The sequence below is a fragment of the Paraburkholderia unamae genome (assembly GCF_003096875.1).
Lineage (GTDB): Bacteria > Pseudomonadota > Gammaproteobacteria > Burkholderiales > Burkholderiaceae > Paraburkholderia > Paraburkholderia unamae.
Map to the genome: position 1 here is coordinate 1 of NZ_QEOB01000016.1, position 230686 is coordinate 230686.

Here is a 230686-nt window from a genome sequence, read left to right on the forward strand (position 1 = left end):
ATCGAACGGCTTCACGGAACCGGCCGCCGCGTCGACGCTCAGCGCGCCGGACACGAGCGCCGTGCGGTACAGGTCTTCGATCGCGAAGAGGTTGTTGAGCGCAAGCGCGGCGGAAGCCTGCGTGCCGTTGAGCAGCGCGAGCCCTTCCTTCGCTTGCAGCGCGAGCGGCTTGAGGCCGACGAGCCGCAGCCCTTCTTGCGCGCTCATGCGCTCGCCCTTCGCGAACACGTCGCCCACGCCGAGCAACACACACGACATATGCGCGAGCGGCGCGAGGTCGCCCGAAGCGCCCACCGAGCCCTTCACCGGAATCACCGGCAACACGTCGGCGTTAAAGAGCGTGATGAGCGTGTCCATCACCTCACGGCGAATGCCCGAGTGGCCGCGACCGAGGCTGGAGAGCTTCAACGCCATCAGGAGGCGCACGACCGGACGTTCCATCGGTTCGCCCACGCCCACGGCGTGCGAGAGCACGAGATTGCGCTGGAGCAGTTCGAGCTGGTCACGCGGAATATGCGTGCTGGCCAGACGCCCGAAGCCCGTATTGATGCCGTAGGCGGGTTCGCCCTTCGCCGTGATCTCGGCAACGGCGCGCGCGCCTGCGTCGATAGCGGCAAAGCTGGCCGGATCGAGTTCGAGCTTCACGCCGCCGTTTTCGGTGGAACGCGCGATCTGGCGCAGTTGGGGCAGGGTCAGATGGCCGGGGGTCAGTTTGATGATCATCGCAGTGTCAAAGTTGTCTGGACAAGGTGGAGTCAGATTACCGAAGCGAGCTTGTCTATACAAGTTCAATCTGCTCCACGTATACCCTCACCATCGCTTCCTGACGCCTGAATTACGCCGTCTTTCGTTTACGGCACAGTGAAATCCCCAGGTGATAACACCGATTGCCCGACTTTTCGACACATCGATAATTGTATAGACAACTTGCCGGACCGGACTCCGCTGCACGACCGGCCACAGGCGTCCTCTATTCCTATCGGAGACTTCATGAAGAAACTTGCCTTGTGTGTCGCCCTCGCCCTTGCCGCCGGTGGCGCGTATGCGAAAGACTGGACCACCATCCGTTTCGGCACCGACGCGAGCTATGCGCCGTTCGAGTCGAAGGCGCCCGACGGCAAGCTGGTCGGCTTCGACATCGACCTGGGCAACGAGATCTGCAAGCGGCTGAACGCGAAGTGCGTATGGGTCGAGCAGGACTTCGACGGCATGATTCCGGGCCTCAAGGCCAAGAAGTTCGACGGCGCGCTCTCCGCGCTCACGATCACCCCGCAGCGCGAGCAGCAGATCGCCTTCTCCGCGAAACTCTTCAACACGCCCACGCGTCTCGTCGCGAAGAAGGGCTCGCCGTTGCAGCCGACCATCGCGTCGCTGCAAGGCAAGACGGTTGGCGTCGAGCAGGGCTCGATTCAGGAGACCTACGCAAAAGAGAACTGGGCGCCCAAGGGCATCAACGTGATTCCCTACCAGAACCAGGACCAGGTGTATCTGGACCTCCAGTCGGGCCGCCTCGACGCCGCGCTGCAAGACGAAGTGCAGGCCAATCTGGGCTTCCTGAAAACGCCGCGCGGCGCGGGCTTCGCGTTCGCCGGCCAGGAGATTCCCACGGGCGCGGCCGCCATCGGCCTGCGCAAGGAAGACGCGGACCTCAAGGCGAAGATCGACAAGACGATCGCCGACATGATCCAGGACGGCACGTACAAGAAGATCGAGTCGAAGTATTTCGACTTCGACGTGTACGGCGGTTGAGCCGCGGTCTTTCCCTGCATCGATAGAGGACTTCCTGCCATGTTATTTCAAGGCTTCGGCCCGCTGCTGCTCGCGGGCACGTGGGAAACCATCAAGCTCGCGCTGCTCTCGCTCGCCGCGGCGTTTGTGCTGGGGCTCGCGGGCGCGGCCGCGAAGCTCTCGCCCAACCGCGTGCTCGCGCGCGTGGGCACCGCTTACACCACGCTCATTCGCGCGGTGCCCGACCTCGTGCTCATGCTGCTGCTGTTCTACAGCATCCAGATCTGGCTCAACGACGCAACCGACATGCTGGGCATGGACCAGATCGACATCGACCCGTTCGTGGCCGGCGTCATCACGCTCGGCTTCATTTACGGCGCGTACTTCACCGAAACGTTTCGCGGCGCATTTCTCGCGGTGCCGCGCGGGCAGATCGAAGCCGGTTTCGCGTATGGCATGAGCTCCATGCGTGTGTTCACGCGCATCCTGTTCCCGCAGATGATGCGCTTCGCCCTGCCAGGCATCGGCAATAACTGGCAGGTGCTCGTGAAAGCCACGGCGCTCGTGTCGATCATCGGTCTCGCCGACGTGGTGAAGGCCGCGCAGGACGCGGGCAAGGCCACCCAGGGGTTCTTCTTTTTCACGCTCGTGACCGGCGCGATCTATCTCGCCATCACCACGGTTTCCAATCTGGCATTGCACCGACTCGAAAAGCGCTATTCGACCGGTGTGCGGAGGGCAGCGCTGTGATCGAACTGATTCGTCAATACTGGCCGAACTATCTGTACAGCGACGGCTTCAATTCGAGCGGCCTCGTCATCACGCTCTGGCTGCTGGTCGTTTCGATCGTCGCGGGCTTCCTGCTTGCCGTGCCGCTCGCCATTGCGCGCGCGTCGCGCAATCCGTGGATCTCGCGACCGGTCTGGGTCTATACGTATGTGTTTCGCGGCACGCCGCTCTATGTGCAACTGCTGCTCTGCTATACCGGCATCTACAGCCTGCACTTCGTGCATTCGAACGCGGTGCTGGGCGACTTCTTTCGCAGCGCCATGAATTGCACGCTGCTGGCGTTCGCGCTGAACGAGTGCGCCTACGCCACCGAGATTCTCGCGGGCGCGATTCGCGAGACTTCGTACGGCGAGATCGAGGCGGCCCAGGCCTATGGCATGTCGAAGACCAAGGTCTACACGCGCATCATCCTGCCCTCCGCATTGCGGCGCGCCCTGCCCTCGTACAGCAACGAAGTGATCCTCATGCTGCACGCCACGACGCTCGCGTTCACGGCCACCGTGCCCGACATCCTGAAGGTCGCGCGCGACGCGAACTCCGCCACTTACATGACGTTCCAGGCGTATGGCATTGCGGCGGCGCTCTACGCGTCGATCGTATTCGGCCTGATCTGGGCGTTCCGCCGCATGGAAACCCGCATGCTGGCTTACCTCAAGCCGCAAGGCCACTGAATTGCACGCAGTCCTGATGGAGTGTATCGAGAATGTACAAGCTGATTGTCGACGACCTGCACAAGAAGTTCGGCGAGAACGAAGTTTTGAAGGGCGTATCGCTCAAGGCAAAGGCTGGCGACGTGATCAGCCTGATTGGCTCGAGCGGCTCGGGAAAGAGCACGTTCCTGCGCTGCATTAACTTCCTCGAATCGCCCTGCTCGGGGCGCATCACGCTCAACGGCGAGGAAATCCGCACGAGCGCCGATCGCGGCGGCGCGCTGCGCGTGAGCGACCCGAAGCAGTTGCAGTCCATGCGCACGCGCCTTTCGATGGTCTTTCAGCATTTCAATCTCTGGGCGCACATGACCGTGCTCGAGAACATCGTCGAAGCGCCCGTGAGCGTGCTCGGCTTGAGCCGCAGCGAGGCCGAAGCGCGCGCGCGCAAGTACCTCGACAAGGTGGGGCTCGCGACCGGTGTCGAACACAAGTATCCGTCGCACCTCTCCGGCGGCCAGCAGCAGCGCGTGGCGATTGCCCGCGCGCTCGCCATGGAGCCCGAAGTGATGCTGTTCGACGAGCCCACGTCCGCGCTCGACCCCGAACTCGTGGGCGAAGTGCTCAAGGTCATGCAGAAGCTCGCGGAAGAAGGCCGCACGATGATCGTCGTCACGCATGAAATGGGCTTCGCGCGCAACGTGTCGAATCACGTGGTATTTCTGCACAAGGGGAAGATCGAGGAGCAAGGCGATCCGAGGGAAGTGCTCAACGCGCCGCGCAGCGAGCGGCTTCAGCAATTCCTGGCAGGACGATTGAAGTAGGACGCCCGGCAAGATTACCCCGCATGTGCCGGCGAAACATCGCTAAACGTTTGCGATTGCGGCGTATGGTCGCAATTGCATGCGCGCCGGTGAGATCGGTATTGTCGCAGCGGATTTCTGAAATATCCTCGCGCTACGGTCACTATTGAGCCGGGCTTTCAGTGCGCTGTTTCGCCACTGAGCCCGGACCCGAAAGGTACAACGTGCGCGAGAATCTACCCGTTACCCAACAAGAATACGAAATAGCGGCGGACGCCACGCTCCTGTCCATGACGGACACGGCGGGCAAGATCATCTACGCCAACGCCGCATTCAACAAGGCGTGCGGATTCTCCATCGACGAACTGCTCGGGCAGCCGCACAACCTGGTGCGTCACCCCGATATGCCGCCGCAAGCGTTTGCGGATTTGTGGGCCACGCTCAAGGCCGGTTTATCGTGGACCGCACTGGTCAAGAACCGCCGCAAGAATGGCGATCACTACTGGGTCCGCGCCAACGCGACGCCCGTGTTTCGCGACGGACGGCTGGCGGGCTACCTCTCGGTGCGCACCCAACCCGGCCGCGAGGAAGTCGCCGCCACGGAAAAACTCTACCGCGACTTTCGCGAGAACCAGGCGGGCAGCCGCGCGTTCCACCAGGGACTCGTGGTGCGCAACGGCGCCTTCGCGTGGATGTCGCTCTTGCAGTTCATGCCGCTCAGGTGGCGCATTCGTTCCGCCATGCTGGCCTCGTTCGCGCTCATCGCCGCAAGCGGCCTGCTGTTCGGCTTGCGCGGCGCGATGATCGAAGGCTTCGCCGGCACGGTCGCGGCCGTCTCCCTGGTCGCGGCGATCTGGCTCGAAGCGCAGATCGCCCGGCCGCTCTCGCGCGTGCTCGCGCAGTCGCTGGCCGTCGCGTCGGGCCAGTCGGCCGGCAACGCCCACGTGAATCGCGCGGACGAGATCGGCATGCTCCAGCGCGCCGTGTGTCAGGCGGGCCTGAACCTGCGCTCGCTCGCCGACGACGTGAGCGAGCAGCTTGGCGGCCTGCGCGACGCCAGCGCCGACATCGCCACGCGCAACAAGGAAGTGTCGCGGCGCAGCGAAGAAGCCGCCGCGAGCCTGGAGCAAACCGCGGCGTCGATGGAGCAGATGACGGCGACGGTCAAGAACAACGCCGGGACGGCCGCGCTCGCCAGTGAGCTTGCGGGCTCGACCCGCCACGCGGCGGCGGCGGGCAGCGAAGTCGTCGGCCAGGTCGTCGCGACGATGGGCGAAATCGCGGGGGCGAGCAAGCGCATCAGCGAGATCATCGGCATCATCGACGGCATCGCGTTCCAGACCAACATTCTCGCGCTCAATGCGGCCGTGGAGGCCGCGCGCGCCGGCCACCAGGGGCGGGGCTTCGCCGTGGTGGCCGCTGAAGTGCGCACGCTCGCGCAGCGCAGCGCCAACGCCGCCAAGGAAATCGCCACGCTCATCAACGACAGCGTGCGCAAGACGACGGCGGGCAGCGACCTCGCCAGCAAGGCCGGCGACGCGATGAAGGACATCATGGGCCAGGTCACGCGCGCGGCCGACCTGATCCACGAAATCAGCCTCGCGACGAAGGAGCAGTCGGAGGGCATCGGCCAGGTGAATCTCGCCATCGCGCACCTCGACCAGGTGACGCAGCAGAACGCCCGCATGGTGCACGAGTCCGCCGCCGCAGCCGGGGCGCTCGGCGCGCGCACGCAGCGGCTGGAGGACGCGGTGGCCGTATTCGAGGGCAGCGGCACGTTGCCTCGACCAGTGGCGCGGCCCGTTTGAGCGACACGGCCGACGCTGCGGGCGCGCGCTGCGCGGCAGGGCGTAAACTACCGGCATACCGCTCACTTCAGCCGAACGTATGCCCGCTCGCGCCGCCCGACATGCACAACACGCCCCGCCGGCCGCCCGGCCGCCGGGGAAAGCCGATACCGAACCCTTGCAGGACCCGGCCCTGCTGCGCCGCCTGCTGCGCGCGAAAGACCGCATGGACGCCGCCTCGCACGAAGCCTGGCCCGTCAAGCGTCTCGCCGAGGTGAGCGGCGTTTCCGAGGCGCATTTCGCGCGCTCCTTCAAGCGCGCCTTCGGCCTGCCGCCGCATCGCTACCTGCTCACGCGGCGAATCGAGCAGGCCACCACGCTGCTGCGCGACACCGACCTGAGCATCACCGAAATCGCCTTCGCCACGGGCTGGGAGAGTCTCGGCACGTTCGGCCGCACGTTTCGCGACGTGACCGGCCTGAGCCCGAGCGCCGCGCGCAGCGCCGCCCAGGCGTCCCTGCCCGAGCTGGACCGCGTGCCCGCCTGCGTGCTGAAGGCCGCGCAACGCCCCGACCTCACCACAGCAGTTTTGGAGAAGCGCCGCCGCGCGGGCAACGCTACAGTGCGTCCATCTATCAAGGAGGTGACATGAACCAGGGAATCAATGTGGTGGGCCTGTATGTGGACGACCAGGACGAAGCGCTCAAGTTTTACGTCGACAAACTCGGATTCCGCGTGCATACCGACGTGCGCAACGGCGCGTACCGCTGGCTCACGGTGCAGCACCCGGAGCAGCCTTCGTTTCAGCTCGGGCTCTTTCTGCCGGGGCCGCCCGTTCACGACGAGGCCACCGCGCAAACCCTGCGCGCCATGGTGGCCAAAGGCGCCATGCCGCCCCTCGTTCTTGCCGTGGCCGACTGCCGCGCGAGCTACGAGCGCTACAAGGCGCTTGGCGTGGAGTTCACGCAGGAGCCCGTGGACCGCTACGGCAGCGTGGACGCCGGTTTTCGCGATCCGGCCGGCAACGGCTGGAAGATGATTCAGGCGCCGAAAAGCGCGTAACGCACCAGCCCTGGCCGTGAGCGCCCACCGGCGCTCATTGTGGTACTCACGGGCCCTCACCAATGCCGCCCCGCGCCGACCGAGAACCCGTAATAGCCGCGCGTGTTGGTCGAAGCCGATCCCTTGATCACCCACTTGCCCGTGCCCGACATGCGCGAGACACCCAGCGCGAGCGCGGCCTGGCCGTCGTAGGTCGAGCCCGCGAGCGCGGTCATGCCCCGGCCTTGCTGCGTGGCCTGCGGCAGTCCGGCCATCGCCATGGCGGCCGCCGTGCCCGCGCTCGCATCGCGCCGCACGCTGGCGATGCGGCGGTCCGTATAGCCATATGAATTCTGCAATGCCGAATTCACCTGCTGGTCCGTGTAGGCATTCGCTTGCGAGAGCGTGTCGCCAATGCTCTGCTGATGCAGCGAGACCGTGTCGTTCACCGTGCCGATCTGCTGCGCGAGCGCGTAGAGTTGAGCGCCGTTGATCGCATCCACGCTACCCGACGCAATTTCGCCGTCAGCGACACCCGTGACCGTGCGTGCGCCTTGCGTGCCGCTCACGTCCACCGTGCTGCCCGCCGTGTTCGCGCCAACCGTGATCGCCCCCGTGGAGGCATCCTGTTGCACGAGGCCCGGCTCGCCCTTGCCGATCTGCGTGCTGATGTTGTTGACGGTGCTCTCGATGGTCGTGACGCGCCCGTCGATATTCTCGATCGCGCCGCCCACCGATTGATACGTATTGCCGCCCACCCGGTATGTGGGCGCAAAGAGCGTGCCGTCGTTCTTCACGTACGAGCCGCCGCCCAGCGCGTTGGCGACGGATTCGCTCACGCCGTGCAACTGGCTGCCGTTGATCGCCTGGAGGCTGGCCGCCGAAACAAGGCCGTCCGCCACGCCCGAGAGTTGCCGCGCGTCGCCGCCGCTCGCCGAAAAGTCCACCCGCGTCCCGCCGGTGTCCTTGCCCACCGTGATCGGTGCGCCGGCATCCGACTGTTGCACGAGCCCGAGCGTGCCATACGTGATGTTCTTCGTGAGGTTGGCGATCTCCGTCGTGTTCGTGGTTGTCCGCGCATCGACGTTTTCTATCGCATCCGTCACGTTGTGATAGGTTGCGTTGTTGACGCGAATGGTCGGCGCGGTAACCGCGCCATTGCTGTCCACGCCGGAGCCGCCGCCAATGGCGTTCGCCACCGATTCGCTCGCGCCATACAACTGGCTGCCGTTGATCGCGTCGGTGCTGTCACGGGTCACGCGGCCGTCGCGCACGTTCGCCAAACGGACCGGCCCGGTTCGCCCCGCGCCGAGCGTCACCGAGTCGTGCTCCGGCGTGTCGTACAACACGGCGTCCTGCCCGGTCTTCTTCAGGTGGTCGATGTCCAGGCGGTTTTCGTCCACCTGCTCGCGCGTGCGGTTCAACTGCGCGACGTTCACGGCGTCGGTTGCCGCCGTGCCCGCCGCAACGCCCGTAATCTGACGGCTGCCCGCCTGGCCTGCGGCGTCGACACTGCCAATGTTCAGTTCTCCGATGGAGTTCTGACCATGCAACTGCCCGGTTCCGTCGACATAGCCGGTCATCGCGCCACGCGTGGCGCTCGCATGGTCGCCGAGCGCCACGCTGTTCTGCGCGGCCTGCGCATACGAGCCCAGCGCGACGCCGTTTTGTGCCGCGGATGCCGCGCGGCCTATCGCTACGGCGTCGTCTTTCGTGGCGTCCGCATCGGCGCCGAGCGCGACCGAGCGCTGCCCCGTTGCGCGCGCATGCGTGCCGATGGCGGTGCCCCAATCGCCCGAGGCGGCGCTTTCACCGAGCGCGATGCTGCCCGTACCCGAGGCCGATGCGCCCGAGCCCACCGCCGTCGCCCAGTAGCCGCTGGCAACGGCGCCGCGGCCAAGCGCGACCGCGTCGGCCGAACCGGCGAGCGCCTGCGAGCCGAGCGCAACGGAGCCCGCGCCCTGCGCCAGCGAGCGTTCGCCCGCGGCGACGCTGTTCTCTCCCGCTGCCGTGGCGTCGTCCTGCTGACCGTTGCCGCGCGCCTTGAAGTAGCGCGTGCCGCTCGTGTCGATCTGGTTCACGGTGTCGCCGAGCGTCGTCACCTGATTGGCAGTGGCCTGCAACTGCGCCACGTTCACCGCGTCGGTGGCCTTTGAGCCTGCGGCTACGCCGGTGATCTGCCGGTAAAGGCCACTCGACTCGTCGCCCACGCTCAGCGCGCCGGAGGTCGATCGCGTGGCCGCCACGGCGGTCTGGTCCGCGCCGCCCGCGCCCGGCTGCACGTAGCCCGCGACGCCCGCGCCGCGCGAAGCCTGGGAGCCCGCCCCGAGCGCCACGCCGCCTTTCACGGCGCTCGTTGCGCGCGAACCCACTGCGGTCGCCTCGGCGACATTGACGGCGACCTGCGCGCCCGAGCCGATGGCGACGCCATATGACGCGCCCGTGCCCACCTGCGCGGCGGCGCGCTCGCTGTCGGCAATGCCGGTTGCGGGCGTCATGCCGCCGCCCACGGCCACCGAATACGCGGCCCCTTCAGCAACACCGGCGTTCGCGCCGAGCGCGGTGCCGTATTTCGACCGGGCTTCCACTTTCGCGCCGTAGCCGAGCGCGCTCGATTTCACCGAAGCCGACGACGAGGCCGCGCCGAGCGCGAGCGCGCCGCTTTGCGCGGCGCTCGCCTGGTAGCCCGCGGCGACCGAGACATCGGCATCGGCAGTCGCGTTCGCGCCACGGCCAAGCGCAATGCTGTTCGCGGCGGCCGCATTCGAACCATTGCCGATCGCCATGGCGTTGTCGGCGGTCGCCGTGCTCTTGCCGCCAAACGCGATGGAGGCCGTATTCATCGCGCGCGCCTCGCTGCCGATCGCCAGCGCATAGTCCTTGTTCGCCACGCTCGTGGGACCGAGCGCGACCGCGTAGTTGTCGTAAGTCTTCGCGTCATAGCCGAGCGAGAGCGACTTGATCCCGTAAGCCAGCGCCGATTCGCCAAGCGCAACCGACTGGTCTCCGGCGGCCTGCGTGAAAGCGCCGAGCGCGAGCGCACCCACGGCGTTGGCCTTCGCGGACTGCCCGATCGCGATCGAGCGATCCCTGAGCGCCTGGCTAAACGCGCCGAGCGCAATCGCACTGTCACCCGTCGCCGTAGTCTTGCAGCCGATCGCGATCGGCGAATTGGTGCCGCTCGCATAGGTCGAACCCGTGCCCGACACGCACGTCGTCGTGCTGGAGTCCGAACCGTCTATGGCAATGCCCGTTTGCGTCGCGACGGTGCCGCCGCCCGCGGCAAAGCCGTTGGCCGCGTGCGCGGCGTCCAACGCGCCTACGCTCGACAGCACGAGCGCCGCGAGCACGACCGCGCCTTGCTTCGTTGCGCCTTTCCCCCTGCCCCTCGCGGTTTCCGCAGCGGCAACCCAGGTGCCGGTGATCGCGTTCCAGACGTTGCGGTAGATCTTGTTCATGGCCTCGACTCCCAATCGTGTCCTGATTGAGGTCCATTATCGAAACCGCAGGGGCAGCCTTAAATCACCGGGGCGGGCAAACCGCTGTAGTGCGCGCACTACACAGGCAAGAGCCAGGCAACCAGGCGAGAGCCGGCCAGGCGTCGCGATTCGCGTGGCGACGCTATGATCGGACCGCGTGCGGAGCGCGTCAGTCATGGGCTCCGGTATCGCACCGTAGGGGTCCCACGACAAGCGGGCGTCCGGCCGACGCGGGCAAGCGCGCGGCGGCGCCCGGGGAGCGAGCCGATGCGCCGTATCATCATTGCCGACGAACAAGCCGTCACCCGGCATGCCGTTCGCTTACTGCTGGAAAAGGAAGGATTCGAAGTCCTGCTCGAAAGCGGTGACGGTCTCGACACGCTGCGCGCCGCGCACGAACTGCACCCCGACCTGATCGTGGCCGGGCTCGGGCTTGCGCGGCTGGGCGGTCTGGAAGTCGTGCGGCGGCTGCACCAGCGCGAACCCGACCTCAAGACGCTCGTGCTGGCGTCGCAAGATAGCGAACATTTCGTTGGACTATGCATCGAGGCGGGCGCCTCGGGATTCGTGAGCAAGCGCGGCGACCTGGGCGAGTTGACGCTTGCCGTGCGCAGCCTGCTCCAGAACCGCGCCTTCTTTCCGGCGCGCGCACCGGCTGCGGGCCCGGCCAACGCCGGTGATCTTGCGGAAGCCGACCGCTTGCGCAGCCTCTCCGCGCGCGAAATGAGCGTGCTCTACTACCTCGCGAGCGGCTACACCAACCGCGCGATCGCCGACGAACTGCTGCTAAGCGACCGCACGGTCAGCACCTACAAGCTGCGGCTCTTTCGCAAGCTCAAGCTCGACAACATGATGGAACTGGCCGAGCTGGCATGGCGCAACAACATCCTGGGGCCCGGGCACGTCGCGGGCGGCGAGCCGCCCAAGCCGTGGAAAACCGATGCCCAGGGGCGCGAGCTGCTGCGCACGATACTCGACGCCATACCCACCGGCATTTCCATCAACGATGTCGAAAGCCGCCTGCTCTTTGCCAACCAGTTCCTGCTCGGCCGTTTCGAACGCCGGCTCGACGACGTGATCGGCAAGCGCCTGAGCGAGCTGAACGTGTTGAGCGCCGACGAGGCGGTGACGCTCGAAGACGTGTTCATCGACGCCGTGAGACAGGCAACTTCGTTTTCGCGCGAAGTGGTGCTGACCTACAAGGGCGAGTCGCTGGCCGGGCTGGTTTGGGGCGCGCCGATACGCAACCGGCAAGGTCTGACCGTGGCGATGATCTGCGGCGTGCAGAACATGGCCGAGCAGGAGCAGGCCTTTCTTTCGTTGCGCGAAGCGAAGGAACGCGCGCAGAGCGCAAGCCGGGCGCGCAGCCGCCTGCTGGTCGAGGCCGTGGAGGCGTTGCGCCGGGAACTGGCCGGTCTCGAAGTCGCCTCGACGGTGACGGCAACGGTCACGACAACGCTCGCGAACGGAAACGGCGCCGACACCGCCGCGCAAGCGATCGCCGCCATCGAAGCGCGGCTCGACAATATCCAGGCGCTGATCGAGGCCGACGCGGCCAATGCCGGCATCGCGCCGGTACGTTGCGACATTGCGCAGATCACCGGGGAGGCGCTGCGCGCGGCGGCCCGCACCCACCCGCAAGCGCTGTTCACATTCGACGCGCCTGCGGGCGGCCCGCTCGACGTGTGGATCGACAAGCAGCGGTATCAGTTGCTCGTGCGCGGCCTCCTCGCGCGCGCAAGCGATGCCGTCCACCACGCGCCGCTCGATATTGCCCTGCGCACGCGCGCCCAGAGCCGGGCGTTGGTCGAGATCGAGCTGGAGATGCGCGACACGCCGCGCGCCGGGTCAGGCGGCGCGGCGACGCGACGCCCGCCGCCACAAGCGCCCGCGCTGCTAGTGGACGCGGCGCTCGCCGCGAGTCTCGGCGCGGAACTCATCGCGAGCGGTGCCGACGACACGCTCAGCGTGCTGCTTCGCCTGACGGTCGCGAAGGCCGCGCCCTCGGGCGCGCCTTCGTGAACGGCCATACCGGCGGCCGTCGAGCAAACGTCATTTTGTATGACATATCAACCAATGGACGGCTGGTCGAGCGACGCGAACGGCGCGTGGCCGTCCATCCAGTCGTACTGGCTTGTCGGCGTCGCCCATGCCCAGTTGGATGACGAACGCGTTGCAGTGCCAAGGCTTGCGCGGTCCGCGCCGCTGCCCGGTTCGGTGCCCGTCTCGTGGCTTTCCGTGGTGATGTCGTTCATTTCGTCTCGCTCCAGATAGAAATTGACTCCGCACGCGGTTGCCGGCGATTTACGCGGCGCGTGCGGCAGGCTATTCAATGTGAGCGAACGATACGGGAATTGCGCGCCGCGCATTTTGCTTCAAATGCCATTCTTTTATGCGTTGGCGCCACAGCGCGTGAGCCAGCCCGCCGTGGCGAAACGGCGCGGCGTTCCACACGGCATTTCGATGACAATTCAATGACTGAGCGCGCACCTGGAAGCCATGTGCGGAAAGTCACGCGGGGCACGCCGGTTCACGCGGCATGCCGCAACGAGGCAATCAGGGCGTGGCGTCCCAGCCGTGGGATGCGAGCACCTTGTCGAGCAGGAAGCGCAGCGCCAGGCGTTCCGCGTCATTGAGGCTCTGATAAAGGTCGCTATCGCGCTTGTCGAGCGTCGGGCCGATCTTCTTGAAGATCTTCCGCCCTTCGGCGCTGAGCGAAATGATCACGCTGCGCCCGTCCTTGTCGTTGCCTGCGCGCGTGAGAATCGCCTTCGCGAGCATGGCCTCGACCGTGCGGCTCGCCTGGCTTTTGTCGAGATTCGCGCGGCGCGAAATGTCCATGACCGTTTGCGGCCCGAACGTGCCGATCGCCGCGATAATGCTCGCCTCGGGATACGGCACGCCGAGCTTTTCGCGCGAGAGCTCGCTGCTCATGCGATCGGCAATCTTGGTCAATGCCTTCAGCCGGTAAGTCAACGAGGCGTCTGCGCCTGGCTCATTCGTACTCGCCATAGTCCCCACTCAAAGAAAATGTAACCGGAACGTCGCCAAATAAACCCAACTATGGTGCACTGAGCCGGGTCGCGAGGTCAACTGCCGGGTGTCGGGCGCGCCGCGCGCAGTGCGCGCAAATTTCCTGTTCGCTTTCACATTGGCCGCTTATACTGCACGCGTTCAACGCGTGAACATGGCCATGAGCAAACGAATGACTGTCCGGCGTTCGCCGGTGCACGGAAGAGGCGTCTATGCATTGCGCCCGCTGCGGGCCGGTGAACGCATCTTCGAATACAAAGGCAAGATCATGAGCTGGCGCAACGCCGCGCGGCGTTACCGCACGCGCGAAGACGACGCGCATACGTTCCTCTTCGGCCTTTCGGACGGGCGCGTGATCGACGGCGGCCAGGGCGGCAACTGGGCGCGCTGGCTCAATCACGCGTGCCAGGCGAACTGCGAGACGGTCGAGATCGACGGTCACGTGTTCATCGACGCGTGCCGCGACATTCTGCCGGGCGAGGAGCTGTTCATCGACTACGCGCTCGAATTGCCCGACGACGCGGACGAGGAAACCCAGCGCGACTATGTTTGCCGCTGCGGCTCGCCGGCATGCCGCGGCACGATGCTCGCGGGCGTCGTGGCCGCCGCGCTGAACGATGTAGGCGAAATTGCGGTTGAATGTGCAATCGAAAGCGCGCTTGACGACGCGATTGACGACACCATAAGCACCACGAATCCCGCGCCCCTCCCCGCCATCGGCCCCGGCGCGGCCGCCCCCCTCATCGCTATCTAGACGGTGCTTCCGCGGCCTTCGAAATCGCCGCGGCGGCATGCGTCTGCGCGTCGAGCAGCGCGCGCAGCGTGACCTGATCCGCGCCACCCGCTGCCGCCGTGGAGGCAAAGCGCCGCGCGCGCGGCTCGTGATCGTGAATCGTGGCGCGCACGAGCGGGTAGATCTGCGTGTCCCAGCGCCGCCCGTTGAATACGCCGTAATGCCCCACGCCCGTCTGCACGTGGTGGGTCTTCATGTAAGGACGCAGCCCCGAGCATAGCGCCTGTGCGGCCACCGTCTGCCCTACCGCGCAAATATCGTCCTTTTCGCCTTCGATCGTGAGCAGCGCCGTGCGGCGGATCGCGTGCGGCTCGACGAGCCGTTCGCCCACCTTGAGCTTGCCGAGCGGCAGCGCGTACTCCTGAAACACCGAGCGCACCGTTTCCAGATAGAACTCCGCCGTGAGATCGGTGGTGGCGAAATACTCGCGGTAGAACGCGCGGATCGAATCGGCTTTGGCGGGGTCGCCCTTCGCGCGCTCGCGGCGCATATCGGAAAACGACGCAAGATGGCGCTGGAGATTCATCTGCATGAACGCGCCCAGTTGCACGAACCCCGGATACACGCGCCGGTGCGCGCCCGCGAAGCCGCCCGGCACGGCGCTGATGAGATTGCGCTCGAACCACTCGATCGGCTTGCTGTTGGCCAGCGCGTTCACGGCCGTGGGATTCACGCGGCAATCGATCGGGCCGGCCATGAGCGTCATGCTCGCCGGCTGGGCCGGATCGTTGTCGGCGGCCATGAGCGAAACGGCCGCGAGCGAGGCGACCGTGGGCTGGCAGATCGCCATGAGGTGCGAGTCGGGGCCCACCGCGCGGATAAACGCCATGACGTGCTCGACATATTCGTCGAAGCCGAAGCGCCCCGCCATCAGCGGCACGTCGCGCGGATTGTGCCAGTCGGTGATGTAGACGTCGTGATCGGCGAGCATCGTGCGCACGGTGCCGCGCAGGAGCGTCGCGAAGTGCCCCGACATGGGCGCGACGAGCAGCACGCGCGGCTGCGGCGCCGCCGTGTCCTTGCGAAAGCGCAGGAGCGTGGCGAACGGCGTGCGCTTCACCACTTCCTCCGTCACGCGTACGCTCGCGCCGTTCACCTGCACGGCGTCGATGCCGAATGGCGGGCGCGCGTGCGTGAGGCCCGCCATCTCGATCAGTTCCCAGCCCGCGTCGATGGTGCGCGCGTCGAGACCGGCCGCGAGCGCGGGCCACGCGGCGAGGGTGTTGCGTGCGAGCGTGGCCGTGGCGCGCCAGGGTAGCGTCAGGTCAGCCATCGCCTGGTAGGCCGAATAGGCAAGCAGGTTCATGGGCGCGGGCTCTCGAATGGTGTGAACGCTCAAGAGGCAATACATATGCCAGCACATCGGCAAACGGCGGCTTGCGGCTCATTTCACTGGCACGGTGTTTGCACCCTTCGATTGCACGTCTTGCCGGTGGCCCGCGCGCGCGATGCCGTGTGCGCAGGCGCGCGGCGCGCCGGGCACGGGCGCGCTCGCCTCGCGGGCCCGTGCTTCCCCGTGCTTCGTTACGCCCGCGCATGCCGCAAAACAGTGCGCCGCCACGGCGTTCGTGGTGCAGCGCGCCCGTGCGGCGTGCGCGCCGCCGTCACGCGCGAAGACGCGAAGACACCATGGCGCGATGCCGCGACGACGAACGCACGCGCCGCCCTGAATCTCACGCACCGGAGATGCCGCATGAGTCAGACGAATACGAGCATGCCCACGACCTTGGCGATCAGCAGCCGCAACTATTCGTCGTGGTCCATGCGCGGCTGGTTGCTCGCGAAACTCGCGGGACTCGAATTCGAAACGCTCGCCGTCCCCATCGACGACGCCGCGGCGCGCGCCGAACTGCTGCTGCTCTCGCCCTCGATCCTCGTGCCCTGCCTGCGGCACGACGGCATCGAGATCTGGGACACGCTCGCGATCTGCGAATACCTCAACGAGATCCGCCCGCAGGCGCGGCTGCTCCCCGCGCAGCGCAACGCGCGCGCGCACTGCCGCTCCGTCTGCGGGGAAATGCACTCGGGCTTCAGCGCCCTGCGCTCCGCGCTGCCGATGAACCTGCGCGGCCACTTTCCGAGCTTTCGCATCTGGTCGCGCGCGCAGGACGACATCGAGCGCATTCTCACGATCTGGCGCGATTGCCTCGCGCGCTACGGCGGCCCCTGGCTGTTCGGCGAGATCGGCGCGGCCGACGCGATGTATGCACCCGTCGTCACGCGCTTTCTGACCTACGAGGTGCCGCTCGACGCCGATATCGGCGAGTACTGCATGCGCGTGCTCAAGCAACCCTATGTGGCCGAATGGATCGCGGCCGCGCAATCGGAAACCGAGGATATCGACGAGCTCGACATGGAATTTTGAGCGAGCCCGCCGGCGCCACGGTTCGTTAGAACCGGTGCCGCATGCCGATCGCGACCACCGTCTGCTGATCGGTGGAGGAAGGCGACTGGCCGCTGATGTCGGCGCCGAGGCCCGAGCCGTCCGCGCCGATGTGCTGGTAGCTCGCTTGCGCGTACACGTCGGTGCGCTTCGACAGGAAGTAGTCGGCCTGCACAGAAACCTCGTGCCAGCGCGGATGATGCTCGCCGCCCTCCGTCGAAAGCGCGCCCTGCGTGAAGGTGTATTCGCCGGTCACGGTGAATTGCGGCGTGAAGTCATAGCTCGCGTTCACTTCGTAGTTGCTGAAGCTCGCGCCCTGGCCGTTTTGCGTGAGCCCAAGGCTGTTCGCGCCGTTGATGGTGTCGAGGCCGCCGAGTTGCGTGCGGGTCCAGACGAAGCCCACGCGCGCGTGGCGCATGAGGTAGTTCACGCCCGCGCCATAGGTGCGCTGCTGGCTGGCGACGAAGGTACGGTCGGTGAGCGTGAGCGCGCCGTTCGTGTTGGCGCTGCCGCCGTTGTTCGCTTGCAGATAGCCCGCGCCGAACAGGAGCGAGCCGAAGTCGTACGAAGCGCCGAAGCTGTAAAGGCGGTTGTCGTCGAAGCCGCCCGCTTCGTTGGAGAAGCCATACAGCGCGCCGAATTTCACGCCGCCGTAGTTCGCGCTCGCGTACTTCACCGCGTTGTTCACGCGAAACGAATTGTTGAGGTTGTCGTTGTCGTACGGGTGCGCCGCGAGATTGTTGCCGCCCGGATGACGGCCCGTGAAGCTGAGCGGCGCGAGATAGTCCACCACGGAGTCGTACTGGCGGCCCAACGTGAGCGCGCCGTAGCGTGCGTTGTCGAGGCCCGCGTAGGCCTGGTAGCCGAACAGGCGGCCGCCCTGGCGCATCGAGCCGTTGGTCACGCTAAAGCCGCTCTCCAGCCGGAACACGGCGTGCGTGCCGCCGCCCAGGTCCTCGCTGCCGGTCACGCCCCAGTGGCTACCCGTCACGTTGCCGCTGCCCGCGGCCCACAAGCTATGGCCGCCCGCATTGCTGTTGTACGAGAGGCCGGCGTCGATCACGCCGTAGAGCGTCACGCTGTTTTGCGCGTGGGCGCCGCAAGCATAGATCGCGGTAAAGGCGGCGGCGATGAGGGTCTTTTTCATTGTTGTCCTTCGAGTTTTCATTGGGCGAGCGCCGCGCAGCGCACGACCCGGCCCCGCATGCGCGCATGCGGGGCCGGTGTGCTGAAGCGGCGGATTGAACGGGCTGGCTGGGCCGTGCTAGAGACGGCTGGCGATGCCCTGCTGACCGGCGAGACCGTCGATCAGAACCTGAAGCTGTCCGCGCGAGCATGGCTCGATGCGCGCGCGGACGCTGAACACTTCGGCGAGGCTATCGGCCGTGACCACGTCGGCCGGCGCGCCGAAGCGTGCGATGCGTCCCTGATGCAGCAGCATCGCGCGGTCGCAGCCGCGCACGGCGGCGTTGATGTCGTGCAGCACGACGACGGTGACGATCGCGCGCTCGCGCGTCACCTCGCGCACCACCTGCATCACCTGAAACTGGTGATTGAGGTCGAGCGCCGAGCACGGCTCGTCGAGCAGCAGCACCTGCGGATCGCGCACCAGCGCCTGGGCGATGCCCACGAGCTGACGCTGGCCGCCCGAAAGCGCGTCGAGCGAGCGGGCAGCGAGCGCGCCAATGCCGAGGCGCTCCAGCACCGCGTGGGCCTGTGCGATCTGCGTGGACGACGCGCCACGTTGCAGCACGGGCTCGCGCCCCGCGCGCGCCGCCACCACCACCGACTCCAGCACGCCGAGCCGCACGCCCGCGGGCAACGCCTGCGGCAGATACACCACGCTGTGCGAGCGCGCACCCGCGACCGACAGCTTGAGCGGCGCGCCATCGAGCGTGAGTGAACCGCCGCTCGGCGCGCTCAAGCCCGCCAGCGTGCGCAGCAAGGTGGATTTGCCGCTGCCGTTCGGCCCGAGCAGCGCCGTGATCTCGCCGCGCGCGAGCGGCCCGGCGCTCAACTCGCGCAACACCTCGCGCTTGCCGTAGCGCACCGAAAGCGCATGAATCGCGAGCCCCTTCATTGCGCGGCCCCCTGCGAGCGCACGACGATGCCGAGAAACAGCGGAATGCCCACGAGCGCCGTGACGATGCCGACGGGAATCAGCACGCCCGGCACGAGCAGCTTCGAGGCGATCGAAGCGAGCGAGAGCATCAGCGCGCCGAGCAGGAGACTGCCCGGCAGATAGAAGCGATGATCCTCGCCGAACAGCGTGCGCGCGATATGCGGCGCGATCAGGCCGACAAAGCCGATGGTCCCCACGAACGACACCGCCAGCGCCGAGAGCGCGGACACGCGCAACAGCGTGCCCAGGCGCAGCCGGCGCACGTCGATGCCGAAGCTCGCCGCGCGCTCCTCGCCCAGGCGCAGCGCGGTGAGCGTCCACGCGTTGCGCATCGAGAACGGCATGGCGAGCGCCAGCGCCGCGCCAAGCACGCCGATCTTCGGCCAGTCGGCGCGGGCGAGCGAGCCGAGCGTCCAGAACACGAGCCCTTGCAGCGCGTCGGCGGAGGCGATGAACTGCATCAGTTCGACAAGCGCATGAAACGAGAACACGAGCGCGATGCCCATCAGCACCACGCCGGAGGTGCTCATGCCGCGCCAGCGCGCGACGAAATCGAGCAGCAACGCCGAGGCAAAGGCGAACACGAACGCGTTGGCGGACACGATCCACGTTTGCGCGACGCCGGGAATCGCCACGTCGAGCACGATGGCAAGCGATGCGCCAAAGGCAGCAGCCGCCGACACGCCCAGCGTATAGGGGCTCGCGAGCGGATTGTTGAGGATGGTCTGCATCTCCGCGCCCGAAAGGCCGAGCGAGGCGCCCACCGCGAGCGCCATCACGGCATAAGGCAGGCGGATCTGCCAGACGATCACGCTGTTGGCCGGATCGGCGCCGGCGGGCAGGAAGATCGTGCGCAGCAACGTGGCGACGGGCAGGCCAGAGGGGCCGGAACTCAGATCGAACAGCAGCGACGCGACGATCAGCACCGCCACGCCCGCGAGACACAGCGCGCGGCGGCGCGTGAGGCGCGCGTAGGCGCGCATCTGCGCATGGGCGTCGCTTGCGGCGTCCACGGGCTGTGCGGCGTCGGCGGCCTCGGCGGTGAAACGCACGCTGCTCATCGCGCGGCCTGTTGCGCCTGCGGCAACGGTGCGTCGACCCATTCCGTGCCCGTATCGGGAATCGCGAGGAAACGCTGGTACAACGCGTGTTCCGTTGCGTGCACATCGAGCGTGCGGAACTGCTGCGGATAGAACCACTTCGCGAACGCCTCGATCGCGACGATGTTGTACGGCGAGTCGTAATAGTTGTGCGAAATGCCGTGCACGCGGCCGTCGTGAATCGCCTTGATCGCGTCAAAGCCGGGGCGCGCGGCCAGTTGCGCGAGGCTCGCTTCGGCGTCGTGCGCGCTCGTGAGCGCGCCCACGCGCAGCGAGGCGAGACCCGGCTTCGTGCGGCTGCCCGTGGCGATATAGACGTCGGGGCGCGCCGCGATCACCTGCTCCATGCTGATGTCGCCGAGCACGCCGGGCAACAGGCCCGCCGCGATATTGCGCCCGCCCGCGGCGTCCACGAACTCGCCGAAGTTGCCCTTGCCCGCCGTGTGGCAGCAGCCCGCGTCCCAGACGCCCGCCAGCATGTCGACGAAGACCTTCGGCCGCTGCGACTCAGGAATCGCGTTCACCACGCGCTGCACGGCGGCGAGATGCTGCTGATAGAACGCGATATACGCATCGGCTTCCTTCTCGCGATGCAGGACCTCGCCAAGCAGCTTGATGCTCGGCAGCGTGTTCTGCATGGGGTGCACGCGGAAATCGACGAACACCACCGTCGTGCCGGTGGCCTCCAGTTGCTTGACGAGCGCGTTGTAACGGCTCGGCCCGTGCCCCGCAATGCTGAAGATCGCGACATCGGGCTTGAGCGCGAGCGCCTTCTCGTCGCTGATGCTGTCCTCCGTCGCCCGGCCGATGAGCGGAATCTGGCGGATCTCGGGGAAGCGCTGCGCGTAGGCGTCGTAGGTTTGCGGGTCCATCGCAGGCAGATCGCCCTGCCAGCCCACCACGCGCGCCAGCGGCTTCTGCCCTTCGAGCAACGCGAGCGCCGAGAGCAGGCGGCTTTCGCCAAGCAGAATGCGATGCGGCTCGGCGGGCACCTTGATCGTGCGGCCCGCGAGATCGGTCACCACGAGCGGCGCGCTTGTGGCGTTCGCGGCGCTGGTGGCATTCGCGGCGCTCACGGCCTGCGCCGCCGCGGGCGTGGCGGCCTGTGCGGCATGGGTGGTCACGCCAATCATGAGCGCGGCGGTCGCCATTGCGGTTGCCGCCGCGCTCGCCACTGCCGCGGCCCGCTGCGCCCGTTGGATCAAACGAAAGGTCGTCATGATATATTCAGTAAATGCGAACGATTGCTATTTGCGAACGAAACTTTAACGGCCGTTTGTAATGGCGATGTGTTGAAACCGGCCGTTTTGTAATGGAATGTGTTGGCGCGGCTTGCGAGGCGCGCCGGCAAGAGAAAAAGATGGATCACATCCTGGTCGTCGACGACGACGCCAATATCCGCCACCTGTTGCGCGACTACCTGCGCGAAATGGGCTACCAGGCGAGCGCCGCCACCTGCGGCGCGCAGATGAAGCAGATACTCGGCACCGCCCAGGTCGACCTGATCGTGCTCGACCTCATGCTCGACGGCGAGGACGGCCTCGACCTCACGCGCGAGCTGCGCCGGGCCCACGACATCCCCGTCATCATCCTGTCGGCGCGCGGCGGCTTGCTCGACCGCATCCTCGGCCTCGAAATGGGCGCGGACGACTATCTGCCCAAGCCGTTCGATCCGCGCGAGCTGGTCGCCAAGATCAAGGTGGTCCTGCGCCGCACGCGCGCCGTGCCGGGCGCGCGCGCGGCCGACGCGAACGCGTTCATCACCTTCGCGGGCTGGCGTCTCGACACGCGCATGAAGCAGATGCGCTCGCCCGAGGGCGTGGTCGTCTCGCTCGGCGGCTCGGACTACCGCACGCTGCGCACCCTGCTCGATCATCCGAACCGGCCGCTCTCGCGCGAGTTTCTGCTCGACCAGGTGTTCAGCAAGAGCCTGACGCCGCTCGACCGCGCCATCGACGTGTGCGTGAGCCGCCTGCGCCAGCACCTGGGGGACTCGGCGCGCGAGGCCATGCTCATCCGCACCGTGCGCAACGAGGGCTACATGCTCGTGGCGGACGTCGGGTACGAAACGTGAGGCGGCTCGCGCAATACGCTTCGAGGCTGCGGCTGTGGCCCGACACCCTCTACGGCCGCCTCGTGCTGATTCTCGCGGCGGGCATGTTCGCGGGTCAGTTGCTGACCAGCACGATCTGGTTCGAGACGCACGACAACCGCACGCTGGAAATTCCCGCGCGCCTGTTCGGCAGCCGGCTTGCCGATACGGTGCGCCTCGTCGAGCACGCGCCCGACGCCGCCACGCGCGAAGCGATCGTCGCCACGCTCGGCGACGACCGCTATCGCCTGCAATGGATCGAGGGCGCGCCGCAACCGGTTCCGGTCACGCTGTCGCTCGCGCAGCGCGCCACCGCCGAACTGATCGCGGGCGTGATCCGCAAGCGCCTTGGCGAGCCCATCGGCGTGCATCTCATCAGCGCCCAGGTGCGCGACGACGAGCAGCGCCGCACCGGCGTGCTGAGCCTGTTCGATTCGCGCATGCCCACCGGCGTCTTCCACGTGCAGGTGGAAGTGCCCGGCCAGGGATGGCTCGACATCCGCGCGAACGAAGGTCAGGCGGGCATGCACACCGAGCGCGGCGCGCTCGTGCTCGACTACCTGCTGCGCATCTATCTGATTCGCTTCGCGGCCATCTGCCTGATCGCCTTCGTCGCGGTGCGTTTCGCGCTGGCGCCGCTGCGCCGTTTCGCGGCGGCCGCCGAATCGCTCGGGCGCAACATCTACCGCGCGCCCTTGCCGCAGGCGGGGCCGCGCGAAGTGCGCAACGCGGCGCAGTCGTTCAACGCCATGCAGCAGCAGTTGATCGAGAGCTTCGCCGCGCGCACGCGCTTTCTGAGCGCGGTTTCGCACGACTTGCGCTCGCCGCTCACGCGCCTGCGTTTGCGCACGGAAATGCTGCCGGACCCCGCATGGCGCGAGCGCCTGCGCGGCGACCTGGAAGAGATGGAGGGCATGGTGCGCGCCACGCTCGACGCCGTGCAGGGCGTCGAGATCACCGAGCCGCGCCAGCGCATCGACCTCGCCTCCATGCTCGAAGGACTCGCCGCGGACGCCTGCGAACAGGGCCATCGCGCGAGCGTCACCGGCAGCGTGCGCGCGCCCGTGCCGGGCTTCGCGCGCAACCTCAAGCGCTGCCTGCAAAACCTGTTCGACAACGCGATACGCTACGGCGGCGAAGCGGCGGTGAGCGTGAGCGACGAGGGGCGCGGCGTGCGCGTGGTGATCGGCGACCGCGGCCCCGGCATTGCCGATGACGCGATGCGGGAGCGCGTATTCGAGCCGTATTTCCGCATTGCGCCACGCGCAGCCGACGCGCCCGGCGGCACCGGCCTCGGCCTCACGATCGCGCGCAGCGTGGCGGCCGCGCACGGCGGCACGCTCGTGCTGCGCAATCGCGTGGTGGACGGGCGTATCGCCGGGCTCGACGCCGAGTTGTATCTGCCGAGGGACGACTAGCGCCTGTTCACGCGCCTATGCCCGCAGAACGTCGGGATCGATATAGCCCGGCACCGTCGCCGAAAGCGACGCCTTCAATTCGCGGCTGCCCGCATCGGCAAGCACTTCGCTCTCGCCCGCTTCGAGCGCGTCATACGCCTGACGAACGACATCCACGGGGTCGGCTTTCGGCACGTCGAAGTCTTTGGTCAGGTCGGTATCCACGAAGCCCACGTGCACGCCAACCACGCCGATCTGTCTCGCCTTCAAATGAAGCCGAAGATTGTTGGTGTAGCTCCACGCCGCCGCCTTCGAAGCCGAGTACGGCGCGAGGAACGGCACGGAGCGCCACGTCACGTCGGAAAGCACGTTGATGACGCCACCGTTGCCGTCGCCGGGAAGCTGCGCGGCGAAAGCGGCGCTCGTGCGCATCACGCCGTAGAAGTTCGTCTCGAAGATGCGCCGCGCCTGTTCCTCCACGTTTTGCGCGACGGGCGACTCGCTGACTTCCGCAATGCCGGCGTTGTTCACGAGCAGCGTGACATCGGAGGCGATTTGCGCGGCGGCGGCGACGGAGGCCGGGTCCGTCACGTCGAGCTTCACCGCAACGATGCCGGGCTCATGAAAACCATCCGGGTTGCGCACGCCCGCATACACTTTCGCCGCGCCGCGCGCGAGCGCTTCACGCGCGAAAGCAAGGCCAAGGCCGCGGCTCGCGCCGGTCACGAACACAACGGAATTCCTGATCTTCATTTTGAATCTCCTGAACGAGTGGAGTGAAAGGATGGACGGCTTCAAGCCTGAAAGAGATCGCGATTGGCGCGCACGAACGCTTCGACCGTTTGCGGCGCTTTTCCGGTAACGGATTCGATGATGGAGTCGGTGCCCTTGAATACGCCGTTCTGGTAATCGACGGCGACTTCGATGAAATGCTGGATCGCGAACTCCGGGAGATCGTATTGCTGCAAGTGTTCGCGATACGCTTCGAGCGTGGACGGGCGATACACGATCTTGCGGCCGATCACCTTGCCGATTTCGTCGGCAATGCCCTGGTGGTCGAGTTCGACCGGCCCGCAAAGCGTGTAGGTCTTGCCGATATGCGCGGACGGTTGCATGAGAACCGCCGCGATGAAGCGCGCCTGGTCCTCGGCGGCAATCGGCGCGTGGCGGCCCGCGCCGTAAGGCAGCGTGATGGCGCCTTCCTTCACGATGGTGTCGAGCACCCACGGGAAAACGAGCCATTCGGAAAAGAACGTCGGGCGGATATGAACGGTCGGCACGCCCGACCAGTCGAGCACGCGTTCCGCGATCCAGTGATCGCGCGCCGCGTGGCTCTTCGCGTCTTCGCGGGCGGAAATCTGCGACATTTCCACGACGACTTCGAGACCGGCGCGGCGCGCGGCGTCGGCGAAATACGCCGTGCCCTGAATGAAGCCGGGACGCACCGGATAGCAGAGATACGCGCCGTCCATGCCCGACGTGGCGCGGATCAGGTCGTCGTGATCGAGCAGGTCGCCCACCACCACCTCGGCGCCGGCCGCGCGCAGCGCCGCGCTGCGCTCGTCTTCCTTGTGGACCATCGCGCGCACCGCATGGCCGGCTTCGAGAAGGATGTTGACCGTATGCACGCCGGTCTTGCCGGTGGCGCCGGTGATCAGAAACTTACGCTGTTGCATGATGAATCCCTCCAGTCGGGTTAGATGAACATTGACAAGTGCATATGCACATTTCAAGGTAAAGCGAATCGCCAGGTGTTGGCGACTTTCGTCAATCAAATCGTTTCGATGTGCTGCTTCACGTCCGCAAGCAACGACGCAGACGCTTCGGGGTCCGCAATGATGCGCGACATCGTGAGCGCGCCGACCATGGCCGCCACGGCGAACGCCGCGCGTGAGCGGTCCAGCGGCGCTTCCGATGCATCCGGTGCATCCGGTGCGGCCGTGCGCTTCGCCAGCATCTCGACCAGTTCGTCGAACCCGCGCGACGCCACCGCCCGCGTGGCGTCGTCCGAGCGCGCCAGTTCGCTGCCCATGCTCGCAAACGGGCAACCGTTCGCCGGTGCATCGCGATGGGCCGTGGACAGATAGGCGTCGACCAGGGCGTTGAAGCCCTCCTCGCCCTCGCGGCCATGCGCGGCCGCTTCGAGCGACTCGACAATACCCGCCAGCCCCGCTTCGCAAGCTTCGGCCACCAGTTGCTCCTTCGACTCGAAGTGCCGGTAGAAACCGCCATGCGAAAGACCGGCGGCGGCCATCACGTCGGCGAGCCCCGTGGCGTGGATGCCGTTGGCCCGGAATGCATCGGCTGCGACTTCCACGATGCGGCGGCGCGTTTCGGCGGTTTCGGCCCTCGATTTCCTCATGATGTGCAGCGCTCCGTGTAGTGCGTGTTGCCCGTGTTGCGATTGATTTAGATGCTAGTCATCATCTAAATAGAAGTCAAGGCGAATTTTCAGGAGCGGCCAGCGGCGCATGTCGTTAGCAAACCAGCGCGCGTCGAGGCGCAACGTTTGGCGACCGCACCCGCGCACGGCCGGTCTTCTGCACGTATTTAAAGGCGGCGCTACACTCAGCCGGTTATTGCAGGACGGCGCGCACACGGCGATTTCCATTAGCTTTCATGGCGGAACAGCCGGCGCGCACGGCCTGCGATTAGCCACTCAAAACGACAAATCCCCACTTTCGGAGAGCCGTTCCATGACAACGCTAACCATCAACGGCGAAACGCATACAGTCGATGCGCCGCCCGACATGCCGCTGCTTTGGGTCCTGCGCGACATCGTCGGTCTGACCGGCACGAAGTTCGGCTGCGGCATCGCGCAGTGCGGCGCGTGCACGGTGCACCTGGACGGCGAGGCGGCGCGCTCGTGCGTGTTGCCCGTCGCGGCCGTGGCGGGCCGCAAGATCACGACCATCGAGGCCGTGGGCGCGACCCCGGCCGGGCAGAAGGTGCAGAAGGCCTGGCGCGAGGTCGACGTGGTGCAGTGCGGCTACTGCCAGTCGGGGCAGGTGATGTCGGCGGCGGCGCTCATTGCCGCGAACCCGAACCCGAGCGATGCCGACATCGACGCGGCCATGGCCGGCAACATCTGCCGCTGTGGCACCTACACCCGCATTCGCGCGGCCATCAAGCAAGCCGCGAAGGAGGCGTGAGATGTCACAAGGCCTCCTCGATGCACAGAATGGCGCGCCCCGGCGCAACGCACCCGGCGCGAGCGCAGCGCTCTCGCGCCGCGCCTTCATCAAGCTCGGCGCGGCGGCGGGCGGCGGCCTGCTGCTCGGCATCAGCTTTTCGGCCGGCGCGCAGGGCGATGCTCAGACGCGTCGATCCGTAGTCGGCGGCGACGGCAACGAAGCGCCCCAGGACGGCGTGTTCGAGCCGAACGCATTCATCCAGATCGACCGTGCGGGCAAGGTCACGCTGATCGTCTCGAAGGTGGAGATGGGGCAAGGCGTGTACACGTCGATCCCCATGCTGATCGCGGAAGAACTGGAAGTGCCGCTCGACAGCGTGACGATCGATCACGCGCCGCCCAACGCGAAGCTCTTCACCGACCCGCTGCTCGGCGGTCAGCTCACGGGCGGCTCGACCTCGATCCGCTACGCCTGGCAGCCCATGCGCGAAGCGGGCGCGGCGGCGCGCACCGTGCTGATCCAGGCGGCCGCGCAGCAATGGCAGGTCGATCCGGCCACCTGCCACGCCAGGGCGGGCGAGGTGCTGCACGATGCGAGCGGCCGCCGCGCGGCCTATGGTCAGCTCGTGGATGCGGCCGTGCATCTGCCCGTGCCGCAGAAGGTCGCGCTCAAGGACCCGAAAAACTTCACGCTGGTCGGCAAGCCGACCGGGCGGCTCGACTCGCCCGAGAAGGTGGACGGCACGGCGCTGTTCGGTCTCGACGTGCGCCTGCCAGGCATGGTCTACGCGGCCATCGTGAACTGCCCCGTGTTCGGCGGCACGCTCGCGAAGGTCGACGACACGCATGCGAAGCAGATTCCCGGCGTCACGCGCATCGTGAAGATCGACAACGCCGTGGCCGTGATCGGCGCGCATACGTGGGCCGCCAAACGCGGCGCGGCGGCGCTCGTCGTGGAGTGGAACGAAGGCGCGGGCGCGAACGTGTCGATGCAGCAGATCGTGGGCGATCTCGCGAGCGCCTCGCAGCGCCAAGGCGCGGTTGCGCGCAAGGAAGGCGACGTGCAACAGGCTTTGGGCACGGCGAAGACGCACATCGAAGCCGTCTACCAGCAGCCGTTCCTTGCGCACGCAACGATGGAGCCGATCAACTGCACGGTTCATGTGCGCCCCGACGCCTGCGAAATCTGGGTGGGCACCCAGGTGCCCACGCGCGCCGTGGATGCAGCCGTGGCTGTCACAGGCCTCAAGCCCGAGCAGGTCACGCTGCACAACCATCTGCTCGGCGGCGGTTTCGGGCGGCGGCTCGAAGTCGATGCGATCGCCCAGGCGCTGAAGATTGCCAAACAGCTCGACGTGCCGGTCAAGGTGTTCTACACGCGCGAAGAGGACATTCAGCACGACATGTACCGGCCGTACTACTACGACCGCATTTCGGCCGGGCTCGACGCGAACGGCAAGCCCGTGGCCTGGCAGCACCGCATCGCGGGCTCGTCGATCATGGCGCGCTTCGCGCCGCCCGCGTTCCAGCACGGCGTGGACCCCGACGCCGTGGAGGTCGCGGCGGACCTGCCCTACGACCTGCCGAACCAGTTGATCGAATACGTGCGCCAGGAGCCGCGCGCCGTGCCCACGGCGTTCTGGCGCGGCGTGGGACCGACGCGCGGCACCTTCGTCGTGGAAAGCTTCATCGACGAACTGGCCGTGGCCGCGAAAACCGATCCCGTCACCTACCGGCGCAACCTGCTCGGCAAGTCGCCGCGCGCGCTCAACGTGCTCGACGTGGCCACGCGCGAGGCGAACTGGGGACCGCCGTCACCGAAGGGCCAGGGGCGCGGCGTGGCGGTCATGCATGCGTTCGGCAGCTTCCTCGCGATGGTCGTGGACGTGAGCGTGGACGACGGCGAGGTGCGCGTGAACCGCGTGGTGTGCGCCGTGGATTGCGGCATGACCGTCAACCCCAAAACCATCGAGGCGCAGATCGAAGGCGGCGTCATCTTCGGCATCACGGCAACGCTGTGGGGGGAGATCACGATCGAGCGCGGACGCGTCGCGCAGACCAACTTCACCGACTACCGGATCATGCGTATCGACCAGGCTCCGCAAATCGACGTGCATATCGTGAAGAGCGCCGAAGCCCCCGGAGGCATCGGCGAGCCCGGCACCTCGGCGGTCATCCCGGCCGTGGCGAACGCGATTTACGCGGCCACGGGCAAGCGTCTGCGGCATTTGCCCGTGGGCCGGCAACTCATCAACGCGGGCGCGACCGCGAAGTCGGCTTGAGGGAGCGAACCACGATGAAAACGATCAACGCCTCCCAAAGCCGCCCCCAACGCAGCCGCGGCCTGCGCCGCTTGTTCTCGCGCGGCGCAGGCGGTGCGCTCGCCCTCGCGGCGCTCGCCTGCGTGAGCGCACGCCCCGCGCTCGCTGCCGCCCCCGCGGCCGACGCCGCCACGATCCAGCGCGGCGCCTATCTCGCCGCCGTGGGCGACTGCGCGGCCTGCCACACCGCGCCGCACGGCAAGCCGTTCGCGGGCGGCCTGCCGATGACCACGCCGCTTGGCCGCATCTACACGACCAACATCACGCCGGACCCGGACACGGGCATCGGCGGCTACACGCAAGCGGACTTCGCGCGCGCCATGCGCGAAGGCGTGGCGAAGGACGGCCACAATCTCTACCCGGCCATGCCCTATCCCTCGTATGCGAAGGTGCGCGACGAAGACGTGGCCGCACTCTACGCGTACTTCATGCAGGGCGTGCAGCCGGTCAAGCAGACCAACCGCGACGCCGACATCAAGTGGCCGATGAACATGCGCTGGCCGCTCAAGATCTGGAATGCGTTCTTCCTCGACAAGGCGGTGTATCGCGACAAGCCGGGCAAGGATGTGGCGTGGAATCGCGGCGCGTATCTCGTGCAGGGTCTCGGCCACTGCGGCTCGTGCCATACGCCGCGCGGCGTGGGGTTCAACGAGAAGGCGCTCGACGAAAGCGGCGGCGCGTGGCTCACGGGCGCGCTGCTCGACGGCTGGTACGCCTCGAACCTCACCGGCGAGCACAACACGGGCCTCGGGCGCTGGAGCGAGGCGGATCTCGCGCAGTTCCTCAAGACCGGCGCGAACCAGCACGCCTCGGCATTCGGCGCGATGACCGACGTCATCAACAAGAGCACCCAGGCCATGAACGATACGGACGTCAACGCCATCGCGCTGTACCTGAAGTCGCTGCCGGCGGCGGGCGGCGACGGCGGCCCGGCCTATGCCTACGATGCGCAGACCACCAAGGTCTCGCTCTCGCGCCCGGCCAACGATGCGGGCGCGCGCGTGTACACGGCGTACTGCATGCATTGCCACGGCGCCGACGGGCGCGGCTTCGCGCCGATGTTCGCGCCGCTCGCGGGCAATCCGAACGTGCTGGAGAAAGACGCGTCGTCGCTCATCAACGTCACGCTCAACGGCACCCGCGACCTCGTGATCCAGGGCGTGCCCGCCCCCTACCCCATGCCCGCCTATGCCGATGTCCTGAGCGACAAGCAGATCGCCGACGTGCTCACGTTCGTGCGCGCGGGCTGGAACAACAAGGCGGGCGCGGTGGGCGTGGCCGAAGTCGCGAAACTGCGCACGCGCACGCAGGCGGCGCGGTAGTCGGGTAGTGAGGTGAGTCGGGGCAAGGCTGTCGCCGCGCGGGCATCACGTCATCACTGGGCACCGCGCAGCGACAGCCGGCACCACTGATACACGAGCACGCCCTTGCCGATGCCCGCGCGGTACGGCGCACAGCCTGGTGCGTCGAGCGTGAAGCCGTGGCGCTCGAACATCGCCGCCGCCGCTTCGCGATCGGCGCGATTTTCGGCGTCGGTGTCGCGCACGTCATCGGCGCGCAGGCCCAGCGCGCACTGCTCGCCCGGCTGCGTTCCCGGCACGACCGAGGCGTGCAGCCGCAAGCGCGTCACGGCCCAGCGCATTGCCGCGCACCCGCGCTCGCTGCGCGTGAGCCCGAGATTGCCGGCCGTGGCGTTCAGCCCCGCCAGCGTATCGACGCGCCAGTTGTGCTCGCCGTCGATGAGCGCATAGATCGGGCCGCCGCGCGTGCGCGCCAGTTCGCGCATGCGCGCGTCGAAGGCGGGCGTCGCCGGAAAGCTGCTGTCGATCTGCGTGAACGCCACGTCGGTCGGGAACAGCGCGGCGATCCAGCCCCAGGCGCGCGCACGCGTCGTGGCGATCACCACCGTCGTTTGCGCCGGTTGCGCGATGGCGGGTCGCTCGGCGTGCCATAGCGGGTCCGCCCAGCCTTCGTGGCCCCACGTTCCCGCGCCGCCCGCCACCACCACGACCGTTGCGAGCGCAATCAACCCGCCCGCCACACGCGAAGCCGCGCGAGCGCTCAGCAACTGATGCAGCAGGATCCACACCACCAGCGGCGTGAGCACCTCGATCGCGACGATATAGCGGTAGATGCTGAACAACTGCATCCACACGAGATAGCCGATCGCGACGAACACGACCACGAAGCGCGCGCGCGTGCGCAGCGGGTTGCCTTCGCGGCGCGGCGCGACCCATCGCACGACGCTCACGATCAGCCACAGCCAGAACAGCACGTACACGATCGGCCAGATGATTTGCCGGATCGACGCTTCGCCCACCCGCTTCGAGTCGTGCGCAAAAACGAACGGCCAGAGCGCGGTTTCGATCCAGTCGTGCGGCCGCCAGCGCGTGTCCGCGATTGCGTCGGCGCGCACGAGCGGGTCCGGAAACAGCGCGCCGAACTGCGGATACAGCGGATTGCCGAAGGTCTCCCACATATGGGACATCCAGTAACCGCCCGTCACGGCAAAACCCACCAGCACGCCGACGCCAAACAGGAAAGCGAGCCGGATGCGCAGGAACACGCCGCCCGGATAGAACAGCAGCCCCGCGCACATCGCCACCGCGAACACGGCATTCGTCAGCTTGAGCCCGACGCCAAAACCCGCCAGCAAACCGCTGCATGACACGAGCGCCACGGCGTACACGCTGCGCTGGTGCAGGCTGCCCCAGTTCGCCACGAGCATCGAGAGCGCCGCGAGGACGAACAGCGCGGTCGTGTCGTCGCCCATCGAATTACCGAGCACCGAGAGAAAATTCGCCGTGAGGCAACCGGCCAGCGCGAGCAGCAGCGGCACGCGGTAACGCTGGTTTTGCGGCAGGTCCGGCAACGCGGCTCGCGCGATGCTCAAGAGGAATACGAAGCTCAGGCCATGCAGTGCGCCCATCGCAAAGCCGACGACACGCGACGGCAGATACAGGTTAGCGAGGTAGTACGTGACGTCGAGCAGCGGATTGAAGTACGACTGCATGCCCGCGGGCGCGAGATCGGTTTGCAGCTTGCCGTTGAGCCAGGCGAACGGGTTATACAGGTGATAGTTGTAGAGGTCCCAGTTCGCATCAGCGCCAAGCCACAGCGAATAGAGCCCGAAGAGGCAGGGCACGAGCACGCGGGCGAGCGCCAGCGCTTGCGGCGTATTGAGGTCGAATGCGCGCGAACGCGGCAAACTGGCGGTGGCGGGCGGGTCGAATCGCGGCATGGAAATGGCGTTGGCAGTCGATGAAGGAGAACCCGCCGGCGAACGCTGCTTTCAGCGCGGCGGCAAGCTCCGGTCTTGCGGTGGCTGAAGTGTAAACCACGGGAATAGCGGCGGGCGCATGCGCATGTCGACCGGCTGCGCGCGAACCACGGAGGGCGTTCGGAAGGGATTGTGCCTAGGCGCGCCGGCCGTCGATGCGGCCGGCGCGCGTGGCGAGAATGCGGACGAAGACGTTAATGCGCGAGCGGTTGCGTCACGTCCTGGCCGAACCACTGCATGGAGATCTTCTTGAGCGTGCCGTCCTGCTTGAGCGAGGTGAGCGCGTCGTTGATCGCCTTCTCGAACTTCGGATTGCCCTTGCGGAACGGAATGGCCATTTCCTGATCGGCGCCCGGCAACACGGCGCCCGGACGCAGCGGCAGGTTCGAGGTCTTGATGATGTACGGCAGCATCAGGCGGTCGTCCATCGTCGCGTCGATGCGCTTCGCGGCCAGGTCGCGCAGTTTCTCGGGCGCGCCGGGATAGGTCTGCACGTTGATGCCGGGCACGGCGCGCGCCATCTGGTCGTAGTTGGTGCCGAGCGTCACGCCGAGCTTCTTGTCGCCCTTGAATGCGTCGAGCGTCTTGAATTCGCGCTTGTCGTCGGCGCGCTGGATAAGCTGGGCCGCCGAGTACGTATACGGCTGGCTGAAGTCGAGCGCCTGCTGGCGCTGCGGCGTGACGGTCACCTGGTTGACGATCACGTCGAACTTGCCCGCCTGCAACGCCGCGATAATGCCGCTCCACTCGGTGGGAATGAACTCGGGCTTCACACCGAGCTTGGCCGCCACGGCCTTCGCGACATCGACGTCGAAGCCGACGAGTTCGCCCTTGCTGTCACGCGAATCGAATGGAGGATAGGTGCCTTCCAGACCGATCTTGAGCACCCCGGCCTGTTTGACGGAATCCAGCAGATCTTCGGCATGCGCGGCGACCGCGGTGAATCCAAGCGCCGATGCGGCAAGCGCGCTGGTAAGCAGGAGCTTCGACAACTTCATTCAACCTCTCCTCTTTATCGGGGTACTGGATCGCGTGACCCTCCCTGTAGCCCGTCGTACGTGCCGCGGGTCCGCGTCGCTAGAGAATACTACGATCGGCAGGGCGATCGTAGTCCGCGAACCTGAGTACTTTCCCGCGCTTGCGGCACACCTGTTCGGACTCCGCATGATTGCGCGCAGCGGCCATGAGGGTGACAAATCCGGCCATCCCGAAGCAAGGCATGCGCAGGCGCAACCACGGCAATTCAGCCGCCGCTTAACCGTAGCGTAATAAATCAGTAATTAGGGAGTAATCAAACGTAATCATAATCCGCCGCCATCGAAATCGATTCACCACGACGACGGAGCCCCAGCATGTCCGCATCACGCCCCCGTATTCCGCTGCCGCTGCGCCTCGCAGTGCTCTCCAGCATTGCCGCGCTGGCCGCCTGCGGAGGCGGCAACGGCGACCCCGCCGCCAGCGCCGCCATTCCGGCGCCGCCCGCCGACCCCGGCTTCGCCGACAATGCGCCGATTCCCGACGTGCCCGCTTTCGTCGATACCATCGCGACCAACCAGCGCGGCGACGCCCGTTACGCCACGCTCGCGACCAACGGCGGCGTGCGCGTGGTGGCGCGCTTTCTCGACCTCTGGCAGCCGCTCACGCTGCTCGTGGACGCCGGCGTGTCCGCGCCCGCGAACGGTGCGTTCCCCGCGGTCGTGCAATCGACGTGGACCGGCGTGCCAACCGACGGCACGCCCAACGGCACGATCCTCAACAGCACGGTGCTCAACGCGAACGTCCAGTACGTTGTGAGCGCAACGACCCAGCGCACCCAGGCGCAAGCCGACGCGGCCTACTACGACGACCGCCGCGGCAAGGGCTACAGCGTGACCGACGGCATGGGCCCGCTCACCGCCGCCTGGCGCGCCGCCGCGCAGCAAACCACGAGCATCACCTCGATTCCCGCGAACGCGACTTCGGTGCTCTACAACGACTCGGGCAACAACATCGGCGTGGGCAGCACGAGCAACGCGACCTTCGGCAAGGTGGTCGACCTGCTCAACACGATGGGCAACAACGCCTCCACCGAGCCCGCCAAGCGCTTCTACAAGTACGCGCGGCCGTTCCGCTGGAGCACGAGCGTCGTGGTCGATCCCACGCTCGTACCGGCCATTAGCACGACGCCTTCGACGGACGGCGGCTTTATCAGCGGCCACGAGGCCGAAGCCATGCGCGACGCGATGACGATGGCGTATCTCGTGCCCGAGCGTTATCAGGAAATGGCGAGCCGCGGTCTCGAACTCGGCGAGAACCGCATTCTCGCGGGCATGCATTCGCCGCTCGACGTGATCGGCGGGCGCATGTTCGCGCTCGCCGCCACCGCCGCGAATCTCTACGACCCCGCGAACGCCACGCTCAAGAGCGCGGCCTACGCGCAGGCGCACAGCGCGCTCATGCAGGCCACCAGCACGGACGCGACGAGCTTCGCGAGCTACGCGCATTCGGGCACGGCGACGACGGACCGCTTTGCCGACTACGCGACCAACAAGTCGGCGTTTGCGCGCCGCATGACCTTCGGCTTCGGCCAGATCGAATCGACCGAAGCGCCGCCCGTGGTGCCCAAGGGCGCGGAAGTGCTGCTCGAAACGCGCTTTCCGTACCTGAGCGCCGACCAGCGCCGCGTCGTGCTCAAGACCACGGAAATCGCCTCGGGCTACCCGGTGATGGACGACGCCGAAGGCTGGGGCCGCCTGAACATGTTCGGCGCCGCCGACGGCTATGGCGCATTCAACGGCAACGTGGCCGTTTCGATGGATGCCTCGCAGGGCGGTTTCAACGCCGCGGACACCTGGCGCAACGACATCGGCGGCTCGGGCAAGCTCACGCTCGCAGGCAGCGGCACGCTCACGCTCGCGGGCAACAACAGCTATACGGGCGGCTCGCAGGTGGGCGGCGGCGTGCTCGCGGCCGCATCGGCCACGGCCTTCGGCAAGGGTGACGTGTACGTGGGCAGCGGCGGCAGCGTGAGCGTGGCGACGAGCGCGCCGTTGACGGTCACGGGCAAATACACGCAGCTCGACAACACGACGCTCGAACTCGACCTCGACGGCAACGGCGGCGGACGCCTGCGCGTGGGCGGCCAGCTCACGGTGGCGGGCGGCACGCTGCACGTGAAGTTCGTGAACGGCTACACGCCGAAGGCCGGCGACACGATCGACGTGATCGACGGCAGCGGCGCGTCGGTGAAGTTCGCAACGGTCACGGTGGACGGCTTCAAGGCGACGCCCGTGTATTCCTCGACCGGCGTTGCCATCAAGCTCTCTGCATCGTAATGCCTTGAGCGACGAGTGACCGGATGGCGCGCCGCCTCAATGCCGCACGGGCGGCGCGCCGAACACCGCGCTCACGATCACCGAGCACAGCACCGCGTCGGCCTCGTTCGCGCGCGCCTCGTTCGTCTCGTAGTCGCGCGAAGCGGGCGGCGTGTCGGCAAGCCGCCCCTGCTCGGCGGCGCTCGCCATCCATGCCTGCGCGATGTCCTGAAGCGCGCGCCAGTCGCTCTCGACGAGCCGCGCCACCACGATGCGCCCCACTTCCTCATACACATCCCAGCAGTCGTCGCTGCCGGCTTCGAGTTCGCCCAGCAGCCGCGTCACGGCTTCGTTGTCCACGGTTCTCATGTCATGCACCCATGCGGTTCGCGCGGCGGACCGGCGCGGCAGGTTGGCTGATCGCGCCGCATCAGAAGTGGTGCCGCACACCGGCCGCCACGAGCAGCTGGTTGCGCCCGCCCGACGCGTCGCAGGTGTTGATCATCGCGAGCGCCCCTGACGACGCGCGCTGATACACCGCCTCGCTATACACGTCGGTGCGCTTCGAAAGCTGATAGACGGCCTGCACCGCGCCTTGATGCCAGTGCGCCGCATTGGCCGAGGAAGCCCCGGTGTACGCGTACATGCCCGCCAGCGAAAGAGCGGGCGTGGCCTGCCACACGGCGTTGACTTCGTAGTTGCTGAACGCGCCGGATGGCAGCGGCCCACCGCCTTCGGCCTCGCTCATGCCCGAGCGGATCGAGCGCGACCACGCCGCGCCCAGCGTGACATCGCCGAGCACATAGCTCATGCCCGCGCCGATCATGTCTTCGCGCTGCACCGCGACTTCGGTCGGCACGAGCCCCGCGCCCGGCAGCACCGACGTGTCGTACGCGCCCAGCGGCGACTCGCCGCGCCCGTCGAGATGCATCCACGCCACACCCGCATTGAACGGCCCGCCGTCGAAATGGGCGCCGAAGCCGTAGGCGCGGTTTTGCGCAAAGCGCCCCGCCGTGTTCGAGAACGCATACATCGCCCCGGCGCTGAAGCCGCCATAGGTTGCGCTCGCAACCTTCACGGCGTTCGAGGCGAGCCACGAGTTGTTGGCGTTGTCGTTGTCGAACGGATGCGCGAAGGTGGTGCCGCCCGTGCCGCCGGTGAGCACGTAGGGCGCGAAATAGTCGTGCATCGTGTCGTACTGGCGGCCGAGCGTGAGCGCGCCGAAGCGCTCCGACGCGAGGCCCACGTAGAACGGGTGGTCGTCGACGGACTCGCCGCTCGTGACCGAGAAGCCGCGTTCGAGGCGAAAGACCGCGGCATTGCCGCCGCCCAGGTCTTCCTTGCCTTGCAGGCCCCAGAAACTGCCGTCGATCAGGCCCGAGCCCGCGCGATATTGCGCGCGGCCGCCCACGTCGCTCACGTAGGCGACGCTCGCGTCGATCTCGCCATACAGCGTCATTTCCTGCGCCGACGCGCCGGTGCTTGCGAATGCCAGTACCGTCCCGCCGAGGACGGTGAAGGGAGTTTTATTCATGGCGGAGTCCGCTCTTTTTCGTTGTGGGGAGGGGTACGGACGAGCGTTGTCAGCCCTCGCTCTGCGCGGCGAGGTGTCTGAAACGTCGTAATCCGGCTCGCTATGACAGGGCGGACCCGCGCCCCGCAGCGTGCGGTTTTTGGCCGCGTGCGGCGCCAGGCGGTCGCGGCCGGGCTGCCCGGTCGCTCGGTGAGATGGGGGTGTGCATGAACGGCTCCTCGGGTTACGCGCCCTGGTTTGCGTCGTGGAAAGAACGTAGCGAGGTCTGACTTCTGGCGCGTTGCCGCGTGCCAGTCACAGTGGCGCGACCGTGCCGGATTCCCACCGGCTTCCCTGCTGCGTTCCGCTCGTGTTGCACTTTCCGCGACCGGGACGAGGCCCGCCGCGCGAAAAGCAATTGAAAGCATAGCGGAAGTCGTGGCGCAGGCCAAACCGGGCATTTTCGCCACACCCCGCGCACGAATGGTTGACGCGCCGAATACGCGGCCATTACCCTTGCGCGCTGATGGTTCCCGGCGACGGGATCAAAAGGGAACGCAGTGTGAGACTGCGGCTGCCCCCGCAACTGTGAACGGCGAGTCCATGCCAGAGCAGGCCACTGGGAAACCGGGAAGGCCGGCAGCGGACGTCGACCCGCAAGCCAGGAGACCTGCCATCAGCCGAGTCCAGCAGCCGCAGCGGGCGGGGTGCCCCAATGCGCAAGCGCCGCCCATCCAGGTGGGCGGTCGCCCGTTGCACGGACAGCCCGTATTCAGGAGCTGTTTCCAGCCACCGCCTCATGAAGTTCCGCCATCTCGTTCTCACGTCCGCCGTGCTGGCCTGCGCATGGCAAGCCGCGCATGCGGCCGGCGCATCGTCCGCGCCAACCCGGCAGCCCGACGACGACGCCACGCTGCCCAACATTCTCGTGACGGGCGACACGCAGCATTTGCCGCAGTCGTTCGACCAGCGTTACGCGAGCACCCAGGTCCTCACGCGCGAAGACCTGGAGCGCGTCTCCCCCATCGACCCGAGCATCGCGCAGGCGCTCACCGCGCTGCCGGGCGTGAGCGTCTCGCAAAGCGGCGGCCCGGGCGCTTACTCGGCCGTGAGCATTCGCGGCTCGTCGGCAAGCCAGGTGGCGGTGTTCATCGACGGCATCCGCGTGGGCTCCTCCACCACGGGCACGGCCGAGTGGGCCGACCTGCCGACCAGCGCGTTCGACCGCGTGGAAGTGATCTCCGGCCCCGCCGCCGCCTCGTTCGGCGCGGACGCCGTGGGCGGCGTTGTGCAGCTTTTCACGCGCCACGCGTCGAATCAGCCGAACCAGACCACGGTGTCGTTCGGCGGCGGCTCGAACAAGACCTTCGACACGCAGTTGCGCACCTCCGGCACGATCCCCTCCACCGGCCCGCTTGCGGCGCTCAGCGGCCTTACCTACTCGCTAGGCCTCCACGACTACAACACGGCCGGGATCGACGCGACACAGCCGTGGGCCTACGGCCACGAAAACGGCCGCAACCCGTATCACGCGCAGAACCTGGACGCGCGCCTCGGCTACGCGCACGACAACTGGTCGATTTCGACCTTCGCGCTGTACCACCGCTCCGATCTCTCCTACGACAACCTCGGCGGCAACGACCGGCAGCGCGACAACCAGCTCACGACGGGCCTGGCGTTCCATCTCGACATCACGCCGACCACGCAGTTCGACCAGTCCGTGGGCTACGCGACCGATCGTCAGTTCCTCTATTCGAACGACCCGACGATTCCCACCGACGAGATCGACTCGACGCGCTTTTCCACCTCCACGTCGATCACGCACCAGGAAACCGGGCACACGCTGTTCGGCCAGCCGCTCAGCGGCGAGACCAAGCTCGCCTACGACTACACGCGCGAACTGGCGTTCCTGCCCGTGGACATTCCGAACGGCGTGCCCGCGCGCAACGACTCCGCCGTCTCGCTGCATCAGTCGACCACGCTCGGGCCGCTCACGCTGTTTCTCGCGGGCCGCCACGAGGTCGTGCAGGGGCAGTCGGTCAACACGGGCAACGTCGCGCTCGCATGGGCGATCACGCCGGTCTACACGGCGCGCGTGTCGTACGGCAACGCGTTCCGCCTGCCGACGTTCAACGACCTGTATTACCCCGGCTACTCGAATCCGAACCTGCAACCCGAGCGCAGCGACTCGGTGGAAGCCGCGCTCGACGCCGCCACGTCGTACGGCACGTTCACGGCGGCCGTGTACGACACGCGCGTGCACGACCTCATCACCTACGACTCGCAGACCTTCCTGCCCGTGAACGTGGGCCGCGCGCATATTCAGGGCATCGACCTCTCGTACAAAGGCACGCTCGGCCAGTACACGCCGGTGAGCCTCTCGGTCGGCATCCTGAATCCGCAGGACGTGAGCGATCAGACCTGGCTCAATCGCCGCCCGCGCCAAACGGCGAGCCTGAGCGTGGACCACACGTGGGACGAGTTCCACCTGCACGCGCTGAGCACCGGCTTTTCGCTGCTGTACAACGGCTCGACCTTCGACGACCAGCAGAACACGATCTATCTGCCGTCGTGGACGACGCTCAGCCTGCGCGCGTCGTACCAGGTCAACGCGCATCTCTCGCTCTCGGCCACGCTCGCCAACGTGTTCAACCGGCAGTATGTGACCGCGTACGGCTATAGCACGCTCGGGCGCACCGCGTTCGGCAAGCTCAGCTATACGTTCTGACGCCTGGCCTGCGAGCGGGTGAACGGGCCACGACGGCCCGCCCGCTCGGCTCTAGCCTTCGCGCTTGGGCCGCCGCACCGCGCGAATCTTGCCGGTATTGCCGCCGCCGCAGAAAAACTGCTCGCCGCCATCGGACTCCAGCCCCGAAACGGCCGTGCCGGGCGGCATGTCGAGTTGCTCCAGCACTTCGCCCGTGTCCGGGTCGATGTGCCGCAAGTCGCTTTCGTCGCCTTCCCACGTGCCGTGCCACAACTCGCCGTCCACCCACGTCACGCCCGTGACGAAGCGGCTCGATTCGAGCGTGCGCAGAATCGCGCCCGTCTGCGGATCGACCTGATGGATCTTGCGCTCGCGGTACACGCCGACCCAGAGCGTGCCGTCCGCCCACGCGAGCCCCGAGTCGCCACCGCCGCCGGGCGCGGGAATCGTGGCGAGCACGCGGCCGGTTTCGGGTTCGATCTTGTGGATGCGGTCTTCGGAAATCTGGAACAGATGCCGGCCGTCGAAGGCCGTGCCCGCGTGCGCCGCGATCTCGATCGAGCCCAGTTGCCGCCCGCTCACGGGATCGAGCGAGGCGATCCGCTCGCCCACGGCGAACCACACCTGCTTGCCGTCGTAGGTGACGCCGCCCACCTGCTCGACACCCGGATAAGGGCCGTACTCGCGAACAATCTCGGCCGTCGTTCGTTTCATGACTTCCTCCTTGCCGTCGGCACAGAATAGTGAACAGAACAGGCGTTCATGCTAATCGCCCGGCAGCGGCGCGGGGAGTAACAAGGTCGTCGCGAATCCGGGGACAGGCGGCGTGGTCCAGCGGCGCGCCCGGCCATAGCCGAACGACTGCACCTTCTGCGCCCCCGCGAGGGAGTCGAGTGCGCGCTGCACCGTGCGCTGGCTCGCGCCGAGCGCGAGCGCAAGCGCCGAGCTCGACCACGATTCGCCGTCGGCGAGAAACGCCAGCACGGCGGCGTGCTTCTCCTCGACCGGGCGCGCCAGCACGACCACCTCGCGCGCGTGGCGCGGCGCCAGCGCGAAGCCGTGTTGCGTCGCGCCGATTTCCGCCACCTCGCGCAGCAGCGTGCGCAAGCGCCCGATTTCGACGCGCAGCCGGGCGCGATGGGTCTCGTCGGCGTGCTTCGTGCGGAAGGCCCGCGCGATGAGCGCGTCGCGCGGCGCGTCGGCGGGCCATGCCTCGGCCAGCGCGCGGGCGAGCACGAACAGCACGGGGCGCCGCGCCAGTTCGATCAACGCGGCGCGCTCGCGTACGACGTAGCGGCACGCATCCACGACAAGCGCTGGCGAGGCGAGCAGCGCCTCGACCTCCTCCAGTAGCAGAACACGCGCCTCGCCTTGCGCGACGAGGCGCGCGGCAGGTGCGCGCAACAGCGTCTCCGCGCTCTCCACCTCCGCGCTCAGCGCCGCGATGCCGGCCTCGCGCGCGGCACGCCCGGCCTCGGCCAGCGCCCGGCGGGCCGGCTGCGTTTGAATGCGCCGCATCGCAATGCCGGCTGCGATCAGTTCATGGGCCGCGCGCAAGGACGGCGGCAAGGGTGCGGGATCGGCTTCGGCGAGCATGCGCGCGGCTTCGTCGAGACGGCCGATCAGGAGCAGGCGGCGAATTTCCAGGTAGCGCGCATGGGCGGCATTGAGGCGGTCGCCATGCGTTTCGAGCGTTTGCCGCGCCGCGGCGAGCGCGAGCGGCGGCCAGCCGAGATCGCGCGAAGCGAGCGCGATCTCGGCCTCGGCGACGATGCAGCGCGCGCGGGCCACGGCCTCGCGCGCACCGAAGGCGCGCGCCGCGCTGCGCAACAGCACCTTGGCGCGCGCGAGGTCGCCGAGCTGCGCCATGGCGATGCCGCGCAGCGCGAGCGCGGGCGCGTCGTCGCGCAACGCGACGCGATTGAGCGCCCCGAGCGGGTCACCGGCCGCGAGCGCGCGCGCCGCCGCCGTGATCAGCGAATCCATGCTCATGCGAATCCCGCCACACTTGTCACTCCCCTCGCGTTCCGGCCCGGACCTAATCTAACACGGCGATCAATCGAACCCTGATCGAACGGCGCGGCGGCGCGGACAACGCGCGGCCGCCACAGTCAATCCATAGGAGGACCAGGCGATGGCAACCCATGCAACAGGAACACGTGAAGAGTGGCTCGCAGCCCGCATCGATCTGCTGGCGACGGAGAAGGAACACACCCGGCGCTCGGACGCGCTCGCGCGGCAACGCCAGGCGCTGCCGTGGGTGCGGGTGGACAAGGCATACGGCTTCGAAACCGAAGACGGCGGCGCCTCGCTCGCCGATCTCTTCAAAGGGCGCTCGCAGTTGCTCGTGTATCACTTCATGTTCGGGCCGGACTACGCGGCGGGCTGCCCGTCGTGCTCCTCGATCGCGGACGGCTTCGACGGCATCGCCGTGCATCTGGCGAATCACGACGTGAGGCTCATGGCGGTGTCGCGCGCGCCGCTCGCAAAACTGCTGGCCTACCGCAAGCGCATGGGCTGGCATTTTCCGTGGGTGTCGTCGAGCGGCAATGACTTCAACTTCGATTTCAACGTGTCGTTTACCGAAGCGCAGCAGCGCGTGGGCGATGTCGAGTACAACTACGCGCGCAGCGGCCATGCGATGGACATGACGCCGCCGCCCGAGCCCGTCGTGCAGTTCGCGGCGAGCTGCGGCACGGATGCGGCCACCTACACGCGCGACCGGCCCGGCCTGAGCGCCTTCGTGCTGGAGGACGGCGTGGTCTATCACACGTATTCGACCTACGCGCGCGGCCTGGACGGCATGTGGGGCATGTATCAGTGGCTCGACCGTGCACCGAAGGGACGCAACGAGGCCGGCATCTGGTGGCGCCGGCATGATGAGTACCCCGAAGGTTGAGGTTCGCCATGGAAAACGTCGGCAAAACGGTACGCAGCGTGGGCACGGCGCGCGCGATCTTCCTCGGCGTCTCGTCGCTGATTTTCGCGGCGAGTGCGGCGGCGACGCTCATCTGGTGCGCGTCGATGGACGCGATGGGCGGCACGCCCATGCCCGGCGGCTGGACGCTCTCGACGCTCTGGGCGCCGATGTGCGGACAGACGTGGCTCGACGCCGCCGTATCGTTTGCCGGCATGTGGAACGTGATGATGGTGGCGATGATGCTGCCATCGCTCGCCCCGGTATTGTGGCGCTATCTCGACGGCGCGGCGGGCGGCAGCGGCGCGCGGGCCGGTGCACTGACGGCGCTGGCGGGCGCGGGCTACTTCTTCGTGTGGCTCGTTGCGGGGCTGCTGGTGTTCGCGGCAGGCGCGCAACTCGCGGCGCTCGCCGTCGCCGCGCCCGCACTGGCGCATACGGCGCCTGCCGCGGCCGGAATCGTTGTTGCGATCGCGGGAGTGTTGCAGTTCACGGCGTGGAAGGGCCGGTGGATTGCGTGCTGTGCGGCAATGCCTTCGTGCACGCATGCGCGGTTCGATGCGCGGGCGGCGTGGCGTCATGGCGCGCGACTCGGACGGCATTGCGTGTGCTGCTGCGGGAATTTGATGGCGGCGCTGCTCGTTGCGGGGGTGATGGACCGACCGGCGATGGCTTTGGTTGCCGCGGCGATCACGGCGGAGAGGTTGATACCGGCGAGAGGAAAGGTTGCGCGCGGGGTTGGGCTGGTGGCTGTCTTGGTGGGGGTGGTGATGGTGGTGCGGGCGGTGGCCGCATAAAAAAATCGCCGCCCCGCACCCGCGAGACGGCGACAAAACGCTCCGACGCAAACGTCGAACTCACACGTCCAGACTCGCGCCTGCACGCGAGCCCAGTCGGCATTCCGGACTACGTTAAGCAGTCCGGATAAACAACGGGGAGCAACCCGAAAATCGCTCCATCGCTGCCCTATGAAGCACGGCAGGACTCAAACAAACGCCCTGCCGCGCCGCATTCTCACCTCGGCACGTCACATGCCGCCAAACGACTTCATCACCGTCAGCTTGTTGGTCACCGACGTCACGCCAGGCACGCCGCGAGCGATCTCCTCGACTTTGCCGATCTGCGCCGCATCGGCAACCGAGCCGTTCAACGTCACGGCGCCGCCTTTGGCGATCACGCTGATATTGCCTGCGTTGATCGACTTGTCCTTGCCGATGGCCGCATACACCTTGCGGCGCAGCGCGCGATTGGCCTGCCTGCTGGTGGGCGCCGCGGCGCCCGGCGCAGCCATGGCCGATGCCGCTTGCGCGCCGGCGGAATCGCTCGCAGCGGCTTGGGGCTGCGCCCAGGCGCTCATGGAAGCCATCGCGACCAGCGTCGCGAACACCAACCCAGCTACCCTGGAATTCATCATGGAATACTCCGTTTCTTGTTGAGGTTGTCGGGATCAGAACGCGTGACGAATGCCGACCATGGCCGCCGTCGTGGACTGGCCCGGCGCGACCGGCGAGCCGTAAATGATCGTCTGGTTCATGGTCCCCTTGTTGTCGACATAACCGACTTGCGCGTAGGCCTTGGTCGCCTTCGAGATGTTGTATTCGGCGCCCACCGCAACCTCGCTCGAATGATTCGCTGAATTATTGCGATCCTTCAAGTAGTAGTAGCCCGACGTGATCTTGAACGCCGGATTGAACTGGTAGCCAAGGCCACCCGAAATCATTTCGAAGTTGTACGAAGTATGGCTGAACGAGTTGTACGAGTTCGACGAGCTGAACGAGGCGGACACCGAGAATCCGCTAATCGTATACATCGCGCCGACATAGTAGAAGTTGTTATTGTTCAGGCCCGTCGCCGGCACGGCCGGCGTGGTCGGATACGTACCCGGATACGGGTTCGTGTCGTGGCCGCTGTAGTACACGCCGGAAAGGTTCAGGCCGTAGTTCGAGTACTTGAGCACGGCCGACTCGCGCGTGCCACCCTGGAACTGCCCCGGCACGCCGCCCGGCGCGAATTCGAGCGCGAGCGATGCCCCATAGAATTTCGGCGAGTTATAGACGATCGCGTTGCTGTCATAGAGCGCGCCGATCGGCGCGTTCGTGCTCGTGCCGGGCCAGCCCGCCGCCTGGTTCAATCCCAGCCACGCCGTGAGAATACTGCCGAAGTACTGCGCGCCGCGCACGTCGGTGTCGGCCATCGCGTAGATCATCGGGATGATCTGGCGGCCGGCGTCGATCGTACCGAACGGGCCCGACGCGCCGATGGTCGTGATCTGGTTGAAAACCGCGGTCACGCCCGGCGTGTCGGACAGCCCCGTCTTGCCGTTATTGGAGGTGAACGACCCTTGCAGCTTGAAGTTGATCTTGTAGCCGCCGCCGATGTCCTCGCTGCCCTTCAAGCCCCAGATGCTCGAATAGATGCCGCCGTCCTTCAACTGCCAGGTGTGTCCCAGATTCTTGGCGGTCCCGGAAAAGTTTGCCGCCGACGTGCTTTGATAAAGCAAGCCGCTATCGAGCACGCCATACAGCGTAACCGACGATTGCGCATGCGCCGCGCTGGCGAACAAGGCCAACGCTGCCAGGCTGCCGAACTTCAATTTCATTGTCTCTCTCCGTGTGGTGCCTTCCGGTTGGCCCGGCGGCTTTTGGGTATTGCCTTGGGTTTTGCTTGGGTTTTGCGTAACTGAAATCGTGTGATTGCAATCTTGCCTTATCGCGCCTGCAAATAGTGATCGCCGTATTGCTCACGCAACTGGTTCTTGAGCACCTTGCCCGTCGCGCCAATCGGCACGGCATCGACGAACAGCACGGCGTCGGGTTTCCACCATTTCGCCACACGGCCGTCGAAGAAATTCAGCAGATCCTCCATACCGAGCGTGCTGCCCGCCCGCTTCACGACCAGCAGCAGCGGGCGCTCGTCCCACTTCGGGTGGCGCGCGGCGATGCAAACCGCCGTCGCGACATCGGGATGCAGGCACGCGACATTCTCAATGTCGGCCGAGCTGATCCATTCGCCGCCGGACTTGATCACGTCCTTGCTCCGGTCGACGATCTGCATGAAACCGTCGGGGTCGATCTTCGACACATCGCCGGTCGGGAACCAGCCGTCGTGCAGCGGCGTGTCATGCTCGCCGCCAAAGTATTCGCTCGTGACCCAATGGCCACGTACGTGCAGGTCGCCGCTCGCGTAGCCGTCCCACGGCAGTTCCTTGCCCGCCGCGTCGACGATCTTCATGTCGATGCCGAACACCGAGCGCCCTTGCCTGGCCTGCAACGCATAGCGCTGCGCCTCGGGCAGCGCGACCTGGTGCGCCTTGAAGCTGCACACCGTGCCAACGGGGCTCAACTCCGTCATGCCCCATGCGTGCAGCACATCCACCTGATGACCTTTCTGGAATGCCGCCGTCATCGCCGTGGGGCACGGCGCGCCGCCGATGATCGTGCGACGCATCGAGGAGAACGAACTGTTCTGCGACCCGGCGTGCGCAAGCAGGCCCTGCCAGACCGTCGGCACGCCGGCCGAGAGCGTGACCTGTTCCTGCTCGATCAACTCGTAAAGCGACTTGCCGTCGAGCGCCGGTCCCGGAAACACGAGCTTCGCGCCCACCATGCAGGCGATGTACGGCAGCCCCCAGGCGTTCACATGGAACATGGGCACGACGGGCAGAATCGTGTCGCGCGCCGAGCAGTTCAGCGAATCGGGCAGCGCGGCCGCATAGGTGTGCAGGAGCGTCGAGCGATGGCTGTAGAGCACGCCCTTCGGGTTGCCGGTCGTGCCGGACGTATAGCACAGCGACGAGGCGCTGTTTTCGTCCAGCAGCGGCCATTCGAAATCGGCGCGATGCCCTTCGATCAAATCTTCATAGCGAAGCAGCCGCGAGCCGAGGCCATGATTGCGCGGCATGTGCGCGCGGTCCGTCATCGCGACATAGAACTTCGGGCTCGTCACGCGCGACGCAACGCTTTCGATCAGCGGCAGGAACGTGAGGTCGAAGAAAATGACGCGGTCCTGTGCGTGCTCGATGAGGTACACGAGCTGGTCGGCATGCAGCCGCGGGTTGAGCGTATGCAGCACGGCGCCCGAGCCCGACACGGCGAAATACAGCTCCATGTGCCGGTAGCCGTTCCACGCCAGCGTGCCCACGCGCTCGCCCGGCGCGACGGCCAGGCTCGCGAGCGCATTGGCCATGCGGCGCGCGCGCTGCGCAAGATCCACATAGCGATAGCGATGGATGTCGCCTTCCACGCGGCGCGAAACGATTTCCTGCGTACTGTGGTGGCGCTCCGCATGCTTGAGCAGCGAAGCGACCAGCAGCGGCTGCTGCATCATGAGACCTTGCATGGTTTGCTATCCTAATTACCAGATGTTCGATTACGCCGCGATTCCGGATGCCGCGCTATCCGTGGTTCGAAGCGGAAGCTTCGAGGGTCACGACCAGTTTTCCGTCGACGGCGCGCACCGGGAAACACGTGAGGTTCAGCCCGCCCACACCCGGCATCGCGCCCGTGCGGACGTCGAAGCGCAGGCCGTGCGCCGGGCAACGCAGCACGCAACCCTCCAGCTGACCGCTGGCAAGCGATGCGCCGTTGTGCGGGCACGAATTGTCGATCGCGTGTATCGCGCCGTCGATATTGAACAGCACGATGCTGCGGCCATCGACGAAAGCCAGCTTGCGCTGACCCGGCGCGAGTTCGTCGACCTTGGCGACCGGTACTTCACGTGACATTGCGCTTTCCTCGCCTGTCTTCAATGGGGAACGGCCAACGCCATGGCGCTCGCCATCGCCACGGGCGAATACACGCCCGAGAGCGAATACCCCGTGTTGAACACGAAATACGGCACGCCGCTCACCTGTGGGTCGGCGTAAGCCACCCGGCGGCCGGCCGGGTCCGCGAGACGTTGCGACGCGGCCAGGTGCGCCGCGAGGCTCTCGGGCTCCAGGCCGCATTCGAGGCCGATGCGCCGGAGCACGTCGCGCTCGCCGATGTTCTCCCCTTCCAGGAAGTACGCCGTGAGCACGCGGTCGATCAGCGCCGTGGTCTGCGCGCCGTTGCCGCGGCTCGCGGCAAACGTCACGAGGTCGTGCGCGGCGGCGGTGTTCGGCAGCACCTCGATACGCTCGAAGGCGAATTCGATGCCCGCTGCGCGCCCGGCCTCGCGCACCTGCTCGCGCCGTGCGGCCACGGCTTGCGCGCTGCCCAGGCGGTCGCGGTAGAACGCCTGATACGGCATGCCTGCAAGCGGCGTCCACGGCAGCAGTTGATGCGAGCGCCACTGCACTTTCACCTGCACGTCGGGCCGATCGCTCGCGAAGCGGGCAACGGCCACATCCAGGTTGCGCTTGCCGATCAGGCACCACGGGCAGATGAAATCGAAGAACGCCTCGATCTTCACAACCGGACGCTCACCCGCCTCGCGCGTGGCCTGCGCGGCCCACTTTTGATCAGACAAGTTCATGAATCAACATCTCTGCCATGGGCCACTCGCCAAAACCCGCCGCCGGGTTCAGGTGGCCGACTTCGCCCAGATCGACGAGGGTGCTGCCCCAGTCCTTCGCCATGGCCGCCACGCGCTCGAAGCTCGCGAGCGGATCGTTGCGGCTCGCGCCCACGATGCTCGGGAATGGCAGCGGCTCGCGCGGAATCGCGTGCCAGCCGTTCTGCGCCAGCGAATCGATGTCGGGGTATCCCGCCGGCAGCGGCGTTTCGAGGTCGGCGGGCGCCGCAAGCAGCGCCCCGTGAATCTTGCGGCTGTGCTGCCGCGCCCAGTGCACGGTGATCATCACGCCCGCGCTGTGCGCCACGAGTATCACCGGGCCGTCGATCTTCGCGAGCGCGGCGTCGAGCGCGGCGACACGGGCCGCGCAACTGAGCTTGTCGTGTTCCAGCGGCGGCACCGAAGCCGCGTTGGACAGCTTGCTTTCCAGCAGCGTTTGCCAGTGCTCCGCCACGTGGTCGCGCAACCCCGGGACCATCAGAATGGTCGGTGTGGTTATTGACGTCATTGACTCTGGTCTCCTGCGCGTATCAGTAGGGCTTGTCGCCGATAATGCCGGCGCGTTCCATCTTGCGGTGACACGGCGGGTAGTCCATCACGGCATAGTGCTGCGTGCTGCGGTTGTCCCAGATCGCGACGCTGTTGGGTTTCCAGCGCCAGCGTACCTGGTACTCCGGAATATAGGCCTGGCTCACGAGGTAGCGCAGCAGGTCGCCCGCACCGGGGTTGGCGTCCTGGCCGAAGCGCACGCGCTCCGGCGTGTGATAGTTCGTGAAGTGCGTGGTGAACGCGCTCACGAACAGGATCTTCTCGCCGGTCTCCGGGTGCGTGCGCACCACCGGGTGCTCCGCGTCCGGGAACTGCGCCTTGAGCGCGAGACGCTTCTCGATCGGCATCGCCGCGCCAAAGCTCGCCTCGATGCTGTGGCGCGCGCGCAGGTCGGCGATCTGCGCCTTCACGTGCGCGGGCAGGTTCTCGTAGGCAAGCGCCATGTTCGCCCACATGGTGTCGCCGCCCACGGGCGGGCACTCCACGCAGCGCAGCACCGCGCCGAATTGCGGCGCCTCGCGCCAGGTGGCGTCGGCATGCCACGCGTTCTCGTAGCGGTCGTTGGGCTGGTCCGGGTTCTTGTAGATGCGCACGAGCCCCGGATGCTCCGGGTCGCTGCCCGCAACCGGGTGATCCTCCAGTTCGCCGAAGCGGCGCGCGAACGCCACGTGCTCCGAGCGCGTGATGTTCTGGTCGCGCAGGAACAGCACGCGGTGCTTGAGCAGCGCCGCGCGAATGTCGGCGAAGAGGCCGTCGTCATGAACGGCGTCGGCGAGATTCACGCCGGTCAGTTCGGCGCCGATGGTGTAGGTCAGTGGTTCGATTCGCATGCCGCACTCCTCAGATGACGAAGACCGACGAGCCCGTCGTCTTGCGCGATTCGAGGTCGCGATGGGCCTGCACGGCGTCTTCGAGCGCATAGCGCTGATTCAGTTCGATCTTGATGCGGCCCGCGGCGACATGCCCGAACAGCTCGCCCGCCAGCGCGTCTTTTTCCGCGGGGTCGGCGATATAGTCCGCCAGCGCCGGGCGCGTGAGATACAGCGAGCCCTTCATCGCAAGGATCTGCGGATTGAACGGCGGGATCGGACCGGAAGCCGTGCCCACGCACACCATCAGGCCGCGGCGCTTGAGCGAATCGAGCGAGGCTTCGAACGTGTCCTTGCCCACGCTGTCGAACACCACGTTCACGCCCACGCCGTTCGTGAGTTCGCGCACGCGCTTCGCGACGTCTTCGCGGTTGTAATAAACGATGTGGTCGCAACCATGGGCGCGGGCGATCTCGCCCTTCGCTTCGTTCGACACCGTGCCGATCACCGTGAGGCCCAGCAGCTTCGCCCACTGCGAAACAATCAGGCCCACGCCGCCGGCCGCCGCATGCAGAAGAATCGTGTCGCCGGCCTTGAAGTCGTGGATGCGGCGCATCAGGTACGACGAGGTCAGGCCGCGCATGGTCATGCCGGCGGCCGTTTCGCACGAAATCGCCTCGGGCAGCTTGATGAGCGGCGCAGCCGGAATCAGGCGCTCGGTGCTGTACGCGCCGAGCGTGTTGATGAAGCCGGTGTAGGTCACGCGGTCGCCCACGGCGACGTTGGTCACGCCGGCGCCCAGGGCCTCGACCACGCCCGCCGCCTCGACACCCATGCCCGCGGGCAGCGGCACCGGATACAGGCCGCTGCGGAAGTAGGTGTCGGCGAAATTCAGGCCCACGGCCTCATGGCGCAGGCGCACCTGACCGGGGCCGGGGTCGCCCACTTCCACGCTCTCGTAGCGCAAGACTTCGGGGCCGCCGGTTTCATGAAAGCGCACTGCTTTCGCCATGTTCATTCTCCTGTCCTTGAATCAAACTGCAAATTCGTTGCTTGCGCCTTGCGGCGCAAATGCACGTTCCGTTTCGCTGCGTGGTGCACCACACGGTGCGTCATTCAGTGCGAGGCTTCTTCTCGCAGCGCGTTCACGCGGTCCAGATCGCCCGAGTAATGGCGCTTGCCGATCACGAACACGAGGGCGGCCACGAGCGGTGCGAACGGCACGAGCTGGAGCGCCCCGAGCAACCCGATGTGGTCCGCCACGACGCCCGTGAGCACGGCGGCGGGCGCAAGACCCAGCAGGTTGTTCGACAGCGTGAGCGTGGCGAACGCCGAAGCGTGGATCGAGGGCGGCGTGAGGTTCGCCACCATCGCGCCCGAAGGGCCCGCCGCGCCTGCGCAGAAGAACATGCCCGCGCCGATCAATACGAGTTGTGCCGTGCCCGGCGGCAGGCGCAGGCCGATCGTGAGCAGCACGAAGCAGATCACGCAGTACGCAATGGCGATGGTCCACTTTCTTTCGCCCGCTTCCTTGCTGAAGCGGTCCGCGAGGTTCCCGCACACCACCATGCCCACGCCCGTCACGAGCACGAACGCCGCCGCCGTCACGGCCGCCTTGCCCGTCTCCATGCCGTAGTAGCGGTTCAGGAAGCTCGGCAGCCAGCTCCACACCGCGGCCGGCACCAGCAGATGCACGCCGCTGCCCACATACGCGCACACCACGGAGCGCGTGGAAAAGAGGCCCTTGAGCAGCGCGCGCAGGCTCATGCGCATGCCGCCCGGCGCTTCGCGGTTGCCGATGGCGGGCTGCAACGAGGCGATACGCTTTTCCGTCACGACGATGCGATAGATCACGACCAGCACCATCCCCATGATCGCCATGGCGCCGAACGCCGCGCGCCAGCCCAGATGGGCCGCGACCGCCCCGCCGAGCGCCATGCCCAGCACCGAGCCGAACGCCCCGCCCGCCATGAACGCGCCCGTGATGGTGGCGCGCAGCCGCGGCGGGAAAATACTCAGCACGACGGCAATGCCCACGCTGCCATAGGCCGCTTCGCCGATGCCGACGAAGGCGCGCGCCAGCAGCATCTCGCCGTAATTCGTCGACAGCGCGCAGCCGAGCGTGGCGAGGCTCCACATCGCCGCCATCAGCACGATGCTCTTGACGCGGCCCCAGCGGTCGGCGAGCACCGAAAGCGGGAACGTGAGCACGCCCACCATCAGCGCGACCACGCTGCTGAGCGAGCCGAGCCGCGTATCCGAAAGGCCCCAGGTGGTCTTGAGCAGCGGGAACACCGCGTTCAACACCTGGCGCGACATGTAGTCCGAAAGCAGCAGCCCGACAGTCAAGGCAAACACGACCCACGCGTACACGCGCACGTTACTCTGGGTCGTCGTCATTTCGCCCGCTGTGGGCTCGGCATGCGTGGTGAGCATGGGTTATCTCCTAGGCGTCCCGCTCGTCGTCGGGTTCTCGTTTCTCTCAGGTCCGACGGCAACATCCAGACGGCCGCTTCCCGGCCCGGCGGGCGCACACGCGCGCGCCGGGCTCCTGTTTCCTGCTTACGCCGCGCGCAGCGGCAGGTTCTTCACCCCTGCCGGGCGGTTCGGCGCCATGCCGTTCGCGGCAAGCGTCTCGTCGATCGTCTCGTACTGCACGCCGATGCGGTAGATCTCGCGCGCTTCCTTGCCGGTGGCGATCTCGCGGCCCAGTTCGTGGGCGACGCGCACGCACTGCTGGATCTGCTGCACCGAGGTCATGCGCTTGCCGTGCTGGTCGATGATCGTGTCCTCGATGCCGCAGCGCGGATGCAGACCCATCGCCATCGCCATCATGTTGAACGGCAGCACGTTCTTGAGCAGCGACTCGGCGGTGAGCGTGCAGCCATCGGGCGCGCGGTGCACGAAGTTGAAGAAGTTGAACGGGTTCGGGCCGTCGAAGCCGCCGCCAATGCCAATCCACGTGAGGTTCAGCGGGCCCTTGTACGCGCCCTTGCGCACGAGGCGTTCGAGCGTTTCGAGCGCATGCATGCCCGTGAGCTGGAAGTGGGGCTGAATGCCCGACGCTTGCAGGCGGCGCAGATGCTCCTCGACCCAGGCCGGACCCGCCGGCACCGTCATTTCACTATAGGCGGCCATGAACGCGGGGTTGGAAAGCGAGGTGCCCTCCAGATACTCCGGGTAGAGCAGCTCCATGATGTTCATCTGCGTGGTGTTGATCGCCACGGTCACCTGGTCCGGCTTCGGTTCGAGTTCGGCGAGCATGTGGCGCGTGTCGTCGGAGAGCCACTTCGCGGCTTCGCCGTCGCTTTCCGGCGCGAACGAGATCGAGCCGCCCACCTGGATGATCATGTCGGGCACGGCGGCGCGCACGCCCGCGATCAGCTCGTTGAACTTCGACAGGCGCTTGGAGCCCTTGCCGTCGAGTTCGCGCACATGCAGGTGCAGCACGGTCGCGCCTGCGTCGTAGCAGTCCACGGCCTTCTGGATCTGTTCTTCCATCGTCACCGGAATGTCTTCCGGGAAATCCTCAGGCATCCACTCCGGACCGTACGGCGCGGTGGTGATCACCACCTTGTCCTGGTTCTCGGGGTGCAGCGAGTCGTCGAGGAATTGCATCGTGTTCTCCCATGGAGTTGTCGGCGTTCCGGCGTTCGCGACGCGAGTCGTCGCTTCGAATGGCGCCGGGAACATGGCTGATCCGTTGAGATGCACGATACGGCAATCCTGCGATACACTTTTTCGATCAGGCGCCATCGTTTTAGCATTTCGCGCCACCAGGCGTTAACACCGATTGGGGAGACACCACTATGGAAACGATGCTGCGCGCGGTGTCCATGGGCGGCTATTTCGACGTGGCTCGCCGCGTCGGGCTGAACCCGGTCGAGCTCGCCCAGCAGGCGGGGGTCGACGCCGCCGCGCTCGCCAATCCCGACGCGCGCATTCCAGCCGCCGCCGCCTGCCTGCTGCTGGAGCGCTCGGCCGAAAAAGCCGCGTGCCCGACCTTCGCGCTGCAAATGGCCGAAATGCGGCGCAAGTTCGGCACGGGCGTAGTCAACGTGCTGCTCGCGCACAAGCGTACGCTGCGCGAGGTGCTGCTCGCCACGGCCGAATACCGCCACCTGCTTAATGAAGCGCTCGCTGTGTACGTGGAGGACGCGGGCGAAACGGTCACCATCCGCGAGGAACTGGTGGTCGATCCCGGCATTCCCACGCATCAGGCGATCGAGCTCGCGGTGGGCGTGCTCGCGCGCCACTCCAGCGCCCTGCTCGGCGATCACTGGAAGCCGCGCGCCGTGCATTTCGTCCACCAGGGGCCACCCAGCCTCGCGTTTCACCGGCGCTTTTTCGGCTGTCCGCTGGAGTTCGGCAGCGACTTCAACGGCTTCGTGTGCGCGGCCGCCGACCTCGACTACCCGAACCCCGCGGCGGACCCGGAACTGGTGCGCTACGCGGAAAGCCTGGCCGATTCGCTCAACGCCGCGGGCGTGGATTCCACCGCGCTCGAAGTGCGCAAGGCGATCTATCTGCTGCTGCCGCTCGAGCAGGCCACCGTCGATCTGGTGGCCGCGCATCTGCACGTGAGCGTGCGCACCATGCAGCGTCAGCTCGGGCTGGCCGAGACGAGCTTCACGCGCCTCGTGGAAGAAGTGCGCGGCGAACTCGCCGTGCGCTACATGAGCAACCCGCGCTACCCCATCGGGCGCGTATCCGCGCTGCTCGGCTACGCGCAGCAGGGCTCGTTCACGAACTGGTTCAGCGCGCGCTTCGGCATGACGCCGCGCGACTGGCGCAACAGTCGTCCGAAATGACACCATGACGCCGTGACCCCATGACGCAATCTCGCCCCCGCGCGGACTAGAACCCGCGCCTGAGGTTGCGGTCGCGCACCGGATCGGGCGCTTTCTGCGTGCGGCGCAGGACGCCCTGCGTGTCGAAATAGAAGTGGAACATCATGTAGTCGATGTTGTTCTCGATGTACCGGTACGACCACACTTCCTGCTGCATGCGCGGAAAGAACGAGGTTTCCGCCGGGCGGCCGAAGTTGATGAGCACGTCGTTGCGCGTCCACTCGCCGACCTTCGCGCGATAGAACTCGGTGTCCTGCAACACCTGGCGCACGCTCACCACCTTGCCGCTGGAATCGATGTCGGCAACGACCGTCGTGTAGCCCATGGGCTGGGTCGGCCACATGAGCCGTCTGCCGCCGCCCGGCAGGTCGTAGGTCTCGCGCGGCGGCCCGAGACGGGCGATCACCGTGGACGGGTCGGAGCCAGGCTCGACGCCCTGCCACGGCTGGGCGCAAGCGGCCAGCACCAGCACGGCGGCCAGCCATGCTCGTTTTGCGTTGAGCATTGCTTTGAGCCTTGTCCAGGGCCTGATTAACCCCATTGGCGCTTCCCCGTGCCAGGCGTAGGTGGATATCGTCAACCGGTGTGCGCAACCGGCCGATGCTCGGCGTGCGTACGCGAGGGCTGCACGGCGAGCGCCTCGTCCGTGTCCAGCGCCGAAGCGCTCACGAGACGCACGAGATCGGCGAGCGAGTTCGCTTTCATCTTTTCCATCACGCGCGCCCGATGAATCTTGATGGTCTTTTCCGCCGCACCCAGCGCGTCGGCCACGAGCTTGTTCGGCCGGCCCGTGACGACCAATGCCATGACCTCGCGCTCGCGCGGGGTCAGCTTGTCGACGCGGCGCTGGATCTCGGCGCGCTGCTCGCGCTCCCCGAACAGCCGCCGCGCCAGTGCGAGCGCGCGCTCGGTGGCCTCGAACAGCACGAGCGCGTCGATCGGCTTGGTCAGGAAATCCGTCGCGCCCGCCTTCATCGCCTGCACCGCCGTGTTCAATTCGCCGTGCGCAGAAATGAACACGATGGGCACGACGCCGCCCAGGCGCCGTTGCAACTCGATCCCGCTCAGGTCGGGCAACTGGAGATCGAGCAGCAGGCAGGCCGGCGCGTTCTGGAGATCCGCGCTTTGAATGAACGCGCTCGCGCTGGCGTAAGCCTGCGTGGTGTAGCCGTTCGATCGCAGCAGGCGGCACAGGGCGTTGCGGACGTGCTCGTCGTCGTCCACGACGAAGACGATGGGAGTGGGCTCGCTCATTTTGACAAGCGCGTACGGGTTTGCACGGCCGCGCTCTCCGCTGGAAGTTCGATGTGGAAGGTCAGCCCGCGATCGGCGTTGCGCTCGGCCCACAACTGGCCGCCGTGCGCCATGACGATGGTGCGGCTGATCGAGAGGCCGAGGCCGAGGCCCTGCGGCTTGGAGGTCACGAACGGCTTGAAGAGCGTCACGAACCGCTCGGCTTCCACGCCCGGCCCGTGGTCGCGAACGGCGATGCACACCTTGTCGCGGTCCACGCCCGCGTTCACGACGATGCAAACCCGGCGGTCCTGCACGCGGCATTCGTGCACGGCGTCGAGCGCATTGCGCAGCAGATTCACGAGCACCTGCTGAAGCTGCACGACATCGCCGCGCGGCTGCGGCAGACCGTCGTCGATACGCGCCGCCACCGCCGCGCCGCACGCCTGGGTTTCGCGGCGCAGGAGGCGAATCACGTCGCGCACGAGGCTGCCTACGTCAACCGGGCTCGTTTCGGCCGGTTCGCATTTCGCGGACTGGCGCATGCGCCGGATGATCGCGTGGGCGCGCGCGCTATCGTCCACCACTTCGCCGAGCAGTTCACGCAAGTCGCCGATGGCGGGCGGGTTCTGCGCGAGAAAGCGTTGCGCGGCCTGGGCATTGCTGAGAATGGCCGTGAGCGGCTGGTCGACTTCATGCGCGAGCGCCGCCGCCATGTCGCCGATTTCCGAGGCTCGTTCCCGGTGCAGCCGGCGCGACTCGTTGCCGGGCTCGGCCGCGAGCGCGTTCGCATCGGCTTCGGTGTCGGGTTCAATCACGACCACGATGCGCGCGGCGGGCCCGATCGCGAGCGAAGCCGAAGCGCTCACGTGCGCCTCGACGCACGCGCCGTTCTTCGCCCGCGCGACGGCCACGCGCGTGACGCTATGCGGCAGGCCCTCGGCGGTGTTGAGCGCCGCGAAGGAAAGCGGGCGCTCGTCCCAGCGCGAAGGCGCGAGCACGGCCTCGACCGGCATGCCGATCAACTCGCCCAGCGCGTAGCCGAGCAGGCGCGTCGCTCGCCCGTTCGCCCAGGCGATATGGCCCGTGCGGTCGAGCACCAGCGCCACTGCGGGCATCACTTCGAGAATGCTATGCAGACTTTGCAGGGCGCCTTGCGCCGCATGGCCCCACGCCCGGCCGGGCTGCGGCGAGGTCAAGGTCTGCGCGTGCCGGGAATCGTGTGCGGTGAGGCTGTCGATCCACGCCGGCGGGTTCATCGCAGCTTGCGCCGCCGGCGTTCTCTCGCGCTCGATATTGTCGTTCCCCATGTCTGCCCTGATCACGGTGTCCTCCGAATACGCTGCCACGCTCCGGCCTGAAGTCGTTTCGAACGCTCAAGCGCCGAACGGGGCGGATTAGACGAGCACGAGAATTTCGGCCACGTGTGGGACCAGGTTGCGCCCCGATACTGACTATCATTTGCAATCGGACGTTTGGCGGAGCCAACAAAAAGCAGATGTCGGCAATCCATGCCGGCGCGCAGGCACTTGTATTCCGTTCTTCCTGTGCGCTCACTCCGCGTTGAAATTATATGAAAGAATTTCCCGTTGAATGAATCAACGGGAATTAAATTCGATAATTTTTTCCGCCTCGCCGGCGCAACAATCGCGCGTGCTGTTTACAGGGTTGTGCACACGCCCCGTCAATAGCAACGGCTTGAGCAGGATATTTGCGAACGTGAATATGTACGCCCGAACTAATATGACGATTATGTTTTTATGAAATTAGCCGATCCGCATGAACCCGGAATTAAAACCATTTAAATAGTTATGCAATATCGGCCGCGTTTCGCGCGCAACCGATATTCGGGAAAATACGAACCCGCGACGCCGCGCGCGTTTCAAGGCGCCGATGCGGGCGCGGCCTGGGCCGCCGGCGCGGTCGCAGCCGCCTCGCTCGCCTTGTGATGTTGCGAGGCCGTGTTGTTGTTCGATTGCTTGGTACGCGCCTTCTGCTCCGCCTTGCGCTGCACGTCGCGCATCTGCTTCATGCCTGGCGTGCCCGCTTGCGCAAATGCCGCGGGTGCGCACAACGGCATGCAAAGCACGAGCGCAATCATGCATGGCGTAGTCACACGAATCTTCATAGTGGTCTCCCGGGTTCGACTTGGCCTGCCTGACGCACGATTGGACGACACAAATGACAAGGTATCCTACTCATCACGCCAGCGCGAGCAGGTTCGCGCGGGCTTCGTTCACGCGTCTTCCAGTTGTCTCTCCGGTGTCGCACGAGTGTCAATAGGACTCTGGTCCGATTGCCAGCCAGGCGGCGCTAACCAGACCATATGCTTGGGCTTTCCCGCCTCGCGCAGGCGCGCCAGCAACGCGTCCGGCCGGGCGGCAAGCTCGCAACGCAGTGCGCGCGCACGCGCTCGCCCCTTCACGTTGTCGCTATGCGTCTCGCAACCAGGCTGAGCGAACGAATGGAAGGAACGACCATGAATCCATGGATCAAACAACGCATGTACCGGGTGTGCCTGCTCGTGCTCGCGTTGCTGTTTACAGGCGCTCAAGTGGTGCGCTCGCAAGATGCGGCGCAACCCGCTCCGTACAAACCCGAGGAGCTGGAGGCGCTCGTCGCGCCCATTGCGCTCTATCCCGACTCGGTGCTGGCACAGGTGCTCATGGCCTCGACCTACCCGCTGGAAATCGTGCACGCGGCGCGCTGGGTCAAGGAACACCCCAAGGTCAAGGGCGACGACGCCGTGAAGGCGGTGCAGGACCAGACCTGGGACGCGAGCGTGAAGTCGCTCGTCGCGTTTCCGCAGGTGCTGGAGCCGATGAACGACAAGCTCGACTGGACGCAGAAACTGGGCGACGCGTTCCTCGCCCAGGAAAAAGACGTGCTCGCGGCCGTGCAGCGCTTGCGCACCCGCGCGCAGGATTCGGGCAACCTCAAGTCGAACGAGCAGCAAAAGGTCGTGGTCGAGCAACCGCCCGCGCAAGGCGGCCAGACCATCGTGAAGATCGAGCCCGCGAATCCCGAGGTCATTTACGTGCCCGCGTACAACCCCACGGTCGTCTATGGCGCGTGGAGCTACCCGGCCTACCCGCCGTACTACTGGCCGCCTTCGCCCGCGTACTATCCGGGCGGCGCGCTGATGACGGGCTTCGCCTGGGGCGTCGGTCTCGCGGCGGCGGGCGCCATCTTCGGCAACTGCAACTGGGGTGGCGGCGACGTCAACATCGACGTCAACAAGGTGAGGAACGTCGATCGCAACTTCGACCGCTCCAAGGTCGAAGGCGGCAAGTGGAAACACGACTCGAGCCACCGCCAGGGCGTGGCGTACCGCGACAACGCCACGCGCGAAAAATTCGGCAACAACACGCCGGGCGCAGACTCGCGCCGCGACTATCGCGGCCGCAACAACGGCCAGGGCGGCGCCAATGTCGCCGACCGCGGGGGCAACCGGGGCAACGGTGTGGGCGGCGGCCAGGGCCTCGGCGGCGGAGACCGCGGCAACCAGGGCGGCCTCGGCAACAATCGGGGCGGCGTGGGCAATAACGCGAGCGTCGGCAATCGCGCGGACATCGGCAACAACGGCGGCGTGGGCGGCAATCGCGGGAACGCGGGCAACGGTGTGGGTAACAACGCGGGCGCGGGCAACCGCGCGAACGCAGGCAACAATGCGGGTGCAGGCAACCGCGCGAACGTGGGCAACAATGCGGGTGCAGGCAATCGCGCGAACGTGGGCAACAACGCGGGTGCAAGCAATCGCGCGAACGTAGGGAACAACGGCGCGGCAGGCAATCGCGTGAGCACCGGCGCGGGCGGCGGATATGGCGGCGGCGGCGGTGGCGGGTACGGCGGCGGCGGCGGGCGCGACAGCGCCTTCCAGGGCGTCGGCAGCGGTGCGGCCACTCAGCGCGACGCGAGCCGCGGGCGCTCCAGCGTGCAGTCGTCCGGGTTCAATCGTCCGAGCGGCGGTGGCGGCGGCATGCGCGGCGGCGGCGGCGGCGGACGCGGCGGCGGCAGACGCTAGGGAGAACAGCCATGAGACGACGTTTGCATTTTCATCCGGTTGCATCGGCGGCGCTCACGGCGGCAATCGCGCTCGTGCTCGCCATGATGGCGCCCCGGCCGTGCGCGGCCGCCGCGCAGAGCAGTTTCCCGTCTCCGGACGCGGCGATGAACGCGTTCGGCAACGCCGTCGCGGGCAACGACGAGCCCGAGTTGCGCAGTCTGCTGGGCGCGGACTTCCGCCAGCTCGTGCCGCCCGTGGACGCCGATATCCGGCAGCAGTTCCTGAGCGAATGGCATGTGTCCCACGCCGTCCAGCCAAGCGGCGAAAACCACGCGGTGATCGCCGTGGGCGACGACGGCTGGACCTTCCCGATCCCGCTCGTCAAGACCGCGCAGGGCTGGCATTTCGACACGCCTGCGGGCGTCGAGGAAATGCGCGTGCGCCGCATCGGGCGCAACGAGCTCGCCGTGATGCAGACCATGCTCGCGATCTACGACGCGCAACGCGACTATGCGCAGGAGCATCACGACGGCAACCCCATGCTCGTCTACGCAAGCAAGCTCGCCAGCTCGCCGGGCAAGCAGGACGGCCTGTACTGGCCGACCGGCCCCGACGACGCGCCCAGCCCGCTCGGCGTCGCGTTCGCCACGGCCGGCGCGCGCAACACGGAAAACGCGGGCTACCACGGCTACCACTACAAGCTGCTGACGAAGCAAGGCCCGCATGCGCCGGGCGGCGCGTTCGACTATATGGTGCGCGGCAAGCTGTTCGGCGGCTTCGGCGTGCTCGCCTGGCCGGTGCGCTATGGCGACACGGGCATCAAGAGCTTCATGGTGAGCCATGACGGCCAGGTCTACGAGCGCGACCTGGGCCCGGAAGGCGCGGCGAAGGCCGAAGCCATGTCGTCCTTCGATCCGGGGCCCGGATGGTCGAAGTCCTCCCCTTGACGGTGAGCACGGCCGCGCGCGCGGCCGGCGTCAACGCGTGCGGGCTGGCCGCGCCGGCACGGCGTCGTCCACGTCCAGCATGTAGAGCAGCAAGGCGTCGCGGTCCGGGCCGCTCATCGCGGCCACCACATGCATGAGGAGCGCGCTCGCCCAGCAGAAGTCGGCCATCGTCGCGCCTGGCGCGCCACGCGTGATGCCCTCCATGCGCGCCACCGCTTGAGCGTCGCCCGCAAGCTCGGCATCGACCGCCTCGTCCAGATGACGCAACGCGCTCTCGAATGTCGCGGACGCGGGCAGCGTGAGCGGCGCGGCGAGCACGGAACGGATCACGATGCGGTAAAGCACCGCAAAGTATTCGGCGGCGTCGGCATCGCTCATGCTGTCGACCGAAATGCGATCGACGATGTCCTGCATGCTCGTCGCGCCGTGGCAACCGCCGGCCGCCGCCTGGCCGATGTATTTGGTGAGCAGCATGAAGTACACCAGCCGGTCTTGCGGCGCGAGGCGAGCAACGCCGCGCCGGAACAGACGCTCGCGCGTGGCGTCGTCGCGCAGCTTCGCTTCGAGGCCCGCCGCGCCGCCGGGCACCGCGATCGCCACAGCCGGGTCGGTGCGCAGACGCGCGAACCACGCATCGACGATGCGCGCCTTGATCGAATCCGCCGCGACTCCCCCTTGCGAGACATCACCGGTGTCGCCCGCCGCGGGCGCGATCACGAACGTAAGGATGCCGAACAACCTGTGCGGCGTCTCTTCGTTGACCGGCACGTTGCCCCACGCATCGCGGCCGCTCGCGACCAGCACGACGATCAGCGCGAGCCACGCCCACAGCGGCGCACGGGTTTTCATGGCATCGGCAAGCAAGGTGAAGGGAACGCCGCCTTCGCCGGGCGGCAACCGGAACCGGACGCGAACACGGGCAAGGCGCGCCGGCGCTCGCTGCGCGCCCTCTGCGCGCAGTGGCTCTGCGCCTTCGCCGTGCTGCTCCTGCACGCGGGCGCGCCGCATGCGCAGGAACTCGAGCCGCGCACCTACTCGCCCTCCCCCATCGGCACGAACTTTCTCCTTGCGGGTTATGCGCACCTGAGCGGCGACGTGCTCACCGACCCTTCGCTGCCAGTCAGCGGCGTCAACGCGCGCATCAACAACTTCGTGCTCGGCTACGTGCACACGTTCGCGCTGGCCGGGCGTACGGCATCGCTGGGCCTTGCCGTGCCGTTCATGAGCGGCGACCTGAGCGGACTCGTCATCGGCGCGCCGACCGAGGTGCATCGCGCGGGACTCGGCGACATGCAGTTACGCTTCGCGCTGAATCTGATCGGCAATCCCGCGCTGTCCCCCGAGGCGTTCGCGCAGGCGCCGGCTGTCACGTCGCTCGGCGCGAGCCTCACGGTCCAGGCCCCCACCGGCCAGTACATCCCGACGCGGCTTGTGAACGTGGGCAACAACCGCTGGGCGTTCAAGCCCGAAATCGGCGTGTCGCAACCGTGGGGCAACTGGTTCTTCGAGGCCTCGCTCGGCGTCTGGTTATTCACCAGCAACACGGACTTTTTCAACGGTCAAAACAGGAGCCAGGCGCCGCTCGCGATTACGCAACTGCATGGCGGCTACAGCTTCCGGCCGGGACTCTGGCTCGCTTTCGATATCGGCTACGCGTCAGGCGGCGCGACTTCGGTGAACGACGGCGCGCGCGGCCCGAGCCAGGGCAACGCGCGCGGCGGGCTCACGCTCGCGATGCCGCTCGGGCATGGCTGGTCCGCGAAGCTCGCGTATTCGCGCGGATTCATCACGCGCGCGGCCGGCGATTATCAGATCGTCACGGTCGCGCTCCAGTATCGCTGGTTCGATCGTTGAGGCGCGACGCCTCAGTTCGTCGCGCCGGTCACCGCCGCCCGATCCGCCTGAATGGCGGCGGCAATATCGGCGCTGATGGCGGCGAGCGCGCGGTCGTGCGCGTCGACGAGCGCGCCGTAATCGTGGCTCGCCACGCTCTCGTGCGCCACGGTGCGCCCGAGCGCCGACGCGCGATGACCCGGCGGGCGCACGGCCCACTGCGCTTCGATGGTCACCGAGTCGCCCGGCAAACTGTCAAAGCGCACGATATCCACGCGCACGCGCCACACGGGCGGCGTGGCCACGCCGAGATCGACCGTCGAAACGCGCGCCGTGCCAAGACGCTGCGCGAGGTCCGCGGCAATGACGCGGCCGATGTCCGACTTCAGCGGCGCGGCCCAGCGCGCGAACTCGTTCATCTGGATCGTGTTGTCGGCATTGCGCGTGACGATCTGCGGCCGGTCGACCATCTCGGGCACGGTCACGGGGCCGACCACGACGTCCATCGTGACGCCGGTCGCCGCCGGCTGCACCGCAGCCGCCGCGTCGTCCGCGCGCAGCGCATAGAACGTGGGCGACGGCGACGAACACCCGGCGAGTCCCGCGACGGCGCACGCGAGCGCCATCGCCACGAAGCAACCTCTGCGCGTTATCACGATCCGGCTCACTGCTTGCCTCCCGGTTTGCCCTGAACCACGGCTTCTGGATGGCGCTCCAGATAATCGGCGAGTATGCGCACGGACGCCGCCGTGCGCGCCAGTTCCTTCATCGCATCGCTCGTGTTCTGCTGAAGCTCCGAGTCTGGCTTGAGCGCGTCGTTGGCGGAGTCGAGCGCCGACTGCGCGGCCGACAGCGTGTCGTGCGCCTGCGGCACGACGTCGTTGCCAAGCCGCGACATCACGTCGTTTGCGCCCTCCAGCGTACGTTGCGCGCTCTTGCCGATCGCATCGAACGGAATGCCGTTGAGCTTGGCGAGCAGCCGCGTGAGCGACTCCTGCAACGACTGCAACGTGCGCGGCACCGTGGGCAATTCGGGCGGCGTTCTCGCCCAGTCGACCTTGGCCTTGGGCGCGTCCGGGAAAATATCGAACGCGACATAGAGCTGGCCCGTCAGCGGATTGCCCGAGCGCAACTGGAACCGGAAGCCGTTGGCCACGAGGAAATCGGCAAGCTCGTGCGGCGTGGCGCTGATGCGGCCCGGCGGCTTGCCGTTGGGCTCCCGTTGATACCGCGACGTGAAGCGCTCGGGATACAAATTGATTTCCACAGGAATGCTGAACTGTTTCTTCACCGGATCGAAGCGCGTGTAGATCTTCGTCACTTCGCCCACCACGACGCCGCGGAAATCGACCGGCGCGCCCACGGTCAGGCCGCGCACCGAATCGAAGAAAGTCACGACGTAGGTATCGACAATGCGGTCGTGCTCCTTCAGGGAGTCGGCACGCGTGGCGTAAAGCTCGAACTTCGTGTTGGCGTCGGCCTCGGCCACCTCGGTGTCGCTGTCGGGCGTTTCGAATGCCACGCCGCCAATCAGCAACGAGACCACCGACTGCGTATTGATCTGCACGCCGTCGGGGCTGAGCGAGACGTCGAGGCCGCTCGCGTGCCAGAAGCGCGTGTCGCTGCGCACGAACTGATCGTAGGGCGCGTTCACGAACACGTGGAGCGTCACGCCCTTGCCGTCCGGGTCCAGATCGTACGACGCGATCTGGCCCACTCGCAGGCGGCGGAAGAACACCGGCGAGCCGACGTCGAGCGAGCCCATGTTCATGCTCTTGAGCACGAACTCGCGGCCCGGAATGTCGCTCGGGAACACGGGCGGCACTTCGAGGCCCACGAAGTCGCGCCGCCCCTTGTTCGAGTTGCCTTCGTCCATGCCGACATAGGACCCGGAAAGCAGCGTGCCGAGGCCCGAAACGGTGCCGCCGGAAATGCGCGGACGCACCACCCAGAAGCGCGTATTGTCGACCAGCATGCTCGTCGCGTCCTTCACGAGCTCGCCCGTCGCGATCACGCGCTTGTGGTCGGGCGAGAGCGTCACCGACTTCACCACGCCGATATCGACGTCCTTGTACTTGATCTTCGTCTTGCCGGCTTCGAGGCCGTCGCCGGTCTTGAAGCTGATGGTCACGGTCGGCCCTTCCTCCAGTACCGCCTTCGCCGCGAGCCAGCCGCCGATCAGCACCGCGACGATCGGCACGAGCCACACGATCTGCATGCGCCAGCGCGAACCCGGCACGGGCTTCGCCTCCGGCAGTTGCGGCAAGCCGCTGTCGTTACCCGGATCAGCCATCTTCGTGCTCCAGGGCGTCCCAGATGAGACGCGGATCGAACATGTTCGCGGCGAACATCGTGAGGATCACCACGGCGCCGAACGCAATCGCGGCGGGGCCCGCCTTGATGGTCGCGAGCGCATTGAACTGCACGAGCGCGACGAGCATCGTGATCACATAAATGTCGAGCATCGACCAGCGCCCGACCAGCTCGATGAGCCGGTAGATGCGGGTGCGTTGCTCGGGCAGCCATTTCCAGCGGCGCTGCGTCGTCCAGGCCAGGTACGACAGCCCGAGGATCTTGACCATGGGCACCGCCACGCTCGCGATGAACACGAGCAGCGCGAGCGGCCACGACCCGGACACCCACAGGTACACAACGCCGCTCATGATCGTGTCCTTCTGCGAGCCGAACAGCGAACTCGTGTCCATGACCGGCAGCACGTTGGCGGGCACGTACAGCACAACCGCGGCTGCAAGGAACGCCCAGGTGCGCGAGAGGCTTGCGACCTTGCGCAGATGCATCGCGCTGCCGCAGCGCGGACACGTGACCGCATGCGCGGCCGCAGGCATGCGCGCGAGCAGCCCGCACGCGTGACAGCGCGCGATACCGCATGCGGCGCCGGTGAGCGCGCCCGTGCGGCCGCTTCGGCGTGCGCGAAGTGATCCGGACTCCTCAGGTAGCTCGGGCGCACCCGCGAGCAGCGGCTCACCGGCTACGCGCGACCAGAACTGCCGCGCGTCGAACGCCGCACTCGCACCGGCGAGCACCAGCATGAGCGCGCCGAACGACCACAGCGCCACGCCCGGCACGACCGTCGCAATATGCGACAGCTTCACCAGCGCGACCAGCAGCCCGAGTATCAGCACCTCGGTCATGCCCCAGGGGCGCGCGGCGTACATGGTGCGAAACAGCAGCGGTGCGGGCCACGGCTTGCGGTTCGTCGCGAGCGGCACGAGGAGCGCGAGCAGGCACACGATCTGCATGGCCGGCATGAAGATCGTGGTGGCGAACACGAGCGCCGCGATGGGCCACATGCCGTCGAGATAGAGGATCTCGACCGAATGCCAGAGCGTCGTGCGCACGACATTGCCGTTGACCGCCAGGCCGACGATCGGATAGAGATTGGAGATCATGAACAGCACGAGCGCGCCGAGCGCGAAGGCGAGCGCACGCGCAAGGCTTTCCGGGAGATCGCGTTCCAGTTCGGCGCCGCAGCGCAGGCAACGCAGCACGCCGCCGGGCGGGCACGATGCGCCGCGCTGCATGAGGTCGCAGTCGTGGCACACGAGCAGTTCCGGGCGCTTCATTGCGGCACCTCCACGGCGGCGCATGAGAGGGCGCCGTCACACCGCGGCGGCGAAGCCGCGGCGTGTACATCGAAGCCTGGGCGAATGGCATCCATGGGCGGGACTCACATCGCTTGAACCTGCACTGAAACCCAGTATGACCACGCGTGTTGCGGCGAACAATCGGACTTTGGTCCGATCCATTCGCTTGCACACGCCTTCGCGCCGGCGCATAGGCGTGCATTCGCGTTTGTCTTCGCGTTCGCATTCAGATTCGGGCAACAGCGGAGGCTCACGGTACGGGCGGCACGCCAAGAACCCCATGCACAGCGCCGATAAGCGCGGAGTCGTCGAACGGCTTGCGCAGATACGCCACCGCGCCCGCCGCCTGCGCCTGCGAGCGCACGCGCGCGTCGTCGTGGGCCGTGATCACGATGCACGGCAAGCCGCTGCCGCCCAGGCGGTGCTGCACCTCGAGACCGTTCAGACCGGGCATCTGGATGTCGAGCACGACGCAGGCGGGCGCGTAAGGCGGCGTGGCCGCCAGGGCATCGAGAAACGCCTCGCCGCTCGTGAACACCTCCGAATCGATGCCGACCGATCGCAGGAGGCGCTGGATCGCTCGACCGACCGATACTTCGTCGTCGACGACCGCCACGGATCGCGTCACGTTGTTCATTGGCTGTGCGTCCCGTTACCGATGAAAACAGGCAGACCGGCTTCGCGGTACGCGAAGACCGGCGTGCCCGATGCGCGTCGCAAACGCCCCCCATGCGCGGCTACTTGTGCTGTGCGGGTTTGACGGATACGGCGAATGCTTCCGTATACACGGCCTCGACCTGATCGCCAACCTGTACGTTTGCAAGCTGCTCGGGATCCTCGACCTTCAGGTCCATTTTCCCGCCCTCGGGGCCTTGCAAGGTGACGGTTTTCGTTTTCTGATTGACGGCAACGACGTTCGCCGTGACCTTCACCTCGCGCCCCACCGTACCGCCGGGTTTCGCGCCGCTTGCCGCGCGCTCCATCGACGGGGTCTCCTGCATCGATGTCTCGCCCCCGCCGCCCTTCTTCAGGCTCAGCGTGAGCGCCTCCTTGTAGGTCATGTTCACAACGTCGCCAACTTTCAGTTGATCGAAGTTCCGGACCTCGGGTCCGAGCTGCACTTCGACCAGCTTGCCGTCATGCCGCTTGAGCGTGACGGTGCGTGTGTCGGCATCGATCTTGTCGATGGTGGCCGTGACCTTGTGCATGCCGGACACGGTGGCCTTGCCCGGCTCATGCGTCACATTCGCGGTGGTCTGCCCCTGGGCCACGGCGAGTTGCGCCGCGGCGAGAATCGCTGCTGAAACTACCCACTTGACGTACGACATCACGCTCTCCATTCAGACATCGACGCCTCGCAGGTGCGCGGCGGCCGCGCGATGCGCGCCCGGGCGTCGCATGGCGCGGCATCGGGCGATGCCGCGGTTGCGCTTCACAGGCCGCGCTTCACAGGTTGAGCTTCGTGACCTTCGTGCCGGCGAGCGAGGCGTCCGCCATCAGGCCGGTATTGGTCATCACGATCACTTCGACTGGCGCGGTCGCCGTTCTCGTGTCGATCGAGCCGTTCGCCCCGACCTTCACGATCGAGACGGCGACGTCGCCGCCAACCGACCAGCCCGCGGAACTGCGGAAATTGTTCAGCGAGTCCTGAGTCATGAAGAGGAAGATCACTGCGGTGGACTGCGCGCCGGCCTGAAAACCGAACGACGCCGCCGCCGTGCTGTAGTAGCCGACGGTCGCGCCGCCCACGCGCAGCGCGCCTTCCCCATATGCCGCGCCGGCAATGAAGGCCGCTTTCACCACGGACGGAAACACAAGCACGCCTTGCGCCTTGGAAACCAGTTCCTGCGAACCGCCGACCATGCCGAACAGCCGCTTCAACGTGCCGTCCACCGCCGCGTCGATCTCCTGGCGTTTGGACGCGTCGGTCTCGCTGCTCTTGCCGCTGCCAGTAGTCATGCTGCAACCCGCGGCGGTCAGCCCCGCCGCCGCGGCCGTCGTAAGCACAAAAATCCGTCGCTTCATTATCGTCCTCCGTTGATTTTCCAGGCCCGGACCCGGCACGCTTGCAAGCGGGTCAAACGTCACGCACTACGAAACGTTTCACACTCATCCAACGACGTCGGCGTGAGCCGCGCTGCTTACCTTACGGCATCATGGTGTCAGACGGGCCGCACGGGACAAATCGGACCTTGGTCTTACGCCTGGCGCTATTTGATGGTGTAGCCGCGACCTTCCATGCATGCGGAGAACGCGCGGTTGAACGTGTCCATCGCCCCCTGCGTCTGAGCCTGGCTGTTGGCCTGGTTCGCGCGCCGGTTCTGCCGCGCCCGCGAGCCGCCCACCATCGTTCCGGCCGCCGCGCCGACTGCCGCGCCCTTGCCCGCATCGCCCGTAATCGCGCCGATCACGGCGCCGCCCGCCGCGCCGCGCGCCGCACCCTGCACGCGCTCGCCACCGCCCACGGCCGGCCCCGAAGGCGGCGGCGGCGTCGATGCGACCTTCGCCGGGTCGATGCCGGTGTTGTTCTTCGCCCACGAGTAACACGCCGATTCGTCCGAATGCTGTTGCTGCGCGCTTTGTCCCTTTGCGGGATACGCTATCGGCGTTGCCTGCACGACGGTGGCGAACAGCAAGGCGGCGGCGCACAATGCGCCGCTGCGTCTATTTATATAGGCATCCATATCAACTCCTTGTCCGCATGCTCGTGCACGCCGATCCTGCCTGCGGCTGTCGACGGGAAGTTGGGAAACGACACGCGCCGCCGGGCAACCGCATGAGGCCGGGCAAGCGCCCAACCGGCGGCTGTCCGCGAGGGTGTCTGCGACGTTGTCCATTCAATCATGGGCGGTGCTCGCAACGATGGCTATCGGACTATGGTCCTACCGCTCGCCGCGCTCATACGTTTGCAAATGCCCGCGCGCGCCGCGCCTCACCTGGCGTTTTCCCCGTTCGTCGCGGGCAGCGCTTTCAGGAGGCCTATACTGCGAGTCGGACACCCGACTCACCTTGCGCGAGCGCGGTGCCATGTGGTGCCTCCGTCGACGTCACACGCCTTCGGGTTCGCGAGATGATTACCAGACTCACCCTCGTTTCGGCCTCGATCGCGTTGGGCTGTCTCGCGACGATCGCGCCCGTGCTGACCAGCATCTATGTCGCCGACGAAGACGCCGAGCGTCGCGACGAGGCCGAGCTGCGCGAGTTCGCGGGGAAGGCGGTCATGCGCGCGGACCTCGTCACGTACCAGGCGTTTGGCGCGTTGGCCGATCTGGAACGCGCGCCGGGCGCGGCCTGCTCGCCAGGTAACCTGGCGGAGGCGGCGCGGGTCATTTTCAACTACCGCTACGTACAGGACGCCGGCAATTACGGCAACGGCCAATACCTCTGCTCACCGCTGCTTGGCGACGTGCGCTCGCAAGACCTCACGCTGCCGCCGCCGGACTTCCGCAGCAACGACGGCTACTTCGTGTGGTTCCATCAAAGGAATCCGCTGAGCGATATTCGCGAGGATGTGCAGATCGGCCGCAACGGACACTACGTGTCGATCGATCCCGGCTCCTACGTCGACCTGATCGACCCGGCAAGGCGCCCCATTGGCGTGCTGAATATCGACACGAACACCGTGATCGCCGTGTCGCCGGGCTCCGACCCCGACGACATGCTCAATGCCTGGAAACGAGGCGGCAAGGTTCAGAGCGATCAATGGCGCTATGCCGTGAGCCGCTCCGCCACGCGCCCCCTCGGTGTCGTGGTCAAGTCTGCGCGCAGCAGTCTCGTGAACAACTGGCCCAAGCTGCTCTTTATGTGGCTGTCTATCGGTGTGGTCAGCGGCGCGGCCGTGGGCTGGCTGATGTTCAAACGCATTTCGCGGCAACTCTCTTTTCCCGCCACGCTCGAATGGGCCATTGCACGAAAAAAGATCGACGTGGCCTTTCAGCCCATCGTCCGGCTTGCCGACAACGAATGCACCGGCGTCGAGGCGCTGGTGCGCTGGACCCTGAACGGGCGCGTCATATCACCGGAAGTCTTCGTGACCGTCGCCGAAGAGAATCGCCTGATCCAGCCGCTCACCGATCTCGTCCTCGAAAAGACCCTGGCGCAACTCGGTGGGTGGCTGCATTCGAACCCGGCGTTTTATGTCTCGATCAACTTGAGCAGCGAGGACTTGCGCAGCGACCGCTTTCTCAACAAGCTCACCACCGCCCTCAAAGGCACGGGCATCGCGCCCTCGCAAGTGCGCATCGAAGCCACCGAGCGCAGCTTCATGCATGCGGACGCAACGCGCGGCATTATCGCGTCGTTCCGGGCAGCGGGGCACCCGGTGTATATCGACGACTTCGGCACCGGCTATTCGAGCCTTTCGTATCTGCAAAGCTTCCGCATCGACGTGCTGAAGATCGACAAGTCATTCGTCGACACGATCGCGCAGGACACGGCGTCCAGCGTCGTCGCGCCGCATATCATCGCGATGGCGCACGAGCTGGGTCTGGAGGTCGTTGCTGAAGGCGTGGAGTCTGCCTCACAGGTCGCGTGGCTCATCGACAAAGACGTGCAATACGGGCAGGGCTGGTTCTTCGCGAAGGCCATGCCCGCCCACGAGCTTTTCACGTGGCTGCGCACGCGGCACGCGCCGAAGGCGGCGGCCGGTGTGCCCTTGCTTTAGCGGCAGCGCCGCCTGCCGTACTTCACCCCGCGGGGAAGCGCCGCGCGCACATGATCAGGAGTCCATAGACGATGCCGGCGGCCAGGCTCGTGCAGCCGCTGTACCAGACCAGACCGAGCGCCCACCCCTTTGCGCTCACCGCCAGCCACAAGGCGACCAGCAAGCCGCACCAGCCGAAGCCGCGTAGCGCGCGTGTCGCCGCCGCGGAAAGCGGGGCGTCGAACAGCGTTTGCTGATGACGCTCCATGGCGAGCGCGAGGCACGCGAACGCGGGCACGCATAGCAACAGGGCAGCGAGCGCCATCACGCGTCCTCCCGTTGCGCCAGTGCAACCGCGCGGCGACTGCCGGGCGCCTTCACGCGCGGCCGGTGCCGCGCCGTGCGCACCGCGAGTATGGCGTGCAGCGCCGCCAGCGCCCACATCATCAGATCGAAGCCCGCATAAACCCAGTCGCCATTGGCAACGCTGAACCAGAGCGGCCGCTGCGTGGTCAATGCGTTCAGCACCGGCAGCAACGCCAGCAACGCGGCGGCAAGCCAGAGCAATTCGATCCACGCGCGCTTCGCGGGACGCACGAGCGCGTAAAGCAAGGTGGCCGCCCAGATCGCGAAAAACGCGTTGATTTCCGCGTCGGCGCGATGCGCGAGCGTGACCGGCAGCAGACGGTTGGCCCACAAATAACCCGTCATCGCAATGGAAAGCCCCGCAATGCTCGCGATATTGAGCCGCTCGACAAGGCGAAAGCCGAAATACGGGCGCTCGGGGTCGGGCAGTTTCTGGCGCCGCTTCACGGTCCACATCACGAGGCCGGTGCCGACCATCGCCGTGCCCGCGAGACTGACGATGAAATACAGCCAGCGCAGTTGCAGGTCGCTGAAGCGGCCCATGTGCAACGCGTACAGCACGCCGCGCGTTTCGGCCGCGCCGCCCACGCGGTCTTTCACGTCGAGCAGCTTGCCGCTCACGCCGTCGAACAGCAGGTATTGCGGGCTCGTCGACACACGCGCCACCTCGCCGCGCGAGACCGCCACGCGCGCGCTCGCGTCGCCGGGGTTCGTGACCGTCACGCGCAGCACGTTGTCGCGGCCCCAGCGCGATTGCGCCTCGCGCACCATCGCATCGATGGGCGCGAGCGGCGCTTGCACGCCCGCAGCCTTGCCGGGCTGAAGGTACGCGCTCAACTGCGTGACGAGCGCCTCGCGCTGCGCGGGCGTTTTCAGCGCGGTTTGCGCGCCCCATGGCATGTACATCGTCATCAACGTGACGAGGCCTGTATACGTGATCATGAGGTGAAACGGCAGGCCGAACACCGAAAGCGCGTTATGCGCGTCGAGCCAGGAGCGCTGGCCCTTGCCACAGCGGAACGTGAAGAAGTCGACGAAGATCTTCTTGTGCGTGATCACGCCGCTGATGATCGCCACGAGCATGAACATCGCGCACAGGCCCGCGATCCAGCGCCCCCACATCACCGGCATGTAGTAGAACTGGAAATGGAAGCGATAGAAGAACTCGCCGCCGAGCGTCGCGCGCGCGCTCACCTTGCCGCCGGTGGCGGGATCGAACGTCGCGTCTTCGAAGCTGCGCTTGCCCGGCCCCGCGCCGCGCGTGCGCCAGAACGCGCTCACGATGTTGCTGCGCTCGGTGGGCAGTTGCATGCTCCACTGCGGGCTACCCGCCGCAAGCGTGGCGAGCGTGCCGGCCACGCGCTGCGCGACCGCCGCCGCGTCGGGCGTGACCTGCTGATGGGCAAGCTCGGGCCGCATCCACTGCGAAATCTCTTCCTTGAAGTAGCTGACCGTGCCGGTCAGGAACATCGCATAGAGCAGCCAGCCCGCGAGCAGGCCGGCCCATGTGTGCAGATCCGACATGCTCTGGCGCACGCCGCGGCCTTGTGGCCGGCTGGGGTCGAGGCGCTTCATTTCACCGTTCCTCCCGTGGCGGCCGCCTTCGGGGCATCGGATGTCGTTGCGTCCGCAATCAAATGCGCAGGCGTTGCCGATGAAGCCCACCACGCCGCCAGCGCGAGCGGCAGCGCGATCAGCAGCAGCCCGGCCCAGGCGCGCCGGGCGCTGCGCGCGAGAAACATCCAGATCACCGCACCCGCATAGAAGACGAAGCTCGCGAGCATGCCCGTGATCACGGCTTGCGGCGCGCTCATGGGCAACGCGAGCGCCGCCACGCTCGCCAGCGCGCCAAGCGCATAGCCGCCGAACACGGCGCCCACGATGCGGGCGACGAGCGGCCCTGCACGGCGCACGCCGCGCGGAGGGTGAAGCGCGGCGCTCATGCGGTCGCAACCGCGATCGCGGCAACGTCCCCCGACAGTCGCGCAATGGGCGACGCCCCCGGTACCACTCGTTTCATGACCATTCCTGCAAGCTTGAGAAGTCGATCTGCGCCGGACGCAGCGGCGTGCGCGGCGTGCGCGCGATGTTCTGGAATCGCGCGCGCCAATGCCCACCTGCGCCCGGGCGAGGTGTGCGGATCGTATTGGGGGGGTGTTGAATTATGCCGACGAGGTCGTGATGATACCTCGTGCGCGAAGACCCGGCAAAACCACCGGGCAAGCGGGGGCGCGCGTGAGTGGCCCGGCGGGAGGCGCGGCGCCCTTGCCCGCTGTATTGATATCAGATCGACTTGACCTCGCCGCCGTCCATCCTGAGCGTCGTGCCGGTCATCCAATGCGCGCCCGGCGAAACGACGAACGCCATCAGCTCGGCGATCTCCTCGGGCGCGCCGTAGCGCGCGATGCCCGCCTCGGCCGGAAACTTCGCCGTTGCTTCTTCCACGCTCATGTCATGCAGCGGCGCCCAATGCGCCAGGTACGACTGGCGGCGGCCCGTCATCACCGGGCCTGGCAGCACGCTGTTCACCTGCACGCCGTCGGCAATGCCCCGGTCCGAAAACGCCTTCGCGAGCGCGACGATGGCCGCGTTGATCGTGCCTACCGCCGCATAGGGCGCCTTCGGAAACAGCGCCGAGTTGCCGGACATCAGCACGACCGAGCCCGCGCTTGCCTTGAGCGCGGGCCAGGCCTCGATGGTCAAACGTCGCGCACCGTGCAGTTTCAATGCGAGGCCGCCCTCCCATTGCTCGTCGGTCATTTCGAACAAGTCGATTTGCGGCACCGCGCCCGCGATGTTGAGCAGCGCGTCGATGCGGCCGAACGCGGCCAGCGTCGCTTCGACCACCCGCGGCGCGGCCTCGGGCAGCGCAAGGTCGATATCGATCACGAGCGCCTGCGCGCCCGCTTCCCTCACGGCGGCCGCCGTCTGTTCCAGTTGTTCGCGGTTGCGCGCCACCACCGCGACGGCATCGAAGTCCCGCGCGAGCCTCACGGCGGTCGCACGGCCGATGCCCTGGCTCGCGCCCGTTACGATTGCGACTTTGCTGGCCATGTTGCCACTCCTCATTCCATTAGCATTGCAAACCATTAACCGAGAAAATCACGGATTGCGCCGGCGATCTCGCTCGCGTGCGTTTCCAGCGCGAAGTGGCCGGTGTCGAAGAACCGCACTACCGCATCAGGCAGGTCGCGCGTGAAGGCCTGCGCGCCCGCGGGCAGAAAGAAGGGATCGTTCTTGCCCCAAACCGCGAGAAGCGGCGGCCGGTGCACGCGGAAATATTCCTGGAACGCGGGATAGAGGGCGACGTTGTTGCGATAGTCGCGAAAGAGGTCCAACTGGATGTCGTGCGCGCTGGGCCGGTTCATATAGTAGTCGTCGAGCGAATAGCCGTCCGGCGACACCGCGGACGCATCGGGCACGCCGTGCGTGTATTGCCAGATCGTCGTTTCGCGTGTGAGCAGTGCGCGCAGGGCCTCCCGATTGGCCGCCGACGCCTCCTGCCAGTACGCGCGAATCGGATTCCAGCCGTCGCTCAGGCCCTCCTCGTAGGCGTTGCCGTTTTGCGAAACGATGGCCGTGATGCGCTCGGGATGCTTGAGCGCCAACCGGAAACCCGTGGGCGCGCCATAGTCGAACACGTACACCGCGAACCGGTCGAAGCCGACGCGCTCCGTGAAGCGCGCCATGACGTTTGCGATGTTCTCGAACGTGTACGCAAACTGGCTGCGCTCCGGCAGATCCGACTGGCCAAAGCCCGGCAGATCCGGCGCGACGATGTGAAAGCGATCGGCCAGCCTGGGAACGAGGTCGCGAAACATATGACCGGCGCTCGGAAAACCATGCAGCAGCAGCAGCTTGGGCGCACCGGCGCGACCGGCTTCGCGATAGAAAACGTTGTAGCCGTCCACATCGGCGCGGCGGTAAGCGATGGCTGTCATTTGGGTGTCTCCACGGATGAAGGGAGCGAGGGAGGGCCGCGCTTAGCGCGGTGAAACCGCGTGAACGGCTTCGAGAATGAGGTTGGCCACGACATCGGGCGCGCTCACGCCGGGCGTGTGATCGACGTCGTGCGCGCGGATCTGCGCATGCATGCGGTTTGCCATGAAGCGCTGCGTAGCCGGATCGATCATGCGGTCCTCGTTGGCGATCAGGAACCACGCCGGTCGATCGCGCCACAACGGCCGCCCCACCGCTTCACCGATGCACGCCGCGGCAATCGGGCGTTGAATCGCGGCGAGCACCGCGGCTTCTTGCGGCGAGGCATGCTGCGCGAACGCCGCCGCGAACGCCTCGTGCGGCAACCAGATCCAGCCGTGCCGGTCGGGCGCGAGTTGCGGCGCCTGCTCGTGCGTCTTCCCGCGATAGAACACGTCGGCCACCGTTTCGCCTTCGTCCGGCGCGAGCGCGGCCACGTACACGAGCGCCGCGACGTTCGCCGCGCGTGTCGCGCCGATCACGGCGCCCGCGTAGGCATGACCGGCCAGCACGACCGGCCCTTCGATGCGCTCCAGCGTGCGATCGAGCGCCGCCATGTCGTCGGCGAGCGAAGTGAGCGGCAACGCCGCCGCCACGGCCTCGATGCCCTCGCGGTCCAGCCGCTCGATCACCTTGCGCCAGCTCGAACCATCGGCCCATGCGCCGTGCGCCAGCACCACCCGCGTCTTGTCCTGAGACATGCTTCGCTCCTTCGACTGAGTAACCGTCTAAATCATGTTTTAGAGGTTACAAATTACGCATGTAACTTGTCAAGGCTAATCTTGATGGTTACACTTTGCCGACATTGATCCCTATTCGGCACAACACATGGATTACCGCCCCACTCCCGCGCTATTCGTGGCCGACGCGCCAGGGCTCGACTTCCTGAACTCGATCGCCACGCCCGTGGACGAACCCGTCGACTGGATCGGCGACGGCGAAGGTTTGCTCTCGTGGCTGGCACAGGCGGGCATGGCGTCCGCGCCAACGCTCGCCGCGATGCGCGCGCAATTCATCGCTGCCGAACTCGACACGGTGGCGGCGCAGGCGCGCGCGCTGCGCGAATGGTTCCGGGGCTTCGTGCAGGCCAGGAAGGGCCGCCCGTTGACCCGCGCCGGCGCCGACTTGCGCGAACTCGAACCGCTGAACCAGTTGCTCAAGCGCGACGACCGATATGGCGAACTCGTTGCGAGCGAAGACGGGCAGGCATCGGCGTTCGAATACCGCGTGACGCGGCGCTGGAACTCGCCGGAGTCGCTATTGATGCCGATTGCCGAAGCGTTGGCGCAACTGGTGTGCGAGGAGGACTTCACGCATGTGAAGGCCTGCGAAGGACCGCGCTGTACGCTGCTGTTCGCCGATCACACGCGCGGCCACGCGCGCCGCTGGTGCAGCATGGCCCTGTGCGGCAACCGCGCGAAAGTCGCCGCGCACCGCAAACGGCTCAAGGAGCGCGAGAACGCCTAAGGCTTGGGGCTGGCTGTACAAAGGCCGGCGCGTTACCTACGATGAAATTCTCGTCAGCGTTGCGCGAAGGTCTGCGATGTTCGCCCTACCGAGCCAACGGCCCGCCCCAAAGTCGGCCGCTCCCGCCAGCATGCGCGCACCGCCTGAGCCCATCGCGCGCGCCGCGCGAAAAGCGCCAGCGCACGGCCAGCACGACGCAGGCCCGCAAGCCGCTCGCGCCGTCCCGAAGTCGTCCGGCTTCCCGCTTCCCGCCACGGCGCGCGCCTTTTTCGAGCCGCGCTTCGGCTTCGACCTTTCCCGCGTGCGCATTCATGCCGATGAAGACGCGGCGCGCTCCGCGCAGGCGCACGGCGCGGCGGCGTACGCGCTCGGCCAGCACATCGTGTTCGGCGCGGGCCGCTACGCGCCGAACACGACAAGCGGGCGCCAACTGCTCGCGCACGAACTGAGCCATACGATCCAGCAACGCGATGCGGGCGACGCCGCGCTCGAAGCACGAGCGGGGCTTCGCCGCAGCACGCGCGAGGAGGAACGCGACGCGCAAACCGCGGCGCAGTCCGCACTGGCGGGACACCACTTCGGCGTGATGCGGCAGTCGCCCCGATCGCCGCTCGCGCTCGCCTGCTCGAACGCCGACCCCGCCGCCGCGAAGCTGCACGACACCGAGGAATTCGGCAACGCCGCCTATCAATTCGCGAAACACAACTCCAGCCTCGGCGAGAGCGTGCTCGCCAAAATCCGCTCGGGCATCGTCAAGCTCACGTGGCAGTCGGGCGGCTACGAAGTCGCCTATTCGTTTTTCGACTTCTATTCGAGCTTCGGCAACAGCGTGCGCCAGATGAGCGCCGACGAGGAGTCGAAAGCGAAGCTCGCCGATCGCATCGCCGAAACCGACACCACGCTGGGCTTCACGACCACGACACTGCGCTCGGAGGTGCTCGGCTGGGACGACACGCGCATCGCCATGCTCCTGCTGCACGAATTCACGCATACCGGGCATATCGCCGCGTCGTCCTCCGCTGTGGGCAGCGGCGCTTACCAGGAGGGCCAGTCGTATGGCGTCGAGTATTTCTACGCCGAGCTGGCAGGCGACTCCACGCGCACGACGAAGATCCAGGGCATCGTGAGCGCGGGTGAAGTGCTCAGCTACCAGAAGGCCGCCGACCTCGGCCGGTTCCAGGAGGACTTCAAGGTCGCCTATGCGCTCATGACCGCGCTACGCGACGTCGTGAAGAAGGGCTCCTCGCCGTTGCTGCCGTTCCCGGAAATCACGTCCGCCGCCGCGCAATTGCTTCAGCAAGAGGTGTTGAGACGTTTTCAGCGCCCCGACGCCGATCTCGCGAAATACATCGCCTACGTTAAGGCGAATCTCGCTTCGTTCAAGCTTCCGCCCATCTGATTTTCCACTGCGGCCGCGGCTTCATGCGACTTCAGACGGCATCAATCGCGATCCGGCGCCCCGAGCGGAAACAACGGACGGTTGGGCCGCGCTTCTTCCACGGCTCTCGCGAACGAAGGCCGCGCAAGCAAGCGCGCGCGATAGGCACGCAGCACGGGATACGCCTCGCCAATACGATGCGTCCAGTCCGCGTAAAAGAGCGAAGGCGCGGCGGCGCAATCGGCCATCGTGAAGGTTTCGCCGGCCGCCCAGGTTCTGCCCGCGAGACGGCCTTCGAGCCAGGCGTAGGCCAGCTCCAGCTTCTGCGCCGCGTACTCGCCGCGTTCCGCGCGCCTTGCCGGATCGCCGCTCAGCGCCCCCTCCACCGCCTGCTGCACGGGCGTCATCACATGCAGATCGAAGAAGCGGTCGAGAAAGCGCACATCGAGCGCAGCCAAGGGATCGGCGGGCACGAGGCGCACCGGGCCGGGGTGCGTGAGTTGCAGATATTCGATGATGATGCTCGTTTCCGCCACGTCGCGCTCGCCGTCGACGAGCAGCGGGAATTTGCGCAGCGGCCAGCGCGCCAGCCACTGCGCGACGTGTTCGGGCGCATCGGGCCCGATGCTGCGGAACGTGAAGGGCGTGTCGTTCTCGTAGAGCGCGATGAGCACCTTCTGCGTGTACGACGAAAACGGATGACCATAAAGCACGAGCGACATCGCGACACCTCCGGTGTGGGCCAGTTACCAGTTGCCAGTTTCGGCAGGCAATTCGTGAACCATGCACCGGTTGGGTGGGCAATGCAAGCGCCTGCGCGAACGCAACTGCAAGCGTGCCTGCAACGAAAGCCGCGCATAAAAAAAAACGCCGGGCTAAAAGCCCGGCGCGGAGTTCGTGGGAGAGGCAAGAGCCCGGCACTCCCACGACGTGTAGGGCACCCATTGTCGTTAGCTTTCGGACCGCGCGCCGTGACTAAAGTCAAAGACTGTGACGCGCGCGAGTCAGCCCACGCTGGCTCCCTCGTGCCAGGCATCAACCGTCGCGGAAAATGAAGCTGTATGCGCTCAACGCCGGCACGCCGCCCAGATGGGCATACAGCACCTTCGAACCCGGCTCGAACTCGCCGAGGCGCACTTTGTCGATCATGCCGTGCATCGACTTGCCTTCGTACACCGGGTCGGTCAGCATGCCTTCCATCCGCGCGCACAGGCGAATCGCCTCCAGCGTGCCCTCGTTCGGCAGCCCATATTCGGGCCCGCCGTAGCGCGTGTCGAGAGTCACGTCCTGCTCGCCGATATCGCGGCTGAGGTCGACCAGACCCGCCGTGTGACGCGCGATGCGCGTGATCTGTGCGTGCGTTTTTTCGGGCGTAGCGGAGGCGTCGATGCCGATCACGCGATTCGCGCGGCCGTCGGCGGCGAAGCCCACCACCATCCCCGCCTGCGTGCTGCCCGTAACCGAGCACACGACGATGTAGTCGAACTTGAAGCCGAGCTCGGCTTCCTGCTGCCGCACTTCCTCGGCAAAGCCCACGAAGCCGAGGCCCCCGAGCGGATGCTCGGAGCACCCTGCCGGTATCGCGTACGGTTTGCCGCCCGCCTGGCGCACGCTTTCGAGCGCCTCCTCCCAGCTCGGGCGAATGCCGATATCGAAGCCGTCCGCCACGAGCCGCACGTCCGCGCCCATCATGCGTGACATCTGGATGTTGCCAACGCGGTCGTAGACGGCGTCGGAGTAATTTACCCAGTTCTCCTGAACAAGTACGCACTTCATGCCGAGATGCGCGGCAACGGCCGCGACCTGGCGAGTCTGGTTCGACTGAATGCCGCCGATCGACACCAGCGTGTCGCAACCTTGCGCTAGTGCGTCGGGAATCAGGTATTCGAGCTTGCGCGTCTTGTTGCCGCCGAACGCGAGCCCGCTGTTGCAGTCCTCGCGTTTCGCATAGAGCTCGACCTTGCCGCCGAGATGCTGGCTCAGGCGCTTGAGTGGCTGGATTGGCGTCGGCCCGAACGTGAGGGGGTAACGGGGGAAGCGCTGGAGGTTCATCGAATGTCTCCGGAGAGTCGGCCGAGCAGGACATGGGCATAGCTCGGGACGCGCCTGCCGCATCGCATCCCGATGCAAAAGATGGTAGGCGTCTTCGCACGAAATGAGCTTGCCAAATAAATAGTGGCGACCTACGTTAATAACGGAGTCTGCGAAAGCGGAACATTTTCAGATCGCCAAAGAGGGTATTCACGCAATGAAATTAAGCAAGGGGTCGACCGTCACCCCGAACGGCCCGCCAGCGCTGGATCGCATCGACCGCGCGATCCTCAGGCATTTGCAGCAGGACGCGTCGATCTCGAACGTGAGCCTCGCCGCGAAAGTCCGGCTCAGCGCGCCCGCATGCCTGCGGCGCGTGGAACGACTGAAGGAGATGGGATTGATACGCGGCATCGTCGCGCTGCTGGAGCCCAAGGCGCTCGGCGCGGGCATGCTGGTCGTGATCGGCTTCGTGCTGGACCGCTCGACGCCCGAAGCGTTCGCGGCATTCGAGAAAGCGGCGCAGAAGGTGTCAGGCTGTGTGGAATGCCACGTCGTGACCGGCGAATTCGACTACTTCATGCTTGTGCGCACGCGCGACAACGAGAGCTTCAACCAGCTGCATGCGGAGCAGTTGTTGTATTTGCCGGGCGTGCGGCAGGTGCGCAGCTTCATGGTGCTCAAGGAGATCCTGTCGACGCATGCATTGCCGCTGTGAAGCAAGCCATGCCCGACGCTCGCAACACGAAGTGGAGTGACAGCGTGGGGGATTGAAACAGGATGATGAAGCAAGCGGCGCGATCGACTCCCGCGCCCGTTCTGTTGGTGGAGGTAAGCGGGATCGAACCGCTGACCTCTTGCATGCCATGCAAGCGCTCTCCCAGCTGAGCTATACCCCCTTGCAGAACGGCTTCGTCATGAATCCACCGTTGCGGCGGATCGATGATGGTGTGGCCTGGTACCCGGAGCGGAACTCGCATTCCGCTTGGGAGGCCGGATTATACGGTATGAAAAGCAAAAGCTGGCAAAAAAATTTCATTCGATGATCAGCGACGCACATCGGGATACGTAGGGAGGCCTGGCAAGGTGTCCGCGTCGATGAAGCTCTATGCCCGTCGAATCATTACCGGTTTCGCAACAATCCCCATCTTCAAATTTCCTCTCAAAATGTGACGACGGTCACATGCTTTTTGTTCCGAAACTTCTTACACTCCTTTCGATTTCGCAAGCTGAACGTGACCAGACGCCCCATCGGCCGGGGCAGCGGTCGCGCAATCCGGCGGAGTCGCACGTTGTTCGCGCCCGGCTGATGCCAGGCCGTCGATCAATGCAGCCATCAGTCAATCCCGATTGCTAATAAGGACAACTACGTGTCAACACAGGCAACGCTGGACCAGATCCAGGAACTTTACATCGCGTACTATGGCCGTCCCGCGGACGCCGACGGCCTGACTTACTGGGCGGCACAGCTGGATGCCCAGAACGGCAATCTGACCAGCATCATCAACGCTTTCGCCACCTCGGCCGAATCCGTTGCGCTGTATGGCGCAAACGCATCGGCGGAAGATCTCGTCACGGCGATCTACCAGAATGTGCTGCATCGCGCGCCGGACGCGGCGGGTCTCGAGTTTTACGCCCAGGCGCTGAAGGCCGGCACGATCACGGCCGGCAGCCTTGCGCTGTCCGTGCTCAACGGCGTCCAGAACGACGACATCGCCACGGTCCAGAACGAGTTGGCCGCCGCGCACCAGTTCACGGCCGGTGCAACGAACTACGGCGGCGACACGGCAAGCGCCATCGGCCGCACCTTCCTCTCGCAGGTGTCGAGCGACAGCGCGGCGAACGAAGCCCTGCTCTCGCACCTCACGTCGTACATCAACGCGACCTCGGCGGCGACCAGCGATCCGTCGCAGTTCGACGGCAAGATTGCCGGCGGCGTGCTGACCGATCCGACGATCGTGGATCAATACGCTTCGGGCACGACGCCCTCCACGGGCGGCAATGATGGTGACAACGGAGGTGACAACGGCGGCACGCCCGGCGGCGATCCGGTGACGGGCACTGTTGCGGAATTGAAGGGCAATCCCCCGACCGGCGCGTATATCGTGGTCGACTCGGCGGCCAATATTCTGGCGGCGGCGACGGGCGCGATCGTTACGGGCGCAACGGCCGTCCAACTGTCGAGCGACGCTTCCGTCTCCGTGGCGGACGCCCAGGCGCTCGCCGCCACGCCCGCCTTCAGCGTGAACGGCCATGCGCTGACGCTGGTCGACAGCATCGAACACCTCACGGGCAATACGGACGTCGCGGGCGCCACGGCCTATGTCGTCGCCGATACCGCCGCGCACATCCTGAGCAACCTTGCCGGCGACCTCGTTGCGGGCGCGCAGGCTGTCGAACTCTCGGCCGATGCGACCGGTTCGGTGTCGGACGCGCTGGCTCTGGCATCGACGCACGGCTTCAGCCTGGGCGGCCACAGCCTGACGCTGATCGACAGCATCGCCAACCTGACGGGTCACACCACGGAAGCGGGCGCATCGAGCTACATCATCCTCGACACCGCGGAAAACATCGCTGCGGGCGCTGAAAGCCCCGTCGTGGCAGGCGCGCAATCGGTCGAGCTCCTGAGCGACGCGGTCGTGACGGTTGCCCAGGCGGACGCGCTCGCGAGCCTGTCGGCGTTCGACATGAACGGCCACGCGCTGACGCTTGCCGATACGATCGGCAACCTGGACGGTCATACGTCCACCGCTGGCGCAACGAGCTACGTGGTCGTCGATACGGCGGACAACATCATCGCGAATGCGACGAGCGACGTGGTGACGGGCGCTCAAGCCGTCGAACTGTCCGCCGACGCTTCGGTTTCGGTCGAGCAGGCGCAGACTCTCGCCGCGACGTCGAGCTTCAGCGTGAACGGCCATGTGCTCACCCTGGTCGACAGCATCGAAGCCCTCACGGATAACACGACGGTTGCGGGCGCAACGGCCTACACCGTCGTGGACACGGCGGCGAACATCGTCGCCGGCGCTTCGGGTGCCCTGGTGACGGATGCGCAGGCGGTTCAACTGTCGGCTGACGCTTCGGTTTCGGTCGCGCAATCGCAGGCTCTCGCGGGCCTGGCGCATTTCGACGCGAACGGCCACACCCTGACGCTCGCCGACACCATCGACAACCTGACCGGCAACACGCAAGGCTTCGCAAGCTACGACGTGGTGGATACGGTGGCCAACATCCTGGCCGGCGCGGCCGGCGATGTGGTGACGAACGCGCACGCGGTCGAACTCTCGGCCGACGCGTCGGTTTCGGTCGAGCAAGCGCTGGCGCTGGCCAACGTGACGAACTTCGACGTGAACGGCCACACCCTGACGCTCGCCGACACCATCGATAACCTGACCGGCAACACGACCGCGGGCGGCGTGACGAGCTACGACGTGCAGGACACGCTGGCCAACATTCTCGCCAATGCGGCGAGCGACATCGTGACCGGCGCGCATGCCGTGCAACTCTCGGCTGACGCATCGATCACCGTGGCGCAAGCGCAGGCTCTGGAGAGCGTGGCGAATTTCGACGTGCACGGCCACACGCTGACGCTGGTCGACACCATCGACAACCTCACCGGCGCAACGGTTGCGGGCTTCAGCAGCTACGACGTCCAGGACACGGCGGCGAACATCCTCGCGCATGTGTCGGCCGACGTGGTGACGAACGCGCACGCTGTCGAACTGTCGGCGGACGCCTCGGTTTCGGTCGCGCAAGCGGAAATTCTGAACGGGACCGCGAACTTCGGCCTCGGCGGTCATGCGCTGAACCTCGTCGACACCATCGGCAACCTCGACGGCCATACGACGGAAGCAGGCGCATCGAGCTACGACGTGGTGGACACGGCGGCGGCCATCGTCGCCGGCGCTTCGGGCAGCATCGTGTCCGGCGCACACTCGGTGGGCCTGTCGGAAGATGCAACCGTGTCGGTCGAGCAAGCGCATACGCTGGGATCGACGAACGGCTTCAATCTCGACGGCCATTCGCTGAGCTTGTCCGACACCATCAGCAACCTCGACGGCCACACGACGGAAGCGGGCGCCACGAGCTACACGGTTCTGGACACGGCGAGCAACGTGCAGGGCGACCTCGCCGGCAGCTCGGGCGTGGTAGCCGGTGCGCAGTCGGTCACGGTCACGATGGACCAGGACAGCCTGGACCTGTCGGGCTTCACCGGCGCCACCACGGTGGTGGAAGGCAGCAGCAACGAAACCATCACGTTCGGCAGCCACGGCCTGAACGTCAGCGATGTCCTGTCGCTGAGCACGAACTCGGGCCAGCAAGACATCGTGACGAACTTCGGATCGATGGACGTGCTTCAGTCGCAAGGCGGCGCGCTCCATGCCGGCGGCGAGCTTGCCGCTGAAAACGGCATCGTTGCGACGCTGAACTACGGCACCTCCGCTGACTTCATCACTGCGGTGATGGGCGCGCAAGCGGCGGCGGCAGGCGACACCGTGGCCTGGAGCGATGGTCAGGACACCTACGTCGCCGTGTTCCACGGCACGGAGGCCGGCCAGGCTCACATCGTGGAACTGGTCGGTGTTGCCAGCGCGTCGGCCGTGACGCAAGCAGGCACAGGCGTTCACGTTGGCTGAGTGAGCGCGGCCGCACGATCGCATTGATGCGCGAGCGGCGGCAGTGAAGAGAGGGGAGCGCGTCTCCCCTCTCTTTTTTTGGCTTGCCGATGACGACGCGCCGGAACCCGGCAACGCGCGCAATCTTGCTCATGCCGACAAAAAACCCCGCGCTCCCTTGTAAGGGAGGCGGGGTTTTTCTACTGCCGGGAGACTCGCATTGAGCGTGCGTCGATCAGGGAGGCGGCGGCGCAATGAAGCCACCACCCACCGTCGCGCTCAATGTATGGCCGCTCATGCCTGCGAGCGACACCGTCGAGGTGCCGGTGAATTCCACGACCACGTCGTTGACGCCGAGCGCGGCATGCGCCGCCCCGGCGCTCTTGCTCGTGTTGACGGCTTCCACGACGTAAGTGTTGCCCGCGTATTCGAATGCGCTGATCAGGCCGGTGTCGGCGTTCAGTTCGATCACGCCGTTCACCACGCTCGTGTGCGCGCCCGCATCCCTCGTCTGGTCGAGCACGAGCGCCTGCTGAATGGCCAGGTCGAGTGCCTGCGACAGCGACGTTGCCGAAGCCACGTTCACCATCGAACCGGACAGACCGGAACCGGTGCCGCCCGCCAGCGCTTCGGTCGTGGCGTTGCCGAACGTGATGTTCAGCGTCGCGTTGTTCGCGAGCACGGCGTTGACCGTCGTCTGGGCGTAGCCGCCGCTTGACGTTGCGCCCGTCACGTCGCCCTGGATGTTCAGATCCAGTTCGCCGTTGAACGTGTGGCCTGTCGCACCGATGTTCACGGTCGCCGCGCTGCCAAGCCACACGTGATCGACCGTCGACGCGTTGCCGTACACGTTGATCGTGTCGCCGTGGCCGAGCGCCGTCAGCGGCGTCGAGCCGTTGAACGCGCCCGCCACGGTATTGCTGCCGCCGTACAGGCTGATCGTGTCGCCCGCGCCGGCCGCCGCAATCGTGCTGACCACGCCGTCACCCGCGCCGAGCGTGATGGTGTCGCCTGCGCCGTTCGCGCTTAGCGTGACGCCAACGCTCGCCGCGTGGCTGGCGTCGCCAACCGAGATCGTGTCGGCCGCGCCGTTCGCGACGATCGTGTCGCCGGCCAGCGACCCCTTGATCGTCAAACCGTCTTGCGCGGCCGTCAGGGTCAGCATGCCGGTTGCCGCGCTCGCGTCGAAGGCCTTGAGCGCCGTGCCCGAGAGGCTCGTGACCGTGAGCGAACCGCTGCCGTCGACCGTGATGCTCGACACGGTGTTCGTTGCGTCGACAAGCGCGTCGATCGTCGCCGCCGCCGCGTTGTGGATCGCGAGCGAGTGATCGCCGTTCACCGTCAGGCTCTTGAGCTCGGTGGCACCGGCCGCGAAGTCGATCGCCAGGGTGTTCGAACCCGAAGCGCCGGCCTGCGTCGTGATGACCGGGGCGTACGTGGCGCCTGCCGCGACGTCGAGTTCGGCCGACGCGCTCAGGTTCGCGAACGTCGTGGACGTCGTACCCGCGCTCTGCACGCCCGAGCCAAGCAGCGCCAGGCTGTAGCCGGTTTCGTCGTAGACGGCGACCTTCGCGTCACCCGCGTTCGCCGACGTCGCCGCCGTGGTGACGAAATTGTCGACCACGATCGTGTTGGCCGCCGCCGACGATCCCAGGCCCGTCACCCCCGTCACGCCGATCAACTCCGTGACCGAAGCGTCCGCCAGCGCGCCGCCGGCGTGTGCCGACGCCACGACGTAGGTGTTGCCGCCCGCGACGAATGCCAGCACCGTGGCGACGGGCTGCGATTCGACGATGGCCTGCGCCGCCGCAATGAGTTGCGCGACCGAAAACTCCGAGACCTTGTGCGTGCCGGTCGCGCCGAACGTGAGCACGCCGTTGACCGACGTGAACGTGAGGTTCGCGAGCGTCGCGCCCTCGGCCGCCGCCTGACCGGTCAGGGTCGCGCCCACGAACGACGCGACGTTCTGCGCCGCCGACTGGTTCGCCAGTGCGCTCACCGCCGCGCCGTCGAAGGACAGGTGATCCGCGGTCGTTGCGTTCGCGCTGACCACGAAGCCCGTCACGCCGCCCGCGACGCCGTTGTACACGGCCACGGTGCCCTGGTTCGCGACGATCGTGTCCGAGACCGCACCCGACGCCGCGAGGTTGACCGTCTCGCTGCCCGCGCCGCCGTAGCTGCCGCCCTCGCCAATCGTGATGTCACCGCCGCCCGCGCCGGTCGTGATGACGTCCACGGCTGCGGTCCCCGCGTGGAGCGCCGCCGCCGTGCCCGCCGGGGAGTTGCCGACGAGCGAGTCGCTGTCCTCGAACGCGTCGCCTGCGGCGTCGCCGGTGATGACGACGCTGGTGCCGCTCTGGACGGTAGCCACGATGTGCTCGCCGGCCAGCACGCTGTTGGCGTTGATGGCATTGACAAGCGCCGTTGCCGCGTCGGCGGCGGCAGTCGTGGTGAGTGCCGCCGTCGTGATCGTCTGGCCCGCGATCGTGATGCTCAGCGTCTCGCCCGCCACATAGGTGCCCGCCGAAAGATCGAGGTGGTCCTGCTGGACAACGGCAGCCGCACCGGGCGCACTGCCCGCAATCGTGAAGACGCTGCCCGAGACATTTCCATCCGAATCGGTATTCGGCACGATAACCAGCGCCGAACCGTCGGACGGCCCCTTGATGACCAGGTCTCCGTTGACATCGAAGTCAGAGGACAAGCCAAGCTGGGAAAGCGTCGGGTTACGGCTGATCTGCCCCTGCACGGTCACGAGCACCCAATCGGCCTGCACGGTATCGCCCGTCGGAATGTTGATCACGACGCCGTTGATCGAGAGGTACACCGTCCAGTCCGTGTCCGGCAGCGATGAAACGTGAAGCGTTGCCTGCGCCTGGATCGCATTCGCCGCCGCGACATCATTGACCGGGGTGGTCACGACCGCCGCGACCGACACATCGCTTGCGGCGATGTCGGCGCCGTTGGCAGCGAGCGTGATGACGTTGGCATTGGCGCCCGTGCCTACGCTCGCGTTCACGAAAGGCGCAACCGCCGCACCGTTCAGGCCAATGCCGTTCACGATGGCGTCGAGCAGCCCCTGGGCCACCGACGCTTGCGTCGTGGAGTCCGTGACGGTGTATGCGTACGTCACGCCGTTGATCGTTTCCGTCACGACATCGTCGAGCTGGTACGCGCCGTTGAGCGTGAGCGATTCCATCGACGTGGAAACGCCCGAAGCGATCAGTTCGCCCGCGCCGCCCGTGATCGTCACGCCGCCCGTAGACACGGCGATATGCGAGACGTCCACCGTGCCGGTCGCCGCCGAGGCATCGACCTGGGTCACGCTGCTCGAACTCAGGAGCGTGCCCGCATCCGATTGAAGCTGGAGCGAAACGTTCTCGTCGCCGGTGACAGTGAGGGTCGCGGCGGCGCTGTCGTTGATCGTGATCGCGTTGACGTTGCCGGTCGCGACGTAGCCTTCGCTGTTGATCGTGACGTGCTCTACGCCCGTTGCGCTCACGGAAGCCGACTGCGAATACGTGCCCGTGCCAGCCGTGCCGTCCGCGCCGATCGTGATCGTGACCTTGTCGTTCGCGCCGCTCGAATTCCTCAACTGGTAGTCGACGCTTGCGCCGTCGAGCACGGTCAACGTCGTGCCGGCCGCCACCTTCTCGAACGTCACTGCCGAATCGACAGCCGTGAGATTGCCCGTGAAGGCGCTCGCATCGTAGAAGCCGCTTTCGCCAACGAGCGTCAGATTCGCGAAGTTCGCCGCGATCGTGCCGAGGTTGACCGGTGCCGCGAGCGTGCCTTGCGCGCCGAGCGCGGTTTCGAGCACCAGCGTGTTCACGCCCGAGCCGCCAACGATCTTGCTGGCCGCCGTGAGGTCGTAGTTGTCGAGCACGACCGTGTCGTCGCCCGCACCGCCGGTGAAGCCGGTCGTGCTCTGGTCGATCCCGATCACGATCGCGCCCGTCGAACCGCTTGCATCGACCTTCGCGAGATTGACGGCGTTCTGCGTGCCGAAAACTTCGATTGCGGCCGTGTTGTTCAGCGTGACGGCCGTGAGGGCGTCGCCCGCTTCGATCGCCAGATCCACGGCCGCTGTCGTGTTGACCGTCACGCTCGTCGCACTCGCGACGATCAGCGCGACTTCACCCGACGCCACGCCGTTGTCGGTGACGCTCACCGCGCCGGCGTTGTCGTCGCGAATCACGTCCACCGCACCGGTGTATGCCGTCGCGTCGCCGCCCAGCGTGATCGCCAGATCGTGGCCCGCCGTGTTGTTGATGACGTGGTAGTTTTCGCCGGAGTCCCCGTTGAGAACCGTAAGCGACGTGAGCGCGTCCGACGTGATCGTGGTCGGGCCTTCGACGTGGTTCAGCGTCACGCTCGAAAGCGTGCTCGTACCCGACTGCGCGAGCGTCGCCTGAATGTCCGTGATGCTGCCGCCGTCGCCGCCCGAGACCGAAACCGCCGTGGCGCCGTTGGTCGTCACGTTGATGTCGCCCGTGCCGTAGACGGTGGACGAACCGTTGGTCGTTGCGCTCACCACCGTCACGTTGCCCGTGGCGTAGTCCGCCGCGTTCGTGAGCTTGCCGGATGCATCGACACTCGCCGGGACCGAGCCGATATTGATGTCGCCCGAGGTCGCGGTCGTGTTGACCGAAACGGTCGTGCCGCCGACAACGGTAATGTCGTCAACGTTATTGCCGCCGTAAGTGTCGGTGACCGAAACGGCGCCCGCCGCGGCCGTGCCGTCCGCGCCGACCGTCACGCTGCCGCCGGTCGTGCTGACCGTGACATTGTTGCCGCCGAGCACGGTGACCGTCGAAGCGGAGTTCGCCACGCCGCCGGTTGCCACGGCGGATTGCGTGACCGTGACGTCGCCGCTCGGCGCTCCCTTCGCGCTGCCGATCGTGACGGTGCCGCCCGCCGCGCCAACCGTCACGTCGGTGCCGCCATAGACGTTCACGTCGCCATTGGACGAATCCGTCACGCTGATCGTGCCGGTCGCCTCCGAGCCGGCCGCGCCGGTTGACGAGCCCACGCTCACGTAACCGGCGTTCGTCGCGACGTTGACGGTCGTGCCGCCAACGATGCTCACGCCCTCATTGACGTCGTTGATCCCACGGATGCCGTTATAGGCAACGGCGGCGGTGTTGTTGACGGTAACGGTGCCGCTCGGTGCAGCGCCGCTGACGAGGGCGCCGATGGCCACCTGGTCGCCTGCCGCGGTGACCGACACGTCGGTGCCGCCCACGATGCCGACATATTCCGCTGCGGCCGAATCGATAACGGTGATCGTGCCCGTCGGGTTTTCGCCAGCGAGGAGTGCGCCGCTGCTGTCGGTGGCGGTGCTGCCGATGAGCACGTTGCCGCCGTTCGTCGTCACCGACACATTCGCGCCGCCGAGAATTTCGACCCCGGCGTCATTGCCCGAATGGGAATCCGTTGCGTAGCTGAACTGCACCGCCGCGGCCTGGTTCACGTTCACCGTGACGTTGCCGGTCGGCGCATAAACCGTATTGCCCTCGATACCGCCAATCTGCACGAGCGCGCTATGCGCGGCATTGCCGCCCGCGCTGTTCACGGTCACATCCGTGCCGCCATAGACGGCCACATCGATACCCGTACCCGTTGCGTTGACGCTCACCGCACCCGATGGCTGCGATGCGGAAACAGCCGAGCCGTTGGTGCCGACCTGGACCGTGCTGTTCTGACCGGCATCGTTGACGTTGACCGTCGTGCCGCCGAACACGGCGACCGTACCGGTATTCGCCGCGCTCACGTTGACTGCGCCCGCCGGGTTTGCACCAGCGATCGAGGTGTTGCCAACCTGGACGTCGCCACCCGACGTATTCACGGTGACGTTGTTGCCGCCCGCCGTCTGAACAGCGCCAGCCGTGTTCAGATGCGAAACGTTGATGTTCGTCGTGGCCGCCGCCTTGACGTTGTCTTCGCCGGTGCCCGCCGACCTCACCGTCAGGTTCGTCACGCCCGAGATGTTCGACGTGTCGAATGCGGCAGAACCGCCGGCGTTGCCCGCGGTTTGCAGCGCAACCGTCTGGATGTTCGAGATCGAAGCGCCGAGCGGAATGACATCGTTGGCCGACGCGTAGTCGTCGTTCAGCGTCAGCGTGTTGTTCGCGCCGCCGGTCGAACCCGTGATCACGTCGTTGTAGTTCAGCGTCGGGCCCCGGCCGTCCGTGCTGTATTGCGTGAGCGAGCCGACGATGTTCGAACCCGTCACGACATCGGCGCCGCTCGTCAGGTACGTCACCGCACCTGACCCGATATTCGCAATGGTCGTCGCGAGGTTGTTGAGCGCCGACTGTTCCGAAGCCGGGTCCGTCACGCCGGCCAAGGCCAGGCGCGCGCCGGCCGCGGCTGCGTTGCCCGCGTATGCCGCCGCGCTATTCGCGTCTTGCAGCAGCGCGCCGGTGAACGCATTGGCGTAGTCAAGCTTGGCCTGAAGCGCTGTGGCGTCCGCGCCTTGCGCCCCGTTGTAGATGTCCAGCGCGATCGAGGCGAGCGTCATCTTGCCCGTCGCGATCTGCTCGACGTACCAGTTCGCACCCACGGTGTCGGCCGCGCGGCCGAACAGCGTTTGATAGATCTGGTTGACTTCGGCATAGAGGTTGCCGCCGCCGTACAGCGCGATCGATTCCTGCGAGTTACCGAACGCGTTGATGATCGAGTTCAGGTCGCCACCGGCCTGATCGAGCTGGTTCGCCCAGTAGACCAGACCAGCGGGATCCGCGGGCCGGCCGTAGTAGGCGATATAGGCCTTTTGGACCTGATCGTAATATTGTGCTGCTGCCATGCGAGGCGCTCCAATAATCAGAAAATGTGAGAACTCACGAATCGTTGCAACGCTCGCAATGGACGCAGCGAGGCACGAATGGATTGTCTGATCAGCGGAGACTATGCGTTGTGATTGCGCGCACAAGTTTTGTAATATTCATTTTTTTGGAGAATCGTGCGCATGGAATCCGGGCGCGCAAACGTTGGCGCGCGATGCCTTGCATCGGCACTGCGCGTGCCACGTCATATTGGCCGCCAGTTTACTTCGATATACTTAGTATCGTGCAGCGCCGCCAGCACATTTACCCAGCAGCAGAAATCCCGCGCGGCCTGAAAGCCACGCGGGTTACTACACGCGGCGCTTAAGCCGTCGTGGAAATGAGGCCGCCCGTACTTTGTCCGCTCGCGAGCATCAGTTGAATCAACTCGCCTTGCGCCGTCTGGATTGCGGCTTCGATCTGGCTGGCTGCGGCAAGCGTCGAGTCCTGGCTGGACTTGCTGGCTCCTCCGGTGCTGGACGCCTGCGAAGCGCCGCTCGTCCCGCCCGCGGTGCTGCCATTCGCGTTGCCGTTTGCCCCTGCGCTCGCACTATTGCCGGTGCCGCTCGCGCCGGAAACCGCTTGCGACGAACCGCCGCCCTTCGAAAGTGCAGCAAGTTGCGCTTCGAGCGCCTTGATCAGCGCCTTTAGCTTGTCGATGGCCGCGGTCGTGGTGGAACTCGACGACGATGAACCGCCCCCACCGCCGCCGCCACCACCACCACTGCGTTCGCTTTGGGAGGTTGAAGAACTCGAGGTCGTGCCCGAGGTGCCGCTCGAACCAGAGTTGCTCGTCGACGAAGCATCGCCCGTAGTCGGCGAAGTGGCGCTATTGTTGGCGTTCGATGCGGCGGAACTGCTGCTGGCAGCGGTCCCGGCAGTCGTCGCGGCGACTGCCGTGGCAGAGGTGGTTGACTGAATTTGCATGGATACTTTCCCCGACTTTGAGCAATGCGGCGTAGGTGTCGGTTCGTCGTTCGCATAACGCAAACAACTCCCCCTACGTGGGGTAACGGCGAGTGCGGCGTCATTCTTGAGGGGGATTCCCCCTGATGCGCCTTACACGCCCTTACCCCGGCAGTCAGGTCAAATCCACAGGCAGGAAAAAACGGCGCACGAACGCATCGACCATGCTGTCGACCGGGAAGCAAACAATCTGGATTGCGAAACAGATGGGGCACTCAGAAACGACATCGATCCGACGCAACGAAGCGCGTTGGAACGCGAGATCAAATCCGGATGCAAGAGAGAAAGCCGCGCATTGTCTGCCTTCGAGAAGGCATGGCAACCATGCTGGCGAATTGATCGAAAAACCGGCAAAAACCCGCTAGATCCTTGCCATTTTCGTTTTTGAGTATCTTTGAGAACCCGATACTGATTGGTGCCGACGGCGAGACTCGAACTCGCACAGCTTTCGCCACTACCCCCTCAAGATAGCGTGTCTACCAATTTCACCACGTCGGCACTGCCACTACGTACAACCCTTCAGCCCAGGCTCTGGAGGAGGGCACGCTGTCATCAGCGTCACGTCCCAAGCTCGAAGGGTCGCCATTGTATCGAGTCCCCGCGCATTTTTGAAGACCCTGCGTGAAGATTTTTTGAAACGCTCAATCTCCACTCGATCGCCGCTCAAAATTCCAGCGTGGAACTCAGCTCCAGCGTGCGCCCGAGCCCCACGCCCAACTGGTTCGACCCCGCCGCGCTCCAGTAGCGCCGGTTGGCCGCATTCTCCAGATTCGCCTGCACGGAGACGCGCTTGCCATACACACGCGTCGAATAGCGCGCGCCCGCGCTCAGCAGCGTATAGCCGCCGATCTGCGCCTGATTCGCGTTGTTCACCTGGCGTGGCCCGACGTAATAAATCCCGCCATTCACCGAAAGGCCCGCGAGCACCGGCACGCGATATTCGGCGAACAGGCTCGCCGTCACGTGCGGCGTGTTCTCCGGCGTCTTGCCAACGAGCGTCGGGTCGGAAGAGTCGATCTGTTTCGCGTCGAGATACACGGCGGCGCTAGCCGCGACCTTCGCGCGCGCGAGCGTTGGGGGCGATCCGGGGATTTTTCGGGCGCGTGGGCCGTTTCGCGGGGGCCCGCTCGCGCACCGCATCGGCGTGCTCGCGTATCGTCTCGATCAACGCGCGCAAGCCCGCCGGCACATGACGCCGGCCGGGGTAGTAAAGGCAGAGACCGTCGAGCGGGGGCGTCCAGTCCTCCAGCACGCGCACGAGCGTGCCCGCTTCCAGATCGGCGTTCACGGTCCATTCGGTCAGGTACGTGAGGCCGAGACCGGCACGCGCCGCCGCGAGCATGAGGCCCGGTTCGTCGAGCGTGAGCGCGCCTTCGCCGTCCACGCGCACGGCCTGCCCGCGCCGCTCGAACTCCCATTGGTAGATCTGCCCGCTCGGCATGCGGCTGCGTATGCAGCGGTGCCGCTTCAGATCGGCGGGCGTGCGCGGCGGCTTGTGTTTCGCGAAATAATCGGGACTGCCAACCACGGCGAAACGCTGCCGGTCGCCGAACGGCACCGCGATCATGTCCTGCGGCACGGTATCGGCAAGACGGATGCCCGCGTCGTAGCCTTCCACCACGATGTCGATGAGCCGCCCTTCCGTGACGATGTCGAGCTTCATCTCGGGATAGCGCTGCAAGAAAGCGATGAGCACGGGCATGACCTGTTTCGCCGCGCCCGTCGACGAGTTGATGCGCAACGTGCCCGAAGGCGTGTCGCGAAAGTCGCCCGCCTGGTCGAGCGCGTCGCGGATGGTGGAGAGCGCGGGCGCAACGCTCGCGACGAACTGCGCGCCCGCCTCGGTCAGCGCCACGCTGCGCGTGGTGCGGTTGAACAGCCGCACGCCGATGCGCGCTTCGAGCGCCGCCACCGCGTGGCTGAGCGCCGAGGTCGAAACGCTCAACTCGTCGGCCGCCGCGCGAAAGCTGCGGCGGCGCGCCACCGCCAGCACGGCTTCGAGTTCCACCAGGCCCGATGTCTTCATTATCCGAAATCGCTCAACAGGTCATGCGCCATTGTACGGCTAGTCAACGCAATGCCAGCGGTCTATCTTGCGTCATCGTCCACGTTTTCTGGAGCAGCCATGCAGATCATCGACAAGATCTATATCGACGGCGCGTTCGTCACGCCGCACGGCGAGGCGTTTTTCGATCTCTACAACCCCGCCACCGAAGCGGTGATCGGCCGCGTGCGCCTCGCCGACGAAGCGGACGCGAACGCCGCCGTCGCCGCCGCGAAGCGCGCGTTCCCGGCGTTCTCGCGCACCACGAAGGCGGCGCGCATCGACATGCTCATGCGGCTGCACGAGGCGGTCGCGGCGAGCGAGGATGCGCTGCTCGAGGCGATTGTCGAGGAGTACGGCGCACCGGTCTCGCGCGGGCGCTGGATGGCGCGGCACGCGTCCAGCGTGCTCAGCGACGCGGCGAAGGTGCTGGACGGCTACGCGTTCACGCGGCGCGCCGGCACGGCCGAGGTGAGCATGGAGCCGCTCGGCGTTGCGGGGCTCATCACGCCCTGGAACAGCGACGCGGGCTTCATTTGCGGCAAGCTGGCGGCGGCGCTCGCCGCAGGCTGCACGGCCGTCATCAAGCCGAGCGAGATGAGCGCGATCCAGACACGCATCGTGACCGAGGCGTTGCACTCGGCCGGTCTGCCGCCGGGCGTCTTCAATATCGTCACGGGACGCGGCGACACCGTGGGCGCGCGCATCGCCGCGCATCCCGACGTGGCGAAGCTCTCATTCACGGGTTCGACGGCGGTGGGCAAGACGATCCTGCGCACGGCCGCCGAAACGCTCAAGCGCGTGACGCTGGAGCTTGGCGGCAAGTCGCCCGTGGTCGTGCTCGACGACGCGAATTTCGAAGAGGCGGTGCCGCTCGCGCTGCAAGCGGGCTTCATGAACAGCGGGCAGGCGTGCATTGCGGGCACGCGCATTCTCGTGCCGCAGGCGCGGCTTGCCGAGTTCGAAGCGGCCGTCGTGGCGGAAGTCGCAAAGATCCAGGCAGGCGACCCGCGCGATGCGCGCACGAGCGTTGGCCCGATGGTGAGCGCGAAGCAGTGGGAGCGCGTGCAGCGCTATATCCGCATCGGCACCGACGACGGCGCGCGGCTGATTGCGGGCGGCGCCGGGCGGCCCGAGGGCGTGGGTTCAGGCTGGTTCGTGCGCCCCACCGTCTTTAGCGGCGTGACGAACGACATGACCATCGCGCGCGAGGAAATCTTCGGGCCGGTGCTGTCGATCATCGCGTATCGCGACACCGAACACGCCATCGAGATCGCCAACGACACGAGCTACGGCCTGCAAGCCTATGTGCTCTCGGCCGATGTCGAGCGCGCGCGCCGCGTGGCCACGCGCATCGAAGCGGGCCGCGTGCTCGTCAACACGCTCGCGCATGAGCCCGCCGCGCCGTTTGGCGGCTTCAAGCAGTCGGGGATCGGACGCGAATACGGCACGTTCGGGCTCGAAGCGTTTCTCGAACCGAAGTCCGTGTTGGGCGTGCTCTGAAGCGCCGCTGACCCTGCAAAAACAAACGCCCCGGCTAAACCGGGGCGTTGAAGTCATTTCGAGCGCGCGACGTTAGAAGGTCTGCCAGTCGTCGTCGGACGTCGCTGCTGCAACGCTCTCGCGACGCTCCGCCTTCGGCGCGGGCGCGGCGGGCGCCGCCGAAGCACGCACGGGCGCGGGCCGCGAAGGCGCGGCACGCTTGACCGTTGCGCTCGCAACGACTGGCTTCATCGACGCAACGCTTGCCGTTGCCGCCCGGCCCGCCGAGCCGATATTGAACACCGAAACGAGCTCGCGCAATGCCGACGCCTGCGAGGACATCGACTGCGCCGCCGCTGACGCTTCTTCCACGAGCGCCGCGTTCTGCTGCGTGACTTCGTCCATTTGCGTCACGGCCTGATTGACCTGCTCGATGCCGGTGCGCTGCTCGCCCGAAGCGGCCGAGATCTCGTTCATCAGGTCGGCAACCCGCTTCACCGACTGCACGATCTCGCCCATCGTGCGGCCCGCGTCGTCCACGAGCGCCGTGCCGTTGTTCACGCGCTCGACCGAAACGGTAATGAGCTCCTTGATCTCGCGCGCCGCCGTTGCGCTGCGCTGCGCGAGCGTGCGCACCTCGCCCGCCACCACGGCGAAGCCGCGGCCCTGCTCGCCCGCGCGCGCCGCTTCCACTGCGGCGTTGAGCGCGAGAATGTTGGTCTGGAACGCAATGCCTTCGATCACCGAGATGATCTGCGCGACCTGTTCGGAGCTGCTTGCGATCTCGCGCATGGTGTCGACCACGCGGCCCACCACTTCGCCGCCGCGCGTGGCCGTCTGCGACGCCTGGCCGGCGAGCGTGTTGCCTTGCGTGGCGTTATCGGCGTTCTGCTTGACGGTCGCCGTGAGCTGTTCCATGCTCGCCGCCGTTTCTTCGAGCGAGGCGGCCTGCTCTTCGGTACGCTGGCTCAGATCGGTATTGCCCGCCGCGATTTGCGAAGACGCCGTGGCGATGCCTTCGCTGCCCGTGCGCACGCGGCCCACGAGGTCGACGAGACGCTCGTTCATGTGGCGCAGCGCGCCGAGCAACTGGCCCGCTTCGTCGCTGCCGTCCACTTCGATGCGTGCGGTCAGGTCGCCGCGCGCCACCGTCTCGGCCACTTCGACCGCGCGCGCGATCGGCCCCGTGATCGAGCGCGTGATGAACAGAGCAATCATGACGCCCAGACCGATGGCGACCACGATGAGGCCGACCGTCCACGCAAGCGCGCTCTGGTACGACACCTTCGCCGCAGCCACCTCGGCGGTCGAGCCGTTGTGATTCAGGGTCACGTCCTGATTGATGAGATCCATCACGGTCTGAAACGACTTGGCCGAAGCGCTCGAAATCGTTGCGCGTGCATCAGCCGAGCCGCCGTCGGCGGAAGAAACGAGAGCGTCGATCTTCTTGTCGTCGTCCAGATAGCGCGACCATGCCGCGCTGATCGAATCGAACAACTGGCGCTCTTGCGCCGAGGAAACGAGCTTCGAATAGCCGTCAAGCGTGGCACTGACCTGGTTAATCGTTTGCGCGTGCTGGTCGTGAAGAGCGCCCTTTTCGCTGGCGTCATTGGAGACCAGCATGCGCAGTGACGTGCGCCGCACATCCTGGGCGAGGTTGCGCAAGTTGCCGAGCGTCTCCACGCTTGGCAGCCAGTTTTCCCCTATCGCGCGCGTGCCGTCGAAAATGCGCGAGGCCTGAAGGAGTCCGATGCCGCCGATAGCGGCGAGCAGGAACAGCACGATGGCAAAGCCCGCGCCGAGGCGCGGGCCAATCTTGATACGGGTGAGCAGTGACATGGGTACGCCGTAGTGAGGGGTCGCCTGTATGACGACCACGGCGCGGAAAAATTAAGTCAATGTTGCAAAAATAACAAAGTGTAAGCAAGAAGCGGCGAGCCGTGCGGGCAACCGGAATGCGAACGATCGGTCAGATAATAGATCGCATACCTTATTAATATTCAGTAACCCCGCCTTTCAAATCCCGCAATACCCGGCAACTACGCCCAACTTGCCTCAAATTTTCGCGACCCACGCCCCGACTTTCGCAATCGCCGCGTCGCGTTGCGCCGGGCTCGCGTGCGTCGCGCCCGTGAGATAGGTCGTGACCAGAAGCGGCGCGCGCCCGGCCGGCCAGATGATCGCGATATCGTTCGCCGTGCCCCGGTCGCCCGTGCCCGTCTTGTCGCCCACGCGCCAGTCCTTCGGCAAGCCCGCGCGCAGGCGGGCGTCGCCGGTCTTGTTGGCCACGAGCCACGCAATGAGCTGCTCGCGCGAGCCCGCCGAAAGGCGCTCGCCAAGCAACAGCGCGCGCATGTCCGCCAGCATCGCGGCAGGCGTGGTCGTATCGCGCGGGTCGCCCGGTATCGCTTCGTTGAGCGTGGTCTCGTTGCGATCGAGCCGCGTGAGCGGGTCGCCGATACCGCGCGCGAAAGCCGTGAGCGCCGGGGGCCCGCCAATGCTTTCGAGCAGCAGGTTCGCCGCCGTATTGTCGCTGCGCGTGAGCGCGGCTTCGCACAGCTCGGCGACCGTCATGCCTTCGCCACCCGCGCGCGGACCGCTCAAGGGCGAATACGACACCACCTGCGCCTGCGTATAGACGACCTTGCGAGCGAGGTCTTCCTTGCCGCGATCCTTGCGCGTCAGCACCGCCGAGGCCAGCAGCAGCTTGAACGTGCTGCACATCGGAAAGCGCTCGTGCATGCGCCAGCCTCGCGTCTGGCCGTTCGCCGTATCGAGCATCGCCACGCCAAGCCGGCCGCCCGCTTGCGCTTCGATGGCGGCAAGCTCGTTTTCGAGCGCGCCGGCGGGCGCCGCCGCCTGTGCGCCAAACGCCTGCGATGCAATGCCAGCTATGGCACCGCCGAACATCGTCATTGTGAATCTGCGCCGCGTGATCATGAATTCTCCTTGTAGAGCCGCCACTATCGCGTGTCCGCCGCCCGGCGACAAACGATGATAAATTGCCCTATCCCATAGAAAAACTTATACCTCTCACATGCGACCGTATCTGCCCCTCAATGCGTTGCGCGCCTTCGAGTCGTCCGCGCGCCACCTGAGCTTCACGCGCGCGGCGATCGAGCTCAACGTCACGCAGGCGGCGGTGAGCCAGCAGGTCCGCACGCTCGAGGAGCGCCTGGGCGCGACGCTGTTCAAGCGCCTGCCGCGCGGTCTCGCGATCACCGACGAAGGGCTCGCATTGCGCCCCGTGCTCACCGACGCGTTCGATCGCATCGAAGCCGTGCTGCGGCAGTTCGAGGGCGGTCACTTCCACGAGGTGCTGAGCGTGGGCGCCGTGGGCACCTTCGCGGTCGGTTGGCTCATGCCGCGCCTGAAGTCGTTTCACGACGCGCATCCGTTCGTGGAGTTGCGCATCATGACGAACAACAATCTCGTCGATCTCGCGGCGGAAGGGCTCGATTTCGCGGTCCGCTTCGGCGACGGCACGTGGCCGGGCTCGCGCGCCACGAAGCTGTTCGACGCGCCGCTCTCGGCGCTCTGCTCGCCCGACATCGCCCAGCGACTGCGCACGCCCGCCGGTCTGGCCAACGAAAAGTTGCTGCGCTCTTATCGCGCCGATGACTGGACGCTCTGGTTCGAAGCCGCCGGGCTCGCGCCGCGCCCCGTGCGCGGACCGGTGTTCGATTCGTCGCGCCTGATGGTGGAGGCCGCGATGCAAGGCGCGGGTATCGCACTCGCACCGGCTTCGATGTTCGAACGCGATCTCGCCGCCGGGCGGCTCGTGCGCCCGTTCGACATCGAGGTCGAGGCGGGCAGTTACTGGCTCACCGCGCAAAAGGGCAAAACGGCGACGCCGGCCATGCGCGCATTCAGCCAGTGGATCGTGAAGGAAACCGGCGCGGCAACGCACTCATGAATCCCGTCGATAAGGGCATGCGCGTTTAGCGGCTTAATCGCTGGAAAGCGCGGTGCTACGCTCGGCGTCTGAGACTACGTCCCAAGGACCTTGAACATGCAGCATGCCCCCTCGCTCGACGATCTGCGCGCCGTCGCCCCGGCCCTCGCACGCTACACGACGCAAACGGTGCTCGACGGTTTGTGGCAACGCGCGCAACTGTCGCCGCGCGATCGTAGCGTCGTCACCGTGGCGGCGCTGATCGCGCGCAATCAGACTGTCGATCTCGCGTTTTATCTGCGCCTCGCGCTCGACAGCGGCGTCACGCCCGGCGAGATTTCGGAAATCATCACGCATCTCGCCTTTTATGCGGGCTGGGCCAATGGCGCCTCGGCCGCGAGCGTCGCGAGGCCGGTGTTCGAGGAACGCGGCATTGGCCCCGACCAACTCGCGCCCGCGCAGGTCGACCTGCTGCCGCTGAACGAAGCCGCCGAAGCGGCCCGCGCGAGCACCGTGGAGCAGAACTTTGGCGCGGTTGCGCCCGGCGTCGTGCAGTACACCACCGACGTGCTGTTTCGCGACCTGTGGCTGCGCCCCGGCCTCGCGCCGCGCGACCGCAGCCTCGTGACGGTCAGCGCGCTCGTGGCCAACGGCCATGCCGCGCAGATTCCCTATCACCTGAATCGTGCCCTCGACAACGGCCTGACGATCGATCAGGCATCCGAAATACTCACGCAACTCGCGTTCCACGCAGGCTGGCCGAATGCGTTCTCGGCAATGCCGGTGTTCAAGGACGTGTTCGAAAAACGCGCGCCTACGCGTTGAACCGCGCAAGCCGCGCCTCCAGCGCATCGATTTCCGTTTCCGCGAAAACCTCGATGCCATGCTGGCGCAGCAGCGCGGTCGTGACGCCCGCACCTGCGTGCTTGCGACCTCCAAAGCTGCCGTCGTAAATCGCGCGGCTGCCGCACGAAGGGCTGGCGTCTGTGAGCAACGCAAAGCGGCAATCATGGGCGAGCCGCCTGCGCGCCGTCGACGAAGTGCGAGGTCACATCCGTGCCGCGCACGTCGATCACGCGCGCCGTGCCCGCCAGCACCGCGGCGCCGCAAGCCGCCGCGGCGATTTCCGCCGGTGGCCTCGGCACGCCGAAGCCGCCCGCGACCTCGGGGCAAACCGGCACGAGCCGCCCTTCACGCTGCCACTGGTCAAGCAATGCATGCGCAACGGTCTTCGCCGAGCCGTTGTAGCGAACCGGGCTGCCGAGCAGGCAAGCGCTGACGAGTATTTTGGGGAGCATGCGGGGTGAAGTCCTCTTGCGCGAATCCCCCGCATTTTACGCGGCGCGCGCACGCGGAAGATTCACAGGATCATCGCAAGGCGCGTGGCCTGATCGATGGCGCGCAACGCGTCGAGCTCGGCGGCCACATCGGCGCCGCCTATCAGCCTGGGCTTCGCGCCGCGCGCGACCAGTTCGTCGTGGAGCGTGCGGTTCGAGTGCTGGCCCGCGCACAACACGACGTGATCGACCGCGAGCACATGCGGCTTGCCGTCGACGCGGTAGTGCAGGCCTTCATCGTCGATCGCGTCGTAAGTCGCGCCCGAGGTCATCATCACGCTCGCCTTGCGCAAGCGCGCCTTCAGGATCCAGCCCGTCGATTTGCCCAGGCCCCTGCCGAGCGGTTCCGCCTTACGCTGGAACATGTGGACGCTGCGCCGCGGCGCGCCCTCGCCGTTGACTTGCGTGAGCCCGCCCGCGCTCGCATTGGCCGGATCGACGCCCCATGCGTGGAAAAACACCCCGCGCTCCAGCGATTCCCGCGCGTCGCCGAGCAGATACTCGGCCACATCGAAGCCAATGCCGCCCGCGCCGATGATGGCCACGCGCTCGCCCGCCTCGGCCTTGCCCGAGAGCACGTCGACATACGACAGCACCTTGGGATGATCGACGCCCGCGAAGTCGGGCACGCGCGGCGTGACGCCCGTGGCGATGACGATCTCGTCGAACGCGCCGCCCGCGAGCGCATCGGCCGTCGCACGCGCGCCAAGCCGCAGCGTCACGCCGAGCTTCTTCAGCCGCACCTCGAAATAGCGCAGCATCTCGTGAAACTCGGCCTTGCCCGGCACGACCTTCGCGAGATTGAGCTGGCCGCCCAGGCGCGCGTCGGCCTCGAACAGCGTGACCGCATGGCCGCGCTCCGCGGCGTTGATCGCGCAAGCCATGCCCGCCGGGCCGCCGCCCACCACCGCCACGCGTTTGGCCAGCGGCGCGCTGCCCGCCGGGAACTCGATCTCGCGTCCCGCGCGCGGATTGACGAGGCAAGTGGCCGTGCGCTCCGTGAAAATGCGGTCGAGGCAGGCCTGATTGCAGCCGATGCAGGTGTTGATTTCATCGGCTGCGCCAAGCCGCGTCTTCTTCGCGAAGTCGGGGTCGGCCAGCAGCGGACGCGCCATCGATACGAGGTCGGCCACGCCCGAGGCGATCAGTTCCTCCGCCACCTCGGGCGTGTTGATGCGGTTCGACGCCATCACCGGAATCGACACCGCCTCCTTGACGTTGCGGATCGCGTCGCGCCAGGCCGCGCGCGGCACGCAGGCCGCGATCGTTGGCACGGCCGATTCGTGCCAGCCCACCCCCGTGTTGATGAGATCCGCACCGGCCGCTTCCACCGCCCGCGCGAACGCCGCGATTTCCGCGCCGTTCATGCCGCCCTCCACGAGGTCGATGGAAGAGATGCGGTAGATGAGCATCGGCTCGCGGCCAATGCGCGCGCGCACGGCACGCACGATATCGAGCGGAAATCGAATGCGCCCCTCGAAGCCGCCGCCGTATTCGTCGTCGCGCGCGTTGGTCACGGCGGCCGTGAACTCGTTGATGAGATAGCCCTCCGAGCCCATGATCTCGACGCCGTCGTATCCCGCCTGAACCGCGAGCGCGGCGGTGGCGGCGAAATCGGCCACGGTCGCGCGCACTTCCTCCGTGCTCAGCGCGCGCGGCGCGTAGGCGTTGATTCTTGCCTTGGCGGCGCCTGGCCCCACGCATTCCGGCACCTTCGCATAGCGGCCCGCATGCAGGATCTGTAGCACGATCTTCCCGCCCGCCGCATGAACGGCGCGCGTGACGGCGCGATGCTCGTCCAGTTGCTCCTCGCGGTTCAGGAGCGGCCCCCCCGGCTCCATCACGCCTTGCGGATTCGGCGCGAAGCCGCCGCTCAGGATCAGCCCGATCTCGCCCGCCGCGCGCGCCGCATAGAACGCGGCGAGCCGCTCGTGCGGGCGGTCGAGCGTTTCGAGCCGCGTGTGCATGGCGCCCATGACCATGCGGTTGGGCAGCACTGTCGCGCCGACGGTAAGCGGGGTCAAAAGCCGGTCGTGGATCGCCATGGGGATGTCTCTGGATAGTCTCGTGGGGGTTTCCACACTCTAGGCGAGCGCTCAAATTACGTCAACATCATGATATATATGGGAGATGACAGGAGGGATATTGCCGGGGAGTATATTGTCCGTCTGGACGCCGGATCGACTTCCGGTCAATATCTTCGTATCAGGTATTTGTCTCATTGCGTGCCGCGCGAGCGCGCGGACACCGAAAGCCGCCCATGACCCAGAACGACCCATCGTACGATCAATCCGTCTCGTCCATCCACAACCGGCTGTTCTTCCGCCTGTTCCAGGCGGGCAACACGCTCGACCGGCAGACGACGAAAGCGCTCGGCATCACCACCGTGCAGTGGTCGGTGCTCGGCGCGCTCTCGCGCCCGCAGGTCGCGCAGGGCATGTCGTTTTCCGAACTGGCGGACTACCTCGTGGTGAGCCGCCAGAGCCTGGACGGCGTGCTCAAGCGGCTGGAACGCGACGACCACGTGCTGCGCGTGGCCGACACCGTCGACCGCCGCGCGAAGAAAGTCGTGCTCACCGAAGGGGGCAAGCTGTTCTGGGAGAGCTTGCAGCCGAAGATCTACGAGTTTTATCGCCAGGCGCTCGCGAGCTTTCGCTTCGACGACAAGGTCTCGCTCGTTCACTTCCTCAATCAACTCAACAAGGGCATGGACGAGATCGATCTCGGGGAAACGCCTGGCGGCGGGGAGTGAAAGCGCCCGCGCCTTAGACGATGTGTTCGAGCGTCGTCACTTCCAGCTTCGCGCGCGACTCCAGCACGCCCGCAAGCTTTTTCAGCGCCGCTCCCCCGGCGTGCTGCCGCACCGCTTCCTCGTCGCGCCAACGCTCGAGCATGAAGAAGCGGTTCGGGTTCTTCACGTCGCGGTGCAGATCGTATTGCTCGCAGCCCGGCTCCTTGCGTACGGCGTGCACGGCCTCTTCGAGGGCTTGCGCCACGACGGCTGCATGCTCGGGCATGGCGACGATTTCGGCGACGATGATCTGGGTGCTCATGTTCTTGACTCCACGGAAATGAGAAAGCGCGCGGCAACACGCGCCGCGCGCCCGGGTTTGAGGGCGTTCGACAGTCTGCCATCAAATGTCGATGCACACCCTCGGTACGCGCTCATCGTGAGCCACGCGGCGCGACGGCCTCCTGACCGAGCGGCTCGAAATGGTAAAGATCCGGATCCGCCGAGAAATACGGCCATAGCGTGTGCAGAAATTGCGGAAAGTCGTCGTGCGTCATGAATGCGCTCTGCGCGTCGAGGCTGTCCCATTCGACCTCCAGCACGTAGCAGCCCGAGTCCTCGCACTGCGGGCCGAGGCGGTGTCCGCGATAGCCCGGCTTGTTCGTGAGCAGCGGGCACACGCGCCGCCAGGCAGCCTCGAAGTGCGAAATTCTGTCCGCGCGCAGGTAAAAGCGGCCAATTGCGACGATCATCAAAGCCTCCGTGCCGGCACGAGCCATTCGTGCTGCCACGGATGATCGGCCGGCGCGCCTGGCGCGCATAGCGGCAAACGGCAAAGACAGCTTCAAAGAGGCGTTGAAGATCGCGTCACACGCGAGCCCGGATCAAGCTGCATCAGGCCAGGTCACGCCAGATACGCCGCGATGCGTTCGCGCAGGAAGTCGCGCAGCGCGTTGACGGTGGGCGAGAGCATGGTGCGATGCGCGCACACGAGATGCAGCGGCGCGCCCTCGCCCGGTAGCGCGTCGAGCGCGGTTTCGAGGCGGCCCGCCTGGATGTCGGCCAGCACGTCGAGGCGCGACTTGTACGCGAGTCCGTGCCCCGCCACCGCCCAGCGGCGCACGAGTTCGCCGTCGTCACTGCTGCGGTCGCCGTGCACGGTCACGACGCTCGGTTCGTCGCCGCGATAGAAGGTCCAGCGATCATGCAGCATGTCGCTCAGCGCAAAGCGCAGGCAGTTGTGGCGCGAGAGATCGGCGGGCGCGGCGGGCCGCCCGTGGCGCGCGAAATAGCCCGGTGCGGCGCACAGCACGCGGCGGTTTTCGGGCGCGAGCGGCAGCGCCACGAGCGACGAATCCTCGGGCACGCCATAGCGGATCGCCACGGCAATGGGCGAGCGGAACATGTCGGTCACATGGTCGCCGATACGCACCTGGAACGACACGGCCGGATGCCGCGCCTGGAATTCGTCGAGCCAGGGCGCGAGCACGTTGCGCCCGAGGTCGGAGGGCATCGACAGCGACACCACGCCGCCAATCATCTTGCGCCCGTGCGCCACGGCGTTCTGCCCGGCCTCCACCTGCTCCATGACGTTGCGCGCGTAGTCGAGGTAGCGCTCGCCGTCCGGCGTGAGGCGCAGGCTGCGCGTGGAGCGTGCGAGCAGGCGTGTGCCGAGTTCGGTTTCGAGCCGCTTGAGCCCGACGCTCGCCACGGCGGGCGTGAGATCGAGCTGGCGGGCGGCGGCCGACAGGCTGCCGTTGTCCGCCGCGCTAATGAAGATGACGAGGTCTTCCAGTCTGATCATGTACTGTCGCGTCTCGTTGGGCGGCGGCCCTCGGGCGGGGAACGCCGACGGGCCGCGGGCATGAAGTAAGCGAACTGTACACGAAGCGCCGCCACGCACGGCGCGGCGCTCCCGGATCAACCCGGCGCGCGATTCACGCGGTCAGCCTCCGTCCTTGATGCGCTTTTCGATATGCGCGGCGCGGCTGGGCGACGAGGGGTGGGAGCTCAGCATCGAACTCTGGCCGCCGTCGACGGTCGCGAGCTTCTGGAACGCAGTGACCAGGCCTTTCTCATTCATGCCCTTCTTCTTGAGCAGATCGAACGAATAATCGTCGGCCGCGCGTTCCTGCGATTGCGAAAACTGCGCGTTGACGAACTGTTCCGTGAGGTCGCCGAGTTGCGAGGTGCTCAACGCCGTCACCGCCGCGTTGCCCGCCGCGCCAACGGCCGTTCTGGCCGCGCTCACGGTGTAGGCGGTTTGCATGGCCTTCTTCGTGTGGCCGAGCGCGACGTGGCCCATTTCGTGACCAATCACGCCGCGAAGTTCGTCGTCGTTCATTACGTCCATCAGGCCGCTATACACGCGCACGCAGCCATTGCCCATCGCCCAGGCGTTGACGTCCTTCGTCATATAAACCTTGTACGCGATGGGCTGGCCGTTGAGCGTCATGTCGCCGAAACCGCTCATCACGCGTGCAAGACGCTGCGCGTACGCGCTGCCGGGCGCCGCCACGGTCGACTGGGTGTCGCTTGCTTTACAAGCTTCGGTCGAGAGCGCCACGATGTCGCTGTCCGAAAGTGTTGCGGCCTTGAGCAGGTTCGTGCCCGCCGACATCGCGGCGTTCGGATCGATGCTTTGCAGGCCGCCGCAGGCCGCAAGCGCTGCGGCCAAAGCGCAAACCAGGCTGGTTCTAACCGGTGTCATTCTCGTGCTCCCATGCGTTGTTTTTCGAGCCGACCAATCTAGCACCGGGACATTCGAAGACAAGTGGCGGAGCGTGTTGCATCGCTTTGCCGGGACGCATGTCATGGTTTCCCGCATCGCCATGATCGACGGGAAACGCGCTGGCACGGGCCGTCGCCGCGCATGAGCGACGCCGGCCGGCTCAGTCGCGGGCGCGAGCGCAACTGTTGAAGAACGTGACATTTCTTACGAAACCGTTAGCCGGGTGAACCCGGCATTGCGTACGGTTGCACGCTTCCTATACGGCTTCGTGCATCCCGGCGGCGCGCTCGCATCGTGCTCGCGGACTTTACGAAGGAATCCGAATTAATACTGAACCACCCCGCTTGTGGAGCCCCGGCACGCGACCCGCTGGAAGTCTGCCAACCGCCCGGCATCGAAATTTACCGGCTCGATGCGGCGTTGCTGGAAGGCTGGTCGCCGCCGCGCGTCGCTGCGTCTCGCTGGCTGCACGGCATGACGCTGCAACCGCCGGACTGCAATGCGGCTGCTGACATGCGCCGTCAGGCACGCGCAGGCCCCAAAACGCCGTCGGGCCATGCGCCCACGTGATGTGGTCGCATGGCCCGACGGTTTGCAGCCGTTTAGCGCTCGGAGCGCTTACTGCTGCTTTTCGACCTTCTTGGGCTTCGGCGGCGTTTCGACCTTCGCGTACTGGAACGCGGGCGTAGCCTTCAGCGCTTCCTTGGTTGCGCCGGGCAGATAGAGATTGCCCTGACGCACGTCGAGCGACGCGATGGGCACCGCGACGTCGTGCGAGCCGACGCCAAGGAAACCGCCAGCCGCGACGATTGCTGCCGACACCGAACCGTCCGGCGCCACGATCAGGTCGCGCACCGTGCCGATTTTCGCGTTGTCGTCGTTATAAACGGCCTTGCCGAGCACGCTCTTCTTCACGCTCCAGCCTTCGAGCAGCGCCTGCGATTGCTCCACCGTCACGCTCAGGGGCTGTGCGCCCGCGATCTGGGCATTCGCACTGGCACTGGCCACCACGGCGCTGAACGCGGCCACGGCCAACATCGTCTTGCGGAAAGACATTTTCTATTGCTCCTCTATCCAGGTTGATTCGCCGCGCAAATCACTGCAAGTGTGCTGGCGGCTTGCCATGGTAGCCGTTATGACGAAATTTTGCGTTTAAGGTGCTTGCGCTCGCGCAATGGCGAAGCGGATCGGCGGGAGCGATCGAATCAACCCGGCCGCCTCCTTTCGAAGGCGCAGGAGAAGCGCTGTTCGGGAAAATCGTTCTGCGTGCGCGGGCGCGTCAGTCCGTGCAATATAGCGAACACGCACTCACCGGTTTACGCCCTCGCCCGGAGATTGACATGTCCGCCCAATCAGGATCATCCGCGCACCACAATCGTGCCAAGACCCGCCTCGCAGCGGGCGAAACCGTGACCGCCTTCATGGTCGAACTGCCCGGCGCGGGACTCGTGCAACTGCTTGCCGCGAGTGGCGTGGACGTGCTGATCTTCGACATGGAGCACGGCCCCATCGACATGAACAGTCTGCACGCCATGGTGGCCGCCACGCGCGGCACGCCGGTCACGCCGGTCGTGCGCGTTCCGTGGACCGAACCGTGGCTCGTCAAAACCGCGCTGGAAACGGGCGCCATGGGCATCAACTTTCCGATGATCTCCACACCTGAACTCGCGCGCCAGGCTGCCGAATCGCTGCGCTACCCGCCCAACGGTTCGCGCGGCTTCGCGCCTTCGCTCGCGGCAACGCGCTGGGGATTGAGCGGCCCGGACTATATTCGCGCCGCCGACTCCGAAATGCTCAACGTCATCACGGTCGAGGACGCGCAGGCCGTCGAGCGGCTCGACGAGATCCTGGCCGTGCCGGGCATCGATGTCGCGGCGATCGCGTCGTTCGATCTTTCAATGAGTCTTGGCGTGCCCGGACAATTCGATCATCCCGACGTGCAGGCGCTCGTGCACAAAGCCGAAGAGAAGATCCTTCGCGCGGGCGTGGCGCTGGGCGGTGTCGCGCTCGACGCGCAAACCGCGCAGTGCAAGCGCGCGGCCGGGTATCGCATGTTGCTGCTGGCCTTCGACGTGATGATGATCGGCCAGGCGGCACGAGGGATCGTGGAGGGCGCAACCATGCCTGCCGCACAACGCTAGATCGTCGCCACTCACCGGACCTTCCGGCGATACGCCGCGAGGTTCACCGCCCTCTGCCCAGCAAGGGCGAGGCCAGACTCGCCGCCGCAAGCTCACTGGCCGCCGCAACAAGCGCCGGCCCGAGCATGGCCATGCGCTGTTCCGTGAGCCGCACCGCCGGCCCGGCAATGCTGATCACGCCAATGGCCGCATAACCGCGCCGCTGCACGGGCGCGGCCATCGCCGTCATGCCGGGCGCGAACACTTCGTTGATCGTCGCATAGCCGCGCTCGCGGGCGGCATGCACGAATTCGAGCAGCGCCTTGACGGTAGTGGGTGCGCGCGGCCCGTATTGCGCGGGCTTGCCAAAGCCCTGGCGCGTCACGAGTTCGAGCGCGCGTTCGTCAGTCATGCTCATCATCCACGCGTGGCCCGTGGCGCTGCATGAAAGTATCGTGTCCATGCCCATGTCCGGGTCGTAGCGCAGGCCCTTGAGCGCGCCCTGCGCTTTCGCCACCCACGTGAGCCGGTCGCCGTCCACGATCGCGAGACGCACGAGTTCGCCCGACTTCTCCGCGAGGCGGTCGAGCATGCTCTGTGCGACGTCCACGATGCCCGACGTCGCGAGATAGCTCAGCCCGAGCCCCACGAGCTTGGTCGTGAGCACATAGTCGCCATGCTCGCGCAACTGGCGCACGTAGCCGCACTGCTTGAGATCGACGAGCAGCCGGTGGCACGCGCTGCGCGGAATGTCGAGCTGGTCCGAGATCATCGCGAGCGGCGTGCCTTCCATCTGCGTGGCGAGGAATTCCAGCACGGCCATCGTTCTTTCCGTCACGCCCGGCATGGCGTCTCCTTCGTTTCAATGCTTCGATCGCGCCGATCATTGCACATTATGAGATGAAATTCCAGCCTGGAATGGCGTCCCACCAGCGCTGTTAATCTGTGCACCACTGACGGCGGCCGGAAGAAAAAGCCCCGGCGTCAGAAGAGAAACGGCGAAACCACGCCGTCCATAAAGCGCGGCTCGCGCAAGGCGAACCGCCACCAGGTTTGGAAAAAGGAGACAACATGAACCAGCAGGCACACCCCGACGGCCACCAGGCGATGCGCACGCGCGCCGTCACCGCGGCCGCCGTCGGCACGGCGCTCGAATGGCTCGACTTCACGCTCTACGGCGCGCTGGCGGCCACCGTGCTGCCCAAATTGTTCTTCCCCGCGATGGATGCGACCTCGGCGCTGCTCGCCTCGCTCGCGACCTTCGGCGTGGGGCTCGCCGCGCGCCCGCTCGGCGCGATCATCTGCGGCCATCTCGGCGACAAGCTCGGCCGCCGCAATCTCATGCTCGCCACGGTCACGGTCATGGGCCTCTCGTCGATGCTCATGGGCCTGCTGCCCACCTATGCGAGCATCGGCGTCTGGGCGCCCATGCTGCTGGTCGCGCTGCGCATCCTGCAAGGCTTCGCGCTGGGCGGCGAATCCACCGGCGCGCAACTCATGGCGATCGAGCACGCGAGCCCCGAGCGCCGCGGCAAGTATTCAGGACTCCTTGGTCTGTGCTCGCCGCTCAGCCAGATCATGGCCAACGGGGTCCTGCTCGCGCTCTCCGCTTCGATGTCCGCGCAGGCGTTCGAATCGTGGGGCTGGCGCGTGCCGTTCGTGCTCAGCTTCGTGCTCGTGATCGTAGGCGTCTACATCCGCCTGCGCGTGAGCGAAACGCCCGCCTTCGTCGCGCTGAGCAAGACCGAAGTGGCGGAAGTGGGTAGCCCGCTGCGCGACGCGCTGCGCCTGCACTGGCGCACGGTCCTGCGCTGGATGCTGTTCTTCTGCGGCCCGGCCGCGATCTTCTATCTGATCGTGGTGTTCTCGCTCAGCTACGTCACGAAAACGCTGGCCATGCCGCGTCAAACCGGCTTCATGTTGCTGATGGGCGCAAATGTCTGCGCGATCGTCGGCGCACTGGCGGGCGGCATGCTGAGCGACCGCATCGGCCGCAAGAAGGCGCTGGCCGTGGGCTCGATCGCAACGCTCGCCATGCTGTTCTTCTACTTCCAGATTCTCGACACGAAGAGCTTCCTGCCGATGCTCGCCGCGATGGGCTTCTTCCTCGGCTTCACGCAGTTTCAGAGCGGCATTCAGCCCGTGGCCTTCGCCGAGGCGTTCCCGACCAACGTGCGCTACTCCGGCTCGGCGCTCGCCTATACGGGCGCGAACCTCGTGGCGGGCGGCCCGATGCCGGTGCTCGCCGTCTGGCTGTTCGCGGTGTGCAACGGTTCGCCGTGGGGCGTCGTGGCGGTGTGCGTGGTCTTCAACGTGATCTCGCTCGTCATGATACTCACCGCGCCCGAAACGCGCGGCATCGACATGAACCGCGTGGATACCGCGGCAAACGTGCTCGGCGCGTCGGGCAACACGCCCATGCAATCGCATTCCCATTGAAACCCTGAAATACGCAATCGCACGATGAAACCACTTGTCTATGTCCTGAACGGCTCGAATCTCAACATGCTCGGCAAGCGCGAGCCGCACCTGTACGGCACGACCACGCTCGCGCAGGTCGAAACGCGCACGCGCGCGTTAGCCGAGGAGCTCGGGCTGCAATGCGAGTTCAGGCAAACCAACCACGAAGGCGTGATGGTGGACTGGCTCCAGGAAGCCTTTGAAAAGGACGCCGCCGTCGTCATCAATCCGGCGGGCTTCTCGTTCGCGTCGATACCGGTGCTCGACGCGGCGAAGCTGATCCGCCAGCCGCTCGTCGAAGTGCACATCACGAACATTCATCAACGCGACGAGCAGTACCGCCACTCGCTGATCTCGCTCGCGGCGAAAGGCGTGATTTGCGGGCTGGGCGTGGAGGGGTATCTGCTGGCGCTCAGAGCCGTGGCGAGTGCGCTGAAGCACGCGCAAGCGTGAGGACCGCGCGCCGGCTCACGCGGCCGGCGTGCAAGCGGCGCAAAGCCCGAAGACGACGAGGCTCGAATGCGTGTAGCGAAAGCCTTTCGAGGCCGCGATGGAGGCGTGCTGGTGCTGCAACGCGGGCTCGTCGATATCGCACACGGTCTTGCAGCCTTCGCAGACGAGGTGCGCGTGCGGCGCCCCGCGGCCGAGCTCGTACACCACGCGCGTTTCGCCCACCCATGTGCTCGTGAGCAGTTGCGAATCCATTAGCTGCGCGAGCGCCCGATAGACGCTCGCGAGGCTGCATTGCTCGACATCGCTGGCGATGCGGCGAAACACCTGGTCGGCGCTCAAATGCTCGAGGGGCGCGTCGTGAAAGACCTTCAGCACGGCCACGCGGCTGGACGTCGGGCGCAGATGCGCTCTCTTCAGTTCGGAGTAGACCGTTCTCATTCGGGGCGAAACACTGTCGGCAAAGCCGACAGTGTCCGCGACCAATGCTTAAGACTTCCTTATGGCGCCAGAACGGCCCGCGCCGCGGCCTCGCGCGCCAACCCCGCATGGCCCCCACGGATCGGTTGAAAAGCCCATAGGACTGGCGGATATTGGCCGGAGCGGCTTGATTTCCATTCGCAGACCAGGGCTTTCGATGAAGCGGGAAACGTTTTCGGCCACGGCGGGGCGCGCCGCCTGAGGCCGCCATGGCGCGCACGCCCACCGTATTGTTCGGCGCGTTCGACCGGCACAACTTCGGCGACCTGCTGATCGCACAGGTGGCCGCGCGCCTCCTGCCGGATCGCGAAGTGCTCGTCGCCGGGCTCGCCGCCCGCGCCCCGTGCAGCGATGGCGGACCGGCCACGGTCGCGCTCGCCCAGGTCGAGGCATTCGCGCGCGGCCGCCCGGTTAACGTGATTCACGCGGGCGGCGAACTGCTGACCTGCGATGCCTGGCAAGCGGCCGTCATGCTCGCGCCACGTTCACGCGTGCAAGCGCTCATTGGCGCCGAAGGAGACTGGCTGCGCGACAAGCGCGCCTGGGCGCGCGCCCGGTTCGGCACCGCATCGCTCGCGCCCTATGTGGTTTCGAAGGCTACCTTGCCTGGCGTGCCGGTGAAGCACCTCGCGTTCAACGCCGTGGGCGGCGTCGATCTCGACGCGCGCGACGCCGACCTGCGAGCGGAGGTGCTGCACGCACTGCAATCCGCCGGGGCGGTAAGCGCGCGCGACCGGCAAACCCAGGCGGTGCTCGCGCAACGAGGCGTGGATGCGGATCTCATACCCGACCCGGCCGCGATGACCATGGCCTTGTTCGGCACGACGATACGGCGGCACACGGCAAAGAAAGCGCTGCGCGACGTTTTCGAAGCATTCCCCCGAGGCTACGCAGCCGTGCAGTTCAGCGCCGATTTCGGCGACGATGCGACGCTAGACACGCTTGCCGCGCAGCTCGAACGCGTGGCGCTCGCGCACGGCATCGGCATCGTGCTGTTTCGCGCGGGCGCCGCGCCCTGGCACGACGACCTCGCGGTGTATGAACGTCTCGCGGCACGGCTGCCTCGCGCTGTGGCCCATGTGTTCGCTTCGCTGAACGTGTGGGATATCTGCGCGTTGATCGCCGGCAGCCGCGTGTATTGCGGCAGCAGCCTTCACGGGCGCATCGTGGCGATGGCCTGCGCGCTGCCGCGCCTGAATATCAGTCATCCTGATCAAATTGCGTCCTTGACCAAACACGTCGCCTACGCGGCAACCTGGGAGCCCGATGGCGTCCCCGGCACGGTGGCCATCGCGGACCAGGCCGAAGCGGTGGACCGTGCGCTGTCCGCCGAGCGCGAGGCATTGCGCGCCACGGCATCCGAGCTTGCGCGACGCTACCGGGCCGGGTTCGCCGCGCTCGTCGCCCGGCTGGACTGAGCCCGCACGGTCGAAGGCACCGGTGCGCCACCGAGGCCACTGAAGACACCAAACACGCCCGGCGCAGTGTGACGGCCATCACACTTCCCCGCACTTTCAGCCGCTAGACTGTCAAGCCACTTTGGGGAAGTGCCTCACCACGACGGCTCGCTCACATTCCGCACACAACGACCGAGAGCCCAGGAGAATAACCGTGAATTCAATGGCCGCTCGCAAGCTGCTAAGCGTTGTTGCGCCCGTCTACAACGAGGCCGACGCCATCCCCATTTTCCTGCGCGCGCTCGATGCCACGTTCGGCACACTGCCCGACATCGACTGGGAAGTCGTATTCGTCAACGACGGCAGCGCCGACGCCACGCTTGCCGTGCTCGAACGCGAGGCCAGCATTCGCGGCAATATCGTCATCGTCGACCTCTCCCGCAATTTCGGCAAGGAAGCCGCGCTGACCGCCGGCCTCGACTTTGCCAACGGCGACGCCGTCGTGCCGATGGACGTGGATTTGCAGGACCCTCCGGAGTTGATCTCGCAGATGCTGGCGCTCTGGCGCGAAGGCTGGGAAGTCGTCGTCGCCCGGCGTCAGGACCGGTCCGCCGACAGCGCGGCCAAGCGCGTCACCGCACGCGCTTTCTATCGCCTGATGAGCCGCATTTCCCGTCCCGCGCTCCCGCAGGATGTGGGCGATTTCCGGCTGATGGATCGCAAGGTGGTGGATGCGATTCGCCGCCTGCCGGAAAAGCGGCGCTTCATGAAAGGCCTGTTCGCCTGGGTTGGTTTTCGCACAACCGAGGTGAGCTATGAGCGCCCGGCGCGCGCGGCGGGGCAAACCAAGTTCAACAGCTGGAAATTGTGGAACCTCGCGCTGGAAGGCATCACCAGTTTCAGCACGCTGCCGCTGCGCGTATGGACGTACTTCGGCGCGGCCATTGCTTCGGTCGCGTTCCTTTATGGCGCGATCATCATCGCGCGAACCTTCGTGCGAGGGATCGATGTTCCCGGCTATGCCTCGCTCGTCGTGCTGATTCTCTTCTTTGGCGGCATCCAGCTCGTGACGCTGGGGGTCATTGGCGAGTATCTCGGACGGACCTATGAAGAGGCGAAACAACGGCCTGTGTATGTCGTGCGCAATTGCATCCGGTCGGCGGCGGGCGCGGCCAGCGCGGTAGCCGGCATCGCAGCGAACGCGGCTGCCAGCCTGACGGGCCAGCGAGAATCCATCGAACAGATCGACCGGGTGCTGCACGACGAGGCGGCTCTTACGCGGGCCGTAACATTGACACCGCACACCGCGACCCCCGAATAATGCACGTGCTTAACAGGATCGGCATGACGCAAGCAGTAAGAGCAAGATTCGCACACCTGCGCACAGGCGCTGACTGTACCTTTTTAGTGTGGCTCGGGGGAATGACTATCGGCCTCGCCGTCGCCCTCTGGCTCTACGGCTGGCGCATCGCCATGCCAGGCAACGTCGGCTGGCTGCTCCAGGGCGGTGACATTTCCAGCCCCTTCCTCGGCTGGGACATGTTCCGCCGCGACAGCTGGCACTGGCCACCCGGCGCGAACCCCATGCTCGGCGACATGGCGCCCAACAGCATCGTTTTCACTGACTCGGTGCCGCTCGTCGCGCTAGCGTTAAAGCCACTCCATGCCGTCCTTCCTGATCCGTTTCAGTACCAGGGATTTGTGCTTTTCGCCAACTTCATGCTCAACGGCGCATTCGCCGCTCTGCTTGCATGGCGGCTCGGCGCTCGCATGATTCCGGCGCTCGCGATGGCCGCATTCTGCGCCACGGCGTCCATCGTCACTGCGCGCGGCCCAGGTGGCCATGGCCATATAGCTTTGACGGCGCACTGGCTCATACTTGCGGCGCTCACGCTCGCATGGACCGCGCAAGCCATGCCCCCACGTCGCCGCTACTTCGCTTGGGCCCTGCTCGTGGCCGGCACGTCGCTCATACACTTTTATCTGCTCGTCATGGTGCTCGCGCTGTGGGCGGCCGACTGGGTGCTGCGCTGGATCATCCGACCTCTGGAGCGACGCACTCTCCTGCTGCACGCCGTCGCGCTCGGCCTGCTGCTCGCATGCGTGATGTATCTCGCCGGGTACCTCTCGGGAGCGAAGGGTGTCATGCCGGATGCGGGTGGGTTCGGCGGCTTCTCCGCTAATCTGCTGAGCTTCATCGATCCGTCCTCGGGGGCCTGGTTTTTCCATACGAACGACGGCTTGACGTCGATGTCCGTGTTTCTGCGCGATCAGGCAGACTGGAGCGGCGGCCAGTACGAGGGTAACGCCTATATGGGCGCGGGGCTGCTCCTCGTAGTCGTGATCGGTGCTGCGTTCTGGCTGCGCGGCGAACAGCTACGCCCCTCGTCCGAGTCGATCGCGGTAGGTACCGCCGCAGTTCTGCTCGCGCTGCTCGCACTCAGCAACGTCATCACGCTCGGCAGCCACGTGCTCGTGAAAGTCGGTTTGCCTCCGTTCTTCGCGACGCTGGCCGGTGTGGTCCGCGCAAGCGGTCGCTTCATCTGGGTGCTGTTCTATTTGCTGGCATTCTCAGCCATCGCCAGTATCGCGCGTAGCCTGCGGCCATCGCGGGCTGCACTCGTCATGCTTTGCGCGCTGGTGATCCAGTTCGTCGATCTCGCACCGTGGCACGGCTGGCTGCGTCGCGCTACCGACACCCAAGCGGTCATGCCCGACGAAACGCGTGACGCGCGAGTGGATGCGATGATGCGTGGCGCGCGCCGTATGGTGTTCCTGCCCGTCATGGACATTCCGTTCGATTACGTTCCGTTCACGTACGTCGCGGCGCGCCACCACATGAGCGTGAACGCGACCTATACTGCGCGCTCCTCAGGTGAAGCCATCGCTCGCGCCAACGAAGCGGAAACACGCAAGGTGCTCGAAGAACATGTGCCAACGGACGAGGTATTCGTTGTCGGCCCACATCAAGCCGTTTCGGAAAAAGCGTGCGCACGCAGCGACATGAAGTGCCTCACGCTCGATTCCGGCATGGTCGTCATGCGTGCCACCGGCAGCGTGGACCAGTAAGCGGCGGGCTGCGCCGCCCAGCGCAGCTTCGAAAGTTCTGCCGAAGTCCGCGCCACTTCTCCGAGCGAACCGTACACAATGCGCACGCCTACCCGGATCGGCCCTTACATCATCGCTCGCGACGCGCCAGATCCTTCGGGATATGACGCCCCACCACGGCTAGCGCTATCAGCACCACGACCATTGCCGCGCCGAGCATGGCCAGATAGCCGGTCGCGCCGCCCGCGGTAATCACCGCCGCGCCCGCGAACGCGCTCAGGATCGCGCCCACGCGGCCAAACGCGAGCGCCGAGGCCGTGCCCGTGGCGCGCACGCTGGTTGGATAAACGTAAGCGCAAAGCGCGTACATGGTGGACTGCACCGCGTTGACGAAGAGACCGTGCAGGCCAAGCCCCAGGATAAGCCAGCCGGTATGCTGGGCCGCGCCCACGCCGAGCATCATCCACGCGCTCGCGGCGCCGCCCGCGCAGCACAGCAGCAGCGGCACGCGCGACCCGAAACGCGTGATCGCGAGCGCGCACAGCAACGCGCCGATCACACCGCCCAGGTTATAGGCGCTCAGCCCATATCCCGCGAGCGACACGCTCAACCCCTCGCTCGTCAGCATCGCCGGCAACCAGCTAAACGCGCTGTACACGGCGAGCAGGCACATGAAGAACGCCCACCAGATCGCCACCGTGTCACGCGCACGGCCGTCGCGAAAGAGCGCCGTGAAGCCCGCGTGCCGTTCGGCGCTTTGCTCGCGCACGTCGGTGAAGACCGCATCGGGCGCGACCTGGCGCGCCATGCGGCCAAGCAGCCGCACGAGCTCGGGCCAGCGGCGCGGGCGCCGCGCGAGAAAGCGCGGCGACTCGGGCAACGCCACGAGCAGCAGGAACGCAAGCAGCAGCGGCAGCACGCCGCCCACGAAGAACAATGCGCGCCAGCCATACGCAGGCAGCACCTGTGCCGCGAATAGACCCGCCACCATGCCGCCGAGCGGCACGCACACGATCGTCGCCGTCACCGCGAACGTGCGGAACCGCGCGGGCGTGAATTCGGCCGTCATCGTGGTCGAGCTGGGCAGCGCGCCGCCAATGCCCAGGCCCGCGATGAAGCGCAGCGCGGCGATTGTCGCCACGTTCGGCGCAAGCCCGATCGCGCAGGTTGCCGAGCCGAACACGAGCACACTGCCGACCACGGCCCAGCGCCGCCCGAAACGATCCGCGAACAGCCCGGCAAACGCACTGCCGATCCCCATGCCGATCAGCCCCGCCGCCACGACCGGCGCGAACGCGTTGCGCGTAATACCCCATTCCTTGATGAGCACGGGAATCGCAAAGCCGATCAACTGGCTGTCGAATCCGTCGACGACGATGGACAAGGCCGCGAGCACCACGGCGATCTTTTGCAGCGTGGCGTAGGGGCCTTCGTCGAGCGTGCGTCCGATATCGACCGTTCCGCCGGCAATGGCCGGGGGCTCATGCGGCGTTGCTCCCGTTGCGGGCGCGGGCGTGGCGTAACTCATCAGGCGTCTCCTTTGCTGCGCTTTGGGCGCGCAGTCATGTGTCCGGAATCGTGTCGCACGGCATGAGCGGCGCAAGCCCGCCACCCATGCCATTGCTTGCTGACTACTTCATTGGGAATCCTTTGCATCGACGAGACGCACGAGTTGCAGCAGCGTCTGCGTATGGGGCACCGCGATGCCCCGCGAGCGCGCGGCTTCCACCACCGCGCCGTTGATCGCCTCGATCTCGGTCGCGCGGCCCGCCATCACGTCCTGGAGCATCGAGGGGCGATGCGCCCGGTGATGCGCGAGCGCATGCCGCACGTTGTCCGCCACATGCGCCGCGTTCACGGCCACGCCATGCGCATGCGCCACCGCCGCGACCTCCGCGACGATCTCCAGTGCGAGCGCTTCGCCGTCCGCCACGTTCGTCAGCTCGCCCACCGTGCAGCCCGTCACCGCGCACAAGCTGTTGAGCGCCGCGTTGAACGCGACCTTCTCCCAGATCGCGGCCCAGACGTCAGCGTCGGCCGTGCAGGCAAGACCCGCGTCGTTGAGCGCCGCGACCGTGCGCGAGAGCATCGGCGAGGCCGCGCCGTCCGCGCTCATCAACCGGATCGCGCCCGCGCCATGCGAGCTCACGCGGCCGGGCCCGTGCTTGTCGGCGGGCCACGTCGTCACGCCGATCATCACGCGCGCAGGGTCGGCGAAGCGGGCGAGACGCTCGGCATTGCCCAAGCCGTTCTGTAGCGAAAGCAACGCGGTTTGCGGGCCCAGCGCGCCGCGCGCGGCAGCCAGCGCCGCCTGCGTGTGCATGGTCTTCGTAAAGACGATCAGCAGATCCGCCGCCTGCGCCGCCGCCTCGGGACGCAGCGCTTCGAGGTTGGTGACGGTGCGCTCGCCCGCGTCGGTCGTGAGTTGCAGGCCGCCCGCATTGATGGCGCTCAGGTGTGCGTTGTCGACGTCGAGCAGCGTCACACGGTGGCCCGCTTCGGCCAGCAGGCCGCCGAACAGCGAGCCCATCGCACCCGCGCCGAGTATGGCGATATGCATGGCGCGCCCTCAGAACGGATAGTGACGCGGCGCGGTCTGCATGGTGATCCAGCGCAGTTCCGTGAATTCCGCAATGCCCGCTTTGCCGCCAAAGCGCCCGAAGCCGCTCTCCTTCACGCCGCCGAACGGCATTTGCGCTTCGTCGTGCACGGTCGGCCCGTTGATATGGCAGATGCCCGATTCGATGCGCTGCGCGACATGCCACGCGCGCGCGGTATCGCGGCTGAATACCGCCGACGCAAGCCCGTACGCGTTATCGTTCGCGCACGCAATCGCGGCTTCCTCGCCGCGCACGCGCACGATGCCCTTCACCGGCCCGAACGATTCGTCGTGGTAGAGACGCATTTCTGGCGTGACATGGTCGAGCAGCGTGGCGGGCATGAGCGTGCTGTCGGCCTTGCCGCCGCAGACAAGTTGCGCGCCCTTGGCGAGCGCGTCGTCGATCAGCGCGTTACAGCGTTCAACCGTGCTCATGTCCACCACCGAGCCGAGCACCACCGGCCCTTCGCGCGGGTCGCCGAGCGGCAGCGCGCGCGCCCGCTCGCCGAGCCGCGCGACGAATGCATCGGCAATCCTTTCGTCGACGATGATGCGCTCCGTCGACATGCAGATCTGCCCGGAATTCGCGAACGCGCCGAACGCGGCCGCGTGCGCCGCCGCTTCGATATCGGCGTCGTCGAGCACGACGAGCGGCGCCTTGCCGCCCAGTTCCAGCACCGCGGGCTTGAGATAGCGCGCGCAGGTCCCGGCGATGATGCGGCCCACGCGCGTGGAGCCCGTGAAGTTCACGCGGCGCACTTTGGGGTGCGCGATCATGGCCTCCACCACGCGCGCGGCGTCGGCGGGCGCGTTGGTCACGAAGTTGACGGCGCCGCGCGGCAGGCCCGCTTCCTGCATCGCCGCGATGATGAGCCCGTGCGTGGCCGGGCAGATTTCCGAGCCTTTGAGCACGACGGTATTGCCGCACGCGAGCGGCAGCGCGATCGCGCGCACCGCGAGGATCACGGGCGCATTCCACGGCGCGAGGCCGAGCACGACGCCCGCCGGCTGGCGCACGCCCATGGCGAGGCTGCCGGGCACGTCGGAGGGAATCAGCTCGCCGCCCATCTGCGTGGTGAGCGCGGCCGCCTCGATCAGCCCTGCCGCCGCGAGATGCACGTTAAAGCCCGCCCAGATGCCCGACGCGCCGGTTTCGGCCGCCATGGCGGCGGCGAACGCGTCCGCTTTCGCTTCGAGCGCGTGCGCCGCCTTCGTCAGCAGCGCGCGGCGCTCGCCCGGCCCCATGGCCGACCACACGGGAAACGCGGCCGCCGCGGCGTCGCAGGCCGCCACGGCGTCTTCCACGGTGGCCGCGCTCGCGCGGCTCGCCACCGTGCCGTCCAGCGGATTGCGGCGTTCGAACGTCGCGCCGTCGCGCGCCTGTACCGCTTCGCCGTCGATCAGCATCGTTACGGTTTGCATGTTCTGTTTCCTCGTTGATTTCTATCGGTTGGTTGCGTGCGCACCGTTCAGGCGACAATCGTTTCGACGAGCATCGGTCCCTGCCCGGCCAGCGCGGCATCAAGCGTATCGCGTAACCGGGCCGCTTCGCTCACTCGCACGCCGGGGCAGCCCATGCCCGCCGCCAGCGCCACGAAATCGAGGCCCGGCAGGTCGGTGCCCTGCACCGGGTCGGTCGGCTTGAAGCCGAACACGGGAGCGAAGTCCTGGAGCGCCGCGTAGCGCGTATTGTTGAGGATGACGAAGGTAATTGGCAGACCGAGCTGCACCGCGCTCCAGATTGCCTGGATCGAATACATGCTGGAGCCGTCGCCGATCAGCGCGATCACGCGCTGGCCTGGCCTCGCGAGCGCCACGCCCACGGCGGCGGGCATGCCATAGCCCAGGCCGCCGCTGTCCATCGTGAAGAACGTGCCGGGGCGCTCGAACGGCAGATACGTCTGCATCACCGGGCGCGAGCTGGGCGCTTCCTCCACGACCGTCGTGCCCGCGTCGCGCACGTCGGCGAGCGTTTGCAGCGCGTACGCCACCGACATGCGCTCGCCCGGCCCGGCGGGCGCGCTCGCGCGCGGCGGCACGGCGCGCCGCGCGGGCATCGCGCGCTCGATGACGGGCGCGGGCCGCGCCAGCAGATCGAGTACGCCCAGGCGCACATTGCCGACAGCCGCCATGCCTTCCGGCGTCCAGGCGGCCGTGCCCGGATCCTCGGTCAACTGGCACAGCACCGCGCCCGGCGGCACGTGCGGGCCGTGGCCTTCCACGTGATACGTGAAGGCCGGCGCGCCGATTGCGAACACGAGGTCGTGACCGCCCAGCCGTTCGACGATGCGCTCGCGCATGGCGGGCAGAAAGCCCGCGAACTGAGGATGCTTCTCGGGGAAACTGCAACGGCCCGTCATGGGCGCGACGTACACGCGCGCGCGATAGCGCTCGGCGAGCCGCACCGCGTCGTCCGCCGCACCCGCGCGATCCACCGCGCCGCCCACCACGAAGGCGGGCCGCGCGCAGGCGTCGAGCGCCGCGCCGATGCGCTCCAGCATCGCGGGCTCGGGGCGCGTGGTGTGCGCGAGCGCGCGCTCGGGCACGCGCTCGGCGCGCTGGTCCCAGTCGTCCACGGGAATCGAGACGAACACCGGGCCGCGCGGCTCCTGCATGGCGATCGCATAGGCGCGCGCAATCGCGAGCGGCACGTCCTGCGCGCGCGCCGGTTCGATGCTCCATTTCACATAGGGCCTGGGCAGTTCGGTGGCCTGGGTGGCCGCGAGAAACGGATCGTAGGGCAGGATCGAACGCGCCTGCTGGCCCGCCGTGACAACGAGCGGCGTGCGGTTGCGAAACGCCGTGAAGATGTTGCCCATGGCGTTGCCCACGCCCGCCGCCGAGTGCAGGTTCACGAGCGCGGCGTTGCCCGTGGCCTGCGCGTAGCCGTCGGCCATGCCCACCACGACGGCTTCCTGGAGGCCCAGCACGTAGCGGAAGTCGGCGGGAAAGTCGCGGAACATGGGCAGTTCGGTCGAGCCGGGGTTCGCGAAGATCGAGGTCATGCCCACGCGGCGCGCGAAGTCGATGACCGCGTCGCGCACGGTAAAGGCGTCGGGCTGCTGATGTTGCTGCTGAGGCGCGCTGCCGGTCATCCAAGGCCTCCTGTCGAAAAAGCGCGTCGTTCAATAGAGGGCCATTATCACGACGCTTCGGGTAACCGAAAATTGCTGAATTGGCTCAAAGGCATTACCTTTAGGCATGACTTACAACCTCCAGCAACTCCACGCGTTCGCCACCATCGTCTCCGCGGGCAGTCTCGGGCGCGCCGCCGAAACGCTGCACGTGACGCAGCCGGCGCTCTCGCGCGCGATCCGCCGCCTGGAGGAACAGGTGGGCGCGCCCCTCTTCGAGCGCCATTCGCGCGGCATGCACCTCACCGCCGTGGGCGAGGCGCTCCTGCCGCACGCCATCCTGCTCCAGCGCGAAGCCGAGCAGGCGCGCGAGGAAATCGACGCCATGCGCGGCCTCGCGCGCGGCACGATCCGCGTGGGGGCCGTGGGCAGCATCGCGAGCCTCGTGCTGCCGCTCGCGGTGAGCGGCGTGCTGCGCCGCTGGCCGGGGCTGCGCGTCGAGATTCTCGAAGGCGTGTGGGACCGGCTCGCCGACGCGCTCGTCAAACGCGAGATCGACCTCGCGCTCAGCATGGCCGTGCCCGACACCGACGAAATCGCGGCCATCGGCGATTGTCGCTGGGAAGATTGCAGCTATGTGGTGGCGGCGCACGATCATCCGCTGCGCACGAAGCCGGACCTCACGCTCGCGGATACGCTGAACGCGCAATGGGCGATTCCGCCGCGTGGCACGGCGCCGTTCGAGCACATGGAGCAGGCCTTCGCGGCGCAAGGGCTGGGCCTGCCGAACGTGGTGGTGCAAACGCGCTCGATCACGGCGCTCAAGAGCTTCGTGGCGCGCGCGGGCTTCCTGAGCTGGATGGCCTCGACGATGTATCTCACCGAGAGCCGGGCGGGCGTGTTCGATACGCTCGACATGCCGGGCGTCGAAGGGCGCCGCACGCTCACCGCGTTTCGCCGGCGGCACGGCATCCTGCCGAGTCCGGCGGCGAAGCTGCTGGAGCAGTTGCGCGCATTGACGTCGGCGCCGCAGTAACGCGGCGTTGGCACCGGCGGGCGTTACTTCTCGCGCAGCAGACGCCCCGCGTTCGCGATCACGACGAACGTACCCACGTTGTGCAGCACGGCGCTCGCCACGGCGCTGAGTACACCCAGCGCCGCAAGCGTGATGACGGCCACGGTCCTGGCGAGACCGATCGCGGCATTCGTCGTGGCGATGCGCCGGCAGCGCCGCCCAAGGCGCACGCTGTCCGGCACGCGGCGCAGGTCGTCGGCGAGCAGCACGATATCGGCCGAGGCCACGGCGATGTCGATGCCGCGCTCGCCCATCGCCACGCTCGTCGAGCCCGCCTTGATCGCGAGCACGTCGTTGAGGCCGTCGCCGACCACGAGCGGGTGATGTCCCGCCTCGATCTCGCGCAGCACGTAGTCGAGCTTGTCGTGCGGGAGCGCATGCGCCACCACCGTGTCGATGCCGACCTCGGCGGCCACGCGCCGCGCCACGCGCTCGCGGTCGCCGGTGAGCAGCGTCGCGCGTTCGATGCCGAGGGCGCGCAATGCATCGAGCGCTTCGCGGGCCTCCGCGCGCACCGTGTCGGCAAAGCCGAACCATGCGAGCAGGCGGCCGTTGAGCGCGAGGCCCACGCACGGGCCGTCCAGCTCCGCAGGCATGGGCGGCAGCATGCTCACGTATTGTTCGAGCAGGTCGAAGCGGCCCAGCACGGCCTCGCCCTCTGGCATGGGCGCAAGCACGCCGAGGCCACGCAGTTCCCGCGCGTGCGTGGGTGGTTCGTTTTTCGGTTCGCTTTTCGGTTCGCTGTGTCGCCCGCCCGGCGACAAATCGGCCGCCGCATGACGTTCGAGCGCGCGGCACACCGGGTGGGCGCTCACTTGCGCGAGCCGCGCAGCCAGCGCGAGGGCCTCGCCCTCCTCCACGCCCGGCTGCAACGCCACCTTCGTCACGCGCAATTCGCCATGCGTGAGCGTGCCCGTCTTGTCGATGACGAGCGTATCGATCTCGGCAAGCGTGTCGAGAAATACGGCATTCCTGAATAAAATGCCGCACCGCGCACCCGCCGCGATGCCCGCAATCGCCGTGGAGGGCGCGGCCAGCACCAGCGCGCACGGACATGCCGCGACGATCACCGCGAGCATGGCCGAAGCGTTCGCGCTCACGAACCACACGATCGCGGCGATCAGCAGCACGAGCGCGAGATACGCGTCCATGTAGCGCTCCAGTGCCTGCGTAATGGGCGGCTTGGCGGCCTCGGCGCGCTGCATCAGTTCGACCACCTTGCCGAGCGTCGAGGCCTCGCCGACCTCGGTGATCTCCACGCGCAGCGGGCCGTCCAGATTCATCGCGCCGCCGAACACGCGCGCGCCCTCGCCCGCGTCCTGCGGCAACGATTCGCCCGTGATCGCGCTATTGTCGATGGCCGAGCGTCCGTGCCGCACCACGCCGTCCGCGGGCACGCGCGCGCCGGGCAGCACATCGACCACGTCGCCCGCGCGCAGCGCTTCGTAGGGCACGGTTTCGATCGCGCCCGCCGCACTCACGCGCCGCACCTCGCCGGTAGTCAGGCGGCCCAGCGCGCGAATGGCTTCCTGCGAGCCCAGCACGCTGCGCTCTTCGAGTGCGTGACCGAAAGTCATGACGATGGGCAGGAGCGCGGCGGTCGTCATGTCGCCCACGGCCCACGCGCCGAGCATGGCGAGCGCGATCAGGCGGTCGGTCACGCCGTGCAGGCTCGGCGTCTTGAGGCTGCGCCACGCGCCCGCGAACACGGGCGGCGCGACCACGAGCGAGGCCGCCGCCGCGAGCAGTTGCGCGAGCGTGGCGTTGCCGGACGCCATGTGCGGCCACGCCAGCGAGAGTAGCAGCAAGCCGCCCGCGAGAAGCGCCAGCAGCGTATCGCGCGTGATCGCGCGGCGCTCCGCGTCCGACATGGCGAGCGCCGCGCCCGGCTGCGACGCAGGGCGCTCATGCGTGTGAGCGGGTTCGCGCACGAGGCCGGGCGCGTCCTCTCTCGCCGGTGTTTCGAGTGGCGTCGTCATGGCGCGCGCCCCGGCAACACGAGGCTCGACGCGTCGTTCGGATCGAGCGTCGTCACGCGCGCCGCGCGGGCGAGCACCGCCTGCACACGGTCGCGATACGCGCGCGCGAGCAGGCCGGGGTCGTGGTTCGCGCCGAGCGCCGCTTCGAGCTGCACGATCGTGGAGGTCTCGGACTGCGCCGTCGCCACCCGCTCGGCCGCGTTGGCTTCGGCATCCTGCACGATGCGATCGGCGCTTTGCTGCGCGTGCTGGCGCGTTTTCTCGGCGAGGGTGCGCGCCTGCGCCACGTCGCGCTCGGCGTTCTGTAGCGAGGTGAGCACCGCGTTGAAAGCATCGACGGCCGACGCGGGAAACGATGTCTCCAGGTCCACGCGCGCGACTTCGATGCCGAGACTCGCATGCGCGGCGGCAAGCGCATCGAGATGCCGCTGGATCGCGCTCGCGAGATCGCCGCGCAATTGCTCGCGGCGCGCGGCCATCTGCTGGTCGGCGGCCACGAGTTCCGGGCGCGCGACGAGGATCGAATCGAGGTCGCGCCGCGCGGCCGTCTCCACGACCGCCGCCGAGACGATGCGCTCGATCGCGGCGTCCAGACGTTCGAGCTGCAACGCGTACGCATAGGGGTCGCTCACGCGGTAGAACAGCGTCGCGCTCAACTGCACGACGCCGTTGTCTCCCGTGAGCACATAGCCGGAGCCCGCCAGCGCGTCGCTCGCTTCGCTCAGTTGCGTGCCCGCTTGCGGGTCGCGCGCGAGCGAAACGATGCGCCGTTCGAGCACGCGCTCGCTGCCCGGCACGAGCTGCACGGTTTCGAACGGCCGAGGCCACGCCACGAGCAGGCCCGCGCCCTGGCTGCGCACGTAGGCACCAAAGCGCATCACGACGGCGCTGCTGTCCGCCGGAATGCGGCGCACGTTCGAAGTGGCCCACGCGAGCGCGGCGAGCACCGCCAGCACCGCGACGAACCAGAACGACAGCCGCACCGCCTGCGCGCCGGGGCCGAGCACGGGGAACGCTTCGCGCGTGCTCATCGCGTGTGCCCGCGAGCGTGAGAAATCGTTGCTGGCGCAACCACTGCGCCCGTTGCCGGCGCTGCGGCGCCAAGCCCCGGCGGCCCCTGCACGAGCGCGCGGAACGGCGCGGCGTCGGTGCGCAGGATCAGGTTCGTGTTGGCGTTGACGACGGTGCCGAGCGTGTCGAGCGAGCGCAGCATCGTGTAGAGCTGCGGGTCGGCGGCGTAGCTCTTGCCGTAGATGGCCGCCGCGTCCTTGCGCGATTGCGCCTCGATGTCGGCGGCTTTCACGTTGGCGTCGGCGATCAGCACGCGCGCGTCGCGGTCGGCATCCGAGCGGATCTGCGCGGCTTCGCGCAGGCCATCTGCCGTGCGCTGCGCGGCCACGGTCTCGCGCTCGGCGCGCATGCGATCGACGGTCGCCGCGAGCGTCACGGCGGGCAGCGTGAGGCGCTCCAGCCCGACCTGCACGACATGCACGCCATATGCCGCGTACACCTGGGCATCGATCTGGCGGCGCAGCGCTTCTTCGAATGCGCCGATGCGCACCTTCGAGGGGTCGGTGTTGACGAGCGAGGCCAGATCGAAGCCCGCCGAGGTGGTCTGCAACGCGGAGCCGACGAGCGAGCGGATCTGGCGCGCGGCCTCGTCGGGCTCGTTGCGCACCGCGCGCACGAAGCGGCCGATGTCGGCGGCATTGGCGGGCACACGCCACGCCACGTAGGCCTGCGCGATGATGCGCAGGCCATCGCGCGTGCCGACGTCCTGCAAGCCGCTCGACGAGGTGTGCAGGCGCAGGTCCACGGGCACGGCCGCCTCGATGGGCGCGGGCAGCCGCCATGCGAGGCCGGGCCGCAACAGCACGCGCACCGGGTCGCCAAAGCGGGTGACGACGGTGGCCTCGCCCTCGCGCACCTGCACGACGCTCGCCACGATGAGCGCGACGAGCACGCAGAACAACGCGAACGCCGCGCGCAGCGCAAAACGCCGGGGATTCACGGGCCCCGATGCGCCCGAGCCTTCGTGGGCGTGACCGTGATGAGGATGAGAGTGCACATCGCCGTGCGTATGCAGAAAGCTCACGTTCGGATCACCTTGCTCTATATAGATAGGGCTGCTGCGTTACCACGCCTGCTTCACGCCTGCCGCCGTGACCGGGTTCAACGCGCGCAGATCGATGGTCGCGCGGTTCCCGCTCGCGAGCCGGTCGTCGATCACCGTCACGCTCGCGTCCTTCAGGCCTTTTTGCAGGCTGTGCAGGTAATACTCAAAGCCGAATGCCGGGCCGCCAAGCTGCTGCGCGATCACATCGGCGTCGAAAGCGATCTGCTGCACGCGCGCGGCGGCCAGCGTGTCCGCCGCGTTCGCGCTTCCTTGTGCGACCGTCCCGATCGCCTGCTGCCGCGCTTGCCCGAGCGCGGCCGCCGCGAAGCCGCGCGCCTGCACCACGCTCGCCTGCGCGCGGATCTGCGCGGCCTGCACGCCGTGATACGCAGCGGCCGCGCCTGCGGGCGGATGCACGCTCTCGATCACGACCGCCACCACCTCGACGCCGCTCGCGAGCCGGTCCAGCTCGTGCTGCACCGCGGCGCGCAGTTCGCCGGCCATGGCCGTTTGCGGCGTGTCGAGCAGTGCTTGCAGCGTGCGGGAGGCGAGATAGCGCACGACTTCGCGGTTCGCGATCGAGCGCACGGTGGCGTCCATGTCGACGGCGCGGTAAAGCGAGGCGCGCGCGGCCGCATCCGAGAGGCCCACGCGGTAATCGAGCCGCACGTCCGCGCTGACGATCTGGAACGCCTGCTGCTCGCCGCTCGTGCCCGCGATCACCTGCGTCGTCTCCCAGGGATGCTGCACGTCCCACAGGCGGTTCAGTTGCGAGGGCGTCTCGCCATCGGCGGAAACCGGCGGCGCGGCGCGACTGTTGTCGTTCGCGCTGCCCGAGACGATCAGTTGACGGATGGCGCCGTTGTCGATCACGCGCGCGCGGCCGAAGGGCCAGGGCAGGCCGACGTGCAGCCCCGGCTGCCACACGGCAACGGGCGCGCCGAAGCGCTCGTACACGGCACGCTGATCCGGGCCGAGAATCGCAACGCCGCCCAGCAGCCAGCCTGCCGCCACCATCGCCACCAGCGCGGCGGGCAGGAGCCGCACGACGCTTTGCAGCGCCCAGTTCTGCCGCAAGTCGATGCCGTAGCGCATGCGCAATTGCGCATTGAGCGCGGCAAGCGGGTGGGGCTGCCATCGCAAGGCGCAAGCGATGGCGCTGCGCAGGCGCCAGGCCTCAGCGGGCGGCGCCAGCGTCGCGAGCGCGGCGCGCGCGCCGAGTTCCAGCGCGATCGCACCGGTGAGCACAGCCAGCGCACGCACGAGCCACGTAAGCGATTCGCCCGTGTACGCCAGCGCCGCCGCGCACGCCGTCATGCTCAACGCGGCGGCGAGCACGACGCGCAACAGCCCCGCAAGCGTGGCAGCGGCGTGCGACTCCTCTACGCGCTGCGCATGGAAGCGCTCGGCTACCAGCGCAGCGAAAGCGATGAGCAACGCGCCGGCGCCCGCAACGAGCAAAGGCGCGGCCCCGCGTTGCGCAGCGGGTAACGCATACGCGGGGCGCATCCACGCATAGACGTTGAGCATGAATGAAACGAACGCGGCAAGCGGCACGACCCACCCTTGCCACGGAAGCGAAAGCAGCAGGCCGCGCATTTCCGCGACTTGCGAATCGCGCCGTAGCGCGAGGCGCGCAACGTGCAGCAAGGTCCGGGTGGCGGGCTCGCCGCGAGGCGCGCGCGAAGCCGGCAAGCGCGTGCCGAAAACGGCGATGAAAAGATTGAGGCACGCGCTCGACAGCACGGCGCATGCGCGCGCATCGACCGGCAGATCCGGCACGAGAGCGAGCACGCCGAGCACGACGCCCAGCGCCAGCGCGACCCAGCCAAGCCGCGCCTCGCCCGCACGACCGGAGAGCCAGCCATCGGCTTCGCGGCGCTCACCCGATACGCGATGCATCATCAGTGATCCTTACATCTGAATTACATGAGGCAAGTCCGCACGACGCATTCACCAGTTTCACCAATCGGGCGAGACCCCAATGTGCGCGCCCAATGTAGCGCGCTCGAATACGAAACTCAATATTAGCGGGCTCGTGCATCCGTGCCCCACTAATGACCAATTCGGCGCACAATGAGCTGCGGCCCGGCTGCCGAACGTATCGCGCGTCGGCTCCATGCCAGATGGTTTCCCGACCGAACCCCACACCCGCAACGACCCAAATGGACGGCTTGCTGATCGGACCGGCAACACGCAGGCAGGCGATCTTCGCCAGCGTCTGCGCATTCGCGATCCTGCTCACGCTCGCGCTCGCCGCGCCCCGCGCGCGCGACACGCTGCCCGCCATCGGACCGTTCATGCCGATGTGCGCGCTCACGGTCTTCACCACCTCCGGCATCGCCGCGTTTCTGCTCGGCGCGCGCTTCGCGGCCACGCGCGTGGCCATGCTCGCCGCACTCGGCGGCGCGTATGCGTTCACGGCCATCGCCGTCGCGCTGCAACTGCTGATGTTTCCGGGCGTGTTCGCCCGTGCCGGGCTGCTCGGCGCGCTCCCGCATAGCGCTGCATGGATGTGGGTGTTCTGGCACGGCGGCTTTCCGCTGTTCGTGATCGTGGCCGAGCTCGTGCGCAAGCGCCTGCCCGGACCCGCGTTCACGCGCGAGCGCCTCGACGCGCGCGGCTGGCTGCTGATCGCGGCGCCCGCCGCGATCGCCGCCCTGCTTGGCGTGCTCGTCACCCATGTCGATCTCGCTTCGCCGTTTCATGACGTTGAGGCTGTGCCCGCGCTTGCGCCGGGGGCGGCGATCGCGAGCAACACTGCGGGTCTCGTGATCTGCGCGCTCAATGTCATTGCCATCGCACTCGTGCTGCTCAAAGGGCGGCTGCGTCTCGTGCTCGATTTGTGGATCGTGGTGGCGTTGCTTGCCTCGCTCGTCGATACCTCGCTCAACACGCTCAGCATCGAGCGCTTCACGCTGGGCTGGTATGTCGCGCGCGTATTCAGCATGTTTGCGCCGGGCGTGCTCGTGTGCGTGCTGGTCTGGGAAGTGACGGCGCTCTATCGCCAGCTTGCCGAAGAACATGCCTCGCTGATCCGCGCCGCCGCGCGCGACGCGCTCACGCGCGTCTATAACCGCAGCTATTTCGACGAGCAGTTCCGCGCGGCCTTCGATCGCGCGACACGCAGCGAGCAGCCGCTCTCGCTCATCATGATCGACGTCGATCACTTCAAGCACTACAACGACGCCTTCGGTCACCTGCACGGCGACGCGTGCCTCGGCGCCGTCGCCGGCGCGCTTGCCAATACCCTTGCGGACACCCACGCGGGCGGCCCGCGCCCGTCCGCCGGTTTTGTCGCGCGCTACGGCGGCGAAGAATTCGCGCTGGTGCTGCCGGACACCGGCGCCGAGGAGGCCGCCGCGCTTGCGGAGCGCGCACGCCAGGCCGTCGAGCAACTCGGCATGCCCTCGCCCGCCTCAGGCGGCCTCGTTACCGTGAGCGCGGGATGCGCCACGCGCGATGCGGTCGTGGCCACTTCTCCCAACGCGCTAATCGAAGCCGCCGACGCCGCGCTCTACGCCGCCAAGCACGCGGGACGCAACCGCGTGAGCCATGCGGGCGCGAGCGTGGTTTGAGGCGCTCCCCGAACGCTCGCCTGAAGCATGCGTCGTTTGGGTTTCAACCAGGTGCCTCCATGTCGCCGCATCAATAAGCTGCGTGCTATGGCATGCGTTGCCAAGGCATCGATGCATGCACACCTTGTTCCCCACATGCTTTCAAAATGTAATGAGGCCTCGGGATGTCCATTGAAAAATCGGCGGAGATTGCCGCCCGCTTCGACCGGCTACCGCCGTCACGCACCGTCTGGTCGATGGTGATTCTGCTTTCGCTCGGCGGCGTATTCGAGTTCTACGATCTGTTCTTTACCGGGTATGTCGCGCCAGGCATGGTGCATTCCGGCCTCTTCACGCCGGAGTCGCTCGGCTTCTTTTCGGCGCTCGGGCCGCTCAAGGTGGCCGGTTTCGGCACCTTCGTGTTTTCGACGTTCGCCGGGCTCTGGGTGGGCGCGCTCGCGTTCGGCCAGGTCGCCGACCGCTTCGGACGCCGCATCATCTTCACCTGGTCGCTGATCTGGTACATCGTCTGCACGGCCATCATGGCGTTTCAGACCTCCGGCCAGGCGCTCAATATCTGGCGCTTTATCGCGGGCATCGGCATTGGCATCGAACTCGTGACCATCGACACCTATATTTCCGAACTGATCCCGAGCCTGGAGCGCGGCCGCGCGTATGCGGTGAACCAGTTCATCACGTTCAGCGTCGTGCCCGTGGTCGCGTTTCTCGCCTTCATCCTCAAGGACACGCACCCGATCGGCCTCGACTACTGGCGCGTGGTGATCCTGATCGGCTCGGTGGGCGCGGTAGTGGTGTGGTTCCTGCGCCGCCACATTCCCGAAAGCCCGCGCTGGCTCGCGCGCAACGGGCGCGTGGAAGAAGCCGAGCGGATCGTGGCCGATATCGAGCGCCGCGTGGCCGCCGAAAAAGGCGTGGCCTTGCCGCCGCCCGGTCCGATCGCGCTCGAAAAAGCCGGGCGCGGCTCGCTCGGCGAAGTGCTGCGGCCGCCTTATTTGCGGCGCACGGTGATTCTCTCCATCTTCAACATGGCGCAGGTGATCGGTTTTTACGGCTTCGCAGCATGGGTGCCCACACTGCTCATCGCGCGTGGCGTGCATATCACGCAAAGCCTTGCCTACGCATTCGTGATTGCGATCGCCAATCCGTTCGGGCCGCTGCTTGGCGTCTGGTTTGCCGACAAGTTCGAGCGCAAGACGCAAATCGTCGGCGGCCTGCTGGTCATGGCCGTGGTCATCACGCTATTCGCACAGGCGACGCAGCCGTGGGTGCTTATCGTGCTCGGCGTATTTTTCACGCTCGCTTCGAACGTGATGTCGTATGCCTATCACGGCTATCAGGCCGAGCTTTATCCCACGCGCATCCGGGCGCGCGCGGTGGGCTTCGTGTATTCGTGGAGCCGCATCGCGGCCGCGTTCGCGGGGCTCGCGATCGGCATCCTGCTGCATCATTACGGTGTGCCAGGCGTGGCGGTGTTCATCGGCGCCTCGATGCTCGTGGGCATCGTGATGATTCTGCTCGGCCCCGTCACGCGCGGCCTCTCGCTCGAAGCGATCAGCCATTGAATGCCGCGTGGTTCGCCGCCGTTAGAACAGCACGTGCGACTTGACGATCATTTGCGCGGCGGCGGCGAGCACGCACACCAGCACGATCATGCGAAACGCGAGCGGATGCAGCCGGTCGCGCAACGGGCGAATGATCAGCATGCCCGCGATGGCGGGCAGACTGGCCGCCGCCGAAACGGCGAGATCCGAGAGATTCGCGTGTGCGCCGTGACTGAAGGTCGTGATGAGCGTGATGACCGACACCACGAGAATGATCGCAATCTGCTTGGTGAACGTACGACCCGTCGCGCCCGATGCGATCAGGTACATGGCGAGCAGCGGCCCCGGCACGGCGGCAATGCTTTCCATGAGCGCGGCCCCGAAGCCGAGCGCGAAACCCACCGGCTTGACGAGCGCGGGCGCGAGCGTGAAGCGCGGCGAAACGAGCAGCAGCACCGCCGCGACGATCAACGCCACGCCCGAAGCCGCCTGGGCGTGATGCGGCTCCAGCGCGATCAGCACCGATACCCCGAGCACATTGCCAATGACCGTGCCGATTAACGGCGCGGCGATATTGCGCAAGGTCGGCAGCATTTCGCCGCCTTCGAGCGCCTGCGGAATATTGCCGAGAATGATCGGCATCGACAGCAGAAGCACCGCTTCCTTGACCGGCAGAAAATGCGTGACGATCGGCATGGCCACGAGCGGCACGCCAATTCCGGTCACGCCCTTCACCATGCCGCCCAGCACGAGCGCAAGCGCGATGCCGACGAGTTCAGGCACGCTGAGCGATTGAAGGTGGGGCACGAGAAGGCCGGAGGCCAGGGAAAAGCCGGACATCGGGTATGGAATGAGTAATCGGGTAAGGGAGTGGGCGTATTTTCGCGCCGCACATGTGAAAGTGGCCGCGGGCGTTAAAACGCCGGCGCGGCCACCTGCTCGCTAGTGATTCTCGCTTAATCGCGAGCGGCTATCTGCTAACGATCTGCTAACTTCAGGCAGCTGCTGCCGAAGCGCCTTGCGCCGCTTTTGCAGCGGGCTTGCGGCCCGCCGTTTTACGCGCCGCCTTTTTAGCGGGAGCGGCCTTTTTCGCCGGTGCGGCCTTGGCGCGTTTGGCCGTTGCCGCGCGCTTCGTTGCGGTCTTTTTCGCCGCCGCCGACGTGCCCGAAGCGGCGCGCGTTTTTTTGGCCGGCTTCGCTGCGCCATTTGCCGTACTATTTGCCGCACTGCCGTCGATCAGGAATTTCGAGCGGTCTTTCACGTCGCGAATCCACAGCGGGGCGCGGCCGCGGCCCGTCCACGTCGCACCGGTTTTCGGATCGGCGTATTTTGCCGCGACCGCGCGCTTCGTTGCCGTTTTGGCGCTCGCGCCCGGCTTGCGGCCGCGTTTCTTGCCGACGAAACGTTCGATATCGGCGAGATTCAGGCCGTGTTTGGCCATCAGTTCGCGAATTCTCGCGAGTCCGACCGAAGCCTGCTTTTCGACGATCGTTTCAGCCTGCTTTTGCAGTTTTGCAATCTTCAATTGAATTGCATCCAGGGTGACCATGTACACCTCCTTATTCACGATATTTTACGGACACCCTTCAGACTTCATTGGCAGATCGAAATACGATCCCGGCCTGCCGGGGCGTCACGAAGGACAGGGTGATTATGATGTCAAATCACACACACTGGCAATTTTAAACACATGAATTGTGCTGCAAAACACGTTTTCTGATCAGACTATTGATTGTGGCGCAAACACCGCGTTTGTGAATTCTGTTTGCGCAACTTTCACGCCGCTACGCCACGGCTCGCGCGCGTTGCAATTCGACGACATTGACCCGTGCGCCGAATACCTCGCGAATCAGCGGCAAAAGATGATCGTGGTGCGTGAGAAACAACACCTGGGTTTTCGCGGAAAGATTCCGTAATGCCTCGAAACCGGCTTTTGCGCGCTCGTCGTCGAAATTGATGAACAGGTCGTCGGCGACGAACGGCAACGCCGCCTTGCTTTGCAGCTGCAATTCCAGTGCCGCGATACGCAGGGCAAGAAAAAGCTGGTCGCGCGTGCCTTCGCTCATGCCATTCACTTCCACGCTTTTACCATTGCCGCGGCGCGCGTGCAGCGCGGGCGGATTGCGTTCCGTGTCCACGACGAGGCGCGCGAATTCGCCCAGCGTGAGACCGCTGAATATTTCTCCCGCGCGGCGCAGCATCGGCCCTTGTTTCTGGTCGCGATAACGGTCCGTTGCCCATTTGAGCAGCCGGCTCGCCGTCGCGGCTTCGAGATATTGCTCCGCGGCTTCGCCCATTGCGCTCAGCGCCTCCTGGCGTTTCGCTTCCGCGAGTGCGGCGTTGGCCTGTCCGTTGATCGCGTCGAATGCCTGGGCGGCCGTCACCTGTTGTTGCAGGCGCTCGCTCAATATCCGGCCGCGCGTTTCGAGTTCCTGCTTGACCGTTTCCAGCAGCGCCGGCACTTCGGCAATCGGCTGCTCCGCGATTTCCGCCGCGATGGCTTCCTGCGCGAGGCCATCCCCCTCGCGCACCAGCATGTCTCGCGCTGCCTCGATTGCGTTTGACAGCGTGCGGCGTGCGTCCGAGCGCTGCGCGAGCGGCAGGGCCGCGTCGATTTCGTCCACACCGGCCAGATTCAGGATCGGCTCGATGCGCGCCTGCGCGCCCGCCACGGCCGCGGCGGCGTCGGCTACGCGCGTGCGCGCGACCTGCACGTCGGCCTCGGCCTGAGCGAGCGATTTCGCCGTCTCGCGCGCCGACGCAAGGCGCGATGCGAGCCGGCGCGCCAGCTCGATTCCGTCGCTTTTCCCGCCATTTGACGCGAGCCAGTCGGGCGCGAGCGCCTCGGCCAGCCACCGCGCGTCGGCGTCGAGTGTTTGCAATTGTGTGCGGATCGCGCGAATGCGATTGCGGGGTGCTTCGGTGTCCGAAATCGCGGCCGCAACGCCATTGGCAAGCTCGACAGCGCCTTCGGCGGCCGCGAGCGTCGCGGCCCGTGCGCCGAGATTGGCTTGCACGAGCGCTTCGCGCCACTGCGTTTGCCACTTTTCGTAGGTATCCTGCACAGTCGCGAGGCGGGATTGCGCGGCTTCGTCGGCCCGCTCGGCGTCGCGCAACTGCGTTTGCAGACCTTCGCGCTGCACGGCGCTCTTTTGCGCCGACTGCACGAAGGCTTCGGCCGCGCCTATCAAGCTCGCCAACGCGTCGCCTTCTTTGACGTCCGACACCACGCGCAGCGCAGCGAGCAGCGCCGCGTGCGCTGCCGCGCGCGAGGCCCGGCGCGCTTCGAGGTCGCTCGCGCGCCGGTCGCATTCGCTTTGCGCGGCGAGCGCGGCTTCGCGATTCGCAAGCCAGGCGGCCATGTCAGCAAGAGGCATGCCCGGCAATTGCGCGCCGTCGGCAATCCGCTTCCACGCTGCGTAAAAAGCGTCGAGCTCGCGCTCGCGTTCGCCCGTGGCAGCGCGCTTGCGTAGACCGTTCTCGCGCGCCGCTTCGAGCTGCTGACGCAGCGTCTGCAATCTGGCCGCCGCCTGCGAGGTGCCGAGCTGCGCGTCGATCAGTTCGTCGGCCAAACGAATGGCATCGTCGACCGCCGGCGCGCCTTCCGCGAGATGAATGCGCGCCTGCTTGACGTCATCCCACGCGCTGTCGCGACGCGTGCGCGCCGCTTGCACTTCGGCGCTCGTGACGACCTTGTTGCCCTGCGTAAAATGCTTTTCTTCCAGGTCGAGGCGGCCGATCTCATCCGACGCTTGCGCCGCCGCTTCTTTCGCGGCAGCCAATGCGCCCATGCGCTCGTTCTCCTCCTTTTGAAGCGCGGCAAGCCGCGTGACGGAAGGCAGATCGAGCGCGCGCAGCGCCTCTACCGGCTTGCGCCACTGTCCGAGTTGTTCGAGCTTCTCGCCGAGCGCGCGTTGCGCATCCTTGAATTCGCGTTCGAGTGCGCTTTCCTGAATTGCGCTGTTGCGGAACTCGCGCGCGATGTCGAGCGCGGCCTGCAACGCATACGGCACGTCGATGCCAGGTAGGCGCGCCAGTTCGTCCCGCAATTGCGCCAGTTTGCGCGCAAGTTCGTCATGCGCTTCGCGTGCGGTCGCGAGCGCCTGTTCGCGCACGCCATGCTCGCGCAAGAGATTCGTCACCGTCTTTAGCGCGAGTGCGCCGGGCAGCGCGGCGCGCAGTCCCGCTTCGTCGGTTGGCCAGTCGAGCTGCGCGGCGGCGTCGAACGCCGCGTCGAGATGGCCCTGTATTTCAGTTTCGCGCACGACCAGTTCGCGAGGATGCTTCACGCATACGCCGCGCAAATCATCGAGCGCATCGATTTCCGCTGCGACTGACAGGGCCGCGCGATCGGGTTCGATCGCATCGCGCGCCGCTTCCTTGCCTGCGAGATCCGCCTGCCGCGCTTCCTGCACCTTGCGCTCGGCGGCGATGTCGGCTTGCGCCTTGAGCAGGTCGGCATACGCCGTTGGCGGCAAATCGATCACGTGGCCCAACTCGGCCAGCGCATTCTGTTTGAGCAAAAGTTCGCCGAGATACGGCGCGAGCCGTCGCACGCGCTCCAGTCTGGAGCGCTGCGATTCGAGGCCGCGTTGTTCGGTCCGCAGGCTTTCGATGGCCTGTTCGATCGTTTCCAGCGCTTCCTTCTTTTCGACCCAATCGCGCGTGCGCACCTGCGCGGCCCTCAGTTCGCCCGTTGCCTCCGTGAACTGCGTTTCCGACTGTGCATACGCACTGCCACTGCGTCGTGGCGCCCAGAGTTCGGTCGCGCGATTTTCCAGTTCTTCGCGCACGGGGCCGAGGCTCCCTACGCCGGCGGCCGATTCGAACAGCACCTGACCGAGTTTGTCCGAGGCGTCGAGAATACTGCGGCCGCCTTCCACGAGCCGCGCGTGATCGAGGCCGAACATCTGTTCGAAAAATTCCTTGCTCGCGCCGTCGAGAAACGCGGCGAGAAAATCATCCGGCAGTTTGTCGTCTTGCGGCGTGCGCAGCGAATTGCGGCCGCGCGCGCGATGAAACCGCTGCTCGCTCGCGCCGTTCTCCAGCGCGCCGCCTATGCGCAGTTCCGGCGTGTTGTGGAGAAAGTCGAGCGGCGTTTGCAGGCGCATGCCGAACAAAAGTTCCGACACAGCGGTACGCACCGTGGATTTGCCTGCTTCGTTCGGCCCCACGATGACGTGGAAATCGTGTGCCGCGTGCGGGAACGGCAAAGTCGTATCGGTGAACTTGCCGTATTTGATCAAATCGAGTTGCTTCAAACGCATGGCTTATTCCCCCGTGGAAAGGCGCGCGAGCAGCGCAGGACCCACCTGCTCCACCAGCGCGGCAAGCTTGCCGTCGCGGGCCAGTTCGAGCAGCGGCGCGTCTTCCTTGACTTCGCTGCGCACCTTGCCGACAAAGGGGCGCAGATCGCGTTCGAGCAGCGCAAGAAATTCAGGGTCTTGTGCGGCCGCTTCGAGAATCTGCTTGAGATCCGCGAGCGCTTCGAGTTGCTCATTTTGCGAGGCGGCCGCATCCGCCTCGCTGGTTTCGAGCCTGACCTTTTCCAGCCACAGTTTTTCGTTGCCGATGATGCCGATCTGGTTGAGCACCTCCGCGCGCAATTGCGTGGCACGCCCGAAGAAAAGACCGTGGGCCGGCGACTTGCCGGTCACCGTCACGCGCACGGCGCGCGGAACATGAGGATCGACGTCCAGCAGCGCTTCAAGCGATGCACCGATCTTACGCGCCAGATCGGCAATGCTCAGACAGTCGCTTGCATCGACGTGCACCGACTCCCAGCGCAGCACGTCGAGATAAAGGCGCTCGACTTCGGTGCGGCCGCCCTCGACGGTCACGAGCACCGCCCCGCGGCGGCCCGTCTCCCGGATGTGCCGGCCCTGCAAATTGCCGGGAAATACGATGGTCGATTGTTCCGTCCACTGCTGGAACTCGTGCACGTGGCCCAGCGCCCAGTAGTCGTAGCCCTTCGCGTTCAACTCCGCGCGCGTGCACGGCGCGTAGCTCGCATGTGCGGCATAGCCTTCGAGCGCGGTATGCAGCACGCCAATGTTGTAGTGCCCGGAAACCGGCGCCGGATAGCTCACGGCGAGATTCTCGACCACGGCCTTGTCCTTGAAACTCTGGCCGTGCAGCGCGACTTTGAATTCGTCCAGCCGATGCGTTTCGGGCTTGCGATGATTGAACACGACCACGTTGTCGGGCAGCGTGAGTTTCTTCGTCATTTCGCTTTCCGCGTCGTGGTTGCCCCACAGCGCGAAAACGCGAATGCCGGCCTTGCGCAGGCGCCCCATTTGCTGGCCGAAATAAATGCCGGTGTTGTGGTCTTTCCAGTCGCCGTCGTAAAGATCGCCTGCAATGATGACGAAGGCCACCTCTTCTTCGATCGCGCGATCGACAAGCAGGCGCAGTGCCTCGCGCGTGGCGTTGCGCAACTGCGCGGCGGGCGCGTCGGGGTAGGCGCTCAGTCCGTGTAGCGGGCTGTCGAGGTGGATGTCTGCCGCGTGGATGAACTTCACGACGAGTCCTCTTTTGTGTTTCGTGGCGCTGATTGGAAAAAAGGGCGATGCCCGCTGAATTGCGCAAGCAGGCGCGCATTGCGGCCCAATTTTAATCGACATGCACGGTCGTGCTTTGACATGCGCACTTGCGGCACAGTAGAATTATTTCATCGACTGCTGAATATCGGCGGCAGCCCCACGGCGCGGCGACGCGCTTTCACCCGCAGTACGCCTCATTCCCGCACGCATCACGGCAAGACGCGGCGCATTGCCCCCAAAGCAACACGAATCAGATGGACAAACTGGGCAGCATGAAGATGTTCATTAGGGTCGCGCAAGCGGGGGGATTCGCCAAGGCGGCCGCGCGCGCGTCGCTGAGCACGGCCGCCGTGTCACGCGCGATCATGGAACTCGAGTCGAGCCTGCAAACCCGGCTTTTCAATCGCACCACACGGCAGATCTCGCTGACCGACGCGGGCCGCCGCTATCTCTCGCACTGCGAGCGCATCCTCAACCAGGTCGAACTGGCCGACGCCGAGGCAATGGGCGCGAGCGCGCAACCGGCGGGCAGGCTGCGCATTCACGCCACGGCCAGCTTCGGGCAGCATTACCTCACGCCGCTGCTCGCGCAATATACGGCGCAGTTCGAGGATGTCCGCGTCGATCTCGTGCTCTCGCAACGCACGCCCGACCTGCTCGAGGAAAAGTTCGACGTGGCGATCGTCGTCGCGCAGAACCTGAAGGACTCGTCGCTCGTTTCGCAACGCCTCGGCTCCACGCGCTCGGTGCTGTGCGCGGCGCCTGACTACCTGGCGCGGCGCGGCACGCCGCGCACGCTCGCGGATCTCGAACACCACACCTGCCTGCAACTCAATTTGCAGGACATGCCCTCGGCGCAGTGGGTATTCGAAGACGTGGAACCGAATTCGTTTCGGACACCGAAACCTGCACCGCTTACGGTCAATATGGCCGAAGCACTCGCACAGGCCGCCCAGGCGGGCATGGGCATTGGCTTGCTGCCGGTGCCGACCGCGCTTCAGTGCGTTCGCGAAGGCAGCCTGATTCAGGTGCTGCCCGACGTGCGCACGCTACCGCACAATATTTACGCGCTCTACGCTTCGCGCCAGTATCTCGACGCGAAGATCAAGACGCTGGTCGAATTCCTGCGCGAAGCGGTGCCGCAAAAGATCGCCGAGCACGAGCAGGCGCTCGATGCCGCGCGTGCGCGACGCGATCGCGCCATGGCTTGCGTCGAGTGAGGGGCGCGCTGCGCGCCCTCTCCCCTTTTCTCCTTCATTGCCCCCAAAACTGTCGATACGCATGAAAAAGGCAGCGTCCCCGGACACGTCGCCAGCGGTAAAGCGCACGCGCGGCAGACCCGCGCAAGGCGCCTCGGTCGGCCGCGACAAGCTCTTGCGCAACGCGCGCAAGACTTTCGCGAAGCGCGGCTACGACGCTACGAGCGTGCGCGAGATCGCGCGCGAGTCAGGCGTCGATGCGGCGCTGCTCGCGCATCACTTCGGTTCCAAGGACGCGCTCTGGGAAGCCGTGGTCGAACAGATCGCGGAACACACCGGGCCCATGGTCGCGGCGACGGCGAGTTTGCGTGCCTCGGCACTCGGCGCGCGCGAACGCGTGGAACGAGCGCTTGAGATTTACATCGACAAGGTGTTCAACGAACCCGATATCGGACTTTTCTTCGCGACTGCGGCAACCGAGGAAGGCGAGCGCTTCGATCTGCTCGTGGAGCGGATCGTACGGCCGTATCACGATGTGCTCGTTCCGCTGCTGAGCGATGCGGGAAAGCGTAAGGCGCTGAAGGTGGTCGACGCGGACGTGCTGTTCTTCATGCTGCTCAACGGGATCAGCAAGACGGTTGCCTATGGACATGTCTTGCAGGTGTTTTCCGCTCTGCCGAAGCAGCAGGCGAAGTACAAGCGCGTGGTGTTGCAGACGGCGCTTGGAATGTTGGCGTGAGGCGAGTGGAAGGATGGTGGCGGTGGCTGGTTTGGGTGCGCTTTACTGAGAACTACAGAATACGTAGTGAAACGTACGAGATACCGGCTAGGTACCAGTTTTTGTGCAAGTTCGGCTCTCTCAGCCGTGTTTCGGGGTCGGAGAATTCTTGAATTCGTGAAACATCACCTAGAATTTGGTTGGTTTTCGGCCTGAAGTCGTTTCTGGGTAAGGCTTTAGCGGATTTCTTCATTTTTCGCGAATTGTTTCACGAGCGTAGACGTGGAGTTTGGTGGTTGTGCTCGACAAGTAGGCCGGTTGGGCGCGTGAAGAGGCGGTGATGCCAACGGCTAGTCTCTCTGCTCTCCGGCGTGCGGGTTAGTTGCTGCATGTGCTCGCCTCGCGATTACCGCGGTGGAGGCTGTGGTTGAGTGGTCGGTTGCGCTGGCACTCATGCGGTGGGAGACGAATCACTATTCGGTTAGTTGCATTTTAAACGTATGCAGGACTGTGCATCTGGGATGGGAACTCGTGTACAGCACGGAGTCATCACGCGCTTCCATTGCCACTCGTCAGACGTTTTGAGTTGAAGGCAAACGGCGAATTGCCCATGACACACGCCACACGAGTTTTGCCGTCCCGTGGCGGAGTCGCACCAGCGCCCTCTTCCTATGACAAGCAAGCACGTGCGGTACAGGCCACCCATTGGCCGGACAGCGAATCTCTCGTGCGCTGCATATAGGCGGACGCGTGCTCGTCGTGAGTTTGATGAGTCATCGAGGCGCGTCTCGCGGCACCTCATCAATGTGTACTGAAGACGTCGATTTTGGATCGCGCACGGTCAGGCCGCTTGTACGGGACTCGCATCCGATCTGGAACATTCGACGGGCGGGTGTGACGCCCGTTCTTGGGCCCACTCCGTCTGGACACGTTAGCCACGCCTGCCACTGACTGCGCCGAACCGCTTGCCCCTATCGATAGGTAGAACTTTGATCCGCCAAGATTCACGCCGTGGCTGATTGATCAGCGACGCGTTGCGAGTGGCGTATGCGTGAGTTTGTCAGGACAAGCTGTGTCGAGTCGACACACGGCTTGCCAGGGTATGACGCGCGGCCAACAAAATCACTGGCTGCTTGGCCAGTCGATCCCCAGCGCTTGTCATGCGAACGCGCGGACACGCGTGCCGAATTCCAGTTGGTCGCCGGCCGCTACGAGTCGGGCGGGTGCTGTGTGTCGACTCGACACACAGCATGAGAACCTCTAGTGGAAGGATTGGCTCCGAGGTCGTCCCACGTATTAGCAGACGCGACAGCCAATCAAGTTCCCGACGGCTTGGCGCACCGATTGCGGTTTGCATCGATCCTTGACCTACCGCCCTCTTGTCCTGACATTAGCGCAAGGGACCGGGCGCGTTTGAGGCGATCGAAAGCATCTGCCTTGAGCCTCATCCACGTGAGACTTTGAAGATTTGCACGTCGATTCGAGACACGCTAATTGTGTGGCGCACTGTAATCTGGATCAAGGCTCGTCTCCAGACGGCAGCGCTTTCGATCAGTTGTGTAGCCGGTGTCCGAATGGGCCTCAACGAGGATCCCGAGCTTGTCGTGTGTCAAGTCGACACACGACAAGCGTGGCCGGATGTCACGCCAACGCTTATGTCGCATAGAAGCGGCACGCAGCGCTACATGCCGTGTGCGTTATCACGGAGTCGGTGAGCGGCATCAAGATGCGTCCCATTGACTCGTAGTCCGACGAAGACCGGAACAACGCCCCTCTCCGTAGTCAGGCGCGGGCTGATCGTTCAAATGCAACGGTTAGCTTTGCGTCACACTGTGTGTCGACTCGACACACTCCGCAGGAAGGCACCGAGCGCGCCCCTTGTAGCGTGACGCAATCGTCCCCGTGAGACGTCGCAACCGCCCCCGTGTGTCGAGTCAACACACAGGCATCGAGCACAGTGGTGCTCCTCCGGGAAGGCTCCCTATAACGGCACGTAACGCAAGGCCAGCGTCGGCCGAGATGCTCACCGCACCGGGCCAACCTGACACATGGCGCGGCAAGATACGCGCAAACTTAAGCGCCACAAGTCCATCTCGCCTTCTGAGACCGTCACACGAAACAACCGCCGTTAGCACTCGCCACCTGTGTCGACTCGACACACATCACATCGAGGCACGCCGAAAATCAGCCAGCACGGGATCCACCCATACCGGCAGGCGGAGCCACACAGCAACCATCCTCAGCGCTCGCATCCGTGTGTCGACTCGACACATACATTATCGAAGCCGGTTTGCTCCCGAGACCCGATAGCCCATCGCCTACTCGACACCACGCGTCAGCCGCACCGTGTGTCGAATCGACACACCGCACCTCGAAGCACGCCGAAAGTCGCCCAAAACGAGATTCACACGCCCCGCAGGCGATGCCACACAACAACCCTCACCTCCCGCGCCTTTGTGTCGAGTCGACACACCACCAAAACCGCGTAGGAAAAGAAAAAGCCCGCCGAAGCGGGCTCCAAACTCAATCCATCCAGCAACACCCAGCTCAGCCGGGCTTTACATTGAAAAGCTGGCTAATCAGTTCGCGAATCTGCGTCTCTTGCGCATCCGACAGCACGCCCGTCTTCAGCTTCACGGTGAAGCTATTGGTATCTTTCGTGATACTCCCAGCGTGGCTCTTACCGGAAAAAATCTTCTCGATGCTGCGCTCAGAAACGCTTTCGATCGACTCACCGCGGCTCGCCTGCGCGCCAATCGCGGCGGCCAGCTTGCCCTGATCAAGCGTACGCTCGACAACGGCCGGCCACAATTCACGCGCCGCCGAAAGACCCGCTGTCCCGAACTTCTTGATCGCCGAGACGACCTCGTCGGCCGCCGAACCGCCCAGCAGCCGCGGATTCAAATCGAGATCTCGGCGAATAAAATCGGGGAGATTCTCAAATGCCAGAAAACGGTACAGGCCTTTGCGCGACATGCCGAGTGCCTCGGCCATGCGCTTACGGGTCGGAAATTCACGCTCGGCGCGACGCAGTGATTGACCAATCTCATAATCAGTCAGATCTTCGCGGCCCACGTTTTCCACCAGCGCGAGCACCGCCATGTCCTGATCGGAACACTCGATCACCGACGCGCGGATCTCCTCCGCCTGAATCAGAACGTGCGCACGCAGACGGCGTTCGCCGGCAATCAACTGATAGCCGTTGTCCGCACGACGCACGACGACCGGCTCGACGAGCCCGACCTCGCGAATGGATTCGGCCAGCGAAGCCAGCCCTTCGTCGCTGAAAATCTTGCGCGGCTGCCACGGATTCGGTTGAATCGCGTTCACGGGAAGCATGAGCTTGTCGCTCGTCGTCTCCAGTTCCTGGATCCGTTGCTGCGCAACGGCCAGCGCGCCCAGCATGCCGGGGCCGGTTTTGAACGCGCTGCTGCGGCGCGGCTCCGCCGGTGCGACCGCGGCCGGCCGTTCTGGCGCGGCCCGCTCCGAAGACGATCCGAGCTCAGCGGTCTTCGCCGCCATCTTGTCGCGAAATGAACTCACTTGCCGGCCCTCCATTGTTCTACGTAGAGATCGTCGATCCAGCGCACATAGTCAGTCAGTGGCTGACGCACGCGCGCGACCGTCTTGTCCGCGAGATCGCCCTTGCTGATGTCGAACACGGTGGCCATCGCGAGCGCGCCGTTGCTCATCGCGGAGCTTGCCGGCACCTCCAGCGCGTTCACCCAGTCCTTGTAAGTCCGCTGCACCCAGGAGCGCACGACCGGCGCCGACGACGTCTTGCCGTAGTCCACCTTCGAAAGCAGCACGGAAACGAAGTCGTAGGTCTTTTCGTCGCCGCGCTCCATGATTGTGTGCGCGAGGTCCGAAAAGAGGCTCCAGAAAGACACCGAGCTGATGAAGTCCAGGCTTTCGGGCACGAGCGGCATGACCATCGCATCGGCCGCCATGAGCGCATTGATGGTCAGATAAGACAGCGAAGGCGCCGTGTCCAGAATGATGTAATCGTATTGCTTGCGCAGCGCCACCACGCCCTGGCGCAACAGATCCCAGAACTTGAATCCCGGGTTCTTGATCACCGTGCCCGGAATATGGAACTCGGCGGAAAAGAGCGTAGGGTGCGCCGGAATGACATCGAGACCATCCCAGTACGTTTCCTGCACGAAGTTAAGCAGGCCGCCTTCCATATGCGGGTCGTAGATGAACGGAAGGACAGTGCTGTCTTCGGTCACTTCCTTCTCTGCATACAGTCCACACAATTCCGTCAGCGAAGCTTGAGGATCCAGGTCGATGAGCAGGACCTTGCGGCCGCGCAGCGTGAGGCCCTGGGCGAGACACATGGTCGTGGTCGTTTTCGTCGACCCGCCCTTGAAGTTCGCGACGAGCAGCACCTTGCCGTCCGCGTCGCGCACGCCGGTATGAAGCGGTGTCTGGTAGATATCGGAAACCTGTTGCACCCAGGTTCGCGCCTCGGGCAGGGTGAAGACCCGGCTTCGCCCGGAGCCCTGCGCCACGCCTTGCGGTAAGCCTTCGCGAGTGGCCAGCAGGTTGTTGAGCTTGATGCGGTCAATGCCGCAAAGCTCGGCGACCTGCGCGGACGTAAACGTGGGCGCCATCTTTCGCGGCCGCGGCGCCAGCATCATTTCCCGAAGCTCTTCGGAAAGACGGCCGGCCTCTTCGGCAAATTCAGTGATCGCTGAAAGGTCCACGCGTCGATCGATCGACGGCAATTCGATAGTCTTCGCCATTAATACGCTTTTTATCAGAATTTGGATAAAGCGTAGAATACAGCAAAAGCGTATGAAAACACACTAATTGAGGGCGATATGGGAAAAAATGACCCTCCAAAACGCGCTATATGGGCTTCGCGGGGTCTGCCCAAGGCCCAAATACCAGCGAACAGCCCAAAGCCGCCAGCAGCGCTATAAAGCCGTTTTTTGCGGATTGCCTATTTTTTGTGCAAAACATGATGGGGCAGCAACACCTTCGCAGCGCCAAGGTCGCGGTTTTTGTGCAGTTTGAAACTGCTGCACCGTCCGGCGACCCACGCAGGGAAGCGTGCCACGGCGCAAGGTCACGGATTTTGTGCGATTCGGCCACTTCGAGTTTCGGTCACCGTCTCGCAGAACGAAGAGTAACGGTTTTTGTGCAACTGTATTTCTGATGAGTCGCTCTCCAGCCACAGATGCACAAAAAACGTTACCGTCTGCGCCCCCATAAGGCTTGTCGCGGCATTCCGCGCACTGCACTGCACAAAAAGCGTTACCTTCGTTCCATCCGCTCACCGCACCGTGCCGGATTCGTTGGTTTCCAAGGGCAAATTCGCCCGCACACCGCTCGTCGCGCGACTTGCACAATTTCCGTTACCTCAGGTTGGAAGGCCGAAGAAGGCCCTGGCAAGGCAAGTGCACAATAAACGTTACCGTCGTCGATCGCGGAACGGGATCTGCACAAAATCCGTTGTCATCCACGAGTGGCAGCAGTCAGCACAAATTTCGTTACCTCTTGCGCGCCACCATCCAGCACCTCAAACCCCGGCATAGATGCCTCAAAACAGCCCGCGCACATAAACCACTGCCTCTGCACTCCGCTGCTGCACAGAAATCGTTACCTCAGGAAGCGAATCACCCCCTCAGGAACCGGTGATCGCCGAAAGTCGACTTTGGTTTCCTCGAGGCAAGCCTTTGAAGCACCGCGCTTTCCCGCATTGAGATGCCTGAATCTTTTCACCGTATCGCGAGACACATGCCGTCAAAATTTTCGCCGAGTGTCTGTTTTCGGAGCTCGGTTTGTTTGTTTACTTAAAGACAAAAACCTACGAACCCACTAACGTAGGCCATAGAGTTCTTTAATATCAAAGGGTTGTCTCTGAAAAGCACCGTTCTATGTGCTCGATGCCCCGTTTTATGTGCAAGTCGTTGCCGTTTTATGTGCAGGAGGTGTAGAGATATTTGTGCAATGAGGTACGTTTTTTGTGCGCGAGACGAACCAGACCCGTGTTTGAGGTAACGTTTATTGTGTTGACTTGTGTTTGCGGAGTGATAGAGTGCCCGCCAATGTCGACCGGGAGAGCGTGCGTATGTCGGAGGAGAGCGGGCGAAGGACAACAACACAGCAGATGGCGCTGGGTCTCTTTGAGGAGATGTCCGGCCAGCCGATCAATGAGAGTACGCGCGAGATCGGCTTTCAGCGCAACAACGTGTTCGTCGCCATCAACGGGCTCGGCCTCTCTTCGCGCCGCTTTATCGATGCCGCCTATTTCGTCGCCGCCCAGGAGCCAACGCCGCGCGAGACCTATGACGTCGACCTGAATTACTTCAAGTGGCTCATGCGCTACGAAAGCCGCAACGTGCGCCATTTGCAGAGCGTGATCAAGGAAGCGCAGCGCGTGCTGATCGAAGTGACCGACACGCCGCCCGACCGCGCGCCCAACGAAGACGACCAGTGGATTTCCGAGCAGTTGATGGGCAGCGTCAAGATCGGCAAGGGGCGTATCCAGTTTCGCATCCCGCCGCTGATGCTGCGTCACATCACGGGCCCCGACAAGCACCACTGGCTGAACCTGTGCATCACGGCATCGTTCTCGCAAACCTACGCGCGCGCGATTTACGACTATGTGATGCCCTTCGTGGCGGCCGGCATCACGGACTGGATCGAACTCGACGTCATGCGGCGCTGGCCCGGCAAACTCGGTACGAGCGCGTCGGAGTTCAAGCACTTTCGGCCCAAGTATCTCGATCCGGCGGTGCGCCAGATCAATGAGCTTTCCGACATCGATCTCAACTACGAGACCCGGGCCGACTCGGAGACTTCGCGCAAGATCAACAAGATCCGCTTCCGCATGAAGCGCAAGGACACGGTTGCGGCGCTGCTGAGCCGGCAGCCCGACGCGCACGATCTGCTGCTCACGCTCAAGGAGGAGTTCGGGCTCAGCAACAAGCAGTTCGACGTGATCGCGGAGCACCGCATGAGCTGGACCGACGAGCGCATCCAGCAGGCGATCGAATACACGCGCTTCAGGCTCAACCAGGGCAAGGTGACCAAGAGCCCTGCGGGCTATCTGATGAAGGCGCTGAGCCACAACTGGCAGGTCTCGGAGGCCGAGCGCAAGATGGTGGCGATCCAGAGCGAGCTGGCCATCGCCGCGACCGCGCAGGAAACCGCAAAGACGGAGACCAACACGGCGGTGAAGCAGAGCATCGCCGCGCGCGACGAAGAGGCGAGGACGCAGCGCAACGACGAGGTCATGCGAGGCCGCGAGCACTTCGAATCGGCCGACGAGAAGACCCGCAAGGAGCTCGTGCGGCTCTATATCGCCTCGCAGGCCGGCAAGCTCATGCTGCGCCGCCTGAAGCTCGAGGCGGGCGCGCTCTCCGATGCGAACATCCTCAACCACTCCGATCTGTCGTGGTACTTCGGGCAGTTCGTGTACGGGAAGATGAAGCAGCTTGCGATGTTGTGAGCGTTGAGGAAGACGCCTGGTGGCTGAAGGGCAGGCAGGCGTGTTGACGTTTCGGCGCGCCGATGAGCCAGCCGTGACGCGCTAACGAGCGCATCGTGCCTCGCATCGGCTCACGGACCAAAACATCAGACGGATCAATGGCTTGGGGTATTCGTTCCAGGCGTTCTCCACAAGCTTGTCCAGAAAATCTGTGGAAAACTCGGCGCCTCTCACCACCGCGTCGACCCACACGGCACGAGCACGCCAGGCAATAAAAAAGGGGGAAGGCGCGATGCCTTCCCCCTTCTTCTCAACCCAACCCGCGACGTCTTACTTCTTCTCGTCGTTCAGTTGCGGCAGCGTATAGGCGGCGCCCGGCGCGAGCAGACCCACCTGCGAGTACACACGCAGCTTCTCGCGCGTGTCGGCGATGTCGAGATTGCGCATCGTGAGCTGGCCGATACGGTCCTTCGGCGAGAACGTCGAGGCGACCTTCTCCATCGACAGGCGCTCCGGCTGGTACGTCAGGTTGTCCGACTTCGTGCTGAGGATCGAGTAGTCGTTGCCACGGCGCAGTTCGACCTTCACTTCACCGGTGATGGCGCGCGCGACCCAGCGCTGGGCCGTTTCACGCAGCATGATGGCTTGCGGGTCGAACCAGCGGCCCTGGTACAGCAGGCGGCCCAGACGGCGGCCGTTCTCGCGGTACTGCTCGATGGTGTCTTCGTTGTGGATGCCCGTCACGAGGCGCTCATAGGCGATATGGAGCAGCGCGAGGCCCGGGGCTTCGTAGATGCCGCGGCTCTTCGCCTCGATGATGCGGTTCTCGATCTGGTCGCTCATGCCCAGACCGTGACGGCCGCCAATGCGGTTCGCTTCGAGCAGCAGTTCGACGGCGTTCGGGAAGGTCTGGCCGTTCAGCGCGACCGGCTGGCCTTCCTCGAAGCGGATCGTCACTTCTTCGCGGTCGACCTTGACGTCGTCGCGCCAGAACGCCACGCCCATGATCGGGTTCACGATCTTGATGCCGCTTTCCAGGCTTTCGAGGTCCTTCGCTTCGTGCGTCGCGCCGAGCAGGTTCGAGTCGGTTGAGTAGGCCTTCTCGGCCGACATTTTGTACTCGAAGCCCGACTGGCGCATGAACTCCGACATTTCCGAGCGGCCGCCCAGTTCGTCGATGAACTGCTGGTCGAGCCACGGCTTGTAGATCTTCAGGTCCGGGTTGACGAGCAGGCCGTAGCGGTAGAAACGCTCGATGTCGTTGCCCTTGTAGGTCGAACCGTCGCCCCAGATGTTGACGCCGTCTTCCTTCATCGCGGCCACGAGCATGGTGCCCGTGACGGCGCGGCCGATCGGCGTCGTGTTGAAGTACGTGACGCCGGCGGTCGAGATATGGAACGCGCCGCATTGCAGGGCGGCGATGCCTTCGGCCACGAGCTGCGCGCGGCAGTCGATCAGGCGCGCGCCCGCGGCGCCGTATTCGGTCGCGCGGCGCGGGATCGAATCGTAGTCGTCTTCGTCGGGCTGGCCGAGGTTCGCGGTGTAAGCGTAGGGCACGGCGCCCTTGAGCTTCATCCAGTGCAGCGCGGCGCTCGTGTCGAGGCCGCCGGAGAACGCGATACCGACCTTTTGGCCGATCGGAAGGCTTTCGAGAATTGTGCTCATGATGAGAAAGAACCCGGAATAACGAAAATGCGGAGGGAATTCGGTCGAATCGTCAAGTATCTTGTATCCCCGGCCTTTCGGCAAGCTTGGCGGGCAGGGCGGGCAGGGCGGGGCGTGCTGTTCAACGCGAATTTCCCGTAAATAAAAGGGGCCACGAACGGCATGCCCCCTGACTGATTTGCTGGCTGCTTAGCGCAGGCTGTCCCAGGCCGTCTCGATGGCATCCAAGGCGCTCATCACGATCGAGCGGTTCAGCGCTGCGGCGAGCACGCCGTCGCGCTCGGCGTAGGCCTCGCACAGCCGCTGGTGATCCGTGCACGAGCGCTGCAAACGCCCCGGCAACGAGGTGCTCAGGTGGCGCAGGCGGTTGGTGCGCATGCGCATGGAGTCCAGCACCTCCTTGAAGATGCCGTTGCGGCTCACCCGCAGTTCCAGGTCGCGAAACGCGACGTTGGCCCGGAAGTAGCCGTCCACGTCGCCTTTCGTGGCGACTTCGGCGAGCTCGCGGTGCGCGCGCCAGAGCGCCTCGATGTCCTCGTCCGTGGCGTGTTCGACGATCGCGAGCGACACTTGGCCGTAGAGCAGGGCGCGCAGCCCGTAAATCTCGCGCACTTCCTTGAGGCTCATGGCGGCCACGCGCGGGCGGCGGCGCGGCGACCAGTCGACGAGCCCTTCGCGCGTGAGCGCGAACAGCGCCTCGCGCACCGGCGTGCGGCTTACGCTGAAGCGCTTCGCGAGATCGACCGAATTCAGGTCGTCGCCGGGGCGCAGGCGGCCTTCGATGATGCCGCGCGCCACCCAGTCGACGATCTCGTCCACGGACGTCTGCTCGCCCGCTTCCTGGGCGACTGCCACGCCGACGTCTTCATCCATCCACTTACTCCCGAGGCGCCGCGACCGGGCGCAGCGCCTGCAATTGTAACAAATCCGCTGTCGCCCCTGCTTTCACGACCGCATGCCATTAGCCGTTGTGTATACAGTAAAGCGAAGTAATTCCGATATTTCGCGAAATATCCCCTTGGATCGACTCTAACTGTCGACACTATGGCGAAAGCCCGTTGACGTCCGATCCGGCAAGGAGACGCCATGTACACCGGAACCGAGGTTTCCGGCTCTGCGCATGCCGTGGCGAGCGTGGGTTCGCCGCGCTGATGGCCTGTCGCTTCGATGCGACGGCGATCATTGCACGAGCCGAGAGAACCAAAACCCTATTGATTCGGATAACGAAGTGATTGGAATGATCGCGCGAATTACATCGAAAATTGATTCGGCATACGAATCATATTGCGAGCCCCGCGATTCCCCACATACGGCATTTTTCATGCAAGGGGCATGCGTGTACGCAACGCCCGGAGCGCCCAGGCCATGCCCCGGCGTTCCGGACAATCCGGGGATGCACCAGGCCATCCGGCACTTTAAATCGGACGCCGCCTGCCGATATTGAATGATGGGATGTCGCGTAGAGGATAGTCAGGCTGCGCGGCGATCGACTCAGCGCCGTTGGAGAGTGACGTTCGACATGATCAGGTTTCGCCCGCTTACCAGCCAGGTTCGCCGCTTATATAAAGCCCTGGAGGCCCGCTATCCGGCGGGATTCTCGCTCGACGCCACGCGTGAAGTCACCGTGGGCGACCGCGCCACGCCCATCCTGCTGAGCGGCGCGGTTCAGGTGAACCTGAATCACACGGTTCTCGACGACTGGGGCCGCGAATCGGGCGGCATTTCCTCGATCTTCGTGCTCGCGGGCGAGGACTTCGTGCGCGTCGCCACCAACGTGACGGACGCGAAAGGCGTGCGTGCGGTGGGCGTGGTGATGGACCGGTCGCATCCTGCTTATACGCACAACCGCGCGGGCACCGGTTACTACGGCTATATGGTCGTGGCGGGCCGCAAGTTCATCGTCGACTATCAGCCGATCGTGGATGCGCGGGGCAGGGTGATCGGCATCTTCTCGGTGGGCGTCGACATCGCCAACATCCGCATGCTCACGCTGGCCGAGAAAATGGGCCTCGTCGCGGCGGGCGGCGCGGCCGCGCTGCTGCTCGGCTGGCGTGGTGCGCAGCAGCTCACGGGACTTGCCGCCGCGCCCTGGGCGTGGACGTCGTTGTTGCCCGACCTCGCCATCGCGGCGCTCCTCGGCGCGCTCATGTACGGCGTGGTCAGGCGTCATGCCGCGCAGCCGCTGCTCGATGCGGCCGCCGCCGCGCGCCGTCTCGCGGCGGGCGATCTGTCGAAGCAGATGCCGGTCAAACGCGGCGACGAGATCGGGGCGATCTTCGACGCCATCAATGGCGTCAACGTGGGCATGGCGACGTTGATCGGCAACGTGCGCCGTTCCACGGACAGCCTCACCACGGCCGCGCGCGAGATCGCCGCGGGCAACGCCGATCTTTCCGCGCGCACGGAAGCGCAAGCGGGCTCGCTCGAACAAACGGCGGCCGCCATGGAGCAGCTCACCGCCACCGTGCGCAACAACGCGGGCAATGCGCACCAGGCGCACGATTCGGCGGGCTCGACGTCGAGCCTCGCGAACACGGGCGCGCGCCTGATGAACGAGGCCGAGGCCACCATGCAGGCGATCCGCAAGACCTCGTACAAAGTCGAAGAGATCATCGGCGTGATCGAGAGCATCGCGTTCCAGACCAATATCCTCGCGCTCAACGCCGCTGTCGAAGCCGCGCGCGCGGGCACGCAGGGGCGCGGTTTCTCGGTGGTCGCGGCGGAAGTGCGCACGCTCGCGCAACGCAGCGCCGACGCGGCGCGCGAGATCAAGACGCTCATCACGGAGTCGGTGACGCAGGTCGATCAGGGCGGCCAGTTGATCGAGCGCGTGGGCGGCAACATGACGGAGATCGTCAAGTCGGTCGAGGCCGTGACCGTGCTGATGGCCGAGATCAGCCGCGCGAGCGCGGAGCAGAGCAGCGGCATCGAGGAAGTGAACCGCGCCGTGGGCCACATGGACGAAATGACCCAGCAAAACGCGGCGCTCGTGGAGCAGGCCTCGGCCGCCTCCACGAGCATGCGCGATCAGACCGACAGCCTCGAAACGGCGGTGCGCGTGTTCCGTCTCGCTACCGACGCGCAACGGCTCGCGGCCTGATGCGCGTGTTACGGCATGCGTGTTCTCGACGTATCGACGGGTTGCTCGTCCTTCCTGCCCAATAGCGCGACCGGTTCCTGGCGGCCGTGGCGCGAGGCCTTCCAGATCATCAGCAGGTGATAGTAGAGCCGTGCGCTAAAGCCGAAACGGTACGCGTAGAGGTTTCCCAGCGCGAGTTGCAAGCCCGCACGCGCTTCGTGATTGCGCGCGAGCAGGGACACCACGATCGGCACGAGCCGGCGATACGCGAGCTTGCGGGCGGGTTCGAGTTCGCGCGGCAGCGTGAGCCCCTTGAGAAAGTGCCACGCGGAGATCGATGAGGCGTTGATCGTGCGCCGCGTTGCCTGGGATACCGAAACATCTGTCATGCGATAGCACGAGACGTACTCGTTCACGTAGCAGACGCGCTGCGCCGCGAGGCAAAGCAGCGTGCCGAACACGTAGTCGCAGCACGTGCCATAACGTTCCTCGTAGCCGATGCGCTTGACGAGCGCCGCATCGGCGAGCCAGCCGTTGTTGGGGAACATCTGCACGATGCCGGTGCGGCCCGGCAGCGCTTGCAGCCCGGCTGCGTCGGCCGTGCGGTGATACGCGGCGTTCATGCGCTGGCTCGCCGCGTGGTCGACGTGTCCGAGGTGATCGGTTTCGTACTGGTCGCCAAAGGCGACTTCCAGATCGGGATAACGCTCCCATTGCGCGAGCAGCCGCTCCAGGCAGTGGCCGAGCAGATAGTCGTCGTCGTGGATCAACAGGATCTTGTCGCCGCTCGCGCGCTCGAACAGGCTCGCGACATTGCGTGCCTGGCCGAGCGCCGGCACATTGCGCCGGTAGGCGATGCGCGCGTCGTCGCGGTAACGCGTGGCGATCAGTTGCGCCGTGCGGTCGTCGCGCGAATCGTCGCCGATCACGATCTCGATGTCCGCATGCGTTTGCATGAGGCACGATTCGATGCAGCGTACGAGCAGTTCAGGCCGGTCGCACGTTGGCAGACAAATGGAGACTTTCGTTTTTATCGTCATGGGCGGACCCCAGTGCTTAAGGGAAGCGAAGAGGTTCGCAATGCGAACTTCATCGGTTGGTGATGACGGTAAATGAAAAAAACACGAAAGAAATTGAAAATAAATCGCAAGGTACGCGGCTTGCGCAAGGCCGCCCCGCAACGCCTGATACGGCGGGCGTCTGCGCGGAATCCGCGGATTTGATCTGATGAATCGGAAAGAAAATACCGGTCGAAAAAAAAGCGTCCGGCGGCGTGCGCCGGGGCGGGCAAAGTGCCGGAACAGCCGCCCCAACCGCGATAACATAAGCACACCGGTGCGCCGCTGATTGCACCGCACGCAACGCGCACTCAACCCGCCTGAAACGATCGACGGCCCCCATGGTTTCCTCCTCCTACGCCCACAAACCGCTCACGCCGTTTCGCCGCGCGTTGGCGCGCTTTTCCCTTTCCGAACTCGCGAAATACACCAAGCTCACGCTTGGCATGTGGATCGGCTTCGGGATTCCCTATGCGTGCGGCTATCCCGAGGCGGCGGTCGCGCTTTCGGGCTCGGCCATGCTCACGCTCGCGCTGGGCAGTTCCATCTCGGCGGCGCGCGGCTACTTCTACAAGCGCGTGATGTCGAACCTCGTGGCGATGCCCATCGGCACGCTGCTGATCTGGCTGACCGCGCCGCACCTGTGGCTGGGCGTGATCCTGCTGCCGCTCGTGATCTTCACGATCGTGCGCATCCGGCCGTCGGTCTTCCAGATGACGAGCGTCACCGTGCCGATGACGCTCGTGCTCTACACGGGCGAGCACATTCCGTTGCTGGAGCAACGGCTGATTGGCGTGGTGCTCGGCATGCTGCTGGGCTTCATCATTCAGCAGATCGCCTTTCCGCCCGATCATGGCTTCTGGGCCAACACGCTCGTCAACGACGGCAACGAGCAGGCCACGGCGCTGCTCACCGAGGTCGCCACGAAGACGCTGGACCACGCGAAGCTGAGATCGGCCACGGCGGCGCTGCGCTTGTCGAGCAGCAACCTGAAGCAGGCGCATGACCTGCTGAAGTCGGATCTGGAGCAGTCGTGGGTGTCGCGGCACCTCAAGCGCAATCGCGATCGCCTGCCGCTGTTCCACTGCTATCACGAGCTATTCGATTCGATCGTCGGCTTCCTCGAAACGCTCGACACGTTCAACGCGCAGTTCGAGGCACTGGATGCGCAATGGAAGGACGCCTACCGGCGCGGTTTCGCCCGCCTCGTGAGCGTGCATCAGCAACTCGCTTCGCAGGCCGACCTTCGGGTGGAGCGCCCAGGTCTTCTCGCCAGGCCGCTCACGCGCGAAGAACTCCACGCGCTGGTTGAAGCCCTGCCCGCGACGGGCGTTTTCACGAGCGTCTATCTCGGGCACCTCACCGGCTACGGCATCCTGCTCAGCCGCCTGAGCGACATGCATACCGAGCATCTCGCGAACGCGTAACCATGCCGCGCGCACCCTGCGCGCTTCTCCGGCAATCGAAAACGCCCACCGCCTGGCGCGTCCGCGCACGTCTACCCGTAATTGTCCTGGGAGGGGAGCCACACGCGAAAACGCGTGGCGCGGCCTGCTTGCCGCGTCCCGGCCGCCTTGCCTGGCGGCCCGCCAAAGCCGATTCTTTGCGATTCGCGAATGACGTATTCGGGCGTTATCCGGTACTGATTCCCCCGCGCTTGCGACTATCTTTGCGACGTCGATGTCGATGGCGTCCCGCAAGCAGCACCGTGTCGCCCGTCGCATCGCACACCGTTTTCGAACATGAGCGATGGCGCGGCGCGAAGGCCGGCCCAAGGAGACAGAGATGAAACTGCATACATGGGACACGGCTTACGAGTGGAAGGCCGTGACGTTGCTGGCGCTTGGCTTCGGCCTCGTGGGCCTCGACCGCTGGCTGATCGCGCCGCTGTTCCCCTCCATCATGAAAGACCTGAACCTGAACGCGCAGGATGTGGGCAACTGCATCGGCATCCTCGGCCTTTCGTGGGGCGTGTTCGCGGCCGTCATGGGCGGCATGTCCGACAAGGTGGGCCGCCGCAAGGTGCTGATTCCGGCGATTATTGCGTTCTCGCTGCTCTCGGGTTTTTCCGGTCTCGCGGGCGGCTTCATGGGCTTGCTGGCCGTGCGCGCGCTCATGGGCGTGGCGGAAGGCTCGTTCTGTCCGACGAGCTTCGCGGCCACGGCCGACGCCTCGCACCCGAAGCGCCGCGGCTTCAATCTCGGGCTTCAGCAAAGCGGCTTCGCGCTGTTCGGGCTCGCACTCGCGCCGATCATCGCCACGCAGTTGCTCGGCGTGATGAGCTGGCGCTGGGTGTTCGCGCTCGTCTCGGTACCGGGCCTCGTGCTCGGCCTGCTGATGTATCGCGTGATTCGCGAGCCGCGCGCCGCCATGACGTCCGAGGCGGGCACAGCCGCCGCGCCGCTCGAACGCGGCCACTGGCGCGATGTGATCCGCAGCCGCAACATTCCGGTGGCGATGGTGGCGCTCTTTTGCGCGATGACGGGCGTGTTCGTGCTCGGCGCCATGCTGCCGCTCTACCTCACGCAGTATCTCGCGCTCGACACGCAGCACATGGGCATGGTGGCGTCCGCCATCGGCTTTGGCGGTTTCGTCGGACAGTTCGGCTTGCCGGGCCTGTCCGATCTCGTGGGCCGGCGCACGGCCAGCCTCGCCGGCTTCGTGGGCACGGCCGCGATGCTGATCGTGTTTCGCGGGCTCGGCGCGCAGCCGCTCGCGCTCTTCGCCGTGCTGTTCGCGGCGTCGTTCTTCACGCTGGGCCTCGTGTCGCTGCTATCGGGGCCGGTCGCTACCGAGGCCGCCCCCGCTGGCATGCTCTCGACGTCGATCGGCCTCGTGGTGGGCGCGGGCGAGATTTTCGGCGGCGGCGTGGCGCCCGCGCTTGCCGGCTTCGTCGCTGCCCATTTCGGTATCCAGAATATTCTGTGGCTGCCGATCGGCGCGGTCATGCTCGGCGTGCTGGTGAGTCTTCTGCTCAAGGAAACCGCGCCCGCGAAGCTGCGCCGCCGCGAGGCCGTTGCCGCCGCCACGCCGCTGCCTGCCGCCGGTCAGGCCGAGTAGGGACCGTGCGCCATCCTCCTTCCAGTGCCGCCGCGTAAAAGCGTGGAGACGGGCCCTATACTCTGGATGGCCCGAACCCTGGATAAAGAGAGGAGCATGGACCGATTCTTGAGCATCGAAACGTTTGTGCGCGTGGCGGAAACGAGCAGTTTTGCCGAAGCGGCCCGGCAGCTAGGCGTCACCAGTTCGGTCGTGACGAACCGCATCCAGCAACTGGAAAAGTTCGTCAACGCGCCGCTCTTTCATCGCAGCACGCGGCATGTGCGCCTCTCCGAAGTCGGAGAGGCGTTTTACCGCGAATGCGCCGAGGTCGTGGGGCGCGTGAACGAGCTGACGGACCAGATGCGCGAACTGCGCGCCACGCCCACCGGGCGGCTGCGCATCCAGATGCTGCCGGGCTTTGCGCTGGGCCATTTCGGCGCGCCGCTCGCCGAGTTCAACCGGCGCTATCCGGGCATCCAGCTCGACGTGATCGTCAACGACCGCGTGGTCGATCCGATCGAAGAAGGCTTCGACGTCGCGTTCCAGATCTTTCCGCCGATATCCGAATCGTTGATCGAGCGCCGGCTCTTTGCGGTGCGGCGGCTCTTTTGCGCTACACCCGCTTATGTGCAGGCGCATGGCGCGCCGCAGCATCCGCGCGAATTGCTGCAACACACCACGGCGCTGTATTCGGGCTATCCCTCGCGCAACCGCTGGACGATGACGCGCGGCGACGAAGTCGTGGAGATGGAATTGCCCGGCATGATCCGCTCGAACTCCGTGCATTTGCTGCGCGATTACGCGCTCACGGGCGGCGGCGTGGTGTGCCTGCCCACGCTCGTGGCGAGCGCGGCGCTGCTCGACGGCTCGCTCGTGCCGATCCTCACCGATTACCACCTCTCGCCGTTGAGCTTCGCGGCCGTGTATCCCTCCACGCAGCGCCAGGCCTTGAAAGTGAAGGCGCTGGTGGAGTTTCTGGCCGAGTATCTGGGCCCCGAGCCCGCGTGGGACGTGCCGCTGCTGGCGCGCGGCTGGGTGCGCTAGCGCTGTTGGACCCGCCGCGTTCGCTCGCCGCGATTATTTGCGAAACGCGAATGCCGTAATCGTCTGGCCGCCGGTTGTTGCCGCTGCGCCGCGCTCCTAAAGTGGATTGCAACGACACCTTCCAAAACAGGAGACAGCCATGACCGACACGTCATTCCATACCGTCTTCGGTTCGCTCGGGCAGTACCGCAAGGGCGAGATCGAAATCACGAGCGGCGACGCCCGCCACTATGTTTTCTCCAACGTCTTCGAAGTCGCCGCGCAGTCGGCGCCCTACGAAAAAGTCGTGGTGGGCAAGAACCTCGAATACGTGATCGAGGTGCTGCGCACGCAAGGACAGTCGCGCTGGTTTGCCTGCGCGCACGACGAGTTCGTGATCCTGATGGACGGTGAAGTGCGTATCGACTTCATCAAGCTCGACACGCCGCCGAAGGGCGGTGCCGGAACCGTCGATGCCGGCGACGAACCCGCCGGCCGCAAGATGGGCCACGTGGTGTTGCGCCGGGGGCATCAGGCCCTGCTGCCGGCCGGTTGCGCCTATCGCTTCAGCGCGCCGCGCGACGGCGTGGCGCTCGTGCAGACCATGGCCGGCGCGCTTTCGGTGCAGAAGTGGGCCGATATCTGCCTGCACTGACCGTCCACACGCGATTCGAACCTCAGGAGACAAAGACATGGCCAGCCTCGAAACCCTCGATCACCCGGCAGGCTTCGCCGCCGACACCGTGCGCGCAAGCGAACCCGACGCCGTGACCGGCTATCGCCGCTACACCCTCGGCGCCTTCGAATTCACGCGCGACGAATACTTCGTCAAGGTGCTGTGGCCCGCGAAAGGCCAGATCCGCACCCACGCCATTCCCGCCGACGCCTTCCTGCGCGCGATGATGCGCGACGTGGCCTGGGGTTTCTTCTACGGCTGGGTGAATTTCGACCACGTGTTCGGCACGCGCAACCACTACGGCAAGGTGGACATCTATGCGGGCTCGTTCAACGGCATCATGAAGGAAGCGGGTGTGGACTATATCGAGACCTTCGAAACGCCCACCATCATGGCGACCTTCAAGGCGATCCTGCACGACTGGACCAACGAAGGCTTCGACCCGTTCGCCGCCCCCGAGGAAACCGGCACGGCATTCGGCCGCAAGCATGGCGATAACGACGCCGCGATCGAGCGCACGCGCATCGCCACGCGCCGCATGCCGGGCCTCGCGGGCGACTCGCCGCTGCGCGACGATCTGCCCGTGAACCGCGCCTTCGCTGACGTGCCCCAGGACGACCCGGAAGTGCACGCCGAAGCGGGCTTCGAAGGCGAACTGCACGCGTTCAATCTCTTCAAGTACCTCTCGCGCTCGGATGTCACGTGGAATCCCTCGGTCACCTCGGTGTGCGGCCAGAGCCTGTTCTGCCCGACCACGGAGGAGTACATCCTGCCGGTGTTCCACGGCAACGACCGGGTCGAATGGTTCCTGCAACTCTCGGACGAAATCGTCTGGGATATCGGCGACAAGAACACGGGCGCACCGCGTGCGCGCATCACGATGCGCGCCGGCGACATCTGCGCCATGCCCGCCGATATCCGGCACCAGGGCTATTCGACCAAGCGCTCGATGCTGCTCGTATGGGAGAACGCCACGGCCGACTTGCCCAAACGCTACGAAAGCGGCGATCTCAAGCCCTATCCGGTGGACTTCTGAACGGGCCCCAGGCATCAATCGAGGATTACACATGCAAACGCAATTGTTCATCGACGGCCGCTTCGTCGACGCCGTCGAAGGCGGCACCATCGACGTGCTCAATCCGCACGACGGCTCGCTGATCACGAAGATCGCCGCCGCCACCGCCGCCGACATCGATCTGGCCGTGGCCGCCGCCGCGCGTGCGTTCCCGCAGTGGTCGGCGCTGCCCGCCGCCGAGCGCGGCCGCCTGCTGCTGCGTCTGGCCGACGCCATCGAAGCGAACGGCGAAGAACTCGCGCAACTCGAATCGCTCGACACGGGGCACCCGATTCGCGACTCGCGCGCGCTCGACGTGCCGCGCACGGCCGCGTGCTTTCGCTATTTCGGCGGCATGGCCGACAAGCTGCAAGGCTCCGTGATCCCCGTCGAAACGGGCTTTCTCAACTACGTGCAGCGCGCGCCCATCGGCGTGGTGGGGCAGATCGTGCCGTGGAATTTTCCGCTCATGTTCACGAGCTGGAAAATGGGCCCGGCGCTCGCGGCCGGCAATACCGTCGTGCTGAAGCCTTCGGAGATCACGCCGCTTTCCACGCTGCGCATCGTCGAGCTGATGGCGGACGTGGGCTTTCCCGCGGGCGTCGTCAACATCGTGCCGGGCTACGGCCACACGGCGGGGCAGCGGCTTGCGGAGCATCCGGGCGTGGGCAAGATCGCGTTCACGGGTTCGACGGCGACAGGGCGGCGCATCGTCGAGGCCTCGCAGGGCAACCTCAAGCGCGTGCAACTCGAACTGGGCGGCAAGGGCGCGAATATCGTGTTCGACGACGCCAACCTGGACGCCGCCATCAACGGCGCGGCCTGGGCGATCTTCCACAATCAGGGGCAGGCGTGCATTGCCGGGTCGCGGCTCGTGCTGCACGAGCGTATCGCCGACGAATTTCTCGAACGTTTCGTGGCGCTCGCGTCCTCGATTCGCGTGGGTAATCCTTTGGACCCCGAAACGGAAATGGGGCCGCTCACGTCGCTGCAACACCTGGAGCGCGTGAAGGCTTATGTCGATGTGGCGCGCGAACAGGGCGGGCGCGTGCTCACGGGCGGCGTCGCGCCGCAGGACCCGGCGCTCGCCAACGGCTACTACGTGCGCCCCACGGTGATCGAGGCGAAGACGGCCGACGATCGCGCCGCGCAGGAAGAGGTGTTCGGGCCGTTCGTGACCGTGCTGCGCTTCAAGTCCGATGAAGAAGCGCTCGACATTGCCAACGGCACCGCCTACGGTCTCGGCAGCGGTCTGTGGACGCGCGACCTCGCGCGCGCGCACGGCATCGCGGGCAAGATTCAGGCGGGCATGTGCTGGGTGAACTGCTACAAGCGCGTGAATCCGGGCAGCCCGTTCGGCGGCGTCGGCCAGTCGGGTTACGGGCGCGAAATGGGCTTCGAGGCGATGCACGACTACACCGAGGCGCGCTCGGTGTGGGTCAACGTGGACGCCCAGGTGCCGCCGCACTTCAAGCGTTGAGGCGCATATGGACTCGTTCGTTTATCAAAGCCTGCCGTCGCGCGTGGTGTTCGGCTGGGGCAACCTCGCGCGCTTGCCCGAGGAAGTGGACCGGCTCGGCGCGCGCCGCGCGCTGATTCTCTCGACGCCCGAACAGCGCCCGCTTGCCGAAGCGGTGGCGCGGCTGCTGGGCGAGCGCGCCGCCGGCATTCACGCCGAAGCCGTCATGCACGTGCCCGTGGAGGTCGCGCGGGCCGCGCGCGAGAAGGCGGCGGCGCTCGATGCGCAGTGCTGCGTGGCCGTGGGCGGCGGCTCGACCATTGGGCTTGGTAAGGCCATCGCGCTCGAATCGTCATTGCCGATCGTTGCGGTGCCCACCACCTACGCGGGCTCGGAGATGACGCCCATCTACGGCCTCACCGAAGGACGCCTGAAGAAGACCGGTCGCGACCTGCGCGTGCTGCCGCGCACGGTGATCTACGACCCCGCGCTCACGGTGTCGCTGCCCGCGGGCATTTCGGCGGCTTCGGGCGTCAACGCGATGGCGCACGCGGTAGAAGCGCTTTACGCGCAAGACGCCAACCCCGTGATCAGCCTGATGGCCGAGGAGTCGATCCGCGCATTGGGCGAAGCGCTGCCCGCCGTCGTGCGCCGGGGCGACGACGCGCCGATGCGCAGCCGCGCACTTTACGGCGCGTGGCTCGCGGGCAGTTGCCTCGCGGCCGTGGGCATGGCGCTGCATCACAAGCTGTGCCACACGCTGGGCGGCACCTTCAATCTGCCGCACGCGCAAACGCACGCGATCATGTTGCCGCATACGGCGCACTACAATCACGCGGCGGCGCCCGAGGCGCTCGAACGCGTGGCGCGCGCGCTCGGCGGCGAGCATGCGGCGCAGGCGGGTCCGCGGTTGTATGCTTTGAACGCGTCGCTCGGCATTGCGCTCGCGCTGAAGGATATCGGCATGCCGGAGAGCGGGCTCGACGAAGCGGCCGATCTGGCGTGCACGAACGCCTACCCCAATCCGCGTGCGCTGGAGCGTGAGGCGATCCGCGCGCTGTTGCAGCGCGCGTGGGAAGGCGCCGCGCCGCGCTAGCCTCGCCGCCTGTGCGGCGCACACAACAACGCAAAGGAGACAACCATGTCGACGCATGGCACCGAGGCCGAACGGGCCTTTACGGAACAGGTGGTGGCGCGCTTCGCGAACACGCCCGACGCGCGCCTGCGCACGCTGATGCAAAGCCTCGTGCGGCATCTGCACGCTTTCGTGCGCGAGGTGGAGCCGAGCGAGGCGGAGTGGTTCGCGGCCATCCGCTTTCTCACCGAAACCGGCAAGATGTGCGACGACGTCGTGCGCCAGGAATTCATCCTGCTCTCCGACACGCTGGGCGTGTCGATGCTCGTCGATGCGATCAATCACCGCTACGCGACAGGGGCGACCGACACGACCGTGTTCGGCCCGTTCTACATCGACGGCATGCCTGAACGCGCCCAGGGCGAGAACATGGCGTTCACGCCGGGCACGCCCGCGCTCGTGCATGGCCGCGTGCTCTCGACCGATGGCGAGCCCGTGGCGAACGCGCTGCTCGACGTGTGGCAAACGGCGGATAACGGCATGTACTCGGGGCAGGACACCGCGCAGCCGCACGGCAACCTGCGCGGGCGCTACCGCACCGACGCCGGGGGCCGCTACGCGATCCGCACCATCGTGCCCGTGTGCTATCCGATTCCGACCGACGGTCCGGTGGGCCGCATGCTCGAGGCCACGGGGCGGCACCCGTGGCGGCCCGCGCATCTGCACTTCATGATTACCGCGCCCGGCCACAGCACGCTCGTCACGCATCTGTTCAACCGGGACGACCCGTATCTGGAATCGGATGCCGTATTCGGCGTCAAGCCCTCGCTGCTCGTGGATTATTGCGAGCGCCCGGCGGGCGACGCGAGCGCGCGCGAATACGGTTTCGAAGGAGACTTTCGCGAGGCGCGCTACGACTTCGTGCTGGAGCGCGCATGAGACCGTCGACGCGCTACTACGCGGTGTTCGCCACCGACAAGCCCGGCATGCGCGACGTGCGCGAGCGCGTGCGGGCGGTGCATCGCACGTATCTGCGCACGGCGTCGCAGCACGGCGTGTTCGTGCGGCTGGGCGGCTCGACGCTCGCGCCGCAATGCGACGCGCTCAACGGCACGCTGCTCGTGATCGAGGCCGAAGCCTACGACGACGTGATGCGCTTCGTGCGCGACGACCCGTACACACGGGCGGGCCTGTTCGAACACGTCGAGATCCGGCCGTGGGACTGGAATCTTGGCAATCCTGAGCAACGGGTGTGAAGCATGGAAACCGTGAACCTGTGTCGGCTCGATGACGTGCCCGATGGCGGCGCACGCGTGATCGACGCCGCCTTGATGGGGCAACCTCTCGTGGTCGTGCGGCGCGCGGGCGAGGTGTGGGCCTATGCGAACCGCTGCCCGCATTTTTCGGCGCCGCTCGACTACGAGCCGGGGCGGGTGCCGACCTATCGCGCACAGGTGATCATGTGCGCGCATCACAGTGCGCTGTTTCGCTTCGAAGACGGGCAGTGCATCGAAGGCCCTTGCACGGGGGCGAAGCTCGACGCCATACCCGTGTGGGTCGATGCGCAGGCGAGGGTCGTGGCGCATTGCGCATGCCCGTGACAGGCCCGCATCGACCCATATCGAGTTAGATAGCAAGATTCGGATCGGCACGCGTCGTGTGGCGGCGTATCGTTCTCCTGTGCGCCCTATCAGCGAAACCAGGCGCGGCCAGCGGAGGAACCGATGCGATGAATGCCGGAGCAATGAGAGCGGAACAGCCGGACTCAGAACTGTACGACTGGGGCGAGATCGAGCAATCGCTCGATGCGCGCGGCCATGCCGTGCTGCCTCGCGTGCTCAGGCCCGAGCAATGCGCGAGACTCGCCGCCCTGTATGCGCGGGACGACGGCTTTCGCTCGCGTATCGTGATGGCGCGCCACAATTTCGGGCGCGGCGAATACAAATACTTTGCCTATCCGCTGCCGCCGCTGCTTCAGCGTCTGCGGCAAGCGCTATATCCGTACCTCGCGCCGATCGCCAATCGCTGGAACCGCGAAATGGGTATCGACGCGCAATACCCGCAGGAACTCTCCGCGTTTCTCGACCAGTGCCACCGCGCCGGGCAAACGCGCCCCACGCCGCTCATCCTCGAATACGGTCCTGGCGACTATAACTGTCTGCACCAGGACCTCTATGGCGAGCATGTGTTCCCGCTTCAGGTGGCGATCCTGCTTTCCCGCCCCGGCGACGACTTCGAGGGCGGCGAGTTCGTGATGACCGAGAGCGCGCCGGGCGGCCAGCACGCCGAGGTGGTGCCGCTCATGCAGGGCGACGCGGTGGTGTTCACCGTCAACCAGCGGCCGGCGACGAACCGGCGCGGCGGCCGGCGCAAGGTGGCCATGCGGCACGGCGTCAGCGTGGTGCGCAGCGGAAAGCGCCATACGGTGGGCCTGATCTTTCACGATTCGCGCTAGCGCCGGAGTTCGACGCGAGAGGACCGCATCATGCAACTGTTTCTGAGCCATATCGAGTCGCCGCTGGGCGACATCATGCTGGTGAGCGATGCGCGGCACACGCTGCACGCACTCGAATTCGCCGATCATCGCGCGCGGCTGCATCGCGGTTTGCGCGAGCGTTACGGCAGCGGCGCGCTGGCCGAGGCCGCCGCGCCCGCACCGATCGCGGACGCGATGGCCCGCTATTTTGCGGGCGAATGGCGCGCGCTCGAACCGCTGGCGGTCGCGATGGCGGGCTCCGATCTGCAAAACAAGGTCTGGGCGGCGCTGCGCCGCATTCCGGCCGGCAGCACCACGAGCTATGGCAAGCTGGCGCGCGAGCTGGGATTCGACGACCCGCGCGCGGCCATCGACATCGGCGCGGCCAATGGCGCGAACCCCATCGCCATCGTGGTCCCGTGCCATCGCGTGATTGCCAGTAACGGCGACCTGAAGGGATACGCGTGGGGTGTGGAGCGCAAGCGCTGGCTGCTCGAACACGAGAAGGCGATTCGGGCCGCGCCCGCCGCGCCGCAAACCGCCACGCTCCCAGGCTTTTAAACCGGATCGATCTTTGCCCATGACTTCATTTGCCACGACGATCGGCGAACTCGACTGGACCGCGATTACCGCGCAACTCGACAGCGAAGGCTATGCGGTATTGCCCCGCCTGCTCGATGCGGACCATGCACACGAACTCGCGCGAGCAGCGAGGGCGTCAAATGCATTGCGCCGCATGGCGTTGGACTCGGCCGATCTCGGGCGCGGCGATCTGCTCTATTTCGACGCGCAGTTGCCGCAGCCCTGGGCGCAATGGCGCACGGTTTTCTATCGGCATCTCGCGCCCGTCGCCAATCGCTGGAACGAGGCGTTGAACGTGGCGTATCGATACCCCGAGGAACCGGAGGCGTTTTTGGCCCACAACCGGCAGGCGGGACAGACGAAGGCGCAATCGCATGTGAACCGGCTGCGCGCCGACGACTATCTCGCCTTGCATCAACGCAACCACGGCGAGCATGTGTTTCCGCTACAGGTGGTCACGTTGCTCACGCAACCGGGAAAGGACTTCACGGGCGGCGAATTCGTGATGACCGAGCAGCGCCCGCGCATGCAGTCGCGGCCGATGGTCGTGCCGCTCGGTGCGGGCGACGCGGCCATCATCGCCACGGGCCAGCGGCCATTCAAGGGCAGCAGCGGCTATTACCGCGTGAACCTCAAGCATGCGATCAGCCGGGTGCGTGAAGGCGAACGCATAGGCGTGGAACTGTCGTTCCACGACGCGCCCGATGAGGCGCAGCAGCAGGCTGCGTTCAATCTGCAAGCCTGAGAAAACGGGCTGAGGGCGGCGGTCTTGCGCCGCTTTCCGTCCCGTCGATGCAACTAACTGCCAACCCAGCGCGCCCGCCCATTCGCGCGGCTTCGCGGTGCGATCTCTCCCGTCTTCATCCTGTCCGTCACGCCCAGGGACTTCCCGTATACAGACTTTATCGACTATTTGTCGATAAATTGTCGTGATAGATTCCCGGGCTGCATTGAGCGCCACGGGGAAACGGCGCTCGCGCGTGCGGTCCCGCGAGGCCGCCGCGAACACATGAAGCGGAGGAGAGATGCTGGTTCTGATAGGGGTGCCGATCGTGGTGATCGGCTTTGCATTGCGCCTGAACGCGCTGCTCGTCGTCACGGCGGCCGGCATTGCGACCGGGCTGGCGGGCGGCCTGCACACGGTCGAGATCGTGAGCGCGTTCGGCAAGGCGTTCGCCGACAATCGCTATATGGGCCTCGTCTGGCTCACGCTGCCCGTGATCGCGCTGCTCGAGCGCAACGGCTTGCGCGAGCAGGCCAGGCAACTTATTTCCCGCGTGCAGGCCGCCACCACCGGGCGCGTGCTGATGCTCTACTTCGTGGTGCGCCAGTTCACGGCTGCGCTCGGCCTCACGTCGCTCGGCGGCCACGCGCAGATGGTGCGCCCGCTCATCGCGCCGATGGCCGAAGCGGCCGCCACCAAGCGCTACGGCGAAGTGCCGGACGCCGTGCGCCAGCAGATCCGAGCGAACGCCTCGGCGGTGGACAACATCGCCGTGTTCTTCGGCGAGGACATCTTTATCGCGATCCAGTCGATCCTGCTCATCAAGGGCTTCCTGGAGCAGAACGGCATCATCGTGCAACCGCTTCAGGTGTCGGTCTGGGCGATTCCCACGGCGTTTGCGGCGCTCATCATCCATTGCGTGCGTCTGAAGCTGCTCGATCACAATCTCTCGCGCCGCCTGAAGGTGGCGGGCGCAACGGGTACAGCGGCTGCGGCAAGCCGCCAGGGAGCCGCCTCGTGATCCGCCTCGAATCGCTGTATGTGGTCGCGGGCCTGATGTTCGCGTGGTTCGCCGTCTTCAATCTACTCGACCGCGCGAATCCGCGCCGCGTCATCAACTTCGTGTTCTGGGGCGTGTATGCCGTCACGTTCCTGTTCGGCGGCGAGTTGCCGCATTTCGTCATGGGGTGCCTCGCCATCGCGCTTGCGCTGATCGCGGGCTCCGGCAAGCTCGGCCGCAGCCCATCGGGCGGCGACAGCGAACAGGCCGCCGCCCGCCGCGAGCAAAGCGCCCGCCGCTTCGGCAGCCGCCTGTTCATTCCGGCGCTGCTGATTCCCGTCGTCACGCTCGTCGGCACGCTCACGCTCAAGTCGGTGCCCTTCGTCGAAGCGAAGAACGTCACGCTCATCTCGCTCGTACTCGCGACGCTGGTGGCGTTTGGCGTGGCGCTCGCCATGCTGCGCGACTCGCCCGTGCACGCGCTCAAGGGCGCGCGGCACACCATGGACGCCGTGGGCTGGGCCGCCATCCTGCCGCAGATGCTGGCGGCGCTCGGCGCGCTGTTCGCCGCTGCGGGCGTGGGCCATGTGGTGTCGGAACTCGTCACGAACTGGATTCCGCAAAATTCGGCGTTCGCGGTCGTCGCCGCCTACACTTTCGGCATGGCGCTGTTCACGATGATCATGGGCAACGCGTTCGCCGCGTTTCCCGTGATGACGGCCGGCATCGGCCTGCCGTTGATCGTGCATCAATTCCACGGCAATCCCGCGATCCTCGGAGCGATCGGCATGCTCTCGGGTTTCTGCGGCACGCTCATGACGCCCATGGCCGCCAACTTCAACGTCGTCCCGGCGGCGTTGCTCGAACTGAGCGACAAGAACGGCGTGATCAAGGCGCAATGGCCCACCGCCGTGCTGCTGCTGATCGTCAACACCCTGCTGATGTACTGCTTCGTTTTCCGGTTCTGATGAGATCACGATGACCACACACCTCACCGCTGCCCACGCTTCGAAGTTCGCCACCCTCGCGCTCGCGCACCTCACGCGCGAGTACCCGAACAAGCTGACCCACTCGCTCGAAGGCCCGCAGGACGTGCAGGGCCCGCGCGCCCTGCACCCGGTGTTCTACGGCAGCTACGACTGGCACTCGTGCGTGCACGGCTACTGGCTCGTGCTGCATTTACTGGAGCGCTTCCCCGATTTGCCCGAGGCCGCGCAGATCGTCGCCGTGGTGGACGAGCACTTCACGCCGGAAAAGATGGCCGGCGAGATGGCCTACCTCACGCTGCCGCACAACCTCGGCTTCGAGCGCCCGTACGGCTGGGCGTGGCTGCTCGCGCTGGCGGCGCAGGTCGACGCGCTGAAGCTGCCGCAGGCCGCGCGCTGGAAGGCGGCGCTCGCGCCGCTCACCGACTGGTTCGTCGAGCGCTTCGAGGCGTTCCTGCCGGTGGCGACCTACCCGCTGCGAGTGGGCACACACTTCAACACCGCCTTCGCGCTCACGCTTGCCCACGACTTCGCGAAGGCGAGCGCGCGTCCCGCGCTGGCGACGCTGATCGAGGAAACGGCGCGGCGCTGGCACGCGAACGACGCGGGCTGCCAGGCGTGGGAGCCGGGCGGCGACGAGTTCCTCTCGCCCGCGCTGAGCGTGGCCTTGCTGATGAGCCGCGTGCTGACGCCGGGCGACTTCGAACCGTGGTTCACGCGCTTCTTGCCGAACCTCGCGGCGCGCGAGCCTGTCACGCTCTTCACCCCGGCCACGGTGACCGACCGCAGCGACGGCAAGATCGCTCACCTCGACGGCCTGAACCTGAGCCGCGCCTGGTGCCAGCGCGCGCTCGCGCGTGCGCTGCCCGCGGGCGATGCGCGCGTGGCCGTGCTGGAAGCGGCGGCGCAAACGCATCTGGCCAGCGCGCTCGATCACGTGGCCGGCGACTATATGGGCGAGCACTGGCTCGCCACCTTCGCGACGCTCGCGCTCGAAGCGTGATGCGGTGAAGTCCGGACGCTGACGTTCGCCCGACAAGGTTCGGCCGATGCAGCACGCGCCGAGCCTTCCAGACTGAAGTTTTGCCCCTTCGCGGTCGATATAACGGGCTCAAGCCCGCGCCGCGGGGGCAGCGAATCAACCCAGGTTCTGGAAGGCTATGCAAGTAGAGAAATTCATGACGAGCCGTGTCGTCACCATCGGTTTCGACGACACGCTGGAAACCGTGCGGGAAATCTTCGCGAAGGCGAGTTTTCACCATCTGCTCGTGGTCGAGGACGGCAAGCTTCAGGGCGTCGTGTCGGACCGCGACCTGCTGCGCGCCATCAGCCCGTTCATCGACAGCGTAGTCGAATCGGCGCGCGACCTCGGCACGCTCAACAAGCGCGTGCATCAGATCATGAGCCGCAAGCCGCTCACGCTGCGGCCCGAGTCGAACCTTTCCGAAGCCGTGGCCCTGTTTCTGACCAACAAGGTGTCGTGCATCCCGATCGTGGACGGCGAGTTCCGCCCCGTGGGCATCGTGAGCTGGCGCGACGTGCTGCGCTACCTCGTGCCGATGGACGAAGCCGCCGAGGCCGCCGAATCAGCCGTATCCGCCGCATCAGCCGGCGACCCGCCGCCGGCCGCATGACGCCGGGCTAACGGTCGTGCTTCTTTTACGCGAACCATAAAGTTCGCGTCCTCTCCTGCCGTTGATATGAACTGGACGCTTAATCGGCCCGAATGCCCGGGCCGCACTGGGTAAGCGCGCCGCAACAATCGATGAAAAAAGACTGGGACGCGTGCGGCCGCCAGAGCCGCGCGGCCCACGGAGAGAGACCAGGAATGCTTCACAAGCTGTCAATACGCGCGAGCCTGACCCTGATGATCGCCTTCTTCGGGATCGTGCTGATTATCGGGGCCGCCACCGGGCTCCTCTCGATGCGCGCGGGCAACGCCTCGCTGCGCACCATGTACACCGTCGATACGCCCGCCGTCGCCGACCTCGAAGGCAGCGCCGGCCAGTTGCTGCGCCTGCGGCTCGCGCTCGCCACCTACGCGTCGCTTGCCGATCTCGGCGACCAGGACGCCGCGAACGCGGTGCTCAAGCGCTTCGACCAGTATCTGAAGAACTCGAACGATCGTCTTGACCACTATCTGTCGATCGCGAGCGGCGAGGGCGAGCAGCAGGACCTCATCGCCGACATGCAGGCCAAGCGCAACAGCTTCCTGCACGACGGCGTCGACCCGGCGCTCGCGGCGCTCAAGGCCGGTGACAAGACCGCGTTCCAGGAACTCCAGGGCCACAAGCTGCCCGCGCTCTACAACAGCTACGAAAAGGCCATGCTCGTGCTCGAAAAGCGCCAGATCGATCACGGCGCGCAGCAGTACCAGGAGGCGCAGGACCGCTTCAACCTGGTGAGCATCGTCGTGGCCGTGGGCATGGTGCTGTCGCTCGTGTGTGCATGGATCGGCCGCGCCGCGCTCATGCGCGCGATCGTGCATCCCGTCGACGCGGCCATCGCGCAGTTCCAGCGCATCGCCGCGGGCGACCTGAGCGGCAAGGTCGCGGCCACGAGCAACAACGAAATGGGCCGCCTCCAGGCCGCGCTGCGGCAGATGCAGGACGCGCTCATCAAGATGGTCGGCACCGTGCGCGAAGGCGCGCAATTGATCGACAAGGGCGTGACCGAGATCGCCGCGGGCAACACGGACCTCTCGCAACGCACCGAGCAGCAGGCCGCCTCGCTGGAGGAAACGGCCGCGAGCATCGAGGAGCTCACCTCCACCGTCAAGCAGACCGCCGAGAACGCCCGCCAGGCGAGTTCGCTCGCCGAAGGCGCGTCGGGCCTCGCCGCGCAGGGCGGCGCGCTCTCGCGCGAAGTGGTGGGCACCATGCAGGACATCGTGAGCGACTCGCGGCGCGTGGGCGAGATCGTCGGCGTGATCGAGGCGATCGCGTTCCAGACCAACATTCTCGCGCTCAACGCGGCCGTTGAAGCGGCGCGCGCGGGCGAGGAAGGGCGCGGCTTCGCCGTGGTCGCGAGCGAAGTGCGCTCGCTCGCGCAGCGCAGCGCCGCCGCCGCGAAGGAGATCAAGGAGCTGATCGAATCGTCGACCTCGCGCGTTCAGACCGGCGCGGGCCTCGTCGAACGCTCGGGCTCGACGATGGGCGAGATCGTCGATTCGATCGCGCGCGTGAGCGCCATCATGAACGAGATCGCCTCGGCGGCTTCGGAGCAGAGCACGGGCATCGATCAGGTCAACGTGGCCGTGGGCCAGATGGATCTCGTGACGCAGCAGAACGCGGCGCTCGTGGAGCAGGCGTCGGCCGCGGCGTCGTCGCTCGAAAACGAAGCGCATCGCCTGAGCGCCGCGGTATCGGTGTTCCGCACGGCGCACGCGGCTTAAGGCGCGATCGAGGCGCTGCCGCCCGCCGGTTATAGTCGTGATCTTTCACGACGGGTGACAGGAGAAACGATGCAGCTTCTCGATCATGTGTCGATCGGCGTTCCCGATCTCGACGCGGCGCGGCCTTTCTATGACGCGATCATGACCGCGTTGGGCGCGACCAAGGTGTATGACCGCCCCAACGCGCTCGGCTACGGCGAGCGTTGCGGCGCGGCGGACACGCAGTCGACATGCCTCGCCGTTTATCTCGATGCGAGCGTCATCGAGCCGAACAAGCGGCACTGGTGTTTCAAGGCCGCCACGCGCGCGCAAGTCGATACCTTTCACGCGGCGGGACTCGCCGCCGGCGGGCGCTCCGACGGCGATCCGGGCCTGCGCGCGCACTATCACGCCGACTACTACGGCGCGTTTCTCATCGATCCCGCGGGAAATCGCGTGGAAGCCGTGTGCCATTCGGCTTCGGCGTGACGCTGCGCGCCGAAGCTGTCACCCACTGTCATCGGCCGCGCTAGATGCGGAAATCGGCGGCCATGTCCTCGTCGCTGCGCGCCTGAAGTTTGCCCGAGCGGCATGCCGCCATGAACGTCTGGTAGTCCTTTTCATTCTGGACGGCGCAGGCGAGGGCGTACTGCACGAGCGCGTCGGCGAAGGGATCGCCGCTGCCGAGATAGGCGTCGATTTCGACCGCCTGGCCGCTCGCCTTCGCGTGGGCGCGCGCGAGCGCCCAGCCGCATGCGCGCGCGTAGCCCTGGAGCAGCGTGTTGTCGAGGCGCTCGACATCGGCGGAATACTTCATGTCGCGTAGCTGGCGGAAATAGAAGTGGCGTCCCGCCGGCCCCGTGGTCCAGCCGAGGAAGAGATCGCTTGCGGCCTGAAGGAGCCGCTGGCCGCTCACCACGCGCTCGCCTTCGTGGGCCGCGTCCTGCACGCCGAAGAACTGCGCGACGACCGACTGGCGCGCTTCCTTCACCTGGAGAAAGAGCGGCTTGTCGTGGCTGTCCACCATCAGCATCACGAGGCAGACCGTGCCGACGCTGCCCACGCCCACCACCTTGAACGTGATGTCGTGCAGCTCGAACTGGCGCACCAGCGCACGGCGCTCGGAGGCGAGCGTGGCGAGATAGCCCTCGAAGGTCTTGCCGAGCTTGCCCTTCCAGCTTTCTGTTTCCGCCCAGTTGCTGTCCTTGCCGAGCAGCGAGTTCGGGCCGCCGGGGTGGAACATCGCGGGCGGCGCGTCCTGCATGATCCAGGTGTCGTCGCGCTTCACGGCCATCTTGCGCAGCACGGTTTCGTGCGTGCGCGTCTGGCCTTTTTCCTTCGCGCGCTGGATCAGGCGGCGGCCTTCCGCCGTCGCCGCTTCCTCCATCATGCGGTCGAACGTGACGAGCTCGTACCAGAGTTCGAGCGCGCTGCGCTCCGAATATTCGTTCATGCGGTTGCGGTACTCGTACACCGCCGCGCGCACGATGTCGCCGATGGTGGCGTCGTCGACGCCCATATGGCGGCCCGCGACGGCGAGGCTGCCGCACAGACGCTTGACGTCCCATTCCCACGGGCCGGTCGCGACTTCGTCGAAGTCGTTCAGATCGAACACCTGCTGACGCTCGGGCGTGGCGAAACCGCCGAAGTTCATCAGGTGCGCGTCGCCGCAAATGGGAAACGTGAAGCCCGAGTTGGGCGTGCGCGCGAGATCGTGCGCCTGCAAGATCGCGCTGCCGCGAAAGAACGTGAAGGGCGAGACGGCCATGCGCCCATAGCGCAGTGGAACCAGCGCTTCCACGCGGCCGCGGCTGTTCGCTTCAAGCAGTTTGATGGGATCGCGATTGACGTTGCCGATCGCGTTATGCTCCGAACGCTTCGCGCGTTCGCGTGCCTGCCGACCGGCGGCTTGCCGCTCGGCCAGCGTTTGTGTCCCCGCCATATGCGCACCTCGATTCGTTCATGTCGTCAGAATGCGATTCGTGAGGCTGCGGACTCGCAGCGTTGCTGCACCATACGCGGTACGCGGTACCCATGCGCCGCGCGGCGCTGCCCAGTGTAGCACCGAACACTTTGGCGAATTCCGTGCGTGAGAGGCGGCGCAATGGGCGTTGGGGGCGTAGGGAGAAGTGGAAGCCAGGTTAAAGGCGCGCGGCAAAGCGGTTGCCAACCCAACCACGCGCGACGATGATGCGCGCAGTTGCGGCAGTTCGCTACGCACACGAGGGCAACATGAAGGAAGACATGACACGCGCCGACGGCTACTGGTTTCGAGCCAAGCGCTATGGCTGGGGATGGGGACTGCTCCTCACCTGGCAGGGATGGGTCACGCTGGCCGCGTATGTCGTGCTGGTGTGCCTCGTCGCGGTATTTTTCGAGCCGCATGCGCATCCGTTCGTGTTTGCGGCGTTGCTGGTCGTGTTGACGCTCGCGCTTACGGCGGTGTGCTGGCTCAAGGGCGAGCCGCCTCGCTGGCGCTGGGGCAAAGATCGCGAATAACACGGTCGGCGGGCTGCCCGAACGCTGCCCGCCCGCGTTCTCGCATTCCCGTATTCCCCTCCCTTTCCATCCTGCCGCTCGTGCAGTGCAATGGCTCACGCCCTTTGCGGAGGCGCCGCGTTTTGCACGGAGTCCGTAACGTTGCGCGGCGATATTTTTTCCGCTTTGCACCATCCGTTGCGCAGGGTTCCTGTAATCGTTTGTACCGATTGAGCGCCCGAAAGCGGGTGATAGTGTTGTGGGCGCATTCTTCAAAGCTGCCACATAGCGAGCAGCAGTCGTTCAACGAACCCACCGAATCGGAGATGCCTGATGTCCAGCAACGGAATGTGGAGAAACCTGCATCGTGTCCTGGCTTCGGGCATGGTGGCGACGGGGCTTGGTTTCACGGTGGGCGCCCACGCCGCCGGCGACCCGATCAAGATTGGCGTGATCAGCGAGGAGTCCGCGGTGGCGGGCGCCTCGATCAGCAAGGCGGCGCAACTGGCCGCCGACGAGATCAACGCGAGCGGCGGCGTGGACGGCCGTCCCATCCAGATCATCGCGTACGACGACCACTCGTCGGCCTCGGACGGCGTGCGCGCGTTCCAGCGCGCCGCGACCCAGGACAAGGTCGTGGCCGTGATCGGCAGCTATATCAGCGAAGTGGCGCTCGCCATGGAGCCGTGGTCGGCGCGCCTGAAGATGCCCTTCGTCACGCCCGGCGCGGCGAGCAACGACATCTCGAAGCACGTTCACGACGACTACGACCACTACAAGTACACGTTTCACGGCTGGATGACGTCGGCGTTCATCGCGCAGTCGATCTGCGATTTTTCGCATGACGTCCTCGTCGGCCAGTTCAAGATGAAGTCCACGGTCGTGATGAGCGAGGACGCCGCGTGGACCAAGCCGCTCGACGAGCGCTACATGGAATGCCTGCCCAAGGCCGGCCTCCAGGTGCTCGACCACATCCGCTTCAATCCGGACACCACCGACTTCACGCCGATCTTCAACCAGATCGAGGCGAAGCATCCCGACACCATCACCACGGGCATCAGCCACGTGGGCGTGCAGCCGACCGTGCAGTGGCACGACCAGCAGGTGCCGATCCCCATGTCGGGCCAAAGCTCGCAGGCCACGACCACGAGCTTCTGGAAGGACACGAACGGCGCGACCGAAGGCGTGATCACGGCCTCGGCCGCCGCGCCGGGCGTGGCGATCACGCCGAAGACGGTGCCGTTCGCGGACGCGTACCAGAAGAAGTTCGGCGTCTCGCCCGCCTATTGCGGCTTCTCGACCTATGACCTCGTCTACATCCTCGCGGACGCGATCAAGCGCAGCAAGGGCTCGACCGACCCGGACAAGATGGTCGATGCGATGGAGAAGACCGACTACGTGGGCACGATCGGACGCTGGCAGTTCTACGGCAAGAACGATCAGTTCACGCACGCGCTGAAATACGGTCAGGGCTATATCACCGGCATCAACCTGCAATGGCAGAACGGCAAGCAGGTTGCGATCTGGCCGAAGTCCGTGGCCAACGGCACGGTCAAGTTCCCGACCTTCATCAAGGTGCAGCAGGCAAGCGCCAACTAGCCGCGTAGCGGCACCGCGCGCGACACGGCCCCTCGCGAGGCGACGGGCCGCGTCGCGCATGGATCGATATCCTGACTACCATGAAGGGCCGGACATGCTGCTATTGCAGATTCTCGTCGACGGCTTTGCGATCAGTTCGCTCTATGCGCTGGGCGCGATCGGCTTCACGTTGATATTCGGCGTTTCGGGCATATTGAATCTCGCGCACGGCGGCGTGATGCTGGTCGCGGCGTTGATGGGCTGGATGCTCGCGGGCGAAGCCGGTCTCGGCACCTACCCCGGCACGCTGCTGGGCGTAGTGGCCGGGCTCGTCACGGCGTTCATCACCTATCTGATGGTGGTGCGCCCCATTCAGCGCTCGGCGGCCATTCCCGCCGAAGAGAAGGAAATCTTCGTGCTCACCGGCACGCTGCTGTGGGGCATCATGATCCAGCAGGGCATGGCGTGGCTCTTCACCGACAACCCGGTGACGATGCGTCCGGTCATCAGCGGCGTGGCGAACCTCGGCGGCGTGCGCGTGCCGTTCAACGAAATCATGATCGCGGTGGTGTGCTGGGCCGTGATCGGCTTGCTGTGGCTGTTCGTGAACCGCACGCGTGCGGGCAAGGCGCTGCTCGCGGCTTCGATGAATCCGCGCGGTCTCACGCTGCTCGGCTTCGAGCTCTCGCGCATCTATCTGCTCGCGTGGAGCATTTACGGCGTGCTGGCGGGCATCGCGGGCGTGCTGCTCGCCTCGTTCCTTGGCGTGAGCACGAACAACGCGGGCCAGCTCACGGCGAGCGCGTTTTCCATTGTCGTGCTGGGCGGGCTTGGCAGCGTGTCGGGGTCGTTGATGGCCGCGTATGTCGTCGGCTATCTGGAGACCGTCACCGCCTATCTCGTCGCGCCGACCCTGCGGCCCTTGCCCGCGCTGCTGCTGCTCGTGCTCGTGGTGTACGTGCGGCCCCAGGGCTTCCTTGGGCGGCGCTAGGCGCGCGACTGGAGCGTATCGACATGTCCGTTCTTCTTCGTTCGCGCGCGCTGTGGGTGGCCGTGCTGCTTGCCGTGGCGGCGGTCACGCTGCCGTGGTGGCTCTCGGGCTATATCCTGGGAGTGCTGACGGTTGCCTACTACTTCGGCGTATTCGCGATGTCGTGGGACCTGCTGTTCGGTTTCGCGGGCGAGGTCAATTTCGGCCCGACGTTTCTGATCGGCCTCGGCGCCTATTCGGCGGCGATCATCGACGCCCATTGGGGCTTGCCGATACCCGTTTGCGTGATCGCGGGCGGTCTCGTTGCGCTGGTGGGCGGCCTGCTGCTCGCGGTGCCCGCGCTGCGCCTGCGCGGCCCGTATTTCGGCCTCGTCACGCTCGTGGCCGTGCTGCTGCTACAGAACGCCATCGTGATCTTCGCGGGCGTGACGGGCGGCGAGATCGGCATGATGGTGCCCGACGTGATGTCGGTGGACGCGAGCCACAACTACTGGATCGCGCTCGCGTTCCTGATCGTTTGCGCGGTCCTGCTGTTCGGCCTCTCGCGCTCGGCCATCGGCCTGATTCTCCAGGCAAGCGGCCAGGACGCGACCGGCGCGCAGGCGCTCGGCTTCAACGTCACGCGTCACAAGCTCGTGGCGTTTTGCATCAGCGCCGTGTTCTCGGGCGTGGCCGGCGCGATGCTCGTGTTCTATCAAGGCACGGCCTCGGTGAGCACGGTCGTGGATCTGAGCGTGGGCGTGCAGATCATCATCGCGGCGGTGCTCGGCGGGCGCCGCACGATACTCGGCGCGGTGCTCGGCTCGATCTTCCTGATCGTCGCGGGCGAATTCCTGCGTCCGCTCGGCCAGCTCAACACGTTTGTCGTCGCGGCCGTGGCGCTCGCCGCGCTACTGTTCTTTCCGGACGGGCTGCTCGGCAACCTGCTGCGCGCGAGGGAGCGCCAATGAACGACACGCCGCTTTTGTCGGTGCGCGGGCTGACCAAGCGCTTTGGCGGTCTCGTCGCGGTGAAGGACATCGGCTTCGACATCCGGCCCGGCGAAATTCTCGGCCTGATCGGCCCGAACGGGTCCGGCAAGTCGACCGTCATGAAGCTGATCATGGGTATCGAGCGGCCCAATGCGGGTTCGGTCAAGGTGGACGGCGTGGAGATGGCGGGCTGGGCGCCGCATCGCATCGCGCGCGCGGGCGTGGGCATCGTGTTCCAGCATTCGCGTCCGCTGCACCGGCAAACGGTGCTGGAGCACATCAAGCTCGCACTGTTGCCCGACTCGCTCGTGAAGCTCGCCGCCGAACCGCACGTGCACCAGCGCGCGCAGGAAATCGCCGCGCGCGTGGGACTTGCCGCCGTCATGCACCGGCATCCGGCCACGCTGCCGTTCGCGGACCTGCGCCGCATGGAAATGGCGAAGGCGATTGCGCGCGATCCGAAAGTCGTGCTCGTCGACGAGCCGTTCGCCGGGCTCACGGTCGCGGAATCGGAGGCGTTTTCCGAGTTGATTCGCGGCTTTCGCGCGGAGGGCCGCGCGGTGCTGCTGGTCGATCACAACGTCAAGAGCCTGTCCGCGCTCGCCGACCGCGTGCTCGCGATGTACCTGGGCGAATACGTGGCCGAAGGCACGGCCGAAGCGGTGATGCGCAACGAGACCGTGCGCCGCGTGTATCTGGGCGGCACGCTCGAACTGCACCCGCGCAACACGGGCGCGGCCAGCGCGAAGCCGGCCATCCTCGAAGTCGCCGACGTGCGCGTGCTCTACGACAAGGCCTGCGCGCTCGACGGCGTGAGCCTCACGGTTCGCGAGGGCGAGTTCGTTTCGGTGGTGGGGCTCAACGGCGCGGGCAAGACGACGCTTTTCAACGCGCTCTCGGGCCTCGTGCCGTACCAAGGTTCGATCCGCTTCGACGGGCGCGACCTGCGCGGCATGAGCGGCGCGGCCATCGCGCGCTCGGGCCTCGTGCAATGCCCCGAAACGCGCGAGCTGTTCGGCGACATGACGGTGCGCGAGAATCTCGAACTCGGCGGCTATCGCCTCACCGACGCCGTGCGCGCAAGTCAGCTCACGTGGCTGTTCGATCTGTTCCCCATCCTCAAGTCGCGCCAGGGTCAAACCGCGCGCACGCTCTCGGGCGGCGAGCAGCAGATGCTCGCCATCGCGCGTGCATTGATGCCGCAGCCCAGGCTCCTGATTCTCGACGAGCCGACGCTCGGGCTCGCGCCCGTGATTCTCGATCAATTGTCGAAAGCGCTCGATGCGTTGCAGAAGGCCACGCCCATTACGGTGCTGCTGGGCGAGCAGAACGTGAGGTTCGCGCTGCCGCATGCGGACCGCGTGTATGTGCTGGAGCATGCGCGCATCGTCTGGGAAGGCAGCGCATCGCGCTTCGAGGCGGAGATGGGCCGCGGCTTTCTTGAAGCGGTGCCGTCGAGCGACCCGCAAGCATTGGCCTGCGGCGAGCCCGGCGGCAAAGGCGACTCGCGGCAGGCGAGCCTGTAGCGCACCCTCACACACACAGCCGCTTACGCGGTTTCTGCCGCCGGTTCCGGCTGCGCATCCGATTCCGGATCGGCCACCTTCACGTCGTGCAGCCAGCGCGTGGCCTTGGCGATGGCGCGCGACAGCCGCGCCACTTCGTTGAGCTGCTCGATCATGTCGTTGGCGAAGCGGAACGCGAAGGCGGCGCCTTCGTTGCGCAACTGCACCGCGGACATGACGCTCTGCCGCGCCTGGTCGGACAGCGCCTCGATATCGGCCTTGGCGTTGACGATGCGCGTCGCGACATCGGCATCGGGATGCGAGACCGTTTGCACGGCGAGCGTGAAATGCTCGATCACCGAAGTCGCGAAATCGATCATCGCCGGCCCGCGCAGGAAGCTCATGTCCGTGCTTTGCGCGACTCGCCGCTGGCTCAGCGCGAGCATGCTCGTCGTGGCGACTTCGCGAATCGCGTCGAGGCAAGTGGCGATTCGCGCGAGGTCCACGACCTGACGCCCTTCGTCGTCGCTCTGCACCGAGTCAGAGAGCTTGCCGATATAGGTGAGCACGGCGGTGCTGAGCGTGTCCGCCGCCTTGTCTTCGTTCGTGAGCGTGGAGAGTGCCTGCGTGGAGCTTTCGACCACGAGCCTCGCGCTATGCTCGACCAGCACCTGCACCTGCTTGCCAAGCGAAGCCAGTTCGAGCTGCACGCGGGCAATGGCGAGCGCCGGCATTTCGACGAGCGTCTCGTCGAGGTAGCGCGGCACGCCCGGGTCCTGCCATCCCTCGCGCGCCGCGGGCGCGAGGCGTTCGGCGATCTTGCCGATGGGCCCGGTGAACCAGATCAGCACGAAGGTGCTGAACACGCTGAACACCGTATGCGCATTCGCGGCCTGCCGCGGCGTTTCGGCCGCGAGCCGCGCCGCGCCCGTCAGCTCGGGCGCGGAGGGCGAGATCATACGGATGAAATCGGCGAACTGTGGAATCACGAAGGCGAAGAACAGCACGCCTATCACATTGAACAACAGGTGGACGATGCCCACCTGCGCGGCCTCCGCCGACTTGCCGATCGACGCGAGCAGCGCCGTGCCGCAGGTGCCCACATTGGCGCCGAGTATGAGCGCAATGCCCGATTCGAGCGGAATCAACCCCTGGCTGCCGAGCGCGATGACGATGGCGAGCGTGGCCGCCGAGCTTTGCACGATGGCCGTGAACACCGCGCCGATCACAATGCCGATCAACGGATTGCGCATGTTCTGCATGGCGTCGATGAACGGCTGGTAATCGCGCAAGGGCCGCGTGGCGTTGCCCATCATCTCGATGCCGAGAAAGAGAAGGCCCAGGCCGAGCAGCGCGCCGCCGAACTCGCGCACCATCTCGCGCTTCGCGAAGCTGTACAGCAGGAACCCGCCGCCGAGCATGTATGGCGTGATCGCCGAGATGTTGAAGGCGATGATCTGCGCGGTGAGCGTCGAGCCGATGTTGGCGCCCATGATCATGGGGACCGCCTGCTGGAGCGTCATGAGCCGCGCGGAGACGAAGCCCACCAGCAAGACCGTGGTGATGGTCGAGGAGTTCAGGAGCGCCGTGATGCCCGCGCCTGCCAGCACGCCGCGAAAGCGGTTGGCGGTGAGCGAGCCCAGCAGCGACTGGAGGCGCGGGCCCGCTATGGTCTTGAGCGCCCCCGTCATGAGGTCCAGCCCGAACAGGAACAGGGCGAGGCCCCCGACCAGCAATCCGATAATCTCCAGCAGATTCAGGTTAGCACCGGGCAGCATGGCAATGGGTCCTCTCTGGGCAGGACGGCAAGGATAATTCAGCTCATCGAAGCGATCTTACGCGTCATGGTACGACCTTGCGCTCGCGCTACGCTGCTGCGGGGTGACCGAACGCTTGAGCGCCGGGATCGAGCGGATCACGAACTTCTCCAGCTCCACAACGAAGAAGAACAGCACGGCGCCGGCCACGAGCCAGATCCAGGCCGAAAGCGGCAGCGCTTCGGTTTCGAAGATCGCGTGGAACGGCAGGGCGTAGGTGAACAGCAGTTGCAGCACGATCACGCCGCCAATGCCATACCAGAGATACGGATTGCCCTTGTGCGCCCGCAGGGAGAGCGACGAGTTGACGCGCGAGCGGCTATTGAGCAGATAAAAGACCTGGCCCATCGTGATGGCGTTGACGGCGGCCGTGCGCGCGAGCGGGTCCGAGGCGCCTTGCGACTTCATCCAGAAGAACGCCGCGAGCGTATAGAGCACGAGCGCCGCGCCGACAAAGAGGATGCGCCAGATGCCGAAGGGCGTGACGATCGCCCGGTCGATCTGGCGCGGCGGGCGGCCCATCACGTCCGGCTCGTGCGGCTCGAACGAGATGACGAGGCCGAGCGCGACCGACGTGACCATGTTCACCCACAGCACCTGCGGCGCGGTAATGGGCAGCGAAAAGGCGAACAGGATCGCGACCGCGATCACGGTGCCCTGCGCGATGTTCGTGGGCAGCAGGAACAGCATGGCCTTTTCGATGTTGTTGTAGACCGTGCGCCCTTCCTTCACCGCCGCGGAAATCGAGGCGAAATTGTCGTCGGCGAGAATCATGCCCGCCGCTTCTTTTGTGACTTCCGTGCCCTTGATGCCCATGGCCACGCCGATATCGGCCTTCTTGAGCGCCGGTGCGTCGTTCACGCCGTCGCCCGTCATGGCGACCACCTGCCGGTTGGCCTGAATCGCCTTGACGAGCCGCAGCTTGTGCTCCGGGCTCGCGCGCGCGAACACATCGACGTTGCGCACGCATTCCTGGAGCGCGGCGTCGTTCATCGCCTCGATCTCGGTGCCCGCCACGGCCGTCTTGCCGTCGCCGATGCCGAGCATGCCCGCGATGGCCGCGGCCGTGACCTTATGATCGCCCGTGATCATCGTGACGCGGATGCCGCCGCCGTGACATTCGCGCACGGCGTCGATCGCTTCCTTGCGCGGCGGGTCCATGAGGCCCACGAGGCCGAGCAGCACGAGCGTCTTCGGCAGATCCTGCGGGCCGAGGTTGCCCGTCGCGAGGCCCGGCTCCGGCAGCCATGCGAGCGCGAGCACGCGCTCGCCCTGCGAGGCGAGCCGCTCGCCCTCGCGTGCGAAGCGCTCGCGCTCGAGCGGGGCGGGGCCGCTAGCGGTTTGCTGGCGGTCGCAATGGTCGATGATGACTTCGGGCGCGCCCTTCACGAGCAGCATCTCGCCCTCGGCCGAGCGGTTCAGCGTGGCCATGAACTTGTGCTCGGACTCGAAGGGAATGGCGTCGATGCGCGGCGCGGCGGCCGTTTCCGCGGCGCGGTCCATGCCGAGCTTGCCCGCGAACGGATAGAGCGCGCCTTCGGTCGGGTCGCCCTCGACCTTCCATTTGCCTTCTTCCTCGAACAGTCCGGCGTCGTTGCACAGAATGGATACGCGGCCCATGAGCGCGAGCACCTGCGGCGCGGCATCGAGCGGCTTGCCGTCGGCCTTGACCTCGCCTTCGGGCGCGTAGCCGTCGCCGGTTACCGTATAGGGCGCGTCGGCCGTCACCACGGAAGTCACCATCATCTCCATGAGCGTGAGCGTGCCCGTTTTGTCGGAGCAGATGCGCGAGACGGAGCCGAGCGTTTCGACGGCGGGCAGGCGCCGGATGATGGCGTTGCGCTTCGCCATGCGCTGCACGCCGATGGCGAGCGTGATGGTGATGAGCGCGGGCAGGCCCTCCGGTATCACCGACACGGCGATGCCCACCACGGCCTGGAACAACTGGATGAAAGTCATGTGCCCGAGCCAGTGGCCCCAGGCGAACAGCAGCACGCTGATGATGCCGATGGCGATGGTAATGACGTAACCAAACTTCTTGATCTGCCGTAGCAGCGGCGTTTCGAGCGCGCTGACTTCGGCCAGCATCTGGTTGATACGTCCCAGCTCCGTCTGGCTTCCCGTCGCCACGACAATGCCGGTAGCGCGGCCCGAAAGGACCATCGTGCCGGAAAACGCCATGTTTTCGCGGTCGCCCACCGTGGCTTGCGCGGGCATCACTGCCGTGCTCTTTTCGGCGGGAACGGATTCGCCCGTGAGCGCGGCCTCCTCGGTGCGCAGGTTGCGCGCCTCGACGAGGCGAATGTCGGCCGGAATCCGGTCGCCCGATTCCAGCAGCACGATGTCGCCGGGCACCACCTCGTCGGCGGGCACGAGGCGCACGGCTCCCTCGCGCAGCACCCGCGCCTCGGCGGAAAGCATGTTGCGGATCGAGTCGAGCGCCTTTTCCGCGCGCCCCTCCTGGAGGAAGCCCAGCAGCGAGTTGAGGATGACGACCGCGAAGATGATCGACGCGTCCAGCCACAGGTTCAGCATCAGCTTGATGAAGCCGGCCGCGAGCAGCACATAGATGAGGACATTGTTGAACTGGGCGAGCAGGCGCGCGAGCGGCCCGCTTTTCTTGCCCTGGGGCAGCAGGTTCGGCCCGTAGGTGCCGAGGCGACTCGCTGCGTCCTGCGCGTCGAGCCCCTGCGACGGGTCGACGTTGAGCTGGCGTTCGACCTGCCCGGCCGGCATGGCGTGCCAGGGCGCTGCGTTCGCGACGGAAGCCGCACTCTCAGCTGAACTCATCTTCGCCCCTCCTGGTTTGATGCCTGGTCAATTGCCACGGTCGCGCGCGCGACCTGGCCGGGAAGACATGCAGCCGGGCCGCCGCCCCCTGCGGGGCGAAAGCCTGGAGATTCAACGCAATAGTAAGTTTTTTTCGCATGAGGCACGTCCAACCTGGTTCGTGCAGCGGGTTGGCCGCTGCGCTATGTATGGCAACATCTGCGTGACCCGATCCGCCCAGGTGATCCCATGCGCATCACGCCCTTGCCCCCGTTGCCTTGTCTCGTCGCCTTCGAAGCCGCTGTGCGCCATGCGAGCTTCACGCGCGCCGCCGCCGAACTGCATCTCACGCAAAGCGCGATCAGCCGCCAGATCCAGCAGCTCGAAGAGTTTCTCGGCCGCTCGCTGTTCGTGCGCGAGCACCGCTCGCTGCGCCTCACGATGGCGGGCGAGCAGTATGCGGCGCAGGTGCACCGGCTCCTTACGCAATGCGCCGAAGCGACGCTCGACGTGATGAAGCACTACGGCGAGCTCGAACTGACCATTGCGTGCTCCTCGGGCGTGGCCGTGCTCTGGCTTACGCCGCGCCTGCCCGCGTTTCGCGCGGCGTATCCCAACATCAAGCTGCGCCTGATCGTGCGCGACGGCCTCGCCTCGATGTCGCCCGCCGAGTTCGATGTAGGCGTGTACTACGTGCGCCAGCAGGCGCCCGCGCATTTCACCGCGCGGCGCCTGTTCAACGAAGAGGTGTTTCCCGTTTGCTCGCCGCGCTATCTGGCGGGCCGCGAACTCGCGCCCGCCGACCTCGCCGCCGAGGCCCTGCTGCTGCTCGAAGACGGCCAGCGCCAGTGGATGTCGTGGCCCGAATGGTTCGACCTCAACGGCGTGACCATGCCAAAGAGCCCGGCGGGCATCACGATCAATCATTATCCGCAACTCGTGCAGATGGCCATTCTCGGTCAGGGCATCGCGCTTGGCTGGCGCTACATGGTCGACGCATGCATCGAGGAGGGCTTGCTCGTGCGCGTGGGCACGAGTTCGGCGAGCCACGGCGGGGGCTATTACGTGATCTCGCCCAACGATCGCGCGCAGAACCAGGCGGCGCGTCTGTTCACGCGCTGGCTGTTCGAACAGGCGGAGAGGCAGACGGTGGCGTGAGCGCGCCGCATGAGCGTTTCGCATGCGCCTGGCGCATGCAAGCATGCGAATCTTTCGTTTCAGAATTTAATCGGGCTGTCATTAGCATGATGGGCATGACGGAAACGAGGGAGGAACCATGCAAGGAACGCTTTCACCCGGCGTCGCGCACGACGCCTTGACGACGAGCGCCCGGCAGCGCCGCCGCGCCATCATCGCGACCGTGCTCGGCAACGGGCTCGAATGGTTCGACTTCACGGTGTACAGCTTCTTCGCGGTCATCATCGCGAAGCTGTTCTTTCCCACCGGCAACGAGCTGACCTCTGTCCTGCTCACGGTGGCGACCTTCGGCGTGGGCTTCGTCATGCGCCCTGTGGGCGGCATCGTGCTCGGCGTCTACGCCGACAAGGTGGGCCGCAAGGCGGCGCTCTCGCTCACCATCTTGCTGATGGCGTTCGGCACCGCGCTCATCGGCCTCGCGCCCACTTACGAGCAGGCGGGTATTGCCGCGCCGTTGCTGATCGTGGTGGCCCGTCTGATCCAGGGCTTTTCCGCGGGCGGCGAAATGGGCGGCGCGACAGCGTTCCTCACCGAGTACGCGCCACCCGGCAAGCGCGCCTACTATTCGAGCTGGATCCAGTCGAGCATCGGCTTCGCTGTGCTGCTGGGCGCGGCCACGGGCACCTTCGTGACGTCGTCGCTCGACGCCGCTTCGCTGCATAGCTGGGGCTGGCGTCTGCCGTTCCTGATCGGCATTCTCGTGGGCCCGGTCGGCTACTTCATTCGCAGCCACATGGACGAAACGCCCGCGTTCAGCGCCGTGGAAGCCCAGGCGAAGGACAACTCGCCGCTCAAGGAAGTGTTCGCGCGCTTCCCGCGCGAAACCTTCGCGAGTTTTTCGATGGTCATTCTGTGGACGGTGTGCACCTACGTGCTGCTCTTCTACATGCCGACCTATTCGGTGCGCACGCTGCATCTGCCGCAATCCACGGGCTTCGCGGCCGGCATGGTGAGCGGGTTCATGATCATGTGCGGCTCGCCCGTTATCGGCAAGCTCGCCGACGTGTGGGGCCGGCGCGTGTTCCTGAGCGGCGCGGCGTTCGCCATTCTCGTGCTCGCGTGGCCCATGTTCGCGTGGATCAATCGCGCGCCGGGCTTCGCCTCGCTCATCGTGTTCCAGGCCGTGTTCGGCGTGCTGATCGCGGCTTATACCGGCCCGATCCTCGCCGCGTTCGCCGAGCTGTTCCCCACCAAGGTGCTGTCCACCGGCCTTTCGGTCGCCTACAACTTCGCGGTCACGATCTTCGGCGGCTTCGCGCCGTTCCTGATCACTTGGCTGATCGCGCGCACCGGCAGCAACATGGCGCCCGCGCTCTATGTGATCGTTGCGGCCGCAATCAGCCTGGTGGGCACCTTCTACGTGAAGGATGCACGGCGCGCGAACTGAAAGTATCAATAAGGAATCCAGACAATGACAATCACTGTTCTCAAAGGCGGCAACGTACTCGATCTCGAACGAGGTGTGCTGCTCGACCATCATCACGTCGTGATCGACGGCGAGCGCATCGTGGAAGTCACCGATCGCCCGCTCGACCTGCCGAACGCGCAGGTGGTGGACGTGCGCGGCAAGACGGTGATGCCGGGCTTCATCGATTGCCACGTGCACGTGCTGGCCTCGAACGCGAATCTCGGTGCGAACGCCGTGCAGCCCAATATCCTCGCGGCGATTCGCTCGCTGCCGATACTCGACGCCATGTTGTCGCGCGGCTTCACGAGTGTGCGCGATGCCGGCGGCGCCGACTGGGGCCTGATGCAGGCCGTGGAAACGGGCCTCGTGCGCGGGCCGCGCATCTTCCCCTCGGGCAAGGCGCTTTCGCAAACGGGCGGCCACGGCGATTTCCGCCCGCGCGGCGACCTGCTGGAGCCGTGCTCATGCTGCTTCCGCACGGGCGCGATCGCGCGCGTGGTGGACGGCGTGGAGGGCGTGCGGCTTGCCGTGCGCGAGGAAATCCAGAAGGGCGCCACGCAGATCAAGATCATGGCCTCGGGCGGCGTGGCCTCGCCCACGGACCCCATCAACAACACGCAGTATTCCGAAGACGAAATCCGCGCGATCGTCGATGAAGCCGAAGCGGCCAACACCTACGTGATGGCGCACGCCTACACGGGCCGGGCGATTGCGCGCGCGGTGCGTTGCGGCGTGCGCACGATCGAGCACGGCAACCTCGTGGACGAAGCGGCGGCGCAGGTGATGCGCGAGTTCGGCGCCTTCGTGGTGCCCACGCTCGTGACCTACGACGCGCTGGCCAAGCACGGCGCGCAGTTCGGCCTGCCGCCGGATTCCGTGGCGAAGGTGGCCTCGGTGCAGCAAAAGGGGCGCGAATCGCTGGAAATCTATGCGAAGGCCGGCGTGCCGATGGGCTTCGGCTCGGACCTGCTGGGCGAGATGCATGCGTTCCAGACCGGCGAATTCCGCATTCGCGCTGAGGTGCTCGGCAACCTGGAGGCACTGCGCTCTGCCACGAGCGTGGCCGCCGATATCGTCAACATGAAGGGCGAACTGGGTGTGATCGCGGCGGGGGCGATTGCCGACGTGCTGGTGCTCGACGGCAATCCGCTCGCCGACATCGGCGTCGTGGCCGGTGACGGCGAGCGCATCGAGTATGTGTTGCAGCGGGGGCGGGTGGTGAAGGGGCGGCTGGCGGCCTGACTTTCACCCCACCCGCATCGACAACTCCACTTCCGCCGCGAACGGTATCGACATGTAACCGTTCGCGGGCTCCCGCACGCGGGCGAGATACTCGGGGCTGTAGTCGGCGTTATCGGCCACGATGAACGCGCCGGGTGCGAGGTACGGCTCCACAAGACCCAGAATGTCGCCATACAGCGCCTTCGCTCCGTCGAGCAGCAGCAAGTCGATCGACTCGGGCAGATCGGCGCTCAACGTCTGCAAGGCGTCGCCTTCGCGGATCTCAACGAGATCGGCAAGGCCGCCTGCCGTCAAATTCGCGCGCGCCCGCGTCACCTTGGATGGCTCGAACTCGCACGTGATCAGGCGGCCGCCGCCGTTCTCGCGCAGCGCGGCGGCGAGGTGGAGCGTCGAGATGCCGAACGAGGTGCCGAACTCGACGATCGTCCGCGCGCGGCGAGCGCGCGCCAGCATGTAGAGCAGCACGCCCGTTTCGCGCGAAACCGGGAGCGCGACATCCTTGAGCCGGCCATAGAGGTCGAGATATTCGGTCTTGCTACGCATGAGCCGGTTGCGTTCGTCTGCCGGGAGCGCGGCGAGACCAGGAATGTCTGCCGGCGAAAAAGCCGCCGCTTCATCGAAAAGGCGTGCCAGCAGCGGTGCGAGGGGCGGCGAGGTCAGGATATTCATATTGCTCTCCATGAGAGATTGCAAAGGCGGCTTCGTCGATTCAATAGCATGACTAACTAAAAGAACGAGAAGCCCGCAGCGATTTCCGGTTATGCCCGACTCAGTTGTCGAACGTACCGCGATACTCCGGCGCAGCGTCCGCCCGCGTATTCAGTTCGAACATCACGCCGCCCGGCGCACGGCAAAAGAAGCGCGAGCCACGGCCGTTGTTGAAAATGCCCGTTTCCATCTGCACGCCCTCCGCCGAAAAGCGCTCATACAGTGCGCGCACGGCGTCGAGGTCCGGCAGTTCGAAGCCCAGATGAAACGCTTTGGGCCAGGCGGGCGCGCCATCGCTCACGTGGTCGATCACCACGTCGTAGCCGGGGCGCTTGAGGATATACGACTGGTCCCACGCGCCCGCTATGGTGAAGCCCAGGTGGCGTTCGAAGAAGGCGGCGGTCGCGGCCGTGTCGGAGGAGGGGAAGCTCAGGTGATTGAGCTTCATGGCGTGTATCACGTCGTTCATCGTCAGTCTCTCAGGGTGTGGCGGCGGCCCTGTGCCATTGCCGCGTGAGGACTTCAGAATATAAGCAAATGCTCACATTCGGCTACTCGCATTGGGGCGACGTGCCGGATGGGCGCTAATCCTCGTCAGACGCGCTGTTTCAGCGATGGGAGGCGCGGCGCGGTTTTGCGATTGCTCGCATTCAGCGGCGCACCAGCGCCACCGTATAGACGCACTGCACCGTGCCGGGATTGAAAAAAGCGCAAGCCGAGGGCGGTCCCAGTTGCAGGCAATCGCCCGCTTCGAGTGTGTGAACCTGCTCGCCTTCCTCGAAAACCAGCGTGCCGCTGCGCACCCAGATCTGCTGATACTGGAAGGCGAATGCCGAGGCCGGATACGTCACACGCACGCCGGGCGGCAGTTCGATCTCCACGAGTTCGAGCATGCCGCCGTTGCGCGGCGAGACGGCCCGGCGCGTGTAGCCCGTTTCGGGGTCTTGCCACACTGGCTGATCGGCGGCGCGGCTCAGGCGCTCGCCCGTCTGCTCGGCCAGCGAGAGCAGCATGGAAAGCTGCAAGCCGAACGCGCCCGAAAGCCGCCCGAGCACGGTGGCGGTGGGGCTCGCCTCGCCGCGCTCGATCTTGCTGATCATGGCCTTCGATACGCCCGAGCGCTCGGCCATGTCCGAAAGCGACCAGCCGCGCGATTCGCGCTCGATGCGCACGCGCGTGGAGATGGCGGAAGTGGGGTCGGTGAGCGGTCGGTTCATGCCTGGGCTGTTGGCGTGAGATTGGGATTTCGGTCGGCGTTCGCGGCGGGCGGGAGGCGGTCGATTATACGGTCGTGCTCGCGCCGCGCTGTGGGGCAGGGCCGCCGGGCACTCAGCGTCGGGCACTCAGGTTAACCCGGAGTCAATCCGTTTTCATGAGTGTTCATTCGTCCACTATAGTAGATGGCAATCGCGAGGTCGCCAAACCGCCATGCGCGCCGAACAGGAGCCGACATGCCACGTGAAATCCGTCTGAACGCGTTCGACATGAACTGCGTGGGCCACATCCAGCAAGGCTTGTGGACGCATCCGCGCGACCAGTCGAGCCGCTATACGGAGCTTCAGTACTGGACGGACTACGCGAAGAAGCTCGAACGCGGGCTTTTCGACGGCATTTTCTTCGCCGACGTGCTGGGCGTGTACGACGTCTACGGCGGCAATGCCGATGCCGCGCTGCGCGGCGCGGTCCAGGTGCCGGTGAACGACCCCACGCTCGTCATCCCGGCGATGGCCGCCGTCACGCGGCATCTCGGCTTCGGTGTGACCGCCAATCTCGTCTACGAGCAGCCGTTCCTGTTTGCGCGGCGCATGTCCACGCTGGACCATCTCACGGGCGGGCGCATCGGCTGGAATATCGTCACCGGCTATCTCGACAGCGCGGCGCGCGCCATCGGCATCGACGCCCAGATGGCGCACGACGACCGCTACGATCTCGCCGACGAATACATGGAGGTCGTCTACAAGCTCTGGGAAGGAAGCTGGGACGATGAAGCCGTCATCGCGGACCGCGCGACGGCCCGCTACGCCGATCCCGCGCGCGTGCGCGCGATCCATCATCGCGGCCCGCAATACAAGGTGGACGCGATGCATCTGTGCGCGCCCTCGCCGCAGCGCACGCCGGTGCTCTATCAGGCAGGGTCGTCCACGCGCGGCCGCCGCTTTGCCGCGACGCATGCCGAGTGCGTGTTCGTGAACGGCCAGAAGATGGAGGGCGTGAAGGAGATCGTGGGCGACATTCGCGCCCAGGCGGTGCAGTCCGGGCGCGCGGCCGACGATATCCAGGTCTTTCTCGGCGCGACGCTCATCGTCGCGCGCACGGACGACGAAGCGCGCGAGAAGTTCGAGGAGTATCGCCGCTACGTGAGTTCCGAAGCGGCGCTCGTGCATGCGGCCGCGTCGCTTGGCATCGACTTCGCGCGCTACGATCTCGACGAGCCCATCGACACCGGCAAGAGCCAGGCCGTCGTTTCGAATGTCGAAGCCGTGACGCGCAGCGCCGGTCCGCAATGGACGCGCCGCAAACTGCTCGAACAGATGGTGCTCGGCAGCCGCCAGGCGCCGTGGGTGGGGTCGGCTGCGCGCATTGCGCAGACCTTGATCGAGTGGAGCGAACAGGCCGGTGTGGATGGTTTCAATCTCTCGCGCACGGTCGTGCCGGAGTGCTTCGACGACGTGATCGAACTACTGGTGCCGGCGTTGCAGGAACGCGGCGCGTACAAAACCGGGTATCGCGAAGGCACGCTGCGCGAGAAACTCTTTCATGGCGCGCGCCTGCCGGCGACGCACGTGGGCGCCTGGTATCGCGGCGCGCGCGCAAACGGCGAACACTGAATTCCCGCTACGAGGAGACCGCGGCAAGCGGGCAAGAACATGATCGACAAATCCTTCTTTCGCGACGCCATGACGGGCCTTGGGGCCGCCGTGAACATCGTCACCACCGACGGCGAGGCGGGCCGCGCGGGCTGCACGGCCTCGGCCGTGTGCGGCGTGACCGACGAGCCGCCCACGCTGCTCGTGTGCATCAACCGCGCGAGCCGCAACAACGCGATCATGCGCGCGAACGGCCACCTGTGCGTGAACGTGCTGGCCGCCGAACAGCGCGAGGTGGCCACGCGCTTCGCCACGAAGGACATGGCGCTCGACGAGCGTTTCGCGTGCGGCGACTGGTACCGGCTCGAAACCGGCGCGCCCGCGCTGCGCGGCGCGGTGAGTTCGTTCGATTGCCGCATCACGCGCGTGACCGAAGTGGGCACCCACACCGTGTTTTTCTGCGAGATCAAGGCCGCGCGCATGGTGGGCGGGCGCGACGGCCTGATCTGGTTCGGCCGCGCGTTTCATCGCGTGCTCGCTCAGGCGCACGCGGCGGCGGCCTGAACGTGGCGCGCCCGCCGCCCCAGGCTACCGCAGGCGCCCATTCCTCCGACGAAATGCGCCCGCCCGAACCCGCAACGGCGCCGCGCGGCAAGGCCGCATCGCTTGCCTTGCTGCTGCTCGCGCAGGTCGCGGCCATGGGCGTGTGGTTCTCGTCGAGCACCGTGGTCGCCGTCATCAAGCAGGCGCACGCCATTGCCGCATTCGACGAGGCTCTGCTCACGAGCGCGGTGCAGTTCGGTTTCGTGGCGGGCACCGTCACCTCGGCGCTGCTCTCTTTGCCTGACCGCTACGATCTGCGCCGCTTGCTGGCGGGCTCCGCGCTCGTGGCGGCCGCGGCCACGGCGGCGCTTGCTTTCCTGCCGCCCGTTGGCGGCGCGGTCATCGCGCTGCGCTTCATTACCGGCATGTGCATGGCGGGTGTGTACCCGGTCGGCATGCGGCTCGCGGCTACGTGGGCGCAGGGCGACCTCGGGCTGCTGGTCGGGTTGCTCGTGGGCGCGCTCACGCTCGGCTCGGCGAGCCCGCATCTGCTCGCCGCCACGGGCGGACTCGACTGGCGCACGATCTACGGCGTCGCAGCGGCGTGTGCGGCGTGTGCGGCCGGGCTCATCGGCTTCGCGGGGATCGGGCCGAACATTCGCCGCGCGACGCGCATCGACTTCGCGAAGGTCACGCAGGCCTGGCGGCGTCCCGCGTTGCGCTTGGCCAATCTCGGCTACCTCGGCCACATGTGGGAGTTGTACGCGATGTGGGCATGGCTCGCGTTGTTTCTCCAGGAAACGCTGGCCGCACGCGGCGTGGCCAACGCGCGCACGCGCGCCGAATGGATGACGTTTGCCGTGATCGCGATCGGCGCGGCGGGCGCGTGGCTCGGGGGCGTGCTCGCTGACCGCGTGGGCCGCACGGCCGTCACGGTGGGCGCCATGGCGACGAGCGCCACGTGCGCGGCGCTAATGGGCTGGCTCGCGGGCGCGCCGCTCTTCGTGATGGGCGCGGTCGCGCTCGTATGGGGCGTTTCGGTGATCGCCGATTCGGCGCAGTTCTCGGCAAGCGTGGCCGAGCTGGCCGATCCGGCTTCGGTCGGCACGCTGCTCACAGCGCAAACCTGCGCGGGGTTTCTGCTCACGCTGGTGAGCATCCATCTCGTGCCTTACGTGGTGGCGTGGCTTGGCTGGCGGGGCGGCTTCGGCATGCTGGCCATCGGACCGGCGCTCGGCTGCGTGGCGATGCTGCGCTTGAGGCGTCATCCCGAAGCAACGCGGCTTGCGGGAGGCCGTCGCTGAGGCGAAAGGCCAGCCTACGCACTGCGAACGAATTACCGGATCAGCATGGCGAGGGGAAGCCAGTCGTCCAGCGCGCGCGCCCCGACGACCATGCAACCCACCAGCACCACGATCCCCACGCACATCGCCACGTCGAGATACAGATGGTTGTGACGCTCGACGATCCCGGCAAGCAGGCTGTCGGGGTTGACCGGTTGCCTCATGCGGGCGCGCGGCGGGTCAGGTTTGAACATGGAACGAGAAAGGTTGATGGCGTTATAGCCTGTCAAGCAGAAAGTAGACGCCGATGACCACCGCCACCGAAAACGCCGTGCAAAAGCGCGCAGCCTCGAAGCTGACGAGCCATCCGTGCCGGGCATGAACGAACTGGGCGACGGCGTGAGCCGAAGAAAGGAAGGGCATCAGCGCTTCCTGCGGGCGTGCCGCCATCCATTGCGATGCGAGGAGCGTCATCAGCTTCGTCCCGCCCTGCTTATTGGCGGCTGGACAATGCGACGTAAGCGGCGAGGAAGGGCAGAAACAGCAACGCGCCCGTGACGAGCGCCTTCACCTGGCCGGTGCGCTCGCTGGCCGGTGCGCTGCCGCGCGCGATCGGCGTGTCGAGGCGATTGATCAGCGACGAAGTATCGACGAGCAGTTGCGGACCCATGATTTTCTCCCGGTGCGTTGAATGACGAGACAGGAGTCAGGATAGGCGGCGCACGCGAACGGGGATATCGGACGAATTCGAATTTACGCGTGGTTCCACCGGGACCGCCGCTCGTGGATCTTTGCAAGGGACCACGACTGCGGTAACTTGACCCCGTTATGGAGCGCGATGGCCCGCTATGACCCACTATGTGGCGCCCGCGCCGCGCACGAGGAGAGTGTCACGCATGGCAACACGATTGAACGAATACCAGCAGCCTGTCGGCGAACCCGTCACCGCCTGGCAGCCGCGCGAGCGGCCCGCGCGCGTGACGATCGAGGGCCAGTTCTGCCGCATCGAGCCGATCGATCTCGAACGCCACGCCGCCGATCTTTACGAGGCCTATTGCGAAGCGCCGGACGGGCGCGACTGGACCTACCTGTTCGCCGAGCCGTTCGCCGATTTCGCCGCGTTTCGCGAATACCTGGCCAAGGCCGCGGCGTCCGGTGACCCGTTTCACTATGCCGTGATCGACCGCGCGAGCGGCCGGGCCGTGGGCACGTTCGCGCTCATGCGCATCGAACCCGTGCACGGCGTGATCGAAGTGGGCAGCGTGACGTTTTCGCCGCGCCTGAAGCAAACGCCGATTTCAACCGAAGCCCAGTATCTGCTGATGCGCTATGTATTCGACGAACTGGGATTTCGCCGCTACGAATGGAAGTGCGACAGCCTCAATGCGCCCTCGCGCAAGACGGCGCTGCGCCTCGGCTTCCAGTTCGAAGGCATCTTCCGCCAGGCGATCGTGTACAAGGGGCGCAATCGCGACACGGCCTGGTTCGCCGTCATCGACAAGGACTGGCCGCTCGTGAAGCAGGCGTTCGAAACGTGGCTCTCGCCCGAAAACTTCGACGCCGACGGCAAGCAACGCGCGTCGCTCGCGAGCCTCAGGGAAGCATCGGCATCCTGAATGTCTGACGCAATGGTTATCCGCGACGTCGCGCCCGCCGACCGCGACGCATGGTTCCGGCTCTGGGCCGGCTACAACGCGTTCTACGAAGCCGACGTCGCGCCGCATATCAGCGAGCGCACCTGGCAGCGCATGCTCGACGCGACAGTTCCGCTGTTCGGGCGCATCGCCGAGGTCGAGGGGCGCGTGGCGGGCTTCAGCCTGTGCGTGCTTCACGAAGGCACGTGGGTTGTCGCGCCGCTTTGCTATCTGGAAGACCTCTACGTCGATCCGGCTTGCCGCGGTCAGGGCGTAGGGCGGCGGCTGATCGAAGACCTCATTGCACTGGCGCGCTCGCGCGGCTGGTCGCGCCTTTACTGGCACACGCGCGAGAACAATCCCGCGCGCAAGCTCTACGACGAGTTCGTCGCCGCCGACGATTTCGTGCGCTATCGCCTGGCAACCGGATCGGAATAAGGGGTTCGGTGTTAACCCGAAACCCCCGTAGATAGGATCGTAACTAGTATTGTCACGATCATTTCACAGGTATAGGATGGGTGCGAATAAACCATCACGGTTTGATGTGCATTGCACAAATTCGCCTCCCAGCCTATGTCAGAAGCTTCAACGAACTCGCTTGTCGTGTTGCGCGGCGCGCCTGCCGCGCACACCGCGCGCAATGCCGGTGTGGCGTTCGACGCGGCCTGGCTCGACGCGCTGCGCGTCAACCAGTCGGCCGTCGAGCGGCGCACGGCCACGCTCGGCACGCGCCGAGCCGTCAAGAAAGACGCGCAGGCTGCCTGGCTGCTGAAGGCCATCACCTGCATCGACCTCACCACGCTCAACGGAGACGACACCGAAGGCCGCGTGCAGCGCCTGTGCATGAAGGCGCGCCACCCCGTGCGCGCCGACCTGCTCGCGGCGCTCGGCTTCGCGCCCAACGCCATCACGACCGGCGCCGTGTGCGTCTACCACCGTTTCGTCGCCGCCGCCGTGCAAGCGCTGGCGGGCAGCGGCATTCCGGTCGCGGCCGTTTCCACGGGCTTTCCCGCGGGCCTCAATCCGCATGCGCTCAAGCTCAAGGAGATCGAGGCGTCGGTTGCGGACGGCGCGCAGGAAATCGATATCGTCGTGACGCGCGAGCACGTGCTCACGGGCAACTGGCGCGCGCTCTATGACGAAGTGCGCGAGTTTCGCGCGGCCTGCGGCGAGGCGCATCTGAAGGCGATTCTCGCCACGGGCGACATTCGCGTGCTTTCGAACATCGCCAGGGCGTCGATGGTTTGCATGATGGCGGGCGCGGACTTCATCAAGACTTCCACAGGCAAGGAAGGGACCAACGCAACGCTCGACGTCTCGCTCGTGATGGTGCGCATGATCCGCGAGTACCGCGAGCGCACCGGCGCGATGGTGGGGTTCAAGCCCGCGGGCGGCGTGTCGAGCGCCAAGACCGCGCTTGCGTATCAGATCCTCATGAAAGAAGAACTGGGGCGGCCGTGGCTCGAACCCGAGCTGTTCCGCTTTGGCGCGTCGAGCCTGCTCGCCGACATCGAACGCCAGCTCGAACACCACGTGAGCGGCCGTTATTCGGCCTTCCACCGCCACCCCGCAGCCTGAGCAGACCAGACCGATGAGCGTAGCCGAGTACTTTCGAACCATGGATTACGGTCCCGCCCCCGAGGACGACCAGCCTGTGCGCGCGTGGCTTGCGCAGCACGCCGGCCGCTTCGGGCATTTCATCGACGGTGCGTGGTTTCAGCGCGACGGCGGCGCGTGCTTCGACGTGCGCGCGCCGGCAACGGGTGAAGCGCTCGCCTCCGTAGCGCAGGGCGATGCAGCCGACGTGGCCGCCGCAGTGGCGGCGGCGCGCGCGGCGCAGCCCGAATGGCACGCCATGGGCGGCGCCGCGCGCGCGCGGCATCTCTACGCGCTCTCGCGCATGGTGCAGCGGCATAGCCGCCTGTTCGCGGTGCTCGAAGCGATCGACAACGGCAAGCCCATACGCGAAGCGCGCGATATCGACGTGCCGCTGGTCGCGCGTCATTTCTTGCATCACGCGGGCTGGGCGCAACTTCAGGATGCCGAACTGACTGGCTGGTCGCCGCTGGGCGTGATCGGCCAGATCGTGCCGTGGAATTTCCCGCTGCTCATGCTCGCGTGGAAGGTGGCGCCCGCCATCGCTCTCGGCAACTGCGTGGTGCTCAAGCCCGCCGAATATACGCCGCTCACTGCGCTGCTGTTCGCCGAACTCGCGCATCGCGCCGGACTGCCCAAGGGCGTGCTCAACGTGGTGACGGGCGACGGCGAAACGGGCGCGGCGCTCGTCGAGCACCCCGGCGTCGACAAGATCGCTTTCACCGGTTCGACCGAAGTGGGCCGCCTTATCCGCACCGCCACGGCGGGCACGGGCAAGTCGCTCACGCTGGAGCTGGGCGGCAAGTCGCCGTTCATCGTCTTCGACGACGCGGACCTGGACGGCGCGGTGGAAGGCGTGGTGGACGCGATCTGGTTCAACCAGGGCCAGGTGTGCTGTGCTGGTTCGCGTCTGCTCGTGCAGGAAGGCGTCGAGGCGCGCTTCATCGCGAAGCTCAAGCGCCGCATGGCGACGCTGCGCGTGGGGCCTTCGCTCGACAAGGGCATAGACATTGGCGCGATCGTCGATCCGGTGCAACTCGAACGCATTGAAACGCTGGTGGAGGCCGGGCGGCGCGAAGGCTGCACCGTGTGGCAGCCGCACGAAGTCGAATTGCCTGCCGGCGGCTGCTTCTACCCGCCCACGCTCGTCACCGGCGTCGGTCCGGCCTCGACGCTCGCGCAGGAGGAAATCTTCGGGCCCGTGCTCGCAGCCATGAGCTTTCGCACGCCCGAGGAGGCCGTGGCGCTCGCGAACAATTCGCGCTATGGCCTGGCCGCCAGCGTGTGGAGCGAGACCATCGGCCGCGCGCTCGATATCGCGCCGCGCCTGCAATGCGGCGTGGTATGGATCAACGCGACGAACCTCTTCGACGCGAGTGTGGGCTTTGGCGGCTACCGCGAATCGGGCTTCGGCCGCGAAGGCGGCAAGGAAGGCGTATACGAATATCTGAAGCCCGCTGCATGGAGCAAGCTGCCGCTTCGCGTGTCGCGCGAAACGCGCGCGGTAGCCCATGACGTTGCGGCGACGAACGCAGGGCTCGATCGCACTGCGAAGCTTTTTATCGGCGGCAAGCAGGTACGCCCTGACAGCGGCTATTCGCACGCGGTCCATGCGCCGGGCGGCGAATGGGTGGGCGAAGTGGGCGCGGGCAGCCGCAAGGACGTGCGCGACGCCGTCGCCGCCGCGCGCGGCGCGCACAAGTGGACGCAAATGAGCGCGCACGGCCGAGCCCAGGTGCTTTACTACCTCGCGGAAAACCTGAGCGCGCGCGCGGAGGAATTCGCGCGCCAGCTCACCCGGCGCGCGGGCCATGACGCACGCGCAGCCGAGCGCGAGGTGGAAGCGGCCATCGACCGCCTGTTCAGCTATGCGGCATGGGCCGACAAGTTTGACGGCGCGGTGCACACGCCGCCGTTGCGCGGCGTGGCGCTCGCCATGCATGAGGCGCTGGGCGTGGTGGGCGTGGCCTGCCCCGACGAAGCGCCGCTGCTCGCCTTCGTTTCGTTGATCGCGCCCGCGCTCGCGATGGGCAATCGCGTGGTCGCGCTCGCGAGCGAGGCGAGCCCGCTTGCGGCCACGGACTTTTACCAGGTCGTGGAAACGTCCGACGTGCCCGCGGGCGCGCTGAACATCCTCACTGGGGAGCGCGCCGCGTTGCTGCCGGCGCTCGCGAAGCACGACGACGTGGACGCGCTCTGGTGCTTCGGCGCCGCAGGCGATTCGGCCCTCGCGGAGCGCGAGTCGGTTGGCAACCTCAAGCGGACCTTCGTCGATCACGGCCGCGAGGTTGACTGGTTCGACCGGACGAGCGCAGGATTGCCGTTCCTGCGCCAGGCTGTGCAGGTGAAGAACATCTGGATACCGTACGGCGACTGAGCGCTGCGAAAAGAACGCGCCACGCCGACCCAAACGGCGCTTTGCATGGGACCAGAGCAAACGCTAAAGCGCTGACTCTGATCGACAGGAGACAACAATGCTGAAGAATCTTGACCCGCTTCTGAACGCCGATGTCCTGCAAGCGCTGCGCGCCATGGGTCACGGCGACGAACTCGTGGTTTGCGACGCCAACTTTCCCGCCGATTCCGTTGCGCGCGCAACGGTGCTGGGCAAGCTGCTGCGCATCGACGGCGCCGACGCGCCACGCGCCGTGCGCGCGATCCTCTCCGTGCTGCCGCTCGACACCTTTGTCGAAGCGCCGGCCATGCGCATGGAAGTGGTGGGCGAGCCCGCTACGATCCCGACCGTGCAGCGCGAGGCGCAAGCCGAGGTCGACGCCGCCGAAGGCCGCGCCGTGCCGTTCGCGCCCATCGAGCGTCATGCCTTCTATGCGCGCGCGCGCAAGGCGTACTGCGTGATTGCCACGGGCGAGGCGCGCGGCTACGGCTGCTTCGTGTTCACCAAGGGCGTGCTGCTCGCACCCGACGCGCCGCGCGCGAAGGAGTCCGGCCAATGAGCGGGCGCGTCGTCATTCTCGGCATCTACGTGACGGATCTCGCGTTTCGCGCGAGCCGCATGCCGATGATCGGCGAGACGCTCGCGGGCTCGGCGTTCGCAATGGGGCCGGGCGGCAAGGGCTCGAACCAGGCCGTGGCCGCCGCGCGCGCGGGCGCGCAGGTGGTGTTCTGCACGCGCGTGGGCAAGGACGCGTTCGGTGACATCGCGCACGCCACGTGGGCCGCCGAAGGCATCACGGCGCGCGCGCGGGCCGTGGAGGGCATGGCCACGGGCGCGGCCCACATCTTCGTGGACGACACGACCGGCATGAACGCGATCATCGTGGCGGCGGGCGCGGCAGGCACGATGGAGCCCGGCGACGCCGATGCGATCGAAGCGGATATTGCGGCCTCCCAGGTCTTCGTCACGCAACTGGAGCAACCGCTCGGCGCCGCGCGGCGCGGCCTCGAAATCGCGCGGCGGCACGGCGTGCTGACCGTGTTCAATCCGGCGCCCGCGATGTCGCTGCCCGATGACATCTTTGCGCTGTGCGACTACGTCACGCCCAATGAAACCGAGGCGACGGCGCTCACGGGCGTCGAGATCCGCAACGCCGACGACGCGCGCCGCGCCGCGGACGTGCTGCTCGCCAAGGGCGCGGGCGCGGTGATCGTGACGCTCGGCGAAGCCGGCGCGCTGCTCCATACGCGCGACGCATCGGTCTTGCTGCCCGCGTTCCATTGCGGACCGGTGGTGGAAACGGCGGGCGCGGGCGACGGCTTCACGGGCGGCTTCGCGGCGGCGCTGGCGCGCGGCGACGATCCACTCACGGCCACGCGCTTTGGCTGCGCGCTGGCGGGCATTTCCGTGACGCGGCCCGGCACCGCGCCTTCCATGCCGCGCCGTGAGGAAGTCGACGCGATGCTCGCGCGCTCGGCAAGCGCCGCGGCGCATTGAGCAACGCAATAGCAACGCAATAGCAACGCAATAGCGGCAAGACCCGCTGCAAACTCATTGCAAAGGACGAGGTCCATGAAGTCTGCTCTCCTGGCCAGTTGGTTCGGCGACCGGCAGTTGAACTTCCTGCTGGCCGTGAACCTGCTTGTCGTGCTGGTCGCCGTGTGGGTCTCGCGCGGCCAGTTCGTCGGCATCGACAATCTGCAATCGATGGGCGCGCAACTGCCCGAAGTCGCGCTGCTCGCGCTGGGCATCATGCTCTCCATGCTCTCGGGCAACGGCGGCATCGACCTCTCGGGCGTCGGGCTTGCGAACCTCTCCGGCATGATCGCCGCGCTCGTGGTGCCGCGTCTCGTGAGCGGCGACGACTCGCCGGTGCTCTACACCGCGCTCTTTTGCGTGATCGTGGTGGGCATGGGGCTGATCGGCGGCTTGCTCAACGGCGTGGTGATCGCGCGGCTCGGGCTCACGCCCATTCTGTGCACGCTCGGCACGCAACTGCTTTTCACCGGCTTCGCGGTGGCGTTGAGCAACGGGGCTTCGGTGCACGTGGACTATGTCGAACCGCTCGCCGACATCAGCAACGGCACGTTCTTCCAGGTGCCGATCTCATTCCTGCTGTTCGTCGCCGTGGTCGTGCTGCTGGGCTGGCTCCTGCGGCGCACGCCGTTCGGACTGCGCCTCTACCTGATGGGCACGAACCAGCGCGCCGCCTTCTATGCGGGCATTCCGCGCGCGCGCATGCTCATCACCACCTATGCGATGTGCGGCGTGCTCGCCTCGCTCGCGGGGCTTGTGAGCGTTTCGCACACGCTCAGCGCGAAATGGGATTACGGCAACTCGTATCTGTTGATCGCGATTCTCATCGCCGTGATGGGGGGCGTGAATCCGGCGGGCGGCTATGGCCGCATCATCTGCGTGTTTTTCGCGGCCACGGTGCTGCAATTCCTTTCCAGTCTTTTCAATCTCATGGGCGTCTCGCAGTTTTTCGGCGACTGCGCCTGGGGCTTCCTGCTGCTGGCCTCGCTCGCCTTCGCGGGCGGCGAGCGGGTGCGCGCGATTTTCGGTCTCGCCGGGGCGCAGTCCCCGGCGCAGAAGGGCGGCAAAGGGCCGGCGCCCGGCTGACCGGCTGGTTCGAGTAGCGGGCGCGCCTCGAGCCTCGGAGGCGCGCCGCGATCCATTTCGGGGCGATTTGGGACCGCGGCGAGCGCACAGGCGCAAAGCGCGGATCGATACATAAAAAACGGAGACATCGAACATGAAGATCAAGCGACTCAGCGTGGCGCTCACGGCTTGCGCACTCGCGGCCGGCATGGCGGCCGTGGCGGCGGTGGCCTACGCGGCGGAAAACCCGACGATCGTGACCGTGGTGAAAGTGACCGGCATCAGCTGGTTCAATCGCATGGACGAAGGCGTCAAGCAGTTCGGCAAGGACAACCCGAACGTCGCGGTCTACCAGACCGGCCCGGGCCGCGCCGACGCCGCGCAGCAACTGAAGATCATCGACGACCTGATCGCGAAAAAAGTGAGCGCGATTGCCGTCGTGCCCTATGACCCGCCCACGCTCGAACCGGCGCTCAAGAAGGCGATGGATCGCGGCATCAAGGTCGTCACCCACGAGGCCGACAACGAGAAGAACACCATGGTCGACGTCGAGGCGTTCGACAACTCGGCCTATGGCGCGGCGCTCAACGACCGCCTCGCCTCGTGCATGCACGACGACGGCAAGTGGGCGACCATGGTCGGCTCGCTCGGCAGCCGCTCGCAGGTGCAATGGGCCAACGGCGGCATCGACAACGCGAAAAAGAAGTTCCCGAAGATGCAACTGGTCGAGACGAACCTCGAAACCAACAACGACGGCGAGCGCGCCTATGAAGTGGCCAAGGAAGTGCTGCGCAAGCACCCGGACATCAAGGGCTTCCAGGGCTCGTCCTCGCTCGACGTGATCGGCATTGGCCGCGCGGTCGAGGAAGCGGGCTTGCAGGGCAAGATCTGCGTGTACGGCACCGGCCTGCCGACAGAAGCCGGCAAGTACCTCGAAAGCGGCGCGATCAACGGCATTGCGTTCTGGGATCCGAAGCTCGCGGGCCTCGCGATGAACAAGATCGCGAAGATGCTGATCGACGGCAAGACGGTGGAGGACGGCGCGAATCTCGGTCTGCCCGGCTACGAGAAAGTCACGGTATCGAAGGGCCCCGGCAAGGGCGTGATCGTGCGCGGCCAGGGCTGGGTGAGCGTGGACAAGTCGAACTACAAGCAATACAACTTCTGATCGGGAGAACGTGGCGCGCGCAACGGTTTCGAACCGGCGCGCGCTTCATCGCAACGTCACGAAGAGACGACATGGCATCAGAACCGCTATTGCAGGTGCTCGGCGTGCACAAGCGCTTTACCGGCGTGCACGCCCTGCGCGGCGTGACGCTCACGTTCGAGCGCGGGCAGATCTATCACCTGCTCGGCGAAAACGGCTGCGGCAAGAGCACACTCATCAAGATCATTTCGGGTGCGCAGCCGCCCGACGAAGGCGAACTCGTGATCGACGGCGCGCGCCACGTGCGGCTCTCGCCGCTCGAATCGCTGGCGGCGGGCATCGAGACCGTCTATCAGGATCTTTCGCTGCTGCCGAACATGAGCGTGGCGGAGAACGTGGGCCTTACGGCGGAACTGGCCGAGCACGGCGGGCGCCTTGCGCGCACGTTCGACCGCCGCGAACTGGCGCAAACGGCCGCGCGCGCGCTCAAGGCCGTCGGCCTGCCCGGCGACGCCGAGTTCCAGTCCACGCTGATCGAGCAACTGCCGCTCGCCACGCGCCAGCTCGTGGCGATCGCGCGCGCGATTGCGAGCGAGGCGAAGTTCGTCATCATGGACGAGCCCACCACGTCGCTCACGCAAAAGGAAGTGACCAACCTCATCGCCGTGCTCGGCCAGTTGCGCGCGCAGGGCGTGACCGTGCTGTTCGTGAGCCACAAGCTCGACGAATGCTATGCAATAGGCGGTGAGGTGATCGTGCTGCGCGACGGCCAGAAAGTCACGCAAGGCCCGATCACCGACTACACCAAGGCGCAGTTGAGCGAACTGATGACGGGGCGCGAGCTTTCCGTCGAACGCTACCGCAATGCATTGCCCGACGCGCAAGTGTTGCTCGACGTGCGCGGACTCGGCCGCGCCGGGGTGTTCGAGGACGTGTCGTTCGCGCTCCATCGCGGCGAGATCCTCGGCGTGACGGGTCTGCTCGACTCCGGCCGCAACGAACTGGCGCGCGCGCTCGCGGGCGTCGCGCCCGCGGACCAGGGCGAGATCGTGCTGGAGGGCCGCGCGATCAAGCTGGCCACGCCCGGCGACGCGCGCCGCGAGCGCATCGGCTATGTGCCGGAAGACCGCCTCAACGAAGGGCTCTTTCTCGACAAGCCGATTCGCGACAACGTCATCACGGCGATGATCGCGGGCCTGCGCGACCGCTTCGGCCAGATCGACCGCACGCGTGCGCGCGCGCTGGCCGAAGAGACGGTCAAGGAGTTGCAGATCGCGACGCCCAACGTGGACAAAGCGGTGCAGTCGCTTTCGGGCGGCAACCAGCAGCGCGTGCTGATCGGCCGTTGGCTCGCCATCGACCCGCACGTGCTGATCCTGCACGGGCCGACCGTGGGCGTGGACGTCGGCTCGAAAGACATCATCTATCGCATCATGCAGCGGCTCTCGCAGCGCGGCATCGGCATTCTGCTCGTGAGCGACGATCTGCCCGAACTGCTCCAGAACTGCGACCGCGTGCTGATGATGCGCAAAGGGCATCTCGCCGAGGAGCACCGCGCCGAAGGGCTGACCGAGGCGCAGTTGTATCGCGCGCTGCTTGCCGAGGCTGCATGAAATCCGCGTATTCCGCGTAACGTTTGCCGGACCCCGCATGAGCATGAATCAGACAATGAGCACGTCGTCCAATACCGTCGAAGTCGCGCGTCAGCGTGTTGCGCTGAACTGGCGCGCGAAACTCGCGCGCAATCCCGAGTGGTTCACGGCTACGCTGATCGTGATCACCTGCGTGATCGTCGCCTCGATCAACCCGCGTTTCCTCCAGTGGGCCACGCTGTTCGACCTGCTGCACTCGGCCACGACCACCTCGTTGTTCGCGCTCGGCACGCTCGTCGTGCTGGCGTCGGGCGGCATCGACGTGTCGTTTACGGCCATCGGCGCGCTCACCATGTATGCGATCACGAAGGCCGTGTTCGCCTGGTGGCCCGATGCGCCGTTCGCGCTCATCCTGCTCACGGGCGCCTTGGGCGGCGTCTTGCTGGGCGTGATCAACGGCCTGCTCGTGCACCGGCTCCAGGCGCCTTCGCTGATCGTCACGATCGGCACGCAATACCTCTATCGCGGCCTGCTGCTGACGTTCATCGGCACGACGTTCTTCATGAACATCCCGCACAGCATGGATCATTTCGGCCGCATTCCGCTGATCGCCTACAAGACAGCCGACGGGCTCAACGCGGTGTTGCCGGTCTCGGCGCTTGCGCTCGTGGCGGGCGCGCTTCTTACGTGGTGGCTGCTGAACCGCACGATGATGGGGCGCGGCGTGTACGCCATGGGCGGCAGCACCGCGATTGCGGAGCGGCTCGGTTTCAACCTGCGCGCGATCCGGCTTTTCGTGTTCGGTTATACGGGGTTTCTGGCGGGCGTGGCGGGCATACTGCACGTGTCGAACAACCGGCTCGCCAATCCGTTCGACCTCGTGGGTTCGGAACTCGACGTAATCGCGGCGGTGATCCTGGGCGGCGCGCGCATCACGGGCGGCAGCGGTACCGTGGTGGGCACGCTGCTGGGCGTGGCGCTCGTCACGCTCATCAACAACGTGCTGATACTCGTGGGTGTGCCGAGCACCTGGCAGAAGGTGATTGTCGGCGCGTTCATTCTGGTGGCGGGCACGCTGTTCGCGCTGCGCCGGCGCGGCTGAGAACGCGCGTGTGTTCGTTGGCGCGACCGGCCTTCGCGCCGGTTGACCTTATGCGCCTTGCCCGCGCAGCGTCTGGCCTTTCTCGCTGATGATGGAGTGGAAGTCATCCACCTGCGAAAAGCGCCACGCCTTCACAACGCCGAACTTGCTTGCGTCCACAACGAGATGGCTTTCCACGGCGCTGGCCATGGCGGCCTGCTTGAGCGCGACTTCGTGAAAGTTCCAGCACGTTACGCCGCGCTGGGTATCCACGCCGCCCGCTGAAATGAACGCCTTGTTGATGCCCATGCGGCGCAGCGTTTCGAGACTTTCCTCGCCCGAAAACGAGTCCGATGAGGGCACGTACGCGCCGCCCAGCAAAATCATGCGCACGTTGGGCATGCGCCGCAGAATCTCGGCCACGTTGAGTGAATAACACACGGCGGTGATCTGCAACTGCGAAGGGATCAGGCGCGCGAGCGCCGCGAGCGTCGTGCCGCAGTCGATGAACACCGTGTCGTTTTGTGCGATGAGCCGCGCCGCGTGCGCGGAGGCCTGCGCCTTGGCCTGCGCGAAATGGTCCTTTTCGTGTTCGAGCGAGTAACCGGCCGTGTTCGGCACGTCCTGCGCGCTCACGATATAGCCGCCCAGATACGTGAAGCGTTCGGGCGTCGCGGCGATATCGCGCCGCACCGTCATTTCGGAGACGCCAAGCACGCTGGCCGCATCGCGCAGATGCATGACGTTGTGTTTTGCGAGCGCGTCGGCAAGGGCGCGCAGCCGGTCGGTTTTGGCCATGGTGTGGGTTGTCCGGCACGCCGCATGGGTACGATTGCGCGCTTGCCGGGCGTTAGATTTGTTTCGTCTGCGTGATCGAATTATAACAAGCAAGGTGGGGGAGCGTCATGTTTTGCGACTTTCGTGGCTTGCATTTTCGTCGCTTCGGCACAGCGCCGACGCATGAAATTCCGCACCTCATGATCATGCGGTCGAGTTGCGCGTGGCCTTTTCCGAGCATGCGTTTTTCGCATGCTCCGCTCGACAATTAATCGTTTGTCGCGTCCTGATGCCGCACAGATACTGCCCTTTCTCCAGTAGCGGCGGCCACGCCGAACGGGCGGCAATTCATGCGATCAGACCTCAATTTCATCAACGGGCAGTTCGTCGGCGCGCAAGGGCCGCATATTGCCGTCCACAATCCCGCAACCGGCGACGCGATCGGCCAGGTCAGTGCCGCAAGCGTTGCCGACGTCATGCATGCCGTCGAGGCGGCACAAGCCGCACAACGCGCGTGGCGCAAGCTGCCCGCCGCCGCGCGCGGCGCGATCCTCAACCGTTTCGCGGACGTCATCGAAGCGCGCGCGCCGCGCATCGGCGCGGCGCTTGCCGCCGAGTCGGGCAAGAGCGTGGCAGACGCCACCGCCGAAGCGCAGTACGCCGCCGAAATCCTGCGCTACCACGCGCAATGGGCGCGGCGCATTGAAGGCGAAGTCATTCCGAGCGACAGCGAGAACGAAAACCTCATTCTCATGCGCGAGCCGATTGGCGTGGCCGCGTGCCTGATCCCGTTCAACTTTCCCGTCTACACGCTGCTGCGCAAGGTCGCGCCCGCGCTCATCACGGGCAACGCCGTGGTCGTGCGCCCGAGCAACCACACGCCCTGCTCGGCGTTCGAGGTGGCGCAAGCCGCGCAGGAAGCGGGACTTCCCGCGGGCGTCTTCAACGTGCTCGCCATGGACCACGAGACGGCGGCGGCGCTCTGCACGCATCCGGGCGTGGGCATGATCACGCTCACGGGCAGCGTGGCGGCGGGCCGCAAGGTGCTCGACTACTGCAAGGAAAACATCGCAAAGCCCTCGCTGGAACTGGGCGGCAAGACGCCCGCGATCATCGAGGACGACGCCGATCTCGAAGCGGCCGCCACGGCCATCGTGCGCTCGAAGACCACGCATTGCGGCCAGCTTTGCACGGCGATCGAGCGCGTGTATGTGCACACCTCGGTGCATGACCGCTTCGTCGCGCTGCTGCGCGAGAAGATGAGCGCGGTGCGCTTTGGCGACCGCGCCGAAGACGAAACGCGCATGGGCCCGCTCGTGAGCGCGAGCGCCCGCACGGCGATTCACGCGATGGTCGAGCGCGCACTGGCCGAAGGCGCGAAGCTCGAAACGGGCGGCTACCTGCCCGAAGGCAAAGGCCACTTTTATCCGGCCACCTTGCTCACGCATTGCCGCCAGGACATGGAGATCGTGCAGGAAGAGATCTTCGGCCCGGTGCTGCCCGTGCTCGCGTACGAGACGCTCGACGACGCGCTGCGCATGGCCAACGATCACCAGTTCGGTCTGTCGTCGGTGCTTTATACGGAGCGCTACCGCACGACGATGCGCGTCGCCAACGAGATCGAGGCGGGCGAACTCTATGTGAACCGCACGCCCGCCGACCCATACCAGGGCTATCACGCCGGCTGGAAGCGATCGGGTCTCGGTGGCGACGACGGCAAGCACGGCATGCTCGAATTCACGCAAACGCGTCTCGTGGTCATGCCGTTCTGATCATTCGCGATACTGATTAATTGTTGAGGCGGTGCTCGCCACAACGAGCGCCAAAAATGAAGAAAACGCGCCTCGCGTCGGCTTTGGGTCCGCGCGCGGGCGTCAGGAGACAGTCTTGCAGAAGTCCATCGCCAAGCCTGATGCGCCGGCCGGGTTGCCGCGCGTCGAAACCTCATCGCTCACGCCCGCTGCTTCCGGCGCGATGCAGCGCTACATGCAATTGCTGCTGCTCGTGCTGGCCGCGGGCGGCATCTATCCGCTGCTGTATTTGCGGCAGGTGTATCAGACCACGATGCTCGATGTCCTGCACATCGACAACGCGCAACTGGGCTACCTCTATTCGGTGCTCGGCATCGTCTTCTTTCTCTCGTACCTGCCGAGCGGCTGGCTAGCCGATCGACTCGCGCCGCGCCTGTTGATCTGCTTCTCGTTGATCGGAACGGGCGCGCTGGGCCTGTGGTATTCCACCGCGCCCGCGTTCCACTCGCTGCTCGTGATCTTCTGTTGCTGGGGCCTCACCACGGGCCTCACATTCTGGGCCTCGGTGCTCAAGCGCGTGCGCATGATCGCGGCGCCAAATGAGCAAGGCCGCTTCTTCGGTTTGCTCGATGGCGGGCGCGGCCTGGTCGAGGCCTTGCTCGCAACGGTCGCGCTGGCGCTGTTCGCGGCCGCCACCGGATCGGGCCGCGGCGAAGCGGCAGGACTGCGTCACGTGATCTATCTGTATTCGTTCACGTGCATCGCACTCGGCGCGCTGATGAGTTTCTTCAAAGACCCCGCGCCTTCGCAAGCGCAAAGCCAGACCGCCGAAGCGGGCACGGGCGGCTCGCTCTGGCGCGATCTGGCCACGCTCGCTGCGATTCCGCAGCTCTGGCTCATGGCGGCAGTGGTGTTCTGCGGCTATCAGATGTTCTGGGCCACTTATAGCTTCTCCGCGTATCTCCAGCAGGGCGAAATGCATATGAGCGTCGTGGCCGCGGGCATGGTGACCACGGCGAAGCTCTGGATGCGCCCCATCGGCGGCATTGGCGGCGGCTTCCTTGGCGACCGCTTCTCGAACCTGCGCGTGCTGATCTGGGCGCTGTTCCTGGCCGTCGCGGGTCTGATCGGCCTGATTCTGCTGCCCGCGCTGCGCAACATGGCGCTGCTGGGCGCGGTGGTGCTGTTCATCGGCCTCATGACCTACGCGATTCGCGGCCTGTACTGGACGCTGCTCGATTACTGCGCCGTTCCCATGCGCATCACGGGACTTGCGATCGGCCTCGTCTCGCTTATCGGCTACTCGTCGGACATTTTCCTGCCGCTCGTGAACGGCTATATCACCGAGCACTACGCAGGCATGCTCGGCTATCAGCTCTATTTCGCCTATGTGGCCGCCATGGCGCGCTCGGCGGTGTTGCCGCGCTCGTGCTCAAGCGCATGACCCATTCCCACTCTGCCTGAAACCGTTCGAACCATGAAAGTCGTCGCAATAGAAACGCACGTCGTTGCCGTGCCGCCTCCGCACCTGGGCGGCATGTACTGGATCTTCGTCACCCTGAAAACCGATTGCGGGATCGAGGGCGTGGGCGAAATCTACGCCGCCACGTTCCACCCCGACGTGATGGCGCCCGCGATCGAAGACGTGTTCTCGCGCTATCTGCTCAACCACGATCCGCACCATGTGGAGCGCTTGTTCCGCGAGGCGTATTCGAGCGGCTTCACGCAGCGCCCCGACCTCACGATGATGGGCATTGTGAGCGGCCTGGAAATGGCGTGCTGGGACATCATCGGCAAGGCGGCCGGCAAGCCGGTGTACGAGTTGCTGGGCGGCATGGTAAACGAGCGGCTGCGTTCGTACACCTATCTTTATCCGAAGAACGCGCAAGGCGAATACGACTACGACGACCCCGATCTCGCCGCCGAATGCGCGGCGGAGAACGTGAAGCGCGGCTTCACGGCAGTCAAGTTCGACCCGGCGGGGCCGTACACGGCGTATTCGGGCCATCAGCTTTCGCTGGAGGTGCTCGGGCGCTGCGAAACGTTCTGCCGCAAGGTGCGCGAGGCCGTGGGCAACAAGGCCGACCTCCTGTTCGGCACGCATGGCCAGATGGTGCCGTCTTCGGCCATTCGTCTTGCGAAGCGGCTCGAAAAATACGACCCGTTGTGGTTCGAAGAACCCGTGCCGCCTGGCCAGGAAGAGGCCATCGCCAATGTCGCGAAGCACACGTCGATTCCGGTTGCGACCGGCGAGCGCCTCACCACCAAATACGAATTCCACAAGCTGTTGCAGGCAGGTGGCGCTTCGATTCTCCAGATGAACGTCGCGCGCGTAGGCGGCCTGCTCGAAGCGAAAAAGATCGCGGCGCTGGCCGAAGTGCACTACGCGCAGATCGCGCCGCATCTCTACAACGGGCCGGTGGGCGCGGCCGCGAGCATCCAGCTTGCGGCCTGCACGCCGAACTTCCTGATTCAGGAAAGCATCGGCACGTGGGACGGTTTTCACGCGCAGGTGCTCAAGCACCCCATTCAGTGGGAGGACGGTTACATCATTCCGTCGAAGGCGCCGGGCCTGGGTGTCGAACTCGACATGGACGTCGTGCGTGCGCATTCGCCTTACACGGGCAAGCGTCTGCATCTACAGATGGCCAGCCGGCCGGCCGATGTGCGCGACACGTCGCCCGCGCGCGGTTGATGAGCACAAGCAATGAACGGACTCGACTGCGGGAGCATGTCTATGAGCTATGACTACATCATCGTTGGCGCGGGGTCGGCGGGCTGCATTCTGGCGGAGCGGCTATCGGCCTCCGGGCGCCATTCGGTGCTGCTGCTCGAAGCGGGCGGACCCGACGACTCGTTCTGGTTCAAGATCCCCATCGGCTTCGCCAAGCTGTACTACAACAAGCAGTACAACTGGATGTATTACAGCGAGCCGGAGCCGGAACTCGCGGGGCGGCAGATCTATGCGCCGCGCGGCAAGGTGCAGGGCGGCTCGGGCGCGATCAACGCGATGATCTATGTGCGCGGCGCGGCGCGCGACTATGACGACTGGGCGGCGGCGGGTAATCCGGGCTGGTCGTACCAGGAAGTGTTGCCGTATTTCCGCAAGCTCGAATCGCATCCGCTCGGCGACACGCCGTGGCATGGTGCGAGCGGCCCGGTGCGCATCACGCCGATGAAGGACGGCGCGCATCCGGTCTGCCGCACCTTCATTGAAGGCTGCGCCCAGCTTGGCTACGAGCGTAACGACGACTTCAACGGCGCGCGTCTCGAAGGCGTGGGCATCTACGACGTCAATACGCGCCACGGCAAGCGCGATTCGAGCAGCGTGGCCTATTTGCACCGCGCGGGGCATCGCTCGAATCTCACGATCGAGCATCACGCGCGCGCCACGCGCGTGCTGTTCGACGCGAGCCGTCAACGCGCCATTGGCGTGGAGATCGTTCAGCAAGGCGTGAAGCGCACGTTTCATGCGAACCGCGAAGTGATTGTGGCGGCGGGGGCGGTCGATTCGCCCAAGCTGTTGCAGCTTTCCGGCGTGGGTCCGCGCGCGTTGCTTGCGAAGCACGGTATCGACATGGTGCACGAGTTGCCGGCGGTGGGGCAGAACATGCAGGACCATCTGTGCGTGAGCTTCTACTATCGCTCACGCGTAAAGACGCTGAACGACGCGTTCGGCAGCTGGATGGGCAAACTCAAGTTCGGGCTTCAGTATGTGTTCCAGCGCAAGGGGCCGTTCTCGATGAGCGTGAACCAGTCGGGTGGATTCTTCCGCACGAGCGCGCACGAGCCTCACCCGAACATGCAGGTGTACTTCAATCCGCTTTCGTATCGGATTCCTAAGTCAGATCGCGCGCAACTCACGCCGGAGCCGTATTCGGGCTTTCTCGTCTGCTTCAATCCGTGCCGCCCCACGAGCCGGGGCTCGGTGGAGATCGCCTCGGCGAACGTGGAGGACGCACCGAAGATTCGCGGCAACTATCTGTCGACGCAAAAGGACCGCGACGCAGCGATTGCGGGCAGCCGCCTCGTGCGCAAGCTGATGACGGCGCGCGCGTTGCAGGAGATCACCGAAGCCGAGGTCACGCCTGCCGGCGAAGTGACGGACGACGCGAGCATGCTCAAGTTCTTCCGCGAGCAAAGCGGCTCGATCTATCACCTGTGCGGCACCTGCGCGATGGGCCCCGACCCGCGCACGGCAGTGGTGGATGCACGCCTGCGCGTGCACGGCATCGACGGCCTGCGCGTGGTCGACGCTTCAATCTTTCCGAATGTCACGTCGGGCAACACGAACGCGCCGACGATGATGGTCGCGGAAAAAGGGGCGGAAATGATTCTGGAAGACGCCGACCGGACCCTTGTGGCCCAGGCCATCGCGTCGAGCCATCAGCGCGCGGCGGCGATTTCGTCCTGAAGCCACTGCCGGAAAAGCCGCAGCGGCTTCGAAGCCTTCTGCTCGGGCCGCACCACGAACCAGTATGACTGGCGGCCGTCCACGTGCACGTCGCGCACGGGCGCGAGCTGGCCCTGCGCCAGTTCGCGCTCGATCATGTGGCGGTCGGCCATCGTCGCGCCCAGTCCTTCAATCGCCGCGCGAATCGCGTGGTCGAGCAGATCGAATTCGTAGCCGCCCGAGGTATCCACGTCCTCGATGCGCGCGGCGTCGAGCCAGTGCCGCCACGTGAGATAGCGCTGGTTGTCGCCCGCGAGCACATGCAGCAAGGTCTGCTGCGTGAGGTCGACCGGTCCTTGCGCGAGCAGCGCGGGCGCGCACACCGCGATATGCGATTCGTGCATCAGCAGCGAGCTGTCCAGGCCCTCCCATTCGCCGTCGCCAAAGCGGATCGCGCAGTCGAGCGCCGTCGAATCGGCGAGACTGTCCTGGAGCTGCGTGGTGAGGCTCAGTTCGAGCTCGGGATGGCGCGCGTGCAGGCGCGTGAGGCGCGGCACGAGCCAGCGGCTCGCGAAGGTGGGTGGTGCGTTCACGCGCAGGCGGTTGAGGTCGCTCTTTTGCTGGATCGTGCGCACCGTGAGCTCGATGCGGTCGAACGATTGCTGGAGCGTGCGCAGCAGCGCGCGGCCCGCTTCGGTCAGTTCGAGGCGGTGGTGATGGCGCTCCAGCAGCGTTTCGCCGAGCTGTTCTTCGAGTTGGCGCACCTGGCGGCTCACCGCGCTCTGCGTCACGTTCAACTGTTCTGCGGCGCGCGTGAAGCTGCCGCTCGTGCCTGCCGCTTCGAACGCCTTCAGGGCGTTCAGCGCCGGCATCTTTCGCTTCACGATCCTCTCCTTGCGGGTGATGCCATCTCGAAATGGCGCCTCATGCAAACGAGGGAGTATAGCGGCACGCGGGGCCATTCAGGCGCTCCGGGCGCGTGAGAGCGCGGCCAGCCCGAGCGCGACGGTGAGCGCGAACACGTACAGGCCGCCTGCGCCGAGCAGACGCATGAAGAGCGACGCGAGGGTGGGGCCGGCCGCGCCGCCCAGCGAGAAAACCAGCAGCAGCGTCGCGCTCGTCTGGACACGCCGCGCCTGATCGACGCGATCGTTCACGTCGGACACGATCACGCCGTAGAGCGTGAACGTGAGCGCGACATAGACGAAGAGCAGCGTGTCGACGAGGACCGGCGCGCGCACGACGACCAGCGCCGCTGCCGCGCACGCGGAGACGATCGCGACCACGCCGAGCGTGGCGCGCCGCCCGAGGCGGTCGGAGAGCCGCCCCACGGGCCATTGCGAAAGCAGTGCGCCGATCAGCACGACGCCCATGGCGTGCGAGATATCGCTGGCGGGGTAGCCGATGCGTGCGAGATACACCGGCGTGAGCGCATAGAACGCGCTGGAGAGCAGGCCCGCGGCGATGCAGGCGGGCACGCTGCGCGGCGCGACGCGATGCAGTTCGCGCAGGCCGTCGAGCAGGAGCGTGGGGCGCTTGGGCGTGGCGAGCGCGGAAGGCCGCGCCTTGGCGGCCAGCGGCGCGGCATCGACCGATTGCCATTCGCCGATCAACGCCACGGGTATGAGCGCGGCCACGAACAACCCGTTCACCAGCGCGTGCTCGAACATGCCGCCGGGCGTGCCGAGGCCCAGCAGGAATTGCCCAGCGCTCACGCCGAGATAGGTCAGCACGAGATAGAAGGCAAACGCGCGCCCGCGCCGCTCGTTGGGCACGGCGCCATTCACGCCGCTCTCGATCGAGGTGAACACCCCGACCATGCTGAAGCCGGTAATGAGGCGCAGGACGGCCCAGACGTCAGGCGAATCGAACGAGAGATAGCCGAGTGCGGCGAGCGCCGCGAGCGCGCCGAAGCCGATGAAGGCGCGCTGCGGGCCGATGCGCCCGACCATCGGCCCAAGCCCGAGCGCGCCGACGATAAAGCCCACGTAGTAGCACGATTGCACGAGGCCCACGTCGAGCGCGGTGCGCTCGTCGTGGAGCATGCGCAGCGAGATCAGCGTCGTGAGCAGGCTGTTCCCGCAAACGAGGACCGTGTAGCCGCCCAGCAGGCCGATGAGCGCCCGCATGTGCGGCGCTTAGTGCGCGGTCCCGGCGCGGCGCTCGACGAAGCGCCGCACGTAGTCGTCGGCGGGGCGGTGCAGGATGTCGTCGGGCGTGCCGCACTGGATCAGCCGCCCGTCGCGCAGGATCGCGATCTGGTTGCCGATGCGCAAAGCCTCGTCGAGATCGTGCGTGATGAACACGATCGTCTTTTTGAGCGTGGCCTGGAGTTCGAGCAACTGGTCCTGCATTTCCGCGCGGATGAGCGGATCGAGCGCCGAGAACGCTTCGTCCATCAGCAGCACGTCGGTGTTCGCGGCGAGCGCGCGGGCCAGGCCCACGCGCTGGCGCATGCCGCCCGAAAGCTCGTCGGGATAGTGGTCGGCGTAACCCGCGAGCCCGACCTTGCCGAGCCATTCGCGCGCGCTCGCATGCGCGGCGGCCTTGCTCTCGCCGCGCGTGACGAGTGCATACGCGGCGTTGTTGAGCACCGTTTGATGAGGCAGGAGTCCGAAGCTCTGGAACACCATGCCCACGCCGTAACGTCGCAAATCGCGCAGGCCGTTGTCGGAGAGCTTGATGACGTCCTTGCCGTCGATGAGGATCTCGCCCACGGTCGGCTCGATGAGCCGGTTGAAGTGGCGCACGAGCGTGGACTTGCCCGAGCCCGAGAGACCCATGATCACGAAGATCTGGCCCGAGCCGATGGAGAGGCTCACGTCGTTCAGGCCCACGTTGCAGCGCGTTTTTTCGAGAACTTCGGCCTTGCCCGCGCCGCCGCGCAGCAACGCCAGCGCGCGCTGGCTCGCGTCGCGCGCGCCGAAGATCTTGTAGACGTTCTTCACTTCGATGCCGCTCATGATCGTTACCTCATTCCTTGTTCAGGAAGCGCCGGCCCAGCTTGTTATTGTGCCGGTGCTTTTGTCTTCGCGTTCGTTACTTGGCCGGCTGGCTCGTCAGTTCGTTGGCCTTGGCCGCTTCAGCGCCGTCGCCCGCCTGGTCGCGCGCGCGGCGAAACGGCACGCGCGAAGGCTGCTTCGGCTTGCGTGCCAGACCGCGCGTGCGCCGGCCCTGGCCGTAGCCCTGGCTGATGCGGTCGATCACGATCGCGAGAATCACGATGGCGATGCCCGCCTGGGTGCCCTTGCCCACGTCGAGTGTCTGGATGCCCGCGAGCACGTCCTCGCCCAGGCCCCGCGAGCCGATCATCGAAGCGATCACGACCATGGAAAGCGCCATCATCGTGGTCTGGTTGATGCCGGCCATGATGCTCGGGCGCGCCAGCGGCAACTGCACGCCAAAGAGCAACTGCATGCGCGTGGTGCCGAATGCGCGTGCGGCTTCGACGATTTCCCCGTCCACATGGCGAATGCCGAGGTCGGTCAGGCGAATGAGCGGCGGCAGCGCATAGACCACGGTGGCGAGAATGGCGGGCACCTTGCCGAGACCGAACAGCATGAGCACCGGAATGAGGTACACGAAGCTCGGCAGCGTTTGCATGACGTCGAGCACCGGCAGCAAGACGCGGCGCAGCTTGCTGCTCGACGCCGCGAGGATGCCCAGCGGCACGCCGAGCATGACGGAAATGAGCGTGGCCACCACCATCAGCGCGAAGGTCTGCATGAGCTTGTCCCACAGCCCGAAGCAGCCGATCAGCCAGAGCAGCACGACGAACATCAGCGCCACGCCGATGCGCCGCGAGGCATGCCAGCCGAGCAGGCCCACGGCGGCCAGCACGACGACGGGCGGCGTCGCGCGCAGCAGGGCTTCGAGTGGCACCAGCACGTCGCGCAGCAGCAGCACGCTGAAGTTGTGGAAGGCGTCGCCGTAGCGCTGCACGAAGGCGGTCACCTGATCGTTGACCCAGTCGGCAATGGAAAGGTGAAGGAAGGGAGATCCCATGATGAGCCTCATTCTGCGTGTGTCGTGTGATGCGAGCGGCGGTTTCGCTTATTTGCGGCTTAACTGCGGCGCTTGATTGCGTCCCTTGATTGCGTCCCTTAGCTGCGCAGGCCTGCCTGCACGCGCGCCGCGACGTCCGGCGTGACCCATTGCTTCCAGATTTCCGGGTGCTGCTCGAAGAAGGCGCGCGCGACCCGTGCGGCGTCGAGCTTCTTGTCGTGCATCTGCTGCACCAGTTGTTCGTCGAGCGCGAGCGGCAGGCTGACCTTGCTGAAGAACGCGACGGCGTCGGGCGCGGCGTCGTAAAACGGCGTGGAAACCGCGACCTTCAGATGCGAGACCTTGAACGCGGAGGCGCACGGTTCGCCCTTCGGCTCGGCGATGGTGTTCCAGCAGGCGTCCGAGTAGGGCGCGCTCTCCAGTTGCACGAAGCGGTACTTCGCCATCAGCCCGGCGGGCTGCCAGTAGTAGAAGAGGATGGGCTTGCCGCGCTCGTAGGCCGAGGCGATGGCCGCGTCGAGCGCGCCGCCGGTGCCGGGGCGGAAGTTCGTGTAGTCGTCGCCGAGCTTGTAGGCGGTGAGCAGGCGATTGTTGAAGCGCTCGCAGTCCCACCCCGCCGGGCAGTTGTAGAAGCGGCCCTTGCCCGGTTCTTCGTCGTCGGTGAAAAGCGCCTTGTACTGCGGCAGTTGCGCGATGGAGCGCAGTTGCGGCGCGAGGGGCTTGATGCCGCGCTTCGCGTCGCCGTTGATCACGTAGTCGGGCACGTACCAGCCTTCCTTGTCACCGCCCGGAATCAGTTCGCCCACCAGTTTCACGCTGCCGTCCTGCAAACCGCGCGCGACGATCGGGCTGCGGCCCGTCCAGTGTTCGGCCCACACCTGGAGGTCGTTTTTCGTGAGCGCCGTTTCGGTGGCGGCCGTGGCGCCGGGCACGATCTCGGTCTTGCAGCCGTAGCCCTTCTCCAGCACCGTGCGGACCATTTCGGTCATCAGCGCGCCGCTTTCCCAGGTGATTTGCGCGAGCTTCACGGTCTTGCCCGCCTCGCACCAGCCGGTGGCGGCGAAGCTGCTCGTGGCCGCGCAGGTGAGCGCGAGGGCGGCGGCAATGCGCACGCCGGGCAGCGTGATACGTCTCATGTCGTCTCCAGTCTTGTTGATGCGCGGACCGCGCTTTTTTTGAACCGATCCGACCAGAGTCTAGCGGCAGCATTTTGGGTTGCGAAGCAACGAAAACTCATCGATGCATTACCTGTTTTCATGCCACTGTCAGCGCGTGAAAGTGAGCGTCGCGGCGATGACTGCGCGTCATGCCCCCATGAGATTTCATAGCTTTTGGGCGCTTGCCGCGTGTGCTGGAATGCGTCTGGCCTGAATCAAACCCATGACAAAGGAGACGGAGTCAACATGAAAGACCTGCAAGTCTATATCGGTGAAGGTTTCGCGGGACCGGGCGTCAACGCGGCCCACATCAACATCATGATCGGGCCGCGCAACGGCCCTGTCGGGCAAGCGTTTACGAACAGCTTGTCCTCGCCTTCGCAGGGCCACGTGCCGTTCATGGTGGTCGCGCAACCCAACGTGCCGGTCAAGCCCGCCACGCTCTACGTGAACAAGGCCGACATCCGCGGCGACCTGCACGGCAACGCCACGTGGGGCGCTTCGCAGGCGGCCATCGCGAAGGCCGTGACCGAGGCGATGCTCGACGGCACGCTGCCGCCCGAGGCCGAAAACGAATGGTGCATCGTGACGGCGAACTGGGTGAACTGGTCTTGCGACGATCTCGATGCGGTGTACGAGCACAACTACGCGGCCTGCAAAGCGGCCATTCGCGCCGCGATGAACGGGCTCCCGAAGCTCGACGATGTCGCGAAGATCAAAGACCGGATCAGCAACCCGTTCTACACGCCGAAGGCCAAAGCGGCCTGAGCCGCGCAATTCGTTACAGGTGACTACGATGCAATACGTGCAACTTGGCCGCTCGGGCCTGAAGGTGTCGCGCCTGTGCCTCGGCACGATGAACATGGGCACGCCCGACTGGAAGCCGTGGATCTTCAACGAGGAACAGAGCGAGCCAATCGTGCGCCGCGCGCTCGAAGCGGGCGTGAACTTCATCGACCTCGCGGACTTCTATTCGACGGGCGTGGGCGAGGAAGTGGTTGGGCGGCTCGTGCGGCGGCTCGCGAGGCGCGACGAACTGGTGCTCACGACCAAGGTCGGCTATCCGATCGGCAACGGCGTCAACAATCAGGGACATTCGCGCAAGCACATCATGGAGGGCATCGATGGGTCGCTGCGCCGCCTGCAAACCGATTACGTCGACGTCTACATGCTCCACTACTTCGACGTGAACACGCCCGTTGAAGAAACCATGGACGCGCTCAACGACATCGTGCGCTCGGGCAAGGCGCGCTATATCGGCGTTTCGACCATGTTCGCGTGGCAGTTCGCGAAGATCCTCCAGGTCTGCGATCGTCATCATTTCGCACGACCCATCAATATGCAACTGCAACTGAACTGCGCGTATCGCGAGGAAGAGCGCGAGATGGTGCCGTTCTGCCAGGACCAGGGCGTGGGGGTTTCGGTGTTTAGCCCGCTGGCGCGAGGTCTGCTTTCCGGCGACGCCAGATCGGTGCGCAACCAGACCGACTTCTTCACCGTGCAGATGTACGACGACGAAGCGTCGCGCGATATCGCACGCTCGGTGGCCGAGGTCGCGGCCGGGCGCGGCGTGTCGTGCGCGCAGATCGCGCAGGCGTGGGTGCTCGGCCGCGCGGGCGTGAGTTCGATGCTGGTGGGCGCCGATACGGTCGCCCAGTTCGAAAGCGCGCTCGCCGCGCTCGACACGCCACTGAGCGCCGACGAGCTTTACGAGCTCGACCGCAATTACACGCCGTGCGACGTCATCAACGACTACGTGAGCGCGCGCATTCCGCGCGTGCCGCGCGCGGCGCGCCGTCTGGAGATTGCGGCATGATCGAGGGACTCAGCCAGACGCGCTTGTGGCGCACGTCGAATTTCATCGACGGCGAATGGGTGGCGAGCGACGCGACCTACGCGGTCATCGACCCGGCCAGTGGCGCGCCGCTCGCGCAAGTTGCGCGCGCCGGCGCACGCGAGGCGCTGCAAGCGGTGGCGGCGGCCTCGCATGCGTTCCCCGCGTGGCGTGACGCCACGGCGGGCGAACGCGGCGCGAAGGTGCGCCGCTGGGGCGAACTGATGCTCGCGCACCGCGAAGACCTGGCGCGCATCATGACGGCCGAGCAGGGCAAGCCCTACGCGGAAGCGCTGGGTGAGGTGGCCTATGCGGCGAGCTTCCTCACCTGGTTCGCGGAAGAAGCGCGGCGCGCTTACGGCGACGTGATTCCCGCGCCGAAGCCGGGCGCGCGCATCGTCGTGACGAAGGAGCCCGTGGGCGTGGTGGGGGCGATTACGCCGTGGAATTTTCCGCTCGCCATGGTCACGCGCAAGGCGGGCCCCGCGCTCGCGGCCGGTTGCACGATGGTGCTCAAGCCTTCGGAAGAGACGCCGCTGTCGGCGTTCGCGCTGGCCGAACTGGCGGCCGAGGCGGGCATTCCGCGCGGCGTGTTCAACGTCGTCTCGGGCGACGCGCCCGCGATCGGCGACACGCTCATGGCCGCCAGGGCCGTGCGCAAGATCTCGTTTACGGGGTCCACGCGCGTGGGCAAGCTGCTCATGCGCGCCGCCGCGGACACCGTGAAGAAGGTCTCGCTCGAACTGGGCGGCAACGCGCCCTTCATCGTGTTCGACGACGCCGATCTGGACGCCGCCGTGCAAGGCGCGATGGCCTCGAAATTCCGCAATACGGGACAGACCTGTGTGTGCGTGAACCGCTTCTACGTGCAGGCCGGCGTGCACGACGCGTTTGTCGACAAGCTCGTGGCGGCGGTGCGCGCGCTGCGCGTGGCGAGCGGCATGGAGCCGGGCGCCACGCAAGGGCCGCTCATCAACGGCGCGGCGCTGCGCAAGGTCGAGGCGCACGTGAGCGACGCGCGCGAGAAGGGCGGCACGGTCGTGTGCGGCGGCCGCGCGCACGCGCTGGGCGGCACGTTCTACGAGCCCACCGTCATCACGGGCGCGCATGGCGGCATGATGCTCGCGCACGAGGAAACGTTCGGGCCTGTCGCGGCGGTGTTCCGCTTCGAGACCGAGGAAGAAGCGCTCCATGCGGCCAACGATACCGACTTCGGCCTGTCCGCCTACTTCTACGCGCGCGACATCGGCCGCGTGTGGCGCGTGGCGGGCGCGCTGGAAAGCGGCATGGTGGGCATCAACGACGGCATTCTGTCGACCGAAGTCGCGCCGTTTGGCGGCGTGAAGGAGTCGGGGCTGGGGCGCGAGGGCTCGAAGTACGGGCTCGACGAATATCTCGAGGCGAAGTACATGATGATGGGCGGGCTTGGCTGATTGCCGGGCCGTCTTTCAGGCTTTTCCACGCTTGCCCAGGTTTTGGCGAAGGCCGCCGCGCGAAGGCGCGGCGGCTTTTTTTGGGGGTTCATGCAGGGGCGGCGCAGCCGCAAACCGGCGATGGGCGGGCGTGGGCGGGCTATCGAAAAAAGGGCGGCAACCTGGTGATAATCGGGTGACAGCTCGATAAGGCAAGAAACCGCTTGACGCGGCGGCAGCTACGGCGTACTGTGGCTAGCTAAAATCTGTAAAATGCTTGATTGATCATCATCCGGGTCGCCATCAGCGGCTCTCGTTGACCTCTCCGTTTTTTGATTTTTTATTCGCCCTTTTTTCGGGGCGTATGTGTTTATTCGTCTGTTCAAGGAATATCTAGTGGAAACCGGTACCGTCAAGTGGTTCAACGATAGCAAGGGCTTTGGCTTCATCACCCCGGACAAGGGCGGCGACGACCTGTTCGCGCACTTCTCGGAAGTCCGTGGCACGGGCTTCAAGACCCTGGCTGAAGGCCAGAAGGTCACGTACGAAACGAAGCGCGGCCCCAAGGGCCTCCAGGCTTCGAACATCACGCCGCAATAACGCTGTCTGATGTCCTCCGCCCCGTTGTCGGGGCGGCGCGAGTCTCTCGCTTTGGCGTGGCGGCTGTCTGCCACGCCTGCCAATTCTCTTTTCTTGCATTCCTGTTCTCGCCGCATCCGCAAGCTCGCGGTGTGGTGTCCTCGGCTCACCAGGTTGCGACGCTCCATGCGTTGCCGATACCCAGCCCAGGTTCGTACAGATTCCGCTTTCGGCGTACCCGCAACATGCGCCGGGCAACGCTCTACCACACCTACGCGTGCAAGTGCTGCACTGAACGGCGGTATGCGCCGGCGCCTTGCATTGACGCGACATTAAGCCCTCTGGAGGCACTAACTTGGCAAAAGAAGAACTGCTGGAACTGGACGGGGTCGTTGACGAAGTGCTGCCGGACAGCAAATACCGCGTCACGCTGGAGAACGGCGTGGTCGTGAACGCCTACGCGTCGGGCCGCATGCGCAAGAATCACATCCGTATTCTTGCCGGCGACCGTGTCACGCTGGAACTGTCGGTCTACGATCTGTCGAAAGGCCGGATCAACTTCCGTCACAAGGACGAGCGCGCGCCCGGCGTGCAGCCGCGTCCCGCCATGCGCCGCCGTTAAGCGCGTCGCCGTCCCGGCCTGAGCGCGCGTGAGTGTGCCTGGGCACGCCTGAGTTTGCCTGAATTTGCGCGCCGGTACGGCGTGCGGCGCGGCAGGACGGCACCTTCTCTCTCTCCCGAGATTTCCGCCGCTCAAGGCGTTGCGCGAGGCGGTGTGCCGTGCCGCGCAAGAAACCGGTCGAGCTGGCTGGCAAACGCCTTGCTGTCGCGCGCGCTGAACGGCGCCGGGCCACCCGTTTCGATACCCGCGTTGCGCAGTTGGTCCATGACGTCGCGCATCGTCAGCCGCTCCTGGATATTCTCGCGCGTGAACCAGTTTCCGCGCGGATCGAGCGCATGAGCGCCCCGCTCCAGCACCGCGGCGGCGAGCGGGATGTCCGCCGTGATCACCAGGTCGCCCGATGCGGCGAGCTCGACGATGCGGGCGTCGGCCACGTCGAAACCCGCCGGCACCTGGATTGCCTTGATAAAGGGCGACGGCGGCGTGCGCAGAAACTGGTTGGCGACCAGCGTGACCGTGACTTCGGCGCGCCGCGCGGCCCGGAACAACATGTCCTTGATGACGGCCGGGCAGGCGTCAGCGTCGACCAGTATTTGCATGAAGGCGATTCCCCTACGTTAAACGGCGATCATATAGCAAGGCGGCCGGCCGCTTGCCACCGCCGCCTGCAAGCACGCGAGCGCCGCGCGCTGCGATCCGGCCGCCGCCGCCGGCTCAAGTCTGGCCCCGATCTGCCGTAATAGAAGGCTTCGGAATATTCTCGATGCATCGTGACACACCCCGGGAACCAGCCTGTAGCGGACCTTGCTGCGCTAATCGAAACCGTCCAGCGTAACGAGCGCGCGTTGAAGAGCTTCCAGGACGTGGAGCTGCGTCTGATCGCGGCGCACGACTGGAGCGCGTTTCTCGAAGGGGTGTTCGTCTACCTGCCCGAGGTGTTCGGCCTCGCTTCGGTCAGCGTCTGGCTCGACCGGCGCACACCGCTCCTGCGCGACCTGCTCGAAGCCGAATGCGCCCGCGCCGACCTCGAAGCGCATCTGAAAACCGGGATGCAGGGCGGCCTCGCGCTGTCCCACCTGTGCGCGGACAACCTGCCGTGGCTGGGCCGCGTGAGCGAGCTGGAGCCGGCCGTGAGCGAGACCTTTTTCGGGGCGCAGGCCGCGGCCGGGAGTGCCATCGTGCTCCCGCTTCTCACCCGTACCCAGGTGCTCGGCTATCTGTGCCTGGCCAGCGACGACCCCGCCCGCTTCGACGCCACCATGGCGACCGATCTGCTCATGCGCTTCACGCGCGTGGCGGCGGCGAGCCTCGACAACGTCGCGCACCGCGAGCATCTGCGCCGCACCGGCGTGACGGACCCGCTCACGGGCCTGTCGAACCGCCGCTATTTCGACGAGCGCCTGCATCACGAAATCCGGCGCGCGAGCTCGCACGCGGCACCCATGTCGTGCCTGTTCATCGACATCGACCATTTCAAGCTGATCAACGACACCCACGGCCACGCGCTCGGCGACCTCGCGCTGGGCGCCATCGGCACCTGCCTGAAGCAGCACGTGCGCGTGGGCGACACCGTTTCGCGCTACGGCGGCGAAGAGTTCGTCGCGCTCCTGCTGTGCGAGTTGCCCGATGCGCTGGCCGTGGCCGAGCGGATCCGCCGCGCGGTCGAGGCCATCGAACTGCTCGACGACGAGGGCGAGCGCATCGCGCTGAGCGTGTCGATCGGGGTGGCGCCGTATCGCGTGAGCGCGCCAACCCACGGACAAACAGACGCGCCCGAAGCCGCCGAAGCGAGCCCCGAGGCCGCCGCGCGCTCGCTGCTCGACGAGGCCGATCAGGCGATGTATCAGGCCAAGCACCAGGGGCGCAATCGCGTGTCCCTGCTCGCCGCGCGCCAGTGAGCCGCTAGCGCGGCGGCACGATAAAGTGCCGCCAAAACAGCGACTTGCGGCCGCGCGCCGACACCGAATCCCGAAAACCGGCACTATTTGCGGTAGCAGTGGTTTCCATGGCCCGTTCGCGAGGCGTAGCGGAATCATGTCTACCGACCTTTTGATGACCGTTGCGTGCCTCGCCAGCGCGATCGCGATGTTCCTGATCGGCCGGCCCCGCGCGGACGCGGTGGCGCTCATCATGATCGTCGCGCTGCCGCTCACGGGCGTCGTGAGCGTGAACGAAGCGCTGGCGGGTTTCGCGGACCCGAACATCGTGCTCATCGCCGCGCTGTTCGTGCTCGGCGACGGCCTCGCGCGCACGGGCGTCGCCCAGCGCGTGGGCGACTACCTCATCGAGCGCGGCGGCTCGAACGAGCGCCGGCTCGTGATGCTGATCATGGCCATCGTCGCCATGATGGGCGCGGTGATGAGTTCGACCGCCGTGGTCGCGATCTTCATCCCCATCGTGATTCGCATCGCGCGCCAGTCGGGCGTCTCGCGCGGCCGGCTCCTCATGCCGGTGAGCATGGCGGCGCTCACGAGCGGCATGCTCACGCTCGTCGCGACGACGCCCAATCTCGTCGTCAACAGTGCGCTGGCCTATCGCGGCTACGCCGGCTTCGGCTTTTTCGCCATCACGCCCGTGGGCGCGCCGATTCTCGCCGCGATCATCGCTTATATGCTGTTCGCGCGGCGCTTCCTGAACGGCGCGCGGCTGGACGACGCGGCCAAACGGCCTTCCGTGAACGACTGGGTGGCGCGCTATTCGCTCGAAGGCCGCGCGTTTCGCCTGTGCGTCGGGGCGGCCTCGCCGCTCGTGGGGCAGACGCTCGGGCGCTGCGGGCTGGACGACGATCCCGTTGCGCACGTCGTGGCGATCGAGCGGGCCGCGCGCATGGGCACGACGGTGCTGCTCGCCACGGCCGACAGCAGCATTGCGCCCGGCGACGTGCTGCTGCTCGACGTGGACGCCGCCGGCTTCGACGTGCAGGCCTTTTGCGAGCGCAACGCGCTGGTGGAGCGTCGCATGTCGGGCGCATACTTCACCGACCAGACCCACGACGTGGGCATGGCGGAGGTGATCGTGCCGCCCGATTCGTCGCTCGTGGGCAACCTCGCGCGCAGCTCCGCCACGCTCGCGCGTCACGGCGTCACGGTCGTCGGGCTGCGCCGTGCCGAGGCCGCGCACGTGAGCGACCTGCAAACCACGCGCCTGAAAGTCGGCGACACGCTGCTGGTGGTGGGGCCGTGGATCGATATCTTTTCGATGCAGTCGGTCGAGCACGACATCGTGTGTCTCGCCATGCCGGTTGAAAGCGAGGCCTACGTGCCCGTGCCGCACAAGTCGCTGCACGCGCTCGGCAGCATGGCGCTCGTGATCGCGCTGATGCTCGCGCCCGGCGTGCCGAACGTGCTCGCGGGCCTGATCGGCTGCCTGCTCATGGGTGTGCTGGGGTGCGTGAGCCTCGACAGCGGCTACCGCGCGATTCACTGGCGCAGTCTCGTGCTGATCGTCGGCATGCTGCCGTTCTCGATCGCGCTGCAACGCACGGGCGGCATCGACATCGCCGCCGACGCCGTGCTGCGCGTGGCGGGCGACTGGGGTGCGCATGGCTTGCTCGGCGCCGTGTTCCTGCTCACGCTCGTGGTGGGCACCGTGATTTCGGGCACGGCCACGGCGGTGCTGATGGCGCCCGTGGTCATTGCGATGGCGGGGCACCTGCATGCGTCGCCGTATCCGTTTGCGATGACGACGGCTGTCGCCGCCTCGGCGGCCTATATGTCGCCGGTGTCGAATCCGGTGAACGCGCTCGTGAGCACCGCGGGCGGCTATCGGGTCCGCGAGTTTTTTCTCGTCGGCATGCCGGCGGCCCTGGGGGCGCTCATCATCACCGTAGTGGTCGTACCGCTGTTCTGGCCGCCGTACCCGCGCTAGCGCGCGGCATGGCGGGTCCACCGTTCGCGAGGCATTGACCGGACATGGCGAATTTCATGACAAAAACGTGGCTGTGGCGCTGGACGAAGCGGCTTTCCCTTTTCGTGCTGATCGCGTTTCTGTGCATCGTGGCCGTGCGGTTCTACGACGCGCAGCGCAAGGCGCCGCTGAGTGTGTGGCACACCTGGGTGCCCGAGGAGATGCACGAGCACGAAATCGACCAGGCGACATGGGCCGATTACATCGCGCACGAAAACCGCCTGTTCGATGCGGTCAAAAAGAATGTGACCGACAAGTTGCCGGAGGACGAGCGCGTGCCGGCCAATCGCTATTTCTCGGGCAGCCCGATTTATCCGGGGCGCTTTCGCACGGACTGGAACCGCTCTTACACGCTCATGCCGGAGGGCGCGCCGCGCGGCGTGGCCGTGATGCTGCACGGGCTGACCGACTCGCCATACAGCCTGCGCCACATCGCGCAGCGTTATCAGCGCGATGGCTTTGCGGTGGTGGCGGTCCGGCTGCCTGGGCACGGCACGGTGCCCTCGGGCCTGACCGAGGTGACGGCGGAAGACTGGGAGGCGGCCACGCGGCTCGCCGTGCGCGAAGCGCGCCGGCTCGTGCCGGCGCCCGCGCCGCTGCATATCGTGGGCTTTTCCAACGGCGGCGCGCTGGCGCTGCAATATTCGCTGGAAGCGGTGCAGAACCCGAGCCTGCCGAGGGCGGACCACCTGATCCTGATCTCGCCGATGATCGGCATTACGCGCTTTGCGCGCTTTGCCGGGCTCGCGGCCTTGCCGTCGATCCTGCCTTCGTTTGCGAAAGCGGCGTGGCTCGACATCGTGCCGGAGTTCAATCCGTTCAAGTACAACTCGTTTCCCGTGAATGGCGCGCGCCAGTCCTGGCGCGTGACCCAGCGGGTCCAGCAGGAACTGGCGCAGGCGGGCCGTAGCGGGCAACTGGCGCAGTTGCCGCCCGCGCTGACCTTCCAGTCCGTGCTCGACTTCACGGTGAGCACGAGCGCGATCATCAGTTCGTTGTATGCGCAACTGCCTGCCAACGGCAGCGAACTCGTGCTGTTCGACATCAACCGCACGGCGCAATGGAGCCCGCTGCTGCGCGCTTCGATGCGCGACGCGCTGCGCCGCATCGCGCCCGCACCGCCGCTGCGTTACCGGCTGACGTTGCTTACCAACGCGTCGGCCACTTCGCCGCAAGTGATCGAGCAGAGCACTGCCGCCAACGAAACGACGGCGGCCGTCAAACCCACCGGGCTCGACTATCCGCCCGACGTGTATTCGCTTTCGCACGTGGCGCTGCCGTTTCCGGTGACCGACTCCTTGTACGGCCGCACGCCCGACCCTGACGACGACCTGGGCATCCACCTCGGCGCCCAGTCCGTGCGCGGTGAAACGGGCGCGCTGATCGTGGGCGCGGGACTGCTTACGCGCCTGTCATGGAACCCGTTTTATCCGTACATCGTCGAGCGCATCGACTATCTGGCGCACGCTTCTCCCTGATTCTGCCTGTGCGTTGCGTGCTGCTCCGCGTGCGCCGCGTGTGCCGTGCGCGCCCTGCGCCCGGTGCGATCAGCCCTGCGCGAGGTCGACCTGCGCGATCATCCGCTCGCCGTCGCGGTTGACGACGATCGACACGGCGTCGTCGGCTTGCGCGATCATCTTCTGCAACTGGCCGACGTTGCGCACCTTGACGCCGTTGACCGCGACGATCACGTCACCGGCGCTGATGCCCGCCGCCCGCGCCGGACCCGCTGCGCGCATGACCAGCACGCCGCCGTCGACGCCGATCTGCTGCGCTTCGTCGCCGGTGAGCTGCCGCACGGCCACGCCAAGGCGCGGACGCGGCGTGTTGCTCGCGTAACCCTGGTTGCCGCCTTGCACGATCTGCTCCTTCATCTGCATGGCTTCGTCGATCGGGATCGCGAACGAGAGACCCTGGAAGCCGCCCGTGCGCGAGTAGATCATCGAGTTGATGCCGATGACTTCGCCGTTGAGGTTGAAGAGCGGGCCGCCCGAATTGCCGGGGTTGACGGGCACGTCGGTCTGGATGAGGTGTGTGGGGCTGTCTTCCGAGAGCTGGCGCGACTTCGCGCTGATGATGCCCGAGGTCACGGTGTTGTCGAGCCCGTACGGCGAGCCGATCGCCACGACCCAGTCGCCCACCTTGCTGCTGGCGGGGTCGCCGATCTTCACCGTGGGAAAGCCGCTGCCGGGAATCTTCAGCACGGCCACGTCGCCGGCCTTGTCGGTGCCGATCACGCGCGCGCGCAGCGTGCGGCCGTCGGTGAGCTTGACCGTGACGGCGTCGGCGTCTTCCACCACGTGGTTGTTGGTGAGGATGTAGCCGTCCTGGCTCACGATGAAGCCCGAACCCAGCGCGCCCGAGTGGCCGCTTTCAGACTCCGGGTTCTCCTTGACGACCTCGATGTGCACCACGGCCGGGCCGTATTTCGCCACGATCGCCGAGAAGTTCGGCGCCTGGCCCGTGGCGTTGTCCGCCTTGGGCATCGGCGCGGACACGGTGGTTTTCAGTTTGCTGCTTTCGTCCGCGCTGGCGTGCCCATGGGTGACGACCCACGTGCCGGCGACCGCCAGCGCGACACCGGCGATCAGGCCCCGGCGCCGATACTTATTCGTGCTCATAGCGAAGGTAAAAATGGGAGGTTGATGAAGATGCGCGTAAGGTACTTTTTGCTGCTTAAACGTGACTTAAAGTGAAACGCGATATTTTTCTCTCCGAAAAATTCGATGTTCACGCAACCATCATAAAGGGCCGGAGTCGTTCGGATTCCATATCGGGTGGCCATGACGCCGCCGCGCGATCGGCTTCGCCAGCCAGCGAACGAGCACGTCTTTTCCAAAGCGTCTAGTCTTGCGAAGTGGTGGCAGATTGCGCCCGACGGCGGTTTCGGCGCGCGATGATGCGCTGCCGCAAGCGGCACGGTGAAAGCTGCGAGGAATTGAGGGCCGGAGTTGCGCGCGCACCCGGCGCGGCGGACGCCAATGGCTTGCTAACGTCCCGTTCGGGCGCGTGCAGGCGGGACGCCGGATTGCGCGGCGAGCGTCCGGCGCGACATGAAAAGTGATTCGTCATCCCAGGCATTTCACGTCACGCGAGGAAAGCGATGGCCGTTGCCGCACAGAAGATGAGCCGCCCGCCACGCGCGGGTACGGCTTCGTTGGCATCGGGCCGCCATGCGGTTGCACCGGGGACGCCATGAAACAGGATCTTGTTACCGCCACCTGCGTGCTGCTCATCGCCGTCATCACGGGATGGGTGCTGTATATCGGGCGCCCGGTGCTGGTGCCGATAGCGTTTGCGATCATCACGTCGTATGTGATTTACGGGATCGCCGAAATTCTGCGGCGCGTGCCGCATGTGGGCAAGCGTATTCGCGCCGGGGTGCGCTACTGGAGCGCGGCCGGGCTCATTCTCGTGGCGGCGTGGCTTGCCACCGAACTGCTGCTCTCCGACACCGACCGCATGCTGGCGGTGGCGCCCAAATACGAAGCCACGCTGCTCGCGCTGCTCACGAAGCTCACGGCGCTGCTTCATCTGGAGACCGAAGCGTCATGGGCGGCGTTTCGCCGCGAGTTGCTCGCGGCGGTGAATGTTCAGTCGCTGCTCACCTCGCTGCTCGGCTCGCTCTCCTCGCTCATGGCGACCACGCTCGTCGTTCTGCTGTACACGGCGTTCTTCATGGTCGAGATGGGGCGATTCCGGCGCAAGCTTTCGGCGGCCATGCGCGGCAAGGCCGACATGGAACCGGTGATCGACGCCATCAACGCGAAAATCGGCACGTATCTCGCGTTGAAGGCGCTGCTCGGTGTGGTGCTCGGTATTCTCAGCTGGGTTTGCATGCATCTGGTCGGGCTGGAGTTCGCGCCGCTCATCGCCGTGCTCATCGTGCTGCTCAACTTCGTGCCCTATGCCGGTTCGCTCATCTCCGTCGCGTTTCCGGCCTTGCTCGCCGCGCTTCAGTTCGGGCAGTGGAACGAGCCCATCACGCTGCTCGTTTCGCTCTCGGCCATCAACTTCGTGATGGGCAACGTGCTCGACCCGTGGCTCATGGCCGGGTCGTTGAACCTGAGCCCGGCGGTCATACTGATGAGTCTTGCGGCCTGGACCGCCATCTGGGGCATTCCGGGTGCCTTCCTCGCCGTGCCGGGAACGGTGGCGCTCACGATCATTTTTTCGGCCTTCAGCTCCACGCGTCCGCTGGCGATGCTGTTGACGAAAGAGGACGTTGCGAGGCCGGTTGACTGAATCGATTGAATTGACGGGACCGGTCGAGCCGCGCCTCAACTTCACGGGTGATCTATGGCTTCCAGAACGAAACGTAGCGACAGGACACTGGCACCCGCTTATTCCTGCCTGTGCGACAAGGCGCTGGCGAACTATGCGAACCGCCGCATCGGCGCCGATCTCGCGCGCCGCGGCTTCCTGGCGGGCATGGGCGCGTCGATGCTTTGCACCGTGCTGCCGGAACTCGCCCTCGCGCAGCAACCGGCCGCCGCGCCTGGCGCGCAGCCCACGACGTTGACGAACTTCCGTCTCTTCGACGGCAAAGCGGGCGCTTTGCAGGACGGCATGTTCATGGTCGTCGACGGCAACCGTATTTCGCAGTTGCGCCGCGGAACGCCGGGTGCGACGGACGGTCAGCGCGTGATCGACTGCGGCGGCAAGGTGATGATGCCGGGCCTCATCGACGTGCACTGGCACACGCTGCTTGCCGCGTTGCCTATTCAGACCATCATGCAGGCCGACCTGAGCTTCGTTTATCTGGCGGCGGGCGCGGAGGCGCAGCGCACCTTGCTGCGCGGCTTCACGACCGTGCGCGACGCGGGCGGTCCCGCCTTTGCGCTCAAGCAGGCCATCGACGCCGGCATGCTGAGCGGTCCGCGCATTTACCCCTCCGGCGCAATGATCACGACGACCGGCGGTCACGGCGACTTCCGGCTGCTGACCGATGTGCCGCGCACGTCAGGCCAGATCAGCGAAGTGGAGCGGACCGGCGCGGCCGCCATTGCCGATTCGGCGGACGAAGTCCGCCTGCGCGTGCGCGAGCAGTTCATGATGGGCGCCACGCAGATCAAGCTCGTCGGGTGCGGCGGCGTCTCCACGCCGCGCAGTCCGCTGGACATGCTCACCTTTACGGAGCCGCAATTGCGCGCGGCCGTCGAAACGGCCGCCGACTGGGGCACCTATGTGCTCGTGCACGCGTACACGCCCGAAGCGGTGAAGCGCTCGCTCGCCGCCGGCGCGCAATGTGTCGAGCACGGTCACCTGATCGACGATCGTACCGCCGAATCCATGGCGAAAAGCGGCACGTGGCTCAGCACGCAACCCTTCACGAGCGAAGAAGATGTCGCGCCGCTGCCGCCTTCGAGCCGCGAGAAGTTTCTGGAAGTCACGACCGGCACGGACAACATGTACAAGCTCGCGCGCAAGCACGGGCTCAAGGTTGCGTTCGGCACGGACCTGATCTTTTCGCAGGTGCTCGCCACGCGCCAGGGCACGATGCTCGGGCACCTCGCGCGCTGGTATTCGGCTGCCGAATCACTGGGCATGGCCACCGGCGGGAACGGGCAGTTGCTGGCGCTGGCGGGCGAGCGCAATCCGTATCCGCACAAGCTGGGCGTGCTGGAAGAGGGGGCGTATGCCG

At 66.2% G+C, this 230686-nt stretch carries 195 protein-coding genes, 2 tRNA genes, 3 pseudogenes and 2 riboswitches (1 of these 202 cut by a window edge); of the genes and pseudogenes, 100 read left to right on the forward strand and 100 right to left on the reverse strand.

Features of this window, described 5'->3' with window-relative positions; all coding sequences use genetic code 11:
• Positions 1–720 (reverse strand): aromatic amino acid lyase (locus C7402_RS29530; RefSeq protein WP_208949026.1); only part of this gene is annotated, 720 nt, incomplete at its 3' end.
• A gap of 270 nt (positions 721–990) precedes the next feature.
• On the opposite strand from C7402_RS29530, the gene C7402_RS29535 reads away from it, so the two are divergent.
• From C7402_RS29535 to C7402_RS29565, 7 genes are all read left to right on the forward strand, one after another.
• On the forward strand, positions 991–1749 hold the full coding sequence (locus C7402_RS29535) for an ABC transporter substrate-binding protein (protein ID WP_112173434.1): 759 nt from the start codon (positions 991–993) through the stop codon (positions 1747–1749).
• Positions 1750–1788: 39 nt separating this feature from the next.
• Positions 1789–2478 carry an ABC transporter permease gene (locus tag C7402_RS29540; RefSeq protein ID WP_116613149.1) on the forward strand — a complete coding sequence of 230 codons (690 nt, stop codon included), beginning with the start codon at positions 1789–1791 and terminating at the stop codon, positions 2476–2478.
• A complete protein-coding gene (locus tag C7402_RS29545; RefSeq protein ID WP_116613150.1) occupies positions 2475–3188 on the forward strand; it encodes an ABC transporter permease in 714 nt (237 codons plus the stop codon). The genes C7402_RS29540 and C7402_RS29545 overlap by 4 nt, the downstream gene beginning before the upstream one ends.
• Positions 3189–3220: 32 nt before the next feature.
• Entirely contained in the window at positions 3221–3988 is a 768-nt protein-coding gene (locus C7402_RS29550) for an ABC transporter ATP-binding protein (protein WP_112173437.1), read from the forward strand.
• 203 nt (positions 3989–4191) lie between these two features.
• On the forward strand, positions 4192–5775 hold the full coding sequence (locus C7402_RS29555) for a methyl-accepting chemotaxis protein (RefSeq protein WP_116613151.1): 1584 nt from the start codon (positions 4192–4194) through the stop codon (positions 5773–5775).
• A gap of 79 nt (positions 5776–5854) precedes the next feature.
• Positions 5855–6406 carry a helix-turn-helix transcriptional regulator gene (locus tag C7402_RS29560; protein ID WP_116613152.1) on the forward strand — a complete coding sequence of 184 codons (552 nt, stop codon included), beginning with the start codon at positions 5855–5857 and terminating at the stop codon, positions 6404–6406.
• Positions 6403–6816 carry a VOC family protein gene (locus tag C7402_RS29565; protein WP_116613153.1) on the forward strand — a complete coding sequence of 138 codons (414 nt, stop codon included), beginning with the start codon at positions 6403–6405 and terminating at the stop codon, positions 6814–6816. The genes C7402_RS29560 and C7402_RS29565 overlap by 4 nt, the downstream gene beginning before the upstream one ends.
• 56 nt (positions 6817–6872) lie before the next feature.
• Here the strand turns inward: C7402_RS29565 and C7402_RS29570 are convergent, their stop codons facing one another.
• Entirely contained in the window at positions 6873–10253 is a 3381-nt protein-coding gene (locus C7402_RS29570; RefSeq protein ID WP_116613154.1) for an ESPR-type extended signal peptide-containing protein, read from the reverse strand.
• Between the two features lie 288 nt (positions 10254–10541).
• On the opposite strand from C7402_RS29570, the gene C7402_RS29575 reads away from it, so the two are divergent.
• Positions 10542–12296 (forward strand): response regulator, encoded by a 1755-nt coding sequence (locus C7402_RS29575; RefSeq protein ID WP_165842024.1) that lies wholly within the window; start codon positions 10542–10544, stop codon positions 12294–12296.
• Positions 12297–12343: 47 nt separating this feature from the next.
• On the opposite strand, the gene C7402_RS46475 is transcribed toward C7402_RS29575, so the two are convergent.
• Together C7402_RS46475 and C7402_RS29585 are read right to left on the reverse strand one after the other, a co-directional pair.
• Positions 12344–12529, reverse strand: a complete 186-nt coding sequence (locus C7402_RS46475; protein ID WP_133254583.1) for a hypothetical protein — start codon at positions 12527–12529, stop codon at positions 12344–12346.
• 301 nt (positions 12530–12830) lie between these two features.
• The gene (locus C7402_RS29585; protein WP_112173444.1) at positions 12831–13286 is read right to left on the reverse strand and encodes a MarR family winged helix-turn-helix transcriptional regulator; all 456 of its coding nucleotides are present in this window, start codon (positions 13284–13286) and stop codon (positions 12831–12833) included.
• A 181-nt stretch (positions 13287–13467) separates the two neighbouring features.
• Between C7402_RS29585 and C7402_RS29590 the strand changes: the two are divergent.
• Positions 13468–13899, forward strand: a pseudogene (locus C7402_RS29590) (SET domain-containing protein); the annotation flags it as partial.
• Positions 13900–14053: 154 nt separating this feature from the next.
• Here the strand turns inward: C7402_RS29590 and C7402_RS29595 are convergent.
• Positions 14054–15406 (reverse strand): polyhydroxyalkanoate depolymerase, encoded by a 1353-nt coding sequence (locus tag C7402_RS29595; RefSeq protein WP_112173445.1) that lies wholly within the window; start codon positions 15404–15406, stop codon positions 14054–14056.
• 387 nt (positions 15407–15793) lie between these two features.
• Here C7402_RS29595 and C7402_RS29605 point away from each other — a divergent pair, with 387 nt between their 5' ends.
• A complete protein-coding gene (locus C7402_RS29605) occupies positions 15794–16465 on the forward strand; it encodes a glutathione S-transferase family protein (protein ID WP_116613157.1) in 672 nt (223 codons plus the stop codon).
• Positions 16466–16490: 25 nt separating this feature from the next.
• Here C7402_RS29605 and C7402_RS29610 read toward each other — a convergent pair whose 3' ends face one another.
• From C7402_RS29610 to C7402_RS29625, 4 genes are all read right to left on the reverse strand, one after another.
• The gene (locus tag C7402_RS29610; protein ID WP_116613158.1) at positions 16491–17630 is read right to left on the reverse strand and encodes a porin; all 1140 of its coding nucleotides are present in this window, start codon (positions 17628–17630) and stop codon (positions 16491–16493) included.
• A gap of 117 nt (positions 17631–17747) precedes the next feature.
• Positions 17748–18563 carry an ABC transporter ATP-binding protein gene (locus tag C7402_RS29615; RefSeq protein WP_116613159.1) on the reverse strand — a complete coding sequence of 272 codons (816 nt, stop codon included), beginning with the start codon at positions 18561–18563 and terminating at the stop codon, positions 17748–17750.
• Entirely contained in the window at positions 18560–19588 is a 1029-nt protein-coding gene (locus C7402_RS29620; protein WP_244314978.1) for a FecCD family ABC transporter permease, read from the reverse strand. Before C7402_RS29620 ends, C7402_RS29615 begins: the two co-directional genes overlap by 4 nt.
• A gap of 74 nt (positions 19589–19662) precedes the next feature.
• On the reverse strand, positions 19663–20838 hold the full coding sequence (locus tag C7402_RS29625; protein ID WP_425273812.1) for an ABC transporter substrate-binding protein: 1176 nt from the start codon (positions 20836–20838) through the stop codon (positions 19663–19665).
• 227 nt (positions 20839–21065) lie between these two features.
• Here C7402_RS29625 and C7402_RS29630 point away from each other — a divergent pair, with 227 nt between their 5' ends.
• On the forward strand, positions 21066–21779 hold the full coding sequence (locus tag C7402_RS29630) for a response regulator (protein WP_116613294.1): 714 nt from the start codon (positions 21066–21068) through the stop codon (positions 21777–21779).
• Complete coding sequence (locus tag C7402_RS29635; RefSeq protein ID WP_224038747.1) at positions 21776–23215, forward strand: ATP-binding protein; 1440 nt, start codon at positions 21776–21778, stop codon at positions 23213–23215. Before C7402_RS29630 ends, C7402_RS29635 begins: the two co-directional genes overlap by 4 nt.
• A 15-nt stretch (positions 23216–23230) precedes the next feature.
• Here the strand turns inward: C7402_RS29635 and C7402_RS29640 are convergent, their stop codons facing one another.
• The 3 genes from C7402_RS29640 to C7402_RS29650 all read right to left on the reverse strand — a co-directional run bounded on the left by C7402_RS29640 (position 23231) and on the right by C7402_RS29650 (position 25556).
• Positions 23231–23947: an SDR family oxidoreductase gene (locus C7402_RS29640; RefSeq protein ID WP_116613160.1), complete on the reverse strand. Its 717-nt coding sequence runs from the start codon at positions 23945–23947 to the stop codon at positions 23231–23233.
• A gap of 41 nt (positions 23948–23988) precedes the next feature.
• Positions 23989–24870 carry an NmrA family NAD(P)-binding protein gene (locus C7402_RS29645; RefSeq protein ID WP_112173452.1) on the reverse strand — a complete coding sequence of 294 codons (882 nt, stop codon included), beginning with the start codon at positions 24868–24870 and terminating at the stop codon, positions 23989–23991.
• 95 nt (positions 24871–24965) lie between these two features.
• A complete protein-coding gene (locus tag C7402_RS29650) occupies positions 24966–25556 on the reverse strand; it encodes a TetR/AcrR family transcriptional regulator (protein ID WP_116613161.1) in 591 nt (196 codons plus the stop codon).
• Positions 25557–25890: 334 nt separating this feature from the next.
• Between C7402_RS29650 and C7402_RS29655 the strand changes: the two genes are divergently transcribed.
• From C7402_RS29655 to C7402_RS29665, 3 genes are read left to right on the forward strand one after another with little or no spacing between them, the layout of a single operon-like run.
• A complete protein-coding gene (locus tag C7402_RS29655) occupies positions 25891–26346 on the forward strand; it encodes a (2Fe-2S)-binding protein (RefSeq protein ID WP_112173454.1) in 456 nt (151 codons plus the stop codon).
• 1 nt (position 26347) lies between these two features.
• Positions 26348–28609, forward strand: coding sequence for a xanthine dehydrogenase family protein molybdopterin-binding subunit (locus tag C7402_RS29660; protein WP_116613162.1), 2262 nt, complete (start codon positions 26348–26350; stop codon positions 28607–28609).
• 14 nt (positions 28610–28623) lie between these two features.
• Entirely contained in the window at positions 28624–29970 is a 1347-nt protein-coding gene (locus C7402_RS29665; protein WP_116613163.1) for a cytochrome c, read from the forward strand.
• A gap of 53 nt (positions 29971–30023) precedes the next feature.
• Here the strand turns inward: C7402_RS29665 and C7402_RS29670 are convergent, their stop codons facing one another.
• Together C7402_RS29670 and C7402_RS29675 are read right to left on the reverse strand one after the other, a co-directional pair.
• On the reverse strand, positions 30024–31889 hold the full coding sequence (locus C7402_RS29670; RefSeq protein ID WP_116613164.1) for a hypothetical protein: 1866 nt from the start codon (positions 31887–31889) through the stop codon (positions 30024–30026).
• A 233-nt stretch (positions 31890–32122) separates the two neighbouring features.
• Positions 32123–32926, reverse strand: a complete 804-nt coding sequence (locus tag C7402_RS29675; RefSeq protein WP_112173458.1) for a transporter substrate-binding domain-containing protein — start codon at positions 32924–32926, stop codon at positions 32123–32125.
• 354 nt (positions 32927–33280) lie between these two features.
• Between C7402_RS29675 and C7402_RS29680 the strand changes: the two genes are divergently transcribed.
• Positions 33281–35242, forward strand: coding sequence for an acid phosphatase (locus C7402_RS29680; protein WP_116613165.1), 1962 nt, complete (start codon positions 33281–33283; stop codon positions 35240–35242).
• A 36-nt stretch (positions 35243–35278) separates the two neighbouring features.
• Here C7402_RS29680 and C7402_RS29685 read toward each other — a convergent pair whose 3' ends face one another.
• Both C7402_RS29685 and C7402_RS29690 read right to left on the reverse strand, forming a co-directional pair.
• Positions 35279–35590, reverse strand: coding sequence for a hypothetical protein (locus C7402_RS29685; RefSeq protein WP_133254584.1), 312 nt, complete (start codon positions 35588–35590; stop codon positions 35279–35281).
• Positions 35591–35651: 61 nt separating this feature from the next.
• On the reverse strand, positions 35652–36755 hold the full coding sequence (locus C7402_RS29690; RefSeq protein ID WP_116613167.1) for a porin: 1104 nt from the start codon (positions 36753–36755) through the stop codon (positions 35652–35654).
• Between the two features lie 251 nt (positions 36756–37006).
• Positions 37007–37099, reverse strand: a riboswitch (adenosylcobalamin (AdoCbl) riboswitch).
• 145 nt (positions 37100–37244) lie between these two features.
• A riboswitch (cobalamin riboswitch) is annotated at positions 37245–37426 on the forward strand.
• 107 nt (positions 37427–37533) lie between these two features.
• Here C7402_RS29690 and C7402_RS29695 point away from each other — a divergent pair.
• The gene (locus tag C7402_RS29695; protein ID WP_116613168.1) at positions 37534–39462 is read left to right on the forward strand and encodes a TonB-dependent receptor domain-containing protein; all 1929 of its coding nucleotides are present in this window, start codon (positions 37534–37536) and stop codon (positions 39460–39462) included.
• 51 nt (positions 39463–39513) lie between these two features.
• On the opposite strand, the gene C7402_RS29700 is transcribed toward C7402_RS29695, so the two are convergent.
• Positions 39514–40155: a Vgb family protein gene (locus tag C7402_RS29700; protein ID WP_116613169.1), complete on the reverse strand. Its 642-nt coding sequence runs from the start codon at positions 40153–40155 to the stop codon at positions 39514–39516.
• A gap of 51 nt (positions 40156–40206) precedes the next feature.
• Positions 40207–41427, reverse strand: a complete 1221-nt coding sequence (locus tag C7402_RS29705; RefSeq protein WP_112173630.1) for a helix-turn-helix domain-containing protein — start codon at positions 41425–41427, stop codon at positions 40207–40209.
• A 148-nt stretch (positions 41428–41575) separates the two neighbouring features.
• On the opposite strand from C7402_RS29705, the gene C7402_RS29710 reads away from it, so the two are divergent.
• Positions 41576–42340, forward strand: coding sequence for a DUF899 domain-containing protein (locus C7402_RS29710; RefSeq protein ID WP_116613170.1), 765 nt, complete (start codon positions 41576–41578; stop codon positions 42338–42340).
• 8 nt (positions 42341–42348) lie between these two features.
• On the forward strand, positions 42349–43155 hold the full coding sequence (locus tag C7402_RS29715) for a DUF2182 domain-containing protein (RefSeq protein WP_116613171.1): 807 nt from the start codon (positions 42349–42351) through the stop codon (positions 43153–43155).
• Positions 43156–43385: 230 nt separating this feature from the next.
• Here C7402_RS29715 and C7402_RS29720 read toward each other — a convergent pair whose 3' ends face one another.
• The 10 genes from C7402_RS29720 to C7402_RS29765 all read right to left on the reverse strand — a co-directional run bounded on the left by C7402_RS29720 (position 43386) and on the right by C7402_RS29765 (position 52827).
• Entirely contained in the window at positions 43386–43772 is a 387-nt protein-coding gene (locus tag C7402_RS29720) for a BON domain-containing protein (protein ID WP_112173466.1), read from the reverse strand.
• A 33-nt stretch (positions 43773–43805) separates the two neighbouring features.
• Positions 43806–44957, reverse strand: a complete 1152-nt coding sequence (locus C7402_RS29725) for a porin (RefSeq protein WP_112173467.1) — start codon at positions 44955–44957, stop codon at positions 43806–43808.
• 107 nt (positions 44958–45064) lie between these two features.
• A complete protein-coding gene (locus tag C7402_RS29730) occupies positions 45065–46696 on the reverse strand; it encodes a 3-(methylthio)propionyl-CoA ligase (protein ID WP_116613172.1) in 1632 nt (543 codons plus the stop codon).
• A 55-nt stretch (positions 46697–46751) separates the two neighbouring features.
• Positions 46752–47081 carry a Rieske (2Fe-2S) protein gene (locus C7402_RS29735; RefSeq protein ID WP_112173469.1) on the reverse strand — a complete coding sequence of 110 codons (330 nt, stop codon included), beginning with the start codon at positions 47079–47081 and terminating at the stop codon, positions 46752–46754.
• Positions 47082–47101: 20 nt separating this feature from the next.
• Positions 47102–47812, reverse strand: coding sequence for a DsbA family oxidoreductase (locus C7402_RS29740; protein WP_116613173.1), 711 nt, complete (start codon positions 47810–47812; stop codon positions 47102–47104).
• The gene (locus C7402_RS29745; protein WP_116613174.1) at positions 47799–48359 is read right to left on the reverse strand and encodes an RBBP9/YdeN family alpha/beta hydrolase; all 561 of its coding nucleotides are present in this window, start codon (positions 48357–48359) and stop codon (positions 47799–47801) included. Before C7402_RS29745 ends, C7402_RS29740 begins: the two co-directional genes overlap by 14 nt.
• A 22-nt stretch (positions 48360–48381) precedes the next feature.
• Positions 48382–49230, reverse strand: coding sequence for a TauD/TfdA dioxygenase family protein (locus C7402_RS29750; protein ID WP_112173472.1), 849 nt, complete (start codon positions 49228–49230; stop codon positions 48382–48384).
• Between the two features lie 10 nt (positions 49231–49240).
• Entirely contained in the window at positions 49241–50221 is a 981-nt protein-coding gene (locus tag C7402_RS29755) for a quinone oxidoreductase family protein (protein ID WP_112173631.1), read from the reverse strand.
• Between the two features lie 104 nt (positions 50222–50325).
• Complete coding sequence (locus C7402_RS29760; RefSeq protein WP_112173473.1) at positions 50326–51645, reverse strand: MFS transporter; 1320 nt, start codon at positions 51643–51645, stop codon at positions 50326–50328.
• 126 nt (positions 51646–51771) lie between these two features.
• Positions 51772–52827 (reverse strand): beta-keto acid cleavage family enzyme, encoded by a 1056-nt coding sequence (locus C7402_RS29765; protein WP_112173474.1) that lies wholly within the window; start codon positions 52825–52827, stop codon positions 51772–51774.
• A 191-nt stretch (positions 52828–53018) separates the two neighbouring features.
• Between C7402_RS29765 and C7402_RS29770 the strand changes: the two genes are divergently transcribed.
• On the forward strand, positions 53019–54020 hold the full coding sequence (locus C7402_RS29770; RefSeq protein WP_112173475.1) for an AraC family transcriptional regulator: 1002 nt from the start codon (positions 53019–53021) through the stop codon (positions 54018–54020).
• Between the two features lie 46 nt (positions 54021–54066).
• Here the strand turns inward: C7402_RS29770 and C7402_RS29775 are convergent, their stop codons facing one another.
• From C7402_RS29775 to C7402_RS29790, 4 genes are all read right to left on the reverse strand, one after another.
• The gene (locus C7402_RS29775; protein WP_116613175.1) at positions 54067–54564 is read right to left on the reverse strand and encodes a hypothetical protein; all 498 of its coding nucleotides are present in this window, start codon (positions 54562–54564) and stop codon (positions 54067–54069) included.
• A gap of 71 nt (positions 54565–54635) precedes the next feature.
• Positions 54636–55313, reverse strand: a complete 678-nt coding sequence (locus C7402_RS29780) for a response regulator transcription factor (protein ID WP_112173477.1) — start codon at positions 55311–55313, stop codon at positions 54636–54638.
• Positions 55310–56617, reverse strand: coding sequence for a two-component system sensor histidine kinase NtrB (locus C7402_RS29785; protein WP_133254585.1), 1308 nt, complete (start codon positions 56615–56617; stop codon positions 55310–55312). Before C7402_RS29785 ends, C7402_RS29780 begins: the two co-directional genes overlap by 4 nt.
• A gap of 557 nt (positions 56618–57174) precedes the next feature.
• Positions 57175–57420, reverse strand: a complete 246-nt coding sequence (locus C7402_RS29790; RefSeq protein ID WP_133254586.1) for a hypothetical protein — start codon at positions 57418–57420, stop codon at positions 57175–57177.
• Positions 57421–57771: 351 nt separating this feature from the next.
• Here C7402_RS29790 and C7402_RS29795 point away from each other — a divergent pair, with 351 nt between their 5' ends.
• Together C7402_RS29795 and C7402_RS29800 are read left to right on the forward strand one after the other, a co-directional pair.
• Positions 57772–59316 (forward strand): DUF3300 domain-containing protein, encoded by a 1545-nt coding sequence (locus C7402_RS29795; protein ID WP_116613296.1) that lies wholly within the window; start codon positions 57772–57774, stop codon positions 59314–59316.
• A gap of 11 nt (positions 59317–59327) precedes the next feature.
• On the forward strand, positions 59328–60245 hold the full coding sequence (locus C7402_RS29800; RefSeq protein WP_116613177.1) for a DUF2950 domain-containing protein: 918 nt from the start codon (positions 59328–59330) through the stop codon (positions 60243–60245).
• A gap of 30 nt (positions 60246–60275) precedes the next feature.
• Here the strand turns inward: C7402_RS29800 and C7402_RS47815 are convergent, their stop codons facing one another.
• The gene (locus tag C7402_RS47815) at positions 60276–61094 is read right to left on the reverse strand and encodes a hypothetical protein (protein WP_224044684.1); all 819 of its coding nucleotides are present in this window, start codon (positions 61092–61094) and stop codon (positions 60276–60278) included.
• Between the two features lie 129 nt (positions 61095–61223).
• Between C7402_RS47815 and C7402_RS47820 the strand changes: the two genes are divergently transcribed.
• Complete coding sequence (locus C7402_RS47820; RefSeq protein ID WP_244314971.1) at positions 61224–62099, forward strand: transporter; 876 nt, start codon at positions 61224–61226, stop codon at positions 62097–62099.
• Positions 62100–62110: 11 nt separating this feature from the next.
• Here C7402_RS47820 and C7402_RS29815 read toward each other — a convergent pair whose 3' ends face one another.
• The 7 genes from C7402_RS29815 to C7402_RS29845 all read right to left on the reverse strand — a co-directional run bounded on the left by C7402_RS29815 (position 62111) and on the right by C7402_RS29845 (position 68367).
• A complete protein-coding gene (locus tag C7402_RS29815) occupies positions 62111–62734 on the reverse strand; it encodes a PqiC family protein (protein ID WP_224044686.1) in 624 nt (207 codons plus the stop codon).
• 8 nt (positions 62735–62742) lie between these two features.
• Complete coding sequence (locus C7402_RS29820; RefSeq protein WP_116613179.1) at positions 62743–64371, reverse strand: PqiB family protein; 1629 nt, start codon at positions 64369–64371, stop codon at positions 62743–62745.
• Positions 64364–65662 (reverse strand): paraquat-inducible protein A, encoded by a 1299-nt coding sequence (locus tag C7402_RS29825; RefSeq protein ID WP_116613180.1) that lies wholly within the window; start codon positions 65660–65662, stop codon positions 64364–64366. Before C7402_RS29825 ends, C7402_RS29820 begins: the two co-directional genes overlap by 8 nt.
• A gap of 271 nt (positions 65663–65933) precedes the next feature.
• Positions 65934–66320, reverse strand: coding sequence for a response regulator transcription factor (locus C7402_RS29830; protein WP_112173486.1), 387 nt, complete (start codon positions 66318–66320; stop codon positions 65934–65936).
• Positions 66321–66420: 100 nt separating this feature from the next.
• On the reverse strand, positions 66421–67011 hold the full coding sequence (locus tag C7402_RS29835; RefSeq protein ID WP_112173487.1) for a DUF1344 domain-containing protein: 591 nt from the start codon (positions 67009–67011) through the stop codon (positions 66421–66423).
• A gap of 118 nt (positions 67012–67129) precedes the next feature.
• The gene (locus C7402_RS29840; RefSeq protein ID WP_112173488.1) at positions 67130–67708 is read right to left on the reverse strand and encodes a BPSL1445 family SYLF domain-containing lipoprotein; all 579 of its coding nucleotides are present in this window, start codon (positions 67706–67708) and stop codon (positions 67130–67132) included.
• Between the two features lie 185 nt (positions 67709–67893).
• Positions 67894–68367 (reverse strand): glycine zipper family protein, encoded by a 474-nt coding sequence (locus C7402_RS29845; protein ID WP_116613181.1) that lies wholly within the window; start codon positions 68365–68367, stop codon positions 67894–67896.
• Between the two features lie 386 nt (positions 68368–68753).
• On the opposite strand from C7402_RS29845, the gene C7402_RS29850 reads away from it, so the two are divergent.
• Positions 68754–70346, forward strand: a complete 1593-nt coding sequence (locus tag C7402_RS29850) for an EAL domain-containing protein (protein WP_116613182.1) — start codon at positions 68754–68756, stop codon at positions 70344–70346.
• Positions 70347–70368: 22 nt separating this feature from the next.
• On the opposite strand, the gene C7402_RS29855 is transcribed toward C7402_RS29850, so the two are convergent.
• The 6 genes from C7402_RS29855 to C7402_RS29880 form a co-directional block, all read right to left on the reverse strand.
• Entirely contained in the window at positions 70369–70650 is a 282-nt protein-coding gene (locus C7402_RS29855) for a DUF3325 domain-containing protein (RefSeq protein ID WP_116613183.1), read from the reverse strand.
• Positions 70650–72266 (reverse strand): PepSY-associated TM helix domain-containing protein, encoded by a 1617-nt coding sequence (locus tag C7402_RS29860; protein ID WP_208949024.1) that lies wholly within the window; start codon positions 72264–72266, stop codon positions 70650–70652. Before C7402_RS29860 ends, C7402_RS29855 begins: the two co-directional genes overlap by 1 nt.
• Positions 72263–72634 (reverse strand): DUF3649 domain-containing protein, encoded by a 372-nt coding sequence (locus C7402_RS29865; RefSeq protein ID WP_116613184.1) that lies wholly within the window; start codon positions 72632–72634, stop codon positions 72263–72265. The genes C7402_RS29860 and C7402_RS29865 overlap by 4 nt, the downstream gene beginning before the upstream one ends.
• A 340-nt stretch (positions 72635–72974) precedes the next feature.
• The gene (locus tag C7402_RS29870; protein ID WP_116613185.1) at positions 72975–73745 is read right to left on the reverse strand and encodes an SDR family oxidoreductase; all 771 of its coding nucleotides are present in this window, start codon (positions 73743–73745) and stop codon (positions 72975–72977) included.
• A 35-nt stretch (positions 73746–73780) separates the two neighbouring features.
• Complete coding sequence (locus C7402_RS29875; protein ID WP_116613186.1) at positions 73781–74632, reverse strand: alpha/beta fold hydrolase; 852 nt, start codon at positions 74630–74632, stop codon at positions 73781–73783.
• 42 nt (positions 74633–74674) lie between these two features.
• Positions 74675–75370 carry an alpha/beta hydrolase gene (locus C7402_RS29880; RefSeq protein ID WP_116613187.1) on the reverse strand — a complete coding sequence of 232 codons (696 nt, stop codon included), beginning with the start codon at positions 75368–75370 and terminating at the stop codon, positions 74675–74677.
• Positions 75371–75497: 127 nt separating this feature from the next.
• Between C7402_RS29880 and C7402_RS29885 the strand changes: the two genes are divergently transcribed.
• Complete coding sequence (locus C7402_RS29885; RefSeq protein WP_116613188.1) at positions 75498–76136, forward strand: CGNR zinc finger domain-containing protein; 639 nt, start codon at positions 75498–75500, stop codon at positions 76134–76136.
• Between the two features lie 130 nt (positions 76137–76266).
• Complete coding sequence (locus C7402_RS29890; RefSeq protein WP_116613189.1) at positions 76267–77535, forward strand: eCIS core domain-containing protein; 1269 nt, start codon at positions 76267–76269, stop codon at positions 77533–77535.
• A gap of 41 nt (positions 77536–77576) precedes the next feature.
• On the opposite strand, the gene C7402_RS29895 is transcribed toward C7402_RS29890, so the two are convergent.
• Together C7402_RS29895 and C7402_RS29900 are read right to left on the reverse strand one after the other, a co-directional pair.
• On the reverse strand, positions 77577–78236 hold the full coding sequence (locus C7402_RS29895; protein WP_116613190.1) for a glutathione S-transferase family protein: 660 nt from the start codon (positions 78234–78236) through the stop codon (positions 77577–77579).
• A gap of 313 nt (positions 78237–78549) precedes the next feature.
• A complete protein-coding gene (locus C7402_RS29900; RefSeq protein WP_116613191.1) occupies positions 78550–79566 on the reverse strand; it encodes a 1-aminocyclopropane-1-carboxylate deaminase in 1017 nt (338 codons plus the stop codon).
• 196 nt (positions 79567–79762) lie between these two features.
• Here C7402_RS29900 and C7402_RS29905 point away from each other — a divergent pair, with 196 nt between their 5' ends.
• Complete coding sequence (locus C7402_RS29905; RefSeq protein WP_112173500.1) at positions 79763–80263, forward strand: Lrp/AsnC family transcriptional regulator; 501 nt, start codon at positions 79763–79765, stop codon at positions 80261–80263.
• A 105-nt stretch (positions 80264–80368) separates the two neighbouring features.
• On the opposite strand, the gene C7402_RS29910 is transcribed toward C7402_RS29905, so the two are convergent.
• Positions 80369–80444, reverse strand: a tRNA-Ala gene (locus tag C7402_RS29910).
• A 471-nt stretch (positions 80445–80915) separates the two neighbouring features.
• On the opposite strand from C7402_RS29910, the gene C7402_RS29915 reads away from it, so the two are divergent.
• Complete coding sequence (locus C7402_RS29915) at positions 80916–84182, forward strand: DUF4214 domain-containing protein (protein ID WP_116613192.1); 3267 nt, start codon at positions 80916–80918, stop codon at positions 84180–84182.
• 214 nt (positions 84183–84396) lie between these two features.
• Here C7402_RS29915 and C7402_RS29920 read toward each other — a convergent pair whose 3' ends face one another.
• Positions 84397–90969 carry a hypothetical protein gene (locus tag C7402_RS29920; protein WP_116613193.1) on the reverse strand — a complete coding sequence of 2191 codons (6573 nt, stop codon included), beginning with the start codon at positions 90967–90969 and terminating at the stop codon, positions 84397–84399.
• Between the two features lie 343 nt (positions 90970–91312).
• Positions 91313–91915 carry a hypothetical protein gene (locus tag C7402_RS46480; protein ID WP_133254587.1) on the reverse strand — a complete coding sequence of 201 codons (603 nt, stop codon included), beginning with the start codon at positions 91913–91915 and terminating at the stop codon, positions 91313–91315.
• Positions 91916–92021: 106 nt separating this feature from the next.
• Between C7402_RS46480 and C7402_RS46485 the strand changes: the two genes are divergently transcribed.
• A complete protein-coding gene (locus C7402_RS46485; RefSeq protein ID WP_133254588.1) occupies positions 92022–92342 on the forward strand; it encodes a hypothetical protein in 321 nt (106 codons plus the stop codon).
• 25 nt (positions 92343–92367) lie between these two features.
• Here the strand turns inward: C7402_RS46485 and C7402_RS29930 are convergent.
• The 3 genes from C7402_RS29930 to C7402_RS29940 form a co-directional block, all read right to left on the reverse strand.
• Positions 92368–92452 (reverse strand) — tRNA-Leu (locus tag C7402_RS29930).
• Positions 92453–92617: 165 nt separating this feature from the next.
• A complete protein-coding gene (locus C7402_RS29935; protein ID WP_244314972.1) occupies positions 92618–92992 on the reverse strand; it encodes a TonB-dependent receptor domain-containing protein in 375 nt (124 codons plus the stop codon).
• A 7-nt stretch (positions 92993–92999) separates the two neighbouring features.
• Entirely contained in the window at positions 93000–93980 is a 981-nt protein-coding gene (locus C7402_RS29940) for a LysR family transcriptional regulator (RefSeq protein ID WP_116613195.1), read from the reverse strand.
• A gap of 99 nt (positions 93981–94079) precedes the next feature.
• Here C7402_RS29940 and C7402_RS29945 point away from each other — a divergent pair, with 99 nt between their 5' ends.
• Positions 94080–95501, forward strand: a complete 1422-nt coding sequence (locus tag C7402_RS29945) for an aldehyde dehydrogenase family protein (RefSeq protein WP_116613196.1) — start codon at positions 94080–94082, stop codon at positions 95499–95501.
• A gap of 72 nt (positions 95502–95573) precedes the next feature.
• Here the strand turns inward: C7402_RS29945 and C7402_RS29950 are convergent, their stop codons facing one another.
• Complete coding sequence (locus C7402_RS29950) at positions 95574–97319, reverse strand: methyl-accepting chemotaxis protein (RefSeq protein ID WP_116613197.1); 1746 nt, start codon at positions 97317–97319, stop codon at positions 95574–95576.
• A gap of 216 nt (positions 97320–97535) precedes the next feature.
• Positions 97536–98420, reverse strand: a complete 885-nt coding sequence (gene bla / locus C7402_RS29955) for a class A beta-lactamase (protein WP_116613198.1) — start codon at positions 98418–98420, stop codon at positions 97536–97538.
• 97 nt (positions 98421–98517) lie between these two features.
• Here bla and C7402_RS29960 point away from each other — a divergent pair, with 97 nt between their 5' ends.
• Both C7402_RS29960 and C7402_RS29965 read left to right on the forward strand, forming a co-directional pair.
• The gene (locus C7402_RS29960; RefSeq protein WP_116613199.1) at positions 98518–99396 is read left to right on the forward strand and encodes a LysR family transcriptional regulator; all 879 of its coding nucleotides are present in this window, start codon (positions 98518–98520) and stop codon (positions 99394–99396) included.
• Between the two features lie 96 nt (positions 99397–99492).
• Complete coding sequence (locus C7402_RS29965) at positions 99493–100200, forward strand: carboxymuconolactone decarboxylase family protein (RefSeq protein WP_116613200.1); 708 nt, start codon at positions 99493–99495, stop codon at positions 100198–100200.
• Here the strand turns inward: C7402_RS29965 and C7402_RS29970 are convergent.
• Both C7402_RS29970 and C7402_RS29975 read right to left on the reverse strand, forming a co-directional pair.
• Positions 100190–100673, reverse strand: a pseudogene (locus C7402_RS29970) (2-thiouracil desulfurase family protein). The gene C7402_RS29965 and the pseudogene C7402_RS29970 overlap by 11 nt on opposite strands.
• A 62-nt stretch (positions 100674–100735) precedes the next feature.
• Positions 100736–102757: an NADPH-dependent 2,4-dienoyl-CoA reductase gene (locus C7402_RS29975; protein ID WP_116613201.1), complete on the reverse strand. Its 2022-nt coding sequence runs from the start codon at positions 102755–102757 to the stop codon at positions 100736–100738.
• 215 nt (positions 102758–102972) lie between these two features.
• Here C7402_RS29975 and C7402_RS29980 point away from each other — a divergent pair, with 215 nt between their 5' ends.
• Complete coding sequence (locus C7402_RS29980) at positions 102973–103464, forward strand: MarR family winged helix-turn-helix transcriptional regulator (RefSeq protein WP_116613202.1); 492 nt, start codon at positions 102973–102975, stop codon at positions 103462–103464.
• A 13-nt stretch (positions 103465–103477) separates the two neighbouring features.
• On the opposite strand, the gene C7402_RS29985 is transcribed toward C7402_RS29980, so the two are convergent.
• The 4 genes from C7402_RS29985 to loiP all read right to left on the reverse strand — a co-directional run bounded on the left by C7402_RS29985 (position 103478) and on the right by loiP (position 106153).
• Positions 103478–103765 (reverse strand): putative quinol monooxygenase, encoded by a 288-nt coding sequence (locus tag C7402_RS29985; RefSeq protein WP_112173513.1) that lies wholly within the window; start codon positions 103763–103765, stop codon positions 103478–103480.
• A 112-nt stretch (positions 103766–103877) separates the two neighbouring features.
• On the reverse strand, positions 103878–104195 hold the full coding sequence (locus C7402_RS29990; RefSeq protein WP_165842025.1) for an antibiotic biosynthesis monooxygenase family protein: 318 nt from the start codon (positions 104193–104195) through the stop codon (positions 103878–103880).
• A gap of 152 nt (positions 104196–104347) precedes the next feature.
• Positions 104348–105247 (reverse strand): LysR family transcriptional regulator, encoded by a 900-nt coding sequence (locus C7402_RS29995; RefSeq protein ID WP_116613204.1) that lies wholly within the window; start codon positions 105245–105247, stop codon positions 104348–104350.
• Between the two features lie 141 nt (positions 105248–105388).
• Positions 105389–106153, reverse strand: a complete 765-nt coding sequence (gene loiP / locus C7402_RS30000; protein WP_116613205.1) for a metalloprotease LoiP — start codon at positions 106151–106153, stop codon at positions 105389–105391.
• 315 nt (positions 106154–106468) lie between these two features.
• Between loiP and C7402_RS30005 the strand changes: the two genes are divergently transcribed.
• Positions 106469–106744 carry a hypothetical protein gene (locus C7402_RS30005; protein WP_116613206.1) on the forward strand — a complete coding sequence of 92 codons (276 nt, stop codon included), beginning with the start codon at positions 106469–106471 and terminating at the stop codon, positions 106742–106744.
• Between the two features lie 48 nt (positions 106745–106792).
• Here the strand turns inward: C7402_RS30005 and C7402_RS30010 are convergent, their stop codons facing one another.
• Positions 106793–107230 (reverse strand): PRC-barrel domain-containing protein, encoded by a 438-nt coding sequence (locus C7402_RS30010; protein ID WP_116613207.1) that lies wholly within the window; start codon positions 107228–107230, stop codon positions 106793–106795.
• Between the two features lie 284 nt (positions 107231–107514).
• Here C7402_RS30010 and C7402_RS30015 point away from each other — a divergent pair, with 284 nt between their 5' ends.
• A complete protein-coding gene (locus tag C7402_RS30015; protein WP_116613208.1) occupies positions 107515–108315 on the forward strand; it encodes an HpcH/HpaI aldolase family protein in 801 nt (266 codons plus the stop codon).
• 43 nt (positions 108316–108358) lie between these two features.
• Here C7402_RS30015 and C7402_RS30020 read toward each other — a convergent pair whose 3' ends face one another.
• A complete protein-coding gene (locus C7402_RS30020) occupies positions 108359–109141 on the reverse strand; it encodes an IclR family transcriptional regulator (protein WP_116613209.1) in 783 nt (260 codons plus the stop codon).
• Positions 109142–109365: 224 nt separating this feature from the next.
• Here C7402_RS30020 and C7402_RS30025 point away from each other — a divergent pair, with 224 nt between their 5' ends.
• Positions 109366–110733: an MFS transporter gene (locus C7402_RS30025; RefSeq protein WP_112173520.1), complete on the forward strand. Its 1368-nt coding sequence runs from the start codon at positions 109366–109368 to the stop codon at positions 110731–110733.
• A gap of 24 nt (positions 110734–110757) precedes the next feature.
• Entirely contained in the window at positions 110758–111207 is a 450-nt protein-coding gene (locus C7402_RS30030; RefSeq protein ID WP_112173521.1) for a type II 3-dehydroquinate dehydratase, read from the forward strand.
• 15 nt (positions 111208–111222) lie between these two features.
• Here C7402_RS30030 and C7402_RS30035 read toward each other — a convergent pair whose 3' ends face one another.
• Positions 111223–111645, reverse strand: coding sequence for a Fur family transcriptional regulator (locus C7402_RS30035; RefSeq protein ID WP_116613298.1), 423 nt, complete (start codon positions 111643–111645; stop codon positions 111223–111225).
• A gap of 248 nt (positions 111646–111893) precedes the next feature.
• Between C7402_RS30035 and C7402_RS30040 the strand changes: the two genes are divergently transcribed.
• From C7402_RS30040 to C7402_RS30050, 3 genes are all read left to right on the forward strand, one after another.
• A complete protein-coding gene (locus C7402_RS30040) occupies positions 111894–113102 on the forward strand; it encodes a polysaccharide pyruvyl transferase family protein (protein WP_116613210.1) in 1209 nt (402 codons plus the stop codon).
• A 202-nt stretch (positions 113103–113304) separates the two neighbouring features.
• Entirely contained in the window at positions 113305–114402 is a 1098-nt protein-coding gene (locus tag C7402_RS30045; protein ID WP_116613211.1) for a glycosyltransferase family 2 protein, read from the forward strand.
• 101 nt (positions 114403–114503) lie between these two features.
• Complete coding sequence (locus C7402_RS30050; protein ID WP_112173524.1) at positions 114504–116150, forward strand: DUF6311 domain-containing protein; 1647 nt, start codon at positions 114504–114506, stop codon at positions 116148–116150.
• A 109-nt stretch (positions 116151–116259) separates the two neighbouring features.
• Here C7402_RS30050 and C7402_RS30055 read toward each other — a convergent pair whose 3' ends face one another.
• From C7402_RS30055 to mdlC, 4 genes are all read right to left on the reverse strand, one after another.
• Positions 116260–117657 carry an MFS transporter gene (locus tag C7402_RS30055; RefSeq protein ID WP_116613212.1) on the reverse strand — a complete coding sequence of 466 codons (1398 nt, stop codon included), beginning with the start codon at positions 117655–117657 and terminating at the stop codon, positions 116260–116262.
• Positions 117658–117765: 108 nt separating this feature from the next.
• Positions 117766–118689, reverse strand: coding sequence for a ketopantoate reductase family protein (locus tag C7402_RS30060; RefSeq protein WP_116613213.1), 924 nt, complete (start codon positions 118687–118689; stop codon positions 117766–117768).
• 9 nt (positions 118690–118698) lie between these two features.
• Positions 118699–120150, reverse strand: coding sequence for an aldehyde dehydrogenase (locus C7402_RS30065; RefSeq protein WP_116613214.1), 1452 nt, complete (start codon positions 120148–120150; stop codon positions 118699–118701).
• 47 nt (positions 120151–120197) lie between these two features.
• Positions 120198–121823: a benzoylformate decarboxylase gene (gene mdlC, locus C7402_RS30070; RefSeq protein WP_116613215.1), complete on the reverse strand. Its 1626-nt coding sequence runs from the start codon at positions 121821–121823 to the stop codon at positions 120198–120200.
• 106 nt (positions 121824–121929) lie between these two features.
• On the opposite strand from mdlC, the gene C7402_RS30075 reads away from it, so the two are divergent.
• A complete protein-coding gene (locus C7402_RS30075) occupies positions 121930–122838 on the forward strand; it encodes a LysR family transcriptional regulator (protein WP_116613216.1) in 909 nt (302 codons plus the stop codon).
• Between the two features lie 23 nt (positions 122839–122861).
• On the opposite strand, the gene C7402_RS30080 is transcribed toward C7402_RS30075, so the two are convergent.
• From C7402_RS30080 to C7402_RS30095, 4 genes are read right to left on the reverse strand one after another with little or no spacing between them, the layout of a single operon-like run.
• On the reverse strand, positions 122862–124856 hold the full coding sequence (locus C7402_RS30080; protein ID WP_116613217.1) for a heavy metal translocating P-type ATPase: 1995 nt from the start codon (positions 124854–124856) through the stop codon (positions 122862–122864).
• Positions 124853–125887, reverse strand: coding sequence for a protease modulator HflK (gene hflK / locus C7402_RS30085; RefSeq protein WP_116613218.1), 1035 nt, complete (start codon positions 125885–125887; stop codon positions 124853–124855). Before hflK ends, C7402_RS30080 begins: the two co-directional genes overlap by 4 nt.
• Positions 125884–126951, reverse strand: coding sequence for a protease modulator HflC (hflC, locus tag C7402_RS30090; protein ID WP_116613219.1), 1068 nt, complete (start codon positions 126949–126951; stop codon positions 125884–125886). Before hflC ends, hflK begins: the two co-directional genes overlap by 4 nt.
• Before the next feature lie 39 nt (positions 126952–126990).
• A complete protein-coding gene (locus C7402_RS30095) occupies positions 126991–128877 on the reverse strand; it encodes an SPFH domain-containing protein (RefSeq protein WP_244314973.1) in 1887 nt (628 codons plus the stop codon).
• 260 nt (positions 128878–129137) lie between these two features.
• On the opposite strand from C7402_RS30095, the gene C7402_RS30100 reads away from it, so the two are divergent.
• Together C7402_RS30100 and C7402_RS30105 are read left to right on the forward strand one after the other, a co-directional pair.
• Positions 129138–130550 (forward strand): sensor domain-containing diguanylate cyclase, encoded by a 1413-nt coding sequence (locus tag C7402_RS30100; RefSeq protein WP_116613220.1) that lies wholly within the window; start codon positions 129138–129140, stop codon positions 130548–130550.
• A 236-nt stretch (positions 130551–130786) separates the two neighbouring features.
• Positions 130787–132112 (forward strand): MFS transporter, encoded by a 1326-nt coding sequence (locus tag C7402_RS30105; RefSeq protein ID WP_208949028.1) that lies wholly within the window; start codon positions 130787–130789, stop codon positions 132110–132112.
• Between the two features lie 21 nt (positions 132113–132133).
• On the opposite strand, the gene C7402_RS30110 is transcribed toward C7402_RS30105, so the two are convergent.
• The 4 genes from C7402_RS30110 to C7402_RS30125 form a co-directional block, all read right to left on the reverse strand.
• Positions 132134–132931, reverse strand: a complete 798-nt coding sequence (locus C7402_RS30110) for a sulfite exporter TauE/SafE family protein (RefSeq protein WP_112173535.1) — start codon at positions 132929–132931, stop codon at positions 132134–132136.
• A gap of 154 nt (positions 132932–133085) precedes the next feature.
• A complete protein-coding gene (locus C7402_RS48060; protein WP_112173536.1) occupies positions 133086–133640 on the reverse strand; it encodes an H-NS histone family protein in 555 nt (184 codons plus the stop codon).
• Between the two features lie 235 nt (positions 133641–133875).
• Positions 133876–137358 (reverse strand): ATP-binding protein, encoded by a 3483-nt coding sequence (locus C7402_RS30120; protein WP_116613221.1) that lies wholly within the window; start codon positions 137356–137358, stop codon positions 133876–133878.
• 3 nt (positions 137359–137361) lie between these two features.
• Positions 137362–138612, reverse strand: coding sequence for a metallophosphoesterase family protein (locus C7402_RS30125; RefSeq protein ID WP_116613222.1), 1251 nt, complete (start codon positions 138610–138612; stop codon positions 137362–137364).
• Positions 138613–138905: 293 nt separating this feature from the next.
• Between C7402_RS30125 and C7402_RS30130 the strand changes: the two genes are divergently transcribed.
• Together C7402_RS30130 and C7402_RS30135 are read left to right on the forward strand one after the other, a co-directional pair.
• Complete coding sequence (locus C7402_RS30130; RefSeq protein ID WP_372460398.1) at positions 138906–139853, forward strand: LysR family transcriptional regulator; 948 nt, start codon at positions 138906–138908, stop codon at positions 139851–139853.
• A 61-nt stretch (positions 139854–139914) separates the two neighbouring features.
• Positions 139915–140571, forward strand: a complete 657-nt coding sequence (locus C7402_RS30135; protein ID WP_116613223.1) for a TetR/AcrR family transcriptional regulator — start codon at positions 139915–139917, stop codon at positions 140569–140571.
• 2526 nt (positions 140572–143097) lie between these two features.
• Here the strand turns inward: C7402_RS30135 and C7402_RS30140 are convergent.
• Together C7402_RS30140 and C7402_RS30145 are read right to left on the reverse strand one after the other, a co-directional pair.
• Entirely contained in the window at positions 143098–144093 is a 996-nt protein-coding gene (locus C7402_RS30140; protein ID WP_112173636.1) for a ParB/RepB/Spo0J family partition protein, read from the reverse strand.
• Positions 144090–145298 (reverse strand): AAA family ATPase, encoded by a 1209-nt coding sequence (locus tag C7402_RS30145; protein WP_112173541.1) that lies wholly within the window; start codon positions 145296–145298, stop codon positions 144090–144092. The genes C7402_RS30140 and C7402_RS30145 overlap by 4 nt, the downstream gene beginning before the upstream one ends.
• Positions 145299–146596: 1298 nt before the next feature.
• Here C7402_RS30145 and C7402_RS30150 point away from each other — a divergent pair.
• A complete protein-coding gene (locus C7402_RS30150) occupies positions 146597–148012 on the forward strand; it encodes a replication initiation protein (RefSeq protein ID WP_308012489.1) in 1416 nt (471 codons plus the stop codon).
• A 309-nt stretch (positions 148013–148321) separates the two neighbouring features.
• On the opposite strand, the gene argG is transcribed toward C7402_RS30150, so the two are convergent.
• Entirely contained in the window at positions 148322–149656 is a 1335-nt protein-coding gene (gene argG / locus C7402_RS30155; RefSeq protein ID WP_116613225.1) for an argininosuccinate synthase, read from the reverse strand.
• A gap of 189 nt (positions 149657–149845) precedes the next feature.
• Positions 149846–150529, reverse strand: a complete 684-nt coding sequence (locus C7402_RS30160; protein ID WP_116613226.1) for a GntR family transcriptional regulator — start codon at positions 150527–150529, stop codon at positions 149846–149848.
• 646 nt (positions 150530–151175) lie between these two features.
• Here C7402_RS30160 and C7402_RS30165 point away from each other — a divergent pair.
• Positions 151176–152756: a methyl-accepting chemotaxis protein gene (locus C7402_RS30165; RefSeq protein WP_116613300.1), complete on the forward strand. Its 1581-nt coding sequence runs from the start codon at positions 151176–151178 to the stop codon at positions 152754–152756.
• 8 nt (positions 152757–152764) lie between these two features.
• Here C7402_RS30165 and C7402_RS30170 read toward each other — a convergent pair whose 3' ends face one another.
• Both C7402_RS30170 and C7402_RS46490 read right to left on the reverse strand, forming a co-directional pair.
• Positions 152765–153775 (reverse strand): glycosyltransferase family 2 protein, encoded by a 1011-nt coding sequence (locus C7402_RS30170; RefSeq protein ID WP_116613227.1) that lies wholly within the window; start codon positions 153773–153775, stop codon positions 152765–152767.
• 49 nt (positions 153776–153824) lie between these two features.
• Entirely contained in the window at positions 153825–154136 is a 312-nt protein-coding gene (locus C7402_RS46490) for a hypothetical protein (protein WP_133254590.1), read from the reverse strand.
• Here C7402_RS46490 and C7402_RS30175 point away from each other — a divergent pair.
• The 19 genes from C7402_RS30175 (at position 154135) to C7402_RS30265 (ending at position 171752) form a co-directional block, all read left to right on the forward strand.
• Positions 154135–155220: an aromatic acid exporter family protein gene (locus tag C7402_RS30175; protein ID WP_116613228.1), complete on the forward strand. Its 1086-nt coding sequence runs from the start codon at positions 154135–154137 to the stop codon at positions 155218–155220. The two genes, C7402_RS46490 and C7402_RS30175, sit on opposite strands and share 2 nt — an antisense overlap.
• 358 nt (positions 155221–155578) lie before the next feature.
• Entirely contained in the window at positions 155579–156853 is a 1275-nt protein-coding gene (locus C7402_RS30180) for an MFS transporter (protein ID WP_116613229.1), read from the forward strand.
• A 96-nt stretch (positions 156854–156949) separates the two neighbouring features.
• Positions 156950–157879 carry a LysR family transcriptional regulator gene (locus C7402_RS30185; RefSeq protein ID WP_112173547.1) on the forward strand — a complete coding sequence of 310 codons (930 nt, stop codon included), beginning with the start codon at positions 156950–156952 and terminating at the stop codon, positions 157877–157879.
• Between the two features lie 139 nt (positions 157880–158018).
• A complete protein-coding gene (locus tag C7402_RS30190; RefSeq protein WP_116613230.1) occupies positions 158019–158513 on the forward strand; it encodes a cupin domain-containing protein in 495 nt (164 codons plus the stop codon).
• A gap of 37 nt (positions 158514–158550) precedes the next feature.
• Entirely contained in the window at positions 158551–159570 is a 1020-nt protein-coding gene (locus C7402_RS30195) for a hydroxyquinol 1,2-dioxygenase (protein ID WP_116613231.1), read from the forward strand.
• 31 nt (positions 159571–159601) lie between these two features.
• Positions 159602–161068, forward strand: coding sequence for an aldehyde dehydrogenase family protein (locus C7402_RS30200; RefSeq protein WP_116613232.1), 1467 nt, complete (start codon positions 159602–159604; stop codon positions 161066–161068).
• A gap of 7 nt (positions 161069–161075) precedes the next feature.
• Complete coding sequence (locus C7402_RS30205; protein ID WP_116613233.1) at positions 161076–162143, forward strand: maleylacetate reductase; 1068 nt, start codon at positions 161076–161078, stop codon at positions 162141–162143.
• 45 nt (positions 162144–162188) lie between these two features.
• Positions 162189–163061: an intradiol ring-cleavage dioxygenase gene (locus C7402_RS30210; RefSeq protein WP_116613234.1), complete on the forward strand. Its 873-nt coding sequence runs from the start codon at positions 162189–162191 to the stop codon at positions 163059–163061.
• Positions 163058–163378 (forward strand): YciI family protein, encoded by a 321-nt coding sequence (locus tag C7402_RS30215; RefSeq protein ID WP_112173553.1) that lies wholly within the window; start codon positions 163058–163060, stop codon positions 163376–163378. The genes C7402_RS30210 and C7402_RS30215 overlap by 4 nt, the downstream gene beginning before the upstream one ends.
• 3 nt (positions 163379–163381) lie before the next feature.
• On the forward strand, positions 163382–163723 hold the full coding sequence (locus C7402_RS30220; RefSeq protein ID WP_116613235.1) for a Rieske (2Fe-2S) protein: 342 nt from the start codon (positions 163382–163384) through the stop codon (positions 163721–163723).
• 143 nt (positions 163724–163866) lie between these two features.
• Positions 163867–164577, forward strand: coding sequence for a 2OG-Fe(II) oxygenase (locus C7402_RS30225; RefSeq protein WP_224040839.1), 711 nt, complete (start codon positions 163867–163869; stop codon positions 164575–164577).
• 30 nt (positions 164578–164607) lie between these two features.
• Positions 164608–165159, forward strand: a complete 552-nt coding sequence (locus C7402_RS30230) for a methylated-DNA--[protein]-cysteine S-methyltransferase (protein ID WP_116613237.1) — start codon at positions 164608–164610, stop codon at positions 165157–165159.
• Between the two features lie 19 nt (positions 165160–165178).
• The gene (locus C7402_RS30235; RefSeq protein WP_116613238.1) at positions 165179–165925 is read left to right on the forward strand and encodes a 2OG-Fe(II) oxygenase; all 747 of its coding nucleotides are present in this window, start codon (positions 165179–165181) and stop codon (positions 165923–165925) included.
• A 280-nt stretch (positions 165926–166205) separates the two neighbouring features.
• The gene (locus C7402_RS30240; RefSeq protein WP_116613239.1) at positions 166206–166925 is read left to right on the forward strand and encodes a DUF969 domain-containing protein; all 720 of its coding nucleotides are present in this window, start codon (positions 166206–166208) and stop codon (positions 166923–166925) included.
• On the forward strand, positions 166922–167872 hold the full coding sequence (locus C7402_RS30245) for a DUF979 domain-containing protein (protein WP_116613240.1): 951 nt from the start codon (positions 166922–166924) through the stop codon (positions 167870–167872). The genes C7402_RS30240 and C7402_RS30245 overlap by 4 nt, the downstream gene beginning before the upstream one ends.
• A 10-nt stretch (positions 167873–167882) precedes the next feature.
• Entirely contained in the window at positions 167883–168893 is a 1011-nt protein-coding gene (locus C7402_RS30250) for a DUF2891 domain-containing protein (protein ID WP_116613241.1), read from the forward strand.
• Positions 168894–169050: 157 nt separating this feature from the next.
• Positions 169051–169524, forward strand: coding sequence for a CBS domain-containing protein (locus tag C7402_RS30255; RefSeq protein ID WP_116613242.1), 474 nt, complete (start codon positions 169051–169053; stop codon positions 169522–169524).
• Positions 169525–169718: 194 nt separating this feature from the next.
• Complete coding sequence (locus C7402_RS30260; protein WP_112173562.1) at positions 169719–171284, forward strand: methyl-accepting chemotaxis protein; 1566 nt, start codon at positions 169719–169721, stop codon at positions 171282–171284.
• Between the two features lie 69 nt (positions 171285–171353).
• Positions 171354–171752, forward strand: a complete 399-nt coding sequence (locus C7402_RS30265) for a VOC family protein (protein ID WP_116613243.1) — start codon at positions 171354–171356, stop codon at positions 171750–171752.
• A gap of 40 nt (positions 171753–171792) precedes the next feature.
• Here the strand turns inward: C7402_RS30265 and C7402_RS30270 are convergent, their stop codons facing one another.
• A complete protein-coding gene (locus tag C7402_RS30270; protein ID WP_116613244.1) occupies positions 171793–173205 on the reverse strand; it encodes a DUF2252 domain-containing protein in 1413 nt (470 codons plus the stop codon).
• A gap of 290 nt (positions 173206–173495) precedes the next feature.
• Here C7402_RS30270 and C7402_RS30275 point away from each other — a divergent pair, with 290 nt between their 5' ends.
• The 5 genes from C7402_RS30275 (at position 173496) to C7402_RS30295 (ending at position 178807) form a co-directional block, all read left to right on the forward strand.
• Complete coding sequence (locus C7402_RS30275) at positions 173496–173762, forward strand: hypothetical protein (protein ID WP_425273811.1); 267 nt, start codon at positions 173496–173498, stop codon at positions 173760–173762.
• A 312-nt stretch (positions 173763–174074) separates the two neighbouring features.
• Entirely contained in the window at positions 174075–175340 is a 1266-nt protein-coding gene (locus C7402_RS30280; protein WP_116613245.1) for an ABC transporter substrate-binding protein, read from the forward strand.
• Positions 175341–175434: 94 nt separating this feature from the next.
• Positions 175435–176310: a branched-chain amino acid ABC transporter permease gene (locus tag C7402_RS30285; RefSeq protein ID WP_116613246.1), complete on the forward strand. Its 876-nt coding sequence runs from the start codon at positions 175435–175437 to the stop codon at positions 176308–176310.
• A gap of 23 nt (positions 176311–176333) precedes the next feature.
• Positions 176334–177260, forward strand: a complete 927-nt coding sequence (locus C7402_RS30290; protein WP_112173567.1) for a branched-chain amino acid ABC transporter permease — start codon at positions 176334–176336, stop codon at positions 177258–177260.
• Positions 177257–178807 carry an ATP-binding cassette domain-containing protein gene (locus tag C7402_RS30295; RefSeq protein WP_112173568.1) on the forward strand — a complete coding sequence of 517 codons (1551 nt, stop codon included), beginning with the start codon at positions 177257–177259 and terminating at the stop codon, positions 178805–178807. The genes C7402_RS30290 and C7402_RS30295 overlap by 4 nt, the downstream gene beginning before the upstream one ends.
• A 23-nt stretch (positions 178808–178830) precedes the next feature.
• Here C7402_RS30295 and C7402_RS30300 read toward each other — a convergent pair whose 3' ends face one another.
• Together C7402_RS30300 and C7402_RS30305 are read right to left on the reverse strand one after the other, a co-directional pair.
• On the reverse strand, positions 178831–180564 hold the full coding sequence (locus C7402_RS30300) for a Na/Pi cotransporter family protein (protein ID WP_112173569.1): 1734 nt from the start codon (positions 180562–180564) through the stop codon (positions 178831–178833).
• 57 nt (positions 180565–180621) lie between these two features.
• Positions 180622–183393, reverse strand: coding sequence for a cation-translocating P-type ATPase (locus C7402_RS30305; protein ID WP_116613247.1), 2772 nt, complete (start codon positions 183391–183393; stop codon positions 180622–180624).
• A 228-nt stretch (positions 183394–183621) separates the two neighbouring features.
• Here C7402_RS30305 and C7402_RS30310 point away from each other — a divergent pair, with 228 nt between their 5' ends.
• The 3 genes from C7402_RS30310 to C7402_RS30320 all read left to right on the forward strand — a co-directional run bounded on the left by C7402_RS30310 (position 183622) and on the right by C7402_RS30320 (position 187219).
• On the forward strand, positions 183622–184530 hold the full coding sequence (locus C7402_RS30310) for a LysR substrate-binding domain-containing protein (RefSeq protein WP_116613248.1): 909 nt from the start codon (positions 183622–183624) through the stop codon (positions 184528–184530).
• A 118-nt stretch (positions 184531–184648) separates the two neighbouring features.
• Positions 184649–185956 carry an MFS transporter gene (locus tag C7402_RS30315; protein ID WP_116613249.1) on the forward strand — a complete coding sequence of 436 codons (1308 nt, stop codon included), beginning with the start codon at positions 184649–184651 and terminating at the stop codon, positions 185954–185956.
• A 24-nt stretch (positions 185957–185980) separates the two neighbouring features.
• Positions 185981–187219 carry a metal-dependent hydrolase family protein gene (locus C7402_RS30320; RefSeq protein ID WP_116613250.1) on the forward strand — a complete coding sequence of 413 codons (1239 nt, stop codon included), beginning with the start codon at positions 185981–185983 and terminating at the stop codon, positions 187217–187219.
• Positions 187220–187222: 3 nt separating this feature from the next.
• Here C7402_RS30320 and C7402_RS30325 read toward each other — a convergent pair whose 3' ends face one another.
• The 3 genes from C7402_RS30325 to C7402_RS30335 form a co-directional block, all read right to left on the reverse strand.
• The gene (locus tag C7402_RS30325; protein ID WP_116613251.1) at positions 187223–187888 is read right to left on the reverse strand and encodes an O-methyltransferase; all 666 of its coding nucleotides are present in this window, start codon (positions 187886–187888) and stop codon (positions 187223–187225) included.
• A gap of 100 nt (positions 187889–187988) precedes the next feature.
• On the reverse strand, positions 187989–188375 hold the full coding sequence (locus C7402_RS30330) for a VOC family protein (protein ID WP_116613302.1): 387 nt from the start codon (positions 188373–188375) through the stop codon (positions 187989–187991).
• A gap of 202 nt (positions 188376–188577) precedes the next feature.
• Entirely contained in the window at positions 188578–189144 is a 567-nt protein-coding gene (locus C7402_RS30335; protein ID WP_116613252.1) for a helix-turn-helix domain-containing protein, read from the reverse strand.
• A 234-nt stretch (positions 189145–189378) separates the two neighbouring features.
• On the opposite strand from C7402_RS30335, the gene C7402_RS30340 reads away from it, so the two are divergent.
• From C7402_RS30340 to C7402_RS30350, 3 genes are read left to right on the forward strand one after another with little or no spacing between them, the layout of a single operon-like run.
• On the forward strand, positions 189379–190755 hold the full coding sequence (locus C7402_RS30340) for an LLM class flavin-dependent oxidoreductase (protein ID WP_116613253.1): 1377 nt from the start codon (positions 189379–189381) through the stop codon (positions 190753–190755).
• Positions 190756–190794: 39 nt separating this feature from the next.
• The gene (locus C7402_RS30345; protein WP_116613254.1) at positions 190795–191298 is read left to right on the forward strand and encodes a flavin reductase; all 504 of its coding nucleotides are present in this window, start codon (positions 190795–190797) and stop codon (positions 191296–191298) included.
• A 53-nt stretch (positions 191299–191351) separates the two neighbouring features.
• Positions 191352–192581 (forward strand): MFS transporter, encoded by a 1230-nt coding sequence (locus C7402_RS30350; protein WP_116613255.1) that lies wholly within the window; start codon positions 191352–191354, stop codon positions 192579–192581.
• 32 nt (positions 192582–192613) lie between these two features.
• Here the strand turns inward: C7402_RS30350 and C7402_RS47145 are convergent, their stop codons facing one another.
• The 3 genes from C7402_RS47145 to C7402_RS47150 are packed head-to-tail and all read right to left on the reverse strand — an operon-like array spanning position 192614 to position 193230.
• The gene (locus C7402_RS47145) at positions 192614–192784 is read right to left on the reverse strand and encodes a hypothetical protein (RefSeq protein WP_165842026.1); all 171 of its coding nucleotides are present in this window, start codon (positions 192782–192784) and stop codon (positions 192614–192616) included.
• Between the two features lie 52 nt (positions 192785–192836).
• On the reverse strand, positions 192837–193034 hold the full coding sequence (locus C7402_RS30360; protein WP_116613257.1) for a hypothetical protein: 198 nt from the start codon (positions 193032–193034) through the stop codon (positions 192837–192839).
• A gap of 19 nt (positions 193035–193053) precedes the next feature.
• A complete protein-coding gene (locus C7402_RS47150; protein WP_165842027.1) occupies positions 193054–193230 on the reverse strand; it encodes a hypothetical protein in 177 nt (58 codons plus the stop codon).
• Positions 193231–193456: 226 nt separating this feature from the next.
• Here C7402_RS47150 and C7402_RS47830 point away from each other — a divergent pair.
• The 9 genes and pseudogenes from C7402_RS47830 (at position 193457) to C7402_RS30410 (ending at position 204627) form a co-directional block, all read left to right on the forward strand.
• Positions 193457–194632, forward strand: a pseudogene (locus C7402_RS47830) (GNAT family N-acetyltransferase).
• Positions 194633–194767: 135 nt separating this feature from the next.
• Positions 194768–195772: a deoxyribose-phosphate aldolase gene (gene deoC / locus C7402_RS30375; protein WP_116613260.1), complete on the forward strand. Its 1005-nt coding sequence runs from the start codon at positions 194768–194770 to the stop codon at positions 195770–195772.
• 13 nt (positions 195773–195785) lie between these two features.
• Positions 195786–198167 carry an aldehyde dehydrogenase family protein gene (locus tag C7402_RS30380; protein WP_116613261.1) on the forward strand — a complete coding sequence of 794 codons (2382 nt, stop codon included), beginning with the start codon at positions 195786–195788 and terminating at the stop codon, positions 198165–198167.
• A 97-nt stretch (positions 198168–198264) separates the two neighbouring features.
• Positions 198265–198744: an RbsD/FucU family protein gene (locus tag C7402_RS30385; RefSeq protein WP_116613262.1), complete on the forward strand. Its 480-nt coding sequence runs from the start codon at positions 198265–198267 to the stop codon at positions 198742–198744.
• A complete protein-coding gene (locus C7402_RS30390; RefSeq protein ID WP_116613263.1) occupies positions 198741–199682 on the forward strand; it encodes a ribokinase in 942 nt (313 codons plus the stop codon). The genes C7402_RS30385 and C7402_RS30390 overlap by 4 nt, the downstream gene beginning before the upstream one ends.
• A gap of 75 nt (positions 199683–199757) precedes the next feature.
• Entirely contained in the window at positions 199758–200807 is a 1050-nt protein-coding gene (locus tag C7402_RS30395; RefSeq protein WP_112173589.1) for an ABC transporter permease, read from the forward strand.
• Between the two features lie 133 nt (positions 200808–200940).
• Entirely contained in the window at positions 200941–201954 is a 1014-nt protein-coding gene (locus C7402_RS30400) for an autoinducer 2 ABC transporter substrate-binding protein (RefSeq protein WP_112173590.1), read from the forward strand.
• A gap of 71 nt (positions 201955–202025) precedes the next feature.
• Positions 202026–203546 (forward strand): sugar ABC transporter ATP-binding protein, encoded by a 1521-nt coding sequence (locus C7402_RS30405; RefSeq protein ID WP_116613264.1) that lies wholly within the window; start codon positions 202026–202028, stop codon positions 203544–203546.
• 37 nt (positions 203547–203583) lie between these two features.
• A complete protein-coding gene (locus C7402_RS30410) occupies positions 203584–204627 on the forward strand; it encodes an ABC transporter permease (protein WP_116613265.1) in 1044 nt (347 codons plus the stop codon).
• A gap of 48 nt (positions 204628–204675) precedes the next feature.
• Here C7402_RS30410 and C7402_RS30415 read toward each other — a convergent pair whose 3' ends face one another.
• Positions 204676–205404 carry a DeoR family transcriptional regulator gene (locus C7402_RS30415; protein ID WP_116613266.1) on the reverse strand — a complete coding sequence of 243 codons (729 nt, stop codon included), beginning with the start codon at positions 205402–205404 and terminating at the stop codon, positions 204676–204678.
• 329 nt (positions 205405–205733) lie between these two features.
• Here C7402_RS30415 and aldA point away from each other — a divergent pair, with 329 nt between their 5' ends.
• The 4 genes from aldA to C7402_RS30435 all read left to right on the forward strand — a co-directional run bounded on the left by aldA (position 205734) and on the right by C7402_RS30435 (position 211548).
• Positions 205734–207155 carry an aldehyde dehydrogenase gene (gene aldA, locus C7402_RS30420; RefSeq protein ID WP_116613267.1) on the forward strand — a complete coding sequence of 474 codons (1422 nt, stop codon included), beginning with the start codon at positions 205734–205736 and terminating at the stop codon, positions 207153–207155.
• 115 nt (positions 207156–207270) lie between these two features.
• The gene (locus C7402_RS30425; protein ID WP_244314975.1) at positions 207271–208578 is read left to right on the forward strand and encodes an MFS transporter; all 1308 of its coding nucleotides are present in this window, start codon (positions 207271–207273) and stop codon (positions 208576–208578) included.
• A 33-nt stretch (positions 208579–208611) separates the two neighbouring features.
• Entirely contained in the window at positions 208612–209829 is a 1218-nt protein-coding gene (locus C7402_RS30430) for a mandelate racemase/muconate lactonizing enzyme family protein (RefSeq protein ID WP_116613268.1), read from the forward strand.
• A 42-nt stretch (positions 209830–209871) separates the two neighbouring features.
• Positions 209872–211548 (forward strand): GMC family oxidoreductase, encoded by a 1677-nt coding sequence (locus C7402_RS30435; protein ID WP_116613269.1) that lies wholly within the window; start codon positions 209872–209874, stop codon positions 211546–211548.
• Here the strand turns inward: C7402_RS30435 and C7402_RS30440 are convergent.
• From C7402_RS30440 to C7402_RS30460, 5 genes are all read right to left on the reverse strand, one after another.
• Complete coding sequence (locus C7402_RS30440) at positions 211521–212399, reverse strand: LysR substrate-binding domain-containing protein (RefSeq protein WP_116613270.1); 879 nt, start codon at positions 212397–212399, stop codon at positions 211521–211523. The genes C7402_RS30435 and C7402_RS30440 overlap by 28 nt on opposite strands.
• 90 nt (positions 212400–212489) lie before the next feature.
• Positions 212490–213656, reverse strand: coding sequence for an MFS transporter (locus C7402_RS30445; protein ID WP_116613271.1), 1167 nt, complete (start codon positions 213654–213656; stop codon positions 212490–212492).
• 9 nt (positions 213657–213665) lie between these two features.
• Entirely contained in the window at positions 213666–214490 is an 825-nt protein-coding gene (locus C7402_RS30450) for a quaternary amine ABC transporter ATP-binding protein (RefSeq protein ID WP_116613272.1), read from the reverse strand.
• Positions 214491–214566: 76 nt separating this feature from the next.
• Positions 214567–215532, reverse strand: coding sequence for an ABC transporter permease (locus C7402_RS30455; RefSeq protein ID WP_116613273.1), 966 nt, complete (start codon positions 215530–215532; stop codon positions 214567–214569).
• A gap of 98 nt (positions 215533–215630) precedes the next feature.
• Positions 215631–216668, reverse strand: coding sequence for an ABC transporter substrate-binding protein (locus C7402_RS30460; RefSeq protein WP_116613274.1), 1038 nt, complete (start codon positions 216666–216668; stop codon positions 215631–215633).
• Between the two features lie 267 nt (positions 216669–216935).
• Here C7402_RS30460 and fae point away from each other — a divergent pair, with 267 nt between their 5' ends.
• The 5 genes from fae (at position 216936) to infA (ending at position 221136) form a co-directional block, all read left to right on the forward strand.
• Positions 216936–217457 carry a formaldehyde-activating enzyme gene (gene fae, locus C7402_RS30465; RefSeq protein ID WP_116613275.1) on the forward strand — a complete coding sequence of 174 codons (522 nt, stop codon included), beginning with the start codon at positions 216936–216938 and terminating at the stop codon, positions 217455–217457.
• A gap of 28 nt (positions 217458–217485) precedes the next feature.
• On the forward strand, positions 217486–218505 hold the full coding sequence (locus C7402_RS30470) for an aldo/keto reductase (protein ID WP_116613276.1): 1020 nt from the start codon (positions 217486–217488) through the stop codon (positions 218503–218505).
• Positions 218502–219956, forward strand: a complete 1455-nt coding sequence (locus C7402_RS30475) for an NAD-dependent succinate-semialdehyde dehydrogenase (protein ID WP_116613277.1) — start codon at positions 218502–218504, stop codon at positions 219954–219956. Before C7402_RS30470 ends, C7402_RS30475 begins: the two co-directional genes overlap by 4 nt.
• A 375-nt stretch (positions 219957–220331) precedes the next feature.
• On the forward strand, positions 220332–220535 hold the full coding sequence (locus C7402_RS30480; RefSeq protein ID WP_112173605.1) for a cold-shock protein: 204 nt from the start codon (positions 220332–220334) through the stop codon (positions 220533–220535).
• A gap of 334 nt (positions 220536–220869) precedes the next feature.
• The gene (gene infA, locus C7402_RS30485; RefSeq protein WP_112173606.1) at positions 220870–221136 is read left to right on the forward strand and encodes a translation initiation factor IF-1; all 267 of its coding nucleotides are present in this window, start codon (positions 220870–220872) and stop codon (positions 221134–221136) included.
• A gap of 131 nt (positions 221137–221267) precedes the next feature.
• On the opposite strand, the gene C7402_RS30490 is transcribed toward infA, so the two are convergent.
• Positions 221268–221735: a YaiI/YqxD family protein gene (locus C7402_RS30490; protein ID WP_112173607.1), complete on the reverse strand. Its 468-nt coding sequence runs from the start codon at positions 221733–221735 to the stop codon at positions 221268–221270.
• A gap of 246 nt (positions 221736–221981) precedes the next feature.
• On the opposite strand from C7402_RS30490, the gene C7402_RS30495 reads away from it, so the two are divergent.
• The 3 genes from C7402_RS30495 to C7402_RS30505 all read left to right on the forward strand — a co-directional run bounded on the left by C7402_RS30495 (position 221982) and on the right by C7402_RS30505 (position 226520).
• On the forward strand, positions 221982–223034 hold the full coding sequence (locus C7402_RS30495; RefSeq protein ID WP_224040873.1) for a sensor domain-containing diguanylate cyclase: 1053 nt from the start codon (positions 221982–221984) through the stop codon (positions 223032–223034).
• A gap of 136 nt (positions 223035–223170) precedes the next feature.
• Positions 223171–225003 (forward strand): SLC13 family permease, encoded by a 1833-nt coding sequence (locus tag C7402_RS30500; protein WP_116613279.1) that lies wholly within the window; start codon positions 223171–223173, stop codon positions 225001–225003.
• Between the two features lie 56 nt (positions 225004–225059).
• Positions 225060–226520 (forward strand): alpha/beta hydrolase, encoded by a 1461-nt coding sequence (locus C7402_RS30505; protein WP_116613303.1) that lies wholly within the window; start codon positions 225060–225062, stop codon positions 226518–226520.
• A 69-nt stretch (positions 226521–226589) separates the two neighbouring features.
• Here C7402_RS30505 and C7402_RS30510 read toward each other — a convergent pair whose 3' ends face one another.
• Complete coding sequence (locus C7402_RS30510; protein WP_116613280.1) at positions 226590–227663, reverse strand: S1C family serine protease; 1074 nt, start codon at positions 227661–227663, stop codon at positions 226590–226592.
• Between the two features lie 574 nt (positions 227664–228237).
• Here C7402_RS30510 and C7402_RS30515 point away from each other — a divergent pair.
• Together C7402_RS30515 and C7402_RS30520 are read left to right on the forward strand one after the other, a co-directional pair.
• A complete protein-coding gene (locus tag C7402_RS30515; protein WP_112173611.1) occupies positions 228238–229287 on the forward strand; it encodes an AI-2E family transporter in 1050 nt (349 codons plus the stop codon).
• A 54-nt stretch (positions 229288–229341) separates the two neighbouring features.
• On the forward strand, positions 229342–230686 hold the 5' portion of the coding sequence (locus C7402_RS30520; RefSeq protein ID WP_244314976.1) for a metal-dependent hydrolase family protein. The gene runs 119 nt beyond the window's last position; only the first 1345 of its 1464 coding nucleotides appear in the window; it begins with the start codon at positions 229342–229344; its stop codon lies beyond the right edge, outside the window.

Coding starts and splice junctions, on each gene's coding strand:
- C7402_RS29535 (WP_112173434.1), top strand. CDS start 991: ATGAAGAAACTTGCCTTGTGTGTCGCCCTCGCCCTTGCCGCCGGTGGC.
- C7402_RS29540 (WP_116613149.1), top strand. CDS start 1,789: ATGTTATTTCAAGGCTTCGGCCCGCTGCTGCTCGCGGGCACGTGGGAA.
- C7402_RS29550 (WP_112173437.1), top strand. CDS start 3,221: ATGTACAAGCTGATTGTCGACGACCTGCACAAGAAGTTCGGCGAGAAC.
- C7402_RS29560 (WP_116613152.1), top strand. CDS start 5,855: ATGCCCGCTCGCGCCGCCCGACATGCACAACACGCCCCGCCGGCCGCC.
- C7402_RS29565 (WP_116613153.1), top strand. CDS start 6,403: ATGAACCAGGGAATCAATGTGGTGGGCCTGTATGTGGACGACCAGGAC.
- C7402_RS29570 (WP_116613154.1), bottom strand. CDS start 10,253: ATGAACAAGATCTACCGCAACGTCTGGAACGCGATCACCGGCACCTGG.
- C7402_RS29575 (WP_165842024.1), top strand. CDS start 10,542: ATGCGCCGTATCATCATTGCCGACGAACAAGCCGTCACCCGGCATGCC.
- C7402_RS46475 (WP_133254583.1), bottom strand. CDS start 12,529: ATGAACGACATCACCACGGAAAGCCACGAGACGGGCACCGAACCGGGC.
- C7402_RS29585 (WP_112173444.1), bottom strand. CDS start 13,286: ATGGCGAGTACGAATGAGCCAGGCGCAGACGCCTCGTTGACTTACCGG.
- C7402_RS29595 (WP_112173445.1), bottom strand. CDS start 15,406: ATGAACCTGCTTGCCTATTCGGCCTACCAGGCGATGGCTGACCTGACG.
- C7402_RS29605 (WP_116613157.1), top strand. CDS start 15,794: ATGAGTCAGACGAATACGAGCATGCCCACGACCTTGGCGATCAGCAGC.
- C7402_RS29610 (WP_116613158.1), bottom strand. CDS start 17,630: ATGAAAAAGACCCTCATCGCCGCCGCCTTTACCGCGATCTATGCTTGC.
- C7402_RS29615 (WP_116613159.1), bottom strand. CDS start 18,563: ATGAAGGGGCTCGCGATTCATGCGCTTTCGGTGCGCTACGGCAAGCGC.
- C7402_RS29620 (WP_244314978.1), bottom strand. CDS start 19,588: ATGCGCGCCTACGCGCGCCTCACGCGCCGCCGCGCGCTGTGTCTCGCG.
- C7402_RS29625 (WP_425273812.1), bottom strand. CDS start 20,838: ATGATTGGCGTGACCACCCATGCCGCACAGGCCGCCACGCCCGCGGCG.
- C7402_RS29630 (WP_116613294.1), top strand. CDS start 21,066: ATGGATCACATCCTGGTCGTCGACGACGACGCCAATATCCGCCACCTG.
- C7402_RS29640 (WP_116613160.1), bottom strand. CDS start 23,947: ATGAAGATCAGGAATTCCGTTGTGTTCGTGACCGGCGCGAGCCGCGGC.
- C7402_RS29645 (WP_112173452.1), bottom strand. CDS start 24,870: ATGCAACAGCGTAAGTTTCTGATCACCGGCGCCACCGGCAAGACCGGC.
- C7402_RS29650 (WP_116613161.1), bottom strand. CDS start 25,556: ATGAGGAAATCGAGGGCCGAAACCGCCGAAACGCGCCGCCGCATCGTG.
- C7402_RS29655 (WP_112173454.1), top strand. CDS start 25,891: ATGACAACGCTAACCATCAACGGCGAAACGCATACAGTCGATGCGCCG.
- C7402_RS29660 (WP_116613162.1), top strand. CDS start 26,348: ATGTCACAAGGCCTCCTCGATGCACAGAATGGCGCGCCCCGGCGCAAC.
- C7402_RS29665 (WP_116613163.1), top strand. CDS start 28,624: ATGAAAACGATCAACGCCTCCCAAAGCCGCCCCCAACGCAGCCGCGGC.
- C7402_RS29670 (WP_116613164.1), bottom strand. CDS start 31,889: ATGCCGCGATTCGACCCGCCCGCCACCGCCAGTTTGCCGCGTTCGCGC.
- C7402_RS29675 (WP_112173458.1), bottom strand. CDS start 32,926: ATGAAGTTGTCGAAGCTCCTGCTTACCAGCGCGCTTGCCGCATCGGCG.
- C7402_RS29680 (WP_116613165.1), top strand. CDS start 33,281: ATGTCCGCATCACGCCCCCGTATTCCGCTGCCGCTGCGCCTCGCAGTG.
- C7402_RS29685 (WP_133254584.1), bottom strand. CDS start 35,590: ATGAGAACCGTGGACAACGAAGCCGTGACGCGGCTGCTGGGCGAACTC.
- C7402_RS29690 (WP_116613167.1), bottom strand. CDS start 36,755: ATGAATAAAACTCCCTTCACCGTCCTCGGCGGGACGGTACTGGCATTC.
- C7402_RS29695 (WP_116613168.1), top strand. CDS start 37,534: ATGAAGTTCCGCCATCTCGTTCTCACGTCCGCCGTGCTGGCCTGCGCA.
- C7402_RS29700 (WP_116613169.1), bottom strand. CDS start 40,155: ATGAAACGAACGACGGCCGAGATTGTTCGCGAGTACGGCCCTTATCCG.
- C7402_RS29705 (WP_112173630.1), bottom strand. CDS start 41,427: ATGGATTCGCTGATCACGGCGGCGGCGCGCGCGCTCGCGGCCGGTGAC.
- C7402_RS29710 (WP_116613170.1), top strand. CDS start 41,576: ATGGCAACCCATGCAACAGGAACACGTGAAGAGTGGCTCGCAGCCCGC.
- C7402_RS29715 (WP_116613171.1), top strand. CDS start 42,349: ATGGAAAACGTCGGCAAAACGGTACGCAGCGTGGGCACGGCGCGCGCG.
- C7402_RS29720 (WP_112173466.1), bottom strand. CDS start 43,772: ATGATGAATTCCAGGGTAGCTGGGTTGGTGTTCGCGACGCTGGTCGCG.
- C7402_RS29725 (WP_112173467.1), bottom strand. CDS start 44,957: ATGAAATTGAAGTTCGGCAGCCTGGCAGCGTTGGCCTTGTTCGCCAGC.
- C7402_RS29730 (WP_116613172.1), bottom strand. CDS start 46,696: ATGCAAGGTCTCATGATGCAGCAGCCGCTGCTGGTCGCTTCGCTGCTC.
- C7402_RS29735 (WP_112173469.1), bottom strand. CDS start 47,081: ATGTCACGTGAAGTACCGGTCGCCAAGGTCGACGAACTCGCGCCGGGT.
- C7402_RS29740 (WP_116613173.1), bottom strand. CDS start 47,812: ATGAACTTGTCTGATCAAAAGTGGGCCGCGCAGGCCACGCGCGAGGCG.
- C7402_RS29745 (WP_116613174.1), bottom strand. CDS start 48,359: ATGACGTCAATAACCACACCGACCATTCTGATGGTCCCGGGGTTGCGC.
- C7402_RS29750 (WP_112173472.1), bottom strand. CDS start 49,230: ATGCGAATCGAACCACTGACCTACACCATCGGCGCCGAACTGACCGGC.
- C7402_RS29755 (WP_112173631.1), bottom strand. CDS start 50,221: ATGGCGAAAGCAGTGCGCTTTCATGAAACCGGCGGCCCCGAAGTCTTG.
- C7402_RS29760 (WP_112173473.1), bottom strand. CDS start 51,645: ATGCTCACCACGCATGCCGAGCCCACAGCGGGCGAAATGACGACGACC.
- C7402_RS29765 (WP_112173474.1), bottom strand. CDS start 52,827: ATGCAATTCCTCGACGACTCGCTGCACCCCGAGAACCAGGACAAGGTG.
- C7402_RS29770 (WP_112173475.1), top strand. CDS start 53,019: ATGGAAACGATGCTGCGCGCGGTGTCCATGGGCGGCTATTTCGACGTG.
- C7402_RS29775 (WP_116613175.1), bottom strand. CDS start 54,564: ATGCTCAACGCAAAACGAGCATGGCTGGCCGCCGTGCTGGTGCTGGCC.
- C7402_RS29780 (WP_112173477.1), bottom strand. CDS start 55,313: ATGAGCGAGCCCACTCCCATCGTCTTCGTCGTGGACGACGACGAGCAC.
- C7402_RS29790 (WP_133254586.1), bottom strand. CDS start 57,420: ATGAAGATTCGTGTGACTACGCCATGCATGATTGCGCTCGTGCTTTGC.
- C7402_RS29795 (WP_116613296.1), top strand. CDS start 57,772: ATGAATCCATGGATCAAACAACGCATGTACCGGGTGTGCCTGCTCGTG.
- C7402_RS29800 (WP_116613177.1), top strand. CDS start 59,328: ATGAGACGACGTTTGCATTTTCATCCGGTTGCATCGGCGGCGCTCACG.
- C7402_RS47815 (WP_224044684.1), bottom strand. CDS start 61,094: ATGAAAACCCGTGCGCCGCTGTGGGCGTGGCTCGCGCTGATCGTCGTG.
- C7402_RS29820 (WP_116613179.1), bottom strand. CDS start 64,371: ATGGCTGATCCGGGTAACGACAGCGGCTTGCCGCAACTGCCGGAGGCG.
- C7402_RS29825 (WP_116613180.1), bottom strand. CDS start 65,662: ATGAAGCGCCCGGAACTGCTCGTGTGCCACGACTGCGACCTCATGCAG.
- C7402_RS29830 (WP_112173486.1), bottom strand. CDS start 66,320: ATGAACAACGTGACGCGATCCGTGGCGGTCGTCGACGACGAAGTATCG.
- C7402_RS29835 (WP_112173487.1), bottom strand. CDS start 67,011: ATGTCGTACGTCAAGTGGGTAGTTTCAGCAGCGATTCTCGCCGCGGCG.
- C7402_RS29840 (WP_112173488.1), bottom strand. CDS start 67,708: ATGAAGCGACGGATTTTTGTGCTTACGACGGCCGCGGCGGCGGGGCTG.
- C7402_RS29845 (WP_116613181.1), bottom strand. CDS start 68,367: ATGGATGCCTATATAAATAGACGCAGCGGCGCATTGTGCGCCGCCGCC.
- C7402_RS29850 (WP_116613182.1), top strand. CDS start 68,754: ATGATTACCAGACTCACCCTCGTTTCGGCCTCGATCGCGTTGGGCTGT.
- C7402_RS29855 (WP_116613183.1), bottom strand. CDS start 70,650: ATGGCGCTCGCTGCCCTGTTGCTATGCGTGCCCGCGTTCGCGTGCCTC.
- C7402_RS29860 (WP_208949024.1), bottom strand. CDS start 72,266: ATGAAGCGCCTCGACCCCAGCCGGCCACAAGGCCGCGGCGTGCGCCAG.
- C7402_RS29865 (WP_116613184.1), bottom strand. CDS start 72,634: ATGAGCGCCGCGCTTCACCCTCCGCGCGGCGTGCGCCGTGCAGGGCCG.
- C7402_RS29870 (WP_116613185.1), bottom strand. CDS start 73,745: ATGGCCAGCAAAGTCGCAATCGTAACGGGCGCGAGCCAGGGCATCGGC.
- C7402_RS29875 (WP_116613186.1), bottom strand. CDS start 74,632: ATGACAGCCATCGCTTACCGCCGCGCCGATGTGGACGGCTACAACGTT.
- C7402_RS29880 (WP_116613187.1), bottom strand. CDS start 75,370: ATGTCTCAGGACAAGACGCGGGTGGTGCTGGCGCACGGCGCATGGGCC.
- C7402_RS29885 (WP_116613188.1), top strand. CDS start 75,498: ATGGATTACCGCCCCACTCCCGCGCTATTCGTGGCCGACGCGCCAGGG.
- C7402_RS29890 (WP_116613189.1), top strand. CDS start 76,267: ATGCGCGCACCGCCTGAGCCCATCGCGCGCGCCGCGCGAAAAGCGCCA.
- C7402_RS29895 (WP_116613190.1), bottom strand. CDS start 78,236: ATGTCGCTCGTGCTTTATGGTCATCCGTTTTCGTCGTACACGCAGAAG.
- C7402_RS29900 (WP_116613191.1), bottom strand. CDS start 79,566: ATGAACCTCCAGCGCTTCCCCCGTTACCCCCTCACGTTCGGGCCGACG.
- C7402_RS29905 (WP_112173500.1), top strand. CDS start 79,763: ATGAAATTAAGCAAGGGGTCGACCGTCACCCCGAACGGCCCGCCAGCG.
- C7402_RS29920 (WP_116613193.1), bottom strand. CDS start 90,969: ATGGCAGCAGCACAATATTACGATCAGGTCCAAAAGGCCTATATCGCC.
- C7402_RS46480 (WP_133254587.1), bottom strand. CDS start 91,915: ATGCAAATTCAGTCAACCACCTCTGCCACGGCAGTCGCCGCGACGACT.
- C7402_RS29940 (WP_116613195.1), bottom strand. CDS start 93,980: ATGAAGACATCGGGCCTGGTGGAACTCGAAGCCGTGCTGGCGGTGGCG.
- C7402_RS29945 (WP_116613196.1), top strand. CDS start 94,080: ATGCAGATCATCGACAAGATCTATATCGACGGCGCGTTCGTCACGCCG.
- C7402_RS29950 (WP_116613197.1), bottom strand. CDS start 97,319: ATGTCACTGCTCACCCGTATCAAGATTGGCCCGCGCCTCGGCGCGGGC.
- bla (WP_116613198.1), bottom strand. CDS start 98,420: ATGATCACGCGGCGCAGATTCACAATGACGATGTTCGGCGGTGCCATA.
- C7402_RS29960 (WP_116613199.1), top strand. CDS start 98,518: ATGCGACCGTATCTGCCCCTCAATGCGTTGCGCGCCTTCGAGTCGTCC.
- C7402_RS29965 (WP_116613200.1), top strand. CDS start 99,493: ATGCAGCATGCCCCCTCGCTCGACGATCTGCGCGCCGTCGCCCCGGCC.
- C7402_RS29975 (WP_116613201.1), bottom strand. CDS start 102,757: ATGGCGATCCACGACCGGCTTTTGACCCCGCTTACCGTCGGCGCGACA.
- C7402_RS29980 (WP_116613202.1), top strand. CDS start 102,973: ATGACCCAGAACGACCCATCGTACGATCAATCCGTCTCGTCCATCCAC.
- C7402_RS29985 (WP_112173513.1), bottom strand. CDS start 103,765: ATGAGCACCCAGATCATCGTCGCCGAAATCGTCGCCATGCCCGAGCAT.
- C7402_RS29990 (WP_165842025.1), bottom strand. CDS start 104,195: ATGATCGTCGCAATTGGCCGCTTTTACCTGCGCGCGGACAGAATTTCG.
- C7402_RS29995 (WP_116613204.1), bottom strand. CDS start 105,247: ATGATCAGACTGGAAGACCTCGTCATCTTCATTAGCGCGGCGGACAAC.
- loiP (WP_116613205.1), bottom strand. CDS start 106,153: ATGACACCGGTTAGAACCAGCCTGGTTTGCGCTTTGGCCGCAGCGCTT.
- C7402_RS30010 (WP_116613207.1), bottom strand. CDS start 107,230: ATGTCTTTCCGCAAGACGATGTTGGCCGTGGCCGCGTTCAGCGCCGTG.
- C7402_RS30015 (WP_116613208.1), top strand. CDS start 107,515: ATGTCCGCCCAATCAGGATCATCCGCGCACCACAATCGTGCCAAGACC.
- C7402_RS30020 (WP_116613209.1), bottom strand. CDS start 109,141: ATGCCGGGCGTGACGGAAAGAACGATGGCCGTGCTGGAATTCCTCGCC.
- C7402_RS30025 (WP_112173520.1), top strand. CDS start 109,366: ATGAACCAGCAGGCACACCCCGACGGCCACCAGGCGATGCGCACGCGC.
- C7402_RS30030 (WP_112173521.1), top strand. CDS start 110,758: ATGAAACCACTTGTCTATGTCCTGAACGGCTCGAATCTCAACATGCTC.
- C7402_RS30035 (WP_116613298.1), bottom strand. CDS start 111,645: ATGAGAACGGTCTACTCCGAACTGAAGAGAGCGCATCTGCGCCCGACG.
- C7402_RS30040 (WP_116613210.1), top strand. CDS start 111,894: ATGGCGCGCACGCCCACCGTATTGTTCGGCGCGTTCGACCGGCACAAC.
- C7402_RS30045 (WP_116613211.1), top strand. CDS start 113,305: ATGGCCGCTCGCAAGCTGCTAAGCGTTGTTGCGCCCGTCTACAACGAG.
- C7402_RS30050 (WP_112173524.1), top strand. CDS start 114,504: ATGACTATCGGCCTCGCCGTCGCCCTCTGGCTCTACGGCTGGCGCATC.
- C7402_RS30055 (WP_116613212.1), bottom strand. CDS start 117,657: ATGAGTTACGCCACGCCCGCGCCCGCAACGGGAGCAACGCCGCATGAG.
- C7402_RS30060 (WP_116613213.1), bottom strand. CDS start 118,689: ATGCATATCGCCATACTCGGCGCGGGTGCGATGGGCTCGCTGTTCGGC.
- C7402_RS30065 (WP_116613214.1), bottom strand. CDS start 120,150: ATGCAAACCGTAACGATGCTGATCGACGGCGAAGCGGTACAGGCGCGC.
- mdlC (WP_116613215.1), bottom strand. CDS start 121,823: ATGACCGGCAGCGCGCCTCAGCAGCAACATCAGCAGCCCGACGCCTTT.
- C7402_RS30075 (WP_116613216.1), top strand. CDS start 121,930: ATGACTTACAACCTCCAGCAACTCCACGCGTTCGCCACCATCGTCTCC.
- C7402_RS30080 (WP_116613217.1), bottom strand. CDS start 124,856: ATGACGACGCCACTCGAAACACCGGCGAGAGAGGACGCGCCCGGCCTC.
- hflK (WP_116613218.1), bottom strand. CDS start 125,887: ATGAGCACGCGCGAAGCGTTCCCCGTGCTCGGCCCCGGCGCGCAGGCG.
- C7402_RS30095 (WP_244314973.1), bottom strand. CDS start 128,877: ATGATGCATCGCGTATCGGGTGAGCGCCGCGAAGCCGATGGCTGGCTC.
- C7402_RS30100 (WP_116613220.1), top strand. CDS start 129,138: ATGGACGGCTTGCTGATCGGACCGGCAACACGCAGGCAGGCGATCTTC.
- C7402_RS30105 (WP_208949028.1), top strand. CDS start 130,787: ATGGTGATTCTGCTTTCGCTCGGCGGCGTATTCGAGTTCTACGATCTG.
- C7402_RS30110 (WP_112173535.1), bottom strand. CDS start 132,931: ATGTCCGGCTTTTCCCTGGCCTCCGGCCTTCTCGTGCCCCACCTTCAA.
- C7402_RS48060 (WP_112173536.1), bottom strand. CDS start 133,640: ATGGTCACCCTGGATGCAATTCAATTGAAGATTGCAAAACTGCAAAAG.
- C7402_RS30120 (WP_116613221.1), bottom strand. CDS start 137,358: ATGCGTTTGAAGCAACTCGATTTGATCAAATACGGCAAGTTCACCGAT.
- C7402_RS30130 (WP_372460398.1), top strand. CDS start 138,906: ATGAAGATGTTCATTAGGGTCGCGCAAGCGGGGGGATTCGCCAAGGCG.
- C7402_RS30135 (WP_116613223.1), top strand. CDS start 139,915: ATGAAAAAGGCAGCGTCCCCGGACACGTCGCCAGCGGTAAAGCGCACG.
- C7402_RS30145 (WP_112173541.1), bottom strand. CDS start 145,298: ATGGCGAAGACTATCGAATTGCCGTCGATCGATCGACGCGTGGACCTT.
- argG (WP_116613225.1), bottom strand. CDS start 149,656: ATGAGCACAATTCTCGAAAGCCTTCCGATCGGCCAAAAGGTCGGTATC.
- C7402_RS30160 (WP_116613226.1), bottom strand. CDS start 150,529: ATGGATGAAGACGTCGGCGTGGCAGTCGCCCAGGAAGCGGGCGAGCAG.
- C7402_RS30165 (WP_116613300.1), top strand. CDS start 151,176: ATGATCAGGTTTCGCCCGCTTACCAGCCAGGTTCGCCGCTTATATAAA.
- C7402_RS30170 (WP_116613227.1), bottom strand. CDS start 153,775: ATGACGATAAAAACGAAAGTCTCCATTTGTCTGCCAACGTGCGACCGG.
- C7402_RS30175 (WP_116613228.1), top strand. CDS start 154,135: ATGGTTTCCTCCTCCTACGCCCACAAACCGCTCACGCCGTTTCGCCGC.
- C7402_RS46490 (WP_133254590.1), bottom strand. CDS start 154,136: ATGGGGGCCGTCGATCGTTTCAGGCGGGTTGAGTGCGCGTTGCGTGCG.
- C7402_RS30180 (WP_116613229.1), top strand. CDS start 155,579: ATGAAACTGCATACATGGGACACGGCTTACGAGTGGAAGGCCGTGACG.
- C7402_RS30185 (WP_112173547.1), top strand. CDS start 156,950: ATGGACCGATTCTTGAGCATCGAAACGTTTGTGCGCGTGGCGGAAACG.
- C7402_RS30190 (WP_116613230.1), top strand. CDS start 158,019: ATGACCGACACGTCATTCCATACCGTCTTCGGTTCGCTCGGGCAGTAC.
- C7402_RS30195 (WP_116613231.1), top strand. CDS start 158,551: ATGGCCAGCCTCGAAACCCTCGATCACCCGGCAGGCTTCGCCGCCGAC.
- C7402_RS30200 (WP_116613232.1), top strand. CDS start 159,602: ATGCAAACGCAATTGTTCATCGACGGCCGCTTCGTCGACGCCGTCGAA.
- C7402_RS30205 (WP_116613233.1), top strand. CDS start 161,076: ATGGACTCGTTCGTTTATCAAAGCCTGCCGTCGCGCGTGGTGTTCGGC.
- C7402_RS30210 (WP_116613234.1), top strand. CDS start 162,189: ATGTCGACGCATGGCACCGAGGCCGAACGGGCCTTTACGGAACAGGTG.
- C7402_RS30215 (WP_112173553.1), top strand. CDS start 163,058: ATGAGACCGTCGACGCGCTACTACGCGGTGTTCGCCACCGACAAGCCC.
- C7402_RS30220 (WP_116613235.1), top strand. CDS start 163,382: ATGGAAACCGTGAACCTGTGTCGGCTCGATGACGTGCCCGATGGCGGC.
- C7402_RS30225 (WP_224040839.1), top strand. CDS start 163,867: ATGAGAGCGGAACAGCCGGACTCAGAACTGTACGACTGGGGCGAGATC.
- C7402_RS30230 (WP_116613237.1), top strand. CDS start 164,608: ATGCAACTGTTTCTGAGCCATATCGAGTCGCCGCTGGGCGACATCATG.
- C7402_RS30235 (WP_116613238.1), top strand. CDS start 165,179: ATGACTTCATTTGCCACGACGATCGGCGAACTCGACTGGACCGCGATT.
- C7402_RS30240 (WP_116613239.1), top strand. CDS start 166,206: ATGCTGGTTCTGATAGGGGTGCCGATCGTGGTGATCGGCTTTGCATTG.
- C7402_RS30250 (WP_116613241.1), top strand. CDS start 167,883: ATGACCACACACCTCACCGCTGCCCACGCTTCGAAGTTCGCCACCCTC.
- C7402_RS30255 (WP_116613242.1), top strand. CDS start 169,051: ATGCAAGTAGAGAAATTCATGACGAGCCGTGTCGTCACCATCGGTTTC.
- C7402_RS30260 (WP_112173562.1), top strand. CDS start 169,719: ATGCTTCACAAGCTGTCAATACGCGCGAGCCTGACCCTGATGATCGCC.
- C7402_RS30265 (WP_116613243.1), top strand. CDS start 171,354: ATGCAGCTTCTCGATCATGTGTCGATCGGCGTTCCCGATCTCGACGCG.
- C7402_RS30270 (WP_116613244.1), bottom strand. CDS start 173,205: ATGGCGGGGACACAAACGCTGGCCGAGCGGCAAGCCGCCGGTCGGCAG.
- C7402_RS30275 (WP_425273811.1), top strand. CDS start 173,496: ATGAAGGAAGACATGACACGCGCCGACGGCTACTGGTTTCGAGCCAAG.
- C7402_RS30280 (WP_116613245.1), top strand. CDS start 174,075: ATGTCCAGCAACGGAATGTGGAGAAACCTGCATCGTGTCCTGGCTTCG.
- C7402_RS30285 (WP_116613246.1), top strand. CDS start 175,435: ATGCTGCTATTGCAGATTCTCGTCGACGGCTTTGCGATCAGTTCGCTC.
- C7402_RS30290 (WP_112173567.1), top strand. CDS start 176,334: ATGTCCGTTCTTCTTCGTTCGCGCGCGCTGTGGGTGGCCGTGCTGCTT.
- C7402_RS30295 (WP_112173568.1), top strand. CDS start 177,257: ATGAACGACACGCCGCTTTTGTCGGTGCGCGGGCTGACCAAGCGCTTT.
- C7402_RS30300 (WP_112173569.1), bottom strand. CDS start 180,564: ATGCTGCCCGGTGCTAACCTGAATCTGCTGGAGATTATCGGATTGCTG.
- C7402_RS30305 (WP_116613247.1), bottom strand. CDS start 183,393: ATGAGTTCAGCTGAGAGTGCGGCTTCCGTCGCGAACGCAGCGCCCTGG.
- C7402_RS30310 (WP_116613248.1), top strand. CDS start 183,622: ATGCGCATCACGCCCTTGCCCCCGTTGCCTTGTCTCGTCGCCTTCGAA.
- C7402_RS30315 (WP_116613249.1), top strand. CDS start 184,649: ATGCAAGGAACGCTTTCACCCGGCGTCGCGCACGACGCCTTGACGACG.
- C7402_RS30320 (WP_116613250.1), top strand. CDS start 185,981: ATGACAATCACTGTTCTCAAAGGCGGCAACGTACTCGATCTCGAACGA.
- C7402_RS30325 (WP_116613251.1), bottom strand. CDS start 187,888: ATGAATATCCTGACCTCGCCGCCCCTCGCACCGCTGCTGGCACGCCTT.
- C7402_RS30330 (WP_116613302.1), bottom strand. CDS start 188,375: ATGAAGCTCAATCACCTGAGCTTCCCCTCCTCCGACACGGCCGCGACC.
- C7402_RS30335 (WP_116613252.1), bottom strand. CDS start 189,144: ATGAACCGACCGCTCACCGACCCCACTTCCGCCATCTCCACGCGCGTG.
- C7402_RS30340 (WP_116613253.1), top strand. CDS start 189,379: ATGCCACGTGAAATCCGTCTGAACGCGTTCGACATGAACTGCGTGGGC.
- C7402_RS30345 (WP_116613254.1), top strand. CDS start 190,795: ATGATCGACAAATCCTTCTTTCGCGACGCCATGACGGGCCTTGGGGCC.
- C7402_RS30350 (WP_116613255.1), top strand. CDS start 191,352: ATGCGCCCGCCCGAACCCGCAACGGCGCCGCGCGGCAAGGCCGCATCG.
- C7402_RS47145 (WP_165842026.1), bottom strand. CDS start 192,784: ATGAGGCAACCGGTCAACCCCGACAGCCTGCTTGCCGGGATCGTCGAG.
- C7402_RS30360 (WP_116613257.1), bottom strand. CDS start 193,034: ATGACGCTCCTCGCATCGCAATGGATGGCGGCACGCCCGCAGGAAGCG.
- C7402_RS47150 (WP_165842027.1), bottom strand. CDS start 193,230: ATGGGTCCGCAACTGCTCGTCGATACTTCGTCGCTGATCAATCGCCTC.
- deoC (WP_116613260.1), top strand. CDS start 194,768: ATGTCAGAAGCTTCAACGAACTCGCTTGTCGTGTTGCGCGGCGCGCCT.
- C7402_RS30380 (WP_116613261.1), top strand. CDS start 195,786: ATGAGCGTAGCCGAGTACTTTCGAACCATGGATTACGGTCCCGCCCCC.
- C7402_RS30385 (WP_116613262.1), top strand. CDS start 198,265: ATGCTGAAGAATCTTGACCCGCTTCTGAACGCCGATGTCCTGCAAGCG.
- C7402_RS30390 (WP_116613263.1), top strand. CDS start 198,741: ATGAGCGGGCGCGTCGTCATTCTCGGCATCTACGTGACGGATCTCGCG.
- C7402_RS30395 (WP_112173589.1), top strand. CDS start 199,758: ATGAAGTCTGCTCTCCTGGCCAGTTGGTTCGGCGACCGGCAGTTGAAC.
- C7402_RS30400 (WP_112173590.1), top strand. CDS start 200,941: ATGAAGATCAAGCGACTCAGCGTGGCGCTCACGGCTTGCGCACTCGCG.
- C7402_RS30405 (WP_116613264.1), top strand. CDS start 202,026: ATGGCATCAGAACCGCTATTGCAGGTGCTCGGCGTGCACAAGCGCTTT.
- C7402_RS30410 (WP_116613265.1), top strand. CDS start 203,584: ATGAGCATGAATCAGACAATGAGCACGTCGTCCAATACCGTCGAAGTC.
- C7402_RS30415 (WP_116613266.1), bottom strand. CDS start 205,404: ATGGCCAAAACCGACCGGCTGCGCGCCCTTGCCGACGCGCTCGCAAAA.
- aldA (WP_116613267.1), top strand. CDS start 205,734: ATGCGATCAGACCTCAATTTCATCAACGGGCAGTTCGTCGGCGCGCAA.
- C7402_RS30430 (WP_116613268.1), top strand. CDS start 208,612: ATGAAAGTCGTCGCAATAGAAACGCACGTCGTTGCCGTGCCGCCTCCG.
- C7402_RS30435 (WP_116613269.1), top strand. CDS start 209,872: ATGAGCTATGACTACATCATCGTTGGCGCGGGGTCGGCGGGCTGCATT.
- C7402_RS30440 (WP_116613270.1), bottom strand. CDS start 212,399: ATGCCGGCGCTGAACGCCCTGAAGGCGTTCGAAGCGGCAGGCACGAGC.
- C7402_RS30445 (WP_116613271.1), bottom strand. CDS start 213,656: ATGCGGGCGCTCATCGGCCTGCTGGGCGGCTACACGGTCCTCGTTTGC.
- C7402_RS30450 (WP_116613272.1), bottom strand. CDS start 214,490: ATGAGCGGCATCGAAGTGAAGAACGTCTACAAGATCTTCGGCGCGCGC.
- C7402_RS30455 (WP_116613273.1), bottom strand. CDS start 215,532: ATGGGATCTCCCTTCCTTCACCTTTCCATTGCCGACTGGGTCAACGAT.
- C7402_RS30460 (WP_116613274.1), bottom strand. CDS start 216,668: ATGAGACGTATCACGCTGCCCGGCGTGCGCATTGCCGCCGCCCTCGCG.
- fae (WP_116613275.1), top strand. CDS start 216,936: ATGAAAGACCTGCAAGTCTATATCGGTGAAGGTTTCGCGGGACCGGGC.
- C7402_RS30470 (WP_116613276.1), top strand. CDS start 217,486: ATGCAATACGTGCAACTTGGCCGCTCGGGCCTGAAGGTGTCGCGCCTG.
- C7402_RS30475 (WP_116613277.1), top strand. CDS start 218,502: ATGATCGAGGGACTCAGCCAGACGCGCTTGTGGCGCACGTCGAATTTC.
- C7402_RS30490 (WP_112173607.1), bottom strand. CDS start 221,735: ATGCAAATACTGGTCGACGCTGACGCCTGCCCGGCCGTCATCAAGGAC.
- C7402_RS30500 (WP_116613279.1), top strand. CDS start 223,171: ATGTCTACCGACCTTTTGATGACCGTTGCGTGCCTCGCCAGCGCGATC.
- C7402_RS30505 (WP_116613303.1), top strand. CDS start 225,060: ATGACAAAAACGTGGCTGTGGCGCTGGACGAAGCGGCTTTCCCTTTTC.
- C7402_RS30510 (WP_116613280.1), bottom strand. CDS start 227,663: ATGAGCACGAATAAGTATCGGCGCCGGGGCCTGATCGCCGGTGTCGCG.
- C7402_RS30515 (WP_112173611.1), top strand. CDS start 228,238: ATGAAACAGGATCTTGTTACCGCCACCTGCGTGCTGCTCATCGCCGTC.